The following is a 224,364-nucleotide window of genomic DNA, read 5'->3' on the forward strand; positions in this document are numbered from 1 at the left end:
CGCCCGCCATATTCGAAAGTGTACTGTGCTTGAGCAGCTGTACTCGCCAAAAGGAATGCGGCCGCGGCCAACAGCTTCCTCATTTCCATCTCCTGAGCAGATAGTCCCCGGACCGACGCTTACGCCCCGGCTCGATCGCAAAAAGTGATCTAGATCACTGTTCTCGGTATGAGTCGTGCTCGCGCCGACCTTGGTTCAATAACGCCGAACTCGGCCTGGAGTTGGGCGGGGCGCCCTCCGCGCCTGATCAGCGAAAATCAGCGGCCCGTCTACTTCCGCGGACAACCCGCGTTGGCCGCCTGTTGGGCGCGGCCAAGCGCTGCGTCGTTCGCTCTATGGGCATGAACATCGACCGAACCAACGAGGCAGGCTTTTGCGCCGCTGATCGCGAACACGGAGAGCTCCTGGAGCTCCTTCTCATCCTCGCCGACCTTTCGCCAGGTGCGGATCACCGCGGCCCTCGGTACGCCGGCACGCATGATCCATTGCACCTTTTCGCCAAACGATTTGCGGGCGCCGCGCCATTGCGCAGTCGGCCCGGACAACTTCTCGATTGCGCTCCGAGGCGCAATCGTGACCGATACGATGTTGCCTTCGTCGGCAAAGCTCACCACGTAGCCGGCCGGACCCGGGCAGGTCCACAGACCAAGCTCGTCCGTCGACTCGTCCTTGCAGGCCGGTCCGGTCGCGGGTGTGAACTTCGACTGTGCGAGCGCACCGTGGACCCCGCTGATCCCGAGCACAATTGCGACCGCAAATTCCCTTCGCATGTCAGTCGAACCAGGCGGCGTAGATCTTCTTGTAGCTGCCGTCTTCCATGGAAATGTGCAGCCATTGGTCCACGAAGGCCTTCAGCGCCATGTCGCGCTGGAGCCAATAGGCCTTCTCGGAGAAGTCGAACGGTTTCTCGGGATGCACCGCGCAGAGCACGCCGGCGTGCTGCTTCTGCTGATAGCGCGTCTCGGAGGCGTCCGTCATCATCAGATCGGCATTGCCCTTGGCGATCTCCTCGAAGATCACCGTGTTGTCGGGGAAGACGGTGATGTCGGCATCCCTGATGTTGGCGCGCGCGAAGCGCTCATTGGTGCCGCCGGGATTGACGATGATTCGGGTGCCCTTCTTGTCGATATCGGCGATGCTCTGGTACTTGCCGACGTCGGCGCAGCGGGCGATCGGCGTCTTGCCCTCGCGCATGATCGGCATCGAGAAGAAACCCTTCTTCTGCCGGTCGAGCGTGACCGAGACGCCGCCCATCGCCATGTCGAACTGGTCGGCCTCGAAATCCTTCATCAGCTTCGGCCAAGCCGTCGGGACGAATTCGACCTTGACCCCCAGCGCCTTGCCGAGCGCTTGCGCCATGTCGACATCAAAGCCGCTGAACTGCTGCGTCGCCTTGTCCAGATAGGTGAAGGGCTTGTAGTCGCCGGTCATGCCGACGCGTAACGTGCCGCGCTTGACGATCTCGTCGAGCCGCGAGGGCGCCTGCTGCGCGTGAGCCGAGACATTCACCAGCAACGCCACGGCCAAAGCCGTCAAGATTCGAACGATCATCTCTTTTCCACCCATGCTCGAGCTGTCATTGTGCAGCTCTTGAGGTGTGGATTTAGACCAGATGCCCGTCGCAGGCGAGGCAGAATTGAAGGAATTCAGAGGTGACGATCTCGATATACGAGGCCTCGGCTGGCCTCTTCGTGCCTTACTTGCGCAACCTGTCCGCTTTGCTCGACAAGGGCGTTGCCTATGCCGAGGCCCGCAAGTTCAACCCGACGGTCCTGCTCGGCATGCGAATGGCGCCGAACATGTACGATCTGGCGCAGCAGGTCGGCGAGGCCTGCCGTCATGCCACCGTTGCGCCGGCCTTGCTGGCGCAGCGCGAGCCCGTGGCGCTACCGGCCCTGGAGCACGACATGGCCGGGCTTCAGGCGCGCATCGCGACGTCCATCGAGTTCATCGAAAGCCTTCCACGCGCCGAGATCGACGCGGCGGCGGAAAGGAATGTCTTCTTCAGGCTGAAGAATGGGACCGAGCTGCCCTTCACCGGGCGGACGCTGCTGCTGACGTTCAGCGTTCCGCAGTTCTTCTTTCACGTCACGACGGCCTACGACCTGTTGCGGCACGCCGGCGTCGAACTCGTGAAGAAGGATTATCTCGGGAGGAAGTAGTTGGAGGGCGCGGTCTTTCACCTCTCCCTTCGGGAGAGGTGAAAGACCTCCGGCCGGAGCCTTAGGCTTCGCCCTTGCGCTCGTAGTCGGCGAGCGAGCTGCGGCCGGCGATCTCGCTGCGCAGCTCTTCGAAGCGCCGATGCGCCTCGTGCTCCTGTGCGTCGACGAAATGCACCGCGGCCTCGCTCGTCATGGGGCCGCTGACCACGGGCGCGGATTGCTCGCCGATGGTCTCATGGACGTAGAACTGGTCGTCGTCGCCGCGATGGACCGTCCATTTGAGACGAATCGCCACCATCGGCCCGGGCCCGACCTTGCTGTAGCCGTCGGCATCGCTGTGCTCCGGCACCAGCGGTTGCTCCTCGACGACCGGATGCTCTTCGACTAACGGATGCTCTTCTACCGCCGGATACTCGTCCACGACCCGATGCTCGTCGGAACCCGCGTGCTCGCGCTCTCCGGCAACCATGATCTCGGTCTCGGTCTTGCGAATGACGAGAACGGGCTCGGGGTTCTCCAGGATGCTGGCGATGGTCGCCAGCGTGTGGTCGGTTGGATCGATCTCTGACAAGGGTTCATCCTCCAGCTCGGCACGACCGGCTCGTAATGTCCCGCTGCCGCCGCGCTTCCGCCTCCATTACGCGCGTTTGATTAAGGCTGAGTTGGGGCCCGATCTGCACCAAAATGGGACGTATTCTGGCCTTCCGAAGGCGGGCGCTTCTGTCGCCCGCCCGGAGCTTCGGCTCAGCCCAGCACATCCTGGTTGATGACGTTCTGGCGGATGGGATCGCCGTCCAGGACACTGAGAATGTTGCGGGCGGTCTGCTCGCTCATGCGCTGGACCGCCTCGACCGTGACGCCGGCAACGTGCGGGGCAATGATGACGTTGGGCAATGCGAACAGCGCATTGCCGATCGGCGGCGGCTCCACTTCGAAGACGTCGATGCCGGCGCCGGCGAGCTTGCCGGAGACCAGGGCGTCGTAGAGCGCGGCTTCCTTGACGATGCCGCCGCGCGCCGTGTTGATGAGATAGGATCTCGGCTTCATCCGGTCGATCCGTGCCGCATCGAACAGCCCGATCGTCTCCGGCGTCTTCGGGCAGTGGATGGTGACGAAATCGGCGTGAGCCAATGCGGCATCGAGATCGGTGACGGGCTCGCAACCGGCAGCCTTGATCTCAGAGGCAGGCTTGTAGGGATCGTAGACCTGCACGTTCATTTCCATCGCGAGGCACCGCTTGGCGGTACGGCTGCCGATGCGGCCGAAGCCGATGACCAGCAGTGTCTTGCCGTAGAGATCGAACGGCAGCATGCCGAGCCGGTCGGCCCATTTGCCGTCCTTGACACAGGCGTGCAGCTCCTGCGCTCGCTTGGCGAGCGTCAGCATCATGAACAGGGCCGCTTCCGCGACCGAAGGCGAGTTCGCGCTGCCCGCAACCATCAGCGGCACCTTGCGGCAGGAGAGGGCGGGCACGTCGACGGCATCGTAGCCGACACCGATGCGGGTCACTACCTGCATGCCGCGGGACGCCTCGAGCTCGGTCTCGCCGAAAGCGGTGGCGCCGAGCGCCACGCCATGGACCGGCGCGTGGCTCTTCAGCAAGGCCTCGAAATCCCCGGCGGAGATCAGGTTCGGAAATTCGACGAGCTCGATATCGTCGCGCTGGGTGAGGAGGGCGCGCGCCCCTTGCGACAAAGTTTGCGTAACGAAAATCTTCTTCTTGTTGGTCGCCATCGTCCCCTGCCTGCGCGAGTTTCTTGGACCGGCGTCACAACACGACGCCGGTCGCCTCGTTTAGCAGGTGCATATTGTTGAGGTCCATCGCCAAACGCATGGGTGCCCCGTCCTTGGCGCCGGCATTGGGATTGACGCGGCCGCAAACCGGCGTGCCGTCGAGCCCGAAATAGACCAGCGTCTCCATTCCCATCGGCTCGGTGACGTCGAGCACGGTGTCGAAGCTCTCGACGCCCGGCTCGAGATGCGCATGCGACTCGGTGAGATGCTCGGGCCGGAGGCCGAGCAGCAGCTTGTCGGTGCGCGGCAGCGCATTGTAGCGCGCGGCACGGGCCGGCGGCAGCGCAAAGGCAATGCGGTCGGTGAGGCGGATCTGGAGCGTGCCGCCGACATCCTCGAGACGGCAGGGGATGAAGTTCATCGCGGGCGAGCCGATGAAGCCGGCGACGAAGCGCGTGGCCGGCTTGTGGTAGAGCTCGTTCGGCGTGCCGATCTGCTCGATGCGGCCCTTGTTCATCACCACGACGCGGTCGGCCAGCGTCATCGCCTCGACCTGGTCGTGGGTGACGTAGACGGTGGTGGTGCGCACCTTCTGGTGCACCTTCTTGATCTCGATCCGCATCTGCACGCGGAGTTTCGCGTCGAGATTGGACAGCGGCTCGTCGAACAGGAAGACCTTTGGATTGCGCACGATGGCCCGGCCCATGGCGACGCGCTGGCGCTGGCCGCCGGAGAGCTGCTTCGGCTTGCGGTCGATCAGATCCGTGATGTCGAGGAGGCGCGCAGCTTCCGTCACCCGCGCCTTGATCTCGGCCTTGGGATAGTGCTTCAGGCGCAGCCCGAATGACATGTTCTCCGCGACCGTCATGTGCGGGTAGAGCGCGTAATTCTGGAACACCATCGCGATGTCGCGGTCCTTCGGCGGCACGTCGTTGACGACGTCGCCGCCGATCATGATGTCGCCGTCGCTGATGTCCTCGAGGCCTGCGATCATGCGCAGCGTCGTCGACTTGCCGCAGCCCGAAGGTCCCACCAGCACGATGAACTCATGGTCTGCGATGTCGAGGTCGATGCCGCGCACGGCTTCGACATCGTCGTAACGCTTAACTACCTTCCGCAAAGCAACGTCAGCCATGAGCTATCAACCCTTTGTCGCGCCAGCGGTCAGGCCGGCAATGTAGTAGTCCATCAGGAAGGCGTAGATGATGAGCGGCGGCGCAGCGCCGAGCAGCGCGCCGGTCATGATCTGTCCCCAGTTGAACACGTCACCCTTGATCAGCGTGGTGGTGATGCCGACCGGCAAGACGAGCTGGTCGATCGACGTCGTGAACACCAGCGGATAGAGGAACTGCGCCCAGGACACCGTGAAGGCGAAGATCGTCGCCGCGATCAGCCCGGGCAGCGCGACGGGGATGAAGATCCGTGTCAAGGTCTGCAGCCAGGAGGCGCCGTCGATGAGAGCGGCCTCGTCCAGCTCCTTCGGGATCGAGGCGAAATAGCCGATCATGATCCAGGTGCAGAACGGCACGGTCAGCATCGGATAGACGAACAGCAGCACGTACCATCTATTGAGCAGCGTGATGCCAGTGATGTCCTGGACGGCCGCGAGCATCTTGAACAGCGGAATGAACAGCAGGCTGTCCGGAATCAGGTAGGTGAGAAACACGCCGGTGGCGAGCGTCGTCGAGCCCCAGAACTTCATCCGTGCCAGCGCAAAGGCCGACGGGATGCTGATCAGCATGGTGATGATCACGACCACGATCGAGACCATCGACGAATTCCAGAAAAACCGCAGGAACTGGTTCGAGGTCAAAAGCTCGACATAGTTCGACAGCGTGGGGTGGAACACCCACCAGGGATTGGTCGCTGCCGAGATCTCCGCGCTGCTCTTGAGCGACGTGATCAGCATGTAGAGCGGCGGCGTAAGCGAGAAGATCGCGAACAGCACGAGGAAGAAGTAGGACCAGCGCAGCGCCCAGGCGCGGTCGCGGCTCATGCTGCCATATTTGACCTTGCGCGTCGGTCCTGCCTTGTCGATTGCGAGCGTGCTCATCAGGCTTCGTTCCCGCGTTTGGAGACATCGCGTAGGATGAAGATCGCCGCTACGGCGAGGATCGGGACCATGAACAGCGAGACGCTAGCGCCGAGCGGAATGTCGCTGCCCTCGATGCCGACCTTGAAGGCCCAGGTCGCAAAGATGTGAGTTCGATCCAGCGGACCGCCCGACGTCAGGATCCGGACGATATCGAAATTGGCGAAGGTGACGATGAGCGAGAACAGGGTGGTGATGGCGATGATATTGCGCATCATCGGAAGGGTAATGAACCAGATCTTCTGCCACCAATTGGCACCGTCGATCGCGGCCGCCTCGTAGAGCTGGTCCGGCACCGATTTCAGCGCCGCCAGGTACATGATCATGAAGAACGGCGCGCCGTACCAGACGTTGACGAGAATGACGGAAAAACGCGCCCACAAGGTATCGCCGAGCCAGTTGATGGGGCCGATGCCGAAGAAGGAGAGCGTGTAGTTGAAGGCGCTGTAGGACGGATCGAACAGCCACAGCCAGGCCAGCGTGCTCATCGCCGGCGGGATGACCCAGGGCACCAGCAGCATGCCGCGCCATTTGCGCTGGCCCTTGGCCGGAATGTTGTGCACGAAATGCGCGACGATGAAGCCCAGCAGCGCCTTGAAGAACACGGCGGTGATCGCGAAGATGCAGGATTGCTTCACCACCATCCAGAACGTGTCGCGATTGAACAGGAATGTGAAGTTGCCGAAGCCGACGAACTTCTGCATCGACTTGTTCAGGGAGGCGAGGTGGATGGAATAGACAGCGGGGTAGAGCACGAGCAGCGTGATCAGCAGGATCAGCGGCAGCGTCAGGAAGAACGCCACCGTCGATTTGCGTCCCATGGCATTGCGGAGGCCGGTACGCTTGCGGGCGCCCGTTGGACGGACCACGCGACCTTGCTCAACGACGACGTCAGCCATGACATAGCTTCCTTGAAGACAGCTTCCTTGAAGAATGTTGAACGGGAGGCCGGCCCTGTCGGTCGGTTTCCCTGCGGCAGATCGGGAACCAGGAGTTGCCCCGGCGGCTCACGCGCGAGGCGTGAACCGCCATGGCACACCCCCGGCTAACTCCGCATGAAGCCTTCGCACTCGCCCTCTGCCCAGGCGAGCGTGGTCTCCATCTTCTCGCCTTGCGAGAAACGCAGCGCCATCTTTGTCAGCGTCGCCTGGAAGTAGATCTGCTGTGCGACCTTGGGCGGCGCCGGTGACGCCGCAATCGACAGCGTCTGATGGTTGTACGGGTTCGGATAGTGATAGAGCGTGCCTTTCGGCGGCCCTTCCTCCTGCCACGTCTTCAGCGTCGTCATGTTCGCGTAGGCGGGCAGATCGTAACCGCCGCTTGCCGCGACGAACTTTTCGATCGACGACGGCTGTGACAGATGGGTGAGGAGACTCTTGGCGGCTTCCTTGTTCTTGCTGAAGCTCCAGAGACCCCAGAAGTAGGGAAGATAGGGCGCGAAGCGGCCCTTCGGCCCGGCGGGGAAGCCGTGGGTCCAGCATTGCTCGGCGACCTGAGGCGCGTCGCGCCTGGCGACGGCCCAGGCGCTCGGCGGGTTCAGGATCATCGCGCCGCGGCCGGAGATCAGCCATTTGTTGTTCGAGGCGTCATCCCAGGACGGCGCGTCCGGCGGCAGGAAGGTAATCAGCTTCTTGTAGTATTCGAGGGCCTGGCGAACCGCGTCGGTCTTCACCGTGACGTCGCCCTTGGCGTTGACGAGCTCCGCTCCGAACGACTGGAAGATCGCGCCCGCAGTGTCGACGCTGTCGGTGGTTTCGCCGAGGCCGATACCGAAGGGGAAGCCGCCCTTCTGGCAGGCCTCGGCCGCCTTCAGGAACGTGTCCAGGGTCCAGTTGTCGGCTTTCGGCGGCGCCCCTACCGGATACATTTCCTGGACGTCGATGCCGGCGTGCTTCTTCATCAGATCGATACGGGAGCAGGGGCCCTTGATCTGGCTGCCCGGAGTCGCGGGTATGGCGAGCCATTTGCCGCCGGCCTGGCCGAGATATTTGACGGTCCCGTTGACGTCGCCGTTCTGCTTGACGAGCGGCTCCATGACGTCGTTGAGCGGCTCGAGGTTTTCCGCATAGGCGTGTGGCCACCAGGTCGGCATCTGCAGGATGTCGTGGCCGGATTTGGCCTGGGCTTCCGCTGCGACCGTGAGCTGGATCTTGTTGTTGTTGCTGGTGATGTAGTCGATGGAGACTTCGACCTTCTCCTTGGCGGCCCACTCGTTGACGAGATCGGTCGAGGCCTTGTTGGCGTTTGGCACCCAATGGTCCCAGAAGCCGATTGAGAGCTTGCCGGCGGCGTAAGCGCCCCGGACATAGGGCGCCGTGATCAGCGCCGCGGAGGACATTGCAGTGGCAGCCACAAATTGACGTCGCGTCAGTGTCTTGCGTGACATCTCGTTTCCTCGCCTGGGTGTTTGTTGTTGGAGTTTCCTCTAAGACGTCTTTTCCGGGTTCTTGTTGTTGGATTTTCTTATTGGTGCTGTCGGCTGACGTGAACAATTCACGCAAGCCGCAGCGAATTGGTAGCGCGATCAGATCATGATTGATCGCGTCTGTCGAGAAAGCCGAACGGCTCCTCGTCTAGAACTAATGGTGTGCCCGGCACCATCTGGATTGCGCGTTAGGACCATGCGTCGCGCGTCAACGCAGCTGTTCATTTTGCGACGCACACTTCGTGCAAGTGAGCCCACGGGCGATCCGTGCGCAATTACGCCGCAGTTCCGAATGAGCCTTCATAACCGCTTCGCGCGAAAGAGTTTTCGGGCGTGGACAGCAATTGGCCGCGTCTGGACCTTGGCCGGGCGGAAACGATAGAGTTGCAGCCGGCGGGTGGCGCCCGCCCCAACAGGCCAGTCAGATCGACGATGGAGACGAGAATGATCAACCCGGCGCCGTCAGCGCGGCTTCACATGCGGCGATGGTTCGCGCTGGGAGCGGTGTTCGCGCTGCTGCTCGGCGACGGTGCGGTGGCGAATGCTCAAGGTCTGGTCAAAGGCGTGCAGGATGGTGCGGCGGCCGGGAACAAGGCGGCAGGTCCGGTCGGAGGCGTGCTCGGCGGCGCAATCGGCGGCGTGGTCGGCGTCTTCACCGGCGTGCTTGGTGTCGGCAACAACAATGGCAATCAAGCCCCGGCCGCCAAAGATAGCGGCAAGGATGCCAAGCAGCAGGGCGCGGCGAAAGACAAGGATGCCAAGAACGCCAAGGCGGGCAAGGGCGCCAAGGCGAGCAAGGAGGCGAAGAACGCACCGCAGGGCAAGGATAAGGATGTTACGGTCCTTACCCAGACCGGCGCGCCGCAGCAGACCGCGGAACAGATCGTCGCCAACAGCGACGCCTATATCGAGCGGATCAAGACCGAGCTGAACCTCACGCCCGATCAGGAGAAGCACTGGTACGGCTTCTCGAGCGCCATGCACTACCTGGGGCATAATGGCGCGGAGCGGCTCAACTTGCGGGTTGCGCGCGCCAAGCGGGATCCGCCCGACGACATCATCGAGCAGATGCGCAACGAGTCGCAATTCCTGATCGATCGGGCCGCCGACCAGCGCAACGTCGCCGACGCCGCCGAGCCGCTCTTCTCGAGCCTCGATGACAAGCAGAAGCAGGTCTTCATTCAGGAGATGGTGCGCCTCAGCCACGAGCGCGGATTGGATTGATCAAGTTGAATCGGATCGGGCGCGTCCGAATTAACGGCGCCCGCCACGAATTCGTGAGTCTTCTCCGCAATTGATGTATGATTAGCTTCGCAAGCTGACTGCGGGGTTGATATGGCGGACGGACTCTCCGTTTTCCTGGTCGAAGACGAGGCGTTGATCCGGATGATGATCGCCGACATGGTGGAGGAACTTGGCCACCACGTCGTCGCTGAAGCGGACAATGTCCGGGACGCCAGCGCGTTCGCCATGACCGCGCAATACGATATGGCCATTCTCGACATCAATCTGATGGGCGTCTACGTCGATCCCGTCGCCGATCTGATCGAGCGCCGCGGAAAGCCGTTTCTGTTCGCCACCGGTTACGGTCCGGAGCTGCTGCCGTCCTTGCTCCGGCGCAGGCCGATTCTGCGCAAGCCAATCGCAATGGATCAGCTCAAGGCGATGATCGATTCGATGTTTCCGGAGGCCACAGAGAAAGTGCCGCACTGAGTGACGGCCAAGGCGCACGCGGGCGACGGCGAGAACCGCGCTGGCGACGGAGGTGTCGCGTTCGCGTCGTGACGAAATCGAAGCTTCAGCTCCGGCCGTTCCTCAGCACCGTGGCGATGGTGTGGGCCGTCATGGCCGCGCGATCCGAAGCGCGCTGGGCGGCCAGCCGGTCTCGCGCCTTTTCCTCGATCAAGAGGTCGATCAGGGCCAGCCGCTTGTCTTCGTTGTCCGCCTCGCTCAGCAGACGGTGATAGCGGTGATAATCGAAACCCAGATCCTGCTTACGCATGCTACGCCCCCCGCAACTACGCCACACACGGCCTGATTGTTTCCCATTGGGAACACGCAGGCAAGCGCGTTCATGCGTGGAACCGGGCGTGCGCTGCAAACAGCTGTGAGTATTGGAACCCGCGAGCACGAGAGCTTCGTGCTCAATCCACGTTGTGGTCGGCAAACATCTTCAGGCCGACGAAGCTCGCATCGGGCTTGATCACGAGCCTGGTCGGAATGTTGCGCAAATAGTCCTGGAACCGTCCCTTGGCTTCGAAGCGCGCCCGGAACGCGGAGGCCATCAGGAACTCAGGAAAGCGCGGCACGATTCCGCCGGCGATATAGACGCCGCCGCGGGCGCCGAACGTCACCGCGAGATTGCCGGCGACGGAACCAAGGATGGCGCAAAACATCTCCAAGGTCGCGCGGCTGACGGGACAACTGCCCTCAAGGGCGGCTTTGGTGATGCCGGCAGCATTGCGATGCGGCACCTGAGCGCCGTCAACCTCCGCCAGGGCTTCGTAGAGATTTTGCAGCCCGGAACCTGAGAGTGCGCCACGCTCGATGGAGACGTGGCCGAGGCGTCGGCGCAAGCACGTGATCACACGTTCCTCGCGCTCGTTCTCCGCCGGCAGGGTCGCGTGTCCCGCTTCCGTGACGACGGCCAGACGCGCGCCATGGCGCTCGACCAGGCAGGACACGCCAAAGCCGGTTCCGGGTCCGACCACCAGCAGCGGCTCTCCGGGTAGGCCATCTTGTCCGCCAAGAGGGATCAGGTCGGAAGGCTGCAATGCGGGCAGGGACCAGGCGACGACCTCGAAATCGTTGAGCACATGGACGCTGTCGAAGCCGAGAGCCGGTTGCAGCTCGTTGCCGTCGATGACCCAGGGACTGTTGGTCATGACGCAGCGGTTGTTGGTGACGGGACCCGCTACGGCCAGCACGGCTCTGCGAGGCTGCTCGCCGCCGGACCGGTGCGCCAAGACGTCCGAGATGGCTTCCCGGACGGTCGGGAAATCGGCGACCTTCACGTAGTCGATCGGTCCGACCTGAGCGAAATCGCCGCGGCCCAATTCGCTTTGGCTCAGCGCGAAGCGCGCATTGGTGCCGCCGATATCGGCGAGAAGCATCTGTCCTGTCTTGCCGATATTCATGGCCTTGTGGCTGCCACCGCCTTTCGGCCGCGCCAACCCTGTCCTCCAAGCCCTTGACCCGATCCGCCCGTCGCGGGCAGTGCGAGATTCTGCCCTTAGGTGCGCCTAGTCAACACGGACGAGGCCAAACCGTTGCATCCTGGCAGTCAACCGGTGACCAATTCGCGCAGGCCTCGCACGATGCCGCCGGTTGCGTAGCAGCGCGGAAAGACCGACACTAAGGGAGCGGGTCTGGCTCCGGCGTGCCGGCATATCGAACGAGACTGGCGATGAAAATTTCCGACCGCGACGTGCTGCTGGCGATCGACGTGCAGAACGATTTCTGCACCGGCGGCGCGCTTGCCGTCCCCGGCGGCGAGAAGGTCGTCCCCGCGATCAACCGAATCGCCCAAAAATTCGCCAATTTGGTACTGACCCAGGACTGGCATCCGCACGACCACGTCTCGTTCGCGCCGAACCATGCGGGCAAGCAGCCGTTCCAGACCATCGAGGTCGATTACGGCACCCAGGTGCTCTGGCCGCCGCATTGCGTGCAGGGCACCCCGGGCGCCGATTTCCATCGCGATCTCGACGTCGTCAAAGCGAGCCTCGTGATGCGCAAGGGTTTTCGCCGCGGCATCGATTCCTATTCGGCGCTGTTCGAGAACGACAAGAAGACGCCGACCGGGCTGCTCGGTTATTTGCGCGAACGTGAGCTGAAGACCGTCTTTGTCGCCGGTCTCGCGCTGGACTTCTGCGTCCGCTTCTCGGCGGAGGATGCGCGCAAGGCGGGGCTGGAAGTGGCGGTCATCGAGGACGCCTGCCGCGGCATCGATCTCGATGGCTCGGTGGCGGCGGCTCATCAGAGTTTTCGGGACCTCGGCATCTCCGTCGTCAGCCTCGAGGCGTTTCTGTAAGGACCTTGAGGAAGCCATGGTGGAAAAGATCGGCAAACAGCTGAGCGGCCCGGGTCATGCCTCTGACGAGCCGCTGCTATGGCCGTTTGCCGCGGCCCGCCTCGCCATGGACGCTTGCTTCTGGTGGGTCGAGCGCGGCCGGGCCGAGCAGGATGAGAGCGGCCTGCCGTGGACGACGCCCAACAACGTTGCGCTGGAGCTTGCAACGATGCGCCTGCGCGATTTTTCGCGGAGGCAGTCCGGCCAGCCGGTGCTGGTCTGCGCGCCCTATGCGCTGCATCGGGCCCTGATCGCCGATTTCGCGCCCGGCCACAGCGTGGTTGGTTCCCTGCAAGACGGCGGCGTTGACCGGATCTATCTCACCGATTGGCAGTCAGCTACGCCGGATATGCGCTATCTCTCGATCGACAGCTATCTCGGCGATCTCAACGTCGCCATCGACGAGATCGGCGCGCCGGTCGATCTGGTCGGCCTGTGCCAGGGCGGCTGGCTGTCGCTGCTCTATGCGGCGCGTTTTCCGGCCAAGGTGCGGCGGCTGGTGCTGGTCGGTGCGCCCGTGGACCTGTCGATCGATTCCTCGTTGTGCCGGCTCACCCGCAACGCACCCGAAATGGTCTACGACCAGCTCGTCGCCCGCGGCGGCGGCAATGTCAGCGGCGAGGAGATGCTCCGTCTGTGGTCCAAGCCGCCAAACCGCGACGATATCGTAGCGGCACTGCAGCGAGACCTGTCGGACGAAGAGGGGGCGGCGCTGCTCGCCCGCTTCGACCGCTGGAACGCGGAGACGCTCAATCTGCCGGGCAAATATTATCTGGAGGTCGTCAACCGGATCTTCCGGCAGAACCGGATCGCCGGCGGCAGTTTCACCGCTCTCGGCCGCGCGGTCGATCTGAAGGGCGTCAGGGCTCCGGTCTTCCTGCTCGCCGGGCTCGACGACGACGTCGTGCCGGCTGCGCAGGCGCTCGCAACCGCGGGTCTGCTCGGCACGCCGCCGGTCTTCATTGCGGCGGCTTCCGAGCCGAGCAACCATCTTGGCCTGTTCATGGGCGCGCGCACCCACGCCCATGCCTGGCCGCGGATCGCCAAATGGCTGCGCGACGACCTGTCGGGCGTGCTGGCCCGCAGCGCCTGAACTCGCCTGGCGCCGAGCCGGCCATCCTGCAAATCCGTTATGCATGACGGCGGATGGCCTGCACGGGCCCCGGCCGATGGGCTACATATGGTCCGGAGCTGACGGGTTCGGCAGCGAAAAGATCAAGGGTACTGCGCTCGATGACTTTCCACTCGATCTACGCCCACGGATTTGCGCGCGTGGCGGCCTGTGTCACCACGTCCCATGTCGCCGATCCCTCGGCTAACGCGAAGGCGGTGCTGGCGGCAGCCAATGCCTGCCACGAGCAGTCGGTGGCGGTCGCCGTGTTTCCCGAGCTGTGCCTGTCCGGTTATGCGATCGAAGATCTGGTCAAGCAGGATCCGCTGCTCGATGCGGTCGAGCGTGGCCTCGCGGCCATCGTCGAGGCCTCCGCAGGATTGATGACGGTTCTGATCGTCGGCGCGCCGCTGCGCTATGGTCATCGCATCTACAACTGCGCCGTCGTCATCCATCGCGGCAACGTTCTCGGCGTGGTGCCCAAGAGCTACCTGCCGAGTTATCGCGAATTCTACGAAGGGCGGCATTTCGCCTCCGGCGCCGGCATCGCCGGAGAGACGATCTCCTTTGGCGGGCTGCATGCGCCGTTCGGCGTCGACCTCCTGTTCTCGGCCGAGGACGTCCCGGGCCTCACCATCGGCGTCGAAATCTGCGAGGACATGTGGATCCCGGTGACGCCCGCCTCGGAGCTTGCGCTCGCCGGCGCCAGCGTGCTGATCAATCTCTCGGGCAGCCCGATCACGATCGGCCGGGCCCGCTCGCGCGCGCTGCTGTGCCAATCAACGTCGGCGCGCTGCCTTGCGGCCTACGTTTACTCCGCCGGCGGGGCAGGGGAATCGACCACCGATCTATCCTGGGACGGCCAGACCTCGATCTACGAGAACGGCGTGCTGCTGGCCGAGGGCGAGCGGTTCCGCCAGGGCGGCCAGATCACCACTGCCGACATCGATCTCGACCTGCTCAGGCAGGAGCGCGCGCTGATGGGCACGTTCGACGACAACCGCCGTCAGCGCGAGGCGTTTTTCCGCACGGTGACGTTCGCCCTGAAGCCGCCGGCCGCGGACATCGGCTTCCTGCGCAAGGTCGAGCGCTTCCCGTTCGTGCCGAGCGACGAAAGCCTGCTCGAGCAGGATTGCTACGAGGCCTACAACATCCAGGTCGCCGGTCTCGTGCAGCGCATGCGCGCCACCGGCACCAAGCGCGTCGTGATTGGCGTCTCGGGCGGGCTCGATTCCACCCACGCATTGATCGTGGCCGCCAAGGCAGTCGATCTGCTCGGTCTGCCCCGCGAGAACATCCTGGCCTACACCATGCCGGGCTTTGCCACCGGCAGCGAGAGCAAGTCCCATGCGCTGGCGCTGATGCAGGCGTTGCACACGAGCTGGCAGGAGCTCGACATCCGCACCACGGCGACGCAGATGCTGAAGGACATCGGCCACCCCTTCGGCCAGGGCCAGAAGGTCTACGACGTCACCTTCGAGAACGTGCAGGCGGGCCTGCGCACGGACTATTTGTTCCGGCTCGCCAACCATCACGGTGGCATCGTGATCGGCACCGGCGATCTCTCCGAGCTCGCGCTCGGCTGGTGCACCTACGGCGTCGGCGATCAGATGGCGCATTATAACGTCAATGCCGGCGTGCCGAAGACGCTGATCCAGCATCTGATCCGCTGGGTGATCTCCTCGAAACAGTTCAGCGACGACGTCAACCGGACGCTCGGCGCGATCCTGGTGGCCGAGATATCGCCCGAGCTCGTGCCGGTGCAGGCCGGCGAGAAGCCGCAGAGCACGGAGGCGTCCGTCGGGCCCTACGAGCTGCAGGATTTCAACCTGTTCTACACGTTGCGCTTCGGCATGCGGCCTTCCAAGATCGCGTTCATGGCGCAGCATGCCTGGAAGGACGCCGCCAAGGGCGAATGGCCGCCGGCATTCCCGAGCGACCGGCGCAAGGCCTACGAGCTTCCCGAGATCCGGCGCTGGCTCGAAGTGTTCCTGCGCCGCTTCTTCGCCTTCAGCCAGTTCAAGCGCTCGGCGATGCCGAACGGCCCGAAGGTCTCGGCCGGCGGTTCGCTGTCACCGCGTGGCGACTGGCGCGCCCCGTCGGACGCGAGCGCGGCGGCGTGGCTCGAGGATCTCGAACGGAACGTGCCGAGCTGATCGGTGCGGATCGGATATGGGGAGACGATCGGATGTCGACCGGGGATGGGGCAGAAGCGGGTGGAGAGACCAGGGTCGTCAACGGCCTCTACATCTTCGACATCGAGATGCGTGACGGCAAGCGCGGGCAAGCCAGAGGCGTGGTCGTGCTCAGCGATGGTCGCATCATGGGCGGCGACAGCTTCTTTTACTACACCGGCAGCTACACCTTCCGGAACGGCAAGTGGCGGGGCGACATGATCGTCAACCAGCACACCGAAGCCGTCGGCAGGACGCTCGCATTCGGCGGCCGGGAGGTCACTTGCGGTTTCTCGGGTGACTATTCCGCTGGTGGCGCCGAGGTCGAAGGCATGGCGCTGGTCGGCAAGACCACCGTGACATTCACGGCCCGCCTCACGCTCAAGGACGCGTTCTGAGCCTCGCGTGACCGGCCCTCGTTCCTGCTCAGGAACCTTCGCAGCCACAGAACGTTCGCGTCTGTTGTTGCGAATTGTCGAGGAGAGGGACCATGCGTCAACACTTGATGTTATCGACTGCCGCTATCGGACTGATGCTCGCGTCCGGCTTCGCCTACGCCCAGGCGCCCGGTGAGCGCAAAGACGAGCCGAGGCGGACCGAGGAACCGGCAAAAGGCGCTGCGCCGCAGCGCGGCGGCGCCCAGGAACGTGTGCAGGAGCGCGCGCAGGGCACCCAGGAGCGACTGCAGGGCGCGGGCCGCGAAGAGAAGGGCGGCGCGGCCAAGCAGGAGGCGAATGAGGAGAAGCGCCAGCCGGCCAATGCTGCCGAGCGTAACCAGCCAAAGGCGAGGGATCAGGCACAAGAATCCCGCGAGCCTGCGCGCGACCGGAACCGTGAAGCCGAGAGCGCGAAACCAGGACGCGACAGCGGCAAGAGCAGCGCTGAGTCCAAGCAGGACAAGTCTGCGCCGCAGAAATCAACAGCCGAGTCCGAGAAGTCCAAGACCGGCCCGGCTGGCAAGCAGAACGAGCGGACTGGGGCTACGGTCAACCAGAACGAGCGCAACCAGGCCCAGCCGCCGCGCAATGCCGCAGAGCAACAGCCGCCGGCGCAGCCGAACAACCGCCCGGCCACCGCGACGGACACGAGCCGGACGGCGCCAACCAACAACGCGCAGACCGCGCCTGGCACCCCGGGCACGCAGACCAATCAAGCCAATCAGACGACGCAGACCAACACCCAGGTCAATCAGCAAACCCAGGTGACCTCCGAGAAGCAGGTGCGCATCTCCGAAACGGTAAGCCGCGCACGTCTGGCCCAGCCGGAGCGCAATCTGAATATCTCGATCCGGGTCGGCGAGACAATTCCCTCGCGCGTGCGTCTCCACAGGCTTCCGCCTGAGATCGTCTCGATCGAGCCTGCATATCGGGACTACGAATATTTCGCGACGGAGGACGAGGTTATCATCGTGGAGCCGCGCTCGCATCGCATCGTCAGCCAGGTGCCTCGCGATCCGTCGCGGGCCCGTGCACAAATGGGCGGCAGCACTTCGTCGAGCATGGCGGCGGCTGGCGGCAGCAATGTTAACTGTCAGATCATGCGGCGTGACGCCTCGGGCAATGTGGCCCAGGCAGAACCCACAACCGTGGGCTCGACCGCGCGCACCGATTCCCTGAGCGTGACTGTCCAACTGCCGGGCGGCGGCTCGTCCGCGCCGATCACCCTCGGCGCTCCCGCGGGCAATATCGTGGTCGCAACGCAAGGGCAGGGCGACTGCACGGTCACACTCGAGCCGCAAACGCGCTAACCGAAGAACCACACGCTGAAACGACAACGCGCCGCCCGGATGCCCCACCGGACGGCGCGTTGCTGCGTTCAATCAAAAAAGTTTCGAGGTCCGGAGTGCCTAGGAGTCCGGACCTCGTCACCTTGCCCCAGCCTTCAAATCCCCCGCCCCGTGTGGTCCCCCAACCCCATGGTGCGCGATCAGAGGGTGATGCCCGTGGAAGTGGCCGCCGATCGATGTCCCGCGATGTACGCGAACTATGGTTAGGATTCCATTCCGGGTCACTACGGACACCGATACTGCTTGCCATGTGTTCGTTCGGCATCGGCGCTGCGATCGCTGTTGCCTAAAACCTGGAGCGCGCGGCAGATGTCCACATCTCCTCGCGCTGCGGAATTGCGATTTCACCGGCCTGTCATTGAACTGGTCTAGCCCTGCTGCGGTCATCGCTGACAGCCAAGGAGCAAGCCATGTCGAAGCCGGTGCTGGGCGCCGCATTGTCCATCAAATCGATCCCCGCGCATCGCGACTGGCTTCTCGATCGGCAGCGCGATCTCGAAATCCAGGATTTCTTCCGCGCGGATCTGCTCGATAGCGATTGGCGCAGCACGGCCGGCGAGATCAAGCAGATGCTCTCCGGCCATACCGGACGGCTCGGCATCCACGGCCCGTTCTGGGGCTTCAAGATCGACAGCCACGATCCCATGATCCGCCAGGCGGTGACCAAGCGCCTGCTTCAGGGCCTGGAGGCAGCCGAATTCCTCGGCGCGACGCAGATGGTGATCCACTCGCCGTTCACGACCTGGGACCACAACAATCTCGATCTCTATCCTGACAATCGCGGCAATCTGGTCGAACGCGTCAAGGCGACGCTTGCCGAGGTGATCGCGCGCGCAGAGACCATCGGCTGCGAGATCGTGATCGAGAACATCGAGGACAAGGACCCGCGCGATCGCGTGCGCCTCGCCAAGGCGCTCGAAAGCAGCAAGGTCCGCGTCTCGCTCGACACCGGACACGCCAACTACGCCCACATCTCCACCGGCGCGCCGCCGGTCGACTATTACGTCGAGACCGCCGGCGACATGCTGACGCATGTGCACCTGCAGGACACCGACGGCTTTGCCGACCGGCACTGGGCGCCGGGCGAAGGCAACATCCCCTGGGTCGCCGTGTTCCGCGCGCTGGGACGGCTGAATTCCAACCCGCGGCTGATCCTCGAGCTTCGCAACCACGACGACGTCCGCGCCGGCGCAGCCCATCTCGCCGCGCTCGGTCTCGCCGAATAGCCGCATCATCCAGGGCAGGGGTTACCGCCATGAGCAAATTCACCCGTCGCACCATCCTGAAATCCGGCGGCGCCGCCGCAAGCACATTGCTGCTGCCGCGCTTTGCCGTCGCGCAGGACGACAACCGTCCGTCGGTGACGATCGCTGTACAGAAAGTGACGAATGCCAACGTGCTCGACGTGCTGCGCGAGCAGTCCAATGTCGGCGAGCGCGTGTTCTTTTCCTCGATCTGGGAAGGCCTGATCTCGAAGAACTGGCGCGGCAATCTCGAGGCTGTGCCGGGTCTCGCCACCGAATGGCGCCGCATCGACGACCAGACCGTCGAGCTGAAGCTGCGCCAGGGCGTCAAGTTCCACAACGGCGACGAACTCACGGCCGAGGACGTCGTCTTCAGCTTCAGCCGCGAGCGCATGTTCGGCGAGACCGAGGCCAAGAGCCGCTCCACCATCCAGGCCTTCGAGAAGATACCGACGCCGCGCCCCGGCAAGGAGTTGCCGCCGGATGTGCCCGCGGTCGCCCGCCGTATCTGGCCGGATCTCGTGCGGGTCGATGCCGTCGATAAATACACCGTGCGCTTCTACAACGCGACGCCCGACGTCACGATCGAGGGCCGCCTGATGCGCTACGGCTCCGACATCATGAACCGCCGCGCCTGGGACGAATCCGCGAGCTATCTCGACTGGGCGCGCAAGCCGGTCACCACCGGTCCCTACAAGGTCGTCGAGCTCAAGCCCGACGTGTCGCTGACGCTCGAAGCCCATGACGAATATTGGGGCGGCCGTCCGCCGCTCAAGCGCATCCGTTTCCTCGAGGTGCCTGAAGTCGCAAGCCGCATCAACGGGCTCTTGTCGGGCGAGTACCAGTTCGCCTGCGACATCCCGCCGGACCAGATCGCCGGCATCGAGAAGAATTCCGCGTTCGAAGTGCAGGGCGGCACCATCCTCAATCACCGCCTCACCGTGTTCGACAAGAACCACGCCGTGCTCGCCAATCCGCTGGTGCGGCGCGCCTTCACCCACGCGATCGACCGCCAGGCCATCGTCGACAGCCTGTGGGCGGGCCGCACCCGCGTGCCGAAGGGCCTGCAATGGGAGTTCTACGGCGACATGTTCAACGCCGATTGGAGCGTGCCGGCTTACGATCCGAAGCTGGCGCAGGATCTGCTGAAGCAAGCCAATTACAAGGGCGATCCGATTCCCTATCGCCTGCTCAACAACTACTACACCAACCAGGTCGCGACCGCGCAGGTGCTGGTCGAGATGTGGAAGTCGGTCGGTCTCAACGTGCAGATTGAGACCAAGGAGAACTGGTCGCAGATCATGGAGCGGGCGCCTACGCGCGCGGTGCGCGACTGGTCGAACTCGGCAGCCTTCAACGATCCCGTGTCCTCGCTGGTCGCCCAGCACGGGCCGAACGGCCAGCAGCAGCAGATCGGCGAGTGGACCAATGCCGAGCTGAACAAGCTCTCGGAGTTCCTGGAGACCTCGACCGACCGCGCCGCGCGCAAGAAGGCGTTCCGCCGCATGCTGGAGATCGCCGAGCGCGAAGACCCCGCCTACACGGTGCTGCACCAGAACGCGACCTTCACGGCCAAGCCGAAATCGATCAAGTGGAAGGCATCGCCTGCCTTCGCGATGGATTTCCGCGCCGGCAATTTCGAGGCGTAGGTGGTGACGCCGCTGGTCAGCATCCAGGACTTGCGCGTCGCCTTTGGCGGCGTGTCGGTCCTGCGCGGCGTCGACATCACCTTGCAGCAGGGCGAGGCCCTCGGCCTCGTCGGTGAGTCCGGATCGGGCAAGTCGGTGACGTGGCTTGCCGCGCTCGGGCTGCTGCCGCGGCATGCGCAGATCTCTGGCTCGGTGCGGCTCGAGGGGCGCGAGATCCTCGGCGCGCCGGCCGCCGAGCTCGACCATGTCAGGGGCGGGCGCATCGCCATGATCTTTCAGGATCCGGCGAGCGCGCTCAACCCGGTGCTGACCATCCGCAGGCAGCTCTGCGAAGCGCTGGCGCTGCATCGTGATCTCCAAGGCAACGCCGTGAAGGCGGAGGCGCGACGGCTGCTCGACCTCGTCGGCATTCCCGACGCAGGGCGGCGGCTGGAAGCCTATCCGCACGAATTCTCGGGCGGCCAGGTCCAGCGCATCATGATCGCGATGGCACTTGCCGGAAACCCTGATGTCTTGATCGCGGACGAGCCGACCACGGCGCTCGACGCCACCATCCAGGCGCAGATCCTGGAGCTGCTCTCGACGGTCCGTCGCGAGTTCGGCATGGCGATGGTGCTGATCAGCCACGATCTCGGCGTCGTCGCCGAGAACTGCGATCGCGTCGCGGTAATGTATGCCGGCCGCATCGTCGAAGAGGCGCCGGCCAATCAGCTCTTCGCCGATCCCGTCCATCCCTATGCGCAAGGCCTGATCGGCGCGCTGCCGCCGCTCGATGGACCGCGGCGGCGCCTGACTGCCATTCCCGGCACCGTGCCCGATCCCGCGAAGATGCCTGAGGGCTGCGCCTTCGCGCCGCGCTGCGCGCTTGCGGCCGAGCCGTGTGGCCATGCCGCGCCGACCCTGGCGCCGATCGCCAACGACCGCAGCGTTGCCTGCATCCGCGCCGAGGCCTCGCGGCGCGCGCTGCTCGGGATTGCCGCCGAATGAGCGCGCCGCTCGTCGAGGTGTCCGCGATCTCGCGCAGTTATGCGATGCGCTCCGGCATGTTCGGCCGAGCTGCGGCCGTGCATGCCGTCGACGGCGTGTCGCTGACGATTGCCAAGGGTGAAACGCTGGGCCTCGTCGGCGAGTCCGGCTCGGGCAAGTCGACGACGGGGCGCATCGTGCTCGGTCTTGAGCCGCCGGATCGCGGCGAGGTGCGGTTCGACGGCAAGCCGATGGCTGCGCCGGGTACACCGGCGTGGCGCGCGCAGCGGGCTCGCATGCAGATGATCTTTCAGGACCCGCTCGGCGCACTGGACCGGCGCTTGCCGGTCGCAGCGCAAATCCGCGAGCCCCTCGACATCCACGGCATCGGCACGCCGGCCGATCGCGAGGCGCGCGTCCGCGAGCTCCTGCGCGCGGTCGAGCTGACCCCGGCGCACGACGCGCGTTATCCCGGCGCGCTGTCGGGCGGCCAGCGTCAGCGCATCGTGCTGGCACGCGCGCTCGCCACAAAGCCCGATTTCCTGGTCTGCGACGAGCCGGTTAGTGCGCTCGACGTCTCGATCCAGGCGCAGGTCGTGAACCTGCTTTGCGATCTTCAGGCGCAATTGTCGCTGACGCTGCTGTTCATCAGCCACGATCTGCGCGTGGTCAGGCAGATCAGCAACGTCGTCGCCGTGATGTATCTCGGCCGCATCGTCGAAATCGGCAGCGCCGACGATCTGTTCGCGCGACCCGAGCATCCCTACACCCAGGCGCTGGTCTCGGCCTCGCCCGCGCCGGGCCGCCGCAGCGCAGGCCGCATCGTGCTCGCAGGCGATCCGCCGAACCCGGCCGCGCGCCCGCAAGGTTGCGCCTTCCATCCACGCTGCCCGCGCGCGATTGCGCGCTGCAAGAGCGAGGTGCCGGCGCTTGCGGCCGTCGGCGGCGACCGACAGGTCGCCTGCCATCTCGTCACGGGCGCCGAGACGCGGGACGCCGCATGATGGGCCGCTACTTCGCCATCCGCATTGGACGCGCTGCGCTCACGATCGTGCTCGTCGTCACCTTTGCCTTCGTCGTGCTGCGGCTGTCGGGCGATCCGGCGCTGATGATCCTGGGGCCGGAGGCGCCGTCCGAGGTGCTCGCGGCGTTCCGCAAGGCCTGGGGTCTCGATGATCCCATCTGGTTTCAGTATCTCGACTATTTTGGTGCAATCGCCAAAGGCGAGCTCGGCCGCTCCATGCGCGATGGCCGGCCTGCGATCGAGCTGGTGCTGGAGCGGATCCCGGCGACGCTGGCGCTGACGCTGCCGGCCTTCGCGTTCAAGGTCGCGCTCGGCGTTCCCGCCGGAATCTACGCCGCGCTGCATCGGGGCTCGGCAATCGACCGCGCCGTGATGATGACGGCGGTTGCCGGCTTCACCGTGCCGAGCTTCGTGCTCGCGCTGATCCTGGTTCTCGTCTTCGCCGTGCAGCTCGGCTGGTTGCCGTCGGGCGGTCAGGACAGCTGGCGTCACGCGATCCTTCCCATCGCGACGCTGAGCCTCGGCGGTGCGGCCGTGCTGGCGCGCTTCACGCGCAGCGCCATGCTGGAGGTGCTGGGCCAGCCCTATATCCGCACGGCCTCGGCCAAGGGCGTGCCGTGGCGCAAGGTGGTGACGTCGCATGCGCTGCCGAACGCGGCGATCCCGTCCGTGACCATTCTGGGCTTCATGGTGGGCACGCTGATCGCGGGCGCGGTCGTGGTCGAGAGCGTGTTCGCCTGGCCCGGAGTAGGGCGGCTTCTTGTGGTTGCGGTTGCCAATCGCGATCTCGCGGTCGTGCAATGCATCCTGCTGTTGGTCGCCATGACCATGGTCACGTCCAATTTGATCGTCGACTTCCTCTACGGCTTCCTCGATCCGCGGTTGCGCACGAAGGGAGCGCACGCATGACCGACGCGACGCTGAAGGACACCACTATCCGCCGCCGCATCAGCCTGCCGGCGATCCCGCTCTCGGTCGCGCTGGCGATCACCTGGATCGTCGCGATGCTGGTGATCTCGGCATTCGCCGAGAAGATCGCGCCCTACGGCTTCACCCAGCTCGATTTGCGTAACCGGCTGGCCGCGCCCGGAAACGCCGCGCACTGGCTCGGCACCGACGAGCTCGGCCGCGACGTGCTGTCGCGGCTTCTCGTCTCGATCCGCATCTCGCTATTGATCGCCTTCGGCGCAACCGCGATCTCCGCCATCGTCGGCACCACGCTCGGCTTCCTCGCCGCGCATTTCCGAGGGAGCATCGAGCAGCTCGTGCTGATGCTGACCGATTTCCAGGCCAGCATGCCCTTCCTGATCATGGCCCTCGCTGTGCTCGCCTTCTTCGGCAATTCGCTGCCGCTTCTGATCGGCCTGATGGGCCTGTTCGGCTGGGAGCGCTATGCCCGCATCGCGCGCGGCCTTGCCATCTCGGCCAATGCGCAAGGCTACGCCGCCGCCGTCCGCCAGTTGGGGGCGACGCCGCCGCGGATTTACCTGCGGCACATCCTGCCCAACATCGCCTCGACCCTGATCGTCTCGACCACGCTGGTCTTTCCCGAGGTGATCCTGATGGAGTCGGGCCTGTCCTTCCTCGGCCTCGGCGTGCAGCCGCCGATGACCAGCCTCGGCAACATGGTCGGCTATGGCCGGGAATACCTGACCCGGGCGCCCTGGATCATGCTGGCCCCGGCGACGACGATCGTGGTGACCACCCTGGCGGTGTCCGTGATCGGCGACTGGCTGCGCGACCGGCTCGATCCGACCTTGCAATAGCCCGAAGTTGAGCTCCCGTAGCCCGGATGGAGCGAAGCGAAATCCGGGACCGGTCTCGCCTTGGCCCGCACTTGCCCCGGATTGCGCTGCGCTCCATCCGGGCTGCGAAGAGGCCGCGCCGGGAGCAGGGGAGGCCTGCGATAAGCCGATCCGGCTACCTCTAGGCCAAGTTCCCGTTGCACGGGCTGCCCCCGTGCGCTATCCGGCCACAAAGGCCTGAGGCGGCTCCATATTTTCCCGCTCAGGCATCCAAACCGAGGACGGAAACGCCATGCCAGCCTATCGCTCCCGCACCACCACCCACGGCCGCAACATGGCGGGTGCCCGCGGCCTATGGCGCGCGACGGGCATGAAGGACGGCGATTTCGGCAAGCCGATCATCGCGGTGGTCAACTCCTTCACCCAGTTCGTGCCCGGCCACGTCCATCTGAAGGACCTCGGCCAGCTCGTCGCCCGCGAGATCGAGCAGGCCGGCGGCGTCGCCAAGGAGTTCAACACCATCGCGGTCGATGACGGCATCGCCATGGGCCATGACGGCATGCTCTACAGCCTGCCGTCGCGCGAGCTGATCGCCGACAGCGTCGAGTACATGGCCAACGCGCATTGCGCCGATGGCCTCGTCTGCATCTCCAATTGCGACAAGATCACGCCCGGCATGCTGATGGCCGCGCTCAGGCTCAACATCCCCGCCGTGTTCGTCTCGGGCGGCCCGATGGAGGCCGGCAAGGTCAAGCTCGAGGGTAAGACCAAGGCGGTCGACCTCATCGACGCCATGGTGGCGGCGGCCGATTCCAAGGTCAGCGACGAAGACGTCAAGGTGATCGAGCGCTCGGCGTGCCCGACCTGCGGCTCCTGCTCGGGCATGTTCACCGCCAATTCCATGAACTGCCTGACCGAGGCGCTCGGCCTCGCGCTGCCCGGCAACGGCTCGGTGGTCGCAACCCATGCCGACCGCAAGCGGCTGTTCGTCGAGGCCGGCCACACCATCGTCGATCTCGTCCGCCGCTATTACGAGCAAGACGATGCATCCGTGCTGCCGCGCAACGTCGCGAATTTCAAGGCGTTCGAAAACGCCATGACGCTCGACATCGCGATGGGCGGCTCGACCAACACCGTGCTGCACCTGCTCGCCGCCGCCCATGAAGGGCAGGTCGCTTTCACCATGAAGGACATCGACCGGCTGTCGCGGCGCGTGCCCGTGCTGTGCAAGGTCGCGCCGTCGGTGGCCGACGTTCACGTCGAGGACGTGCACCGCGCCGGCGGCATCATGGCCATTCTGGGCGAACTCGACCGCGCCGGGCTGATCGACACCTCGGTCTCGACCGTGCACGCGCCGACCATGAACGAGGCGCTGGAGCGCTGGGACATCAAGCGCACCAAGAGCGAGACGGTGCGCACCTTCTATCGCGCTTCGCCCGGCGGCATCCCGACCCAGGTCGCCTTCAGCCAGGAGCGCCGCTACGACGAGCTCGATGCCGACCGCGCGAAGGGCGTCGTGCGTGACCTCGAGCACGCCTTCAGCAAGGACGGCGGCCTCGCCGTGCTTTACGGCAACCTCGCGCAGGACGGCTGCATCGTGAAGACGGCCGGCGTCGACGCCTCGATCCTGAAATTCTCCGGCCCGGCGCGCGTGTTCGAAAGCCAGGACGCCGCCGTCGAAGGCATCCTGGGCGGCAAGGTCGTCGCCGGCGAGGTCGTGGTCATCATCTATGAAGGCCCGCGCGGCGGACCCGGCATGCAGGAGATGCTGTATCCGACCAGCTATCTGAAATCGATGGGCCTCGGCAAAGCCTGCGCGCTCGTCACCGACGGCCGCTTCTCCGGCGGCTCCTCGGGCCTGTCGATCGGCCATCTGTCGCCTGAAGCGGCCGAAGGCGGCAACATCGGCCTGGTGCGCACCGGCGACATCATCGCCATCGACATTCCGAACCGCAGCATCACTTTGGAAGTCTCCGACGAGGAGCTCGCCAAGCGACGCGCCGCGGAAGAGGCGAAGGGCGATGCCGCCTGGCAGGCGACGGGTCGCAAGCGCCAGGTCTCGACCGCGCTGCAGGCCTACGCCGCGCTGACCACCAGCGCCGCGCGCGGCGCGGTGCGCGAGGTGAAGCGTCGCTCGAAGTAAGCGCCTGATCGGCGCGCCTTAGGCTGGATCGATTGCTCCGGAGCGCATCGCGGTCTCCACGCGAGCGCGCAGATGCGCCGTTGCAGGAGAAACCTGGAGCCGGGACGGCGGTCTGCAAAGAACGGCCCCCGCCGTCCGGGGTGTGGGCTATTGGGGGTGGAGGCGGGAGCCGTTTGCGAAGTGGGCACCCGACGCGCGGGCTCGCCCGCCAGGCACTGTCAACTTAGCGCATTTGTCCACACCTTGCTATTTAATTTTTGTTAATTGTCGTTTTATTTTCGATTTAATCGTGCCATCCTGGGAAAAATAGCCGAAAATCCATTTTTCCGAATTCGGCCGAGGCGGTCGCCGTGTCGAGATCCGCCGCAACGGTCCGGATTGCCAGTATCGGAGTGAGCCATGAGTCATTCTCCATCACTCGTGCCGCAGATAACGACAGACCGGGACGTCTATCTCGTGCTCGATGACTTCGGCCGGCAGCTGGGCCGCGCCTGGTGTGAGACGGCCGAGGAGGACGCCAATCGCGCGACCCTGCTGAGACATCTCGCCGAAGGGCAATATCTCCATCCCACACGCATTGTGGCTTTCAATACCGCGGAGGGATGGTCGCGGGATGCCACCGCCGAAATCGCCGACGAGCTGCGCCGCCGCTTTGTCGAACTCGAGGAGACTGATCCTTCGCTGCTGGAGTTCCTGGAAAGAGCCGCGAGGCGTTGAAGCTCGGCTATCGGAGGCGGATGAACATCAACGCACGTCGCGCGTTGATGGGTGTGGTCAACGAGTTCTTACCGGTCGGCCGTGATCGGCCGTTCGCATTAAGGATGCCTCGACGAACTTCAGCAGCCCCGGATTTTGCGGCGTATACTGCGCCGACCTTCGCAAATCCATTTCGGGCAACTGGGGCACCACATAATGTCTCGTACTCTCGCTGTTGTTTTCTCAACCGCCGTCGCCGCGATTTCCATGACGGGCGCAGCCTCCGCCGGCTGCTACAATTGCTACGCACCGCCGCCGTGCCAGACCTGCTATCAGCAGCAATACGTGCAGCCCCAATACCGCACCGTCGATGAGACCGTGATGGTCTCGCCGGGCTCGGTCGTCGCGCATCGCACGCCGGCGCAGTATCGCACCGTGATGGTGCCGCAGACCGTGATGGTCGCGCCGCCCAGCGTCCAGTACCAGCACATCCCGCCGCAATACGCCACGCGCCAGCGCGTCGAGATGGTCTCGCCCGGCTATTCCTATTACGCCCCAGTGCAGATGGGCTGCGCATCCTGCGGCTACTGACGCCAAGGACGAGGCAGGCTTCGAACGGCGCTCCTCACAGGGCGCCGTTTCTTTTGCGTGTCGCAAAACGAGGCCCGGACATGGAGACCAATCCTGCCGGGCTTCGCAACCGGCGACGCCTTGGGTGATGTCGCCAGTATCGGATTGGCGAGACGTCGGCGCACGGCGGCGCCGGACCTGAGGCCCAAGCGAGAGGAACAGGCTGACGCTCGCCTCACAGACGGCGGGCGGATGGGCCTGAGGCGAGGGCGCCAACTTGGCGTTGCCTTGCGCCGTCGACTACGTTAAGCGACAGCCGTTCCGGGCTTGGAAGGGTGGCCGAGTGGTTTAAGGCACCGGTCTTGAAAACCGGCGTGCCCGCAAGGGTACCGTGGGTTCGAATCCCACCCCTTCCGCCAAAATCAATATAACTAATTGAGATTGCTGAGTTGTTACTTGCGTAACCTGACCAATCAGCGTGCGCTCCGGCCATCGTTCGCACCTTCGAGGTAGGCGAGGGGACGTCGCGTGAAAGTGGGGCTTGGTATCGACGGCGGCACAGCCGAGACCGAGGTATGGGTACTGGTCGTCACTCTCGCAGCGATCGCGGCAGTCCTGATCGCAGGATGGTGGCAACGCCGTCGGAAGCCGCCGGCGTGAGTGCTGCATGAGAGTTCTCCACACCCACGACAGGCAGTAGCTCGCGAGCGACTGGGGCCGCTAGGGATCGATAATTTGCGAGGTGCTTGCGATGCCGCTTTGATCGCGGCATGCCTCGCCCGAAACGCCACACACCCACTCATGCAGATGGCCGGCCGCTCAAAATCACCTTCGGCGAAATGCGCGGCGTGGGCGTGCGCGGCGTCCTGGTCTACTGCCACTGCGGTCACATTGCCCTGGATGCTGACCGCTGGCCGGACGCGGTGCGGCTGTCCGATATCGAGCCGCGGTTCGTCTGCGCAGGTTGCGGAAGCCGCGGCGCCGACGTGCGGCCTGACTTCGATCGAGGCAATCCACGGCTTGCGATCAAAGGCCATCGAACGCGATAGCTGCCACCCGTAAACGTCTGCGGCCGGCGCGGCGCTGGGCTGCGGCCGAACTTCAATTGGGACGGGCTGCCGACGCGGGAGGATATCGATAGCGGGCAAAAGACGGCCCCGGCCGTGGGCTTCTAGGGTGTGGGCGGCCGGGGCCATTTGGGGTGCTTGGACCTTGGGGAAGTTCAAGCGGCTGCGAGCTTCTCACAGCTCGAAGCGCCGTTCCGTTCGCTTCCGAACATTGGCAGTACTCTTCCGGATAGGTACAGGCCGAATGGGCGCAGGATTCGTAAGATTGTCGGCGAGTCCCTGGCGTGCCGAAAGCAGATCTCCTCAACTCGACTTGACCACCGGCTTTCCCGTAGGCTGCTATTTCACAATTCCAGCTAGCGGGTAGCGAGATGGCTGAAAAAATCGATGTCGAGACGACGGGCAAATCGCAGTTTGAAGTCGCTTACGAGATGGCGAGATTCATTCTCATAAATATGGAAGGTCGTCAGGTCAAAAGCATAAAGCGGCATGAATTCTTGCATTTGGTAGCTGACTGCATCGAGGCCTTGCGCGGCATCAAGGTCAAGCAGATTATCAGCTAAAAATGAGGCTGGCGCTCCTTGATGGCGGCTCGAAAAAGGCCCGCCAGCATGACCGGCGGGCCCCTAATTTTATCAGCGGTGCGTCATCAGCCGCTGCCGGTCGCGGTTTCTGTGGGTTCGGCGCCGGCGCTTCATTTGCTCCTCCCGTACTTGGTGATCTTCCTCAGCGAGAGCCGCTGGGCTCGTTCAAGGACGTGTCGCTCAAGGAAGCGCGGCTCGCCGAGATGCTGCGAGGCTGAAGGTGAGGGGCGATCGCAGCATACCGGGGCACGATCGGCATGAAGCGCCGGCGCCGAGTCCACAGAAGGCGCGACCGGCAGCGGCTGGCGGCGCATGCTCGCCGACTGAGACGGTGAACGACCATGGTCGGGGGCTACGGTCCCGCGCTCGCTCAGTCTCGGATGTTGGCTTGGACAACCAGCGTTGGCGCAAATGGTTTGCCAGCTAATCGAGAGCGGCCATTTTTTGCGTCATAACTTCGTCAGCCACGTGATGACACGTCGTTACGACAAATGCAGCTTTGCTGCATTGCCATTCACGACCGAGGGCAGCACTTGAGACTGGCTCGTGAGCAGCCAATCCGAATAGAGCGGCCGCGCCGATCAGCAAATTTACGACAACGAGCTTACGTGCTTTGCGAGTCCGCGTTGGGCTGATCATAGAGATAGTTCCCTTCTGGACATGCGCTGGAAGAGAGTAGGCTGCGCCTCGTTTGTTTCAGGCCGACTTCGCCGCCCAGGAGAAATGGTTTCATGGGCGAACGGGGGCCATACACGGGAAATCGGCGGCTTGCATCGTGCAAATGTCGCCCGGTTAAGCATTAAAACAATAAAATGAATTTAAATATATTAAATGTTGGACGAGATTTAAATTTGGATTAGGATGAGAAGGCTTGGCGCCGGACGAACGCGTCAAGGACCTCCTAGAAGCGGCCCCATCATCCTGCCCCTGCTCACGCCACCAAGGATGTAAGGGCCGCTTCTTTGGCAAATTGTGAGGCGAATCATGCAGTTCCTGTCACTAAGTGATTTGTTTCTCATCTCCGCTGCAACGGGGACGCTCCTACTGGTCGAGATCGGAGTTTTGATCATTGTGGGCGTGATCTGAGCCGGACGTTCTTCGGTCAGTTTAATTTCAGCGCTCCCCGGGCCGGCCTTTTGGATCGCAAGCTGCGGGTTGCCTCGATCGAAGTCAGGCCGGACGTCGGCGCCGCGGCTGCCGCAACCTGACGAAGCGCGGCTCGAAATCAGACAACCGCACGTCGTCCGGCCATCGATCGGCTTCTAGCGCTGTGTGATGGCCACAATGGCAGTAGACCAGCGCACCCACGCACGCCCATCTCGCCGAACGTGATTTTGATCCGTCGACCATAGGTCAGTTCTCACAGGCGACCCGTTCGCAAGATGCTACGCCCCTTCCGGAGGCGCCATGCGGAACGCCCGGCGATACTCCGTGCACCCAGATGACGGTTCAATCAGGTGGTCGCTCTCCGACATGAGATGGGCGATCGAAACCGTGGAACGGAGGGCGGAACGTGAAGATGAAGGTAAACAGCAAGACGACCCAACTCGATCTGTATCGCGTCACGCGACGTTTGCTTGCGTGCGCGCTGCTCATGTTTGTTTTCCTGATGATCAAGCCGGCCGTTGCAGTCCCCCAACACGAGGCACGGGCGACATTCGACCGTTTCGTTGCCGCTCAAAACGCCCACGACGTCCAGGCGGTAGAAGCCCTGTTGCTGGCTTCGCCCGATTTTCTCTGGATCACCCGCGGCCCGTTCCTGCCCCCATCGCGTTATGTGTTGCGGATGCAAAGGAGCGGCCGGGATCTGCGTGAAGCGGATATCCACAGAGATTTATGAGTATGCACTCGATAGCAATCGAGCAAATTCCCCGGTTGGTTCGCGCGTACATCCGACGTGAACCAACCGGGTTTCTCAACCTGATCGGCCTTGGTGCTTCGCTGTAGGTCGAACGACAGGCCGAGAAGCTTAGGTGAGCCCGATCGTGCCCCACAGCACGGTTTCGGGCACAATAATTCAAAGGAAGTGCGTCCTGCGACGGATAGGGGCCCTTTTTAGGGGTTGATCGTAATGGCAATTGCGGACTCCGGCACATCGTAGAAAGCAGCGAGCTTCTTGGAAGCGTCATTAGCTGGTAGGTTCGACAGAAAGTGGGGGACCGACATCATGGCGACCGACTGCTGCGAACAGAACAGCTCTTGCTGCAGCCCCCCACCGCTGAACCTCGAACCTGTTCGGCGAGAGTGCGGGTCCGCAGAGGCGGGGTGTGGTTGCTCCGGCGGTGTGCCGGTCTTCGACGGAATGGATCCCATGTACAAGCGCGTCCTCTGGACGGTCATCGCTGTCAACGGCTCGATGTTCTTGATTGAGATGCTTGCTGGGCAGTTGGCAGGTTCACAGGCGCTGAAAGCCGATGCTTTGGATTTTCTTGGTGACACGGTGACCTATGGGCTCAGCTTGGCCGTGATCGGTGCGAGCCTGCGACGCCGAGCTACAGCCGCCCTTTTCAAGGGTATCTCTCTCAGCGTGATGGCGCTCTGGGTTGTCGGGTCAACTGTCTACCAAACGCTCATTCTCGGGATTCCAAAGGCAGAGGTCATGGGCGTGATTGGCTTTCTTGCTCTTGCGGCCAATCTCGGTTCGGTCTTGTTGCTCAGGCCGTACAAGGATGGGGACGCGAACGTCCGGTCTGTTTGGCTCTGCTCTCGAAACGACGCAATCGGCAACGTGATCGTGATGGTCGCTGCCTTGGGCGTCTGGGGGACCGGCACAGCTTGGCCCGATCTCCTCGTCGCTGCCGTGATGGCTGGCATCTTCCTGACCTCTTCGATCCAGATACTGCGACAGGCTTGGCGTGAGTTCAACGCGGAGAACTCCGCAAGCCAACAGACCGCTGCCGCTCGTTGACACTCCGGCTCCGAGGGCGGGGAGAAGGCACGATGCGAGCAGGAAAGGAGGAGACCCTCAGCGGCCGATCCCACCGCAACATCGACCTGTTCTGAAAGTACCTGAGTGATAGCTCGGTGCGACGCGGAGCTGCCCTGAGCTGCCAAGATGATTGATGCCGACAACGAAGACTGGACGGCCGTTCTGCTGCATTTGCCGAGACGCTGGTCTTTCCGAGTGAGATGCATCGCCCGGCTCAGGAACCTGGCCCTAATTCGCCGGTTGTTCGCACTCTCATCCACCACGGAGTGCGCCCTTGGAAAGCACGATCATCGGAGAATTCGACACGCGCCGCGGCGCCGAGCTTGCGGTTGAACACGTTGTGCAGGAATGCGGCGTGCCGCGCAGCGACGTCTTCGTTCAGGCCGCCGGCGGCGCGAACACCGCGGGGACGCGCGCGGCAGGTAGCGACGTCAAGGCCGCGCCCGCGCCGGAGGGGCGGCAGAAGCTGGAGGGTCTGATCGAGGTCTCCGTGGACTTTCACGGCGACGCTCCCGAGAAGATCGCCGACGTCTTGAGGGGCGCCGGCGCAAAGACTGTCCGAACCAAATAGCGGCAATCGGCGCCTGTGCCGAGCGAGCGCCATGGCGCCGCCATCCACACGCGCTGAACAGCCGCCTCCGGTCCTGAAGCCGTGGAACCCCTTGCGCATTCAACGCGTTGAGCCGCGAATGCCAGTTGCGAGGTCCACCTGCTTCAGAGTTCATCGACCCTGATCCCCGGCGACACCGTCTGGCGGCGGTGCAAGGCGCGGCGCGTCGCGGTTCTGAACGATGCTGCCGCTTATTTCGCGGCCGTGCGGGAGGCGCTGCTGGAGGCGCAGGATCTCGTCTACATCGTCGGATGGGACATCCATAGCGAGACCCGGCTGGTAGGAGATTCCGGACAGGCGGATGACGGCTTGCCGGAACAGCTTGGCCCATTCCTGCGCGCGCTGGTTCAACGCCATCCCGCCTTGCAGATCAACATTCTCGTCTGGGACTTCGTCTCGTTTTACGCCTCAGAAAGAGAATGGAAGTCCACGGCCAAATTCACCGCCGACACGGATGGCCGCGTCCGCTTTCACCTGGATTCCACGCTTCCGTTTGGCTCGGCCCAACACCAGAAGATCGTCTGCGTCGACGGTTCACTGGCGTTCGTCGGCGGGCTTGATCTGACCATCAGGCGCTGGGACACGAGTGACCATCGAGCAGATAATGCAATGCGCTGCGACCCCCAGGGCAAGCCGTACCCGCCGTTTCACGATGTTCAATGCATGGTCGCCGGGGACGCCGCCGAGCTTCTATCGGACCTGGCAGAAGAACGCTGGCGTGCGGCAGGCCAACAGACTCATGATCGGCGCGCAAAGAGCATCCGGTGGCCGGCGAACGTGCCGGCCGAGGCCGAGCATATGCCGGTGGGTATCGCCAGGACCGAGGTGGTTTGTCCCGCAGGTTCGACGATCAGGGAGGTCGAACGCTCGTTGATCGCAGCAATCCGGTCCGCGACGCGCTTCGTCTACATCGAAAATCAGTTCACCAGCGCCACCAAGATCGCATGCGAATTGGCGGAGCAGATGCGCCGCGTGCCTTCGCTTCGAGTTCTCGTCGTCACGCCCAAGCTGCATTCCTCGTGGGTGGAATCCCAGGCCATGCAGAACGGCCGCGGCGCCTTCATCGACTGCTTCAGCGCGGCCGACGTCGCGGATCGTATCCGCTTCGTCTACCCGGTCACACGCAGCGGGGACACCGAAGCTGCCGTGATGGTGCACAGCAAGCTCATGATCGTCGATGACCGGATCCTGAGAATTGGCTCGGCGAACCTGAACAACCGCTCGATGGGCGCCGACAGCGAATGTGACCTCATCTTCGAAGCCTCGTCCGACGACCACCGGGCTTTCATCGCATCGGTCCGCCATCGCCTGATCGCCCACTTCTGCGGTGTCGACGAACAGGCCATCGCACAAAATGAGAATCATCTTTTTACGCTGCTGGACGAAGTGTCGGGCGCCGACAGCGCGAAGACTCTGCGCGACGTGGAGTCCTCGGTCCTGACCAGCGCATTGGCCACGATGGTCCAGCCGGTTGCGGACCCTGAACGTCCCCTTCATCTGGAGCGGGCGGCATCTCGCATGTGGACCACGAAGACGATCATCGGGATCGTCTCGATGACTGTGGCGCTGTTTGGACTGGGGATGGCCTGGTCGTACACGTCCTTGAGCGATTTCACCGACGCGGGCCATATCGCGAACTTCCTGTCGACCTACGCGCAGTCGGTCTGGGGGCCGCCATTCGCGATCGCAGCTTTTGTGGTGGGCGGGCTGGTCGTGTTTCCGGTTCTCGTGCTCATTGCGGCAACGGCGGCCGCACTCGGGCCATGGCTGGGCTTCGTCACCGCGATGGCGGGCGTCTTGCTCAGCGCTCTCATCCTTTTTGCGATCGGACGGGTGCTCGGCCGGGAACGCCTTCAGCGTTTGCTGGGGCGGCGGGCTGCGCGCATCCAGGAACGTGTTGTCGGCAAGGGCATCCTGGCTGTCGTCGTCATCCGGATGATTCCCATCGCCCCGTTCTCGGTGGTGAACGTCGTGGCTGGCGCGAGCACGCTGCCTCTGCGCGATTTCCTGGTCGGAACTCTGCTGGGCATGACGCCCGGGATTCTCGCGATGGCCGTGCTGGGCGCTCAGATCGCAGATCTGGCCAGGAATGCGTCCTGGACCAACGCTACGCTGCTCGCGCTGGCATTCCTGGGCTGGCTCGCGATCTGCGCCGGCGCACAATTCGTCGCGACCTGGCTCGCCGGGAGGCGCTGATGGCGCCGATGCGCTTCATGACGTGGAATGTGCATGGCACCTTCAATCTCAATCCGACGTTCGATCTGGAGGGCATCTGTTCCATCGTTCGCAAATGGGCGCCCGATGTCGTCGCGCTTCAAGAGGTGGATTCGCGATCGCGTTCGGACGATCCGTTTGCGAAGCTGGCGAGCGTTGTCGGCGATCACCGTGTTCACGCCAAGTCGATCGTCACAGCGGATGGCGATTACGGTCAGATGCTCCTGAGCCGCTTTCCATTCTCCGGCGTGCCCGAGATCGTCGACGTGTCGTATCGTGAGCGCGAGCCCCGCCGAGCGATTGCGACGGGACTGTTGACGTCGGCTGGCGATGTGCGCGTGGTGGCCACGCATCTCGGCCTGAGCATCCACGAGCGCTATGCGCAAGCTCAGGCCCTGGTGAACCTGGTGAGACCTGGAAGGACCGTTGTTCTCGGCGATTTCAACGACTGGTTCTGGGTCAAATCGGTGCGGCGCGTGCTTGCGCAGGTTTGCCCGAACCGGACGCGGCTCCGAACCTTTCCGTCGCGTTTGCCCCTGATGCGGCTCGACCGGATCTATGCAACGTCCGACAGCCGGATCCGGGAAGTCTGGACCGACCAAGAGGCGAGGGCCTATTCGGACCACTTGCCGGTCATTGCAGACATCGAGATGCCCGCCGACCGGAACTGATTTGCTCGTCCGCCATCTTCAGGAGTTTCCGAATTTGGCGGAATGCCACTTGTTTTGCCCGACGGGTCAGACGCATCGAGCGCGCGACGAAAAGTCATTGCTGTAGAAGGGCTTGGCTACTGTGCATGGGGTTGTTTTCGCAAATTATCAGGCCGGGCCTCTTTGCCGCTGAACGAGACCATGTGGAACTTTTTCCTCGCCACGGCGTTCCCCTCCCCATGACTGAAGACCTTTCCTTCCGACGCAAACCCCTGACCCCCGAGCAGCGCCAGGCGCGCGATGCGGCACGCCGGATCGAGGCCGAAAAGGCCATGCGCGACCATGAAGCGGCGCAGAAGGCATTTTACGCCAACAAGGAGCGGCTCAGGGCCGAGCGCCTCGCGCGCGAAGCGGCGGCGGCAAAAGGCTGAGCTCGCGCGGCTCCCGCCCGCAAATCTTCTGACGATCTTCCGGCCGATGCTGACGGCTAGTGCCGGTTCGACATCCGCGTTGCGGGGCAGGCGAAGCGGCTGCCGGGCCTTACCCGGCGTGCTTGCGCATTCCGGACTCGCTGAGCTTGTCGACATAGGCGATGCCGATCGCCGAGAGAATGAAGGTGATGTGAATCAGGACCTGCCACATCACGCCGGTCTCGGTGAAGCCGGCGCGGTTCGAGCCGAGATTGCCAGCCTCGATGAAGGTGCGCAGCAGCGCGATCGAGGAGATGCCGATGATGGCCATGGCGAGCTTGATCTTCAGCACGCTCGCATTGACGTGGCCGAGCCATTCCGGCTCGTCGGGATGGCCCTGCAGGTCGAGCCGCGAGACGAAGGTCTCGTAGCCGCCGACGATCACCATCACGAGCAGGTTGGAGATCATCACGACGTCGATCAGCGCCAGCACGCTCATCATGATCTGCTGCTCGGTGAGGTCGAGCGCGTGCCAGGACAGATGCCAGAGTTCTTTCAGGAACAGCGCGATGTAGACGCACTGCGCCACGATCAGTCCGAGATAGAGCGGCAGTTGCAGCCAGCGCGAGCCGAAGATGATCATCGGCAGCAGGCCCAGGCGCGGCGAGGGCGGGCGGGGCTCGGTACCAAGTTCGGATAGGGGGGAAGGCTCAACCGACATTCAGGCCGCATCCTCGCGATGAGACGATCTCGCCTTCATCTAACCCGACAAGATGGCCGGCGGAAGACGCGGCGCGCGTCTCGCCTTCGGCGGATCGCGCCCTTTCGTGCTAGCGTGCCTCTATCGGGCGACGGCGCGGATCGGGAGGCGGGGAGTGGGTAGGGGCGGCTTCGGCAGTTGGACCGGTGTGATCGCGCTCGCCGGCGCGGTCACGGTCGGCGCCGGCTCCGCGGAGCTCTCGGCGACACCGCTGACGCCGTTTCGCTACGAGGCGCAGGCGCAGCGTCATTGTCCGCACGACAAGGTGGTCTGGCTCGATTTCAGGAAAGGGCTCTACTACCGCAAGGGTCAGAAGCGGTACGGCCAGGGGTTCGATGGCAGCTTCGTCTGCCAGAACGAAGCCCGCGACAGCTTCTACCGCCGCTCCCTGCTGGGCCTGCGCTGAGCGGCGCGTGCCCCGGCGATCGTCCTGCTATTTCTGACCGGTCAGCTTCACCGGTACGTGCGGGGAGGTGCTGATGATGCGGGGGCTTCCGTCAGGATAGGTGCGGTCGCCGCGGATCAATGATTCCAGGACAAGAAAGAATTTCTCGGCAAGCATGTGCGTCACCCTCGTTGGTGATGGCCTCTTGAAATTTGAGTCGAGGCGCCGAGGGCGGAAGTTCAATCAACTGGACGGGAGCAGGAGTCGTGGTGGTGCTGCGGTTAAAAAATTGGGAGGAGAGAGTGGCGCTCAGGCGAAGGCCAGTGCCACGAGGCTCGAGCAGAGCAGGACCAAGCCGCCGGCGGTCAATGCCAGGAAGCCGTCAGATACCAGGTCATGGTTGCGCATAGGACACCTGCCGCTCTCGTCTTCGATGCTCGGTCGGATCGATTAAAATTGTCCGAACATGCCGCCTTGAAAGAGGTGATGCTTGCCGTTCGCCCGGGTGCCTTTAGGCCCTCGTGCGGTAGCCTTCAAACGCATGGGCCAGGAAGATCCCCGCGCTTACCAGACCCATCAGTGCCGAAACCGTCTCGATCATCGTTAAATTCCAAATCCCGCCCTTGCATCCGAGAAAACGCGTGCGGCCTTGCACAGTCAAAAGAATTCCAGAGAGCGGCGCGACAATGGGCGTGGAGTGAGGATTTGGCGCAACAGAATGTCCAGCCATGGCACAGCGCAGGTACCATCGCTCCGTAGAACAACGGAAAAATGCGAACGTCCCGTTTACCATCCCGGCGTGATCGCTGCGGGCTCCCCATTTCCGCCGTGTTCGGGTTGCGTTATCGTTACCGCTTCCGATGCGGTGGTGGGCCGTTTCGGATCAAAGGACCGGACAGGCTGCCCCGTCGAGAAAAAGCGGGTTGGGCACACCTCCGGCGGAATGGTATTTGGGGCGCATGGGGATCCGACGGTCAGATTCGGTTTTGCGGGCCGCGCGTGGTGTTGCGGCGATCGCAACCTGCGTTGCGCTTGCCAATTGCGCTTCCTCGAACAAATTCGCCAGCCGCGTCGATCCGAAATATGGCGTGTCCTCGAGCCCCCGGGTTGTGGCTTTCGGGGACCCGGTCCCGAAGGGCGGCGGCGCCTACCGCGTCGGCAAGCCCTATGTCGTGGCCGGCCGGACCTATGTGCCGGAGGAGGACGTCAACTACCGCGCCGAGGGCATGGCGTCCTGGTACGGCGATGATTTCCACGGCCGTCTGACCGCCAATGGCGAAGTGTTCGACATGACCTCGCTGACCGCGGCGCATCCGACCCTGCCGATGCCGTCCTATGCGCGGGTGACCAATGTCTCGAACGGCAAGTCGCTGATCGTCCGCGTCAATGATCGCGGGCCCTATCATGGCAACCGCCTCATCGATGTCTCGAACAAGGCCGCCGAACTCCTTGAATTCAAAGGAAATGGCGTCGCCAAGGTTCGCGTCGAATATGTCGGCCGGGCCCCGCTCGAAGGCTCCGACGACCGCCAGCTTCTGGCAACCCTGCGCACCGGCGTTCCGGCACCGTCGCCCTCGATGGTCCGGGTCGCCTCGGTAAAGCCCTTCGTGCCGGAGCTGCCGGGATCGAGCCGCGGTGCCATTCGCGGCGACGTGCCGATGCCGGAGGGGCGGCCCTATAATCTCGGCAGCACCTCGGCCGACATGGCCTCGCTCAATGCGACCTCGGAAATGTCGGCCTCGAGCCGCAGCCGAGGCCGGGTGGTCCACAACGCCCGCGCGGTGTCTTACGACGAGGATGGCCGCTATGCCGCCGAGAACGCGCCCTCATCGGCCGACGGCGCCGCCGAGGCTCGCAGCATCCTGAGCGGCCGCGGCCTCTACTAGGCCGCGCTCTCCCTCAGGAACTTCACCAGCGCAGCATTCACCTCGTCGGGGCGTTCCTGCTGCACCCAATGGCCGGCGCCCTCGATGATCAGCTTTCGCTTCAGATTGGGCAGCACGCGCTCGAGCTCGTTGACGCGCTTGGCGCCGATCAGGCCGGTGATGACGGCGTCCCTGGAGCCGGCGATGAACAGCGAGGGCTGACGGATCTGCGCGTCCTGCCAGGGCGCCGTCAGCTCCCAATTGCGGTCGATGTTGCGGTACCAGTTCAGCCCGCCGCGAAAGCCAGACTTACGGAAGCTCTCGGTGAAGTAGGCGAGGTCGGCCTCGCTGAGCCAGCCGGGCAGCGGCTCCTCGGTGGTCGCGTGGCTGAGAAAGCCCTTGCCCTCCTGCACGAACATGGCGGCGGTCGGATCGGCGAGGCCCCGTCCCCCGAGCACGATGCGCATGGTGCGGGCGACGTCGCGCTCCAGCTCGGCCTCGGCGACGCCGGGCGCCTGGAAATACTGCCAGTAGAAATTGGTGACGCCGCCTTGGCGCAACAGGTCGAGCGGCTTGCCGCGGCCGCGAAACGGCGGCGGCACGCTCAGGCCCGCGACCGCCGTGAAGATGTCGGGCCGGAACAGCGCCGCATGCCAGGCGACCGGCGCGCCCCAATCGTGGCCGACCACCATCGCCTTGGACTCGCCGAGCGCCTGGACGAGGCCGACCACGTCGCCGACCGTGTCGAAGATCGAGTAGGCGGCGGCGTCAGCCGGCGCGGTGCTCTGGCCGTAGCCGCGCATGTCGGGGGCGACGACGTGAAACCCGGCCTCGGCAAGCACCGGGATCTGGTGGCGCCAGGAATAGGACAGTTCTGGCCAGCCATGGCATAGCACCACCAGCGGACCCTGGCCGGCTTCGCGGATGAAGAGATCGATGCCGTTGGCTCTGATCACGCGGGTGGAAGACATCGCTTTTCCGCCTTGTTTCAGGGGTTTGGTCGAGAAACATGAGGCGCCACGATAGGGGCGCGGCGAGAATCGTGCAATCTCGCGGCAGGCGTCCAACCTCGTGTTGTTCGCACCGGTTCCAGCTGTTAGAACGCCGCTCTCAGGGCTTGGCCATGGCATTACGTCCTTCTTCGCTTCGTCGCACCCGCTTCACCGCCGGAGTGCTGATGCGCGGGTTGATTGCGACGGTTCTGGTTGCCGGCCTAAGCTGGGGTGGGGCGGTTCTGGCCGCCAACCAGAGCGTCCAGGGCGCCAAGAAGACGGACGATGCCGGCTTCGACGGCGATGCCCCGACCGCGATTCTGATCGAGGCGTCCTCAGGCAGCGTGCTGTTCGAGAAGAACGCCGACGAGCTGCGCGCGCCGTCCAGCATGATGAAGCTGATGACCGCGGAGGTGGTCTTCAATGCCATCAAGAAGGGCGACATCAAGCTGACCGACGAGTACCGGATCAGCGAGAACGCCTGGCGCCGCGGCGGCGCGCCCTCGGGCGGCTCGACCATGTTTGCCGCCATCAACAGCAAGGTCTCGGTCGACGACCTCCTGCGCGGCGCGATCATCCAGAGCGGCAACGACGCCTGTATCGCGCTGGCGGAGGCCATGGCCGGCAACGAGCGGATCTTCGCGGCCGACTTCATGACCAAGCGCGCCCGCGAGCTCGGCATGACCAAGTCGACCTTCGGCAACTCCAACGGATTGCCCGACCCCGCCAACAAGATGACGGTGCGCGAGCTCGGCATGCTCGCCCGGCACATCATCCTGGACTTCCCCGAGTTCTACAAACTGTTCGGCGAGAAGGAGTTCACCTGGAACAAGATCCGCCAGCCCAACCGCAACCCGCTGCTCAACTCGATGGAAGGCGCCGACGGCCTCAAGACCGGCTACACCAAGGAAGGCGGCTACGGCATGGTCGGCTCTGCGGTGCAGAACGGCACGCGGCTCATCGTCGTCGTCAACGGGCTCGACGATCCCGATGATCGCGCCACCGAAGCCAAGAAGATGCTGGAATGGGGTTTTCGCAATTTCGAGACCCGCACGCTGATCGCGGCCGAGCAGCCCGTCGGCTACGCCAAGGTGTTCGGCGGCGAGAGCCGCTCGGTCAAGCTCGTTGCCAAGACTCCGGTGAAGGTGATGGTGCACAAGAATGGCAGCGATAAGCTGATTGCGCGCATCGTCTATAGCGGCCCGGTGCGGGCGCCGGTCGAAGCGGGCCAGCGGGTCGGTGTGGTCAGGGTCTGGCGCAGCGGCAATATCGCGGTGGAAACACCGGTCTATGCGGCCGAAGCGATCGGCACCGGCTCGACCGTGCGACGCGCGCTCGACGGCGCCAGCGAGCTCGTGATCGGCATGTTCCGCGCAGGCGCCGAGAAGCTCTGACCATGAGTGAGAGCGCGGTACAGCAGCCGTCCGGGCGCGGACGCTTCATCACCTTTGAAGGCGGCGAGGGCACCGGCAAATCGACCCAGATCAAGAAGCTTGCCGACCGCCTCAAGGCGGCAAAGCTGCGCATCCGGGTCACGCGTGAGCCGGGCGGCTCGCCGGGCGCCGAGATCATGCGTCATCTGGTGCTGTCGGGCATGGGCAAGCTGCTCGGCCCCGAGGCGGAGACGCTGCTGTTTGCCGCCGCCCGCGACGATCATGTCCGCACCGTGATCCTGCCTGCGCTCAACCAGGGCACTTGGGTTTTATGCGACCGTTTCGCCGATTCCACGCGGGCCTATCAGGGCAGCCTCGGCCGTGTGCCTGAAGGCCTCATCAACGCGATGCAGCGGGTCACCATCGGCGACCTCAAGCCCGACCTCACCATCATCCTCGACCTTCCGGTCGAGATCGGCCTCCGGCGCGCCGCCGCGCGCCGCGGCGGCGGCACGGCCGACCGGTTCGAGAGCGAGCAGCTCAGTTTCCACCAGGGCCTGCGCGAGGCCTATCGCAAGATCGCCGCGGACGAGCCCGCGCGCTGTGTGCTGATCGACGCCAATTCCGACCCGGATACGGTTGCGGCCCGAGTCTGGGAAGCGCTGCGCGATCGTCTGCTTCCCATGCCGGCCTCGGTGATTTCCGCATGAGCCCGCGTCAGACCGAGCGCGAAAGCGCCATTCCGCATCCGCGCGAGACGAGCCGTCTGTTCGGCCATCGCGAGGCCGAGGCGGCGCTGCTCGCGGCCTATCGCAGCGGGCGCATCCCGCATGCCTGGCTGATCGGTGGGCCGCAAGGGATCGGCAAGGCAACCTTGGCTTATCGCATGGCGCGCTTCGTGCTCGCCCATGGCCAGCCGCTGGCGGAGGCCGTGCAGAACGCCGCAGACCTTGCGATCGATCCCGATGACGCCGTGGCGCGGCAGGTGGCAGCCGGCTCGCACGGCGGCCTCTTGACGCTTGAGCGCACCGCGAACGATCGCGGTGTGATGCGCACCGTGATCACCGTAGACGAGACGCGGGAGACGATCGGCTTCTTCGGCTCGACGGCCGCCGCCGAGGGCTGGCGCGTCTGCATCGTCGACACTGTCGACGAGCTCAATGCGAACGCGGCCAACGCGCTTTTGAAGATTCTCGAGGAGCCGCCGCAGCGGTCGCTGTTCCTTCTGGTGAGCCACGCTCCCGCACGCGTGCTCGCCACCATCCAGTCGCGCTGCCGCAAGCTGCGCCTGCGTCCGCTCGCCAAGGATGACGTGATTGGCGCGGCGGCTTCGGCCGCCGAGCTCGATCCGAGCGATCCTGCGCTGCGCGAGGCAGCGGAGGCCTCCGAGGGCAGCGTTGCACGAGCCCTGACGCTGCTCGGCGGTGATGCCCTGAAACTTCAGCAACGCACGGCGGCGATGCTCGCGCGCCTGCCGCAGGTCGATCCGCGCGAATTGCACACGCTCGGCGATTCGCTTGGCACCAGCGATCGCGTCGCACTTGCCGCCTTCATCGACGGCATCGATCGCTGGATTGCGGAACGCCTGCATGCGGACGAGGCTAACGCCAACCAGAACCTGGCGCGCCTTGCGCGCTTAAGCGAGGTATGGGAAAAGATCGTCCGCGCCGCGCGCGACACCGAAACCTATAATCTGGAGCGCAAGCCCTTGGTTTTCTCGGTGTTCGGCTGGCTGGCGGACGCAACGCGCTAGAGCGCAGTTCGTTTCCAAATTTCGAGAAGTCGGTAAAGGAATTCGTCGTGGCAACGCGAGCTAAGAAAACCGTCAAGCGCAAGAGCGGCAAGAAGGCTGCGAAGAAGCCCGTCAAGAAAGCCACGAAGAAGGCTGTGAAGGCGCGCGCGCGCAAAGCTGCCAAGAAGGTCGCGAAGACCAAGAAGTCTGGCGTGAAGAAGAGCGCTGCGAAGACGGCAAAGAAGGCCTCTAAGAAGGCTGCGAAGAAGCAGGCCGTCACCAAGAAGGCGGCGAAGAAAGCGGCCAGAAAGCCAGCGAAGGCTCCGGCGAAGAAGGCGGCTCCGGCCAAGAAGATCAAGGTGACTGCGTCTCCGGTCACACAGGCGCCTATCGCCACGCCGCCGAAGGCTGTGAAGCCCAGGGTGTCGAAACCCAAGGCACCGCCTGCGCCGAAACCCGTCGCAGCCGCAGCGCCGCAAGCCGCAACGCCCGTAGCCGTCCCCGCGCGCGACAACGTCTTCTACATCACGACCGCCATCGCCTATCCCAACGGCAGCCCGCATATCGGCCACGCCTATGAGGCGATCGCCACCGACACGCTCGCGCGTTTTGCACGGCTCGACGGCAAGGACGTGTTCTTCCTGACCGGCACCGACGAGCACGGCCAGAAAATGGTTCAGACGGCGGCCGGTGAGAACATGGCCGTCTCCGCGCTCGCCGCCCGCAATGCCGGCCGCTTCAAGGAGATGGACGAGCGTCTGAACGTGTCGTTCGACCGCTTCATCCGCACCACCGAGGAGCAGCACCATCGCTCCAGCCAGGAGATCTGGCGACGCATGGAGGCGAACGGTGACATCTATGCCGACACCTATGCCGGCTGGTACTCGGTGCGCGACGAAGCGTATTACGCCGAGGACGAGACGCGCCTGAACGACGACGGCGTGCGGCTCGGACCGCAGGGCACGCCGGTCGATTGGGTCGAGGAGAAGAGCTATTTCTTCCGCCTGTCGGCCTACGAGGACAAGCTGCTCAAGCTCTACGCGGATCATCCCGATTTCATCGGGCCCGACTCTCGCAAGAACGAGGTGGTGAGCTTCGTCAGAGGAGGCCTGCGCGATCTCTCGATCTCGCGCACGACGTTTGACTGGGGTGTGAAGGTGCCCGGCGACGAAGAGCACGTGATGTATGTCTGGGTCGACGCGCTGACCAACTACATCACCGGCGTCGGCTTTCCCGACGAAGGCGACGGAAACTGGCGCTATTGGCCGGCCGACGTCCACATCATCGGCAAGGACATCATCCGTTTCCATGCGGTGTATTGGCCGGCGTTCCTGATGTCGGCCGGCATTCCGCTGCCGAAGCGGGTCTATGCCCATGGCTTCCTGTTCAACAGGGGCGAGAAGATGTCGAAGTCGGTCGGCAACGTCGTCGATCCCTTCAATCTCGCCGACCAATATGGCGTCGACCAGATGCGTTATTTCTTCCTGCGCGAGGTGCCGTTCGGCCAGGACGGCAACTACAATCATGAGGCCATCGTCGCGCGCATCAACGCCGACCTCGCCAACGATCTCGGCAATCTGGCGCAGCGCTCACTGTCGATGATCGCCAAGCAGCTCGGCGGCGTATTGCCCGAGCCCGGCGAGTTCGGCGACAACGACAAGGCGATCCTGGCGATGGCCGACGGCATGATCGCGGCGTCACGCGAGGCCATGGCGACGCAGCAGATCCATCACTGGCTCAACGCCGTCTGGGCCGTGGTCGCGGAGGCCAACCGCTATTTCGCGGGCGAGGCGCCGTGGGCGCTCGCCAAGACCGATCCGGCCAGGCAGAAGACGGTGCTTTACGTCACCGCCGAAGTCGTGCGCCAGATCGCGATCCTGGCCCAGCCAGCGATGCCGACCGCATCTAGCCTGCTGCTCGACAGCCTCGGCATCCCGGAGGCCGAGCGTAACTTCGCCATGCTCGGCGGCGCCAGGCGGATCGCACCGGGCTCGACCTTGCCGGCGCCGACGCCGGCCTTCCCGCGCTACATCGAGCCGGCAGCCTAGGACGTTTGCGCGATGCTGGTCGACAGCCACTGCCATCTGGATTTTCCGGACTTTGCGGTAGATCTCGACGGGATCGTGTCGCGGGCACGTGCGGCCGGCATCGGCCGCATGGTCACGATCTCGACGCGGGTGCGGCGGCTGAAGGGCCTGCTCGCGATCGCCGACCGCTATGACGACGTCTATTGCTCGGTCGGCACCCATCCGCACCACGCGGATGAGGAAGACGGAATCGCGCCCGACGAGCTGATTGCGTTGACGGAGCACCCCAAGGTCGTGGCGCTTGGCGAGGCCGGGCTCGACTATTTCTACGACAACGGCTCGCCGGAGGCGCAGGCGAGGGGCTTTCGCGCCCACATCGCCGCCGCCCGCACCACCGGCCTGCCGCTGGTGATCCACACCCGCGAAGCCGACGAGGACTGCGCACGCATCCTGGAAGACGAGGCAGCAAAGGGACCGTTTCGCGCCGTGCTGCATTGTTACACGGGCGGCCGTGAGCTGGCGCTGAAGGCGGTGTCGCTCGGGCTCTATATCGGTTTCACGGGAATCCTGACCTTCAAGAAATCGGAGACCTTGCGCGCGCTCGCGGCCGAACTGCCGTCCGATCGTATCCTGGTCGAAACCGACGCGCCCTATCTTGCGCCGGGCAAGTTCCGGGGCAAACGGAATGAACCGGCTTATGTGGTCGAGGTCGCCAAAGTGCTGGCCGAGACGCGCGGTGTGTCGTTCGAGGAGATCTCGCGCCAGACCAGCGAAAACTTCTTCCGCCTGTTCTCGAAGGTGAAAGCTTGAAACTGGAAGCCGCATGACGCTGACGCTGACGATCCTGGGCTGCGGCTCCTCCGCCGGCGTGCCGCGCCCGGCGCTCGGCTGGGGCGCCTGCGATCCCAACAATCCCAAGAACCGTCGTCGGCGCTGCTCGCTGCTGGTCGAACGGATTTCCGAGCACGGCACCACGCGCATACTGATCGACACCTCGCCGGATCTGCGCGAGCAATTGCTCTCGACCAATGTCGATCACATCGACGCGGTGTTCTTGACGCATGAGCACGCCGACCAGACCCACGGTATGGACGATCTGCGTTCGGTCGTGATGCACATGCGTCGTCGTATTCCGACCTACTTCAACCTATCGACCGCCAAGGACATTATGGCGCGGTTCTCCTATTGCTTCATCTCGCCGGAAGGAAGCGACTATCCGCCGATCCTGACCCGGCATTCGATCGAAGCAGGCGAGAGTCAGACCATTCTGGGAAAGGGCGGCGCGGTGACAATGACGGCCTTCCTGGTTCAGCACGGCCACATTCCCGCGCTCGGCTATCGCATCGGGGATGCAGCCTACACACCCGACCTCAACGACATCCCGCGCGAGAGCTGGGGTGCACTGGAAAATCTGGACCTCTGGATCGTCGACGGCTTGCGCTACAACAGCCATGTCAGCCATTTCAGCATCAACGACGCGCTGTCCTGGATCGAACGGTTCAGGCCGAAGCGCGCGGTCATCACCAACATGACGGCTGACGTGGATTACGAGGTGATCCGGCAATCGCTGCCCCCCGGCATCGTGCCCGCCTTTGACGGGCTGCGGCTGGAGACGCGCTGAACCTGCGGTAGAATTTCCGCCGCAAGCAGGCATACTCCTTGCTTGCATCGGCTGCATCATGTTGATCTAACGTCTGAAAGACAGGCGTTGGGCAAGGGCGATATTGAGGCAGGACGGGCGGCTAGCGATCTGTGATCGCCGGATCGTCTGAATCGCCTTGCGTGAGGATGGGGATTGCGTGACAGGGGATGAGGCAACGACTGGGGGATTGGTGCGCCGCGCTCTGGATCTCCTCTATCTCGGAGCAGGCTACGCCGCCGGCGTCTTCCTGGTTGCGATCTTTGCAATCATGATGGCCATGTCGGTCGGGCGCCAATTTGCGATCAACATTCCCGCCGGCGATGATTTCGCGTCCTGGTGCATGGCCGCGATGGCTTTCCTCGGCCTCGCGCATACCTTCAAGCGCGGGGAAATGATCCGTGTCGGCCTGCTGCTGGAACAGCTGCACGGGCGGACCAAGCAGATCGCTGAGATCGTGGCGCTCGGGATCGCCACCGCCTTCATCCTCTATTTCACCCGCTATGCCGTGCAGATGACCTACGACTCCTGGCGCTTCAACGACGTGGCGCAGGGCGTCGTCGCGCTTCCGCTCTGGATTCCGCAGCTCGGATTCGCCGGCGGTCTTGCGATCCTGTCGATCGCGCTCGTGGATGAGATGATCAGCGTCATCAGTGGCAACCGGCCGAGCTACGAGAAGGGCTCGCCGGATGAGACGCCGGACGAGTTCATCGAGCGCATCTCGCAGGGCGGCGGAGGTTGACCATGGCCAATCTCGGCATGATCGAGCTGTCATTCGTCCTGCTCGGCGTCATGATCCTGCTGCTGGGAAGCGGCGTCTGGATCGCGGTCTCGCTCGGGCTCGTCGGCTTCGTGGCGATGGCGCTGACCACGAGCCTGCCGCTCGGCGCGGTGCTCGCCACCACCACCTGGAGCGCCAGCTCGTCATGGACATTGGCCGCGCTGCCGCTGTTCATCTGGATGGGCGAGATCCTCTTCCGCACCAAATTGTCGGAAGAGATGTTCCGGGGGTTGTCGCCGTGGGTTCAGTGGCTGCCCGGGCGCCTCACGCATGTCAACGTGATCGGCTGCGGCATCTTCGCGGCGGTCTCGGGCTCGTCGGCTGCGACCTGCGCGACGATCGGCAAGATCGCGCTGCCTGAACTCGACAAGCGCGGCTACGACAAGGGCCTGAGCCTCGGATCGCTCGCAGGCGCGGGCACGCTCGGTCTCCTGATTCCGCCCTCGATCCCGATGGTGGTCTACGCGGTCACAGCGAACGTGTCTGTGCTGCAGGTGTTCCTCGGCGGATTCCTGCCAGGCGTGCTCGTGATGGTGCTCTATTCGGGCTACATCATCATCTGGTCGCTGCTCAACCCCAAGAAGGTTCCGCCGCGCGATCCGCCGATGCCGTTCCGGCAGAAGCTGCGCGAGTCGGCGAAGCTTGCGCCCTGTCTGCTGCTGATCCTTGCGGTTTTCCTTTCGCTCGTGCTCGGATTCGCGACCGCCACGGAATGCGCGGCGTGGGGCGTGACTGGCGCGCTGCTGCTGGCGTGGTGGAGCGGCACGTTGACGCGCAAGAACTTCCTCGAGAGCATCATGAGTGCGACGCGCCTGACCTGCATGATCATGCTGATCCTGGCAGGCGCGGCCTACACCACGGCTGCGATGGCCTATACGGGCATTCCGGCCGCGCTCGCCACCTGGGTCCAGGGGCAGCAGCTCACACCGGGCATGCTCGCGCTGTATCTGAGCATCATGTACATCATTCTCGGCTGCCTGATCGACGGCATCTCGATGATCGTTCTGACCGCCGTCATCGTGCTGCCGATGGTCAAGCAGGCCGGTCTCGACCTGGTCTGGTTCGGCGTCTACCTCATCATTCACGTCGAGATGGCCCAGATTACGCCGCCGGTCGGCTTCAATCTCTTCGTGCTGCAGAACATGAGCGGCCGCGACACCTTCACCGTCGCGCGGGCAGCGTTTCCGTTCTTCATCCTGCTGCTCGCCTCCGTGTTCATCATCACCGAGTATCCGCAGATCGTGATGTTCCTGCCCAAGCTCGCTTTCCCAGACTGAGCGTAATGAATTTGAAATTGACAGTGAGGAGAAGTCCGATGATGTCTCGTTTATTCCGCGCATCCTTGATCGCCGGCATGGTGGCGGCTGCGACACCCGCTTTGGCCCAGACCAAATGGAATCTGCCGGCAGCGTATCCAGCGGATAATCCGCATTCCGAAAACCTGGTCGCGTTCGCCAAGGACGTCGAAGCCGCCACGTCCGGCAAGCTCCAGATCACGGTTCATCCGGGCGCCTCGCTGTTCAAGGCGCCGGACATCAAGCGCGCGGTGGTGACCGGGCAGGCGCAGATGGGCGAGGTGCTGCTCTCGATCCACGAGAACGAGGATCCGCTGTTCGGCATCGACGTCGTGCCGTTCCTCGCGACCAGCTTCCCGGACGCGATGAAGCTGTATCAGGCCTCCAAGCCCGCGATCGCCAAGAAGCTCGACGCGCAGGGGCTCAAGCTGCTGTTCGTCGTGCCGTGGGCCCCGCAGGGCGTCTACGTCAACAAGCCGCTCGCCTCGATCGAAGACATGAAGGGCCTGAAGTGGCGCGCCTATAACGTCGGAACCGCGCGTATCGGCGAGTTGGTCGGCGCGCAGTCGGTCACGATCCAGGCCGCGGAGCTGCCGCAGGCACTTGCGACCGGCGTTGTGAATTCCTTCATGTCGTCGGGCGGCACGGGCTACGACGCCAAGGCCTGGGAGTCGCTGAAGTACTTCTATGACGTGCAGGCCTGGATCCCCAAGGACTACACCTTCGTCAACAAGGCCGCGTTCGAGGCGCTCGACAAGCCGACCCAGGAGGCCATCCTCAAGGCAGCGGCGACGGCGGAAACCCGCGGCTGGAAGGCCTGGCAGGACAAGAGCACCTGGTACATCGATCAGCTCAAGGCCAAGGGCATGAATGTCGAGCCGCCGAGCCCGGCGCTCAAGGCCGGTTTCCAGAAGATCGGCGAACAGCTCACGACCGACTGGCTGAAGAAGGCCGGCGCCGATGGTCAGGCGGTGGTCGACGCCTACAAGAAGATGTAAGGACGAGGCGTCCCGCTCGCCGCCTTCTGGTGTGCGGGCGGAACGGTCTTCTGCGGTCAGCTCAGGTCGAGATCGCCTTGGCCGATCCGACCTTGTTGCGCAGCAGGAATTTCTGGATCTTGCCCGTGGACGTCTTCGGGATCGGTCCGAACACGACCGCCTTTGGCGTCTTAAAGCCGCTCATATGACTGCGGCAGAACGCGATGATGTCGGCTTCGCTGGCGCTTGCGCCGTCCTTCAGCTCGACGAAGGCGCAAGGTACTTCGCCCCACTTCGGATCGGGCCTTGCGACCACGGCGGCAAACAGCACGGCCGGGTGCTTGTAGAGGATGTCCTCGACCTCGACGGAGGAGATGTTCTCGCCGCCGGAGATGATGATGTCCTTGGATCGGTCCTTGATGATGACGTAGCCGTACACGTCGAGCACGCCGAGATCGCCGGTGTGAAACCAGCCGCCTTCGAACGCTTCCTTGGTCGCCTTCTCGTTCTTGAGATAGCCCTTCATCACGATGTTGCCGCGGAACATGACCTCGCCGATGGTCTCGCCGTCGCGCGGCACCTCCTGCATCGTCTGCGGATTGATGACGGTGACGCTTTCCTCGAGCGGGTAGGGCACGCCCTGCCGGCGCTTCATGCGCGCGCGTTCGGGAGCGGGCAGCTCGTCCCAGCCGGGCTGCTCGGCACAGACGGAAGCGGGGCCGTAGACCTCGGTCAGGCCGTAGACATGTGTCAGCTTGATGCCGATGCTTTCGGCGCCTTCCAGGACCGCCACCGGGGGCGCAGCGCCGGCGATCAGGCCGACGACGCGGCGGGCGGCATTGCCTTTGGGCGCATCGGGTGCGTTGATCAGCGTGTTGTAGACGATCGGCGCGCCGCACATGTGGGTGACGCCGTGGCTCTTGATCAGCTCGAAGATCTTCGTCGGCTCGACCTTGCGCAGGCAGACATTGATGCCGGCAGCGGCCGCGATGGTCCAGGGGAAGCACCAGCCGTTGCAGTGGAACATCGGTAGCGTCCAGAGATAGACCGGATGCTGGCCGAGATTGCCGGCGAGGATATTGCTGACGGCGTTCAGATAGGCGCCGCGATGATGGGTGACGACGCCCTTGGGATTTCCCGTCGTGCCCGAGGTGTAGCTCAGCGCGATCGCGTCCCATTCATCGCTCGGCGTGATCGCCGCGAAGCTTGGATCGCCTTGCGCAATTGCTGCCTCATACTCGATCTCGCCGATGCGCTCGCCGCCCTTGAAGGCGGCATCATCGACGTCGACCACCAGCGGCTTGGGGCCGGTCATCTGCGCCAGCGCGTCGCTGATCACGCCTGAAAATTCGGGGTCGACCAGGACGATCTTGGCGCCGCCATGGTCGAGCTGGAAAGCGATCGAGGGCGCATCGAGCCGGATGTTCAACGCGTTGAGCACGGCGCCGGTCATGGGCACGGCGAAATGCGCCTCGTTCATCGCCGGGATGTTCGGCAGCATCGCTGCGACGGTGTCGCCGACGCCGATGCCCTTGTGCGCGAGCCAGGAGGCAAACCGCCTGCAGCGCTCATGGGTCTCAGCCCACGTGAAGCTGCGCCCCTCGTAGACTGTGCTGACGTGGTCGGGATACACGGCGGCGCTGCGCGCGAGAAAGCTCAGCGGGCTCAGCGGCACGTAGTTGGCGGGGGTCTTGTCGAGGCCGATATCGTATGGGTTCTGCCGTTCACTCATCGACACCCTCCTGAAAACGCCTCAAAGGAATCCGATCGAGATCCAGGGGAAGATCGCGACGATGATCAATCCCACCAGCAGTGCCAGCAGATAGCCCCAGATCGGCCGGATACCCTCGGCCGGATCGACGCGTCCGATGGCGCAGGCGGCATAATAGCCGACGCCGAACGGCGGGGCGAATAGTCCGATGCCCATGGCGAGAATGATCACCATGGCATAGTGCACCTCGTGCACGCCGACGGCCCGGGCGATCGGAAACAGCAGCGGCCCGAACAGCACGATCGCCGGGATGCCTTCCAGCACGCTGCCGAGGATGGTGAAGGCCAGGATCGAGACGGCGATGAAGGTCGCAGCTCCCCCGGGTAGTCCGGTCATGGCCGCAGCCAGCGAGCGTGAGAAGCCTGATTGCGTCAGGCCCCAGGCCATGCCGGTCGCGGTGCCGATGATCAGCAGGATCGCGCCCGACAGCGCCGCGGTCTCGACCAGCATCGGAAACAGCCGCCGCCAGTCGAAGCGGCGGTAGACGAGGAGGCCGACGAGGGCGCCGTAGACGATGCCGATGGTGGAGACCTCGGTCGCGGTCGCAATGCCCTCGACCACAGCGTAGCGGATCACGAAGGGTAGTGCCAGCGCGGGCAGGGCGACGATGAAGGTCTTGCCGATCTCGGATGCCCTGGCGCGGCGGACGTGGCTCATGTCCTCATGGCGGTAGCGCCACCAGACCAGCATGCAGAGCGTGATCGCGAGCACGACGCCGGGCAGGAGGCCGCCGGTGAAGAGGGCGGCGATCGACACGCCTGTTACCGAGCCGATCGTGATCAGCACCAGGCTCGGCGGAATGGTCTCGGTCTGGGCCCCTGTGGCCGCCAGAAGCGCGACGAGATCGCCGGGCTTGGCGCCGCGCTGCTTCATCTCCGGAAACAGTACGGGCGCGACGGCCGCCATGTCGGCGGCCTTGGCGCCTGATATGCCCGAGACCAGATACATCGCGCCGACCAGCACGTAGTGCAGGCCGCCGCGGACATGGCCGAGCAGGCTCGCCAGGAACGCCACCATGGCCCGCGCCATGCCGGTCATTTCAATCAATAGCCCCAAAAATACGAACAGCGGCACCGAGAGCAGGATGAGGTGGCTCATGCCTTCGTCCATCCGCCCGACCAGCACCATGACGGGCGTCCGCGTCGTCAGCGCGAGATAGCCGAAGATCGCGAGGCCAAAGCCGAACGCAATGGGAACGCCGGCGAACACGCAGAAGCCGGCGACGCCGACAAAGAAAATGACGAGGTTGAGATTGCCGAGCGGCCGCAGCAACGGCTCCGCCAGCCAGAACAGGCCGACCAGGACGACGACCGACAGCACCGCGGCTGCGACCATCCGGTAATCGGCCGCGCGCAGCAGCCGCAGCAAGGCGAAGGCTGCCATCAGGCCGATGCCGGCCGGCAGCGCGGCAGCGCGCCACATGTTGGAGATCTGCAGCGCCGGCGTGGTGATGTAGCTTTCCTCATAGGCATAATCGCAGGCCGGCCAGACGATCAGGATCAGAAATGCCAGCGCCGCTGAGGTCGCAATCAGATCGAGATAGGCCCGCATCGCCGGACCGGCACTCGCGACGATCGCGGTCATGCGCATATGTTCGGAGCGGCGGAACGCAACCGCCGCGCCCAACATGGCAAGCCACAGGAACAGGATCGAGGCGAGCTCGTCCGACCAGATCAGCGGACGGTGCAGGCCGTAGCGCGCGACCACGCCGGCAAACAGGATCACGATCTCAGCGACGACCAGGATCGCCGCCGGGATTTCGACGACAAGACCGAGCGCGCGCTCGAGCGAAGTCAGCAACGAAGGTCGGCGAGGGGACTGAACAGTCACCTCGCCCGCCACTTCGATCACCTCGGCCTCGAGATGAGCCATAACGGCCCCGACACGTTACGACAGTTTGCCCACGGCCTTTTCCAGGAGATCCCAGGCCTGGTCGCCATATTTGCCTTTCCACTCGGCATAGAAGCCGGCCGACCGCAGCTTGTCGCGGAATGGCGCCACCGTGGGCTGATTGAAGGTCAGGCCTTTGCCCGCGAGCTCCTGCTGGAGGTTGGCATTGAGCTTGGCGGTATCCTCACGCTCCTTGACCGCGGCGGCGTTGATGTTCTTGGCGACGATGGTGCGCACGTCCTGCGGCAGCTTTTCCCAGGCTCGGCGGTTGGCCAGGAACCAGAAGCCGTCCCACATGTGGTTGGTCAGCGAGCAGTATTTCTGCACCTCGTACAGCTTGGCGGTCGAGATGATCGCCAGCGGGTTCTCCTGGCCCTCGACGATCTTGGTCTGCAGCGCCGAATAGACCTCGCTGAAATTGATCGAGGCGGGCGCCGCATCGAACGCCTTGAACATCGAGGTCCACAGCGGCGACACCGGCACGCGGATCTTGAAGCCCTTGAGGTCGTCAGGACCGGTGATCGGCTTGGTCGACGAGGTAGTCTGGCGGAAGCCGTTGTCCCAGATCTTGTCCATGACCTCGAGGCCGGCCTTCTTGATCTCGCCGCGGACATGGGCGCCGAGGTCGCCGTCCATGGCCTTCCAGACCGTGTCGTAGTCCGGGAATGCGAAGCCGATGCCGTTGATGGACGCCGCCGGCACCAGGGTCGACAGGATCAGGCCGGACAGCGTGAAGAACTCGACGCCGCCGGAGCGGATCTGGCTCAGCATGTCGGTGTCGGACCCGAGCTGGTTGTTCGGGAAGATCTGCAGGTCGAACTTGCCGCCTGTCTCGCTCTTGATCGCCGCCGCCATCTCCTTGGCGCGGACGTTCAGCGGATGGGTGTCGGGCAGGTTGTTGGCGTATTTGTAGGTGAACTCGGCGCTCTGGGCGCGGGCCACATGGGGCGCACCGATGCCGCCCAGGACCGCGGTCGCGGCGGAGGCCTTGAGAAGCGTGCGTCGGGAAAAGCGCGTCGAAAAGACCATGGGTCTGCTTCCTCGGAAGTTTGTTGTTGTTCTGAGATGCAAACCTATACGGACGTCAGGTCAGAAGGTCATCTGCGATCTCGCGAGGCCTCGCTTATTGCAGCCGGACAAGGTCACGGCAATATCGGCTTTCGGTGACAGGGCTGGATTCAAAATCTGAAAAACAACCCCATGCACAGTAGCCTGCAAGAGCTGAGGTGACTGTCGAGGCGCAGACCGAAAATCGAACCTCGGCGAAGGTGCGATGACAGGAATTCCGTCTAAATATTTGATCTGATTGTATATATTCCATAATATACCTTATGCGAATTACAGATATGGGCCTGTGCAGATCAGCCCGGCCAAATCCAAGGCTACTCAACCCCCCGCTCTCGGCCGACGATCGGAAGCCAACGGACCATCTGACTGTTAATCGGATGGTCGCGTCTAACGCGTCGCCAGCCTTTGGGAGATTCGTCATGCAGGAGAACGTCGCCCGCGCAGGACGCTCGCGCGCCATTCCGTTCGATGCCCGCAAGCTCGACCGTCTGATGGAGGCGGCCGGCCTCGACGTGCTGGTCGCGACCTCCAAGCACAATGTGCAGTACCTGCTCGGCGCCGAGCGCGCGATCTTCTTCGACTACATGGATGCCCTCGGCATCAGCCGCTATCTGCCGGTCCTGGTCTATCCCAAGGGCGCGCCCGAAAAGGCCGTCTATGTCGGCCACAGGCTGGAAACCCATCAGCGCGCGGTCGCGCCGCCATGGGTGCCGCAGGTCCGGACCGAGTCCAACGGTTCTGTCGACGCCGTCACGCGGGCTATTGGCCTGACGCGCGAGGCAGGTGTGCCGTTGAGGCGGGTCGGGGTCGAGATGGCGTTCCTGCCGATGGATGCGGGCCGGGCGCTGGCCGACGCCCTGCCCGGCGCCGAACTCAAAGATGCTCTCCTGGTGCTGGAGCGGCTGCGGGCCGTCAAGTCGGCGGAGGAGCTTGCGAAACTCAAGACCGCGTCCGAGCTGGTCATCGCGTCCATGCTGGAGGTGATCGCGGCGCACGGCCCAGGCACGACCAAGCAGCAATTGTCGGACGCGTTGCGGATCGCCGAAGCCAATCGCGGCCTGACCTTCGAATATTGCCTGCTGGCCTGCGGCAACAGCCACAACCGGGCGCCGTCGTCGCAGCGCTGGGAACAAGGTGACGTGCTGTCGCTGGATTCCGGCGGCAATTATCACGGCTATATCGGCGATCTCGCGCGGATGGCCGTGCTGGGCGCGCCGGATGCCGAGCTGAAGGGGTGCCTCGCCGAGATCGAGGCGGTCCAGCGTGCCGCCTTCGCTGCGGTCCGCCCCGGCGCCATGGGCGGCGACATCTACGTCGCGGCCGAGCGCCAGCTGGCCCAGATCAGCAACCGCGACTGCACCGATTTTCTCGCACACGGCATGGGCCTCGTCAGCCACGAGGCCCCTCGCCTGACCGCCAACGGTCCGGTTCCTTACGAAGACACCGACGCCCGGCTGCCGCTCGAAGCCGGCATGGTGGTGTCGATCGAGACCACGATGAAACATCCGAAACGCGGCTTCATCAAGCTCGAGGACACGGTCGCGGTGACGGCGACGGGCCATGAGATCTTTGGCGAGGGCGGCCGCGGCTGGAATCTCGGGGGCAGCGCGCTTTAGAGCAGCGGCAGCAGATCCAGCTGGCTTTGCGCCTTCTTGACGGCGGCGGCGAACCAGTCCTGGCTCGGCGCCTCCTTGGCGAAGCACTTCGTATAGGCGTCCATCGCCCGGTCTTCATGGGCAATGTCGGCGCGCGGGTCCTTCTGGTTGACGGGCTTCGCCATCATCTGCTTCCAGACGCGTTCGCAAGCCGGGATTTCGCCCGTCGTCACGGCGTCGCGTGTGGCGAGAAAGAAGACCTTGTCGCCCTTTATCGCGACGATGTCGATCTCATCCGGCGGTGCCTTGAGACCGCCATTGCCGCGCACGCCGAGCACGGCGGTCGCGACGGTCGCGGTTGCAGGCTTGGTGATCGGCAGGTCGGCGTAGACGGCGAAGGCGCCGTCCTGAACCGCGTAATGGTAGAAGAGATTCGACCGGAATGCCGCACCGCTCTCCTGCGGCATGCCGTCCTCGCGATGCTGGCGCAGCCAGTGTTTGAGCAGCGTCGTCGTGGTCACCACGGCTTGCGTCTTGTAGCTCTCTGGCGCGAAGCTGAGCCCGTCGAGATGGCCGAAGCCGACGTCGCTCTTGAACATCGTGTCAGCGTTTGACGTGCCCTCGGCAGGCAGCCCCTTGATCGTGACCGGTCCCACGACACCACGCAGCGCAGCGGCGAGCTCCTTCAGCGCGGCCGTGTGCTGCTTGTAGATCTCCTCGCTCTCCTTGGCTCTGGAGAACTTTGCGATGTAGCGGTCACGCAGGTCGAGATAGTGCTGCTCGGGCGTGGCTGCATGGACCGGGGCCGCCAGGACGAGCAGGCAGAGCAAGGCAAGCGATTTCATTCGATGTCCGGGGACTTGAGAGCGATCTCAGTCTTTGTGCGGGTGCCGGCCTGGAAGGTTCATCGGCCTGCGCATGCTGGCAAGAGGCGGCTGCCGTCAGCCGAAATCCGCGATCCGTGCGTCGAGCGCGAACATGCCCTGATAAATCTCTGGCTCGCTCGCGCGGTTCATGACGTCGGGTGCGATCTCCCTGGCCTTGCGAAGAGCGGCCTGCAAGGACGTCACGTCCAGCGCCTCGATCAGCAAAAGCCCCGCGAAAAACCCTTCGTTCTTTCGCATGCCCTTCTCCGTTGTCGGCACCGAGGTCCGCGCCTCGTCGGTCGCGCCGATCTGCACGGCGGCGACCCCGTCGCAGGCGATGAGCGCCTGGGCCATTGCTTGCGGATCTCCAGGTAATTTCTCGATCCGCAGGGCCATGATCGTTGCCCCCTCGCCCCTCCCCGCACGCGCGGCCATAACGCCCCCGCCCCGGATGAAGTTGCCGAGTTTCGGCATGATGCGCTGCGACCACGGCGTCGGCGCGTTGAGGCGCGCCAGATAGGCTTCGCCGTCGAGAACCTCGGGCGCTTCCAGCTCGTACAGGATGAAGAAGCGGTTGATGTCGGCTCTTACGGCGTGAAAGACACGCGCGGCGAGGAAGCCCCTGGTCGTCACGCGCTCGGTGGTGTGCTCGCGCGTCAGCCAGTGCCGGTAATCCGTCAGATCGTGCGCCGCGACGTCGCTCCAGATGGCGAGAAATCCCGCTCCGCGCATTCCGCTCTCCCTGCCTTAAGCCTTGCCGGCGGCCGCAAGGCCGTGGAGCGCGGCCGGGATCGTCCCGGGCAATTGTCCGATCCGCTGAACAGCCGCCAGCATCGCGGCGAGATAGCCGTACGGTCCTAGCCCGCAAATGACCGCCGTGCAGGCGCTCGAGGTGATCGAGTGACGGTGAAGCTCGTCGCGCGTATGGATGTTCGAGATATGCACCTCGATCTTCGGCCCTTCGAAGATCTTCAGCGCATCGATCAGCGCGATCGATGTGAAGGAATAGGCCGCGGGGTTCATGATGATCGCATCCGCCTTGCCATGGGCGGATTGGATGAGGTTGACGAGCTCGCCTTCCATGTTGGACTGGTGGAACGAGATCGAGACACCAAGCTGGTCGGCCAAAGCCTGGCAGCTGGCTTCGATTTCCTTCAGCGTCGTCGAGCCGTAGATGTGGGGCTCCCGGATGCCGAGGAAGTTGAGATTGGGTCCATTGAGGATCATGATCCGTGCGGTCATTTTTTCCCTCATTTCCTTGCCAACGCTGCGCGACTAATGCGCGATGAAATCATCGTTCTCTTTTTGTTTGAGCATGATCTTTTCGGAAAACCGCTGCACACTTTTCGGAGATCATGCTCTAGCCGCCAAACCACTTGGCCGGGATCGTCACCAGTCCGGGGAATAGCACCATCGCGAACAGCACGACCAGCTGCGCGATCAGGAAGGGCCACACGCCCCTGACGATCTCCTCCATGCTGATCCTGGAGACACCGCAGACGACATTCAGGACGACGCCGACCGGCGGGGTGATGAGGCCAATGGCGTTGTTGATGATGAAGAGAACGCCGAAATAGACGGGGTCGATGCCGGCCGCCTTGACGATAGGCATCAAGATTGGCGTGAGGATGAGGATCGTTGGCGTCATGTCGAGGGCCGTTCCCACGATCACCACCACGGCCATGATCGCCAGCATCAGAAGCGTGTTGTTGCCCATGAACGGCTTCAGGAGATGAACGATCTGTGTCGAGATCTCCGATACCGTGATGAGCCAGGACGACACCAGAGCTGCCGCGATCAGAAACATCACGATGCTCGTCGTGACCGCGGCGGAGACGAACACCTCGTAGAGCTGCGACAGCTTCAGCTCGCGATAGATGCAGGTTGCCACGAAGAGCGAATAGACGGCGACCACCACCGCAGCTTCCGTCGGCGTGAAGATCCCGAAACGCAGTCCGACGATGATGATGACGGGCAGCATCAAGGCCCAGAAACCGTCGACGACAGCCCTCACGATCTCGGACAGCGAAGCCCGTGGCGGCGGCGTCAGGTTCTCCCGCCGCACCACCCACGCCCAGGCGATGCAAAGCCCGGCTCCGAGCAGCAGCCCGGGCACGATGCCAGCCAGGAACAGCTTGGAAATCGAGACGCCGGCGGCGACGCCGAAGATGACGAAGCCGATGCTGGGCGGAATCACGGGGGCGATGATGCCGCCGGCCGCCACCAGGCCCGCTGCATGGGATTTGTTGTGCCCCGCCGCCACCATCATCGGCACCAGCAGCGCCGCCAGCGCCGCGGCGTCGGCCGCGGCCGAGCCCGACAGCGAGGCGAGAATGCACGAGGCCAAGATGGTGACGTAGCCGAGTCCACCGCGAAAATGCCCGACGGCGACCAGTGCGACATTGACGATGCGCTTGGCCAGACCGCCCTTGTTCATGATCTCGCCGGCGAGCATGAAGAATGGAATCGCCATCAGCGGAAAACTGTCTGCGCCGTTGATGACGTTCTGCGCCACGATCTGGGCGTCGAACATGTCGATCGTGCTCATCAGGGCCACGCCGCAGACGATCAGCGCAAACGCGATCGGCATGCCGAGCGCCATGGCGCCGAGCAACGAAAGGGTGAAGACGGCGATCGTCATGACATGGTCCCACCGGTTTGCAGGGTGTGAGCGCCGGCCGGCAAGGCTCCATTCGACAACATCAGTGCTCTTCCGATTCCTTGACGGCCACCATGTCGGCTTCGCTGGCCTGCCCGCTGAGCACGCGGAAGAGGTCGTAGAGCAGGATCACGCCGGCGGACACGCCGAAGACCACACCGACGCCGTAGAAGATCCCGAGCGACAGGCCGGTGGCCGGCGCCCGATCGTCGATGTTGATGATGGTCTGGCGCCAGCTGCCCGACAGCAGAAGCCAGTCGGCAAACAGCATCAGGCAATAATTGACGATGAAGCAGATGCGCTTGCCGTAAGCCGGCAGCATCCGGATCAGGCTATCGACGCCGAGATGGGCGTGTTCACGCATCGCAACGATAGCGCCGAGGAAGGTCAACCAGACCAGCAGCCACCGCGACAATTCCTCGGAAATCGCAATGCCGGAGTTGAAGCCGTAGCGCAGCACGACGTTGCCGAACACCAGCACCACCATCACGGCAAGGCACGCGGCAATGACGGCCTTCAGGAACGTGCAATAGAGGTCGAGAGCTCGCGCCATGCGTGACGTCCGGGCAATCAAGGGCTGGAGCCGTCTGGTCGCCGGCTCCAGCGCCTGCGTGACGAAGAAGGCCGCTACTTCACGTCCTTGCGGATGCGCTCAACCTCTTCGTTGAAGAGCTTCACCGTCTCGGCACGAAGATTGGCCGAGATCTTTTCGACGACGGGTTGAACCGCCTTGCGCATGCGGTCGCTCTCTTCGGATGCGATCGCGTTGTACTGCATGCCCTTGGCCTGCAGCTCCGCCAAGGCCTTTTCGGTCTGAAGGCGGGTCTGCTCCTTCTGATAGCCGCGGCTTTCTTCATAGGCCTCGCGCATCAGGCGCTGCTCGGTCGGCGACAGCTTGTCCCAGAATGCCTTGCTCACCAGGATGATGTTCAGGGTGAAGGTGTGATTTGTGGCGGAAACGTATTTCTGCACTTCGTAGAATTTGTTCGAGAGAATGACCGTGTAGGGATTCTCCTGACCGTCGACGGTGCGGGTCTCCAGCGCCGAATACAGCTCACCGAAGGCCATCGGGACCGGATTGGCCTTAAAGGCGCTGAAGCTTTCGAGATAGACCGGATTCGGGATGACGCGGAGCTTGAGCCCGGCGAAGTCCTCGAGCTTGGTGATCGGGCGGGTGCTGTTGGTGACGTTGCGGAAGCCGAGGCCCCAATAGCCCAGCCCGGTCAGCCCCTTCGCCGGCAGCGTGTCGAGCATCGCCTTGCCGAATTTGCCGGTGCCGAGCGCATCGGCCTGCTCGGTCGAGGTGAACAGGAACGGGAAATCGATCAGGCCGAACTCGGGAATGACGGTCGCGAGCGACGTCGTCGAGGCCGACAGCATCTCCTGGGTGCCGCCGCGCAGGGCGGATTGCTGCTGCAACTCGTTGCCGAGCTGCGAGGCCGCGAACTCGCGGACCTTCATCTTGCCTCCGCTCTTGGCGAGCAGGATCTCGGCAAACTTCTGAACGCCCTGGCTCACGGGGTGATCGGTATTGTTCAGGTGGCCCCACCTGATGGTGCGCTCCTGAATATCGTCGGCAGCAGATGCGCCGACCGTCAGCGCCACGCAGATCGCCGTCGCAGACAGCGCCCGTACCCACAAGCTCATCGCTTCCTCCCTATGCGAGCGAGCACGAACCGCGGCTTAAGCCATTATCTTTCGTGCCCTCTGTCTATTTAGAGATCATACATGAATTTGCATGTCAAATGACGTTCTCCATTTCATATGATATTTTGCTGGACGTCAGGGATCGTCGGTCTGCTATATTGCTGGCAACATTGATGTTCGGCCCTCCGCACGGAGCGGCGGCGATCGGATGGGATCGAAAAGCATGACGGCAGTTGATGAACGGCCCCTGTCGGCGGGCGACAGCGGCTATCAGCGCATTCGGTCCGACATCATTTTCGGGGTGCTCACGCCATCCGGACGGCTCAGGCTCGATGCCATGAAGGAAGATTACGGCGTCAGCATCAGCACACTGCGTGAGATCCTCAATCGCCTGACGTCCGAAGGTTTTGTGGTCGCCGAAGGCCAGCGTGGATTCGAGGTGGCGCCTGTCTCGATCCAGAATCTGCGGGAGCTCGCCGATCTTCGCATCCTGCTGGAGCATCATGCGATGGCCGAGTCGTTCCGCGGCGGCGATGTCGAGTGGGAGGGCCGCGTGGTTTCCGCCCACCACAAGCTGGCGGCCACCGAACGCACCGTCCTCAAGGAGGGCGACGATCCGGAGCTCCGCAAGCGCTATGACGGCGAATTTCACCAGGCGCTGATCTCTGCTTGCGGCTCGCGCGAGTTGATGCATACCCATTCGATCGTGTTCGACAAATATTTCCGCTATGCGCTGCGCTATCGCGGCGCCGAGACGATCAACCAGCACAAGGCCTTGCTGGACTGCGCGTTGAAGCGGGACATCAAGAATGCCAAGGCCGTCCTCACCGACCATATCAATGGCTGCGTCGCGCATGCGCTGTCCTCCTGGAAGAGCAGCTGACCGCCCTCTCCCGTCGGAAATCACGTCGGCGACGACTGGAACAGGAATCCTGGATGACCCAGGCTACGATCCCCGCGCATCGGGTTGAGACCGCGGTCGCCAGCGCGGATATTCTCGGCGAAACGCCATTGTGGTGCGACCGGTCCCGCAAGCTGTGGTGGATCGACATCGACGGCAGGCTTCATCAATCCTTCGATCCGGCGACGGGCGCCCATCACGTCGCCGCCCATGATGGCCAATTCCTCGGCAGCCAGGCCCTGACGACGGACGGCTCGCATCTGCTCGCGCAGGATCTGCGCCTCTCCCGTCGCGTTTCCGGCGAAGCTCCTCCCGCCGAATTCTGTGAGGTCGAACGCGGCCTGGACAACCGCCTCAACGACGGCCGCGTCGACGCCCGCGGCCGCCTGTGGATCGGCACCATGGACAATCCGCTGCATCGTCCGAACGGTGCGCTGTATCGCGTGACCGGCGGCGGTGAGGTCACGCGCTTGTTCGGCGACGTCATCGTCACAAACGGAATTGCATTCTCGCCTGACAATCGCACGTTCTATTTCACGGACACGCGGCGATACTGCACCTGGATGTTCGACTTTGATGTCGATGACGGCGTGATCCGAAACAGGCGCCTGTTTGCAGACTATAGCGCTTCTCAGGAAAGACCTGACGGCGCGTGCGTCGATGCTGCCGGCGGGCTATGGACGGCCTTCTTTTCCGGCGGCCGGGTCGTGCGGTACCGGCCGGACGGACGGATCGATACCATTATTCCGATGCCAGTGACCAATCCGACCTGCCTGTGCTTCGGCGGCAGCGATCTCAAAACGCTGTATGTCACGACGGCGAGAAAGTTCCTGGATCAGCGCCAGTTGAGCGTCGAGCCGCAGGCCGGTCATGTCCTTGCCATTCACGGCGTCGCACAGGGCCTGCCGGAACATCGCTTCGGCTAACCCTACTCCGCCGGCGTCAGTTGCCGCTCATTCAAGCGCACCGTCGCGGTCTCGCGAACGCGGACCCGGGCGCGGCGCTTGCGCCACCAGATGACGACGCCGGTGACCGAGAGCGCGGCCACCACGAGCCCCATGATCGAGATCAGGATGCGGCCGAACAGACCGACGATGCGCCCCGAATGCAGCGGGAACTGCGCCTGCACGAAGACATCGGCGGCAGTGCCGACCCAGGGCAGCCGTTCACCGATGGGGCGGCCATCCTCGCTGTCGTAATAGAGCTGCGCCGGGCCGACGCCCCCGGCGCCGTGATCGTCGCCGGGGTGGAAGAAGGCGGCGGCATAGACACCATGGGCCGGTCCGTAATTGATCGAGCCGACCGGGATCGTCCAGCCTCGCGCCTTGCCGTCGGCCGCCGCGCGGGCGGCGATGTCGGCGAAGGTGACCTTGGGCTCGATGGGGTTGTCGAGATCGCGATAGGGCCGCTGCTCATAGGGCGTCGGCGTGTAGTTCGAGACCATCTTCATCAGCGGCGAGAACACCTCGAAATAGAGGTTCAGCGAGAATGCCGTGAAGGCGATGATGAACAACAGGCTCCAAGTCCAAAGGCTGAAGGCGCGATGGATGTCGAAATTGATCCGGTAGGCGCTGCCCGAGGTCTTGATGGTCCAGGCCGGCGCCCAACGCGCCCAGAAGCCACGCTCGAGCTGGCGCGTGACGGCAGGCGCCCGCGCCGCCTTGGCACGCCGCCGCGAGGGCAGCGTCAGATAGAAGCCGACGAAGCAATCGATGGTCCAGATGATCGCGATCACGCCGAGCACGCGCATGCCCCAGCGATCGCTGCCCCAGAACTCCGGGATGTGCATCGTGTAGTGCAGCTTGTAGAGAAACGAGACGAAGTTCTCCCGCGTCACCGGCCACACTGCGCCCCAATAGCGCCGGCCGAGCTCCGCGCCGGTATTGGGATCGAGGAAGACCTGATTGTAATCGAGCGCATAGCGCTTGCCGGTCGCGGGATCGATCCGCGGCATGACGAAGAACCAGAGCGAATGGCCCTCCTCCGGCGTCATGAAGAGGTGGACGACGCGCGCACGGGGATCGCGCTGCTCGATCATCTTGGCGAGCTCGATCGAGGGGATCGCCGTGCCCTTGCTGGTGACGTCGAACAGATGGCTGTTCAGGACGTCGTCGATCTCGTGATCCCAGGAGATGATCGCGCCCGTGATGCCGGAGAAGAACAGGAATCCGGCCGTGAGCAGTCCCGCCCAGCGATGCAGCTTGCCGAATATCGCCCTCATGGTCGTCTACTCTCATCAAGCGGTCCGGCTCGCATGTGCCGTGGACCGTCCTCAGATTGAACTCACCAGCGGTAGGTCAGCTTGCCGATGGCTTTGCGTCCCTCGGCATACATGCAGCCCGACAGGCCGTAGCAGGCGGCGACATAGCGCGTGTCCGCCAGATTGGTGACGTTCAGCGACAGACGCCAATTGTCCCGGGTATAGGCAACGAGCGCATCGAGCGCGGTCGCCGATCCCACCTTGAACGTATTGGCATCATCGCCCCAGGTCGCGCCGACATAGCGGATGCCGCCGCCGAACTGCAAGCCCGCCAGCGGCCCGGTCTGCAGCGTGTAGTCGCTCCACAAGGAAGCGCGGTTGAGCGGCACGGTGACCGGCGCCTTGCCGACATTGACCGGATCCTGCGTGACCATGGCATCGACATAGGCGTAGGCCGCGCGCAGGTTCCAACCGTCGGCGAGTGACATCGTGCCTTCGAGCTCGATGCCGCGCGATTTCACCTGCCCGATCTGTTCGTAATAGGTAGCTGCAGGCACGTAGACGCTGACGTTGTCGCGCGTCAGGTCGAAGGCCGCGAAGGTGAACAGCGCGTTCCAGCCGATCGGCTGGTACTTGACACCCACCTCGTACTGCACGCCGGTCTCGGGATTGAGCATCTGTCCGCCCGGACCGGTCGCGAGCACCGGCAGGAACGACTCCGAGTAGCTGAAATAGGGCGCGATGCCGTTGTCGAAATTGTACATCACGGCGGCGCGGCCGGTGAAGGCCGAGGCATCCTTCGACGTCGAGGTGTTGGCGAGACCGCTGTCGAGCTGCGTCGTCACGAAATCCTGGCGGCCGCCGAGCTGGAATGACAGACGACCGAGCTTGATCTGATCCTGCGCGTAGAGGCCGACCTGCGACTGCTTCACGCCGGTATTGTCGTTCATCGCGCCGAGCGTCCAGTCGTAACTGTAGACCGGGTTGAAAACGTTGATCTCCGGCGCCGACGTCGTGACGGCAAAGGCGGTGTCGCGGAACGTGGTGTTGCGATAGTCGAGCCCGACCAGCGTGGTATGGCTGAGGATGCCGGTTACGAACTTGCCCTGGAGCTGGTTGTCGACCGCGAAGGAGTTGATGTACGAGTTGCTATAGCTGCCGAAACGCCCGAGCTGCCCTGCCGCCTCGTCGGTGTATCCGGTGCCGTAAAAGGTCTTTTCCTCGTTGTGCTGATAGGCGTAACGCAGGTTCTGCCGGAACGTGATGTTGTCGGTGAAATTGTGCGAGAGCTGGTAGCCGGCGGTCGCGATCTCGGTGTTGAACGCGTTGAAGCCCGGCACGCCCGAGAAGAACGAGACCGGGATGGTGCGGCCGTTGTTCGGCCACACCGTGCCCGAGGCCGGCAGGAACTGCAGGCCCCACCCTGCCCGATCCCGCTGGTAGTTGGCCAGGATCGTGATGGTGGTGTCCTCGTTCGGCTTGAAGGTGACGGCCGGCGCGATGAAGACGCGGTTGTCCTTGGTGAAGTCGACCTGGGTTTCGCCGTCGCGGACAACGCCGGTCAGGCGCCACAGCACGGTGCCTTCCTTGTTGGCAGGACCGCCCATGTCGAACTGGCCCTGATAGCGGTTGAAGCTGCCGCCGGAGATCGAGACTTCGCCGAACTGCTGCGCCGTCGGCAGCTTGGTCACGTAGTTGAGGATGCCGCCGGTGCCGCTGCCGCCATACATCGCCGAGGACGGCCCTTTGAGGACCTCGATGCGCTCGGCGCCGTAGGGATCGAGACCGTTGAAGTGCACGTAGTTGCTGGAGGGAATCCGCAATCCGTCGACGTAGAGGCCCGACATGGTCGTGTCGAAGCCGCGGATCTGGAGCGCGCCGAAGCGGGTGTCCGAACCGCCATTGACGTCGCCGCTGACACCGGCGGTGTAGCGCAGGGCCTCGCCGATCGAGACCGCGCCCTGGTTCCTGACCTGATCGGTGGTGACGACGGAGACCGACTGCGGAGTTTCGATCAGCGGCGTATCGGTCTTGGTGGCGGTGCCGCTCCGTGTGGCGACGAAGCCGCGCACTGGGCCGTTGGCGCGTTCGCCCGCACCGGCATTCGATGCGGCCGACTGGGTTGGCGCGGCCTGCTGCGCGGGAGAACGACGATTGGCGCGAGAGGTCCGCGTCGCCGCCCTTCGCGACGGAGCGATCGATGCCGGCCGCGCGCGCTGAGCGGGTGCGTCGACGGTGACAGCGGGAATCTGCGTCTGGGCCTCCGCGGAGCCGAAGGGAACAACGAGGGAGAAGGTGCTGACCGCCCCGAGGAAGAGTATCTGAAACTGTCGGCGGCGCGTGTCTCCACGCGAAGAAAGTTGGAAGTCGGTCACGTCGTTCGAGGCCCCACGCACTGCCGGCTTGGCCGGTATCATTTTTGAAGCCCCGCCCTAACTCAGGCGGTTTCAGAGCGCGATAGGAACGAGGTTAGAATTTCTCCAGACATGTGCGCAGCGGGGTGCGACCAATGCGCTCAATCGTGCTTCGCAGCTCGGAATGTTTCCGGACGGACAAGAATCTGCTGTCCGCAACATCCGGACACGGGCTCAGTGATGCCGCAGCCGGCGATTGACGCGGCGCGCCAGATAGTCGCCGGCGCTCTGGACGAGCTGCACCAGCGCAATCAGCACGACGACGACGGCCAGCATCATCTCCGGCATGAAGCGCTGGTAGCCGTAGCGGATGCCGAGATCGCCGAGGCCGCCGCCGCCGACCGCGCCGACCATCGCGGAGTAGCCGAGCAGACTGACCACCGCGAGCGTCAGCGCCAGCAGAAGTCCCGGCAGCGCCTCGGGGATCAGCACCTTGAACACGATCTGAAGCGGCGAGGCCCCGAACGAGGACGCGGTCTCGATCAGGCCACCATCGACCTCGCGGATGGCAGCTTCGACCAGGCGCGCGATGAACGGCGTCGAGGCGATCGTCAGCGGCACGATCGCCGCACTCGATCCGATCGAGGTGCCGGCAATGAGCCGCGTGAACGGGATGATGGCGACGACCAGGATGATGAACGGCGTCGACCGCGTCGCATTGACGACGATGCCGAGCACGCGATTGACGATGGGAGCCGCGAACAGCTCGCCCTTCCGGCTGGTTGCGAGGAAGACGCCGAGCGGCAGGCCGAAGGCGGTGCCGAGCAGCGCCGCGACGCCGACCATGTACAGGCTCTCGATGGTCGCCTGGATGATCAGGTTGATGAGTTCAGGCGACATAGCCGAGACGCTCCGCCGGGAATTGATGTTGAGAGAGCCAGGCAAGGACCCGCGTCTGCACGTCGTCGCTGCCGGGAATGCCGAGAACGAGCGAGCCCACATGCTGGCCGCCGATCTCGTCGATGCGGGCCGCCAGCAGCGACACGTCGAGACCGAGCTCGCGGGCGAGCCGCGCGACCAGGGTGTCGCCGGCCCCTGCCCCGCGCACCTGGAGACGAATCACGGCCTGCCCGCCGGCCGACGGCGCCGCCACGATCCGGCTCGCCAGCGAGACGGGCAAACTATCGCCGATCACCTCGGCCAGGAAGGATTGCGTGATCGGATGTTTTGGGTGCGTGAAGATATCAGCGACGTGGCCGCTCTCGACCACGCGGCCGGCATCGAGCACGACGACCTCCTTCGCGAGTTGGCGCACCACGGACATTTCATGGGTGATCAGCACGATGGTCACCCCGAGCTCGCGGTTGATGTTCGCGAGCAGATCGAGGATCGCGCGCGTCGTTTGCGGATCGAGCGCCGAGGTCGCCTCGTCCGACAGCAGCACGCTCGGCCGCGTCGCCAGCGCGCGCGCGATGCCGACGCGCTGCTTCTGGCCACCGGAGAGCTCTGACGGATAACGGTCATGCTTGTCGGCGATGCCGACGAGCGCGAGCAGCTCGCTCACGCGCGCCTTGATGTCGGCCTTGGCCCAGCCGGCGATCTCGAGCGGCAGCGCGATGTTGTCGGCGGCGGTGCGCGAGGACAGCAGGTTGAAATGCTGGAAGATCATGCCGATCGAGCGCTGCGCCAGCCGTAAGTCCCGGCCCGTCAGCGCCGAGATGTTGCGGCCGTCGACGATGACTTGCCCCGTGGTCGGCTTTTCCAGCCCGTTGATCAGCCGCACCAGGCTCGACTTGCCGGCGCCGGAGCGGCCGATCACGCCGGTGATGGAACCGCGCGGTATCGCGAAGTCGATGTCTTGCAGCGCGTTGACGCCGGGCTTGCCGCGGTAAGCCGGATAAGTCTTCGAGATGCCGGCGAAGCGGACCATGGCGTCCGGCTCAGTCGCGGCGGCTGACACCGCTTCGGGCGGCGCAATCGGCTGTCCGACGGCGAGCGATTGGTGAGCGTTCATGGAGACGGCCTTCATGCACAATAGTTCTCTCGCCCGCCCGAAAAGGGCAAACAAGAGCCGGGTCGCATCAGCGACTGGGGATGGAACAGCAACAAACGCCTCAGAGGGGCACGCGCTGCATCGCAGCACGCACCATCGCCTTTTCCAGTCTTTCTTGCAATGTCAGATATTTACGAGGAGATGGACAAAGATTCCCCGATCCCTCCCGTTAGAAGAAAATTTCTTCGCCCCGGGGTACCAGCCTCTCGCCCCGCTCATCCCATCCGCAGCCAGGGCAGCACGATCAGCAGCAGCCCGGCGAAATAGAGCAGCCCGAAGATCAGGCCAAAGCCCCAGAACTGGCCCTTTCCGATATAGCCGCTGCCGAAATACATCGGCGCGGGCCCCGTCGCGTAAGGCGAGATCACGCCCATCAGGCCGAGCGAATACATGCAGAGCATGGCGAGTGTCGTGACCGGAAGATCGGGGATGCCCGATCCGACCGCGAGGACGACCGGCAGCACGGCGGCGGCGTGCGAGGTGATGCTCGAGAAGAAATAATGGACCCAGAAGAACAGCGCGACCAGCAGCAGCATCGCGGTCGATGGCGACAGCCCGGCGAGCGGCTTTGCGTATTCGGTCGCGAACCATTTGATGAAGCCGATCTCGTTAAGGCCGGAGGCCAGCGTCAGCAGCGAGGTGAAATAGAAGAACACCTCCCAGGCGCTCTTCTCGCTGACGATGTCGGCAAACTCGATCACGCCGCTCACCAGCATCAAGGAGATCACGATGAACACGACGGTGGTGGCATTGACGAAGTTCGAGCCAAGCCCGGGCACATGGATGTCCGGGCTCGAGCCCGCGATCCACAGGAACATCGCGAGCACGATCAGTCCGAGCATGATCCACTCGTTGCGCGACATCGGGCCCATCGCCTGGAGCTCCTTGGCCGCCCATTCGGAGATCTCGGGGCTGCTTTTCACCTCGGGCCGGCAGACCAGATAGCTGAGCAACGGCACGAGCACCATCAGGAGAATGCCGAGCGGCGCGAAGCCGAGAAACCATTGGCCCCAGCTGACCTCGACCCCGGCGGTCTTCTTGGCGATCGCCAGAGCCGCGGCGTTGGGCGCGAGCGCAGTGAAGAACAATGAGCTCGTGACCGCGGTCGCGGCAAACGCCGTCCACATCACGTAGGTGCCAATCCGGCCGGCGGTTGGCCCCGGCTCGGAGCCGTAGATGCGCGGAATGTTGCTGATGATGGGATAGACGATGCCGCCGCTGCGCGCGGTATTGGACGGCGTCGCCGGCGCGAGCAGGAAGTCCGACATCGCGACCGCATAGCCGAGGCCGAGCGTGTTGCGGCCAAGCCGCTGCACCAGCACCAAGGCAATGCGCCGGCCGAGTTGGCTCTTGCGATAGCCGATCGAGAACACGAAGGCGCCGACGATCAACCAGACCGTGCTCTCCGCAAAGCCTGCCAGCATCCAGCGCAGCGACTTGGTCGGATCGGGATCGATATAGCCAGCGACGCCGGCGACCGTCAGACCGATGAATCCGACCGCGCCGACCGGCATCGATTCCAGGATGAGCCCGGTGATGACGGCCGCGAACACCGCGAAATAGTGCCACTGGTTGACGTTGAGCCCTGAGGGCACCGGCCACAGATAGATGGCCAGCCACACCACGAGCGGCGCGACCAGTCTCCAGCGAAAGCCCTTCGCCTCCGGCGCCTGCGAGCTAGCCGTCATCGGCCTTCCCCCTCGAATATAATCATGCGGCCCGTTACCCGGGCTGCTTTTGTCCCGAGGGCCTATATTGCACACACCTTGGTGCGATCAATGCGTTTCCGGGGCCAATCACGGCAATGCGAGCGCGCAAACGGTATCATGAATACGCGGTCCGGACGCGCCGCAACGCATACTCGACAGGCAGGGTCCATTGCCCCTATCTTCCCGACCATGAGCCACGATCACGACCATCACCACGATCACGATCATTCCGAGCTGTCGGAGACCGAGCTGCGCGTGCGCGCGCTCGAGACGATCCTGACCGAAAAAGGCTATGTCGAGCCCGCCGCGCTCGATGCCATCATCCAGGCCTATGAAACCAAGATCGGCCCGCACAACGGCGCGCGTGTCGTCGCCAAGGCCTGGACCGATCCGGCGTTCAAGAAGGCGCTGCTGGAGGATGGCTCCAAAGCGATCGGCACGCTCGGCCATGTCAGCCGCGTCGGCGACCATCTCGTCGTGGTCGAGAACACGCCGGAGCGGCACAACATGGTCGTGTGCACGCTGTGCTCCTGCTACCCCTGGGAGATGCTGGGACTGCCGCCGGTCTGGTACAAGGCTGCGCCCTACCGGTCCCGTGCCGTGAAGGACCCGCGCGGCGTGCTAGCCGATTTCGACGTCACCTTGCCGAAGGATACGGAAATCCGAGTGTGGGATTCGACCGCCGAGACGCGCTTCCTGGTGCTGCCGATGCGCCCCGCGGGCACCGAAGGCTGGAGCGAGGAGCAGCTCGCCGAGCTCGTTACCCGCGACTCCATGATCGGGACCGGTTTTCCCAGGACGCCGGGAGCGCCGTCGTGAACGGCGTGCACGACATGGGCGGCATGGACGGGTTCGGCAAGGTCGAGCCCGAGCCGAATGAGCCGATGTTCCACGAGGAATGGGAATCCCGCGTGCTGGCCATGGTGCGCGCGATGGGCGCGGCCGGCGCCTTCAACATCGACACCTCGCGCTTCTATCGCGAGACGCTGCCGCCGCACGTGTATCTCTCGAGCTCCTATTACAAGAAATGGTTTCTCGGGCTCGAGGAGATGCTGATCGAGAAGGGCTACCTCACGAGGGAAGAGGTCACCGCCGGTCACGCGATGCAGCCCGCCAAGACGCTCAAGCATGGCAAGTTCGATCTCGGCCAAGTCGAGCGCATCATGGTGCGCGGCAAGTTCGCCCGCCCTGCCCCGGCTCCTGCCAAATTCAACATCGGCGACCGTGTGCGCGCCAGGAACATCCACCCCACCACGCACACCCGCCTGCCGCGCTATGTGCGCGGCCATGTCGGTGTCGTCGAGCTCAACCACGGCTGCCACGTCTTTCCAGACACGGCGGCAATGGAACTAGGCGAGAGCCCGCAATGGCTCTACACCGTCGTGTTCGAGGGCCGCGATCTCTGGGGTGAGGATGGCGATCCCACCCTGAAGGTCTCGATCGACGCCTTCGAGCCCTATCTGGATCCGGCGTGATGAGCAGCGCGCTTGCCGCCGCCGCGACGGCGGCAATCCCGAGCATTCCGCGTGATGACGACGGCCCGGTGTTCCGCGCGCCCTGGGAGGCGCAGGCCTTCGCGATGGCGTTGACGCTGCACGAGCGCGGCGTGTTCACCTGGCCGGAATGGGCAGCCGCCCTGGCCTCCGAGATCAAGCGCGCGCAGGCCGCCGGCGATCCTGATACGGGCGAGACCTACTACCTGCACTGGCTCGCCACGCTGGAGGGCCTCGTCGCGCGCAAGGGCGTCGCGTCGATGGACACGCTGCACCGCTATCGCGATGCCTGGGACCACGCGGCGGACCGGACGCCTCACGGCAAGCCGATCGAGCTCAGGCCGGAGGATTTTGGCTAGATGGAGCTGGACGACCCTCGCTGGGGCACCCTGGAGGGAGCTTATCGCGTCCCTTACGATCCTCGCCCGGCATTGAGCAACCTTGAGCGCGGACGCGATACGGCCGCGGCGTGGCAAGAGTTGTGGAACGAGTTGTATCACCAAGGCGATGTCGGAGATTCATCGTACGCTGCAGTCCCGCATCTAGTGCGGATCTACGAGAACTCCAGAACCTCCGCGACAAACACCTACATGCTGATAGCGATGATCGAGGGTGCGAGGCGCGCTGGTCGCGATCTACTGCCGGCCTTCCTTGAGGAAGCCTATCACAGGGCGTGGCAGCGTTTATTTCTGTTGGTCGTTCGCGAATTGCCTGAAGCCGCCGACCACGACACAAGCTCGGCCATGATCGCAATTGTCGCCCTTGAAAAGCAACAGCCAGCCTTGGCCAATTTGGCATTGAGGCTTAACGATTCGGAGCGCGTCGAGCTCCTGGCCCGTAGTGGCTGGATTGATTAGCCGCCAAGAACTCCCGCCAGCCTTTCGCCCGCAGGCTGCACGCCGGGCACTCGCCGCAGCCGTAGCCCCAGTCGTGCTGCGCGCCGCGTTCGCCGAGATAGCAGGTGTGGGAGTACTCCCGGATGAGGTCGACCAGCCCGTCGCCGCCGAGGTCGTGCGCCAGCTTCCAGGTCGCGGCCTTGTCGATCCACATTAGCGGCGTATGCAGCTCGAAGGATCGCGCCATGCCGAGCGAGAGCGCAGCTTGCATGGCGCGGATAGTGTCGTCGCGGCAATCGGGATAGCCTGAGTAATCCGTCTCGCACATGCCGCCGACGATGTGCGTGATGCCGCGCCGATAGGCCAGCGCCGCGGCGAAGGTTAGGAACACCAGATTGCGGCCGGGTACGAAGGTGTTCGGCAGGCCGTCGGCGCCCATCGCAATCGCGACGTCGCGCGTCAGCGCCGTCTCCGATACCGCCGCCAGCGTCGGGATCGACAGCGTGTGACTTTCGCCGAGCTTTGCGGCCCAGTCCGCGCGCAAGCCGTTGATGCCGTCTATCAGCCGGTCTCGGCAGCCAAGCTCAACCGCATGGCGCTGGCCGTAATCGAAGCCCAGCGTTTCCACGCGCGCAAACCGATTCAGCGCCCAGGCAAGGCACGTGGTGGAATCCTGGCCACCGGAAAACAGCACCAGCGCGGTTTGTGATGAAAATGCGTCGCTCATGGCCCGCGCTTTAGCACCGCGGAACGTATCAGCCAATCGGTGGAAATCGGCCCGTTCCGCCCGCCCGCGCTGGGAACGGCGGCCCGCTTTTGGCATAAGGCTGGGACCCAGGAGACGCCCGCAATGACCCATTCCCGCGACATTTCCCGCCTGATCGAGATCATGGCTGCGCTGCGTGCCCCGGTGACCGGCTGCCCCTGGGACCTCGAGCAGGATTTTGCGACCATCGCGCCCTACACGATCGAGGAGGCCTATGAGGTGGTGGATGCCATCACCCGCGGCGATCTCGACGATCTCCGTGAGGAGCTCGGTGACCTCCTGCTCCAGGTGGTGTTCCACGCCCAGATGGCCTCGGAGCAGAACGCTTTTGCGTTTGGCGACGTCGTCGAGGCCATCACGCGCAAAATGATCCGGCGTCATCCCCATGTCTTCGCCGACAAGGACGGCAATCTCGCCTCCTCCCACGTCAAGGAAGTCTGGGACCGCATCAAGGCCGAGGAGAAGGCCGAGCGCGCCGCACGCCGGCCGCCGCAAGAGACGCCGACGCACAAATCGCTCCTGTCGGGCGTCAAGGCCGGCCAGCCCGCACTGACCCGCGCGATGGAGCTGCAGCGCAAGGCCTCCACCGTCGGCTTCGACTGGAACGACCCGCGCGCGGTGCTGGCAAAGATCCGCGAGGAAGCCGACGAGATCGAGGCCGCGCTCGACCGCAACGATAAGCAGGAGCTCGCAGAGGAGACTGGCGACCTGATGTTCGCTCTCGTCAACCTCGCCCGCCACGTCGATGCCGATCCGGAAGCCGCGCTGCGCGCGACCAACGCGAAATTCGAGCGGCGGTTTGCATATATCGAGCGGGCATTGGAGTCGCAGGGCCGGACGCTCGAGCAAGCATCGCTCGCGGAGATGGACGCGCTGTGGAATCAGGCGAAGCGCAAGGAGGGGCGCGGAGAGGAGCGATGATGCTCGCCCCTTGCCTGCGCCTCAACGACAAAGGCAACGCCGGTCGTCTCAGTCGACCGCGCTCTTCTTTCCCTTGCCCATCTTTTGCGCGTCGTCCGCAGCGCCCTCGATGATTGTCAGCATGTAGAGCGGAAAGGTGGCGGCCTGAAGCTCACCCTGAACGGTGAACCACTGGCAATCGATGTTGTCGCCATTGATCGAATGAACGGTCATCAAAGGTCCGCCGCCACGAAGACGGACACGATCTCCGAGATTCAACTGAGCGGCCATGGAAAACCTCGCAAATAAATCTATGGGATGCAAAAAGCTGGTAAGCCGAGATCGGAAGCCTCCGATACCGAACCTTCAGAGTAGAGGTTCTGGCGGTTAACGCAACTACAGATAGATCAAAGGCAGCGAGATTTCCCTGCGGCCCTTGCGTCCGTCACGCCACGCGCGGCACCGCGTCGAACCTGTTCACCACGATATCCCGCTTGGTCTCGTCCACCCGCACGGTCATGTCGAAGCGGCCGTCGTGCAGCTCTTTGGCCAGCACCTCGGCATTGCGATGCAGCCAGCTGATTCCGGCGCCGTCGGCGGCGTCGATGGAGAGATCGAGCGTGGTGCGTTTTGCGGCGAGGCGTTCCTCGATCGCGGCGAGGAGTGCATCGACGCCCTCGCCCGACACGGCCGAGACCAGCATCGCCGGGTGATCCTCGGGCCTGCGCGCGGCGATGTTCAAGAGCTCTTCGCGCTGCTCGGAATCGTAACGGTCGATCTTGTTCCAGACCTCGATGATGCGGCCGGAATCGTCGGGGTTGATGCCGAGCTGTCGCAGCACGGCATCGACGTCGCTCTGCTGCGCTTCGGCGTCCTCATGCGAGATGTCGCGCACATGCAGGATGACGTCGGCCTCCAGCACCTCTTCCAGCGTGGCGCGGAAGGCGGCGACGAGCTGGGTCGGCAGGTTGGAGATGAAGCCGACGGTATCCGACAGCATCGCTTTGCCGCCATGCGGCAGGTTGAGCGCGCGCAAAGTGGGATCGAGCGTCGCGAACAGCATGTCGGCAGCCTGCACGTCGGCGCGCGTCAGGCGATTGAACAGCGTCGACTTGCCGGCATTGGTGTAACCGACCAGCGCGACGACGCGATACGGCACGCGCTGGCGGCCCGCACGATGCAGCCGGCGCGTGGCCTGCACCTTCTTCAGCTCGCCCTCGAGCTTGGAGATGCGCTCCTGGATCAGGCGGCGGTCGGCCTCGATCTGTGTCTCGCCGGGACCGCCCATGAATCCGAAGCCGCCGCGCTGGCGCTCCAGATGGGTCCATGAGCGGACCAGACGCGAGCGCTGATAGTTGAGATGCGCGAGCTCGACCTGGAGCGAGCCTTCCCGCGTCTTGGCGCGGCGTCCGAAGATTTCCAGGATGAGCCCGGTGCGGTCGAGCACCTTGGCGTGCAATTCCTTTTCGAGATTGCGCTGCTGGATCGGCGCCAGCGCGCAATCCATCACCACGAGCTCGACGTCGAGGGTCTTGATCAGCGCGGCGATCTCCTCGACCTTGCCCTTGCCGATATAGGTGGCGGGCCTGATCTGGCTGATCGGCGCGATGATGGCGTCGGCAATGACGAGATCGATCGCGCGCGCGAGGCCCGCGGCTTCATCAAGCCGGGCCTCGGCGTCACGCAAGACGTGAGTTTCCGATTGCGCGTCGGCACTGCCCGCGCGCGCTCGCAAATAGGGACCGATGACAAGCACCCGCCCCGTCTGCTTAGCCCCTGCCGACCGCGGCCGGTCGGCATCCCCGTCGAAATTCCGGGGTTCCAATCAGATCACTCTCAAGCCGGCTGATCCTCGCCGCCTTCGAACAACTGAATCGGTGCGCCCGGCATGATGGTCGAGATCGCGTGCTTGTAGACAAGCTGCGAATGACCGTCGCGCCGAAGCAGCAAACAGAAATTGTCGAACCAGGTCACGATGCCCTGGAGCTTCACTCCGTTGACCAGAAAGATCGTCAGTGGCGTCTTGGTTTTGCGAACGTGATTAAGGAAGGTGTCCTGTAGGTTTTGTGCGCGGTCTGCCGCCATTGTTTTTTTCTCGCTTTGAGTTTCTTGTTATTGCGCCGGTTGCGGCCCTCTTTGTGATGTCCGGGGCCTCTCCCGGTTGCGGTTCCTCATGAGATCCCCCTCGGAAGGAACAGCTGTGCGATTAGAGGACAGGTGGACCTATTAGGCAAGCCGCTTCACGCGGCAGGGCACGCCGTATTGCCCCGAAAAACTACGGAAATCGATGATTTTCCTTACCTATCTCCTAGGTGTAACCACAGCCTCGCGGCGTTAGCCGACACCGAGCGCTTTCAGCTTCCGGTGCAACGCCGACCGTTCCATACCAACGAACTCGGCCGTTCGAGAAATATTTCCTGAAAAACGGCTGATCTGTGCAATCAAATAGTCGCGCTCGAACACTTCGCGCGCTTCACGCAGCGGCAGGCCCATGATGTGCTCGCCATTGTTGCTGGTCGGCATCGCCGGCACCATGGAGCCGACGTCCTGCGGCAACATGTCGGCCGTGATGATGACTTCGGGGCCGCCCGCAGCCAGAATCATGACTCTCTCAACGTTGTTGCGGAGCTGGCGCACATTGCCCGGCCAGACATGCGATTGCAGCACCGCCATCGCGTCCTGCCCGATCTGCCGCTTGGGCAGACCGCTGCCGGCCGAGATCTGCTCCATGAAATAGTCGATCAATTCCGGAATGTCCTCGCGCCGCTCCGAGAGCGCAGGCACGCGGATCGGCACCACCGAGAGCCGATGATAAAGGTCCTCGCGGAAACGGCCCGCCGCGATCTCCTCTTCGAGATTGCGCGCGGTGGACGAGATGATGCGCACATCGACCTGCACCTTGGCGGTGCCGCCGACGCGCTGGAACGATTGCTCCACCAGCACGCGCAAGATCTTGTTCTGGGTCTCGCGCGGCATGTCCGCGATCTCGTCGATGAACAGTGTGCCGCCATGGGCTTCCTCGAGCGCGCCGGGCTTGCGTGGCTGCTCGCCGTTGGACTGCTCGACACCGAACAGCTCGTGCTCCATGCGCTCGGGCGTGATGGCGGCGGCGTTGATGACGACGAAGGGACCGTCGGCGCGGCCCGAGGCCGTGTGCAGTGTGCGTGCGGTCAATTCCTTGCCGGCACCGGCAGGGCCGACGATCAGGATGCGGCTGTTGGCCTTGGCCGCCCGCTCGATGGTCTGGCGCAGCTGGTTCATGCTGGGCGAGCGGCCGACGAGCTGGCTGGCGCTCGGCGCCAGCTGCTTGAGCTCCTTGACCTCGCGCTTCAGCCGCGAGTTCTCCAACGCTCTGGTCGCGACCAGGATCAGGCGATCGGCCTTGAACGGCTTCTCGATGAAGTCATAGGCCCCGCGCTTGATCGCCGCGACCGCGGTCTCGATGTTGCCGTGGCCGGAGATCATCACCACCGGCAGGTCGGCATTGTCCTTCTTGACCTGCTCAAGCAGCTGCAAGCCGTCGAGCTTGGAGCCCTGCAGCCAGATGTCGAGGAACACCAGATGCGGCCTGCGGTTGGCGATCTCGGCGAGCGCGGAGTCGCTATCGCGCGCGGTCCGCGTGACAAAACCCTCGTCTTCGAGAATGCCCGCGACGAGATCCCGAATATCGGCCTCATCATCGACAATCAGAATTTCACTTGCCATGGGTCGCGCCTGCCTTGTCAGCTACCTGTTGAGGCTTCGATTTTCGTTGAATCATTGGTCTTTTCAGCCGGCTCATTGGTTTCGGCGGCCGGCTCTTTTGTTTCCTGCGCCTGATCCTTGACGGCAGCGCCGGCCTGCTCGGCTCCCTCGGACTTCGCAGGTTGCCCGGAGATCGCAAAGCGCATCCGCATCCAGGCGCCGCGCTGGCCCTCGCGGAAGTCGGAAGCATCCTTCAGCTCGATGCGCCCGCCATGGTCTTCCAGCACGCGCCCGACGATTGCAAGGCCAAGCCCGGTGCCTTTGGCGCGCGTGGTAACATAGGGCTCGAGCAGACGCGAGCGCGCGACCTTGGGCAGGCCGATGCCGTTGTCGACCACGTCGATCAGCACGTCCTCGCCCTCGCGCGACACCACGACGTCGATGCGGCCTTTTCCGTTGTCCTGGCCGAGTTCCTCCGATGGGACCTGCTCGATCGCCTCGGTGGCGTTCTTGACGATGTTGGTGACCGCCTGGGAGATCAGCCGCCGGTCGAACTGAGCGCGGAGCGGATCCTGCTTGAACTCGGCCTCGATATCGATCTCGGGATGGGCGACCTTCATCAGGAACACCGCCTGCCGCACGGTGTCGGCGACGTCCTCGCCCTCCATCACCGGCTTCGGCATCCGCGCGAAGCGCGAGAACTCGTCGACCATGCGTCTGATATCGTCGACCTGACGCACGATGGTATCGGTGCACTGGTCGAAGATCTGCTTGTCCTTGGCCTCGGTGATGTCCTTGCCGAACTTGCGCCGGATGCGCTCGGCCGAGAGCTGGATCGGCGTCAGCGGGTTCTTGATCTCGTGGGCGATGCGGCGCGCCACGTCGCCCCAGGCCGAGGTGCGCTGCGCCGAGACCAGCTCGGTGATGTCGTCGAGTGTGATGATGTAGCTGTCGTGCGGCTGGTTCTTCTCGGCGCTGACGCGAACTGACAGATTGCGTTCCTGCCCGTCGCGGGTGATCGTGATCTGGCCCTGCACCAGACGCTGGGTGCCTTCCCGTGCCGCCTTCATCATCTCGTCGAGTTCAGGCAGCACGTCGGAGAGCGGATGGCCGAGCGTCTCCGCTTCGGAGTGACCGATCAGCTTCTCGGCGGAGCGGTTGAGGATGCCGACGCTGCTGGAGGCGTCGACGCCAATGATGCCGGCGCTCGCCGATGACAGCACGGCCTCGATGAAGCGGCGGCGGCTGTCGATGAGGTCGCTGGCATTGACGAGCTCGTCGCGCTGGCTGCGCAATTCCTGCGTCATCTTGTTGAAGGTCTCGCCCAACTGGGCGAGATCGCCTTCCGACTGGTGCACCGGCACTTGGACATGGAGATCGCCGGTCGAGACCGTATGGGCCGCATTCATCAGCCGCCGGATCGGCGAGACCAGCGAATTGGCGAAGTTGAGGCCGATCAGCACCGAGGCCATCAGGATGGTCAGCGCGATCACCGCGAACATCAACGCGAAGGCGACCTGGATGCCGAGGCGGCGCGACTCGATCTGGGCGTATTCGGCGACGCTGACCTCGGTCTGCTTGAGCTGGTTGACGACGTTGGGATCAAGCGGCCGGGCGACGTACAGGAAGGTGTCGTTGAAGGCGCGAAGGCGGATCACCGCGGCAACATAGCTCGCGTCCGGCAACACCGCGATCTCGGGTTCGTTCTCGTTGACGTTGCTGAGGAAGTCGGGCGCCGGCGGCGAATAAGCCAGCCGCATGCCGGTGTCGGCGGATTCCAGGATGTTGGTGTTCTTGTCGATGATCATCGCGCCCGGCAGATTGCGCGAGCCGGCGCTGGCGGTGAGCATCTCGCGGAACGAGCGGCGATCCTGGTCGTAGAGCGGCCGGGCGTGCGCGATGTCGTTGGCCATGCCGAGAATGTCGCCACGGATCAGCTGCGCATGGTCCTGCATATAGGCCCGCGCGATCGTCAGCGAGTTCTGGATCACCTCCTTGGTCGGGCCGGAGAACAACCGGTCGAGGCCGCGCTCGATGGTGACATTGGCGACGACGGCGACCAGCACCGCCGGCAGCACCGCCACGATCGAGAACAGGCTGACGATCTGGACATGGAGGCGCGCCGCCGCCCTGCCCCGCCGCCGCGCCAGGATCAGCTGCCAGAGCTCGCGGATGATGATGCCGACCAGCAGCAGGATCGTGGCCGCGTTGATCAGGTAGAACGAGCGGACGACCTCGGGCGTCGGCTCGATCTTGGTAAGGCCCGTCAGGACCAGGAAGGTCAGGAAGGCCGATCCCAGCGCCAGCGCCACGGCAACCGGCGCCAGCCAGCGCCGCACCGACCAACGCCGGGGCTCTTCCGCTGGGGCCGTGTCAAAGTGTGCGGCCGAGGTGTCTGCGCTGGTCATTCCGGCAATGGAGTTGCTGAAAACGGGTCCGCGACGGGGCGGATACTGATGTATTCGTACCACATTGTTGCCGAATTGCGACAATTCCGCGGCGAGTTAGCCGCGACGGGCCCGCATCATCCACAGCCACATGCCAATTGAAGGGAACGGATTCCGGTCATTCGGGCTTGACCGAGATGGATAGATACTTTCTCGCGACGATGGTCTCGGCCGTTCTGCTTCTGATCGTGGCCTCCGACCTCCTGGTCAACGGCTTGGGTCTCCAGCAGCCGCTGGTGAATGTCGCCACCGTCATGCCGGCGTCCGGCCGACTTGTCAGATAGATATGACGCCGCCCGTTGCGGCCGAATGACCAATATAAATGTGCGAGCGGAACATTTTGGTCCGTCTCGGACTTCTGCCCACCGCGTCAGCCACAACGGCCAGCGCGATCCGGACAGGCTCAGCTCTGCCTTGGTAGGGGGAGCTGAGCCACCGTCCCGAACAACTATCCCCCGCTGCGATAGACTTGAATATCCAGGTCCCGGATCTTCTTGCGCAGCGTGTTGCGGTTGAGGCCGAGCAGGTCGGCGGCGCGGATCTGGTTGCCGCGGGTGGCGGCGAGCGCGGCCGTAAGCAGCGGCACCTCGATCTCCTTGAGGATGCGATGATAGAGGCCGGGCGGCGGCACGCCGTTCGGAAAGCCTTGGAAGTGCGAGGACAGATACGCCTCCACTGCGCCGCCGAGATTATCGACGCCCTGCTGGACCGCCGCACCCGGACTGACCGTCGGTGGGGCGAGCTCGCCGTCGATGACGGAGCCTGTGATCACGTCCTGCGGATAGAGCGCCGCGAGGCGTCGGGCCAAGTTCTCGAGCTCGCGCACGTTGCCTGGCCAGCGGTGCTGCTTCATCCGCTCCAGCGCCAGCGTATCCAGCTTCTTCGGCGGCAGCCCGTCCTTCTCGGCCAACGTGAAAAAGTGACGCACGAGATCCGGCAGGTCCTCGATACGCTCGCGCAAGGGCGGCAGCCGCAGCGGCACGACGTTGAGGCGGAAGAACAGGTCTTCCCGGAACAGGCCCTGCTGGATCAGGACTCGCAGGTCCTTGTTCGACGCCGCGACGATGCGCACGTCGGTCTTGATCGGGGTGCGGCCGCCGACGGTGGTGTATTCGCCCTGCTGCAGTACGCGCAGCAGGCGGGTCTGCGCCTCCATCGGCATGTCGCCGATTTCGTCGAGGAACAGCGTGCCGCCCTCGGCCTGCTCAAACCGGCCGGAGGCGCGGGTGTTGGCGCCGGTGAAGGCGCCGCGCTCATGGCCGAACAGCTCGGATTCGATGAGGTCGCGCGGAATCGCGGCCATGTTGACCGCGACGAACGGGCCGTTGCGGCGCTTGCCGTAATCGTGCAGCGCGCGCGCCACCAGCTCCTTGCCGGTGCCGGACTCGCCCGTGATCATCACGGTGAGGTCGGTCTGCATCAGCCGCGCGAGCACACGGTAGATTTCCTGCATCGCCGGCGAACGGCCGACCAGCGGGATCGCCTCCATCTCGGCATCATCGTCCGGCGTCGAGACGCGCTCCTTCGGCTCGGCCAGCGCGCGGCCGACGATGGCGATCAGCTCCTTGAGGTCGAAGGGTTTTGGCAGATATTCGTAGGCCCCGCGCTCGGAGGCGCGGATCGCCGTCATGAAGGTGTTCTGCGCGCTCATGACGATGACCGGCAGATTCGGCCGCATCTTCTTGATGCGCGGCAACAGGTCGAAGGCGTTTTCGTCCGGCATCACCACGTCGGTGATGACGAGATCGCCTTCCCCCTGGCTGACCCAGCGCCACAGCGTGGCGGCATTGCCGGTGAGTCTGACCTCATAGCCGGCCCGGGACAGTGCCTGATTGAGAACGGTGCGGATGGCGGTATCGTCATCAGCTACGAGAATGCTACCTGCGGGCATCGTTAATCCTCATTTCGCCCCCTGTGACACAGGCGACGACTTCCCGGCAGAGTCGGCGCGACTGCTTTGATCGGCATGTTTCACCGATGTGGAATACATCGGCATCAGCACGCGGAAGGTGGTCTTCCGCGGCTGAGATTCGCATTCGATGATGCCCCCGTGATCGCCGACGATCTTGGCGACCAGCGCAAGGCCCAGCCCCGAGCCGGTCTGCTTGGTGGTCACGAAGGGATCGAACAGATTTGACAGAAGATCGTCCGGCACGCCTGGTCCGTTGTCCTTCACGCAGAATTCGAGCGGCAAGGATACCCGGGATTTTTGACCGGGGACTGACAGGCGCACGCCGGGGCGGAACGCGGTGGTGAGCTGGATCTCGGCGTCGGGCACGTCGATCAGGGCTTCCGCGGCATTCTTCACGAGGTTGAGGAACACCTGGATCAACTGGTCCTGGTTCGCCAGCACCGGCGGCAGCGAAGGATCGTAATCCTCGATGAAGCGGATGTTGCGGGCAAAGCCGGACTGCGCCAGCCGCTTCACATGGTCGAGCACGGAGTGGATGTTGACGGGCCCGCGCACCACGGGGCGCTCGTCGCCGAACACCTCCATGCGGTCGACCAGGGTCACGATGCGGTCGGCCTCGTCGCAGATCAGGCGCGTCAGCATGCGGTCTTCTGACGAGGCCTGCTGCTCCAGAAGCTGCGCGGCGCCGCGGATGCCGGAGAGCGGGTTCTTGATCTCGTGCGCCAGCATCGCGGCCAGCGCGATCACCGAGCGCGCCGCGCTGCGATGGGTGAGCTGGCGGTCCATCTTGTCGGCGATGCTGCGCTCTTGCAGCATCACCACGATATGGCCGGGCCGCTCGGTGAGCGGGGCGACGTGGAGATCGACCTGGCGATCGCCGCCCATGCGCGGGGTGCCGAGATCGACTTTGTATTCGTTGACTGGCGAGTTCGACGAGCGCACCTGGTCGATCAGCGCCAGCAACGGGCTGCCGAACGGCACCAGCTCCTTCAACGACTGCCGCTTCAGGAACTGGGTCGAGATCTCGAAGAAGGCTTCGGTGGCGATGTTGGCGGCGACGATCTTGCCGTCCGGCCCGATCATCAGCACGGGATTGGGCAAGGCATCCAGCATCGAATCGCTGTCGGACGGCCGGCGATGTTCGCTGGCTGAGCTCATGCCGCAGCCCTCCAGGCGAAGTCGTCGAAGGCGTCCTGCAGCGACTGGTGGACGCGGCCTGGATCTTCCGAGGTGAGGATCTTCTGGCGCCAGGATTTCAGCGTCTCGGCGGGCGCACGGCTCACCTCTGCCGCGACGTCGAGCGCCCAGCCCAGATGCTTGCGTGCATGCTTCAATCCGACGCGGAGGCCATAGAGCGCGCAGACGCCCTCATAGAGCGTGCGGACATAATGCAGCTGGGTTTCGAGCGAGGGCGTTGCTTCCTCATCCCCGCCCTTCAGGCGGCGGCCGATCTGGCCCGGCAGCCAGGGCTGGCCCTGCGCGCCGCGGCCGATCATCACGGCATCGGCGCCGGAGGCCTCGAGGGCGGCGAGCGCCTTCTCGTAAGTCGTGATGTCGCCATTGACGACGAGCGGAATCGCGATGGCCTCGCGCACGGCGCGGATCGCGTCCCAATCGGCCTCGCCCTTGTAGAACTGGCTGCGGGTGCGACCATGCACGGTGACGAGCTTGACGCCGGCGGCTTCCGCGCGCTGCGCCAGCTCGGGCGCGTTGCGCGTGCGATCGTCCCAGCCGAGCCGCATCTTCAGCGTCACCGGCACCTTCACCGCCGCGATGGTCGCATCGATCAGGCCTAAGGCATGGTCAAGATCGCGCATCAAGGCCGAGCCGGACTGGCCGCCGGTGACGTGGCGGGCCGGGCAGCCCATGTTGATGTCGATGATATCGGCGCCTTCGGCTTCGGCGATCCGGGCGCCCTCGGCCATCCAATGGCTCTCGCAGCCGGCGAGCTGGACCACGTGCGGGCCGATCCCGGTGGCTTCGCAACGCAACCGGGACATCCGGTGGCCGTTGGCGAGCTCATCGCTGGCGGTCATTTCGGACACGACGAGACCGGCCCCAAGCTCGGCGGCCAGCTTGCGGACGGGCGAGTCCGTCACCCCCGACATCGGCGCCAGGAAGACCGGGGTGGCGACATCAATATCGCCTATTTTCAACGGCTTAGAGCCGGATACTGCCGAACCGGTCACAGGGGTCTCGTCGACTGGGCGGCGCCTCATCGCGCCTGCCATGACCTATCTTGCGCACAATTCTTGTGCAGTCAAGCGTCATGCCTACAGTTTAGACAATTCTGCAGATCTTTCAAGTGCAGTGCAGCAAAATGCTGCTTCCAACAATCCGGGGAAACCCCCTTTTTTTGCGGGCCTGCCGTGCTAGAGGCATGCGGCAATCCCCTCCCCGACTCTGCATCACCAACTGAGTATTTGAGTCCTATGGCGAAATCACAACGCACCGCAGTCGTCCTCGTGGCAGCCGGGCGTGGGCTGCGTGCCGGCGCCGGTGGTCCCAAGCAATATCGCGAAATCGGCGGCGTGCCCGTGATCTATCGCGCCATGGAAGCCTTCAGCCGCCACGCCGACGTGTTTGCGGTGCAGCCGGTGGTGAGCCCCGATGACAGCGCCATGTTCACGGCCGCGGTCGGAGGGCTCAATCACGAGCCGCCGACCCATGGCGGCGCGACGCGGCAAGCGTCCGTGCTTGCCGGCCTCGAAGCCCTGGTCAAGCACAAGCCCGATATCGTGCTGATCCACGACGCCGCGCGCCCCTTCGTCTCCGAAGGATTGATCTCGCGCGCGATCGAGGCGGCCAGCCGCACCGGCGCTGCGATCCCCGCCATAGCCGTCACCGACACCATCAAGCTCACCGGCGATGCCGGCCAAGTCGAGGGCACGCCGGACCGCGCGCGGCTGCGAATCGCGCAGACGCCGCAATCCTTTCGTTTCGACGTCATCCTCGAGGCGCATCGTCGCGCGGCGAAGGACGGGCGCTCTGATTTCACCGACGATGCCGCGATTGCCGAATGGGCGGGATTGACGGTTGCAACCTTTGAAGGCGATGTTGCCAACATGAAGCTCACCACTCCCGAGGATTTCGTGCGCGAGGAAGCGCGTCTGGCTGCCCAGCTCGGCGATATCAGGACCGGCACCGGCTACGACGTGCACGCCTTCGGCGATGGCGACCACCTCATGCTGTGCGGCGTGCGCGTGCCGCACACCAAGGGTTTTCTCGCCCATTCCGATGGCGATGTCGGCCTGCATGCGCTGGTCGACGCCATCCTCGGCGCGCTCGCCGACGGCGACATCGGCTCGCACTTTCCGCCCAGCGATGCGAAATGGAAGGGCGCCTCCTCCGACCAGTTCCTGAAATACGCCATCGAGCGCGTCACGGCGCGCGGCGGCCGCATCGCCAATCTCGAGGTCACCATGATCTGCGAGCGGCCGAAGATCGGCCCCTTGCGCGACACCATGCGTGCGCGCATCGCCGAGATCTCCGGCGTCGACATCTCGCGCGTCGCGGTGAAGGCGACGACCAGCGAGCGGCTCGGCTTCACCGGCCGTGAGGAAGGCATCGCCGCCACCGCGAGCGCCACCATCCGCCTGCCATTTAACGAAAAGACTTGGAGCGTGTAAGCCATGGGCGGCAGCGACGCACGCGCCCTCTCCCGCTCGCTGCTCGATCTGTGCCGGATGCGCAAGCTGACGGTCGCGACCGCTGAGTCTTGCACCGGCGGCCTCGTCGCCGGCGCGCTGACCGACATCCCCGGCTCTTCCGATGTCATTGATCGCGGCTTCGTCACCTATTCCAACGACGCCAAGCGCGCGATGCTCGGCGTCGAAGCCGGCACGCTCGCCAATTTCGGCGCGGTCAGCAAGGAAACCGCAACCGCGATGGCGGTCGGCGCGCTGGAGCGCGCCGGCGTCGATCTCGCCGTCGCCATCACCGGCATTGCCGGTCCTGGCGGCGCAACGCCCGGCAAGCCGGTCGGTCTCGTGCACTTCGCAGCAGCCGCGCGCGATGGCCGGATCATCCACCGCGAGCATCGTTTCGGCGCGATCGGCCGCTCCGCCGTGCGTCAGCGCTCCGTCGTCGAGGCGCTGCGCATGCTGATGGATCTCGCCCGCGGCCCGCAAGCCCAGTCCAAGCCGCGCGCCGCGGCGACCCGCCTGCGCCCGCGCGTGACCCGCTCGCCGCGCCGGCATGCGGTGAAGCGCAGGCCGCCGCGGTCGCCGCGGGGCTAGGTCACATCACGCCGCCGCCAGCAGCGCACTCGCGTGGTCGAGCACCCGCTGCTTGACCGCATCGGCATCGGACGGATTCACCTTCGCACTCACGGTCAATTCCACGAGGGGCGCTGCGGGATCGGCTGCGAGCACCTTGGACACATTGACCGACGGCGCGACCTTGTCGTCGATGCGGGGATCGTCGTGCAGCTCTTTCAGGATCCGGTCGGCCAACGCATTGGCCGCGCCGGCCCTGACCGGGATCGTCACCTTGACCTCGCCAGAGCCGGGATAGGCGCTGTGGTTGATGATGGCGGCGCCCCACACCTGCCCGTTCGGCAGCAGGATCTGCGTGTTGTCCGGCGCGACCAGCTCGGTCATGAACAGCGACAGCGACCTCACCTTCCCCGCCTTGCCGGCCACCTCGACGTCGTCGCCGATGTGAAACGGCCGGAACAGCAGCAGCATCACGCCGGCGGCGAGATTGGAGAGCGTGCCTTGAAGCGCGAGACCGATGGCGAGGGATGTCGCGCCCAGCACGGCGACAAGGCTCGCGGTCTGGATGCCGAAGAGCTGGAGCACGGCGATGCCGACCACTGCGAGCACGCCGTAGCGCGCAAGACTGCCCACGAACAGCGTGACGAGCGGGTCGACGCTGTGCGTGACGCTGAGCAGGCGCGTGACGAAACGCTGCATGGCGCCGGACAGATACCAGCCGATCGCGAGCAGCAGGACCGCGTAGATCGCGTTCAGGCCATACAGGACGAGCGAGGCTTTCAGCGTGTCGAAATTGATGGTCATGGCAGCTCCAACCCGGACAATCCGGAGAGAACTCGGAGCGATGCGAAATGATCCCGTCGCATGTCGGAGGGAATGTAGGTCCCGTCGCCCGGGTGCAGTTCGTAGGGTGGATTAGCGAAGCGTAATCCACCGCTTCTGTCTCCGCCGCGGCAGACGTGGTGGATTACGCCTTCGGCTAATCCACCCTACGCACCTACAAGCCCTTGCGTTGCCCGACGGGCAAAACACGCTAGCCGTTGGGCAATGCATGCGTGCAAAAATATTCGACTTTACAGAATTTCTGATTTATCGCATGGTCCCGCCACCTCATCCCTGTCAGAGGGGCGTATCGCGATCGTCACGAAACGCGGGGTGAGCCGTGGTGGACGCTGGCAGCACCGGCGCGAGAGGCATCGCAGGGCGGGCAACCGTGAGCGACAGCCAGCGCGCACACGACCGATGCTGTTAGCGTACGGCAAAACCGTGTCGTCCTGACGCCCGGGGTCTGTGCGTCAAGTCTTGTGGTGATGTGTGTTGCCCGACCGGGTGCACGCATCAGCGATCTGCAAGGCGACGGGGGCAATAGTGCATCGCTCCCCGGGGAGAGCTCGGCATAAGCCGTCAAACCACTGCGCAGGGAAGGCCGGTTGTTTGGCTTCACCTGTATGCCGCTGTGCAGCTTCCTGACACGCAGGTTTCGCACAGTGGACCGCGGGTGCCAGCCGGCATCCGGTCTTCCCTGCGCCCTCTGACAAAGAGGGTGATGAGATCAAGCAAAGCTCGGGCGAGATGAGCCGCGAGGATGCGGATCTGTGTCTGCGGGGCGAGATGCGAGTCACAAGCTCGGACATCGTAGGTGGGCAAAGCGGAAGCGAGCCCACCATCTTTGCCTGTCGCGATTGAATTGGTGGGCACAGCGCGGTGCGCCTTTGCCCACCCTACGGCACTGCCTCCGCGGGAAGGTTCGCTGCGCTCGCAATGACGATGGAGAGAACGGTGCCCGTGGCGACTACGTCGACGCCAGCTTCGGCCGGCCATAGATCGCATCCGCCCGCTTCTCGAACGCCGTCGAGAATCGCGCGAAGGCGGCATCGAACATCGAGCCCATCAGTAACGCCAGCATGCGGCTCTTGAATTCGTAGGCGAGGTAGAAACCGACGTCGCAGACGCGCTCGCCCTCCTGGCCTTTGGGCTCGAACGTCCAACGGTTTTCGAGATTACTGAAGGGACCTTGCAGATACTCGACGAGAATCTTCAAATTGGCGCGGTCGAGCGTCACCCGACTGGTGAAGGATTCCTTGACCAGCTTGAACGACACCGTCATGTCGGCGACCAGCACTTCGGTGCCGTCCGGCTTGGCCATCCGCTGGCGCACCTTCAGCGCGCTGCACAGCGGCACGAATTCCGGATAGCGCTCGACATCGGCGACCAGATCAAACATCTCGGGTGCGCTGTGGTTGACGCGGTGCTTGCTCGAAACTCGGTGCATGGGACGTCAGCGGGCGTGCGCAGCCCGCGCTGCCTTCAGTCTCGCGAAATCCTCGCCGGCATGATGCGACGAGCGGGTGAGCGGGCTCGCCGACACCATCAGGAAGCCTTTGGTGTAGGCGACCTTCTCGTAAGAGGCGAACTCGTCCGGCGGCACATAACGCATCACGGCGTGGTGCTTACGGGTCGGCTGCAGATACTGCCCGATGGTCAGGAAATCGACCTCGGCCGAGCGCAAATCGTCCATCACCTGCTGCACCTCGTGGCGCTCCTCGCCGAGGCCGACCATGATGCCGGACTTGGTGAAGATGGTGGGATCGAGCTCCTTGACTCGCTGCAGCAGCCGGATCGAATGGAAATAGCGCGCGCCGGGCCGCACTGTGAGATAGCGCGACGGCACGGTCTCGAGATTGTGGTTGAAGACGTCGGGCTTGGCGGCGACGACGATTTCGAGCGCACCCTCCTTGCGCAGGAAGTCGGGCGTCAGGATCTCGATCGTGGTCGAGGGGCACGCGGCGCGGATGGCGCGGATCGTCTCTGCGAAATGCTGGGCGCCGCCGTCCGTGAGGTCGTCGCGGTCGACCGACGTGATGACGACGTGGGCAAGGCCGAGCTTCGCCGTCGCCTCGGCGACATTCTCAGGCTCGGCTGCGTCCAGCGCATTCGGCAGGCCGGTCTTGACGTTGCAGAACGCGCAGGCGCGGGTGCAGGTGTCACCCATGATCATGAAGGTGGCGTGCTTCTTGTCCCAGCACTCACCGATGTTGGGGCAGCCCGCCTCCTCACACACCGTGTGCAGGCCGTTGGATCGCACGATGTTGCGGGTGTCGGCATAGCCGCGGGTGTTGGGGGCGCGCACACGGATCCAGTCCGGCTTCGGCGGCGAAGCGGAATCAGGGCGATTCACCTTTTCGGGGTGGCGCGGGCGCAGCGGGTTCGAGATGGTATCGACAATAACGACCATGGGGTGTCCGGTCTGTACAGGTCCTACCTAGTCGGTCTCGCCAGGCATCGCAACCCGGCTCGCACCGCTTCAGGGAACATGGCAGATATGGGCAATATCTTGCTCTGTTCTCAAGCGATTCTCACCTCGAATGGCTCCAACTTCCAAGGCCTCACCACCGCGGCTCGGCAAGCCGCTCAAGCGTGCCTTTTTCGGCCGCAGCGTCCATGAAGTCGCGCCCGACCTGATCGGGGCGACGATGCTCGTCGACGGCGTCGGTGGGGTTATCGTCGAGGTCGAGGCCTATCATCATACCGACCCGGCGGCGCATTCCTACAACGGGCCGACGCCGCGGAACCAGGTGATGTTCGGCCCGCCCGGCTATGCCTATGTCTACCGCTCCTACGGCATCCACTGGTGCGTCAACTTCGTCTGCGAGCAGGAAGGCTCGGCGAGCGCCGTGCTGATCCGCGGGCTGGAGCCGACGCATGGCATCGCCGCGATGCGCCGCCGCCGTCATCTCCAGGATTTGCAGGCGCTGTGCTCGGGCCCGGGCAAGCTGACCGAAGCGCTCGGCATCACCATTGCGCACAACGCCCTGCCGCTGGACCGGCCGCCGATCGTACTTCATGCGCGGACAGAGGATTTCGAGGTCGTGGCCGGCATCCGGATCGGCATCACCAAGGCCGTCGAGTTGCCCTGGCGCTATGGCATCAGGGGCTCGAAGTTTCTCAGCAAGCCGTTCCCGAAATAGGAACAGAGCCCGTTCCGATGGAATCGGAACGGGCTCCGGATTCTTGTTTTGACGCGTTTTCTTTGCGCGAACCGGTATCCACTTCGCTCGAAAACGCTTTAGGACGCCTGCTTCAGCCGCTCCATGGCTTCGAGCAGCTTGGCCTTGCGTGCCAGCGCGGCCTCGCGCTTTTCGCGCTCCTCCTCGACGACCTCCTCGGCCGCGTTGGCGACGAATTTCTCGTTCGCCAGCTTGGACTCGGCGCGCTTGATGTCGGCGTCGGCCTTGCCGATCTCCTTGTCGAGACGCGTGCGCTCGGCGGCAACATCGATCACGCCCTTGAGCGGCAGCGCGGCCACCTCGCCGCGCACCAGCAGCTGGACCGCACCGTCGGGCGCGCGGTCGGCGAAGGAGATGTCCGACAGCCGGGCCATGCGCTTGATGACGTCGGTCCAGCGCGGGGCGCGCTCCCTCGTTTCAGTCGAGGCGCCCGCAAGCACCAGCGCCGTCAGCGTCGCCGGCGGGATGTTCATCTCGGCGCGCACCGAACGGATCTGCGTGACGAGGTCAATCACCCAGCCGATCTCGGCTTCGGCCTTGGGATCGGTGAAGTCGGCATGGTCGAAGATCGGCAGCACCCAGGCCGGCGAGACGAGCGGATCGGTCGCCCCCGTCGTCGCAGCGAGCATCGCAAGCTGCTCCGGCGTCGGCTCTGCCCGCTTCAGCGGCCATTGCGCCAATGCCAGCAGACCGTCGCGCTTGGCCGTGACCTCCCACAGCTCTTCGGTGATGAAGGGCATGAAGGGGTGCAGCAGCTTGAGGATCTCGTCGCGCGCCCATGCGACCATGGCGCGGGTCTCGTCCTTGGCGGGACTGTCCGGACCAAGCAGCACGGGCTTGGCGAGCTCGACATACCAGTCGCAATAGACGTTCCAGACGAAGCGATAGATCGCCCCTGCCGCGTCGTTGAAGCGATAGGCTTCGATCGCCTCGGTCACCTCGCGCGCGGTATGCGCGCTTTCGTGCGCGATCCAGCGGTTCAGCGTCTCCTTCGCTTTCGCCGGCTCGAAACCATCGGGCACGGCGCAGTGGTTCATTTCCGCAAAGCGGGACGCATTCCAGAGCTTGGTCGCGAAATTGCGATAGCCCTCGACGCGGCTGGTGGCGAGCTTGATGTCGCGCCCCTGCGCCGCCATCGCGGCCAGCGTGAAGCGCAGCGCATCCGCACCGTATTCGTCGATCAGGTTGAGCGGATCGATGACGTTGCCCTTCGACTTCGACATCTTGGCGCCCTTCTCGTCGCGGACCAGGGCGTGGATGTAGATGGTCGAGAACGGCACCTCCTTCATGAAGTGCAGGCCCATCATCATCATGCGGGCGACCCAGAAGAAGATGATGTCGAAGCCGGTCACCAGCGCGTTGGTCGGATAGTAGCGCTGCACCTCGGGGTCGTCTTCGGGCCAGCCGAGCGTCGAGAACGGCCACAGCGCCGAGGAGAACCAGGTGTCGAGCACGTCCTCATCGCGGGTGATGAAGCCTTCGCGCTTGTTGCGGTCGAGCGCCATCTCGCGGCCCTGCTCGACCGTGATGACTTCCTGCTCGACGTAATAGCCGAGCGCGTGGCTGACGGCCTCCTCCTCGGTCTCGGCGACGAACACCTTGCCGTCAGGGCCGTACCAGGCCGGAATCTGATGACCCCACCAGAGCTGGCGCGAGATGCACCAGGGCTGGATGTTCTCCATCCATTCGAAATAGGTCTTTTCCCAGTTCTTCGGCACGAACGAGGTTTCACCCGACCGCACCGCTGCGATCGCGGGCTTTGCGAGTGTCTTCGCATCGACGTACCACTGGTCAGTCAGGTACGGCTCGATCACGCTGTTCGAGCGATCGCCATGCGGCACCATGTAGGTGTGCAGCTCGATCCGCTCGATGAAGCCGAAGGATTCCAGCCGCTCGACGATGCGCTTGCGCGCGACGAAGCGGTCGACCTTGTGGAATTCCTCGGCGAATTGCCCGGCGCCTTCCGGCAATTCGCGCAGATAGTCCTCGTTGTCGACGAGATCGAGACAGCCTTCCCTGTCGATCACGCTGATCCGGCGCAGGCCGTGGCGGTTGCCGACCTCGAAGTCGTTGAAGTCGTGCGCCGGCGTTATCTTCACCGCGCCCGAGCCCTTCTCCGGATCGGAATAGTCGTCGGCAACGATCGCAATCTTGCGGCCGACCAAGGGCAGGATCACGTTCTTGCCGACCAGCTTCTGATAGCGCTCATCCTCGGGATGCACGGCAACGCCGGTATCGCCGAGCATGGTCTCGGGGCGCGTGGTGGCAACGACGATGAAGCTCGAGGGATCCTCGGGATTGAACGTCTTGCCCTCGATCGGGTAGCGCAGATACCAGAGATGGCCCTTCACCTCGGTCTGCTGCACCTCGAGATCGGAGATCGCGGTCAAGAGCTTGGTGTCCCAGTTCACCAGCCGCTTGTCCTTGTAGATCAGCCCTTCGCGGTGCAGTTCGACGAACACCTTGACGACGGCTTTCGACAGGCCCTCGTCCATGGTGAAGCGCTCGCGCGACCAGTCGCAGGAGGCGCCCAGCCGCTTGAGCTGGTTGGTGATGGTGTCGCCGCTCTCGGCTTTCCACTGCCAGACCCGCTCCAGGAATTTCTCGCGGCCCATCTCGCGGCGGCCGGGCTGCTGTCGTTCCATCAGTTGCCGCTCGACCACCATCTGGGTCGCGATGCCGGCATGGTCGGTGCCCGGCTGCCACAGCACGTCGCGGCCGCGCATGCGCTCGAACCGGCACAGGATGTCCTGCAGCGTGTTGTTGAGGGCATGGCCCATATGCAGCGAGCCCGTCACATTCGGCGGCGGGATCACGATGGTAAACGGCACGGCGTCGCGGCGGTCGGGGCGGCCGGCCTTGAAGGCAAGGCTGTCCTCCCACACCACGGACATGCGGGCTTCGATATCGGCGGGCTGGTAATTTTTCTCGATCATGGGGCTGCTAGAAAGCCGCGTGTGCGGATCAAGTCAACGGGAAGCTCAGCGGCAAAGGGCGTTCCGGCCCGGTCTGCAGGCCGAATATGCCACAGGAGCAGGGCTATATCGGGGCCGAACCGGCCCGTCTCAACGGCCGCCGCGCGAGACCCGTTCGATTTCGGCCTTCACGATGCGTTCAACCAGGCCCGGCAAATTGTCGTCGAGCCAGGATTTCAGCATCGGGCGCAGCATCTCCTTGACCAGATCCTCCAGCGTCCGTGCATTGCTGCTGAGCACCGTATGGGCCAGGGAGTTGAAGGCGGATTCGACCGCCGAGACCGTCGATTGCGCGAGCATGGGCTGCTGCGGCGGGGCATCGAAGTCCACCGGCGCGTAGGACGGTGGCGGCGTCGGACGCGGCGGAGGCGATTCGGCGAATTCGAGATCGTCGCGCGGCTCGACCTTGCGAAAGCTCGGTGGCGGCGGAGGCGGCGTCGGATCCATCGCCATCTCGTCGGTCAATTCGAGCACATCGGGTTCAGGCTCAGGCTCAGGCTCGGGCGCGCGGACCTCAGGCGCAGGCGTGGCTGCATCGAGCCCCGCCAGCAGCGCGTCGATGTCGTCCTGGCTGTTTGGCGATGCATCCGCCGCAGGTGGCGGGGCCGGTGCCGGCTTTGCGGCCGGGGCTGGAGCGGGCTTCTCGGCGGCCGGCTTGGCCGGTGCGACCTTGGATGGCGGAATGTCGTTCATCGCCTGCGGCTTGGGCGGCGCGGCCGGTGCCGCGGCTTTCTCGGGCTTGGCGGTCTCGGCCGGCGGCGGCTTGGCCTCATCGTCGGCAATGATGCGCCGGATCGAGGCCAGAATCTCCTCCATCGAGGGTTCTGTGACCTTTGCAGGCTGCGTCATCTCCGACTCCACATCATCAACGCCCTCGCATGCGTTGTTTTACACCAAGCACGACGGGATTGGCCGGTTCCGGACGGGTGGCCCGTCATTTTCGTCGCGGCGGCCCGACTTGTCCCCAGATCACGGCTCAACGTGTAGCGGTGCGCCCCTGCCCCCGACACTCAAGCTTTACGCATACGGCGACAACGCGGGGCGAATCGACCCGCATTGTCTTGACAAGGCTATGTCAGGGATTTTGACGATTGCAAGCAAAGCACCGATCGGCATCGGCTATTCGCGAGGCCGACCGGATGACGACGGGGAATCAGCGCCCGTCAGGCGTGCGCACGCCGGCCCAGCTGTCGCGGACCTGGTGGTAGTGAACGCTGGGATCATAAACCGTGGTCGAAAGGCCGAGGACTTGCGGCGCCAAACGGCCGACGGCAGCAAGGACGTTATAGGATGCAACGACCCGGTCGTGCTGCGCGGTCACCAGCGCCACGCGCGCGTTGACCAGCGCCTGCTGCGCGTTGAGCACGTCGAGGGTGGTACGCTGACCGGCCTTGGCTTCTTCGCGCACGCCGTTCAGCGCGATCTCGGATGCCGTCACCTGCGCCTGCGCGGACTGCACCTGCGCCTTGCCGGCCTGCAACGAACCCCACCATTGCACAACGGTCGCACGGGTCTGGTCCCGCGTCGTTTCGAGGTTGAGACGTTGCTGCGCCAGGTTTTCCTTGGACTGGCGGATCAGCGCATATTCGCCACCGCCCTGATAAATCGGCACCGAGACCTGCGCGATCGCCGATGCGGTGAACGAGCGCATCTGAATCAAGGACTGTTCGTTGGCCTGCTGGGCCGATGCCTGGATCGTAACCGTCGGCAGCAGAGCGCCTTCGGCGACCTTGACCTGCAAGAAATTGACGTCGATGCCGAACATTGCGGCCGTGACATTGGGATGCTCGACGAGGCCGAGCTCGACTGCGGCAGCGAGCGTCGCGGGCAGGTAACGGTCGACCGGCGAGCCGGGCGCCAAGTTCGTCGGTTCGTTGCCGATGATGCGGCGGAAGTTCGCGCGCGTCGTGGTGAGATTTGCTTCCGCGGTAAGAGCCTGCGTCCTGCCGGCCGCCAGCTGCGCTTCCGATTGCGCAACGTCGGTGCGCGTCACCTCGCCGACGTTGAAACGATCACGGGTCTGCTTGAGCGTCTGTTCGAGCACCCGCACGTTGCTGCGCTGGACTTCGAGCGTAGCCGAGTCGCGCAGATAATCCATATAGGTCGTGGCGGCCTGGAGCAGGACGCTTTGATCGAGGCTGCGCAGCGCTTCACGCGAGCCGGACACCTGACTCTCCGCGGCGCGCGTCCGGTTAGCAGTCTGGTTGCCGTTGTAGAGTGTCTGCGAAGCGGTAATTCCAGCGCTGCGAGGTAACCGGTCTCCGTGGATTGAGTTGGTCCCCGGGCCGCTCTGCAAATCCTGATATTGATAACCGCCGCTCGCCGTCAGCGAAACCTTGGGACGATATCCGGACAGCGCCTGTGGCACGTTTTCGTCAGTCGAGCGCACCTGGGCACGCTGTGCGTTGAGCTGCGGATTGTTCTGATAGGCGCGCACCAGCGCAGACTCGATCGTATCCGCCAAGGCAGGCGTCGGCCCGGCAAGTGCCAGCAACAGGACCGAAACCGCAGCTCCGGTGAAGAGCTTCACCCCATACATCCCAAAAATTCCGTTCATTCTAACGTCCGGCTCGTGCCCACGAGCTGGGTACCGTCTACGAGTGGAGTCGTTGCCCCGCCGCAACATAGGACGCGGTCAAGCGCGACGGAACCACCTGAGAGTAGTTCTCGGTGGAAACTCTTCACGTGCAGCATCCCGGCCACACTTCTGATTCAGAACGGGATTTTATGAGCCTTGCGCCGTCAGAAGACGAAAGCGGCAGCCCGTTCCAGCCCGGGAAGGACCGGAGCCGCGGCATCGAACAGGGTTCGACGGCCGAATTCACCGTGAATATGGGTCACGATCATGGCCCGCGGCGGGTGGGATTCGGCGGACACGCCCACCAGACGCCCGCCCTCCTTCAGCTGCTCGAGCAGCGCCGCCGGCGTCACCTCGGCCGCGCCGTTGAGGATAATCACGTCATAGGGGGCGGCGGAAGCATCGCCTTCGGTGCAGGCTGCCGCCTTGCAGGTCACATTGGCGAGCCCCAGCGCAGCGAGGGTATCCTTGGCCTTCGCGGCCAGAGCCGAATCGCACTCCGTTGCGGTGACCTGGCGCGCCAGCTTGGCCGTCAGCGCGGCGAGGTATCCCGTGGCGCAGCCGACCACCAGCACGTTGTCACCCTCGCCGATTTCGGCGGCCTGAAGCAGCTTGCCGGTCAGCTGCGGCTTGATCAGGAAGCGCTTGGCTGCGCCCTCGCTGACGTCGAGGTCGAGATCGAGATAGGCCAGCGCCTGCCGGTCGGCCGGCACGAAGGCTTCGCGCGGAACCATGAGCATGGCATCGAGAATACGACGGTCGGTGACGTCATTGGTGCGCACCTGGCCATCGACCATTTTGAGGCGCGCGGTCGAGAAACCGGACATTTGCGGACCCTGCAATGCGGCGATGCCGCGGACGAAAATTCGCGGCATCTTTGAAGCATGCACGGCCAAAACGCAACACGGCCGTTCGCCGGCAGGGCTAAGGCTTCCGCATCTTACCTGCGGGGGTCGGAACAGATTATTCGATCGCCACCGCGAGGCGGCCGATCAGAGCGGCGACCTCGTCGAGCCGCGTCGAATCGGGTGTCTCGACCGCGCGCGCCAGACAGGCGAGACATTCATCGTCGCTGAGCTCGGGAAGGTCGGCCGGCAGAATCGAGGGGGCCATATGAGAGCGGTCGACCTGGATGTCTGGCATGGGAATCAGCTCCGTAAAAATCCGGCTGCTCTCGAAGCTCGATTTCAATTGAGTCGATTTGGGGCCGCCCGCATGGCACGATGGCGCCCATGCACACATCTGCTTGAATGCGATTCCCGAGCCCGGATCGCGGACGCGCCGTTCAGGAGCCAAGGCAACAAGATCAAGCATCGCGCGAGGGCGCGGCTACAACTCGTTGAATTTGCGGTACAATTTGGCTCCCCGGGCTGGATTCGAACCAGCGACCATCCGATTAACAGTCGGATGCTCTACCGCTGAGCTACCGAGGAAAAGGCGAACCAGTCGTTCGCGCGCGGCTGCGTATAACAAAGCCGCTTGCGCTTGCAAAGACGAATTCGTCATCATCCGCAACGTGCCCGGAGGAAGGGCCGAGCGGCCCCTCCTCTGGGCGATGTCAGCCGGCCGTTATTCCGCGAGGAACGAGGTGGTCTTGGTGCCGGGGTCGTAGCGCAGCCGAAGCGCGGTCATCTTGCAGAGATTGACGTTCTTCCACAGCACGGCCTCGTCGTAGCTCTGCCAGTCGACGCGGATGTTCCAGACACAGCCCTCGTCGAACTCGACATAGGTGCTGGCCTGGTTCTGCAAAACCTTTTCGAGCTCGTTGTCCCATTCGTCCAGGCCATCATCCGGCGCGTTGAAGCCCAGGAACTTGATGGCATAGCCGGTCTCGTTGACGACCGTGACGTTGCGGGCGTCAGCCGCGAATGACGGCATGGCGGCGATCGAAAGACCGATCGCGATCAATCCAGACAGAAAATACTTCACGTGGAAATCCTCCGATCGAAACAGGCCTCAGCGCCCGGCGTCGATCGGCACAGGCGCCGCGGCAACAAAATGCGTTGCCTCGAAACACGTCCGGAGCGCGATCGAAAGGTTCAGGACACGATCGATCTGCACTCCGGGACGTTGCGCGACGCGAGACGCGCACAGCCTGTTTATCGTTTCGAATTCTCCGCAGCAATGAACGGGCATTCATAGATCGGCGGTGTTTGTCTTCTCCGGCACAGGCACGGGCACGGCGGCGCCGTTGCTCTTCCCGGTCACGGCGCCGACCAGCGCCTGCACGGGATCATCGCCCGGCGCAAAGCCGCTCTGGCGCAGGATCTCGTCGATCATCGGACGCAGCGCGTGCACTTTGAGCAGCTCGCCGGCGAGCCCTTCGCCGAAGCCGACATTGCCTCCGCCGACGCCGTTGCCGCCGAACGCGCCGCCGGTGTGCAGGATACGGACGTCCTTGAGATTGGCGATGGGCTTGACCATCTCGGCCAGCGCCGACGGCATCGTCTCGATCCGCTTCTTGGCGATCTCGAAGTCGATGACGTTGCTGCCGAGCTTGTTCTGCGCCTCGTTCTTCATGGTGATGACGGCGGCCTCGGCCTCACCGATGTTGCGGACGCCGACGGCCTTGATCTTGTTGGACTCGGCCTCCGCGGTGGCCAGCGTCTTGACGGCCTCGGCGCGATCGAGCGAGGCCTTCTTCTCGGCCTCGGCCGCAACGATCAGCTCGGTCGATTTGCGTTCGGCCTCGGTGCGCGCAGCCAGCACCTGGGTAAGACGGGCACGATCGGCGACCTCGACCGCGCGCGCGGTGACGACCTTTTCCTCCGCGGAGACGGCGAGCGCTTCGGCGGTCTTGGCTTCGGTCACGGCTTCCGAGGTCTGCTTGCTCTTGGCCGCGATCTGGATCTCGTTTTCCTGCGTGGCGATCTGGATCTCGCGCTGGGCGTCGGTCTTGCGCTTGTTGATCGCCAGATCCGACTCGATCACCGCGGTTTCCTTGACCTGCTTGGCGCCGGCCTCCTTCTCGGCAACGGCTCGGTCGGTATCGATTCGGGCATTTTCCTCGGTGAGGCGCGCGGTCTGCGTGGCGGTCGCGACCTCGGCCCGGGTGCTCGCGGTCTTGTTGGCGATGTCGCGCTCCTGGGAGAGCTCGGCCTCCTTCTTGGTTCGCTCGATGCCGAGCGTTTGCTGGCGCGCCTCGAGGTCCTTTTGCGCAATCGCCACCTCGTTGTCGCGCACGATGGCGTTGCGGTCACGCCGCCGGGTCTCGGTGACGGTCTTGAGCTGAGTCAGACCTTCGGCGTCGAAGAAGTTTTCCGGGTTGAAGAACTTGACGTCGGTCTGGTCCAGCTTGGTCAGCGAGACCGACTCCAGTTCGAGCCCGTTCGATTTGACGTCAGACTCGACTGTCGCCTGCACGTGTTTGACGAAGTCCGAGCGCTTCTCCTGGAGCTCGAGGATGCTCATGGTCGCCGCCACCGAGCGCAGGCCGTCGACGAATTTCGCCTCGACCTGGTTGCGCAGCGCTTCGGCGTCGTTGGTCAGCGCGCCCAGCGTCTGGCTCGCAAGCGCGATACTCTCATCGTCGGGGCGGACGCGCACGTAGAACTCGGCGACGATGTCGACGCGCAGGCGGTCCTTGGTGATCAGGGATTCCCGCTCCTTGCGCTCGACGGTGAGCCGCAGCGTCTTCAGATTGACGCTGGCATAGGAGTGAAAGATCGGCAGGATCATGGCGCCGCCGTCGAGCACGACCTTCTTGCCGCCGAGCCCGGTGCGCACGAAGGCTTCGTCACGCGTGGCGCGTTTGTAGAGGATGGTGAAGACGATCCCGAGGACGACGATCAGCGCGACGCCGATCATGGCCGGGACTGCGATGTCGAACATGACTTTCTCCAATGAATGACTTGCTAACTGCTTAGAGGTGGCTTGGACGGTTTGAGTTCATCGTCGGCCTTCACCGCGACGAAGCGGGTGCCGTCGCGATCGACCAGCAGGACCATGGTTCCCTGCGGCAGGGGTGATGACGACGGCGCGGCGACCGCCCAGACGAAGTGGCGGTTGCCGTGGATATCGGCGACGCTGACGCGGCCGGGTGGCCCCTGGTCGAGCGGCCCGATGACGACCTCACCGATGCGGCCGACGAGATCGCCGAGGGCGACAGCGTAGCTTTCATCCCTGGGGATGACCCGTGCGATGGCCCGGCTGGCCGCGCGGACCAGCGGAACCGACACCACGACGGCCCCGACCGAGGCGACCGTCGCCGGCAAGGGACCGGCCACCATCCGCGCGAGGTCCTGAATCAGGAAGCCGGTGATGGAGAAGGCGCCGAGCAGCAGCAGCAGGAAGATCAAGAGCGGCACGCCGCCGACATTGATCCAGGAGATGGCGTTGATCACGCCATTGTCGCTGGGATGAGCGAAGTCGATGTTGGTGCCGAGCATCTCGCTCAAGGAGGCCCCGACCAGCATCGAGACCACCTCGATCGAGCCGACGATGAGGATCATGGCCGCCGCGATGGCGAACGGCCTGACCTCCGGCGACATGACGTGTTCGAGCAGAGCGCTCATGGCACGGCACTCAGGATCGTGACTTCAGCCGCGCCAGCCTCGCCGCAATTTCCTTGTCGCGATGAAGCGTGCTGAGCTCGTCGATGTCGCTCGAATACGGGATGCCCGGCGGCACGCCCGTGGCCCGCGCCACCGCCCTGCCCGCCCGCAACGCCTTCGCCGCCGCAGAGCTGCCGCCCTGTTTGCGGGGCGACGTCGAGGCCTGATGGCTTGCGGCCGCCTCACTCTTTTCGAGATCGGCGCGGCGCTGCTCGGCGTCCTGGAGCGCCGACAACACGGCACGCAGCGAGGTGACGCATTGCTCGATCTTCTCGTTGTTCTCGTCGATGGCGCGGGAGAGCACCTCGAACTGCGCCTCCATATCCATCTGCCGCGCGATGCCGGCGCGGGCGAGGTCGTCGCGCCCGTCGGTGATCGCCCCTTCGATCTTGGGCGCGAGATCGGCCATCTCGCGTTCGATCTCGGTACGGCGCGCATTGAGGCGGTATTCCTCGGCACGGGCTGCGGCGAGCGCATCGCGCGCCTCGCTCTCGGCGCGCTCGATCTCGCGGATGGCCTGGCCGACAACCTTGAGCTTGTTCTTGCCTTCCGCCTGCTCGATCGCGTCATAGGCGATCCCGGCGATCAGGCGCCCGACCCGGGACAGGAAATTGTCGGGGGCGGCAGCGATGGTATCCATAGCGTTCTCCTCCTCTGGCAGGATGTTCGGCGTGACGCCGTAGTGAACTTCGAAACCGTCATCGGTGCGGATCAGGCGTGCGGGCACGCTTTGCCCCCAGCCCTCGGCATAGCCGGCATAGTCGAACGGCACGCTGAAGCGCCCTTGCACGGTCGCAATCGAAATGGTGGCCGGGCCCTTGATCTTGGCGAGCTTGTCGTCGAGCGGCAGACGACGGCCCTGCGCCGCGCGATATTCGGCGCGGTCCCGCAGGCCCAGCGTCACCAGGCGCGACGGCAGCGCGGTCTGTTTGCGGATCGGGTCATAGGCGTGGGCATGCAGCAGCACGACGTTGGAACCGACATTGTGGCTCCGCGCGATCTCATCGAGGATCTCCATCATGCGGTCATAGGCCCTGAACGTCGCCTCCAGCGCGGCCTTTGCGGCCGGGTCAGGGGCAAGCCTGTAACGCAGCGCGGACGGCGCGTTTCGGGGCAGTTGGCTCATGGAAAGCACTAAAGCACCATTTTAGTGCTTTAGGAAGAGGAGATGCGATCACGTTCCGCTGATCCCTGTGCACTTTATCCATTAGTCGCTGTGGTCCGGGCGGGCGTTCAAGCCGGCCAATCACCCCTAGATCACAGCCAATCAAGACTTCTTGCACGCGCGGGTTGCAATTTGAGACGAAATGCAGGGAGCGTTCGGCAACGACGTGTGCCGCGCTTTCGGCCCTCGTGTCCCGGCTAAGCTGCAATATCAGAGCGCGGTGGATTACGCCCAGCGTCGCGCTGCGCGCGCAGCTGCAGGTCTAATCCACTCCTCAGGCTCCACGGACTCTCATGGCCGCCGGCACACCAGATCGATCTCGATCAGCGCATCGTAGGCAAGGCCGGTGACGCCAATGCAGGTGCGAGCGGGCAACCGATCCGGCGCGAAGAACGTGCGGTAGGTCTCGTTCATCGCGCCGTAGTCCTGCTTGAAGCGGGTCAGATACACGCGCGTCATCACGACATGCTCGAGGCCGAGATCGAGGCCGGCAAGCACCACCTTCAAGTTCTCCATCACCGCGCGGGTCTGCGCGACGATGCCCTCGGGCAAGACGCCCGGCGCTTGCGGTGCATCCGGCATCTGGCCGGTGACGAAGACGAAGCCGTCGGTCTCCACCGCGTGGCTGAACGGCGCGACCGGCTTCGGTCCGCCGCTGATCATGTGGAATTTCACTTGGGTGTCCTTGTCAAGGTGCGTCCTGAAACAGGCGCTTGCTGATGATGGCGTGTACGCCCCAATTGCCATCGACCACCTGCGTGACGCCGAAATCGACGGCGGCCGACATCAGCGCGATCGCCTCGTCTTCGCTGAGGCCTTTGACGTTCATCAGGAAACGCCGCATCTTGCGGAACGCGTCTTTCATGGCGAGGTCGAGCGAAGACTTGGCGTAGACCTCGCTCTGCCCCTGCGCGCCGAATTCCGCGAGATAATTGGGATGGCTGAAGCCGGTCAGCACCCAGTCGCTCTCGGTCTCGATCAGGGGATAAGATAGATCGGCGAAGGGACGGCCGGGGAGATCGGCCTTCTTGTGCAGGATCACCTCGAAGGTGCCGGTCATCGAGCATTCGATCGCGGTGCCGCTGAGCTCGCCGTCGCCTTGCGCGGCATGCGGATCGCCGACCGACAGCAACGCACCGGGAACCGAGACCGGAAGATACACGGTCGCCCCCTTGCCCAGCCGCCAATTGTCGAGATTGCCGCCGAAATAGGACGGCGGCACGGAATCGACGAAATCGACCTCGCGCGGCGCCACCGCAATCACGCCGAAATGCGGACGCAGGGGAATCTTGATGCCGTCGAGCACGGCGTGGCGACGCTTGATCGTAGCGGGTGCGACGGGAACGCCGGGATAGTCGTAGGTGGTGTGCACGATTCCGAAGGGATCGGTCTGCGGCTCCCAGCGGTAGGAATAGAGCGCGCGGGCGTGCGGTGCCTCGGCGTCGTCGAAGATCTCATAGATGGTGACGGCTTCGCGCGGTTTGGGCCCGCCGAGAAACTCGTTGTAGTGATAGCCCCACCACGCCGCCACCGAGGAACCGAACACGCGGCCCGCATGGTTCGGATTGCGGCTGGCGCGCGGCACGATGTCGAGGATGCGCACCTCCAGCACATCGCCGGGCCGGGCGTCCTTCACCGCGATGGGCCCGGTGCAGATGTGCACGCCAAACCCCTCGCCGGCACCGCGGCCGAACACGCTGGCATCCATGGGCCCTGCGCCGCGGCGGTCGACGTTCTTCTTGCTCTGCGTCCAGCCAAACACACTTTCGGCGGCGGCATCGCCGGCGATCATCAACTCGGGATCGTCAGAGGCGTGCTGCGTTAGCGTCTCGATGGTGATGGTGTCGCCCGACGCGATCTCGATCTGCGGCGGCAAGGAGCGGCTGAAATAGCCCCAATGAACGCGGCTGGCCTCGACCGGAAGATGGTGATGACGGCGTTCGGCGGTTGTCCGCTCCTCGGCGCCGGTACAGGCGACATTGCTGCGCGTCTCCACGCTCGGATGCGCACGCAGTTGCGCCAGTGCCTCCTGCGGCCAGCCGCGCTGACCGGCGACGCCATGCTGTGCAATCGCCCGCTCCGCCTCCTGCTGGCGGAACTCGCGCGGCGGCAGGCCGAAGCGATGGCGGAAGGTGCGGCTGAAATGCGCGGAGTCGCCAAAGCCATAAGCGTAGGCGATCTCCGAGATCGAGCGATGCGCCTCGGTCGGATTGGAGAGGTCGGCCCAGGCGCGCTGAAGACGTCGCTCGCGAACATAGTGGGTGAAATTGTCGCCGACCGTTTCGAACAACTTTTGCAAGTAGCGCTCGGAAATGCCCTCGGCCTGGGCGACACGCGCCGGCACCAGATCGGGATCCTCGAGGCGCCGCTCGATGGTCTGACAGATCCGGTGCAGCAGCGCAGTTTGCGTCGCACTGGATCCAGCATCCGGGCTCGAGGCCGCCAGCTGATGCGCGAGCGTCCGGAGAAGATCGACGAGCGACTGCGCGAGCGAATTCCATTCGGCATCGCTCAATGTGTCGAGCGTGCGCGCGGTCGCGTCCAGCAAGCGCGAGAACACGTCGGCAAAATCGCTGGGTGGCACGACGCGCGGCTCGCCGAGCCGTGGCTTACTCGAGAGCCGTCCGCGCAGCGCCTCCGATGTCACCGACAGCACGATGGCGCGCATGTCGCGCTGGAACACGATGCTCCAGTCCCCGCTGCGCGGCAGCAGCACGAGATGACCGACGGGAACGATGCGGTGTCCGCCCGCGCTTTTCAGCACCATGCCGTCCTCCACCGGCATCAGCGCGATGGGAAGGTCTTCGTTCGCTCGCGAGAGCGGACCAATACTCTGCGCGCCCGCAGCCATGCGCGTGAGCGCGACACCTGCGGCATGGCGATGGGAGGCGGTTGCGTGCCCGTCGAGGAAGGAATGCGCGCCTGCCGGCTGCAGGCCGACCGCAGCCAGCACGTCCCGCCAGGCCTCGGGGCGGTCGTCTTGCGCATAGGACTCGCTCGTGAACGGGCGAAAACTCATCGGATCGACCCAGATTGCAGTCGATCGAAGCAACCTCTGTGCCAAACGCACGCGGTCGTCCGTCGCTGCGACGGGCCGCAAATGGTCTCCGCCTGTCACGCGCTCATCCCAAAAAACAGACCGCATCTCAATGTATTACTCGCACCGGAAGATGTTCTTGCGGATCGTGCCGTGAACGCCCCAATTGGCGTCGACAACCTGAGTCACGCCGAAATCGGCGCCGACCGACATCAGCGAGATCGCCTCGTCCTCGCTGAGGCCATGCACGGTCATCAGGAATCGACGGAGTTTTCTGAACGCATCGCGCATCGCACGGTCGAGACTACTGTGATTGGCAATCTCGGTTTGCGCGTCAGTGCCGAGCGCGGCGAGATAGTTCGGATAGGTGAAGCCGTAGAACGACCAGGCGTGATCGGTCTCCAGCATGGGATGGTCGAGGCCTTCAAGGCTGGTGCCGGCAAGGTCGGCCTTCTTGTGCAGGATGAACTCGAAATCGCCGGTCAGCGAGGTCTCGATCGCGGTGCCGCCGAGCTCGCTGTCGCCCTGAGCGGCATGGGGATCGCCGACCGAGAAATAAGCGCCGGGGACCGCCACCGGATAGAACATCCGCGCGCCCTTGCCGATGCGCCAATCGTCGATGTTGCCGCCGGTGTAGCTCGGGGGGATCGAGCTGACGAAATCGGCCTCCGACGGTGCGAGGCCCATGGTGCCGAAATGCAGCCGCGCCGGCACCTTCACGCTGGAGAGGATGTTCTCGCGCTTCTTGATGCTGGCATGGTCCACGCGGACGCCGGGATAGTCGATGGTCGGATGCACAATGCCGTCAGGGTCGGTCTGCGGCGTCCAGACGTAATTGTAGACGGCCTTTGCGTAGGGCTCGCCGGAGGTGTCGAGCTCGAAGATGGTGACGACCTCGCGCGGCTTCGGCTCCTCGATCAGGTCGTGATAGTGAAAGCCCCAGTTCGCTGCGACATTGGAGCCGAAGCAGCGGCCGGCGTGGCAGACGCTGCAGCTCGGCCGTGGCCGGACGTCGAGGATGCGCACCTCCAGGATGTCGCCGGGCTCGGCGCCTTCGATCGCGACCGGTCCGGTGAGCAGATGCACGCCGATCCCCTCGCCTGCGCCGCGGATGAAGGGGCCCTCGACAGGGCCCGAGCCGCGGCGCGCCACGGCTTTGTGCTCGCGGGTCCACTGGAACACGCTTTCGGCGCCGGGATCGCCCTGGATCATGCGCTCGTAATCGTCATTGGCGTGATGGGTCAGTGTCTCGATGGTGGCGCGATCCCCGGAGCGCAGCGTCAGGGCCGGCGTGACGGTCTTGGAGAAATAGCCCCAGTGGACGGTTTTCGGCGAAACCGGCAGCGTGACGTGCTTCATGAGGTGGCCTCTTCGGGAGTCTTGAACCTTGTGGAGGCGCCGCTCATCGCACCGCCTCTGGAGTCTTGTCGGCTTCCATCACACTGAGGAATCGCGCCGTCAGCGGATTGCGGGGATTGGAGAGCACCTCGTGCGCCGGCCCCTCCTCGATGATCGCGCCGCCGCTCAGGAAGGCGACGCGGTCGGCCACTTCGTCGGCAAAGCGGATCTGGTGTGTCGAGATGATCATGGTGAGGCCGTCGTCGATGGCGAGTCGCCGGATCACCTCCAGCACCTCGTTGACCAATTCCGGATCGAGCGCGGAGGTCGGCTCGTCCAGCAGCAGCACACTCGGATTTGGCGCCAGCGCGCGCGCTATGGCGACGCGCTGCTGCTGGCCACCGGAGAGATGCCGCGGCAGCGCATCGGCGCGATGCGAGAGGCCAACGCGGTCGAGCAGCTCGGTGGCACGGCGGTCGGCGTCAACGCGGGGCATGCCGTGAACCCAGCGCAAGGGGCCGGCGATGTTTTCCTTGGCCGAGAGGTGCGCAAACAAATTGAACTGCTGGAACACCATGCCGACCCCAACGCTGGCGCGCTCATTGGCAATCGCGCGCGGCGACAGCGGCTTGCCGTCCTCGGAAAAGCCGAGGCGGCGGCCGCCGACGCGCACGGTGCCGATGTCCCAGTTCTCGAGATGGTTGATGCAGCGGAGCAGCGTGCTCTTGCCGGAGCCACTCGGCCCGAGCAGCGCGACCACCTCGCCGACGCGCACCGTGAGATCGAGGCCGTCGAGCACCTTCGACGGGCCGTAGCTCTTGGTGAGGTGCTTTGCTTCCACCGCGATATTGTTGCGCGCAATCGTCGCGGCGCGGCGGGCGCGCTCCTCGCGCGTCAAGGCCAGCGGCGGCGTGTCGGTCAACTCTGCTGGTGCGGGCTGGGTATCGGCGACGGTCGCATCGGGGAGCTCGGCCTTGGCGGCGAGATCGACGCGGCGCCACGGCAGATAATCCGCGAGCTTGCGCTCGCGGCGCTTGGTGCGGTCGAGATCGAGCAACCATTCGGTGAAGAGCTGGATCGCGCTGATGGTCGCAGTCAGCACCAGATACAACAGACCCGACGCGAAGAAGATCGAGAAGAAGTCGAAGGTCGAGGACGCCAGCTGTGTCGAGCGCAGGGTCAGCTCCTGCACCGCGACCACGGAGGCGAGCGAGGAATTCTTCAGCGCGCTCACCGCCTCGTTGCCGAAGGCCGGGATCATGGTGCGGATCGCCTGCGGCGCGATGACCCGGCGCATCAGCACGGACGGCGTCATGCCGAGCGCCTGCCCCGCCGTCAGTTGCCCGCGGTCGACGCCCAGCACGCCGGCGCGCAGCATCTCTGCGATGAACGGCGCCTCGTTGCAGGCGAGCGCGAGGCCGGCGGCCAGCACCGCCGGCAGCTTGATGCCAACATGCGGCAGCGCGTCGTAGGCGAACACCATCTGCAGGATCAGCGGCGTGCCGCGGAAGATCACGGTATACGCCCTGGCGATCGCCGCCAGGGCCCAGAAGCGCGAGAGCTGCATGCCGGCGAGGATCAATCCGAGGATCAACCCGCCGCCGAGCCCGAGGGCGGTCACCTCGAGGGTGAGCTCGATGCCCTCGAGCAGATACGGCATGCTCAGATAGTGGAGGAACAGGGACATCAATCGGCCGTCAGAATGTCCGGCTCCTTGAAGTTGTTCACATCAAGCCCATGCTTCTTCAGGAGCTCCATATGCGTGCCGGCCTTCTGCACTTCGATCAGCGCGGCAAGCACGGCGTCACGGAATTTCGGCTTGTCCTTGGGCACGGCGATGCCGACCGAGTATGGGATCGTCACCGCGATCGCCTTCTCCAGCTTGTCCGGATAGGCCTTCACCGCGCTGTCGACGGTGTTGACGTCGTTGACATAGGTGTCGGCGCGGCCGGCGAGGATCGCCTGGATGCAATTGGCGTTGTTGTCGTAGAGCTGGATGGTCGGCTCGGGCTTGCCGGCCTTCTTGCACTCCGGGATCAGCGCCTGGATCAGGGGCACCTCGACATAGCCGGTGTTCTCGGCGGCGGCCGCGCCGCACATCGACATGTTGATGCCGTTGATACCCTTCGGATTGCCTTTGGCAACCAGCACGCCGTCGAACACTTTCGAATAGGTGATGAAGTCGGCGGCCTTGGCGCGCTCCTTGGTGGCGTAGATGTCGGAGATCACGATGTCGGCCTGGCCGGCGGCGAGCGTGGTCAGGAGCGCCGCGAACGTCACCGGCTTGTAAGTCAGCTTGAAGCCCAGGCATTCGCCGATGGCTTCTCCGAGATCGATGTCGAAGCCGATATATTTGCTGGGATTCTTGGGATCGATGGTCTCATAGCCCGGCGTGTGCGGATTGATGGCGTTGACGAGCGTCTTGCCCTTCCAGTCCGGGTATTTCTCCTGGAGCGTGGCGCAGGCGGCGGGCGCTGCAGCCTGCGCGTTCAGCGGTGCGGCGACGACGAGACCGAACGCGAAGGCGGCGCCGAGCATGAGCTTGCGCCGTGGCCATGATGCGCGCGCCAATCCCCGCCGCGCCGGGGGCCAAACCGATTTCTCCATCTCGCCAGTTCCTCCGAAATGTCATGGCGCCTGCCATGGTCCAGTGATCGGGAGGAAGCGTGCGGGAGTGGGCCGCGAAAAGCTTGTCCGCGGGCGTACAAAAAATTGGATGGACTGCGCCCGGCATTTGGGCAAACGGCTGCACAAAAACTGTTCTCAGGCCAGCCGCGCAGGTCGGCCCTCCACAGCCTGTCCGCAGCATATCCACAGGGCTGATATCGCGGATTTGTCAGGAGGGCGGCGGACTTGCTGCGCACAAATCCACATGCCAGGGCTATCCCCCGGCCTGATCGAACACGCTGCGGCAGGCCTCGCTCAGGCTCGCGCGGTTGCGCCGCAGGCACGCCGTGATGGCGCGGACGTTGGGGATTTCGCCGGCGCAGAGCCGGTAGACATCGGGCGTGCAGGCCCGGCGCTGCTCCGCCGTCGCCTGCGCGTGGGCGGCAGAGGCGAACAGTGTCAGGAACAGCCCGAGCGTCGAGGCGCGGCGCGCCCGGCTCTTCACACCCGCAAACCGCAAGAACCTCGCCTTCATGACCAGTCTCCTCCCTGCCCGCCCCGGCCTGCATTGGTCGGTGTGCGACGGGGTAGGAGAAATAAACCGCTGGGGATGTGATCTCTTTCACACCGCCGGCGCAGCGGAGGAACCTAGGGTCGCCAAGAGGATTTTTAGAGATCGTTAACCAATCGGGACCCGATCGCCGGATCGTTAAAATGCGAACGATCGGATCAATCGGGTAACAAACCGGCTTTGCGACATTGCGCCATCCGCGGTCTGCGAGGGTGCGATGAGAAGCGAAGCCGAATTCAACCTGCTGCTGGATGCCGTCCGGGACGCCATGGTCATTGAAGATTTTGCCCCCGCGCCGGAAGAGGCGTTCGTGCCCCGCTCGTCGATTTTTGGCGCGACTCTCAAGAAATCGCGGATGGCCGCCAATGACAATGAGGGCGCCTGGCCCCTCCTGCCGTTTCCCGACGGCTGGTACGCGGCCTGCTGAAGGCTGCTTTCGCTGTGAACCGAAGCGCCCGTCTCGCGGGCGTTTTGCTTGAGGCAGCGCCGGAAACCCGGCGCAGCAACGATCAGGTCTTGACGCGATCCTCGCCATCCTGCGGTACCCGGTCGGGCGCGGCCGATGGAAAGATGCTGTCATAGATCGCGCGGGCCTCGCGGATGAGGCGAGCCCGCTCCAGCTCGGTTTTCGGGACAAATCGGACGATGTCGCCCACGGGTTGCTCCAGCGCTCGTTGATGCAAGTCGCATCACTTCGCAGATGCGAACTCTATGCCAGCGGGCGTGAATCCAGGGTTTCCAAGCGCCCCGGGAAAACCCGGTGACCGCGCCGCCTCGCACCGCGGCAGACGGCCGCGCGCAGCATCGGCGGAACTCGCGCCGAGATCCAATTTTGCTGAAATATCAGAGAGTTGTAATGGAGGCCACGACCAGAATTGAACTGGTGTACACGGTTTTGCAGACCGTTGCGTAACCACTCCGCCACGTGGCCCCGTAAGGCCGGAGCAATATAGGGGATGCGGGGTTTAGGCAACCGCCTTCGTCCGACTTTCCCGACGAGTTTCAGCGGCTTGATGCCAGTTTGAAGCGCTAGGCCTTCGCCCCGCCGAGGTAACGGCCGAGAATCTCCTCGGTCGTGCCGGCCGCCGTGATCCGCCCCTGATCCAGCAGGATCGCCCGGTTGCAGGTGCTCTTGATCAGTTCGACGTCGTGCGTGGCGAGCACCAGGATGCCGGCGCGGGCGACGATCTCATCCAGCCGCTGCCGCGCCTTCTTGCGGAATTGCTGGTCGCCGACGCCGATCCATTCGTCGAGCAGCACGATCTCGCCTTCGACCGCGGTTGCGACCGCGAAGATCAGGCGCAGCATCATCCCGCTGGAATAGGTGCGCAGCGGCAGGTCGAGCCGGTCGCCGAGCTCGCTGAACTCGGCGATCTCCGCGCGCCGCGCATCGATCTCGGCGCGCCGCGCGCCGATCACGAGGCCGCGCCGCATGATGTTCTCGTAGCCGGTCGCCTCCTCGTCGAAGCCGGCCGACAGATCGAACAGCGACAGGCAGCGGCCGAGCACGTCGATGCTCCCCGCCGTCGGATGGTAGATGCCGGCGAGAACCCGCAGCAGCGTGGTCTTGCCGGCGCCATTGGCGCCGATGATGGCAAGGCGGTCGCCGGCGCGGACGTCGAGGCTGACTCCATTCAGCGCCGTAATGAGGTGCGAGACTGCCGCCTTCCGCCGCAGCGTCACGGCGCTGACGAACCGGCTGCGCAGCGAACGGTCGCGAAACGTCAGCACCGGAAACGTGACCGAGACGTCGCGAAGCACGATGTGGGCCGTGGTGGTCATGCGCGCATCACAGCCAATACGCCACGCGATGGCGGTATTTTGCGTAGCAGCCGAGGCCAATGACGGCCACGGCGATCGCGTAGACCACCCCGAGCAGCCATTGCTCCGCATCGGTCGGCTGCGACAATAGCGGCCGGCGCACGAGATCGAGCAGCGTCGCGAACGGATTGACCCGGGTCAGCCAGTGAAACGCGGTGCCGCGCACGCTGTCCTCGGTCCAGATGATCGGCGTGAGAAAGAAAACGAACTGCAGGCCGCTGACGATCGCCGAACCAATGTCGCGAAAACGCGCGCAGAGCATGCCGAGCGCGACCGACCCGCCGAGCAGCGCGAGAAACAGGATCGCAAAGCCTGGCACCGCGAGCAGCATGCTCCAGTGCAGCGGCCAGGGCATCACGACATAGAGCAGCACGACGATCACCAGGTGATGCGCGAAGATGAGGACGTTGCGCGCGATCATCTGGAGGACATGAACGATCAGCGGTGCCGGCACCGCCTTGATGAGATGACCTGACGCCACGAAGATGTTGGAGCCCTCCTGCAGCGTCGTGGCGATCAGGGTCCAGACGATCAGGCCAACCGCGAAGGACGGCAGGAAGACGGCGATGTCCTGCTTGAACAGCGCCGCATAGACCGTGCCGACGCTCGCGATCGTCGCAGCGAGCGTCAGCGTGATCCAGAGCGGGCCGATCACGGTCCGGCGGTAGCGCAGCGAAATGTCCATCAGCGCGAGCGTGCCCCAGCGATCGGGCCGCGCCGCCTGTGCCAGGATTTCCTTCGCCGCGAGCTGAATTCGACTGCCCCTTCGGTTGCCGCTCTCTCCGATGCCGCAACAGGAAAGCAGATCGCGACCCGTTTCGACCGATGGCCTCAAAATGCCCGCGCTTCGCGGTGCAATCAACCGTATAGATGAAGAGGGCCGAAGTCAGGTGCGCTTGCGCCGCCGGAAGTCGCGCCGGCCCTTCGGAGCGGGTTTGGGCGCCAGTTCCGGCATCTCGGCCTGGACCTCGCGGTAGCGTGTCAACAGCCGTTCAAAACTCGCGTGCAGCGTGTCAGCGATATCAGGGCGCCGCTCGAGGCCGGCGAGAATCGTCGCCGCGGCCTCGATGGTCGAGAGCCCGTCGCGGCGCGGCTCCTTGCGCAGACGCCCGTAGCGCGAGGGGTGCGCCGGGTTGAGGATCACGCGCTGGCACTTCAGCATCCAGGGATTGCGCCACCACAGCGCCTTGGCCTGGCTCCAGGTGCCGTCAAGCAGCACGATTCCTTCGAGCTTGCCGAGGATCGCCCGCTGGTTGTCTGCAACCTCGCCCTTGCGGTTGAGCGCGACAATCTCGCCTTCGGCTTCGAGATCGGCGGCACGCGCCGAGCCGAGATAGAGCACGGCCCAGCGCGCGGCGTTCTCGACCGGCCGTCCCAGCGCCTTGGACAGGCTCGGCCAGGACAGGCCGACCCGCACCGTGGCAGCGGCGAAATGCTTCGCCAGCAGCCGGGCGGTGCCGAGCGCCCTGTCCTGCTCCTGCGGGTGCTGCAGGATCAGCAGCGACAGCCGATTTTCAATCGGCGTGACGCTGTCGCAGATGCACAGCGGCATCGGCTTCTGGCAATGCGGGCATTCCGGGATCGGGTCGGCGGCGGCAATATCTGGCGGGTTCGACATGGGCGCCGCTATACGCTTCAAGCGGGGCTTCAACAACCTATTCCGCGGGCGCAGCCAGCGGCCGCGGCGCGGACCGCCGCCGCAGTCGGTCGATCAGCAGGTAGATCACGGGCGTGGTGTAGAGCGTCAGGATCTGCGAGACGAACAGGCCGCCGATGATGGTGATGCCGAGCGGACGGCGCAGCTCCGTGCCGGGGCCGGTCGCCACCACGAGCGGAATGCCGGCGAACAGCGCCGCCATGGTCGTCATCAGGATCGGGCGGAAGCGCGCCTGGCAGGCCTCGAAGATCGCCTCCGCCGAGGACAGGCCGCGCTGGCGCTCGGCGTCGAGCGCGAAATCGACCATCATGATGCCGTTCTTCTTGACGATGCCGATCAAGAGGATGATGCCGACGAAGGCGATCACGGTCAGCGGCGTGTTGGTGAGCTGCAGGGCGAGCAGCGCGCCGAGCCCGGCCGAGGGCAGCGTCGAGATGATGGTGAGCGGATGGGCGAGGCTCTCATAGAGCACCCCGAGCACGATATACATCGCCACCAGCGCGCCGAGGATCAGAAGCGGCTGGCGGCCGCTGGTCTTGGCGAAGTCGCCGGCATTGCCGTCGAAACTGCCGCGAATGCCCTCGGGCATGTGCAGCTCCTCGACCGCCCGCTGGATGTTTTGCGTCGCCGCCTGAAGCTGCACGTCCGGCAGCAGGTTGAACGACACCGTCGTCGAGGGGAATGACTGCGAGTGATAGACCGCGAGCGCGGCGAGGCCGCGCGTCGCGCGGACGACGGCCGACAGCGGCACCTGCGCATCGCCCGCGCCCGCAACGTAGATGCGCTCGAGGTTGGAAGGATCGACCTGGAATTTCGGATCGATCTCCAGCACGGTCATGTACTGGTTGCGCTGGGTGTAGATGATCGAGATTTGCCGCTGCGAGAAGGCGTTGTTCAGCGCGTTGTCGATGTCCTGAACCCTGACGCCGAGCGCTGAGGCCTTCTGGCGATCGATCGCAAGCGTCAGTTGAAGCCCGCCGGGATCGCGGTCGCTGGAGATGTCGGTGATGCCCTCGACACTCTCCATGCGCTTGGCCACGATCGGCGCCCACTTCTGCAGCAGACCGAGGTCGGTGCTGGTCAGCGTGTACTGGTAGTCGGAATCGCTCTGCCGCCCGCCGGCACGGACGTCCTGGGCGGCGAACATGAAGAGGCGGATGCCCGGCACGGGGTACAGCGCGCGCCTGAGGCGGTCGATCACGACCTCCGTCGAGACGTGGCCGCGCTCCTCCGGCGGCTTCAGGCTGATGAACATGGTGCCGCGATTGGAGGTGGCCGAGCCCGGGCCCCCGCCTCCGCTGCCGACGGTCGAACCGATGCCGGCCACGGCCGGATCCTTCATCACGATGTCGGGCAGCCGCTGCTGGAGGCCGAGCATCGACTGAAACGAGATATCGGCCGAGGCGCGCGTCGCCCCGATGACGAAGCCGGAATCGTCGGTGGGGAAGTAGCCCTTGGGGACCTTGATGTAGAGCGTCACCGTGAGGCCGATGGTGGCAAAGAACACCAGCAGCGTCGCCAGCGGGTAGTCGAGCACGGTGCGCAAGGTGCGGGCGTAGAAGGCGACGATGCGCGACAGCGAACCCTCGATGATGCGATCGAACAGGGTCGCGGTGCCGGACGTGGTCTGTCGGATATAATGGGCGCAGATCATCGGCGTCACCGTCAGAGACACCAGCGTCGAGACCAGGATGGCGAAGGTCAGCGTCAGTGAGAATTCGCGCAAGAGGCGGCCGACGACGCCGTCCATGAAGATCAGCGGCGTAAACGCGGCGATCAATGACAGGCTGATCGAGACCACGGTGAAGCCGATCTGCTTCGCGCCCTCCTGCGCCGCCCGGAACGGCCGCATGCCGTGCTCGAGATTGCGATACATGTTCTCGATCATGACGATGGCGTCGTCGACCACGAAGCCGACGGAGATCGCGAGCGCCATCAGCGAGAGATTGTCGATCGAGAAGCCGGCGGCCCACATGCCGGCGCAGGTGCCGGCCAGCGCCAGCGGCACCGAGATGCCCGCCGCGATCGTCGGCGTCAGCCTGCGCAGGAACACGAACACCACGACCATCACCAGGACCGCGGTCGCCAGCAACGTCCATTGCATGTCGAGCACGCTGGCGCGGATCGTGCCGGTGCGGTCGACAAGGGTCGAAATCTCGACGCCGGCCGGAATCCATTGTCTGAGCTCGGGGATCAGCGCCTTCACCCGATCGACGGTGTCGATGACGTTGGCATCGCCCTGCTTGGTGATCTGGATCAGCACCGCCGGCTGCTTGTTGAACCAGGCGATCGAGCGGGCGTTGCGGACGGAATCCTCGATCTCGGCGACGTCGGACAGCCGCACGAAATTGCCGCCAGAGCTCTTGATGACGATGTCGCGGAATTCCTTCGCCGTGCGCATCTGCTTGTTGAGCGCCAGCGTCTCGCTCTGGCGCTCGCCGTTGAAGATGCCGACGGGACCGAGCGGATTGGCGTTGATGATCGCGGTACGGACGTCGTCGGTGGCAATCCCTGCGTTCGAGAGCGCCACCGGATTGAGCTGGACGCGCACCGCCGGTTGATCGGCGCCGCTGATGGCCACGTTGCCGACGCCCGGAACCTGCGAGATGCGCTGCGCCAGCACGGTGTCGGCGACGTCGTAGATCGCGCTGGCGGACAGCGTCTTCGAGGTCAGCGCCAGCACGAAGACGGGCGCGCCGGCCGTATTCGCTTTGCGGAAGCGCGGCAGCGTCGGCAGGTCGCTCGGCAGGTCGATCATCGCGGCGTTGATCGCCGCCTGCACGTCGCGCGCGGCCTTGTCGATGTTGCGGCCGATGTCGAACTGGATCTGGATGCTGGTCGTGCCGAGCGTCGAGGTCGAGGTGATCTGGTTGATGCCGGCGATCTCACCGAGCCGCCGCTCCAATGGTGAGGCCACCGTCGCCGCCATCACGGACGGGTCGGCGCCAGGGCGGCTGGCCGAGACGAAGATCGCGGGGTAGTCGACGTTCGGGACCGAGGCGACGGGAAGGAACTCGTAGGCGACGACTCCCAGCAGGAACAACCCGATCGACAGCAGCGTGGTCGCGACCGGGCGGCGGATGAAGGGCTCCGAGATCGATGCCATCACTGCATCCCCTCGGTCGCGCCCGCAACCGGCGGGCCGCCGGATTCAGCCGGCGGCAGCGCCTGCTCGAGGCGGCGGTTGATGCGATCGAGCGCGAGGTAGATCACGGGCGTGGTGTAGAGCGTCAGCAGCTGGCTGAGCAGCAGGCCGCCGATGATGGAGATGCCGAGCGGGAAGCGCAGCTCGGCGCCGGTGCCGCTCTCGATCGCGAGCGGCAGCGCGCCGAACAGCGCCGCCAGCGTCGTCATCATGATCGGGCGGAAGCGCAACAGGCATGCCTGCACGATCGCCTCGTTCGGCGACATGCCCTGCCTGCGCTCGGCCTCGAGCGCGAAGTCGATCATCATGATCGCGTTCTTCTTGACGATGCCCATCAGCAGGATGATGCCGATCAGGCCGATCACGGAGAGGTCCTGGCCGCAGAGGATCAGCGCCAGGATCGCTCCGACGCCGGCCGAGGGCAGCGTCGACAGGATCGTGATCGGGTGGATGTAGCTCTCGTAGAGCACCCCTAACACGATGTAGATCGTGATCACGGCGGCGAGCAGCAGCCAGGGCTGACCGGCGAGCGCCTTGGCGAACTCGGCGGCATCGCCGGCATAGACGCCAACAATGCTGCCCGGCATGCCGATGCGGGTCTCGATCACCTTCACGGCGTCGACGGCATCGCCGAGCGCGGCGCCCGGCGCGAGGTTGAAGCTGAGCGACACCGAGGGGAATTGCGCCTGGTGTGAGATCGCCAGCGGCGCCGTGGTGCGCTTCAGCGTCGCCACGGCAGACAGCGGAACCTGGGCATTGGGCGCACCGACGGTGGTGCTCGCAGCGCCGGGCAGATAGAGTTTCGACAGGATCGAGGGATCGCGCTGGTACATCGGCAGCGCCTCCAGCACAACGCGGTACTGGTTGGCCTGGCCGTAGATGGTCGAGATCTGTCGCTGTGCAAAGGCGTCGTTGAGCGTGTCGGTGATGCCCTGGAGGCTGACGCCAAGCTGGCCCGCACGGGTGCGATCGACGTCGAGCTGCGCCCGCAAGCCCCCCTCCTGCGCCTCGGAGGAGACGTCGCGGAACAGGGGATCGCGCCGCATCTCCGTGACCAGCTTGCGCGCCCATTCCGATACCAGCGTCGCATCGGTGCCGGTCAGCGTGTACTGGTATTGCGAGCGGCTCGACTGGGTCGAGATCTGCACGTCCTGCACCGGCTGGAAATAGACAGTCATGCCGGGGATGCCTGATACCCGCTCCTTCAGACGTGTGATCACCACGCTCACATCGTCGCGCCGCTCGCCGCGAGGTTTCAGCGTCATGACAAGACGCCCGACATTGGTGGTCGGGTTGACCGAGCCTGCGCCAATGACCGAGACCACGCCGGTCACATCAGGATCGGCCTTGATGGCGTCGGCCGCCTCGCCCTGCCGCTTCCGCATCTCCGCGAACGACACGTCGGGCCCGGCTTCCGTCACCGCCGTGATCGAAGCGGTGTCCTGTAGCGGCAGGAATCCTTTCGGCGCGACGACATAGAGGACGAGGGTCGCAGCCAGCGTGGCAAAAGTCACGACCAACGTGGCGCGCTGCCGTTCCAGCACCCACAGCAGCGTCCGATGATAGGCCCCGACGGTGCGGTCGATGAAGCGGCTGATCGCGGTCAATCCCGGCACCGCCAGCTCCTCGTGGGCGTGCTTGAGCAGCCGCGAGCACATCATCGGCGTCAGCGTCAGCGAGACCACGGCCGAGGTGACGACGGCGATCGTCAGGGTCAGCGCGAATTCGCGGAACATGCGCCCGACGAGGCCGGACATGAACAAGAGCGGGATGAACACCGCGATCAGCGACACCGTCAGCGAGATCACGGTGAAGCCGATCTCGCTGGCCCCCTTCAGCGAAGCCTCCATCGGGCCGTCGCCGTTCTCCATGTGACGGACGATGTTCTCGATCATGACGATGGCGTCGTCGACGACGAAGCCGGTGCCGATCGTCAGCGCCATCAGCGACAGATTGTCGAGGCTGAAGCCGGCGAAATACATGATGCCGAAGCTCGTGATCAGGGACAGCGGCAACGCCACGCCCGCGATCAGCGTGGCTCGCAGCGAGCGTAGGAACAACAGCACCACCAGCGTCACCAGCACGACGGCAAGGACCAGCGTGAACTGCACGTCGCGCACCGAGGCGCGGATGGTGACGGTGCGGTCGGAGACGATGGTGAGGTTCACGCCGGCCGGGATCGCGCGCTGCACTTTGGGGATTTCGGCGCGGATCTGGCTGACGACGTCGATCACGTTGGCGCCGGGCTGGCGCTGGATGTCGATGATGACGGCCGGCGTGCCCTGGTACCAGCCGCCGGTGCGGTCGTTCTCCAGGCCATCGACGATCTGCGCGACGTCGGCGATGGTGACGGGCGAGCCGTTGCGATAGGCGATGATGACGGGCCTGTAGGCGTCGGCCGCGGCGATCTGGTCGTTGGCCGCGATGATGTAGGATTGCTGCGCGCCGTCGAGCGAGCCTTTCGGCCCCGAGACATTGGCATTGGCGATGGCGGTGCGCAGATCTTCCATGGCGATGCCGTAGGCGGCGAGCCGCGCCAGATCGGCCTGGATCCGCACGGCCGGCTTCAGCCCGCCGAGCACCGAGACGCGCCCGACGCCGGAGATCTGGCTCAGCCGTTGCGCCAGAAGCGTGTCGGCGATGTCGCTCATCGCCCGCAGCGAGATGGTGTCGGAGCGCAGCGCCAGCGTCATGACAGGCGCGTCCGCCGGATTCACCTTGGCGTAGGTCGGAGGATAAGGCAGCGTCTTGGGCAGCACGCCGGCCGCCGCGTTGATTGCAGCCTGCACATCTTGGGTGGCGCCGTCGATGTCGCGGTTGAGATCGAACTGCAGCGAGATCTGGCTGACGCCGAACGAGCTCGTCGAGTTCATCGCCGACAGCGACGGGATCTGCCCGAGTTGCCGCTCCAGCGGCGCGGTGATCAGCGAGGCGATCACGTCGGGGCTCGCGCCCGGAAGCTGCGTCGTCACCTGCACGGTTGGGAAATCGACCTGTGGCAGCGCCGAGACCGGCAGGGCGAAATAGCCCAGCAGCCCGCCGATCAAAAGCGCGATGCCGAGCAGCGAGGTTGCGATCGGCCGTCGGATGAAGGGTTCGGAAACACCCATGGGTTACGCCTGCCGCATCAAGCGGCTGTTGTCGGGATCATGGCTGCTTGGCTCCAGATTCGGATGCCCCGGGCCCCGGTGCCGGCCCGGTCTGTCCCTTCTGGTCGCCTTCGCTGCTCTTGCGCTTGGCACGGAACTCGCCGTCCTTGCCCTGTCCGTCCTTTTGGCCTTCGTTCTGGCCCTCCTTGGCGCCATCCTTCTTCTGAGCATCAGGCCCGCGCGAGCGCTTGCGCGGCGCGAGATCGGCTGACGGGGTCTGGTCGTCGCGGCCGATGATCACCTTGGAGCCGTCGGACAGATTGGCAAAGCCCGTGGTGACGACCCTATCGCTCGCCGACAGGCCGTTGGCGATCACGGCGTCATGCTCGTTCTGCTGGGTCACCGTGACCGGCTTGGCCGAGACGACGTTGTCCGCACCGATGACATAACTGAAAGTCCCGATCGGGCCGCGCTGCACCGCGGATGTCGGCACCACCAGCGCCTGCGTCAAGGTCTCGACCTTGAGACGAACGTTGACGAACTGGCCCGGCCAGAGCTGGTAATTGGCGTTAGGGAATTCGGCCTTGAGCTTGAGCGTGCCGGTGGTCTGGTCGACCTGATTGTCGATGCCGGTGAGCTTGCCGGTGTCGATCACGGTGATGCCGTCATTGCCGAACACGTCGACCGCGAGCGCGCCTTTCGCCGCGGCCGCATTGACGCGCATGATCTGCTGCTGCGGCAGGCTGAACCACACCGCGATCGGCTGCAGCTGCGTGATCACCACGAGACCCGTGGTGTCGGAGGCGTGGATGATGTTGCCCTGGTCGACCTGGCGGAGGCCAGCGCGGCCCGAGAGCGGCGCCACGATCTTGGTGTAGCTCAGCGTTGCCGCCGCGTTGTCGATCGCGGCCTGATCCGCTTTCACCAGCGCCTCGGTCTGCGCGACCAGCGCACGCTGGGTGTCCGCCTGCTGCTTGGAGCCGGCGTTGGAGGCAGCCAGCTGCTCGTAACGCGAGAGGTCGATGCGCTGGTTGGCGAGCTGGGCCTGATCCTGCGCCTTCTTGGCGACCGCCTGGTCGTATTGCGCCTGATAGATCGCCGGATCGATCTCGCCGAGCACGTCGCCCTTCTTGACGTCCTGTCCCTCGGTGAAGTTGACCGCGATTAGCTTGCCGTCGACCTGCGAGCGCACGGTCACGGTGTTGAGCGCGCGGATCGCGCCGACGCCATCGAGATAGACCGGAACGTCCTGGACCCGCGGGCTCGCCGCCAGCACGGGCACCGGCAGATCGGGCCGCTGATTGCGGTTGTTGGCCTGTTGCTGATGCGTGGCGATCCAGCCGAGATAACCGAGCCCACCGAGGATGGCGAGCGTGATCAAGGTCATGACGAAGCCACGGCCGCGCGATTTTTTCGCCGTCCCCTCTTCCGCGCCCTGCTTGGCATCCGGCTTAAAGAGCATTGACCGGTTTCTCCATTCGCGGCTCCCAGCCGCCGCCGAGGGCCTGATACAGGCTGACGATGGCGAGCAAGCGGGCCAGTTGCGCCTGTGACAGCGCGTCTTCCGCCTGGAACAGCGTCAGTTGAGTGTTGAGCACGGTCACGATGTCGGCGGTGCCGGCGCGCAATTGCTGCTCGGAGAGATCGAAGGCGCGGCGCGAGGCGACAACGACGTCGCGCTGCAATTGCAGCTTGATGGTGGTCTGCTTGATCGAGAACAGCGCGTTGTCGACGTCGGCAAAGGCCTGGACGATGGTCTTGCGGTAGGTCTGGAGCAGCTCGTCCTGCCGCGCCTTGGCAAACTCGAAATTGCCGAGGATCTTGCCGCCGTCGAAGATCGGCTGCGTGGCGCTGCCGACGAGCTGGAAGAAAGCCGCATGCGGCTGGAACAGCGAGACCAGCGCCGCGCTCTGATAGCCGCCATTGCCGGTGAGCTGGATGGTCGGAAAGAACTGCGCGCGGGCGTTACCGATGTTGGCGGTCGCAGACGCAAGCTGCGCCTCCTGCCGGCGGATGTCCGGCCGCTGCGTCAGCAGCTCCGAGGGCAGGCCGGGCGTCACGCGCGGGATCGCGACCCGGTCCAGCGAGCCGCCGAGCACGCGCACGCTCTCCGGCGGACGCGCGACCAGCACGGCGAGCGCGTTGACGTTCTGGTCCAGCGTCTGGCGCAGCGGCGGCACCAGGGCCTTCTGGTTGGCAAGTACGCTTTCCTGCTGGGCGACATCGAGATCCGAGCCGGTACCGGCCTTGCGCCGCTCCCTGACGGCGTCGAGGATGCGCTGCGCGCTGGCGATGTTGCGCTGTGACGTCCTGATGCGGTCCTGCGAGGCCAGCACCTGGAAATAGGCGTTGGCGACGGCCGCCAGCGTCGTCAGCGCGACGGTGTCGCGATCGAAGCGGTTGGCGTTGGCGGTCTCCTCGGCCGTCTGCAACGCATCGCGGTTCTGGCCCCAGAAGTCGAGCTGATAGCTCGCGCTCAGCGAGGCCGAATAGTTGACGACTTCGCGGCCGCCGATCGACAGACCCGAGGAGCTTGCGCCCGAGGTGCGCGAATAGGTTTCCGATCCACCCGTCGATACGCTCGGCAGCAGCGCCGCGCCCGCCTGCCGCGCCTGGGCGTCGGCCTGGACGATGCGCGAGACGGCGGCGGCGATGTCGAGATTGACGGTTTGCGCCTCCTCCATCAGCTGCGTCAGCTCCGCGGAGCGGAAGCCACGCCACCAGTCCAATGACGGCGGCGCATCGCCCTTGCCCGCGTATTTGTACTGCGTGGGAACGTCGAGGGCTGGATCAGGAAGATCCTGGGTCAGCACGCAGGCGCCAGAGCCGGCGGCGAGGCACACCACCGCAAGCCAGCGCGCCGCGCGCCGCGTCCGGGATGCAGAACCTTCGGACCGCCGCACGGCGATCGCCGGAACATCCTGTGTCACATCCACCCCCCGCCGGGCAGATCCAGCCGCCGCGCAACCGGATTAACCGATTCGCGGCGGGACAATCGGGGGGCTTTGGATAACTCGTTCACAGTAGTGATGCTTTCTGCGGAACCTCGACATCGATACTAGCCGGGCGCTGAACTGCAGGACAGTCCCGCAGTTGCGAGATCGCCGGACCAACGCGCCTGAAGCGGATCGATGAAAATGCAAAAGGGTCTTGTCTCGCAGTGACTTCTCTCATTCTTGAAACGTTGGGAGACGCCAATAAGCTTACCAAGATTTCATGTGATATTGCTGCCACACCGGCATCGAGGCCTTTCAATCGGGTCCCGCAACGCCCCGCGCGGCTTCGGCTCGGTCGCGGCCTCACCACCCACGTCGCCAGATGTCGTCCCAACTTGCTCTTGGAAAAAAGCGGTCGTGAAGTCGATGGTCACGACCACCATCTTCCGTGGTCTGACGGAGTTCAGTCATTTCCGCCTACTGATATCCCGCCGCACAGCAAGGCGCGTCATCGCCGATCGCGCAGCTCGATAATATCCCTGTTTGGACAGGCGTTTCGGCCGGTTTCGCCGCAGCGCAAAAGCCTTCCCCTTTGGCCTCCCAAGCACTAGGTTCTGGCCAACCAGATCAACCCCTCGGTAGCGATTTTCCTGACATGACCATTCGAAACGACGTTGTCGAAGCCATTGGCAACACCCCGCTGATCAAGCTGAAGCGCGCCTCGGAGCTGACCGGCTGCACCATTCTCGGCAAGGCCGAGTTCATGAACCCCGGCCAGTCGGTCAAGGACCGCGCCGGCAAATGGATGATCCTGGAGGCCGAGAAGCGCGGCGAGCTCAAGCCCGGCGGTCTCGTGGTGGAAGCAACTGCCGGCAATACCGGCATCGGGCTCGCGGTCGTCGCGAGCGCGCGCGGCTACCGCACGCTGATCGTGATCCCGGAAACGCAGAGCCAGGAGAAGAAGGATTTCTTGAAGCTGTGCGGCGCCGAGCTGATCGAGGTGCCGGCCCTGCCCTACGCCAACCCCAACAACTACCAGCATGTCGGCCGGCGGCTCGCGGACGAGCTGCGCAAGACCGAGCCCAATGGTGTGCTGTTCGCAGACCAGTGGAACAACCTCGACAACGCCAAGGCGCACTACGAGTCGACGGGGCCCGAGATCTGGGAGCAGACCGGCGGCAAGGTCGATGGCTTCGTCTGCTCGGTCGGCAGCGGCGGCACGCTCGCCGGCGCCAGCCGCTATCTGAAGGAGAAGAACAAGAACGTGCGGATCGCCTGCGCCGACCCGCACGGCGCGGGCATGTACGAATATTTCCGGACCGGCGATGCCAAGGCGACGCCCGGCGGCTCGATCACCGAAGGCATCGGCCTCAACCGCGCGACCGCGATCGTCGAGACGGCGAAGGTGGATGATGCCTATCTCATTCCCGACGCTGAAGCCGTCACGGCGATCTACGAGCTGCTTCAGCACGAAGGCCTGTGCCTCGGCGGCTCGACCGGCATCAACATCGTGGGCGCGATGCGCCTCGCCAAACAGCTCGGACCGGGCAAGACGATCGTCACCGTGCTGTGCGATTCCGGCAGCCGCTATCAGTCGAAGCTGTTCAACGCAGATTTCATGCGCGCCAAGAACCTGCCGGTGCCGGAGTGGCTGGAGAAGCGCAGCAACATTAAGCCGCCCTTCGTGTGATCGTCACTGAGCCCGGCACGGTTCGGCCGGCTTACGCGACCTCGCCGCGTTCAGAGGCCGCGGCACAATGGTCGCGCCAGAACCGGCGGTACCCCTCCTCGACGCTGCGCGTGTAAATCTCGACATTGCCGGCCGGCGAGGCTGCGATCCGGGCCGGCAGATCCGCGCGCAATTTCGCGAGATAAGCGGGCTGCGCCGCGTATTTACAGGCGATCGCGGCATAGCCCTCGTCATCCTCGGCGACCCAGTCGTTGAGACCAACGGCCGTCACGATCGAGCCGCCGGCGCGCGACGAAGCACCATGGCCGAGCTTGGCGACGACCGGAACGCCTGCATAGAGGGATTCCCAGGTGCTGACACCGCCGTTTTGCGGGAAAGGATCGAGCGAAATATCGACGTTCGCAAAGGCCCGCAGATGCTCAGCGCGCTCGGACGAGCCGAGGCACGTGATGTTCTCCTCGGCGATGCCCTGCGCCACGAAACGTGCGAGAAGGCCGTCGCGCACCAGCGGATCGTCAAGCAGGGTATGCTTGATGATGATCTTCGATCCGGTCACCTCACGCATCACCTTTGCCCACACAAGGATGGCCTCGTCCGAGATCTTCGAGATGCGATTGAAGACGCCGAACGTCGCATGGCCATTGCGGAGCATGGGAAGCTCCGAAGCGGGCACATCCAGGATGGGATCGGTCGTGATCAGGCACGGCAGGTCGTAAACCTGTTCGGCCAGCAGATGACGGGCCGATTCCGGAATGAAGACCGGATCCGCAAGCACGTAGTCCATGGTCTGAAGGCCCGTGCCCGTGGCGTGTCCAAAACCCGTGACCTGGATCGGAGCCGGCTTGCGGCCGAAGACAGGGAGCCTGTTGCCTGTGGTATGCCCGGAGACGTCGATCAGGAGATCGACCTTGTCGGCCTCGATACGATCGGCCAACTCGTCGTCCGAAAGTTGCCAGGCGTCGACCCAGACGTCTGCCAACGACTTGAACCTGGCAGTCATCTCATCTCGCGTCGGCGAGCACGAATAGCAGACGATCTCGAATTTGGCGCGATCATGATGGCGCAGCACCGGCAGCAGACCGAACGCCGCCGAGTGGTACCAGAACTCTGCGGATACGTAACCGACCACGATCCGCCGGTCGGGATCGAACTCCTGGGGCGCGAGCTTCCTTTGCAGGAATCTGGCGCCGATCGCATCCCACCAGGATTTGCGCGCCGCCTGCTGGACCGCGAAATCGGCGTCGGAGAGATAGTCCAGGAAATAGATCTTCCGCGCGATCAAGTCCGGCTCGTCCGGCGTGATCGCCAGCGCGGCGTCGAGATGTTCGATGGCGGCCGCGATCTCTCCCTGGTTGGCAAAACAGGAGCTCAGCAACGCCAGCGCGATCGCCGAGCGTGGATTTTCCTCGAGCAACGCCGTGCAGGCCAGGATCGCCTGCGCGGTATTCCCGGTGCTCAGCGAGACTTCCGCCTTCCCCCGCAAGGCCACTTCGAGCTTGGGCGAAAGCGCAAGTGCGGCCTCAAAATCCGCCGCCGCCTGCTGCGGCCGCGACAGCGCAAAATTGAGCCGGCCGCGGTGCGCGAGGACCTTCGCCGAACCGGGCCTGATCGCCAGCGCCGCCGCGAGCGCGGCTTCCGCCTCATCGTAGTGCTTGAGCTCGATGCTGACCACGCCTTTGCCGACGAGCGCTTCGGCGTGACGCGGCTGAAACAACAAAGCGCGCTCGAAACTCTGCCTGGCGCAGTCGAATTGACCCAGCGCCAGCTCGGCCAGGCCACGATTGCAGAGCGCATCGGCATAGTCGGGCTTCAGCTTGATCGCGCGGTCATACAGCTCGATGGCCTGCCCGGGCAGGTTCATCTGGAGCAAGGTATTGCCGAGGCCGGCCAGGGCCAGCGGAAAATTCGGCTTCAGCGCGATCGCCTTCTCCAGGCATGCGCGGGCAGCCTCGAATTTCTGAAGCGCAAGGTACACAGCGGCAAGATTGTTGTGGGCCTCGTGCGAACGCGGATCGAGCGCGACCGCGCGCTCGAGCAGCTGTTGCGCTTCATCGAGGCGCCCGAGCTGTTGCACGCTCAGGCCGAGGAAATGCGTGGCGTCGAAATGATCCGGGACAGCCTGCACGATCTGGCGGCAGAGCGCCTCGCTCTCCGCATATCTGCCCTGGCCATAGGCACTCGCCGCGGCCGAGATGATGGCGTCGGCCTGCTTCTTCAACTTCTTCTGCAACCGCGCATTCTGGAATGCGCGCGCGCCGGCGCTGCTCTGCAAGGTGTCTCTCCGGAAGATGGCCCGCGGCGAGTCTAACTGATTCGCCCACCAGGCCGGCCGTTCGGCGCCGACCAGAAGGCCTCCGGGATATCCCGGGGCATCGCTGCTATATCCGGCTCAGGAACCGCTCGGTGCGTCCGCCTCTTCTACTGCAGCGGCGCCGCTTTCCGATGCGGCAGCGCAATAGTCGCGCCAGAACTGGCGGTAGCCCGCTTCGAGCGCGCGCGTGTAGATCTCGACATTGCCGGCCGGCGAGGCCGCGATCTGCGCCGGCAGCCTTGCGCGCAACTTCGCCAGATGCTCGGGCTGCGAGGCAAACCTGCGGGCGATCTCGACATAGCCATCGTCATCCTCGGCGACCCAGTCGCCGAGGCCGACGGCGGCCACGATGGAGGCGCCGGCACGCGAGGAGGCTCCGATGCCGAGCTTGGCGACGACGGGAACACCCTTGTAGAGGGACTCCCAGGTGCTGATGCCGCCATTTTGCGGGAACGTGTCGAGGGAAATATCGATCTTGTCGAAGGCCATCAGGTGGTCGTCGCGCGAGGTGGTGCCGAGGCACGTGATGTCCTCCACCGCAATGCCCTGCGCGATGAAGCGCGCGACCAGGCTATCGCGCAGCAGTTGATCATCGAGCAGACCATGCTTGAGGATGATCTTCGATCCCGGCACCTCCCGCATGATGCGCGACCAGACACGGATCGCGTCATCCGAGATCTTGTAGATGCGGTTGAACACACCGAAGGTGACGTAGCCGTTGCGGAGCATCGGCAGCTCGGAGGGCTGCAGATTGGTGACGGGCTCCATCGTGATCAGGCACGGTAGGTCGTAGATCTTTTCGGCAAACAAATGCCGGACCGATGGCGGAATGAAAATGGGATCCGCGAGCACGTAATCCATGGTCGGCATGCCGGTGCCCGTCGCGTGTCCGAAACCGGTGGCCTGGATTGGAGCCGGCTTGCGCGCGAAACACTGCAGCCGGTTGCCGGTCGTGTGGCCCGAAACGTCGATCAGGATGTCGACATTGTCGGCCTGAATGCGGTCGGCGAGTTCGTCGTCCGAAAGCCCCCAGGCATCGACCCAGACGTCCGCCAATGATTTGAACATGGCGGTGTACTCGTCCGATCCCGGCCAGGAGTAGTAGCAGATGATTTCGAACTTGGCGTGATCATGATTCCGCAGCACCGGCAGCAGGGTGAGTCCCGCCGAGTGCTGCCGGAATTCGGCGGCGACATAGCCGACCACAATCCGCTTTTCCGGGTCGAGCGGCCGCTTCGGCAGCTCCCTTCGCGGCAACTTTGAGCCGATCTGATCCCACCAGGATTTTCGCACCGCCTGCTGGACCACGAAATCGGCCTCGGCGCGGTAGTCCTCCAGGAAGATCTTTCCTCTGATCGCATCCCCGTAGTCCGGCCTTACCGCCAGCGCACGATCGAGATATTCGATCGCGGCGTCCATGTCCCCCTGGGTCGAGAAGGCGAAACCCATCAGCGCCAGTCCGATTTCCGAGCGCGGGTTTTGCTCGATCAAGGCCGTTGCGGCCGCAATCGCCGGCGCGGTCTTTCCCATGACGAGGCAGACCTGTGCCTTCCCTCGCAGGGCGAGTTCGAGCTTGGGCGAAACCGCTAGCGCCGCATCGAAATCCGCAAGCGCGGGTTCCAGGCGCTGCAGCTCGTAACTGAGCCTTCCTCGCTGGGCCAGGATCCGCGGCGCGCCGGGCTTGATCGCCAGCGCCATGGCAAACTTGGCTGCCGCCTCGTCGTGGTGCCGCAGCTCCATGCTGACCATGCCGCTGCCGACGATGGCCTCCGCGTGACGCGGCTGGAACAGCAGGGCGCGATCGAAACTTTCCTTGGCGCGCTCGATCTGGCCAAGCAGAATCTCAACCATGCCGCGATTGCAGAACGCATCGGCATAGTCCGGCTTCAACTTGATGGCGCGCTCGTGCAGCTCGATCGCCTGCCCGTACAGCCCCAGATGCATCAGGGTATTGCCGAGGTTGGTCAGCGCCACCACGAAATTCGGCTTCAGCGCGATCGCCCTCTCCTGGCACCGCCGCGACTCTTCGTGATTGCCGAGGTCGAAATGCACGGTCGCGAGGTTGTTATGGGCATCATGCGAGCGCGGATCGAGCGCGATCACGCGCTCCAGCAGCTCTTTTGCCTCCTCGAGGCGCCGGCCGTCATGGGCGCACATGCCGAGCAGGTGCATGGCGTCGACATGTTCCGGAAGGGCTTTCAGGATCTCACGGCACAGCGCCTCGGCCTCGGCATATCGGCCCTGGCCATAGGCGTTCGCCGCAGCGGCGATGATGGCGTCGGCCTGCTTCATCAATTTCTTCTGCAATCGCGCGTTCTGGAATGCGCGCGCGCCGCCGCTGTTCTGCAAGGTGACTCTCCGGAGGATGCCCTGGCCAGAGTCTAACTGATTCGCGAGCCTGGCCGGCCGGTCGCCGGCCCCCCCCGGGATTTCCCGGGGCGACCTGCCTACGCGACCTCGCCGCGTTCCGATGCGGCGGCACAATGATCGTGCCAGAACCGGCGATAGGCCGCTTCGACCTCACGCGTGTATAGTTCGACGTTCCCGGCCGGCGAGGCCGCGATCCGAGCCGGCAAATCCGCCCGCAACTTCGCCAGATGAGCGGGCTGCGCCGCATATTTGCATGCGATCGCGGCATAGCCATCGTCATCCACGGCGACCCAGTCGTCGAGGCCGATGGCCGCCACGATCGAGCCGCCGGCGCGCGACGAAGAGCCTTTCCCGAGCTTGGCGACGACCGGAACGCCCGCATAGAGGGATTCCCAGGTGCTGATGCCGCCATTTTGCGGGAACGTGTCGAGGGAGATGTCGACTTTCGCAAAGGCCAGCAGATGCTCGTGGCGCGAGGTCGAGCCGAGGCAGGTGATATTCTCTTCGGCAATGCCCTGGGCCACGAACCGCGCGATCAGACCGTCGCGCAGCAACGGATCGTCGAGCAGCCCGTGCTTGATGATGATCTTCGAGCCGGCCACCTCACGCATCACTTTCGACCACACCCGGATTGCCTCATCCGAGATCTTGTAGATGCGGTTGAACACGCCGAAGGTCACATGCCCGTTCTGGAGCATGGGAAGCTCCGAAGGCGGCACATCCAGGATCGGATCGATCGTGATCAGGCACGGCAGATCATGAACCGTTTCGGCCAGCAGATGGCGCTCCGATTGCGGAATGAAGATCGGATCGGCGAGTACATAGTCCATGGTCTGAAGGCCGGTGCCCGTGGCGTGGCCGAAGCCCGTGACCTGGACCGGGGCCGGCTTCCGGGCGAATACGGACAGTCTGTTGCCGGCGGTGTGCCCGGACACGTCGATCAGAATATCGATCTTGTCGGCCTGGATGCGATCGGCCAATTCGTCGTCCGAAAGCTGCGCGGCCTCGACCCAAACGTCCGCGAGAGGCTTGAACCTCTCGGTGATCTCATCCTGCAACGGCCAGCAGGAATAGCAGACGATCTCGAACCTCGTGCGATCATGATGGCGCAGCACCGGCAACAGCGCGAACGCGGCCGAGTGGTTCCTGAATTCCGAGGCGACATATCCGACCACGATCCGCCTGTCCGGATCGAGCTGCCCGTGCGGCAACGTCCGTTGCGGCAATCTGGCGCCGATCGCATCCCACCAGGATTTTCGCGCCGCCTGCTGGACCGCGAAATCGGCCTCCGGCAGATAGTCCAGGATGAAGATCTTGCGTGCGATGGCATCCGCATAGTCCGGGGAGATCTCGAGCGCCGCGTCGAGATGATAGAGCGCCGTCGCGACGTCTCCCTGGTTCGCATAGCAGGCGCCGAGAAGCACCATCGCGTAGTCGGACCGCGGATTGTCCTCGAGCAGGGTTTTGACGGCGGCAATCGCCTGCGTCGAGTTCCCCAACAGGAGATTGACTTGCGCCTTCCCGCGCAGCGCAAGCTCGAGCCGCGGCGATCGCGCCAGCGCCGCCTCGAAGTCCGCCGCCGCCTGCTCCAGCCGGTACAGGTCGAAATTGAGCCGTCCGCGCTGCGCCAGGATCCGTGGTGACCCCGGCTTGATCGCGAGGCCTGCAGCAAGGGCGGCTTCCGCCTGCGAATAGTGCCGGAGCTCGATGCACACCATGCCCTTGCCGGCGAGCGCTTCGGCGTGCCGCGGCTGAAACAAGAGGGCGCGATCGAAACTCTCCTTGGCGCGCTCGAACCGGCCGATCATCAGCTCGGCCATGCCGCGGTTGCAAAACGCATCGGCATAGTCCGGCCGCAGCCTGATGGCGCGTTCGTGCAGCCCGATCGCCTGCTCGCCGAGCCCGATGTTCAGCAACGTATTGCCGAGATTGGTCAGCGTGATCGGACAATTCGGCTTCAGCGCAATGGCCTTCTCCTGGCATGCGCGGGCGTCCTGAAATTTCTGGACGTCGAAATATACGGCCCCGAGATTGCCATGGGCATCGGGCGAGCGCGGATCGAGCGCAATGGCGCGCGCGAACAGTCGTTGCGCCTCCTCGAGCCGCCCGCCCTCATAGGCGCGCAGGCCGAGCAGGTGGGTGGCGTGGAAATGATCCGGAACCTCTTTCAAGATCTCGCGGCAGAGCGTCTCGGCCTCGGCAAATCGGCCCTGCCCGAGTGCCTCGACCGCGAAGGACATCACCGCGTCCGCCTGCTTCCTCAACTTCTTCTGCAATCGCGCATTCTGGTAAGCGCGCGCGCCGACACTGCTCTGCAAGGTCTCTCTCCGGAGGATGGCCCGAAGCGACGCAAAGCTGATTCGGATGGTGCCAAGCTGGCGGCTAGGCTAGACCAGCGAGGTCGCCCGAATGCTGGTCCTCACCGCAGGATCTGGCTCAGGAACAGTTTTGTGCGGGCGTGCTGAGGCGCCGCAAAGAACTCGTTCGGGGTGTTGGCCTCGATGATCTGGCCGGCGTCCATGAACACAACGCGGTTGGCAACCTCGCGGGCGAAGCCCATTTCGTGGGTGACGACCAGCATGGTCATGCCCTCCTCGGCGAGGTCCACCATGGTGTCCAGCACCTCCTTGACCATCTCGGGGTCGAGCGCCGACGTGGGCTCGTCGAACAGCATGACCTTCGGGTTCATCGTCAGGGCCCGCGCGATCGCGACGCGCTGCTGCTGGCCGCCGGACATCTGCCCCGGAAACTTGTTGGCCTGGTGCGGGATCTTGACCCGCTCCAGGAACTTCATCGCGGTCTCCTCGGCGTCCTTCTTCGGGATGTTGCGCACCCAGATCGGCGCCAGCGTGCAATTGTCCAGCACGGTCAGGTGCGGGAACAGATTGAAGCTCTGGAACACCATGCCGACTTCGCGGCGTACCGCGTCGATATGCTTAAGGTTGGGCCCGAGCGCGATGCCGTCGACGACGATCTCGCCCTCCTGGAATTCCTCGAGCGCGTTGATGCAGCGGATCAACGTCGACTTGCCGGAGCCTGAGGGCCCGCAAATCACGATTCGCTCGCCCTTGCGAACATCGAGGTCGATGTCGCGCAGCACGTGAAAGTCGCCGTACCATTTGTTGAGGCCGGAAATCTTGACGATGGGGTCAGACATGATGAGCTCGATCAGTTGCGGCGGTGGGCATTGAGACGATGCTCGACGAACAGCGAGTAGCGCGACATTCCAAAGCAGAAGAGGAAGTAGATGATCCCGGCGAAGGCGAAGCCGGTGAACGCGGTCGAAGGCGTCGACCATTTCGGATCCGAGAACGAGGCCCGCAGCGAGCCCAACAGATCGAACAGCGCCACGATCGAGACCAGCGAGGTGTCCTTGAACAGCGAGATGAAGCTGTTGACGAGGTTCGGAATGACGTGACGCAACGCCTGCGGCAGCACGATCAGCGAGGTCGTCTTCCACCAGGACAGGCCCAAGGCTGCGGCCGCCTCGCCCTGCCCGCGCGGGATCGCGGCCAGGCCGCCGCGGACGTTCTCGGCCTGGTAGGCGCCCGTGAACAGCGCAATGCCGATCAGCGCGCGGACGAGACCGTCGACGGTAAAATTGCCGGGCAGGAACAAGGGCAGCATGTAGGTGGCGAAGAACAGCACGGTGATCAGCGGCACGCCGCGCCAGAACTCGATGAAGGCGATCGAGAAGATCCGGATCAACGGAATGGTGGAGCGGCGGCCGAGCGCCAGCGCGATGCCGATCGGTAGCGAGGTGACGATGCCGGTCACGGACACCACCAGCGTCACCAGAAGGCCGCCCCACAGATTTGTCGCCACAACGGGCAAGCCGCCGTGATCGAGCCCCATCAACTTGATGACGACGGCGATGGCGATGAAGGTCGCGACATTCGATGCCAGAGCCCGCCCGCCGGTGCGAACCCCGCCGCCGAGAACGAAGGCGATCAGGGAGACGATCGCAGCCGTGATGGCGAAATCGGTCCAGACCGATTGTCCAGTTCCCAGGAGTTGGTCGCGCAGCCAGGTCAGCGGAAAGATCAGCCAATAGATCGCCGTGCCGACCAGCACGATGAAATTGCCGACAATCCAGAGGAGCGGCGCGACGGCGGAGGTCTTGCTGAGAGTGAGCAGGGCCTGTCCGGCATTGATGATGCTCTCGTCGAACAGCTGCAGCAGGTCAGCCGTCCAGCTCACGCCAAAGCCCTTGATGCCGCCGCCGTGCAGCAAGAAGAACGCGACCACCGGAAATGCTAGGAAGAACAGGCCGGCATTCAGCCCCTTCGCCGGCAGCCGTGGAACGAGCATCGGCACGAGCAGGACGACCGCTAGGACGAATGTGAGATTGACACGCCAGCGCTCGGCCTCGGGATAGAAACCGTAGATCAGTTGCGGCAGCTTGGCCTGGATGTAGGGCCAGCAGGCGCCGACCGCAAAGCCGGCGTTCTCCGCGAGGCATGCCGTGCGGTCCTTGCCGCTCCACACCGCATCCACCATCAGGAACCTGACGGAGGGAACGATGGTGAACCACAGCAGCAAGGCGCCCACGATCGTGAGCAGGATGTTGGTCGGCGAGTTGAACAGGCGCGTCCGCATCAGCCCGACAAAGCCCGTGGTCTTCACCGGCGCAGGACGCTCGGTGAGGAGGTCCCGGCGAACGAAGCTGCTCGAGGCGATATCGCTCATGCGCCCAGACTCCGGCTGACGCGCCAACCATAGACGCTCATGACGGCGCTGGTGAGCAGCGAGATCAGGAGATAGATGCCCATGGTCATGGCGATGATCTCGATCGCCTGCCCGGTCTGGCTCAGCGACGTGCCGGCGAACACGGAGACAAGGTCGGGATAGCCGATCGCGACCGCCAGCGACGAGTTCTTGGTGAGATTGAGGTACTGGTTGGTCAGAGGCGGCACGATCACGCGCATGGCCTGCGGCACGACGATCAGCCGCAGCGTGGCGCCGCGGCTGAGGCCGAGCGAGGCCCCCGCCTCCATCTGTCCACTGTGGACCGACAGGATGCCGGCGCGCACGATCTCGGCGATGAAGGCGGCGGTATAGGTCGACAGCGCCAGCGTCAGCGCCACGAACTCCGGGATGATGCGCGCGCCGCCGGCGAAATTGAAGCCCTTCAGCTGCGGCAGCTCGAAGGTGAAGGGCAGACCGAATACCAGCATCGCGGCGAGCGGCAGCCCGAACAGCAGGCCCAGCACATAGGGCCAGATCCGGATCATCCGCCCTTCCTGAAACAGCGCGCGCCGGGCATAGAAGCGCAAGACCAGTGCCGCCACGATGCCGAGCGCCAGCATCGCCAGGAACGGCTCGAGGCCCCGCTCACCGATCGGGCTGGGAACGACGAGGCCGCGATTGCTGATAAAGGCAATGCCGAACAGCGAGATGCTCTGCCGCGGATTGGGCAAGGCCGCGAGCACCGCGAGGTACCAGAACAGGATCTGGAACAGCAGCGGCAGGTTGCGGATGAGCTCGACATAGATCTCGCCGACGCGCGACAACAGCCAATTGGGCGAGAGCCGGCACAGCGCGACGATGAAGCCGATCAACGTGGCGAAGACGATGCCCACCACCGAGACCACGAGCGTGTTGAGCAGACCGACCACGAACACGCGCAGGAACGTATCCGAGCCGGTGTAGGAGATCAGGGTCTGGTTGACGTCGAAGCCGGCATTGTTTCGCAAGAAGCCGAAGCCGGCGGCGATGTGCTGGTTCTCGAGGTTGGCGCGGGCGTTGGAGACGATCTCGTAGCTGATCCAGCCCAGGATCGCCGCGAAGGCAAACTGGACGGCGACGCCGTTCCAGCCTGCCTTGCCGCCCAGAATGCGCCTGATCTTCAGCGCGATCTGGGGCGGCGGTTTTCGGGCCTCGGTGCTCATGCCGCTGCCACCGGGTCAGGGGCGATCAGCGGATCGGCGGCGCGTACTGGAGACCGCCCTTATTCCAGAGATTGTTGAGACCGCGATTGATGGCGAGCGGCGAGCCCGCGCCGACATTGCGATCGAACACCTCGCCGTAATTGCCGACCGTCTTCACGATCCGCACCACCCAGTCCTTGGTCAGGCCGAGCTGCTCGCCGAAATTGCCGTCGGCGCCGAGCACGCGTTTCAGCTCGGGATTTTCGAGCTTCGCCTTCTCGTCGACGTTCTTCGAGGTCACACCGAGCTCTTCGGCGGTGATCATCGCGAACAGCGTCCATTTCACGATGTCGAACCACTGGTCGTCGCCGTGGCGCACCATCGGGCCGAGCGGCTCCTTCGAGATGATCTCGGGCAGCACCATATGGTCGTTGGGATTGGCGATCTTCAGGCGATTGGCGTAGAGGCCCGACTGGTCGGTGGTGAAGACGTCGCAGCGCCCGGCTTCATAGGCCTTGACGGTTTCGTCGTTGGTGCCGAATGCGATGACCTCATACTTCATGTTGTTGGCCTTGAAGTAGTCGGCAAGATTCTGCTCGGTGGTGGTGCCGGTCTGCACGCAGACCGAGGCGCTGTTGAGCTCGAGCGCCGAATTCACCTTGAGCGACTTCTTCACCATGAAGCCCTGCCCGTCATAATAGGTCACGCCGGTGAAGTTGGCGCCGAGCGAGGTATCACGCGAGATGGTCCAGGTGGTGTTGCGCGAGAGCACGTCGATTTCGCCCGATTGCAGCGCGGTGAAGCGGTCCTTGGCGGACAGCGGCACGAACTTGACTTTGGTCGCATCGTTGAAGATCGCCCCGGCGATCGCCCGGCAAACGTCGACGTCGAGGCCGGTCCAGTTGCCCTTGTCGTCGGGCGAGGAGAATCCCGGCAGGCCCTGGCTGACGCCGCAGGACAACATGCCCCGGTCCTTGACGGTCTTGAGCGTTTGCGCGTCGGCGGCTTGGGCGGAGAGGCCGGCGGCGAGAGCAAGGGTGAGAGCCAGGGTTACGCGTTTCATGGGCTTTGGGCCTTTCAAAGTCGTCTCAAGGAACGTTGTCTCAGGATCCCTGCCGGGGCCAGGCGTATCAAGACCGGCCCTGCAAGACTCATGCTGGAAAAAACCTTGCCGAACACCCGCCGATCCCGGGAGGCCAATACCTTAATCCCCGCCGCAGGCGCCCGCCATTCTGGCTGTGACGCAAAGTCCGGTCAGGCGATGGATCGAAGGTCGCGGCAGGCCCCTCAACATGCGGCGACTGAATAGCACCTGCGCATCACAGAACGACTGGCGTGCCGGGTCAAGGGGTTGACGGGACTCTTCTGTGTTCTGTTATTAACGACAGCGGCCTTTCGGCCTGCCCGTGGGCGCGACGCGCCCTCTGGAAACGCGGTTTTGAAAGCAGACGCATGGATTCCTCGCACCCCCAAGAGCAGCACGCCGAGACCCGGCTGGTCACCTCCGGCCGCGACACCAAGGCGCAGAAGGGGTTCGTCAATCCGCCGGTCTTTCACGGCTCGACCGTGCTCTATCCGACCGCCGAGGACCTTCACGCCCATCGCGGCGAATTCACCTATGGCCGCCACGGTTCCCCCACCACCAAGGCGTTCCAGGAGACGCTGATGGCGCTGGAGGGGCCGCAATGCGCCGGCGTCGGCATCGTCCCGTCGGGGCTGTCGGCGATCTCCACCACCCTGCTCTCGGTGCTGAAGACCGGCGACCATCTCCTGGTCTGCGACAACGTCTATCGGCCCTCGCGCAATTTCTGCAACGGCATGCTCGCTCGCTATGGCGTCGAGACCACCTATTTCGACCCGATGATCGGCGCCGGCATTGAAAAACTGTTCAAGCCGAACACCCGCGCGGTGCTGGTGGAGGCGCCGGGCTCGCAATCGTTCGAGATGCCCGACATCCGCGCCATCGCCGAGGTCGCGCATTCGCGCGGCGCGCTCGTCATCGACGACAACACCTGGGCAACCCCGCTCTATCACCGCTCGCTCGACCAGGGCGTCGACATCAGCATGCAGGCCGCCACCAAGTACATCGGCGGCCATTCCGACATCATGTTCGGCACCGTCTCGGCCAATGCCAAGGCCTGGCCGATGGTCGCCGAGGGCATCCGCCTGCTCGGCGTCTGCGCCGGTCCCGACGACGTCTTCCTGGCGCTGCGCGGCTTGCGCACGCTGTCGGTGCGGCTCGCGCAGCATCATCGCTCCGGGCTCGACATGGCGCGCTGGCTGGCTGGCCGGCCCGAGGTCGCGCGCGTCCTGCATCCGGGTCTCGAGACCGATCCCGGTCACGCCATCTGGAAGCGCGACTTCACCGGCGCGTCGGGCCTGTTCAGCATCGTGCTGAAGCCCACGCCGCAGAAGGCGGTCGACACCATGCTCAACACGCTCCAACTGTTCGGCATGGGCTTCTCCTGGGGCGGCTTCGAGAGCCTAGCGATACCCTTCGACTGCGACGCCTATCGCACCGCGACCAAGTGGGCGCCGGGCGGTCCGACCCTGCGGCTGCATATCGGTCTCGAAAGCGTCGATGATCTCAAGGCCGATCTCGATCGTGGCTTCGCTGCCCTCAAAGCGGCAATGTGAGCCTGCTCACAAGGCATCGCGCCGCGGGAACGAGCAATCCGCGTAAACGTTAACGCCGATGCGCCAAGAAATGGTTTGAACCTCAAGCGTTTGGCGCTAGCCTCACCAATCGACTCCAATCCGGACACGGAGCATGGGAACGTTGGTTCTGCTCGATCTCATGGGCGGCGTTGCGCTGTTGTTGTGGGGCCTGCACATGGTCCACAGCGGGATTCTGCGCGCCTTCGGCCCCGACCTTCGGCGCCTGCTCGGCAAGGCGCTGAGCAACCGCGCCAGCGCCTTCGCCGCCGGACTCGGGCTTACCGCGCTGCTCCAGAGCAGCACGGCGACCGCCCTGATCACCTCTTCGTTCGCGGCCGAGGGTCTCGTCAGCCTCGCGGCTGCGCTCGCCATCATGCTCGGGGCCAATGTCGGCACGACGCTGATCGTGCAGGTGCTGTCGTTCAACATCGCCGCCGTTGCGCCGGTGCTGTTCGTGCTCGGCCTCGTCGCCTTCCGCTCCGGCCCGCGCTCGCGGATCAAGGACATCGGCCGCGTCTGCATCGGCCTTGGCCTGATGCTGCTCTCGCTGCACATCCTGCTCGACACGCTGGCGCCGGCCGAGAACGCGCCCGGTGTCCGCGTCGTGATGTCCGCCATCACGGGCGATCCCATCCTGTGCATCGTGATCGCCGCCCTCATCACCTGGGCGGTGCATTCGAGCGTCGCCAGCGTGCTCCTGATCATGTCGCTGGCCTATTCGCAGTTCATCACGCCCGACGCGGCGCTGGCGTTGGTGCTCGGGGCCAATCTCGGCAGCGCCATCAATCCCGTGTTCGAGGGCGCCAAGCGTGACGATCCCGCGAGCTATCGCCTGCCGGTCGGCAATCTCATCAACCGCGTGATCGGGATTGCCGTCGTGCTGCCCTTCCTTGGCGCGATCGCCGAGCACATGCATGCCTGGCAGCCCGATCTCGCCAAGATGACCGCGGCTTTCCACATCGCCTTCAACGTCGGCACGGCGCTCATCTTCATCGGCCTGCTCGACACCATGTCGCGCCTGCTGACCCGCCTCTTGCCGGATCGCGTGCAGGAGGCCGACCCGGCCCGGCCGCGCTATCTCGACGAGACCGCGCTGGAGACACCGTCACTGGCGCTCGCCGACGCCGCCCGCGAGACGTTGCGGATGGGCGATCTCGTCGAAGTCATGCTGCGCAAGGTGATGGCTGCGATGATGACAGGCGACCGTGCGCTGGTCGACCAGGTCTCCAAGATGGACAATTTCGTCGACGGTCTCGACGAGGCCATCAAGCTCTACGTGACCAAGTTGATGCGGGGCAGCCTCGACGAGAGCGAAGGCCGCCGCGCGATGGAGATCATCTCCTTCGCCATCAACCTCGAACATATCGGCGACATCATCGACAAGAGCCTGAGCGAGCTCGCCACCAAGAAAATCAAGCGGCGCTTCCAGTTCTCGGCGGAAGGAGCCGATGAGCTTGCCGCCTTCCACAAGCGCACGATGGACTCGCTGCGGATCGCCTTCGGCGTCTTCATGTCGGGTGACGCCAACGAAGCGCGCAAGCTGCTGGTGGAGAAAACCGCGCTGCGCAACACCGAGCTTGCGGCGGTCGAACGGCATCTCGACCGGCTACGCGAGGGCCGCCCCGAGACCATCGAGACCACGTCGCTGCATCTGGACGTGCTGCGCGATCTCAGGCGCATCCACTCCCATATCTGCTCGGTCGCCTATCCCGTGCTGGATGCGGCCGGCGAGCCCTATCGCAGGAGCGAGGCGGAGACAGCCGCCCTGCCCGCTTCAGGCGCGGCGTCGGCGTTGCCGCGCTAGCGAAAACCATGCCTCCATCCCCGCGAGGTTGGAGGGCCTGAAGCCGTGCAACATGAGGTCGGTGCTACTCGGTGTGATCGGGAGCGTCGACGCTCCAGCTCGCGTCAGCGCCGAATGGATGGTCGATGAAGAAAACCCAGGTGCCGTCGGGCAACTTGCGATGAACTTCCATGCCGTGATGATGAACCTGCACCGGCTTGCCGTCCTGCCCGACGCCTTTGATCAGCCATTGGGAGCGGGTCATCGCGAAATCACCCGCAATGGTCGTGTGATGCGTAACGACATCCATATGCGGCCGTAGTCCGACATAGGCGGCCATCGTCTCGCGGATGGCGTCTGCTCCACGCGCGATCCTGGTTCCGCCGTGGACGTCATCGACCTGCACGATCGACGCATCGCTGTGGTACATCGCGGCGGCCGCCGCTACATTGTGGCTGTTGAATGCGCGGGCCAGCCAGAGATTGCAGAGTTCCGGAGATGGTGCGCCCATGATGGATTCTCCTCTTGACCGCAACGGCACGTTGTTTGTGGCGTTGATGTAGATCGAGAGACTACCGGGCGCGATCTGTTCTTTTGCCATTCGATTCTGCGCAATCGCACAGCGGCGGCCTTTGGTTGGGAACCGGAGTTCGCGATGGTCCAACGCCTGGATTGGGATGACCTTCGATACGTTCTCGCGGTCGCCGATGAAGGCTCCCTGGCGGGCGGCGCCCGATCCCTCGGCGTCAACCACACCACCGTCTTGCGGCGGATTGGAGTGATCGAGAAGCGGCTCGGCCTGCGCCTGTTCGAACGCCTGCCAGGCGGCTATCTCCTGACCGCGGGCGGCAGGGAAATGATCGTCGCGGCACGGAACGTCGATGACACCATTGCCGCGCTGGAGCGCCGTCTCGCTGGCCGCGATCTCGAGCTGTCCGGCGTGCTGCGCGTTACGACGACCGACACGCTCATGGCATCCGTCCTTCCGGCCGCGCTCGGCGAGTTTGCCGACCAGCACCCGGGCATCACGATCGAGATCGCCATATCCAATGCCATGTACAGCTTAACGCGGCGCGACGCCGACGTTGCGATCAGGCCGGCAACCAATCCGCCTTCACACCTGGTCGGGCGACGCATCGCGCCGGTGGCCTTTGCCGTCTATGCCAGTCCACGCTACCTGGATCGCACGGGCATTCCGCCGAGCCTTTCAGCTCCCCACCGCTGGCTCGCCCCCGATGACAGTCTTTCGGCGTCAACTATTGCCCGATGGATGCACAGTATCGACGGACAGGCTGAAATCGTGGCACGCGCCGATTCCCTCGTAGCGCTACGCGACCTGGCGCGCGAAGGTGTCGGCGTGACCGCACTACCCTGCTATCTCGGTGACCTCTCGCCCGGGCTCACACGGCTGGGAGAACCGATCGCAGCAATGACGTCGGCACTCTGGGTGCTCACGCATGAGGATCTGCGCGAAACCGCCCGCGTCCGGGCGTTCACCGAGTTTGTGAGCGAAGCCCTCGTCAAGCGGCGGGCATTGCTGGAAGGCAGGGCCTGCGGTGAAGGAGCTGCCTCTGTCGGCGATCGACCCTGATCAGCGCTCCAGCGTCTTCGAGGCGCTGCCGCGGTTCTTGATGATCAACATGATGTTGCGGATGTAGATGATGGTCGCGAGCGACTGGCCGAGGATGATGACCGGCTCGCGCTTCACGACGCCGTAGACCAGCGTCATCAGCCCGCCGCCCATCGAGCAGAACCAGAACGCCATCGGCACCACGCTGTTGCCGGCGCGCTCGCTCGCGATCCACTGCACCAGGAAGCGCGCGGTGAAGAACAGCTGCGCGACCAGGCCGAACGCCAGCCAGAAGTCGAACTTGGCGACGAAGACGTCGTAGAGATAGTTGCTCAGCGCCTGACCGTATTGGATGATCATGCGTTCACCTCAGTCACATCTGGTGTCGGCTTCTTGCGGCGGATCAGCCACCACACCCCGGCGAGATCCATGATGCCGATCCACAGCCGGTCAAAGAAGCCATAATTCGACACGCCGGAATGGCGCGGCCGGTCGATCACGTCGACATAGGCGATGTCGTAGCCTTCGCGGCGGACCAGCGCCGGCAGGAAGCGATGCAGCCCGTCGAAATAGGGCATCATCAGGAAGACCTCACGCCGGAATGCCTTCAACCCGCAGCCGGTGTCGCGGGTGCCGTCCTTCAGGATGGCGTTGCGGACGCCGTTCGCGACGCGCGACTGGAATTTCTTGAAGCCGGTATCCTTGCGTCCGACGCGCTGCCCCGCAGCGAGGCCGACGCGCCCTGCTCCGTTCTCGACCGCCGAGATCAGGTCGGGCAGGAAGGCCGGATTGTTCTGGCCGTCGCCGTCGAGCGTCGCCACGATCGCCCCGCGCGCCGCGCGCACGCCGCTGCGCACGGCCGCGGATTGGCCGCCCGATCGGGAGTGGCGGAGCTGACGCAGATTGTCCCGCTGCGCCATGAGCGCCGTGAGGCGTTCGCCGGTCGCATCGGTCGAGCCATCGTTGACGTAGATGATCTCATAGGCCCAGCGGCCATCGAGCGCCGCGCCGATCTCCGCGATCAGCGGCGCGATGTTGTCGGCTTCGTTGCGCACGGGAACGACGATGGAAACCGAGGGCTGGGACGACGACAAATCGAGGCTCGTGGTTGGAATGGGACTGCCTGGGGAACCGGCGGCCCCGGCAGGCAGCCGCTTTTATGGGGCGGATGCCCGGTGGGCAACCCCTTTGAGGCGGCCCGAGACCGCTCCCGCAAGTGGCACGATGGTGCCGTCGGCGCGGATGGCGAAGCCCAGCCTTCGGGCCGCAAACCAATAGCGGACCGCCATGGCGCCGACCATGCCGACCAGGGCGCCGGCCACGACGTCGCTCGGGTGATGGGCGAGCAATACCAGGCGCGTCAGCAGGATCACGATTGCGTAAGTGAACATCAACACGCGCAGGCGCGGCCATAATGCCGACACGGCAAACGCAAGGGCAAACGCCGCCACCGCATGACCCGACGGCAGGCTGGCATAAGCCCCCGTCCCTTCAAATGGGAGGAAGTTGAACGGATTGGCCTGTCCGCCGACGAACGGACGTCCGCGGCCGATGAGATATTTCAGGATCTCGGCGACGAATGCCGACACCGCAATCGACAGGAACACAAATTGCAGCCGCGTGCCGACGCTGAGCAGCAACGCGCGGCGCTTCCCCTGGAGCCCTGCCGCAACGAACGCCAGAGCCACCAGCGCAGCCCCCAGCACCGACAGCAGATACTCGTCCTTGCCGAAATCGGTGAGGATGCGGATCGGCCATAGGCTTGGTGTGCCGCGAGCCGGCATCAGCTGGATCTCGGTCTGGTCGAACGCGACCATCAGAACGATGACCAAGGCGGCGCCCGCTGCGCTGAGCCACAGCGAATGTCGCGCCAGTTTTCGCGCTGCTTCCGCGCGGCGCGAATGCGAGGGTGTGCGAACCAGTTGCGCCAGCGCGCGGCCCGACACAGTGAGCAATTGCGCGGCATAGCCCGGACGCGGCGCGGTGCTGGTCGAGGCCGACATCCTATTCGGTGCCTTCCGAGCGGAAGATCGAGATCGAGATCGCGCGGCCTTGCGAGAAATTATAGCCGTCGATGCGGGTGCCGACCTTGTAGCGCAGCCCGATCGCCTCCGCGCGCTGCACGAAGCTGCGTTCCGAACGCTGCTCGATCAGCGCAAAACGGCAGCTGCCTTGCCGCAGGAAATCCGCCGCGCCCGAACCATCCGTGAGCAGGGTCTGGGTGCCAGTCAGGAACACCAGGCTCGGCTCGTGATAGCCGGCAGCAGCCGCCTTCGGGCCGACACAGGTGACATTGCGGAGCGCGCGCGCGATCTCGATGCTCGGAAACAGCGGCGTCAGTGACGGCAGCACGATGCCGTACACGATCACCGCCAGCATCAGCGCCGCGACCAGCGCGTTGAGCAGCGAGCGCTCGGCGCGATTGTTGTCGTAGAGCCACCAGGCGAACAGGCCGAAGATCAGCGAGGCCGCGATGAACGGCCAGGCCACGAAGGCCGGCTGCCGCGTCAGCATCACTGCGCCGACCACCGCGGTGATCGAGGCGGCCGCGGGGATCGCGAACCACCAGGCCGAGCCGCGCATCAGCCAGGAGCGCGACAGCACGCGCCGCTCCACCGCGCCTGCGGTGAGAATGGCGATCGCCGGATAGAGCGGCAGCACGTAATGCGGCAGCTTGGTCAGCACCGCCTCGAACACGATCCAGGACGGGATCAGCCAAGCCAGCAGAAACTGCGCGCCCGGCTCGCGCCGGGCCCGCCACACCGCGGGCGCCGCCATCGCCGCGAGCGGTGCGCCCGGCCAGAACGTGATCCAGAACAGTGCCAGGTACAGCCCGGGCGGCGCGCCATGGGATTCCTGGGCCCCTAACTTGCTCAGCATGTCGCCGCCGACGGAATCGGCGAAGAAGGTTTCGCCGGCCCGCCAGAAGATCGCCACGAACCAGGGCAGCACCAGCACCAGCATCCACATCAGGCCCCAGACCGGGCGCAGCCGCCACAGCCAGGACGAGTCGCGGTCCTGAATCGCGAGCGCAACGATGGTCAGCCCGGCGAACATCAGGATCAGCGGGCCCTTGATCAGGATGCCGACCGCAAGCGCGGTCCAGAAGATCGCGGGCCAGCTCCAGGGCGGATGCGTCTCGTCCTCGGCGCGCTGCCAGGACAGATAGGCACGCGCCATCGCGCCCATCGCCGCGACGACGCAGAGCAGCAGCATCGCGTCGGTCTTGGCGAGCCGCGCCTCGACGCCGAGCAGCACCGAAGCGCACATCATCAGCGCCGCCAGCACCGCGGCGCGCCGCGTGACGAAGCCGAGCGCGGCCCAGTAGGTCATGAGCACGGCGCCGATCGCCCCCAGCAGCGACGGCAGCCGGTAGACCCAGATGCGCAATTCGGCTTTCGGCAGCTTCAGCGCCGATGCGGCTTCGACCGCGGCCGACTGAAGCCAGTAGATGCCGATCGGCTTCTTGTAGCGGACGTCCTCCTGAAAGCGAATATCGACATAGTCGCCGCTCTCGACCATCTGCTTGGTGGCCTGGGCGAACCGCGCCTCGTCGCGATCGATCGGCGGGATGGTGAAGAAGCCCGGCAGGAACAGCAGCAGCGCGCAGAGCACGAGGAAGCCGACCGCGCGCGCATGACTGGCCGTGACGACATCGAGCATGCGCACGAGCCCGCTGCCTGGATTTGCAGGCGATTTCGACTCGCGGGGTGCTCCAAAACGGGGGGCTGGGTAGGTCTCGGCCATTGGTTCCGCTTACGCCGAAACCGCCATCGCCACAACCGCTTAAGCCGGGCTCATTGAATTCGAATGACGACTGTGTCCGCGGCGCCCGTGGCATCGATCACGGTGAGCCGCGCAAAGCCGGGACCGGGCGGATCGATCAGGCGCTGGCGGCGGCCGTCGATCTCGCCCAGTGCCGTGCCGTTAACCATCACGGTCATGGGCAGAACGCCGCCGGCGACCTTGACCGGCATGGCTGCGCTCTCCCGGCTACCCGATCGATCAACGTCGATCCGCGAGCCGTTCAGCGGAAACTGGATGTGCAGCGCCTGCTCGCGGCCGGTCCGCACCAGTTCCCCCACAGGGCGGAACCGCTTCAGTGGCAACGGCAGCTTGGCGTTGCTGGCAACCAGGGTTCCCCTCGGCGGCTTCGGCAGCGGAGCCAGCGTCTTGCCGGTGCGGGCGAAGGCATCGAACAGGATCGGCGCGGCGGCGACGCGCCCGATCAGGCCGGGGACCGGCGCACCGTCGGGCCTGCCGACCCAGACGCCGATGGTCATGCGGCCGTCGAACCCGACCGACCACGCATCCCGATAGCCGTAGGAGGTCCCGGTCTTGAAGGCGATGCGGTTGTGAGCAGCATTCTCCGGCGGCGGCGTTCCCAGCAGCACGTTACCGACCTGCCATGCCGCGACCTGATCCAGCAGCCGGAGCGGCTCGCGGTCGTCGCTGTCCGTCATAATCTCGCGCAGCGGCTTGGTGGTGCCGAGCCGCGCGAAGCCGGTGTAGAGCTGCGTGAGATCCTGCAGCGTCACGCCGACGCCGCCGAGACCCATGGCGAGCCCGGGCGCTTCGTCCTTGGGAAGAACCAAGTTGCCGCCGGCCTGCCGCAGTCGCGAGGCCAGCCGGCTGGAGCCGACGCGGTCGAGCAGCACGATCGCCGGAACGTTCAGGGACAATTGCAGCGCCTTCCTCACGGGCACCGTGCCCTGGAAGGTCATGTCGAAATTTTCCGGCGCGTAGGAGCCGAAGCGGACGGGACGATCGTCGATCAGGCTTTCCGGATGAATGAAGCCGTCCTCGAAGGCGAGCCCGTAGATGAAGGGTTTCAGCGTCGAGCCCGGCGAGCGCACTGCACGGGTCATGTCAACCTGCCCTGCCCGGCTCTCGTCGAAATAATCGGCTGAACCGACGCGGGCGAGCACGTCCCCGCTCTCATTGTCGACCACGATGATGCCGACCGAGATGTTCGGTCCAAGCGCAATGGCGCGGTCGCGCGCCAGCGGCTCCAGCACCTTCTGCAGGTTTGCATCGAGCGTGAGCTTGATGACCGGCGTGTCCTTGACGGTCGATAGCGCGGTATCGGACGCGTGCGGCGCCAGGATCGGCATCGGCTTGCGCAGCGTTGGCACCGACACCGCCTTGGCCTGCCTTGCATCGTCGGCGCTGACCACATGCTCCTCGACCATGCGGTCGAGCACGCGGTCACGCGCCTTGCGCGCGGTCTCGGGATGGCGGTCGAGCCGGCGCGTTTCCGGCGATTGCGGCAGCGCGACCAGCAGCGCCGCCTCCGCCAGTGACAGGCGCTTCGGCTCCTTGCCGAGATAGCCGATCGAGGCGGCGCGGATGCCTTCGAGATTGCCGCCATAGGGCGCCAGCGCGAGATAGAGATCGAGGATCTGCTCCTTGCTCATGCTGCGCTCGATTTCGATGGCGCGCACCATCTGTCGCAGTTTTGCGTAGAGCGAACGCTGCCGCCGCGGCTCCATCAGCCGCGCGAGTTGCATGCTGATGGTCGAGCCGCCCGAGACGATGTGGCCGCGCGTCGCGAGCTGGAGGGCGGCACGCCCCAGCGCCAGCGGGTCGATGCCGTCATGCGCGTAGAAGCGCTGGTCTTCATAGGCCAGCAGCAGTTTTAGATAGGTCGGATCGACATTCGACCTGGCGTCGACCGGCAGCCGCCAGCGACCATCCGCCATCGCGTAGGCGCGCAGCAGCTTGCCGTTGCGATCGACGATGGTGGTGGAGACCTGACGCGCCTCGTCGAGCGGGAGCGGGCCGAGCGAGTAGACCCAGCCGACGAAGCCGATGATGGTGAGGATGAGAGTGAACGCGGCGGCCGAAAGGGCACGCATGACGCCGCCTCGCCCTGCTGTACCGCCGCTCCAGATGGCCTCGCTCATCTCACCACAACTCACTTCGCCGCCCGCACCTCGACGTTGCCCGTGCCCGTCCGACCATAGCGCGAGGTATTGTACATGTCCTCGACATAGGCCTGTGGCAGCACGTACTTGCCCGGCGAGACCGCGCGCACGATGTAGGCGACGGTGAACACCGACTTGGAATCCGAGGCCCGGTCGACTGCCGCGGTGAAGCGGTCGTCGCGGAACTCGGTATCTTCGGGCTCTTCGCCGTCCTCGATCCAGTCCAGCGTGCCGCTATCGCCCGACGACACCAGCTTCGGATTGTCGATCTCGAGGCCGGCGGGCAGATAGTCGGACACCATGATGTGGCCGTACTCCGGCTTGGCCTCGGTGATCTTCAGCACCACCGCAAAGCGCTGGTTCTGCTTGACCTTGCTGATGTCGGCCGGCTTGCCGTCGAGCGTGAAGTAGTTGCGCTCGATCTTGAAGCCGTTCGACGCCGCCGGCTCCGGCGTCACCGGCGAGCCCGACACCGAGACCACGGCTTGCACCGGCGCATCGCCGGTGTTGGTGATCTTCAGTGGCTTGCCGCCCAGCGTGTCCGCCTTGTAGCTGCGGTAGAGCGCGGTCTTCACCGGCTGGCCATCCACCTCCATGGACAGGTTCTCCTTGGCCAGCGCCCGCGCCGCCAGCACCAGCCACGCATTCTCCTGCGTGGAGGTGTAGGGCGTGAGCCCGCGCGCGGTCTCGACCCGCGATACTGCCTGCGTCAGCGTCGCCTTCGGCGCATTGCCTTCGCTGGCGAGCGAGACCAGAGCTGCGGCATCGCGCAACTGCGAACCATAGTCGGTGCGGCCAAACTCCAGCGCCGGCTTCGGCGCGAGGCTGTCGAGCGCGGCGCCATAGACCCGCTCGGCGCGGTTGCGGTCGCCGACCAGGGCCAGTGCCGCCGCAAGCTGCGACTTCGCGATCGGCGTTGCCAGGTTGGCAAGCTTGGTATCGGCGAGATAGCGGAGATCACCGATCGGAGCTGCGCCATTGCGCGCGAGCACGTAGAGGCCGTAGGCGAGATCGCGCCCACCATCCTTCTCCGGCTCGTTCGCGTTGACGACCGAGTTGCGGATACGGTCGAGCGCGTTCTTGAAGAGAACGTCCGGCACCGCAAAACCCTTCTCGCGGGCGCGCGTCAGGAAGTCCGTGACATAGGCGTCCAGCCAGGCATCGTCGCCGCCGGCCGACCACAGGCCGAACGAGCCGTTCGAGCCCTGGCGCGCGAGCAGCCGCTCGATCGCGTCACGGATGCGCTGGTCGACTTCGGTGTCCATCGCCAGATGCGCGCCGGCTGCAAGGTCATTGACGTAAAGCAGCGGCATCGCGCGGCTCGTTATCTGCTCCGAGCAGCCATAGGGATAGCGGTCGAGCGCCTTGAGGATCGTCGCGGCGTCGAGCGCGGTCGACAGGCTCGCCGAGACCGAGACGCTGCCGGTGCCCGGCACGAGGTCGGAGAACATGTCCGAGGTCAGCGTCAGGCTCTCGCCCTTCGCCAGCGTCCGGATCGAACGCCGCGCCAGCACCTGTGTCGCCGCCTTGACGTCGAGCGCATAGTGGCGCGCCAGCGCCAGGCCGTTCGGTCCCTTGATGTCAACGTCGAGCGTCGCCTGCCCCGCCGCGGTCGCATCGATCGCGAGCGCGAAGGAGTTGCGCTGCTTGGCCGCGAGCTTGACCGTGGTGGCGGGATTGCCCGTCATCTTCACCGGGCCGCCCGTCTTGACGTTGATGACGTAGTCGCCGGCCTGGCCCTCGACATTGTCGATCTCGAGGTTGACCGTGCCGTGGTCGCCATTGAGCAGGAATCGCGGCAGCGTCGTGGTCAGCACCACGGGGTCGCGGATCACGACATCGGTGTTGGCGCGGCCGAGCTTGGTCGCGGTCCACGCCGCCGCCATCACGCGCGCGGTGCCGGCGAACTCCGGAATGTCGAAGCTGATTTCCGCGGTGCCGTCAGCGGCGACGGTCACGATGCCCGAATAGAGTGCCAGCGGCTTTTGCGTGGGCGGTGAGCCCTGCAGCTCGCCCGCACCGGCGTCGCCGCCGGACTTGATCTGGCCGCGCGTGCCGGACATGCCGTCGATCAGCTGCCCATAGAGATCGCGGATTTCGGCACTCAGGCGCCGCTGGCCGAGATAGTAATCGTCCGGCGCCGGCGGCTTGTAATTGGTGAGGTTGAGGATGCCGACATCGACCGCGGCGATGACGATCTTGGCGTCCTCGCCCGGATTGAGCCCGTCGAGCTTGACCGGGATCTTCAACGTCGCGTTCGGTCGGATCAGCGCCGGCGGCGACAGCTTCACCTGCAAGGTGCGGGCCTGCTTGTCGATGCCGAACCATTTCAGCCCGATCGCCCGGCCCGGCATGCGCTGGGCAGCGGCATCGAGCGGACGGCGCAGCGTCGCCACCACATAGGCGCCGGTGCCCCAGTCCTTGCCGACCGGAAGCTTCACCTGGGCGGTGCCCTCCTTGACGTCGATGGTCTGCGTCGTCAGGAGGCGATCGCCGAGCACGTTGATCGTGAGCTTGCCGGCGCTGCGGACGTTCACCGACACTGTCATGGTGTCGCCGGAGGAATATTGCGGCTTGTCGATCGAAGTCTCCAACAGGTCCGGCGTGTCGGCGCTGCCGTCAGAATACCAACCGACGTCGAACTGCACCGAGGTCACCGGGCCATCGGCCTCGTTCGACTTCACGTCGAGGCGGTAGCGACCGGGCTGGGGACTAAGCGAAATCCGCGACGGCTTGTCGGCGGCGATCGTGACGTCGCCGTCGGCGACGCGCGAGGTCGACTTGACCGGCTCGTACTCCCAGTAATTGTTCTGGCGATACCATTGATAGCGCGACTCCATCTTCAGGAGCTCGTAACGCAGGCCGTCCCGGCGCAGCCTCTCACCCTCAGGCGAGACGAACACCACATCGAACTCGGCCTTGTCGCCCTCGGCGACGTTCTTGTCGCCGAATAGCGGCTTGACGCCGATCTGCGCCGCATTGGGCGCGACCGGCAGGACGATCTTGCGCTCGACGGCGCGGCCGCCGGTTTCCACCATGCGCACGAAGATCTGCGCCTCCTGCGGACGGCTCGAGGCCGGCTGCTTGTCCAGCGTCACCGGGAAGGTCGCAACGCCGTTGGCGTCGGCCTCCGGCAGGTTCTCCAGCGGCGTGCGCTCGTTGGATGTGGTCTCCTCGTCGGCGACGCCGAACTGGTAGCCGGCAAAGCCGGGACGCTCGCTCGCGGGCGCGACCAGCATGTCGCCTTCGAGCGCAAGGCCCGAGGCCGGCGCGCCATAGAGGAAATGGCCGTCCGCCTTCAGCTCCACTGGAGCGTTAGCTTTGATCAGCTTGTCCTTGGCGGACAAGTCGAATTCGATCCTGTCCGGGACGTAATCCTCGACCATGAAGGTGGTCTCGCCGACCGAGGAGCCCTTCGGGTCGGTGAAGGCGCGCACCCGCCAGGTCCCGGTCGGCACGGCCGAGTTGAGCGTCACGGCCAGCGTGCGGCCACCGGCGCCCTGGTCGGCCAGCACAGCGCGGCGGAATTCGACGCCGTCGGGGCGCTCGATCACCAGCGTCAGCGGCCCGCCGGTGACGGCATTGCCCTGCCCGTCGCGCAAGAGCGCCGTGAGATAGACGGTCTCGCTGGAGCGATAAACGCCGCGCTCGGCATAGACGAAGGCGTCGGCGCCGGCCGGCACGGCGCGGCCGGAGACGCCGCGGTCGGACAGGTCGAAGGCGGAGGACTTCAGGCTGAGGAAGGCATAGTCGGCCTTCTCGCCAGTAACGGTCAGCATCGCCGGCGACAGCCCGCCCTCGCCGCGCGCAAGGCCGGCCTCGAACAGCACGTGGCCGCTCTCGTCGGTCTTGCGGGTGGCCAGGATCTCGTTGTTGCGGGCAACCAGCCGCACCTCGGCCTTGCCGACCGGGTCGGTCGAGGCCAGCGAGTTGACGAACACGTGGATACCGTCATTGCCGGAATAGGCCGACAGGCCGAGATCAGAGACGATGAACCATTGCGTGGCGAGCTGGTACTCGTCGTCGGAGCCCGGTCCCTTGGCCGCCGCAGTCATGACGTAGACACCGGGCTGGAGCTCGCCGAGGGCCTGATCGACCGGGAATGCCGTGGTGACGTCCTGGTTCAGCGTCATCGCGGTCGCGAGCTCGCCGGTCCAGACCTTGACGCCGCGCTCGTCGCCGAGATCGCTGAGCTGGTACTTCGTCAGCGTCTTCTGGAAGTCGCTGTCGACCACCGTGTTGATCAAATTGCGGTCGCCGATCCGGAACACGTTGATGTTGACCGCTGGCGTGTTGACGCTGACCACGGGAATGCCGCGCTGGCCCGTCTTCGGCAGCACATAGGCCCGGCTGGTGAAGCGCACGAAGGGTTTGCGGTCGCGCACATAGACGTTGAACTCGGCCGATTTCGGCAGGCCTTCCTTCACCGTGGACGGCAGGCCGGCGCGCAAATTGATGTTGTAGCGCTCACCGTGCTTCAATCCGTCGACGCAGAGCTGCTTGCCTTCGGCCGACAGCGCCGGCTTGTCCTGGCCCGCCAGCGCCAGGAACGGCGCGAAGTCGGTGCGTTTTGCCAGCTCCTCCGAGAACTGGAAGCAGGCGCGCGGGCTCGCCGAATCCGAGTCCACGGTATAATCGAGCAGGCGGAAGCCGTGCTCATCGCGCATCTTCTCATACTGGCCGCGGACGTCGGCGACCTCGCGCATGTCGAGCGACAGCCGCAGCGCATCCAGCGCCGGCCGCCACAATTTCCGTTCCGCCAGCGACTTGCCGAGCACGGCGAGCGCGTCCGCCTCCTCGCCCGCATTGCCGGCGCGCTGGTAGGCGATGTAGGCCGCGGTCGAAGCGCGCTCCAGCAGGAACGTCTGCTCGCTCGAGCTTTTCGGCGAGATCTGGAAGATGACCTTGGCGAGCCGCAGCCAGTTGCCGGTATCTTCCGGCGTGGTGGCCGCAATCTGGCCGAGCACCGACAGCCCCGTGCGGTAATCATTACGCCGGAAGGCGGCGTCGGCGTCCGTCTTCAGCGTCGCATTGGACTTGGCGACCGGCCCCGCCTCGCTCTTGATCTGGGCCTCCAGTTTGATCGCGGAATCGGCGAGATCGTCGCGCTTGAAGGCTTTGTCAGCGGCTTGGGCTACGCTGAGGCCGAGCGCCAGCGTGGCGCAGAGTGTGACGGCGCGAACAAGACCGATCATGAGGGACTCCCGGAAATAGCGGACAGGCGCCCGCTGGCAGCATGAAATGCGCGGAAAGGTGACAGACTCAAGGCGATGGAACCAAAGGTGCAAATCGTCGCATTCGCCATGGCAAGGCAAGCCCAGAGGAGACCGATCAAGCGATCGCCGCGCACGCCCGTCCTGATGGCGCCGCAACACCTGACTCGTCGTCCGGCGGCCACATCCCGGAAGCTGGTCAACGTTCCCGGCGATGTGATTCATCGTCCAGTCCGCTGCCGCTCAACCCGGCACCCTGACATGCCACCGTTCCGCTTTGTCGCGGCATTGAGGAAAACGGTTCGGTTCAGGCTTGGCGAAAGACGATATTTTTCATATTGGCATGTGAGATGAACAGCCAGCCCCCAAGACGGGGCGGCTCCAGACGGTCCCGTAGCTCAACTGGATAGAGTAGCGGATTTCTACTCCGCGGGTTGCAGGTTCGAGTCCTGCCGGGATCGCCAATTTACCAATCAACCGCCCTTCACGAACGCGTGGGTAACCATACGCCGGCCTTTGAACGACGCCGATCAGCCCTATCTATGCGCCGGGTGAGATGCGCCCGACAGGTTTTTGATGCAGCAATCCGAATTGACGAGAATGGCGATCGCATCTGTGGTGGCGATCGGTGCAATGTCGTATCTGGCAATCGACGCAGGCGTGGTGAACACCAGTGTGGTCACCAGGCCGATCAAGGTGGCTCAAGCCTCTATCATTGGCGGCACGATTGGCCAGCCTCACCTCGCCTTTGCCGTTGAGGAATGGACCCGTCGCGGCCACGAGAAGCCGCGCCTGGAGCATTGCCTGGCGATCGATTGATCGAAGCGCCGCCTTCCTGCGCTATCGTCCTCCCGCTATCGGCGAGACATTCATCCTTCACCGCCTGCCCATTGATGGGCCCGCCACCACCGCGCAACCGACGCGGTGAGATCGTCCCACAGCTCCGTCGGCAAATCCGGGACCGTCACCCGGACGCTGTACTGATCCGTGGTCGCGTCGTGAAACCACTCGGTCGCGGCGAAGTCGAAACCGAAGCTGCCGGCGTGGCGGATCGGGAAGCCGTCTGCGCGCAGATCGTTGCTCATGTCCTCGGCAGCCTGCCGCGCGCTCGGCTCGTCGAGGGGGCGCTTGCCCCGCAAGGTGACGTAGAGACCGTGGGTGAAATGGAGTTCGGCCGATCGCGCCGGGAGCGTCGCGGCAAGATATCGAGCCATGCGGCGGCTATTGCGCAAGATTGCCGCGACGCGGCGCTTCGTGAGGGCCAAGTAGGCCGCGCTGCCCACAAAGGGCGGGAAATGCGCCGGCAACGCCGCACCGCCGAGAAGTCGCACCGCGTTGCGGGTTTCGGACGCCAGACGTGTCCATTCAGGGCGTCCTGCCCGCTCCTGGCGCTCATTCCGGTGCACGAAAACGGCCGAGCCGAGCCGGCCATATTCGGCCCCGAGCGAATCGAGCTTGTTGTGGCTTCGCACCAGCACCAGAGGAATTCCGTATCGGCGGGCCCACCTCAGGACACGCCTGATCCGGCCCGAGCGGCCCGCGAAGCATGTCGTATCGAAAACCAGAAGATCGAGACCCGCGCCGTCACTTCGCAGCGCCGCCTCGAAAGCGCCGGCGAGAGAGCAGGAATCCAACAGGAGAATTCGTGGCGAAGCCGCCGACGCAAACGCATCGCCCGGCGGCAGACTCAATGCCACGAGCCGCAAATGAGGAACAAAGCCCCGAACCAGCTCCAGCGTCTCGCCGTAGGAGCCTGGAAGCACCAGGACATCGGCCTTCTCGACGATGTGCGCGGAGGCCAGCAGCACGGCGGAAATCGCGGCCATGCCTGAGGCCGTATAGATCGCCGTGCTCGTGCAGCCGCAGTCGAACTCATAGAATGAAGGACCGCGCACCGTCAGATCGGCCCGCTGGTAGTCGTAACTGAACTCGAACGGCCCGCTGGCGGGTTCGGCCGTATGCGACCAGGCCGTCTCCGTCGCCTTCCACTCATGCAATTCGTGCTCTGCCCTCAGCGCCGCAGTGATCTGGAACTTGGATCTGACGACGTCGTCGACGGAACGCGGACGCGCTAAATCGAGCCGGTTTCTCAGGCAATCGTTCAACAGCCTGAGTTCCTCATGCTTTCGCTCCAGATAGGCTTCAATGGTCTCCATGAGCGTCTTGTCAGATCCGATCGGACGTTCAACGTGCGGGAACCGCCTTGGGTCCAACGCCCGCCCGCTGCAACGAACATCGGTCCTGGCCGTTGAGATCTATGCAAGGAGGACAACATGGCTGACATCAGAGAGCACATGAAAATCATCGGCAAGGACGGCGCACATGTCGGCACCGTCGACCGCGTCGAGGGCAACCGGATCAAGCTGACGCGCAAGGACAGCCCGGAAGGTCACAAGGACCATCATCACTACATCGACACGAAATATGTCGGTGCCGTCGAAGGCGACGTCGTCAAGCTTTCAGTGAATGCCGACGCAGTCCCGAAGACGGAGGCCGCCTAAAACTCAAAGCCCCTTCGGGGGCTTTTTGTTTGTTCACGATCCGAACGGGCCGCTCCGCGCAACGCCGGGCATCGACCCGCGGCAATAAATGCGAAGCAGCGTGGAACGAGATCACGACCGGCACGTTGAACGGCTTGAAATCAGTGGTGCCGACCTCCCAGCCCCGGTCGGCTTTGAAGAGCCCCGTGCTCGTCCCCCGAGCACGGGGCCTTCTCATGCAGACCAATGGGCCGATCATGCTCGGCCTGATATCGCTAATTTTCCCGAGAAATGCCCTCAGTCCGCCCGCTCGCCGCGCTGGTCGCGGGCGAGTTCGTGCCAGGCCAGCGCCAGTTGGATCAGGCGTTGCCGATCGGCACCTTCCGATGCCGCGGCCCGCTTCATCGCCGCCTCGGCTTCATGCTGTGGGTCGTACTTAGGACACATGAGGCCGACTCTATCCGGCCATCTGGACAAGCGCATGGCAATTTCGTCCGTATGATTGCGGGGTGACGTCGCGGTCTCAGGGCTGGGCGTGCGTCTGGCCACCCTCGCCTCACCTCATCCATGCGCTGATTGCGAAGCCCTGAGGATGAGCTTCATTCGGACGATCTGTGAATGGCGTCACAGTCTTGACCCTGCATCTCGGCTAAACATGCTCTCGACGCTTCCAGGAGCGCGCGAGGGCATCGATGGTGTATTCCGTCATGACACAAGAAGCAGCCGCCTCAACCAACGTCCCGACGCAACGACACAGGAGCCATCTGGTCGGCGTTGCCTATCTCGGGACCATCGGCATCGTGATGGTGGTCTGGATCGCCGGCCTGGTCTGGGGCGCGATGGCGTTCTTCAACTGGCTCGTGTCCTGACGCGGGGCGATCCTTCCCTCGGCTCGCCGCGCTAAATCAGGCAGTGCAGCACCTGCCCAAGCTTGATCCCGCCGCAAACGATCATGGCCCAAAGCGCCAAGCTGATCTGGATTGCATCCAGCATGTCCCACGTCCCCGCGAATCATCCCGACATTTTCTTTTGAGACTTGCGTGAGGCGGCAACGAGCGCCAGCGCCAATTTGAAACAATCGCTGGCGCATAAGAAAAAGGCGGGGCCGCGGCCCGCCTCTGCGTTTAAATCCGGTTTGGAAAATTCAGTAGCAGGCGCGGGGATCGGCCTGCACATACTGGCCGCTCGGATAGCGGTAATAGCAAGCGCCCTGCGCCCAGTAATAACCGGGCTGGGATGCGGCGGTGGCGCCCGCGATAGCGCCGGTTGCGCCGCCGAGAACCGCGCCGGCGGCAGCTCCTGTCGCGTTGCCTGAGATCAGTCCGCCCAGCACGCCGCCGACGATGGCGCCGCCAAGCGCGCTCGCGCCGGGATCAGACGGTGGCGGAGGCGGAGGTGCATAGGCGACTGGAGGTGGCGGTGGAGCATAGGCCACCGGTACGTCGTCGTAATACTCCTCCGAGATGTAGGCGGGCGGGCCAGCCATGCGCTGCGGATAATAATACCAGACACCGCCAACGTCCCACCACCAGCCGGAGCGGCCGTTGTGGACCTCGTGGCGCCAGCGCCCGCCATCCCAGGCGCGATTGCCACGGTAGGTGTGTCCGCCCCAGTCGCGCGTCGGAGCGGGACCGCGAGCGACATAACGTCCGGGCGGCGGGCCGCCGGCGCCGTGCGGACCGGGGCCTGCATGGGGCTGCGGCGCGGGCCGGGCCGCCTGCTGCGGCGGCGGGCCCTTGCGCATGTTCTGATTATTCGGGGGCGGCGCCCCTGCGGCCGGACCGGCGGCCGGAGGCTGGCCGGCCTCCCTTGGCGGCCTGGCCTCCTGGGCCTGCGCCGGCAGCGCGAGCAGCGACATGGCCGAAACCAAGGGAATGATGATCTTCATGCGGCTGGACGCACTCATGCGTGCTTGACCCCCTACTCTCTCGAATGCCGTGGTGCCTGGCGCGATAGACGATTCGCCTCGCCCCTAGCTTGATGCCGGCTGACATAGCTGACCTGCTTTGGTCGGCGAAGTCCCGTTACAAATGATTAAGATCAGGGCGACTTTCGTCCCGAGGGGGTACGCTGGAACGCTCTAGCGGGCCGGCTCGATCACGTTGCAATTGCTGCGCCCGGACATCAGGCAGTCCTGCATCTTGCTGGCCGCGGTGAGGTCCCGAGCGAGCCACCAGCCGACACCGAGGATCACGATCGCGATGATCAAGCCGGCGATCGCGCCGCGGCGGTTATCGCCGGATGGAGGCTTCGGCCGGGATTTCGGCTTCTCGCCGGGTTCAGGTTGGGATGGGGACATGGCTACCTGGTCGCGCGGGCAACCGGCTTATCACCTCTGCGACGTCCCGTCACATCTCCAGTTAGCCAGCTCGGTCCGGCGTCCCAGGTTCAGCCTCTGGTCGCTCGCATCGCCTCCTTGCGCGAGGTTTCGACCGCCGGAATCGCCTGGACCCGCGGGGCGCAGGTCGTGAGCACGAACGCGGTCTGGGTACATTCCCAGCCGGCGCCCAGGACGGCACTCTCGATCGGTTGCGGACGCGCGAGCAGCAGCATGGCACCGGCCGCGGTGACCACGACGAAGGCAATTGCGAGCGCCTTCAAGCTCAATCTCGAGATCGTCATGCCCGTGCTCCGTATCGGGGGCGGACGCTAGGCGTCGCGCTCGTGGTCCCTTATGAGGGACATCACAATTCGGCAGTTTTTCCGGGCTACGAGAGATCGTCGGAGGGGCGATTTTTCGTCGACCTGATCGGCTGCGATTATGGGTGGCTTCGCGACGCGCGGCGATGTACACGCTTCTGCGTCGCGTGGCGCCCGCTATGCCCAGCCGACGTACCAACAGGCAGTGATTTAGGATCGAAAGCGAGGAAGACAAGGCTGTCGATGAGTGGATTCAGGGAACCCGGCTTCACAGACCGGCAAAAGGCGGCGCAGGAAGCCCGCAAGAATCTTTTGAACAAATTCAAATCCCAACCGGGGCCCGATGATCCCGCGGTTGCGGCGAAGCGTGCCGAACGCGAGGCTCTCGCGGCCAAGCGCGCCGAAGCAAAGGCCGCGCGCGAGGCTGAAAAAGCCGAGCAGAAGCGCCTCGCGGAAGAAGCAGCCGCCGCGGAAGCCGCACGGCTTGCGCGTGAGGCCGAGGAAGCGGTCGCTAGGGCGGCTGAGCTCGAAGCCGAGCAGAAGGCCAAGCGCGATGCGCGCTACGCCGCCCGCAAGGCCAAGCGCAAGTAACGATCACACTTCACGTTCAATTGAATTGAACTGATACCTTGCTTCCCGGGACGGTCCGTACGACCGCCCCAGGACGTTCGAGAGCGTTTGCGTATCGCAAACGCCGCAGCGCCGGTCGAAGATCAGTTCTTCTTCATCATCCCGTCGTCTTTCTTCATCCCGTCCTTCGACATGTGGTCCTTCTTCATGCCGTCGTCCTTGGACATGGTGTCCTTTTTCATCATGCCGTCCTTGGACATCGTATCTTTCTTCATCATCCCGTCATCCTTGCCCATCTTGTCCTGAGCAAAGGCGGCCGGCGCAAACGCGAGGCCAAACGAGAGAGCGGCTGCCGAGACGCCGAGCACGATACGGGTGCGAATGGTCATGGATCTTCTTCCCTTCGAAGTGATGTTTGTCAGCGACGGACGCCGCTATCCAATCTCGACGGACGGACCGCCTGCGTTGTTACGCCGCCGCCAATAAATTTTGGCGATCCCGCTGTGGTCCGTCGTTCGGAGGAGCCCACAGCCCGCCGCGGCGATCGGAAGTGTGCAGCGCAGCACGACCAGGACTTGCCGCGGCATTCAGTCTCGAACTATCAGATGAGAGATCATCGGGTGAAAGACCGGCTAGGATGGGCCCACGCACCGGTCACACATGACCCGCCCAATCACGTCCAACAAGAACTGTTCGAAGAACCGTCTGAGGGAACACACCATGCTCACGCGCCGCCATCTGATAGCGACAGCCGTCGCCGCACCCGCCATCCTCCGCTTCGGCACCGGCACCGCGCAGGCCGCGACCACGCTGAAGATCTCGCACCAGTTTCCGGGCGGCACCATCGATAAGGGCGATTTCCGCGACCGGCTCTGCCGCATGTTTGCCGCCGAGATTGCCAAGCGCAGCAATGGCGACATCGCCGCCGAGATCTATCCGAACTCCTCGCTGATCAAGACCAACGCGCAGTTCTCCGCGATGCGCAAGGGCGCGCTCGATATCAGCCTCTATCCGATGCCCTATGCCGGAGGCGAGGTGCCGGAAACCAATATCGGCCTGATGCCCGGCCTCGTCACCACCTACGATCAGGGCCTGCGCTGGAAGAAAGAGCCGGTCGGCAAGGCGCTGACCGATTTCCTCGCCGACAAGGGCATCATCCTGCTCACCTGGGTCTGGCAGGCCGGCGGCGTCGCCAGCCGTTCCAAGCCGATCGTCGCCCCTGAAGATGCCAAGGGCCTGAAGGTGCGCGGCGGCTCGCGCGAAATGGACATGGTGCTGCAGACCGCCGGCGCCTCGGTACTGTCGGTGCCGTCGAACGAGATCTACGCGGCGATGCAGACCGGTGCCTGCGATGCCGGCATCACCTCCTCCACCAGCCTGATCTCGTTCCGTCTTGAAGAGGTCGCCAAATCCCTGACCTCGGGCGCCGGCGCCTCCTACTGGTTCATGCTCGAGCCGCTGATGATGTCGAAGGCGATCTTCGACAAGCTGCCGAAGAATCATCAGGACGTCCTGCTCGCGGTCGGCACCGAGCTCGAAGCCTTCGGCCGCAAGGGCGCGCAGGACGACGATGTCGAGGTCGCCAAGGTCTATGAGAAGGCTGGCGCCAAAGTCTCGGCGCTCGACGCTGCGACCGTCGGCAAGTGGCGCGACATCGCCCGCGACACGGCCTGGAAGGACTACGCCGCCAAGACCGCGACCGCGGCGAACCTGCTCAAGCTCGCCACCGACGTCGCGGCATGAGCCACGGTCCGCTTCCGGATCGTGACGGCCCGGCAAACGCTGCCGCAGGCACCGGCCCTGCGGCGGCGATTGATCGAGTCCTTGCCATCCTCAACACCATCATCGTGGTGTTCGCAGCGGTCGCGCTGGTCGCCGCTTGCGTGATCCTGAGCTACAGCGTGCTCAGCCGCGCGCTGTTCAAGGCCGCCAATTACTGGCAGGACGAGGCCGCCGTGTTCCTCCTGGTGGGCGCGACCTTCATGACGGCGGCCTATGTGCAGCAGAACCGCGGTCACATCGGCATCGAGGCCTTTGTCGGCCTGCTGTCGCCGCTGGCGAACCGGATCAGGCTCTGGCTGGTCGACGCCGCCACGTTCCTGTTCTGCGCCTTCTTCACCTGGAAATCCTGGACGCTGGCCCATGAAGCCTATGTCGACGGCCAGGTCTCCAACTCGATGTGGTCACCGCCGCTCGCCATCCCCTATTCGCTGATGGCACTCGGCATGAGCCTGCTCTGCATCCAGATCCTCGTGCAGCTTGCGCTGCCCTTCACCGGAGCCAAGCGTTCATGAGCGTATTCGGTATCGGCGTCGCCTACGGCGTTGCGACGCTGCTGATAATGTTCTCGGGCATGCCGATCGCGTTCGCGCTCGGCGCGGTCGCGGTCGTGTTCATGGGCATCTACATGCCCGCCGCTTCGCTCGATACGGTGACGCAGAACGTCTACGAGGAAATGGCCTCGATCACGCTTCTGTCGATCCCGCTCTTCATCCTGAAGGGCGCCGCGATCGGCAAGTCGCGCGCGGGCCAGGATCTCTATTCGGCCCTGCATGCCTGGCTGCATCGCGTCCCCGGCGGCCTCGGCGTCGCCAACGTGTTCGCCTGCGCGCTATTCGCGGCAATGGCCGGCTCCTCGCCCGCGACCTGCTCGGCGATCGGTTCGGCCGGCATCCCCGAGATGCGCAAGCGCGGCTATTCCGGCGGCTTTGCCGCCGGCATCATCGCGGCCGGCGGCACGCTCGGCATCCTGCTGCCGCCCTCGATCACCATGATCCTGTTCGCCGTCGCCGCGGAAAAGTCGCTGGGGCGGCTGTTCCTCGCCGGCATCGGCCCCGGCCTGCTGCTGGTCTCGCTGTTCGGCGCTTACGCCGTGATCCGCTTCCGACAGGAATACGCAGCCGCTGAAGCCGTCTACAAGAACGGCGGACCGGAAGCCGCGATCCTGGCCCGCGACGAATACACGTTGGCCGAACGCTTCAGCGTGCTGCCGCGCGTCATCCCCTTCGTGTTGCTGCTGACCGGCGTCATGATCGCGCTTTATGGCGGCTACGCCACGCCGTCGGAAACAGCGGGCCTCGGCGGGCTGCTGGCGTTGGCGCTGATCGCGGCGATCTACAGCGTGTGGCGGCCGAGCGATCTCGCCCCGATCATGAAATCGACGATCCGGGAATCGACCATGCTGATGATGATCATCGGCATGTCGCTGCTCTATTCCTATGTGATGAGCTATCTGCACATCTCGCAATCGGTCGCAGAATCCATCGTCGCGATGCACCTGCCGCGCTGGGAGCTGCTGTTCGCGATCCTCGTCATGGTCGTCGTGCTCGGCTTCTTCTTGCCGCCGGTCTCGATCATCCTGATGACGGCGCCGATCATCCTGCCGCCGCTCCGCGCCGCCAATTTCGACATCATCTGGTTCGGCGTCGTGATGACCATCGTGATGGAGATGGGGCTGATCCACCCGCCCGTCGGGCTCAACATCTTCGTCATCCGCAACGTCGCGCCGGACATTCCCTTGCGCGAGGTGATCTGGGGCACCCTGCCCTTCGTGCTGCTGATGATGCTCGCGGTGTTGCTGCTGTGCCTCGTGCCGGGGATTTCGACCGGCCTGCCGGACCTCGTGATGGGGCCGGACGGGAGCAGATGACGCCGCGTAGGGTGGGTTAGCTGGGCGGATGCGCAAGGCGCAATCCGCGCGGCGTAACCCACCAACTTCGCACACGCTGAAGCATGGTGGGTTACGCCTTGCATATGCGCTTTGCACATCTGCAAGTCTAACCCACCCTACGATTTTCTACGAATTCTCCTTCCGCCGCCCCTTCGGCGCGTTCGCCACCACCTGCAACAGATCCTTGCGCACGGCTTCGATGTGCCGCTCCAGGAAGCGGCAGGCCTCCTCGACCTTCTGCGCACGGCAGAGCGCGATCAGATGGGCGTGCTCCTTTTCGGCAATCCCCATCGCCTTGGTGTTGGAGAGCTGCAAACGCGTGTACCGGTCACTGGTCTGGAGCAGTGACAGCACGATCGTGCGGGTGCGCGGCTGCGGGGCGTGCACGTAGAGCGCCATGTGGAAGTCGGCATTGAGCTGACCCCAGTCGCTGACGTTCCTCGCCTTGATGGCCTTCTCGAAGCTCTTGTGAATATCGTCGAGCCCGTCGAAATCCTCCGCGGTGAAACGCGGCGCCGATTGCGCCAGCAGGCGCGGCTCCAGGATCCGGCGCAGGTCGAACACATCGTTGATTTCGTCGAGCGACAGCTCCGAGACGATGGCGCCCTTCTGCGGGACGATCCGCACCAGGCCTTCGGCCTCGAGCTGAAACAGCGCCTCGCGAACGGGAATGCGGCTGACGCCGTAGGCCTCGCCGAGCGCATCCTGGCGCAACTGCGATCCGGCCGGATAGGTGCCGTCGAGGATCGCCTGGCGGAGCTGATCGACAATCGCGGCCGACAGGGTGCGATGCTTCAGAGGCTGTTTCATCTGACCTTCTGTTGTCCTTCCCGACTCGTTCGGCCGACGCGGTCCCTGTCTTGCATGTCGAGGAGCCCGGCAAAAGGCGAGCACTCGACCAAACGAAGTGCCCAGCAAAAGCGCGCCCCTGCCGCCGAATTGATCGCATTCTCCGTTTGACTCCCAAAATGTATAAATTATACATTTGACAATCGCACCACAAATCTTCGGGTTGGGCCACTTCATGATCGAGCAGACGATGCCGGCCACGCGCGCGCTCAGCGTCCGACGTACGATCGTCCGGATGTCGAGCGCCCTGCTCGCCTTCGAGCGCCTGGCGCTGATGGGCCTGATGTACCTGCTCACCGGCCTGATCCTGGTGAACGTCGTCACCCGCTACTCGCGTTTCCCGATCTACTGGATCGATGAATCCGCTGTTTATTGCGTGGTCTGGCTGACCTTCATCGGGGCGTCCGCGATGACCCGTCTGCGGCTCGATTTCGCAGTGACCATGCTGACGGAGCGTCTTTCGCCGACGCACCAGAAGCTCGCCAAGGTGGTCTCGACCGGCCTCGTCGTCGTGTTCGGCGTCGCGCTGATCGTGACCTGCGTGCTCTGGATGGACCCAATTGGTCTCGCCCGCGCCGGCTTCGACGGGCGCAAGCTCGCGGCTGAGACCTTCAACTTTCTCTATACCGAGCGCACCCAGACACTGAACTGGCCGACCTGGGTGCTCTATCTGACGCTGCCGATCTTCGCGGTGTCGATGACCGTTCACGGTCTCGCCAATCTCTTGGAAGATCTCGGGCTGGTCCCGCGCACCGCGCCAAAAGGCTTTCAGCTCTCCGAGCTGGACGGGGTCAACTGATGATCACGTCAGCGGCCTTCATGGCATTCATGCTGGTCGGCGTGCCGATCGGGCTTTGCCTGTGCCTCGCCGGCCTCGTCTATATCGCGGCCTCCGGCAATCCCGTGCTATTCCAGTCCTATCCGCTCCAGCTGTTCGGCGGCGTGGACAGCTACGGCCTGATCGCGATTCCGCTGTTCATCCTGATTGGCGAGATCATGAATGGCGGCGGCATCACCCGGCGCATCGTCGACATGGCGATGGCCTTCGTCGGCTCGCTCAAGGGCGGGCTCGCCTACGTCAACATCCTCGCCAACATGTTCATCTCCTCGATCCTGGGATCTGCGACCGCGCAGGTTGCGATCATGGCCCAGATCATGGTGCCGGAGATGGAGAAGAAGGGCTACGACAAGACCTTCGCGGCCGGCCTCACCGCCTATGGCGGCATGCTCGGCCCGATCATCCCGCCGTCGGTGATGTTCGTGGTCTACAGCGTGCTGGCACAGGTCTCGGTCAGCGACATGCTGATCGCCGGCATCGTGCCGGGCGTCATTCTCACCGTGATGTTCTGCCTCGTGATCGCGCTGATGGGCTACGTCTACAACTATCCCCGCGCGGATTATCAGACGCCACGCCAGCGCGTCATGACCATCCTGCGGACGTCACCGACGCTGCTGATCCCGATCGTCATCGTCGGCACCATTCTCGGCGGTCTCGCCAACGCAACGGAATCCGCAGCCGTCGGTGCTGTCGCAGCTGCACTGGTCGGAAAGTTCTGGACCAAGGAATTCCAATTCTCCCAGCTGCCGCAGATGATGCTGCGCAGCGCGATCTATTCGGCGATCGTGCTGTTCCTGGTCGCGGCCGCAGCGGTGTTCTCTTGGGTCCTGATCTTCGGCAAGGTGCCGCAGGAGACCGCGGCCTGGATCCAGACCGCCGCCAAGGACCCCGTCAGCTTCATGCTGATCTGCAACGTGATCCTGCTGGTGATCGGCACGGTCATCGACGGCATTCCCGGCCTGATCATGACCGTGCCGATCCTGCTGCCTGTTGCAACCGAGGTCTATCACATCGATCCCAGGCATTTCGGCGTCGTGGTGGTGATCAATCTGGTGCTCGGTCTGCTGTCGCCGCCGGTCGGGCTCTGCTTCTTCGTCGCGGCCGCCGTCACCGGCGCCAAGCCCGGCAAGATGTTCATGGTGACGCTGCCGTTCTTCGTCATCTCCTGCGTCCTCCTCGTGCTGCTCTCGCTCTACCCGTCGCTCTCGCTGATCCTCGTCAAATAGGCCCATCCAGAAGGAAGCCCGACCATGCCGCTTACCCGCCGCCGCTTTCTCGCCGCCAGTGCCGCCGCATCGGTGTTCGCGCCACAGCTGGCGCTTGCCCAGGCCAAGGAATTCCGCCTCGGCCTGATCACGCCGAACGGCCATTCATGGAACAAGGCCGCGCTCAAATTCGGCGACGATCTCAAGGCCGCCTCCAATGGCCGCCTGACCTTGACCGTGTTCCACTCCGGCCAGCTTGGCAGCGAGACCGCGATGATGCAGCAATTGCAGTCCGGCGCGCTCGACATGGGCTTCATCCAGGCCGCCGAGCTCGGCTCGCGCGTGCCGCACATCGCGGCGATCAACGCGCCCTACATCGTCCGCTCGACGCCGGCCGTTGCGAAATTCGTGCGGCATCCGGCGGCGGTGAAGCTGTTCGACGTGCTGCCGCAGGAGACCGGCACCATCGGGCTCGGCTGGGGCATCACCGGCATGCGCGCGGTGTTCTCCTCCAAGGACCTCAACACGCTCGCCGACATCAAGGGTATGAAGCTGCGCATCAACCCGACGCCGGTCTATCGCGACTTCTATTCCTCGCTTGGAGCCGCGCCCACCCCGATCCCGACGCCGCAGGTGTTCGACGCGATGGCCAACGGCCAGGTCGATGGTCTCGAATCCGATCTCGAATTCTCCTGGAACCAGCGCTTCGACAAGGTGTCGAAGGTGATCCTGCAGATGAATGCCGTCTTCATGCCGATGGCAGCCGTCGTCTCCGGCCGGGTCTGGCAGTCGCTGCCGCCTGCCGACCGCGAGCTGATCACCAAGCTGGTGAAGTCGACGCTGGACGCGCAGATCGACGAGCTCGCCGGCAACGAACCCGCGCTGATCGAGAATTTCAAGAAGGCGCCGATCCCGATCCGCCAGGTCGACGCCAAGGACACCGAGGCCGTCATCGCGGAGTTCGACAAGATCTGGCTGCCCAAGGCACCCGTTCTCGCCGAGCTGCGCAAGGTCGGCGCCACGCTCTAATTCTATTCGCCATCCTCTTCACAACGACCCGGCGGATCCAGCCCCCGCCGGCAACTTCACTTGGAGTGAAATCATGACCCGCCGCGTTTCCTGGGAAGGTGTCTTCCCGGCCGTGACCACGCAATTCAACGACGACCTCTCGCTCAACATCGACGCGACCGCCAAGGTGATGGACGGGCTGATCCGCGATGGCGTCTCCGGCCTGATCGTCTGCGGCTCGGTCGGCGAGAACACCTCGCTCGAGCGCAAGGAGAAGGTCGCGATCATGGAGACCGCGAAGTCGGTCGCCGCCGGCCGCGTGCCCGTGCTGTGCGGCATCGCCGAATTCACCACGGCCTTCGCGGTCGAGACCGCCAAGGAAGCCGCGCGCGTCGGCATCGACGGCGTCATGGTGATGCCGGCGCTGGTCTATTCGTCGAAGCCGCACGAGACCGCCGCGCATTTCCGCGCCGTCGCCAGCGCAACCGACCTGCCGGTCATGCTCTACAACAACCCGCCGATCTACAAGAACGACGTCACCCCCGACATCCTGGCTTCGCTCGCCGACGTCGAGACCGTGGTCTGCTTCAAGGATTCCTCCGGCGACACGCGGCGCTTCATCGACACCCGCAACATGGTCGGCGACCGCTTCGTGCTGTTCGCAGGGCTCGACGACGTCATCGTCGAGAGCGTCGCGATGGGTGCCGTGGGCTGGGTCTCCGGCATGTCGAACGCCTTCCCGCGTGAGGGCGAGACGCTGTTTCGCTTGGCCAAGGCCGGCCGCTTTGCCGAGGCAATGCCACTCTACGAATGGTTCATGCCGCTGTTGCATCTCGATGCCCGGCCGGATCTCGTCCAGTGCATCAAGCTGTGCGAGCACATCATGGGCCGCGGCACCGCGCTGACCCGCCCGCCGCGCCTCGCACTGCTGCCGCATGAGAAGGCCGAGGTCGAGGCCATGATGGCCAAGGCGCTCAAGAACCGGCCACGTCTGCCGGATGTGGGATTGAAGGCGGCTTAAACAAAGGTCTCGTAGGGTGGGCAAAGCGTAGCGTGCCCACCACCTGTCGCTATCATGAAGAGATGGTGGGCACGGCGCTACGCGCCTTTGCCCACCCTACGGTCCTAGGTGGCCGTCCGCTTCTTCTTCGCGTTCAGCGCGGACGCCACGCGGCTCACGGGCGGTTTGCCCAGCACGCCGCTCATTTCGTTGGTCGCGGCCAGCAACTTCTCCATATCGACGCCGGTCCTGACGCCCATGCCTTCGAGCATATAGACGACATCCTCAGTCGCGACGTTGCCGGTCGCGCCCGGCGCATAGGGACAGCCGCCGAGGCCGCCGGCGGCGGCGTCGATGACGCGGACGCCCTCCTCCATCCCCGCATAGAGGTTGGCGAGCGCCTGGCCGTAAGTGTCGTGGAAATGCATCGCGAGCCTGGCTGATGGAACGTTGGCGGCAACAGCGCGCAGCATCTCCTTCGCCTTGTCTGGCGTGCCAACGCCGATGGTGTCGCCGAGCGAGATCTCGTAGCAGCCGAGCTCGAACAGCGTGCTCGCGAGATCGGCGACCGCCTTCGGCTTGATCTCGCCGTCGAACGGGCAGCCGAGCACGCAGGAGATATAGCCGCGCACCTTGACGCCATCGGCCTTGGCGCGGGCCAGCACCGGCTTGAACCGCTCGATGGACTCCGCGACCGTGCAATTGATATTGGCGCGGGAAAAGCCTTCGGAGGCTGCCGCGAACACCGAGACCACCTTCGCACCGGCGGCACGCGCGGCGTCATAGCCCTTCTCGTTCGGCACCAGCACGTGAAATTCGGCGGCCTTCACATGCGCGACGCCGCGCAGCACGGCGTCCGAGCTTGCCATTTGCGGGATCGCCTTGGGCGAGACGAAGGCACCGACCTCGACCGTATTGAGCCCGGCCACGACCAGCGCCTCGACAAAGGCGATGCGGGCCTCGACGCTGACCGGCACCTTCTCGTTCTGGAGCCCGTCGCGCGGCCCCATTTCGACGATGCGGACCTGGTCGCTCATGTCACTCTCCCGCGGGCTCAACCACGGCGAGCTCGATGCCCTCCTGCACGATGTCGCCGACCTTGCACTTGATGGATTTCAACAAGCCCGCATAGGGCGCGCGCAGCGTCTGCTCCATCTTCATCACTTCCAGGGTGAGGATTGGCGCGCCCTTCTCGAGCGTCGCGCCCTCCTCGGCGAGCACCGCGACGACCGTTCCCGGCAAGGGGGCCGCGATCTTGTCCTCGCCGACATGTTCCTCGCTCTCGCCGCCGAACGGATCGACCCAGTGCAGGTCGAACCGGCCGTTGCGCGTGCGCAAATACAGCTCATGGCCGTCGATCACGGCCGCAACGGAGGATTTGACGCCGTCGAGTGTGAGATGGAAGCCGCCCTCGCGCGACGCGATCGCGAAGGCCAGCTCGCGTTCACCGATCACCAACGTCGACAGCCCGCTGCCGTAGTTCAGCGTGATCTTCTGCTCGGCCCCGTGCCCGACCCGGAACGCAAAATTTCGCTGGCGGCGGCCGACCGGCTGCCAGCCGAAAGTCTGCCAGGGCGAATTCGCCTGCGCTCGTGCCGTCTGCTGCTCCTCGTTGATGACAGCGGCGACAGCGGCGCAGAGTTCGAGCTCACCCGGCGCCGGCGCGGCCTGTGTCAGCACCGCAAGTTCGCGCTCGATGAAACCGGTATCGATCGCATTCGTCCGCAGCTTCGGATGCGTCATCAGCGCCGACAGGAACGGGATGTTGGTGACGATGCCGCGAACGTCGGACTCTTCCAACCCTCGGTTCAGCCGCTCGATTGCAACATCGCGCGTCGGTGCCCATGCGATCATCTTGGCAAGCATGGCGTCATAGTACGGTGACACCGTATCGCCCTCGCGATAGCCGGCGTCGATGCGCAGGCCGCCGGTCTCCGTCGGCAACCGCCAGGTCGAGATCCTGCCGACCGACGGCATGAAGTTTTTGGTCGGGTTTTCCGCGTAGACGCGTGCCTCGACGGCGTGGCCGTTGAGCTTGATCTCGTTCTGCTTGAGCGGCAGCGCCTCGCCGAAGGCGACGCGCAGCTGCCATTCGACGAGGTCGATGCCCGTGATCAGCTCAGTCACGGGATGCTCGACCTGCAGACGCGTGTTCATCTCGATGAAGAACACGTCCTTGCCGTCGGAGACGAACTCGATGGTGCCGGCCCCGACATAGTTCACCGCGCCAGCCGCTTTTCGCGCGGCAGCGCAGACGGTCTCGCGCTGCGCGGCGTTGAGCGTCGGCGACGGCGCCTCCTCGATCACCTTCTGGTGGCGGCGTTGCAAGGTGCACTCGCGCTCGAACAGCGACAGGAGATTGCCGTGGCTGTCGCCGATCACCTGCACTTCGATATGCCGGGGATTGTCGACATATTTTTCGATCAGCATGCGGTCGTCGCCGAACGCGGCCTTGGCCTCGCGCTTGGCGCTGACGATCGCAGCTCCAAGCTCGTCCGCCGAACGCACGATGCGCATGCCGCGGCCGCCGCCGCCGGCAGAGGCCTTCACCAGAATGGGAAAGCCGATCTTCTCTGCGGCCTTCGAAAGCGTCGCATCGTCCTGTGCCTCGCCGTGATAGCCGGGCACCAGCGGCACGCCGGCCTTTTCCATCAGCTCCTTCGAACCGGACTTCGAGCCCATTGCCGTCATCATCCCGGCGGTCGGGCCGACGAAGACAAGGCCCGCATCGAAGCAAGCCCGCGCGAATTCGGCATTCTCCGACAGGAAGCCGTAGCCGGGGTGCACGGCCTCGGCGCCGGTCTTGCGCGCGGCCTCGATCAGCCGCTCGACATTGAGATAGCTGTCGCGGGCCCGTGCAGGCCCGAGCAGCACGGCTTCGTCCGCGAGCGCAACATGCATCGCGTCGCGGTCGGCCTCGGAATAGACCGCGACCGTGCGCAAGCCCATGGCGCGCGCGGTGCGGATGACGCGGCAGGCAATCTCGCCGCGGTTGGCGATCAGGAGGGTGCGAAAACGCCGGTAGAGCTTTGAGCGGTCCATCATCACATCCTGAACAGGCCGAATTTCGTCGGTTCGGTCGGCGCATTCGACGCCGCCGAGAGACCAAGGCCGAGCACGAGGCGCGTGTCGGCCGGGTCGATCACGCCGTCGTCCCAGAGACGCGCGGTCGCATAATACGGATGCCCCTGGCTCTCATATTGCGCCCGGATGGGCTCGCGGAATTTATCTTCCTCCTCCCTAGACCAGCTATCGCCCTTGGCCTCGATATTGTCGCGCCGGACCTGGCTCAGCACCATCGAGGCCTGCTCGCCGCCCATCACCGAGATGCGCGCGTTCGGCCACATCCAGAGGAAGCGCGGCGAGTAGGCACGGCCGCACATGCCGTAATTGCCGGCGCCATAGGAGCCGCCGATCACCACCGTGAATTTCGGCACCGAGGCGGTCGCGACCGCCGTCACCAGCTTGGCGCCGTCGCGGGCGATGCCGCCGGCCTCGTATTTCTTGCCGACCATGAAGCCGGTGATGTTCTGTAAGAAAACAAGAGGAATGCCGCGCTGGCAGCACAGCTCGATGAAATGCGCCCCCTTCAGCGAGCTCTCGCTGAACAGAATGCCGTTATTGGCGATGATGCCGACCGGATAGCCCCAGATATGGGCAAAGCCGCACACCAGCGTCGTGCCGTAGAGCTTCTTGAACTCGTCGAACTCCGAGCCATCGACGAGCCGGGCGATGATGTCGCGTACGTCGAACGGCTTGCGACCGTCGACGGGCACCACGCCATAAATCTCCTCTGCCGCAAACAGCGGATCGCGCGGCTTGTGCATGTTGAGGTTCGGCCGCACCGACGGTTTCAGCGTGCCGACGATGCGGCGCGCGATGCCGATCGCGTGGGCATCGTTCTGGGCGTAATGGTCGGTCACGCCCGACTGCCGCGAATGCACGTCGGCGCCGCCGAGCTCCTCGGCGCTGACCACCTCGCCGGTCGCGGCCTTCACCAGCGGCGGGCCGCCGAGGAAGATGGTGCCCTGATTGCGCACGATGATGCTCTCATCCGACATCGCCGGGACATAGGCGCCGCCGGCGGTGCAGGAGCCCATCACGATCGCGATCTGCGGGATCCCTTGCGAGGACATCTGCGCCTGGTTGTAGAAGATCCGGCCGAAATGGCGCTCGTCCGGGAAGATCTCGTCCTGCAGCGGCAGGAACGCGCCGCCGGAATCGACCATGTAGACACAGGGCAGATTATTCTGCCGCGCAATGTCCTGGGCGCGCAGATGCTTCTTCACCGTCATCGGATAGTAGGTGCCACCCTTGATGGTGGCGTCGTTGGCGACGATCACGCATTCGCGGCCCGAGACGCGCCCCACCCCGGTGACGACGCTCGCCGAATGCACGTCGCCGCCATAGAGGCCGTAGGCTGCGAGCGGCGACAGCTCCAGGAACGAGGTGCCGGGATCGACCAGCAGGTCGACGCGCTCGCGTGCCAGCATCTTGCCGCGCGCGGTGTGGCGGTTGCGCGAGACCTCGCCGCCGCCGCCGGCGACCTGACTGAGTTTTTCGCGCAAGTCCGCGACGAGGCTGCGCATGGCCTCGGAATTGCGCGCAAAGTCTTGGGAAGACGGATCGATGCTGGAATGGAGCGGCATGATGATTCCAATTGGGTGAAGGTTCTAGGCCGTCTCGGCCATCAGTTCGCGGCCGATCAGCATGCGGCGAACCTCGGACGTTCCGGCGCCGATCTCGTAGAGTTTTGCGTCACGCCAGAGACGCCCCACAGGGAATTCGCTGGTATAGCCGACGCCGCCGAGCGCCTGGATTGCCTCGCCGGCCATCCACGTCGCCTTCTCCGCGGAATAGAGGATCGCGGCAGCCGCATCCTTGCGTAAGCTGCGTGCGTGATCGGCGCGGTCGCAGGCCCGACCCACCGCATAGACATAGGCGCGCGTGGCCTGCCAGGTCGCATACATGTCGGCGAGCTTGCCCTGCATCAGCTGGAAGTCGCCGATCGGCTGGCCGAACTGTTTCCGTTCGTGCATGTAGGGCACCACTGCGTCCATGCAGGCCGCCATGATGCCGAGCGGGCCGCCAGAGAGCACCGCGCGCTCATAGTCGAGGCCGGACATCAACACCTTGACGCCCTCACCCACCTTGCCCATCACGTTCTCCTCCGGCACCTCGCACTCGTCGAAGAACAAGGGATAGGTGTTGGAGCCGCGCATGCCGAGCTTGTCGAGATGCTTGCCGTGGGTGAAGCCCTTAAAACCCTTCTCGACGAGGAAAGCGGTCATGCCGCGCGGACCCGCCTCCGGGTCGGTCTTGGCGTAGACCACCAGCACGTCGGCATCGCCGCCATTGGTGATCCACATCTTCGAGCCGTTGAGCACGTAGCGGTCGCCGCGCTTGTCGGCGCGCAGCTTCATCGAGACAACGTCAGAGCCGGCCCCCGGCTCGGACATCGCGAGCGCGCCGACATATTCGCCGGAAATCAGCTTCGGCAGATAGCGCTGCCGTTGCGCGTCGTTGCCGTTGCGGCGGATCTGATTGACGCAGAGGTTGGAATGGGCGCCGTAGGACAGGCCGACGGCGGCGGAGCCGCGCGAAATCTCCTCCATGGCGACGATATGGGCGAGATAGCCCATGTTGGAGCCGCCATATTGCTCCGGCGCGGTCATGCCGAGCAGGCCGAGGTCGCCAAGGCGCTTCCAGAGGTCTGCCGGAAACAGGTTAGCCTTCTCGATCTCGGCGGCACGCGGAGTGATCTCCGCCTCCACGAAAGCGCGAAGCGTATCGCGCAGCATGCCAATGTCTTCGCCCAGATCGAAATCGATGCTCGGGATGTTCAAGGCGATTCCTCCGTATTTTTGGCCTTCGAACCTACCGGTATCGAAGCCCTCTTGCGGTCGAAAAGGTTGCATTTTCCGCCAAACTTAGCGAGGATTTTTCGGAAGGAATTCCGATGCCTTTTCAAGCCGCAACCGCGATCCCGCGCCGCGCCGTGACCCCCGCCGCCTTTGTCCGCGGCGTGGTTGCCGCCTATGCGCGCTACGGGCGCGACCCGGCCGAGGCGCTCAGCCGGGGTCAGGTAGCGCCAGACCTTGTCAATTCTCCGGATGGACGGGTCACGGCCGCCCAGTTCGAGGCCCTGGCAGGCCATGCCATGCGCGAGCTCGACGACGAGGCGCTCGGCTGGTTCTCGCGCCGGCTGCCTTGGGGCACCTATGGCATGCTGTGCCGCGCCTCGATCACGGCGCCGACGCTGGAAGTCGCGCTCAAACGCTGGTGCCGGCACCATCGCCTGCTCACCGAAGACGTGCTGCTCGATCTCGAGGTTGGCGAAGAGACCGCTGTGGTGTCCATCCGGGAGCTGCGCGACCTCGGGCCCTTGCGCGAATTCTGCCTCGTCACCCTGCTCCGCTACGCGCTCGGCTTCTCTTGTTGGGCGGTGGATTCCGCGATTGCGCTACGCGCGGCGGAATTCCCTTACCCCCAGCCCGGCCACGTCTCGGTCTATCCGACCATCTTCTGCAAGACCATGCGCTTCGACGCGGACCGCGCCCGCATCGTCTTCGACAAGCATTATCTCGCGCTGCCGCTCACGCGCAGCGCCGCCGATCTCGACAACATGCTCAAGGGCGCGCTCAGGCTGACCGTGCTGCCCTATCGGCGCGACCGCCTGCTGATCGAGCGTGTCCGCCGCGTGCTCCGCAATGCCCGTGGACGCAGCCTCGGGGCCGAGGACGTCGCGAGCGAACTAGCCCTCTCCACCCGTACCATGCATCGGCGCCTGCGCGAGGAAGCGACCTCGCTGCGCGATCTCAAGGAAGAGGCGAAGTTCGAACTGGCAAAACAGGAGCTGATGCGCGGCCGCACGCCGATCAAGCGGATTGCGGAGATCGCCGGCTTCCGCAACGAAAAGAGCTTTTCACGCGCCTTTCGCAGCTGGACCGGCGCAAGTCCGCGCGAGTTTCGGGGGCGGTACCGGTGAGACGCGCAGGCGTCACGCCGCCGTCTCGATGTCAGAACCGATCAGCATCTTGACGGCGTCGTCGAGCGCCTTGGCGTTGTCGGTCAATTCCTGCTCGGATCGCTTCATCATCTGTGCGACGCGCGCGCAGCTCCGCGACAGGAACTCGATGTTGAGCAGTCGCATGGCATTGATGACCGTACGGTAACGTTCGACGTCCGAACCGACAAGGCCCGGCCGAATGACGGTCTTTCCATCGGTCGACAGCCCCAGTGATCGGTACATCTCGCGTGCCAGGATCGGCCAGTGGTTCAATAGACGCGACATCTTCTCGCTTTCGACGTCGTCGAATGCCGCCAGAAAGTCCTCCGTACTGATATTGCCGCGTGTCCGCGATTCAACCGTCAGATCTTCGATCACGCGGGGGATCTGCTGGATCCGGCGCTCGCGCTCGTCGGACGATTGCGCGTCGGCAGAGAATTTCTGGATGATCTCGGACCTGAACCGGTAACCCATGCGGATGGCGGTCAAGAGCGAAAGCTGCTTGCTCGACAATCCGGTCAGCGGCCCGCCGACCTCCTCGATCGCCAGGAACTCGCAGCGATAATCGCCATCACCCTGGATACGAGCTCGGTGCAGCAAGGTCCGATAGCGCCGGCCGCCGCGCCCGATCAGCACGGCCTGCGGCGCAACGAACTCGTTCTCGCGCGCCGCAAGCAGGATCTGCGCGGTTTCCTCAAGCCATTTGTAGACGAAGTTCTGCCTTCCAGTTTCCGTATTTGCCAGCCGCTGGACCTTGCACCAGGGGACGGACTGCGCCTGGATGGTGAAGAGATCGCCGAGCACATTGTCGTCGCCGGTGAACAGGGCCGCAGGTGGAATCTGCCCATGGGCGAGTTCGGCGTCGGGCGCCACGAAATGCACGCGCGGATAGCCGTCGAATTCACGAATCTCGCCGAACAGGCCGCTATCCAGCTTGCCGACCAGCCCGCGCAATTCGCTGGCATCGACGTCGATGGCGCTCCTCTCGAAAATGCCGATCAACTCCTTGATGAGCTGATCCTTGCTCGTCAGCATCTGCAAGTGGCTGAGCGGACCTGGCGGCTCCACGTTCGGGCGGATCAGGCAGAAGATCCGGCGATCGATGGCTGCCGGTTTTGCGGCGGCAAAATATCCGGCTTCATAAAAGCACCAGGACCAGTCCTCGTACGGCGCGCCGTAAAGCAGAAACAGGCTTTGCGCTGTCCGAAGATGATGCTCGATAGAGGGCCGCCATTCATTGCCGCGCGGGATGTCCTCCGAAATGAAGACATCGATGAGTCCATGCGAAGCGGTTTCGATGACCTTCTTCATCGCACGGGCTGTCCGGCCGTATTCAGACCGGTGACTGATGAAAATCGGGTTGGGAGCCATGACGCGCTTCCCCCAGGGTAAAATCCGGCCCGGCCACAATCCGGGCGACCTCTGGGAAGCATGGACCCGCGCAGATTGTTGCTCTGTGAGGGAGTTCACACGGCCGCGTCTAATTTTGGGGCCGACATATTTACCCTTCGGCATTGCCAGGGGTTGAGGCTTGCGCTGAGACAAGCCGGAGATCGTCTCCCACTTCGTCGAAAGCGATCCAAATGCAACGCCGGCCGCCGGCTGGCGTGGCCCACTAACCCGCGGACACAGCCGCGACGTCCTGCAACGGCAGCGGCACATCCTTGGCAACACCCAACACCGGGAAGCTGCGAACGTTCTTCACATCGGGCATTGCGGCGAAATGCAGCAGCTGCTGGCGCATGCTCTCGACGCTCGGCGCCACGCATTTCAAGAGATAATCGGTGTCGCCCGAAATCCGCCAGCACTGCTGGATGCGCGGGATCGCAGCGATCGAGCTCTCGAACGCCTCCAGCACCGGCTGGGCCTGGCTGCCGAGCTGGATCGAGACGAACGACACCACCTCATAGCCGAGCCGCCGCTCGTCGATGACCGCGCGCACCGCCCGGATCACGCCGCGGCTGAACAGCGACTTCAGCCGGCGCAGGCAGTTCGGCGCGGACACGCCGACGCGCAGCGCCAGCTCGTTGTTGCGCACCCGTCCGTCCTGCTGCAGCTCGGATAAGATCTTCAGATCGACGCCGTCGAGCTGGTCCCGCCCCGCCATACCCCACCTCGCTATGGTCGTGTCATGCGAGGCAGCGAAGCATGGGCCGGAATTGGTGCCAAGAGGCCCGGGCCTCTCTCCGTCAGGGCCGGGCATAGCCGTCAAGGACGGCGTCGCTTCCACTCGCCTTTGTCCCGGGCATGACGGACGTCTCGGGCTCCGGATCGGCCCCTCAATGCGTCCAGGGCTCGCCGCGGCGGAACGAGAAATTGTCGGCATAGGCAACCGGGCGCCGGATCGAATCCTGCGGCTCGATCACCTGGTAGGCGATGCCCTTGCGTTCGCAATAGGCGATCGCCTCCTCCTTGGAGTCGAAGCGCAGCGTGATCTGCTGCTTCATGTCGCCGGACGAGGTCCAGCCCATCAGCGGCTCGACCGCGCGCGGCTGCTCCGGCTCGTAGTCGAGCTGCCATTCCCTGGTCTTGGAGCGGCCGGATTGCATCGCGTTCTTGGCGGGCTTGAAAATGCGTGCGGTCATTTGGCGGTCCGGCCTCTTCGTCTTTAGCGTTCGATTTCGATGCGTCACGGTAGCAGTTGGTGGAAACCTCAGGGATAGTATAGAGACACCGATTGGGAACTGATCGGTGATTCCGGGGCCTCCCGGCATCCTCGCCAACGGTATAGTCATTATGCTGCACCGTGACAATTGCGTACCCGCCTTCCGCGCCGGGGTCCCGCCCGGCGGCATTGCCTCGCCGATATCAGTGTAACCGTCCCCTCCGAGAGCTCTCGTCGCATGGCCTTCCTGAACATCAATGCCACGCTCCCTGACAAAGGCCGTGACCTCAGGCTCGACCTGTTTCGCGGCGTCGCGAATTGGGCGATCTTCCTCGACCACATTCCCGACAACGTCGTGAACTGGATCACGACGCGCAATTACGGTTTTTCCGACGCCGCCGACCTGTTCGTCTTCATCTCCGGCTACACCGCATCCTTCGTCTATGCGCGGATGATGCTGGACCGCGGCTTCATCGTCGGCGCCACCAGGCTCACCAAGCGGGTCTGGCAGCTCTACGTCGCCCACATCATCCTGTTCGTGATCTATATCGCCTCGATCAGCTATCTGGCGCTGCGCTTCGGCGATAGCGAGATGATCAACGAGTTCAACGTGGCCGGCCTCGTCGACAACGCCACCGAGACGCTGCGCCAGGGCCTGTTCCTGCGCTTCAAGCCGCTCAATCTCGACGTGCTGCCGCTCTACATCGTGCTGATGGGACTGTTCCCGCCGGTGCTGTGGTTCATGCTGCGCAAGCCCGATCTCACGATGGTGCTGTCGATCGTGCTGTGGCTGGTCGCGCGTCACTTCGGCTGGAATCTGAACGCCTATCCGGCCGGCCAGTGGTACTTCAACCCGTATTGCTGGCAGGTGCTGTTCGTGTTCGGCGCCTGGTGTGCGATGGGCGGCGCGCGCCGCTCGATGACGCTGATCAACGCGCCGGTCACGCTCTACCTCTGCCTCGGTTATCTCCTGTTCGCGCTGGTCATGACCATGGCCGGCCGCTTCCCCACGTTCGGCGGCATGTTCCCGGAGTGGCTGTTCTCGGCCTTCAACCCAAACGACAAGACCAACCTCGCGCCCTATCGCTTCATCCACTTCGTCGTGATCGTGATCCTGGTGATCCGCTTCGTGCCGAAGGAATGGCCGGGGCTCGAATGGAAGGTGTTCGATCCCTTGATCGTCTGCGGCCAGCAGTCGCTCGCCGTGTTCTGCGTCGGCGTGTTCCTGTCCTTCGTCGGCCATTTCGAACTGTCGATGAGCTCGGGCTCGCTGCTCGCGCAGATCTTCGTCAGCGTCGCCGGCATCGCGATCATGACGACGGTGGCCTATTACATCTCGTGGTCGAAGAAGCAGGACAAGCCGCTGAAGCCGCCGCCCAAGCCGGCGGAAACCGCGGCGAAGGCGGCCTGAGGCAAAGGCCAACGACCTTGCGCCTGACGCCAGCGTTGCGTCAGGCCGCTTCCTCGCCGTCGAACTCGGTGAATTTCCTGTAGATCCAGTCGCGGCCGTCGTGGCGGCGCCAGACCTTGCCGTAGACGAGCTGCCCGTTGATCGAGCGGCGGGGCACGATCACGGTCCAGAGGTGCCAGATCTCGCTCCAACTCGCTTGCGGACCGGCGGTTTTGAAGTTGCGATCGACAGACATGGCGCAGAACTCACAGGATACGCGCGCTGCGACGAACTGTGACCTCGTGTGAGCACGAATTGCAGGCAGCCCATCGCAGGCCGGGACCGATCTGATAACGATCGCCAAGGCGGCCGCAACAACCGCTGATCCTTAACCTAACCGGTCAACCTTACTTCTCGTGGCTTCGGACCGGAACCGGTTGAAAGAGAGCGCCTGGTTTTTTAGAATGTTCGTGATTTGAGATGGCCGCGCCGTCTTGGGCGCGTGGCAATTTGATCGAGCTGACGTCAGATTCTGTCATTGAATTTCGAGGCGCTTCGCCGGGGCGATCAAGATGAATTTGCAATGTGCACGTCTTCGCCTGGCGCTGCAAATGGCGCCGGTCGCAACGACCCCGGCGCAAGAGCCGCCGCAGGCCGCCAACGACAATCAGACGGTCTGGCCGTTCGTCCCGTTTCCGCCGGGCTGGCACGCGTCGGGTTGCTCGGCCGCATCTGACAAATGACGTCCGAAAAGCGCAACGCCGCGCAAGCGGAATATCATCGCTTGGCGGCGTCCGTTTAGACATTGGGCGCTGAAATCCCCAACACCGATATGTCTGTGGCGACGCCCAAAGGTTCGATGCAGCGCCGGCAATTCTGTCCCGGTCAGCGGACCCGATCGGTTGAAACATCGCGCGGAGGTCGCGAAACGAGGTCCGGATCCGCCTGTCAAATCGCGACGACTACCGTCATGAGATGAGGTCGGGACTGGTCGGGGCAGCTGGATTCGAACCAACGACCTGCAGTACCCAAAACTGCCGCGCTACCAGGCTGCGCTATACCCCGAATGTCCGGCGAACCCCGTCGATACACGCTTCCAAAGGCGCCAGCAAGCTTACAAACTGGCGCCAGCAAGGCTGGCAACGCCCCTCGCCTGCCCGCCCTATTTGCTGCCGAACAGAGGATGGCCGACGCGGTCACCGGGGCGGATGCCGTATTTCTGCGCCGTTCCCGCCACCACCTCCAGTACGGCCCGGGCGGGCCCCCGGGACGAGATGATCTTCGTCGACATCGGCTCGGTGTTCTCGGCGATGCGCAGGATGCGGCCGTCGGCGCGGATGAAGATCATGTCGAGCGAGACATAGGTGTTCTTCATCCACATCGAGATTTCCTGCTCGGGATTGAAGTCGAACAGCATGCCTTTGCCGTCCGCCAATTCCTTGCGGTACATCAGGCCGGTCTCCTTCTCCTCTGCGGTCGTCGCCATTTCCACCGAGAACACCTGCACGCCGTTCTTGGTGACGATCTCCAGCGGCTGGAAGCTGGCGGCGCCGGCGGGCGCACTGACCGCACAGCCGGCGATGACGAGGATGGCGGCAAGCCAGCCCTTCAGAGCGGACCAGACGTCCTTGCGATCAGATTTCATGGGGGCACTCGAGGCGTGGGACTGGAACAGTCCTTACGCGGCGATCGCCAGAAAAGCCAGAGGCGCGCCGGCCAGCCGGCGCGCGTCCATTGCTCACGATTGCGGGACCTGGTGCCCTAAATTTTGGCGCCCTAAATTCCGGCGCCTTTAGTGCGACTGCAATCCCGGCGATCCGGTCTCGGGATGGATCTCGGCCGCCATCATGCCTTTGGAGCCGGGCCCGAAGCGGACCAGGACGTACTGGCCGGGCCTGAGCTCGGTCATGCCGAAGCGGCGCAGCGTCTCCATGTGCACGAAAATGTCGGGCGTGCCCTCGCCGCAGGTCAGGAAGCCGAAGCCGCGCAGGCGATTGAACCATTTGACCTGGGCCCGTTCCAGCCCGCTGGTCGGGGTGACCGTGACATGGGTGCGCGGCGGCAGCATCTGCGCCGGATGGATCGCCGTCGACTCGTCCATCGAGACCACGCGGAACGCCTGGTAACCCTTGGCGCGCTGAATGCACTCGACGACGATGCGGGCGCCTTCATAGGCGGTCTGGAAGCCGTCGCGCCTGAGCACGGTAACGTGCAGGAGCACGTCCGGCCAGCCATTGTCGGGAACGATGAAGCCGTAGCCCTTGGAGGCGTCGAACCATTTGATGACGCCGTGGACTTCGACGAGGTTGGCGCTGGTCTCACCCAACCCGCTGAAGGGACTGAGCGCGCTGTCGCGGCCGGCGCTGCCGTGTTCGCCCGGACGCCCGGACGATACTCCCTGCCCGGGAACCCCGAGCTTCTTGGACTCAAATCCGTCCGACGACCCCATAACCCCGGACCCCACACTGTCATGCGACCCGCCTCAGCAGCGGCGTCGAATCACGCGTCTTTCGAGAACCTTCTCAACTGGACGCGACGCGAATCTTTCGACTCAAAAGATAACACTCCCGGTTGCGAGGCATAGACAAAAAAGAGATTCGCCGGAACCTATGAACAGCTTGCACAGCCGCGAATCAAACTGATGCCTCAATTGCCGGCAAAGGGCCCGAGCGCTTCGCCGATGTCGTGGTGAATGACGAGGTCGGCGATGTCGTCCTGTTCGGTCGGCTCGCGATTGATGATCACCAAACGTGCACCGGCGTTCTTCGCCATCATCGGAAAGCCCGCCGCCGGCCAGACCACGAGCGAGGAACCGATCGCGATGAAGAGGTCGCAGGCGCGCGATAACGCGGTGGCGCGCTGCATTTCTTCGTCCGGCATCATCTGGCCGAAGGAGATCGTGGCGGTCTTCACCGGCTCCTCGCAGGCGGTACAATTGGGCGCGACGCCGCCGTTGTCGTCGAAGCGACGCTTCACCCAGTCGAGCGGATAGGCCTGTCCGCATCCGATGCAGCGCGCATAAGTGGTATTGCCGTGAAGTTCAACCACATGCTCGTCGGCAAAGCCGGAGGCTTGGTGCAGATTGTCGATGTTCTGGGTGATGACGGCTGGAACCTTGCCGGCGCGGTAGAGCGAGGCCAGCGCACGATGGCCGCGGCCGGGCTTTGCGGTCGCAAACACCTCCTCCATCGCAAAACGGCGGCGCCAGGATTCATTGCGCGCTTCCTGGCTGGCGACGAACTCGCCGAACTCGATCGGACGATAGCGCGTCCAAATTCCGCCCGGCGAGCGGAAGTCGGGAATGCCGCACTCGGTCGAAATGCCGGCGCCGGTGAACGGCGCGATGGTCCTGGCCTCGGCGATCATGTCGCCGAGCCGTTCAACGCCGCTTTGAAGATCTGGTGCAATCAATCGCGGCCTCCCGACTCGTTTTGCCCTGCCAGCAACCAAGCCAAGCGGCAAGATTGTTGACGCTCTTATCAAGCGCTAACGCGAAGAGCTCGGCAATTTTTTCCGGCCTTCGCATATCACAATCCTGCAATGCCTCCTCCCCATTGACGCCCCATTCAGGAGCATCAATGGATGTGTAAATGCGACTCAAGATGATGCGGCGGCAGTGCTTGAGCTCAGCAGCAAAACCGAGGGGATGGCCATGACCGAAGACGAAGAACGCAAAGCCCGTGAGCGCGATGAGATCGCCGCCCGTGTCGCCGCCTTCCGTGCCACGCAGGAAAAATTCAAGCGCGAGCGCGAAGAGTATTTCGTGTCGACGCTGGAGAACGCCCGTAAGGTCGAACGGCCCTCGCTTTGGCCGTAAAACGCATCTGATCGATGCGCATGAAAAAAGCCCGGAGCATCGCTCCGGGCTTTTCGCTTGCTAGTTACCAATGGCGCCAGTGGTGATGGTGCCGGTAGTACGGCCCGCCGCCGTAATAAGCGTAGGGGCCAGGCCCGTAGTAATAGCTGGGTCCGTCATAATAGCCGTAGCGGGGACCGTAATAGCCGTAGGGGTGTGACGCTGCGACCGCGCCCGCGGTGATCGCGCCGGCGGCGAGGCCGAATGCGAGACCCGGGCCGATGCCGCGCCCACGCGCCTCGGCAGGCGCCGGGGCTACAACCGCGCTCACGCCGACGGCTGCGACGGTGGCCAGAACTGCCAGTGTCTTCTTCATGCTGTCCTCCTTCGCGTCTTGCGGAGATAACGAGGAGCGCCCGCGATGGTTGCGCAACGGATGCGGAACCGGTCACCGCAAAAACTTCGATGGAGCCGGAACGAAATCGCCGGGCGGGCATTACCTCTTCAAGTGCGGGAGCCTCCGCCATCCGGGTAGAGGCAACAGCACGAAGCCCCGTCAGTATCTCCGCGATGCTGGCGGGGTTTTCAGTTTCCAGGGAGCAGATGGCAGCACCCGGCAATGGCCGCCAGCGGGGCGAACGATCGAGGAGGAAAGTTTGCCCCTATCTGCCTTGCTGGCCCGTATCCGCAAGCTGGTTCCCAAATCCGACGATCAACATTACGACGAGATCGTTCGCAGCTTCGGGGTCGGTACGCTGCACCCGCCGCCGACGCCGATGAGTGACCGCGAGCTGGCGCAGGCCATCGCCGAGTTCCTGAAAGAGCAGCCGTCGAGCGAATCCGTTGCGACCCTCGGGCGGCGGTTCGACCCACCCTCTCCGGTCTAAAGTTCCTTCGCGAGAGCAGGGAACCAGGATTGCGCGCGGACGTTGAGTCCTTTCTGATGCAGAGCAAAGAGGCCGACATGCCCGCCTGGCTCGAAGTTTTGCTCAACCTGTCCGGCTATGCCGGCTTCGTGGTGCTTGCCTCGCGCGGCGCCGCGGGCTCGCAGGCGCCGGCCGACGATCACGTCTATAGCGACAAGCGCTGACTGGCGTGCGCCGCTCTAATTGGCGTGCGGCGCTTGGCCCGCGGTGCGCACCAGTCGGTCGGCCTTGACCGCAACGCGCGTGTCCTCGACCTGAGGCCGCAGCGAGAAGCTGATCACCACGAAAGCGAGACAGAACAGCGCGCCGACCGTGGCGACACGCCGGTAAGTGTGCCGGTCGCCTTGGTAAAATGACGGCTCTGAAAAAGGTGTCATGACAAAATGGCTTCTTGGCTAAATCGTTTCTTGCTTGTCGTTGCCAGACACCTATCCCATGCAGCGGCAAGCGCAACGCGATTGGGCTTTTAACCTAACCGAATAGGGTTATTGGCTTCCGCGCAAATGATCGTTAGGAGTTTGCGCAACGCATCCTTTGTCACGGCCGGCCGCTTTCCGTATCGCGCAAAGCCGAGGCTGGCTCGGGACTTGCCGGCCGGCTTTGTTCCAGCTTCGACACCATTTCGTTCTCGAAGAACGAATCGGAATCGAAGAAATCGGCGCGGAGCAGGTCTTAACAAAACGTGCGGATGACGCGCGCGACGATCCGCTCACGTCGCAGCATCATCGTCCCACTCCCTAACGATGAGACGTGGACCGGACTGTGCGAAGCCTCACGCTGTCTCGTTCCGACACGCGCGGCCGCTTCGCCTCCGGCGGGCGTGTTCTGCATCCGACTCCATTTCGTTCTCGAAGAACGAATCGGAGTCGGAAAGTCGGCAGGGAAGCGATTCCTAACGATCGATGAAGGCGTGCGACTCAACCTCTTCAGCGGTCGTCGGCGCGATCTTCGGCGACAGGAATTTCGAGACGACCGCGAACACGATGACGATCTCGCGGCAAGGTTCGCATCGGAAGCTCTTGGCGGAGATCGCGATCATCGGCCTGGCGCAGCGCGGGCATGTCATGCAGGCCGAACGCTGATGGCAGATGTTCGTTCCCAAGACGTCGGCGGCGAATTTTCGCGGCCGATCCGGCAACCTCGCCGAAGCAAGCTTCGGGCGGGTGTGTCGTCATCCTACGCCCCGCTGCGAAAGCCGCCCGATCAAGCCGCCCGCTTCGTTTTGCCGTTCTGCGAGAAGCATTCCAGGATCTGGATGCGGAGCTCTTCTGCGGCCGGGCCCTCGAGCTTCCTGAGCTCGTTCCAGAGCCTGATCACTTCGCGCTGCTTTTCGACGGTCATGAGTCACCTCCAAGCGGTCTAGCTAACCTAAGGCACCTCACTAGAACAAAATGAGAACAAAAAGTCCAGCCCCTCCCGGGTGATTTTCCTCATGTCACGTTGAACCTTTTCGGCGCCGCACGGACTCATGGAAGCTGGGGATTTCAGCGCCCAGTCATATGGCAGCGCCGCGGTAGACGAACATATTCCGTCATCGCGGCGCTGTTGCTTTTTGGATTTTCAATTTTAAGTTAGGCGTATGGCTGGCGGCCAGGCGCTGAAATCCCAACGTCGTCAGCCAGAAGAGCCCCGTGCGAAAGCACGGGGTTTTTCTCTTGAGGTTCTCTGTGGTTCGTGCTGATCGTCGTGGTGATGTTCGGCATCGCCGTCGCCGAGCATCACCTTGTGCCGTTGATCGTTACGCCGGTTCGTGAAAAAACCCGCCGCAACGACATCGCCGGCGCCTTAGACGGCGTCCTTGGCCACCTTCAGCGGCGAGGCCTTGACCGACTTGCTCGCGGGCTTGGCGGCAAACTGCATCGGCTCCTTGGTGAAGGGATTGACGCCCATCCGGGCTTCGGTCGCCGGCTTGTTCACGACCGACATCTTCACGAAGCCGGGAATGACGAACTCGCCGGACTCGTTGAGCTCCTTGTAACCGACGGTGGCCATGTACTCGATCACCGACTTCACGTCGTTCTTCGAAAGCTGCGTGCCCTCGGCAATTGCATCAATCAATTGGGTCTTCGTCATCTTCGCCATGTCTGAATTCCTTTTGTGCGCGCGAGCAACTTTGCTGTGGACGCGGCTTGAAGCGCGGGGGGCGCGCTGCTGATCTCATGCCAGAGGCCATGAAGTGACGGGGCTTAGACCCCATCGAGGGCGAAAACGCAAGCAGGGCTTCCGTGAGGTTCCCGTCTTCCTGTGCAAGATGCCGCAGGACATGCAGTTTCTTTTTGAACCATTTTGCCGCTGGCGCGTCTTATCAATGAAGTCCCTAAGCTTCACCCCACCAGAGAGCCCCGCTTCCCCCAGGCGGGGTTTTCGCTTTTGAGGCATGGCAGAACGCCCCGGCCGACTATAATGGTCTGAAGGTTTCTCGCGGGGTGCTCATGAAGGTCGCTATCGTCGTCGCAGGCTTGATCGTTATCGTCGTGGCGGCCCTCGTCGCGATCCAGCCGAGCTTCCTGAAGCCTACGTCCCTCGCCCTCGTGAAAAAGTCCGACATCTTCGGCTTCTCGCCCGGGATGACGTTTGACGAGACCACAAAGCTCGTCAGTCAACGCCACTATCTCTGCCGCCAAAGCCGCGGCTCCTACAGCCTCGAATGCGACATCAACGGCGCCAAGGTCACGGTCGACAGCGACGAGGCCGACGCCAGGCACCCGATCCGGCGCGTCAATGCGACCTTGAACAATCCGTGGCCGCCGGACGCTGCCGTCAAATCGATCTCCGACCAGTTCAACGCGCAAGCCAGCAAGGACCGGGAGGGATGGACATGGATCGTCGGCCGCGGGCTGAAGCTGAGCTATGACGGCCTCGCCTTGAACCTCGTGGACGAGGCCACGGAGGCCCGGCTTCGCAACGAGGGAGCAAAACGCTAGAAGGTGAAGTCACTCAACGTGAAACTTGTGGCTCGGCCTGCCTTGTTGACACTTCAGTAACCTAACGCCGCCAAGCTCTGATCAGTATCGTTGCGTTGGAGTATCCTGACAGTGCTGGATTTTAACGAGCTGCGCGAACTCGCGGCCGATGTTCGTGTTTTCATCGACGTCGCCGAAGACAAGGCCGAAGCGCTCAGAGCCGTCATCACGGCCTATGACGTGGTGCTGGCGATCTTCCCCACTGACGAAGGCATGGGCCTTCACGTCATCAAGGGCAACCAGATCCTGGACACGATTGCAAATTCGCGGAGCCATGCGATCTACAGCCACACGGCCATCGCGGTCCCCGACCTGCAACACGCCCAGGCGCTCAAGCTGCTGACGGCCCCGGTCGAACAACGGATTGCGGCCTAGTTGCAGGCGGCGAAGGTGTCGGCACAGGCCGGCGTCATCGCCACGGCAAGCAAGGTGATCGTCTTTACGACGCTCCTTCGTCAGTGCTCCAGCAAGAACACTGCAGAGCCGATCACGATACAGCCGAGACCGAAGACGGCCGTCGCGATTTCGACGGCGTTCTCCAGGCCGAAAAGCCTGACCACGGCGCTCGATGCGGCAAACAGGTTATCCACGATTGCGCTGAGCAGGGCTTGAAGCATAACGATTGGTCGCGCCGTCGTCGGCGGGGTTCAACGGCCACGACCCACGCGTTAAGCAGCTCCCGCTACGGAATGTCCCCGGCCTTCCGGCTATCACCAATCGAGACCGGCTTGTTCAAAAAATACTCGCGATTGCCGGTCGCGGCTTCCGCGTACTGGTCGATGGCCACGATGATGGCCTGGACGTGGGCATAGCACCACCCTTCCCGCGTCGCTCTTCGGCGGACGTCCTCGAGCGCAGTCAGGAACGGCGACAACTCTCTTTCGTCGTCGAACCACCGCCTGCTCACCATGTCCTCCCGCCCAGCACCCTGCCCCTGGTCGCGCGCGGCTGCGCCGCCTTCAGCGCGTCACGCTGCGCGCAAAGACCTTCCACCTTCGCATCCATCCGCGACAGCAGCGCTTCGGCCGAGGCTGTCCCGAGACCTGCCCGCTGCAGCTGGAGGATCTCCTTCCGCTGCCTGCCCATCTGGATGCGCATCCGTTCGATCTCCCGCCTGACAGTCTCCAGGTCCGGCATGTTCCGCCTCGCGATTTGAATATGGCTCATGAGAACAAAAACGGAACGAAGAGTCGAGTCCGACGTTGTACGGAGACGGAAAAGGAGATGCGCGATGGCCGACAACACCCAGAAGGATCCGAAAGACTGGGTTTCCGGCGACGATCCGATGACGGCAGCCCAGGAATCCTACCTCAAGACCCTCGCCGAGCAGGCGCACCAGACCCCGCCCGAGGACGAGCTGACCAAGGCCGAGGCCTCCAAGCTGATCGACAAGATGCGGCAAAAGGCCGGGCTGGAAGAGTGACCCGTACAATTGCAGGAATCCGGGTCCGTGTGTATGCAAACGAAATTGGGAATCGAAAATGCCTTATTTCGTTTGCGCCCGCGACGGTGCCGGGCAGATCATCTTGAAACGAGACACCAGGGAAGCGGCCGAGAAGAAGGCCGCCGAGCTTCGCGACATGGGCTATTTTGAAGTCGCGATCATCGCGAAGGGAGTCGAGAAGGCTGCGTGAGCGATTGGCGCATTTGCGCGCCCTGCTTCCCGCAGGGAACAGATGATCGCTCGCCGTTTTGATTAGACTGGCGCAAATTCTGGAGGAGCCGGATGCCGTACTTCTCATCCAGGCAGGACCAAGCGCAACGCACCTGCAAGGTGCTTGCGGACGTCTTCTGCGCGATCTTGCTCGCGATCTATTCGATTGTTTTCTTCGGATTGCTCGGCGGCATTGCCGCCTTCGTCATCCTTGAGGCCGGCCTGCTCGCGGTCGATTGGTTGATTCCCGGTGAGGACGATGCGGCGGGCGTTATTCGCTAGCGACGCGCTTGAATTCGTAAATTCGGTGACGGTGCTAAATTCCATCGCCACCTGCTCGCTCTGCGGCCCGATCCACGCTCGGCGTAGAGCGGCATTAAGTGCACTGTCACCGTAACTAAAGTCCGACAAATCGGAATTCACCAAATACTTGGTGCCGGCATTCTCCCCCCCCTGCATGCCGACACTGACAGCCCCGTGGCGCCGCCGCTGCGGGGCTTTCCTTTCGGAGGCCGTCATGAGTGACCGCACCGGCAACGAGCCCGCACCCCTGCTGCTTTTCGGCGTCGCCATTCTCCCGGTCATCGCCGTGCTGGCGTGGTTCGCGCTCTGATTATAATCGGCGATGTTTTGAAGCGCAGGGCGGCACGGCTCTAAGCTCGTAGGATGGAGAGCCTTGTTGCGAGACTAAACATGATGGGTTTCGCAAGTGCTCTCCCCATTCTACGAGCTGGAAAAATTGCAGCGTCCTTCTGTAATCGACGTCTGCAAGCGGCGCAGCGATCGACTTCATCGGCAAGGGCGAAAGGCGAGAGCGGTTGAAAGCTGCGCCGCTGGACTGCACCGCCCGAATGACACAAGATCGTTTCAGCTTCAGTGCAGCAGATCGGCCCGCGTGAATTAAGTGCGCCGCAATAAAATTCAGAAAGCGGCAGGGAGGAAAGATGCGGCGAAAAAGAATTGTGGCGCTTGATGATGCGATGGCTGGCCTGGGTCTGGTAGCGGCCATCATGGTCATTGCGATCTCGCCGGCACGCGCCGACGATTCCGCCAACATACCGCCCGCGCTCAAATGCGCTGACCTGACCGGCTGGAAGATGCCGGGATCGACGACAACAGTCACCAAGGCCGAGGTGGTGCCGGAGGCGCCGCCGGGGACCGTGCAGCCGTCGCCGCCAGCGCCGGCCACAATATCGGTGGCGCTGCCGCCGAACTGCCGCGCGGATGGCGTGATCGATCAGCGCGTCGGCGTCGAGGGCAAGTCCTACGCGATCGGCTTTGCCGTTGCCCTGCCCGATCGCTGGAACGGCCGGTTTTTGTTTCAGGGCGGCGGCGGTTTGAACGGCTCGATCCGGCCGCCGCTGGGTTACCACGCGGCCGGCGATGTGCCGGCGCTGGCGCGCGGCTTTGCCGTGGTCTCGACCGATAGCGGTCATCAGGGCGCGGTGTTCGATGCCTCGTTCCTGAAGGACCAGGAAGCCGCGCTCAACTTCGCCAATGCATCCGTCGGCAAGGTGACGATGGCCGCCAAGGCGATCGTCGCGCATTACTATGGCCAGCCCGCAAAACGGTCCTATTTCACGGGGTGCTCGACCGGGGGCCGCGAAGGCATGCTGGCGTCGGCGCGCTATCCCGAACAATTCGACGGCATCGTCGCCGGCGCGCCTGCGATGCGCACCGGCAATTCCAATATCGGTCTTGCCTGGGCCAACGCTGCCTTCAGCCAGATCGCGCCGAAAGATGCGTCCGGCAAGCCGGAGCCCGCCAGGACTTTTTCCGCGGGCGAGCGAAAGCTGATCACGAACGCGATCCTCGATGCCTGCGACGCCAAAGACGGCGTCAAGGATGGCCTGATCTTCGACGGCAAGGCCTGTCAATTCGATCCCGCGGTCCTCACTTGCAAGGGCGACAAGACGGATTCCTGTTTGGCGCCGCCGCAGGTCGATGCCTTGAAGAAGGCTTTTGCCGGACCGAAGAATTCACGTAACACGCAGGTCTACCCGCCGTTCCTGTGGGACAGCGGCGTAGCAGCCGAAGGCGTTGCCATTCCCGGCATCCTGACATCAGGCGCGCGCAGTCCGGTCGGACCGCCAGTTTGGGAAAGCATCGACGTCGATCAGCTCGAAGACCGGGTCAACGCAAGCGGGATGGATCGCCTCACCAACACCGCCTACTGGACCAACCTTTCGAGCTACTTCGGCCGTGGCGGCAAGCTGCTGTTTTACCACGGTGTGAGCGATCCCTGGTTCTCGGCGCTCGACACCGTGAATTACTACGAGCGCATGGCGGCGGATTCCGGCGGCATGGAATTGGTGCGGGAGAAATCGAGCCGGGCCTTCCTGGTGCCCGGCATGGGTCACTGCTCGAGCGGCGCGGCGCTCGATCGTTTCGATCTCCTCAGCGCGGTCGTGAACTGGGTGGAAGATGGCAAGGCACCCGAAATGGTGGTCGCGACGGGACCCGCCTTGCCCGGCCGCACTCGGCCGCTTTGCGCCTATCCGCAACACGCGCAGTACAAGGGGCAAGGCGATCCGGAGAGCGCGGCGAGTTTTGAGTGCAAGTAGCCGTAGGATGGGTAGAGCGAAGCGAAACCCATCGAGAGCCTTGTCGCGTGACGAAACAGGATGGGTTTCGCAGTGCTCTACCCATCCTACGACCATTGGCGACGACCTTCGGGTGCCACTCGCCCTGACTTTTGACAAGCGATCAGGCAAGGAGCTTGAATGAAAACCGCACTTGTCTTCGGCGCGACCGGCTTCATCGGCTCGCATTTGCTGCGCGACCTCCTGGATAGTCCCGACTATTCGCGGGTTGTCGCGGTGGCCCGCAAGCCGCTGGCGGTGAGCCATCCGAAGCTCACGGTGCTGATCGGCGATCTCGCTTCGCTGCCCGCACTCAAGCCGCGATTGGTTGCGGACGAGATCTTCGTTGCACTCGGGACGACGCGCAAGCACACCCCTGACGAGGCCGCGTACTACAAGATCGATCATGATTATCCGGTTTCGGCGGCCGAGATCGCCAAAGCGAACGGCACGCGGTCGGTGTTTCTGGTCACGGCTGTTGGCGCCAACGCCCGCTCCGGCGCGTTCTATCTCAGGACCAAGGGCGAGGTGGAGCGGGACATCCTCGCGCTCGATTTCGAGCACACGCATATTTTCCGCCCATCGATGATCCTCGGCGCGCGCGACGAGGACCGCCCGCGCGAACGCCTCATCATCGCGTTATGGGGCGTGCTCAATCCGCTGCTCGTCGGCCCGGCCGACCGCTATCGCGGCCTCACCGGCAACGACATCGCTCACGCCATCGCCAAAGCCGCGCGGCACCAAACCAGAAGGTGCGCACCTATCATTGGAAAGAGATGGCGGCACTGCTTCGAACGTGATGCGGAGCGTAGGATGGGTAGAGCGAAACGAAACCCATCGAGGGCCTTGTTGCGTGACGAACACGATGGGTTTCGCAAGTGCTCTACCCATCCTAAGAGCTGTCACCGTAATTCGCGATTTCGGACTTTCCTGTGCGATGTGCTCGCTTGGGCAGGACGGCCCACTATACCTTAGCCCGCAACTTCTGATAGCGTAATGATTCAAAAATCTTGCTGTTTCGGGGGGCGACTATGAGCGATGACCGTTGGGCGACCTTGTCAGACCTTTACGGCAAGATGAGGCAATCCTTCAGCGACGACCACATACGAGCTTCTCAACTAGCCAAGGTCCTACGCGTTCAGCTTGCTGATTTTCTTGGCTGCTCGCGCGATCAGGTCGTCCTCTATGAATATGATGAGCATGACTACACCTACACCCCGGAGCCAAACCCGTTCCGGGCCATCTCCATGAACAGCGACTACCGATGGTTTTTGGGGTTTGGTGTCACGCTGGAGGTCAGTCCAGAGGCTTACCCCAAGACGACCTTCCAATTTCCTGTCTGGTTCCACCTGGAAGACGACTCGACGTCGGTTGATACTTCATTCGGAGAATTTACCTTGCCGAAGGGAGACAAGGCCGACTTCTCCGAGGCTTGCACCGCAATCTACGATGGGTTGAAGACATCCTTGATGAATAGAGCCAACAGGAAGCACAACGATAAGAAGCTCGGCTTCCTGGACTTCGGGGCCGACTAACCCTTCACTACAAACCTTTTTCTCAAATGCTTCCAAGATCGTTCTCCGAAAAGGAATTGCGTCGCTTCCGCAGCATGCCCAGGACCCTTTGGGTGGTCCTGGGTGCTGGCGTTACCTTCCTGATCGCCAACATCATCAGCCTACTATCCATCGGCGGCCTGAAAATCGACCCAGGCACCGCAACGCTCTTCGGCGCCATCATCGGCTTATGCGTTGTGGCTTGGCAAACCAACCGCGGCTTCCAAAACCTCATCAGGTCTCAAGAAAACCAATCGAGGCTCGAAAGACAGGCAAGGCTCCACAGATACGAATTGGACCGTGCGGGTACCCAAGCTGATGAGGACCGCGAGAAGAGGCTGCTGCTTTCAGGTCTCCGAGCGGAAATGGTCTCCTTGCATAAAACCGCGTTCGCCACCGCCCAGACACACCACCAATTTGCACTGATCTACAAGGCGATGCACGAGCACAACGCCCCATCCACCATGAAAGAGTGGACAATCAACGGGTATAAAACCCCGTTCTACAAGGAAAACATCAGCAAGCTTGGACTTCTGGGCGTCAGCCTCGCAGCCGACGTTATCCGCGTTTACTCAATGGTCTTCGATGACCGGAAGGTGGTGTGGGAGAAAGCTGCCCCCAACTCAGTTGTTGCTGTCGCATACGCAGCGGGCGCCGTTCTGGCTTACAAGTTCAATGCCGATCTATATCACGTCTGTATGAGGATTATAGCGGTGGAGGAAGGCTCCTCCGATCCGGGCACGTTGGCAGAAACCGAGGAAAAACGTCACTCCAACCTGCCGAAACTGGAAGACATGGTTCCGGAGAAGATGTACTAGAAGCGCCCTGCGCCAGGTGCTCCAGGACGAGATTATGAGGCTCGTGCGTGAGATGCCGAGCGACTGGCGCACCATGAGCGAGGAAGCCCAGAAGCGCTTCATCACTCGCATCGACTATCTGTGCGAGAACACCCTCAAGGGCATCGCCAGGGCTCCTGGTGCTACCTCATTATTTACGATGAGAAGAACAACATGAGCCGTATTCGTCCGGAAGCGGACGCCGATGAACCGGCCCTGTTGCCTGAGACCGCCTAGTGGATGCCAATGCGACCCGCGATGCAGATGCCGCCGAACTGGCGGCTCTGTATCAGCGTGCCGAGGAGGCCGGCAAAGCGTTCTACGCGCACATGGAAGCCGGGATGCTTCTGTTTGCCGAGCTGCAGGCAGCCCGCACGGCGCGCGACGGCTTCAAGCGTGACTTCAAGGCGAAGCATATGGAACTGAAGGTAACCTACAAAGAAACGACGAATGCCGAACCGAGTTAAACGCACCATCCAGATCTCAGACGAGAGCGATTTCGAAATTCATCGCTGGGCAAAGCTGTGGGGTGTCACTGTTACTGCAGCTCGCGAGCGCTGCTATCACTACACGGCTGCCTGTTACGATCAGGTCGGCGCGGGGGACATTCCCCCAAACGAACTAGCTGCCCTTCGTTAGGCCGAAGCCAAAGTCGAAATGCTCAAAAGACCAGACCGCGAATCGCGCTGAAGAGCCTGGAGTCCATCATGCACAGACCGCGTGTCTATCATGCCTGGGGGCTCGCAAACTCGTGACCGAAATAGAGTCCAAGGCGATCCAGGATGTGCTCTAGAGCATTGTTTCTGCTTAGGAAGTAATGACTTCTGCAAAGCGCGTTACGCAGTGCGAAGCGAACAGCGCCTTCCCCATTTAGTAACAAGATATTTCATTCCGACACAGAACAAAGGTCACCCTATTGATCAGTAACCTGCTTGGTGTAAACAGATTCTAGTCCGTCCTGTTCACCTCATAATTCAAATGAAGAGGTGTGCCGTGACTGACGAATCTCCAGGATACAGATTTAGCTATCAGGACAAAAACGGTCGGTTCTCAACGAACAAGCCGGGTGTTCTGCAATGGGCTCTCGCAATTAGAATCGTACTGCAGGGCGTTGCGCCAGTGATAATCGCGAGCGGCCTTTCCTGGGCGCTCTACGCCCACGGTGGCATCGTTGCCAAGGCAGTCACAGCTTTGTTGAGAAAGTTTTGATCACCCGAACGGTGAGTGGTCCTGCGAACGCTGCAGCCCAAGCTGCGTCCGCCTCATCTTCCGTTAGATTTTGCCCCAACGATCTTTCGCCGCTGCCTGCATCTCCGGCTTCTTCGCGTTGCCCTTACCGGTGGCGTGGAGCTTCAGTTTGACGAGATTGGTCGTCGCCCAAGGGAGCCCCGCCAGCTCGCAGGCGAGTACGGCAACTCCGAGCATGGGGAAGAGCACCTTGACGCTGCTGAACTGTCCGGAGAATGGCTCTTCAATGCAGACGCCGTGCAATCCGGTCCGGCGAACGCTGGACGACCCCGTAAACGCCGACCGTCCTGCTGCCGATGTCGCCTTCAAACCGAAGTGCCTGGGCATCTAATCCTCCAACCACCTGCCCCTTGATGGACTTTACTGCTATTTATTGCCTCCGGCCGCCTCCCGCGTCTGAAAAACAACAAACGTTCTCAGGAGTTCACTGAAATGCGTTATCTCCACACCATGCTGCGCGTGCGCAATCTCGATGTCGCGCTGAAATTCTATGTTGATGCTTTCGGCTTGAAGGAGGTGCGGCGGATCGAGAACGACAAGGGACGTTTCACGCTCGTGTTCTTGTGCTCGGCCGACGATCTCGACGCGCTGAAGAAGCAGCCGCAAACGCGCGGTGCGCCGCTGGTCGAGCTCACCTGGAATTGGGATGAGGAGAAATACGGCGAGGATCGCTTCTTCGGCCATCTCGCCTACGAGGTCGACGACATCTACGCCACGTGCGAGAAGCTGCAGAAGGCTGGCGTCACCATCAACCGTCCGCCGCGCGACGGCAACATGGCCTTCGTCCGCTCACCGGATCTGCACTCGATCGAGCTGTTGCAGAAGGGCGATCCGAAGCCGCCGCAGGAGCCGTGGTTGTCGATGCCCAACACCGGCCATTGGTAAGCTTCCAGTCAGGAACAACGCCACTGGCCCGACGTTCTCCTTCCAACGAAGCCGATTGGAGGAGGATGCGATGGCGAGAGGGCTGTTGCTGTGGATGATTGGCGTGCCGATCCCGGTGATCATTTTGTTGTGGCTGTTCTTCGGCCGCTGAGCGCCAGGTTCAAATTTGCAATGAAAGCTCCGCCGCGTGCGGAGCTTTTTGCATGAGAGGCGCGCAGCAATCGCATCGCGCGTTTCTGGAAATTCCGCTATCACCCGCGCAAGCGCAACGCCGCGGGAGACGCTTCATGCCTGACACCAAGCTGACGATCTGGGGCCGCGCCAATTCGGTCAACGTGCAGAAAGTGCTGTGGTGCCTGACCGAGCTGGCCCTGCCCTATGAGCGCATCGACGCCGGCATGAGTTACGGCAGGACGCGCGAGGCCGACTATCTCGCGATGAACCCGAATGCACGGATCCCGACGCTGGTCGAGGGCGACTTCGTGCTGTGGGAATCCAATTCGATCCTGCGCTATCTCTGCCTCGCGCATGGGCGCGGCACGCCGATCTACCCGGAGGCCCCGAAGCAGCGCGCCAGCGTCGACCGCTGGCTCGACTGGACGCTGTCGACCGTGCAGCCGGTCGACCGCCCGGTGTTCTGGGGCATCGTGCGCACGGCGCCTGCCGAGCGCGACATGATCCAGGTGCAGCGCGATGCCGATGCCGCCGCCGAGGTCTGGGCCATCGCCGACCGCCTGCTCTCCTCGCGCCGCTTCGTCGAGGGCGATCAGTTCACGCTGGCCGACATCGCGCTCGGCTCCTATGCGCGGCGCTGGCTCGGTGTCGAGGGCATCTCCCGGCCGGCGCAGCCGCATCTGACGCGCTGGCTCGCCGAGCTCGGCAAACGGCCCGGATTTGCGCAGTTCGTCGCACCGCCGATGTCGTGAGCGACGACATCATGTCCCTGTTTTGCCCGACGCGTCAATTTATACTTCGCCAAATCCTAAGCGTGGGAGTGCTGGGTTTGCTACTGTGCATGGGGTTGTTTTCGCGTTTTTGTTTTGGGGCCTAGCCCCAGCCGCGCTCGACCAGCAGCACGCAGACGATCAGCACCAGCGTCACCACCGCGGTCGCCAGCCGCGCCGTCCAGCTGAAGCCGCGGCCGACCCACCACAGCAGCGCGCAGTACATCAAGACGGGAACGATGAGGTCGAGGCGCAACAGATCCGCCGGCATGGCGTTCAGCGCCTCACGGTGGTGTCGCTGCTGATCGAGCCGCCGATCTTCACGCAGGTCCCGGTGCCCTCGACCATGACGAAGCCCGGGCCGTAGGAGGCGCAGGAGCCCGCGCGCGCCTTGCCGGCCGCGCCCTTCAGCGGAACGGTCGTGCCCGCCTGCGGCCGCTCGGCAGGCGGCAGACGCAGGGCCTCCGCGGCGGCGGCGGATGTGGTCAGCAGCGAGATCAGGACGAGCAGCTTCGTGCGCATGGCGGCGTTCTAGCCCGGACCGGCGCTGCGCGCCATCGGGCCGGCCGCGGGCCGCGATCAGATGAACTTGATGCCGGCCGATTTGCCGCGGCGCCAAACCACCTGGCAGCTCCGCCCGGTGCGCGCATCGCGCGCGAAGGCGAGCCGGATCACACCCGGGAGCTGGCTGGCGTCCTCGTCCAGCGTGATCTTGGCGCCGGAGTCCGAAATGTCCTGGACCAGGCAATGCCGCGCGGCGAAGCCGCCGTCGAGCGTGATCCATGCGTGCTGCGACAGCAGCTTGCGGGCTGCGCGCTTTTTCGGCGGTGGCATTGGAAAATCTCCCGCTCCAGCGCTACGCAGGGAACCCTAAGAAACCGTTGAAATCGCCTCCTGATCATCCTGGGGCCGGCGCTATCCACCGGGGCCAAAAGACCGGTCCCGAACGGCTTGCCCGAAGCCAGAAAGGCCACTATACGTTCGCCCGCTGCAAGCCGCCGGGCCCTGTTCGGCTGGCCAGTGGCCTTGCCGGGAAAAACGGCCGGGCCCTGCGTTTGCTCCCTTCGTCTATCGGTTAGGACGCCACCCTTTCACGGTGGAGAGAGCGGTTCGATTCCGCTAGGGAGCGCCAGTGCGCCCGCGATGAACGGCGTCTCAGCGAACCGCCACCCAGCCAATCCACGATTTCCGCCTCGACAGCATACCGGATCCTTATGCCGTACTTCCCGCTGCGCGGGGAGATTGGCATTTACCTGAAATTTACCCCTGCTCATGGGCGACGGTATCATTTGCTTAGAATTTGACGACTACCGTGAAATTGCGGGAATGAACCGAAACACGATTGGCGCGCATGTCCGTCACAGAGTTCCTCAGGCAACGAGCAGTGGAAGTCACCGTGGCCGGCAGCTACTCGCTGCCGCGCTGGTACGATTGTGAGGGCAAGCTGCGCACCTTTGCCTGCCGGACCAAGCGCGTCTCGCCCTTCCGCATGATCGTGGACGTGCCTGTCGTCGGCAAGGTCGGCGAGCGCGTGACCTCCTACTTCCAGGATTTCGGCGAATTCCAATGCACCATCAGCGCGACGCTGAAGTCAGGCTTCCTGATGGAGCTCGAGATGACGCGGGCGCGCCGCGCCTGGATGTCGGAAAAGCTGACCTGGCTCGAGAAGAAGCAGAAGGACGCCAGCGTCCAGGAGCTGCGGCATGACGCGCGCTTCGTTCCGCAGGTCGCGCACACCTTCCTGACCCTCGCCGACGGCAGCATCCATCCCTGCTTCATCATCGACGTCTCCACCGCCGGCGTCGCGATATCCTGCGAGTACGATCCGCCGGTCGGAACCGCGCTTGCCGTCGGCGCCTGCGTGGGGCGGGTCATCCGCAAATTCGACACCGGCTTTGCGGTCAAATTCGCCGAAAAGCAGTCGCGGGACGACCTGGTCCGCCTCGTCGTGCGCTCGCCCCTGCAGCAGTCGGCCTGAGCCGGACCGGCCGATCTTAACTCTTCTTTAACTAAACGCTGGAGGTGGCTTCCCTCGCGCGATAGGGTGTGGCCCAGCACGTCCGCAATCATTGCGGGCCCCCCGTATCGGAAGTCCTGGAATGTCCATCGCCGACGCCGAGTTCGTCCCGGCTGAGACCACGCAGAACGCGCACCGCGCGGCCAAGCCGCAGCTTCCCCCCGGCGTCGTCACCGAGGGACCGCTGGTGCAAGCCAAGCTGCGCGAGAGCTATCTGCTGCTCGGCATCCTCTATGTCGGCGCGGTCGCCGGCATCGTCTGGGCGGTCACGCAAGGTGTCGGCAAGGTCGAGCTGTTCACGTTCGCCTGGATGTTCGCGCTGACGACGTTCGGCATCGGCGCCGGCATGCACCGCCTGTTCGTCCATCGCAGCTTCCGCACCGGCCCGATCATGCGGGTGTTCTTCTGCGCCATCGCCCAGATGGCGGTTCAGGGCTCGATCGCCAAATGGGTCGCCAACCACCGCCGCCACCATCTCTATGCCGATGACGTCGGCGATCCCCACAGCCCGCAATTCGACGGCTTCGGCAATCGCTATGTCAGCGCGCTCAAGGGTTTCCTGCACGCCCAGGGCAGCTGGGTGTTCGACCAGGCAACCACCGACAACGAATACTACGCCAAGGACATCCTCGCCGATCCCATCGCGATGTTCTTCGTGCGCACGCGCTGGGTCTGGTACGGGATGTCGGCGGTCTTCATCCCGGGCGTGATCGGCTACACCTTCGGCGGCGTACACACCATGATCGGCTGCGTGCTGTTCTCCGGCCTGCTGCGCGCTTATCTCCTGATCCTCACCAGCCAGCTCACCGGCTCGGTCTGCCACGCCTACGGCTATCGCCGCTTCGAGGTCGACGATGCCTCGACCAACGAGTTCGTGACCACGATCCTCACCTTCGGCGAGGGTCTGCACAACAACCATCACCGCTTTCCGCGGGACGCCTACATCTCGCACGCCTGGTGGGAGATCGATCTCAACGGCCTGATCATCCTGGGCCTGGAAAAGATCGGCCTCGTCCACGACGTCTTCCATGCCTCGCACCGTCAGCTGGAGCGGGCAGCCGAAGCAGAGGCAGCCTCGACGGCGCGCTGAACCGGCAGGCGGCGGCCATCCCCGGCCGTCCCGCCTCCGCATCGCTGCCCTATCGCGGCCCCATTGCGGGATCAGCTTTTGAAGGTCCGTGCCTCATGCCGGACGTCATTTGCGGACTTGCGATCGGGGGACCGAATGGCAGTCAACAAAATCACCTGGGACAGGGTCGGCCGGGTCACCGAGCCCGGACGCTACATGTACACGTTCGGCTGGCTCACCATCACCGCCGGCGATCTGGAGATCTGGAAGCTCTACCCCGAGGCCGCGTTCACGCTGCTGGCGCAACCGGGCGGGCCGGATGCGTCCCCTGGCGAAGAATTCCATCTCGGCGCCTTCGACATCGCCCCCGCCGCGCCGCCGCCGTTCACCACGCACTGAAGGCGGAAAGCGTCGGCCGTCAGGGGAACGCACGGCATGGGCATTGCTTTATCATCGCCATGATCCACATCCCCGCCGTCGACCAGGCCTTCCTGCTGTTGCTCATCGTCTTTTGCCTCGGCACGTGCCTCGTACGCGCCTTCTGGGAGCTGGAGCAGATGCGGACGCGCCGGAACGCTTCGCCGCCCCGCGGGCGCATAACGAAGCGCGGCTAGCTAGCCGGCTCGGGAGCTGCCCGAAGCGGCGACATGCGCAGACACCTGCATGGCCAAGCGAAGAAAACTGTGCATTCCCTTGATCTGACTTACCAATCGCGCCCGGGCAGATGGTCGCGCGGCCATTGCCATGGATGACGAACGAGTTCTGTCATGCGATTGATTGCGCTTGTATTCTGCGCCTTTCGCGGGCGGCGGCAGATGAACGAAAGCTGTCGCGCCCGTTAAGCGAGCCGACAGCGAGCGCATGACACATGGTCGCATCGGTGAATGTAGATAAGCGGACCAAGGGAACCTATTTTCGGCGCCGATGTACCTGATCGAAGCGTTGCCCACCGTCATCGGAACTGCCGCCATCGCCCCGGCGCTGCTGATGCTGTGGCTTGTCATCGCCGCTGAAGAGCGCCCTGGCCCGCCCGCTCAGGTCTGGACCGCATTCCTGTTAGGGGCCGCCAGCATCTCGCTGCTGGGCCTCGCCCGTGCCCCCTTCGCCAAGATGGTCGCCGCTCCGGACGACCCCTGGGCGGCGCTCGCCATGCATTCGGTCTTCGGCGTCGCGCTGCCGGAGGAAGCCGTCAAGGTGATCGCCATCGTGGCGGTCGCCTCGACCAAGCGGCGGACTTTCGCCAACCCGATGGACACCGTGGTCTATGGCGCCGCGGTCGGCCTCGGCTTCGCCGCCTACGAGAACCTGGCCTATCTGGTTCAGCACGCCGAGATGTGGCGCTCGCTGGCGGCATTGCGTAGCGTGCTGACGGTGCCGTTCCACGGCGCGCTCGGCATCATCGCGGGCGCTTACCTGACCATCGCGCGCGCCGGCACCGCGCTGGGCGCCAACCGCCACCATCGCGACTGGGCCCGCCTCTCCAGCCGGCTCTTGATCTTCGCGGGGCCCCTTGCGCTGCATTCGGCGTTCGACTTCCCGCTGCTGACCCTCCAACGTATGCCGGACCTCGATCCCAGCTTGCGGATGTGGCTGGGGGCTGCGAGCCTCTTGATCGGCTTCAGCTCGATCGCCTTCGCCATCCGCCTGGTCCGGCGCGTCGCCCGCCACCACGCACCGCGGACCGATGTTGCGCGGGAGCGGCTCAGCCAGCTTCGCCGGATGTGGGCGCTGCTGCTTGCCGGCGGCGGCGTCGGCTTTCTCGGGCTCGCCTTCGTGCTGACCTCGATCCACCACTGGCTCATCAATCCCGAACGCAATCTGACGCTGGCCCTGATCCCGATCGGTTTCGTCTCGATCCTGCTCGGCCTTGCGCTTCTGATTGTCACGACGGCGATCTACATTCTCGGCCGCAACCGCATCCGCACCAGCGCGGATGGTTTTTCCTCGGCGCCCGGCGGCGGTTGAACCAGCGCATGGCAAGCGCGCCATGGGCCGACTAGATAGGATGCACTCCTCTCGTTCCGGAGCCTGCCGATGACATCGCCTGAGGATTTTACCCGACTGCAATCCGCGATGAACCAGACGGTCATGACGCATTGGAAGGCCTTCCTGTTCGAAGGCATCCTGCTCGCCGTTCTCGGCGTCGCGGCGCTGGTCCTGCCGCCGCTCGCGAGCCTTGCGATCGCGATCTTCCTCGGCTGGATGTTCCTGATCAGCGGCATCGGCGGCCTGATCGTGACTTATTGGGCGCGCAGCACCCCAGGCTTCTGGTGGTCGCTGATTTCGGCTGCGCTCGCCGTGCTCGCCGGCCTCTTGCTGCTGGCCCGGCCGATCCAGGCCGTGTTGACGCTGACCATCGTGCTTGGCGCCTACTTCCTCGCCGAGGGCGTCGCCACCATCATGTACGCGCTGGAGCATCGGCGCGAGCTGAGCAGCCGCTGGTCGTGGCTCCTGATCTCGGGCCTCCTCGACATCGCGATCTCGTTCATGGTGATCACGGGGCTGCCGAGCTCGGCAGAATGGGCCCTCGGCATTCTCGTCGGTATCAACCTGCTGTTCGGCGGCGCCAGCCTGATCGGCATGGCGATGGCGGCGCGCAACAGCAACACCTGAGGCGTCTCGTCGCCGGCCGCGCCGATTGGGGGGTGACAAGGCGCCAATGCCGCGCTATATGGCCTGCCATGATCACCGTCGCCACCAGCTATTTTTGGTACTTTAGCTACGACAGCTCGCTGGCGGCAGGAGGATCGCGCTCAATCTGAATATTGAAGCAAACGTCCGAACAAGCCGCCAGACCTGGCGGCTTTTTTATTGGCCGGCAGGTTGTCAAAACGACAGGAGCCCGCCGTGCTGAGCACGACCGACGATCTTCGCATCCGTGAACTGAAAGAATTGAGCACGCCCGACGAGGTGATGCGGGCGGTGCCGCGCACGCTCACTGCCACCCGTGTGGTGATGGCCGCGCGCAACGCCGTCCATGCCATCCTCACCGGCCAGGACGACCGCCTTCTGGTCGTGGTCGGTCCCTGTTCGGTGCATGATCCCAGGGCCGCGCTCGACTACGCCGAGCGCCTCGCACGCTTGCGCGAGGACCTCGCCGATCAGCTCGAGATCGTGATGCGGGTCTATTTCGAGAAGCCGCGCACCACGGTCGGCTGGAAAGGCCTGATCAACGATCCCGATCTCGACGGCAGCTTCGACATCAACAAGGGCCTGCGGCTGGCGCGCAACGTGCTGTCAGCGGTGAACAATCTCGGCCTGCCCGCTGGCACCGAATTCCTGGACATGACCACGCCGCAATACATCGCCGACCTCGTGTCCTGGGCCGCGATCGGCGCGCGCACGACCGAGAGCCAGATCCACCGCGAGCTGGCTTCCGGGCTGTCGTGCCCAGTCGGCTTCAAGAACGGCACCGACGGCAACGTGCGCATTGCCGCCGATGCGGTGAAATCAGCCACGCATCCGCATCATTTCATGGCCGTCACGAAGCTTGGCCGCTCGGCGATCGCCTCGACCGCCGGCAACGAGGATTGCCACATCATCCTGCGCGGCGGCAGCAAGCCGAACTATGACGCGGCAAGCGTTGCGGCGGCCTGCAACGAGCTGGCGAAATCCGGCGTCGCGCCGCTGGTGATGGTGGATGCGAGCCACGCCAATTCGAGCAAGGAGCCCGAGAACCAGCCGCTGGTGATGAGCGACATCGCCGGTCAGATCTCCGGCGGCGAAAACCGCATCATGGGCGTAATGATCGAGAGCAATCTCGTCGCCGGCCGCCAGGACGTGGTGCCGAGCAAGCCGCTCGTCTACGGCCAGAGCATCACCGACGGCTGCATCGATTGGCCAACAACAGCGACCGTGCTCGAGCAGCTCGCCGATGCGGTCGAGATCCGCCGCAACACAAGCCGCGCCGGATTGCACGAGCGTTCGGCTTAGGAAAGACGCGGCGAAGTGTCAGTCGCTTGCTCGGATCCTTACCTCTCCCCAGCGGGGAGAGGTAAGATACTTAGCAGCCGCGGCAAATGCTCTTGATCTTGCGATCGAGCTCCGCGTCTTCCTTGTTCACGGGGTTATTCGGATTGCTCAGATTCTTCTCGCTCGGCACGTCGGCCGCGCGGGGCTGGCGGTGACCGACTGGTGCCGGCAGCACCGAGCCGGAGGACGCTCCGCCGGAGGTCGATCCCTTGGAGCCGCCGGTCTGTGCGACCGCCGCGCCGCCAAGCAAGACCACGAGCGATGCAGCCACCATGATCTTCTTCATTTCCACTTCTCCATTCTCAAGCCGGCGCGCGCCCCATCACCGCTCAGGTCTCGGGCGGATAGAGATGAACGTCGCCGCAATAGTCCACGATACGATAGCTCGTTTCGGCTCCCGCTTCACCCGCATCGGGTGCGGTATTTTGCGGCGCCAAGACGTAGCTCGGCCCCACCGGCGATTTGCCGGCGCCGCCGGGAATGTCGATGACATAGTCCGGCTGGCACAGTCCTGACACCCGCCCGCGCAACTGACGCATCAGATCCTGCCCCTGCGCCAGCGTCGTGCGCAGATGCGCAGTGCCCGGCGCCAGATCGCCGTGATGCAGGTAATAGGGCTTGATCCGGCATTCGACGAAAGCTCGCATCAAATCCGACAGAGCGGCGATGGTGTCATTGACCCCGCGCAAAAGCACGGACTGGCTCACCAGCGGAATTCCGGACTCGACGAGCCGCGCGCAGGCGGCGCGCGCCGGCCCCGTCAGTTCACGCGCATGGTTGGCATGCACGGCCACCCAGGTGGTCGCGCCCTCAACCTTGAGCGCTGCGACCATCTCGTCGCTGATGCGTGCGGGATCGGCCACGGGCACGCGGGTGTGAAGGCGGATGATCTTGACGTGATCGATGGCCGCGAGGTCGGTCATGATCTCGCTCATCCGCCGCGGCGACAGCATCAGCGGATCGCCGCCGGTCAGGATCACTTCCCAGATCTCGTGATTCGAACGGATGTAATCGATCGCCGCGCGATAGGCGCTGTCCGACAGCGCGTTGTCCTTGCCGGGCCCCACCATCTCGCGGCGGAAGCAGAACCGGCAATAGACCGCGCAGACGTGAACGAGCTTGAACAAGACCCGATCGGGATAGCGGTGCACGATCCCGGGAACCGGCGAATGCGGGTGATCGCCGATCGGATCGACGTTCTCGCCCGGCTGCATCTCCAATTCGTGTGCACTCGGAACGAATTGCCGCGCGATCGGATCGTCAGGGTCGGACGTCTCGATCAGTTCGACCAGCGCCGGCGTGATCGCCACCGCATAGCGCGCGGCAACACGTTCGAGCGCCGGCAGCGCTGCTGCGGGCGCCAGACCTTCGGCGACGAGCTCGGCCGGCTCGCGCAGCGTGCGTGCAAGGTTCGTCTTCGTCATGTCTCACTTGACGTTTCATTTGAAGGCGGTGTCCACACCACCTGGTCAATTCGTGATGCGCCGCTCGCCAGCATCACCAGCCGGTCGAAGCCGAGTGCAACGCCGCTCGCCTCCGGCATTGCCGCAACTGCGGCCAGAAAGTCCTCGTCCAGCGGATAGGCTTCGCCGTAGCGGCGCTGCTTCTCCGTCATCGATTCCGTGAAGCGTTTGCGCTGCTCCTCGGCGTCGGTCAGTTCCCCAAAGCCGTTGGCGAGCTCGACGCCGCACGCATAGACCTCGAAGCGCTCGGCAACCCTGGGATCCCCAGTCTTCACCCGTGCCAGTGCCGCCTCTGGAGATGGGTATTCGAACAAGATGGTCAAACGCCCCTGCCCCAGATGCGGCTCGACATGCTCGACCAGGACCTTGCTGAAGATGTCGGACCAGGTGTCGTCGCCGGCAACCCGGACCTTGCCGCCAGCCGCTTCGGCAAGCGCGGCACGGTTACCCTCGCCGCCCGAGATTGTCGACAGCAGATCGATGCCGGCAAACCGCTCGAAGGCACCCGCGACCGTCACAAGTTCCGGCTCGGCGAAGGGGTCGGCAGTCCGGCCGCGGAAGGCGAAAGTTTCGATGCCGGTCGCCTGCGCCGCGCGGGCGATGACGACGACGCAATCGGCCATGATGGCGTCATAGGGGGCGCCTGCCCGATACCATTCCAGCATGGTGAATTCGGGCAGATGCAGGTCGCCGCGCTCGCGGTCCCGGAACACCCGGGCGAGCTCGAAGATCCGCATCTCGCCCGCCGCCAGCAGCTTCTTGCAGGCGAATTCGGGCGAGGTCCGCAAATATCGGCTGACGCGGCTGCCGTCCGGCCGCATGATCTCGGTCCGGGGGGCGTGCAGATGGGTCTCATTGCCCGGGGAGACCTGGAGGACGGAGGTTTCGACCTCGACGAAGCCCTGCTCTGCGAAAAAGCCCCGTATTGCGCCGGTAATGGCCCCCCTCGCCCTCAGGAACGGCCGCCGGTCGAGGTGGCGGTCTGGCGACCAGAACGGTGAGATGGGCTTGTCCCCAGCCATTAACCGACCACCCCAGCCCCGAGCAAAACGCTGGCATCTAACGGCAAAATCAGTATGTTGCGGCCCGAAACGGGCGCCGAGGTCCGATTTGAGACCCCAACTCCCCCATCGATTTGACCACGTCCTGGCCGGTGCCGGGCCAAGCAAGCAGGAAATATAGCTTTGAGAGTCATCGCCAGTTCTATTCGCAAAGGCAACGTCATCGAGCAAGACGGCAAGCTCTATGTCGTCGTCAGCGCCGAAAACATCCACCCCGGCAAGGGCACCCCGGTCAGCCAGATCGAAATGCGCCGAATCTCGGACGGGGTAAAGATCTCCGAACGCTACAAGACCACGGACCAGGTCGAAAAGGCCACCATCGAAGAACGCAATTACACCTTCCTGTATGAAGATGGTGACGGCTACCACTTCATGAACCCGGAGACCTACGATCAGGTCCAGGTCTCCAAGGACGTCGTCGGCGATGCCGCCGCGTATCTTCAGCCGGACATGACCGTCAAGCTGTCGACCCACGACGTCAACGTGGTGTCGCTGGCGCTTCCGCAGCGCGTGACGCTGGAAGTGGTCGAGACCGAGCCGGTGACCAAGGGCCAGACCGCCTCCTCCTCCTACAAGCCCGCGGTGCTTTCCAACGGCGTGCGCACCACCGTGCCGCCGCACATTTCGGTCGGCACCCGCATCGTGGTGATGACCGAAGACGGCTCCTACTCCGAGCGCGCCAAGGACTGACGGGGCACAGAGCGGTCGCAACAGGTGGCGCCGGGGGGCGAGACAGTGGTTGGGAACGGTTTCCGCTTCGTCTCGCAAATTCTGGCGTCGCTTTCGCTCCTCATTGCTTCTCCGCTCGCTGCGGATGAATTCCGCAGCCCCTCGCTCACGGCCCTGCGCGTCGACTGGCGCGCAGCGCTCGACCAGTTCCGCACCGAGATCAACAGCCGCCCCCGGGTCGCGGAGGATTTCATCTTCGCACCTCGCCGTTCGGTGCCGCGCTACGATCCGCGCGCGACGCCCGCACTGGTGCAGCTCAACGCGGTCTCGTCGCGCTTCTTCACCGGCATCACCCGCAGTCCCGTGCCCGTGCTGCTGCCGTTCGATGCCACCGCGTACCTCGAGGCGCAGCGCAGCGGCGCGCCGGCGACGCTCGCGCTGTCGCGTTACCAGGCGGACTTCAATCCCGTCGACATGTTCGATGCCGGCCCCGCCGGCTACAGCGCGAGCTTTTCGCTGGATCCTGGCGCCGGTGACGGCATGCCGAGCCGCGTGTTCACACGGCCGGTCGAGGTGCAGATCACGGGATCGGCGCTCGTCTACGACATCGCCGATCCCTCGGGAGGCAAGGGCGAGCCGGTTAAACCTCTCGCGACGACCTATCCGGACCTGCGCAGATTCATTCGCGAAGGCTATGTACGCTACGCATTCACCCGTTTCGGCGCCGCCTATGTCGTATCGATCCAGTGCCTCGACAGCGTCGCCAAGCCGCGGCGGCTCGCCTGCAAGGAAGCCTATCCCGTCGCCGAGCGCTTCCTGAAGGCCCTGCGTGTCGCCGGCGGCCAGCGCATGCGGCCATTGATGGACATCGCCTCCAACATCCTCGATCGTCCGGCGGCGCGTTCACCGGACTTCAGCTACCGGCCGAGCGGCGACATCATCCCCAACACCGGCTACCGCAAGCAGGGCGGCCATCCCGACATGATGGCCTATGCCCAGATTCGTTTTCCCCTCGAAAAGGCCCCCGCTTTCGTGCGCTCGCAATCCTACCGCAAGCGCGACAAGAGCGACGGTCCGACCGCCTCTCCCTGGCGCGACAATTTCTGCGAGTCGCGCAGTTTCGAGGTGTGGCAATGTGGCGGAGGCTACGGACATCAGGGCGAGGACATCCGCGCCGCCGACTGCCCCCAGCCCGGCGAAGGCCGCGAGCCCTGCGATCCCAAGCAGCGCGCCGTTGTCGCCGTGCGTGACGCAATCGTGATCCGCGGAGCTAAGGACCAAGCCGCGACCCTGCAAGTCAACAGCCGCACCGAGCACATCCGTTTCCGCTACATGCACATGAACCCGCAGGCGCTGAACGCCGACGGCGTGGTCAATGGCCGCATCGTCATCGAGGGCGAGAAGATCGGTGTGATCTCGAACTATCTCGACCATCCCGCCGGCACGTCGATGCACCTGCATTTCGACGTGCAGGTGTTCACGCGCGACGGCTGGGTCTGGGTCAGTCCCTACGTCACCCTGGTCTCCGCCTATGAACGCCTGGTCCGCGCCCGCGGACGCGAGGTCGGCCCGGAGATCGCAGTCACGGCGCAGCCGGTCGCCCATGCGCTGCCGGACGACGTGATCAAGCCGGACCTGCGCGAGGGATCGAGCGGCGAGGAGAATTGAGGACTTACTCGTTCCAATGCGGGGCGATGCAAGAAACCGTGTCGCTGATGCCGCCGGCTCGAACGAACAAGGAATAGGGTTGATGAGCCTCGGACTGATCGGTCTTCTCGACGATATCGCGGCGATCGCAAAGGTGGCAGCAGCCTCGCTCGACGATGTGGCAAGTCAGGCCGCCAAAGCAGGCACCAAGGCGGCCGGTGTGGTCATCGATGACGCGGCCGTCACGCCGAACTACGTCATCGGCGTTGCTTCGAAACGCGAACTGCCGATCGTCGGCAAGATTGCGGTCGGATCGCTGCGCAACAAATTGCTGGTCCTGCTCCCCATTGCTCTGTTGCTTGGCTATTTCCTTCCCGCCGCGGTCACGCCGCTGCTCATGCTGGGCGGAGCCTTTCTCTGCTACGAGGGTGCCGAGAAGGTGCTCGAAGCCGTGCTGCCGCATCATGCGCGCCACCACGAGGCTCAGCTCCAGCCGATTGCGTTGAATGCCCGGTCGGTCGAGGACGAGAAGGTCGCGAGCGCCATCAAGACCGATTTCATCCTGTCGGCGGAGATCATGGCGATCACGCTGGCAGCCCTCCCGGCTGGCAGCATCTGGACGCAGGCACTGGTGCTGGCGCTGGTTGGCTTCCTTATCACTGCCGGAGTCTACGGCGTTGTGGCCCTGATCGTGAAGGCGGACGATGTTGGCCTGGCCCTTGCGCGCCATGACAGCGCCTCGATCATTGGCGGCGCGATCCGCTTGCTTGGACGTGCGCTCGTCCGCGGTATGCCCACCTTCCTGACAGTGCTGAGCACCATCGGCACCGCGGCCATGATCTGGGTCGGCGGCGGCATCATCCTGCACGGCATCGAAAAATACGGTCCGCCCGTGGTCGGCCACACGGTCCATGCCGCAACCGAGGCCGCCGCACATGCCCTTCCATCCGTTGCCGGCATCATCGAATGGTCGGTCGAGGCGGCCATCTCAGGCGTGTTTGGACTGGCGATCGGCGCACTTGCGATTCCCGTCGTCGAATACGGACTTTCACCGGTATGGAAACGGTTGCGGCGATCGCCGCCGACCTGAACATGGCCGTATCCGCGGATTGCGCGTACCAGCTACTCCAAGAACGTCGTGAGCTGCGCACCCTCATCGGCCACGAACACCGCGATCAGCTCTGCCGGCTCGGTCATGCTCGCGTTGGCGGAGACCAGATGCGTCGAGCCCGGCGGCTCGAAGAACGACTGGCCGACGCCGAACGTCTCGACCGGACCGCCGCCGAGTTGAGACCGGATCTCACCCTTGGTGACGTAGGCCGTGACGGATCCCGAGTGACGATGCGGACGCGTAAATCCGCCCGGGCCATAGAACACGCGCACGACGGTGACGCGCTTTCCTGGGACGTTCGGTAGTGCGTAGGACCCGATCGGTTCGACCTTGTCGAGCGGCGACCCCTCCGCGGCCGTGGCGCAGAGCGGGGCCAGCACACCTGAGACGGTGTCCATCGTCATCGGCAGCGCTTTGCCGATCGCCAGCGCGCAGGCGAGCCCTGCGACGACAGCAAATGTCGTCGAACGTGACACCGGACGCTGCACGGCAGAATAGGCCATTGCTGTCATCGTGACCTCCTCTCACGCCGATCAGGATGCCGCAGCGGTCGCGGCCACCGGCCGCGCCGCCGGCGTCCAGCGAAACGCAGCACCAAAACGGTTCCAGACGTTGATCGAAGTGACCGCCGAGGTCAGGTACATCAACTCGGTCTCGGAAAACTCACGACCAGCCTCGGCGTAGACCTCGTCGCTGACGCCGTCGGGCAGCAAGGTCAATGCCTCCGCCCAGGCCAGCGCCGCGCGCTCGCGCGCGGAGAAGATCGGCGCCTCGCGCCAGACCGCGACCAGATGGAGCTTGTCGGCGGGAACGCCGATCCGTTCCGACAGCAGGACATGGTGCTGCACGCAGAAGGCGCAGCCGTTGATCTGCGAGGCGCGCAGCTTGACGAGCTCGATGAGCTGCTTGTCGAGGCCGGCCTTGGTTGCAAGCTGACCGAGCGCCAGAACCAAATCGTAGACGTCGGGCGCGATCTTCTTGAAATCCTCGTATTCGCTGCGGGCGTGTGACATTGCCGTTCACCTCGTCTTATTGTATGAATGCTTACATCTTATAAGAGCTCTTATATGTCAGGCAAGACCGCTGCCATCACAAGATCGAAAATCGCCCGCGAGGCCGCTGCCGGCGCGGTTCGCGTTCCCGCGCCCGGAGAAGGCAAGCGCGGCGAGCAAGGCTATCTCGGCTATCTCTTGCGGCAGGCCCATGCTGCGGTCCGCCTGACGATGGAGCGTACCCTCGCCGATCTCGGCGTGACATCGCCGCAATTCGCGGTGCTGACCATGCTCAACGCCTATCCGGGACTATCAGGCGCCGACGTCGCCCGCCTCACCTTCCTGACGCCCCAGACCGTCGGCGTCATCATTCGCAACCTCGAACGTGACGGCGCGATTGTGATGACGCCGCACCCCGTCCACGGCCGCATCCAGCAATGGACGCTGACGCCACGCGGTGCGACGCTACTGAAGGCCTGCAGGGAGCGTGTGATCGCGCTGGAGAAGCGTCTCGCCCGAGGTTTGGATACCAAGGCGGAGGCGAGCATTCGCCGTTGGCTCGCCGGCATCGCGGCTGATTTGCAGGAGGATTAGGCGGGCTTTGCGCGCTCTCCGTTCAACGGAGGGCTACCCGCCCTTCAGCACATCCTTGACCTCGCCGTCGGGCCAGGACTCGCCCGCAGCAATCACGCGCACGCGGGTTCGATCCGTGCCATTCACCAGCACATGCGAACTCATCCGGTCGCCGCTCGGCTCCAGGTGCAGATCGGTTTCGGGCTTCCAGCTCAATGTGGTCGCGAGATCGCCGGGAAATATCTGCCATTGCGATCCGTCGTCGAGCTCGACGACATGGCTTTCCGCATGTGCGTGTATCTTCATTCCACCCCGAATCTCGATGAACAGAACGAGCCCCGGCGCTCCGGCCGGGGCCCTGCTCCATCAGTCGTTGTCGTGATGAATCACGGTCTTTTCGCGATTGCCGAATTCATCTTCCTTCTTGATCACCGTGGTGCGGTCGGCAGGCTCGCGCTCCTTGATGACGGTGGTGCGGTCGCGATCGCGGTCCCGCTCGCGATATTCATGGGATTGGCCAACCGTCACGCCCGCGTCGGCCGGACCGACGTGAATGCCGACTTCGTCCGCGAACGCAGGCGCTGCGATGGCGGTGGCCATGGCAGCGGCAAACAGAGATTTCCTCATCCTGTCCTCCTCGTATGGTGCGGGAGGAATGCAGGAGTGCGACAGTTGTTCCGACGAAATGACCGATCCCGGCCGCGTGGAATCCATCGCATCGCTGTTCCAGGAACCGACTCACACACGCCACGTTTCCGGCTAGAATGCGCCCATGAAGCACGCTGATTCCTCGTCCCGTCCAACGCGCCGCGCCCTGCTCCAGTCGACACTCGGTGCAGCGGCTGTGCTCGCACTTCCGGCACGCGCCCTCGCCGCACCTCCCGGCTTTGACGAATGGCGCGAAGCCTTTCGCCCACGTGCGATGGCGAAAGGCATTTCTGCCGCAACCTGGCAGCGCGCAATGGCACGGGTCGAGCCCGACATGAGCGTGTTCAAGCAGATGCGCAGTCAGCCCGAATTCCACGAGCAGATCTGGCAATACATCAACCGCCGCGTTTCCGACTGGCGCATCATCAACGGCAAGATCGCCCTGAAGAACAACGAGGCGCTACTTGCGCGCATCGAGCGCGATTTCGGCGTCGAGCGTGGCACGCTGCTGGCGCTGTGGGGCGTCGAGTCCGCCTATGGCGATCCCCTGGTGCAGCAGAACCACATGACACCGGTGTTTCCCTCGCTGGCCGCGCTCGCCTGGAACGAGCCGCGCCGCAAGGCCTATTGGGAGACCGAGCTGATCAACGCGCTACGCATCGTCGACAAGGGCTGGAGCACGCCGGAGCAGATGCAGGGTTCCTGGGCCGGCGCGATGGGGCATTCGCAATGGATGCCGGAAGTCTGGCTCAATGTCGGCATCGACTATGACGGCGACGGCAAGGTCTCGCCGTTCGGCAAGCCCGACGACGCGCTGGGCTCGACCGCCAAATATCTCGTCAACCGCGGCAAATGGCATCGCGGCGAGCATTGGGGCTATGAGGTCCGCGCGGCCGGCAATATGAGCGGCAGCCGCACCTATGCGGCATGGCAAGCGGCCGGCGTCAGCCGTGCCGACGGCCAGCCGTTCCCGCAACCGAATGCATCCGCGCAGATGTGGACGCCGGTCGCGGGCGGACCGACCTTCTTGTTGGGACCGAACTTTTACTCGGTGAAGAGCTACAATCCCTCGATGAACTATGCGCTGGCGATCTGCCATCTCGGCGACCGCTGCCTGGGCGCGCCGCCCTTCATCCAGCCCTTCCCCGGCTCAGAGCGCGCGCTGACGCTGGCCGAAGTGCAGGAGATGCAGACGCGCCTGACCAAGGCTGGCTTCGACACTGGCGGCACCGACGGCCGCGTCGGCAACGACACCATGAAGGCGGTCAAGGATTTTCAGCAGCGCGCCGGGATCACGCCGGCGGACGGCTATGGCGGGTTGAAGGTGCTGGCCAAGTTGCGGCAGGGGTCGTAGGCGACCTCAGTGCCGATACTGCGGCTCCTCGGCATCGAGCTGTCGCCGGATCGCGGCGAGATGCAGCCGCGCGGATTCGCTGTCGCCCTCGCGCATCTGCCTGTAGGTTTCGGCTGCAATCGCGGGATCAACCGGCAACACTTTTCGTCCGGTCGACATCGCCAGCACCTGCACCTCGGCGGCGCGTTCGAGGTAATAGAGATCGTCCCAGGCCTCCGCGATCGTCGGTGCCAGCACCATTACGCCGTGATGCTTCATGAAGACGATGTCGGCATCCCCCACAGCCGAAGCAATGCGCGCGCCTTCCTGATTGTCGAGCGCAAGGCCGTTATAGTCGCGGTCGACGGCGGTGCGACCATAGAACTTCAGCGCGGTCTGGCCGGCCCAGATCAAGGGATCGCCCTCGGTCATCGACAGGGCCGTGGCATAGGGCATGTGGGTGTGGAAGGCGACCTTGGCGCGCGGCAGGCGCTTGTGCATCTCGGCGTGGATGTAAAAGGCGGTCGCCTCGGGCACGCCCTCGCCGTCGAGCACATTGCCGTGGAAGTCGCAGATCAGCAGCTTGGATGCGGTCAGCTCGCGAAAGGCGAAACCGTAGGGATTGACGAGAAACAGGTCGTCATGGCCAGGCACGACGGCCGAGAAATGGTTGCAGATGCCTTCTTCGAAGCCGTTGCGCGCCGCCATGCGGAAGCAGGCGGCAAGGTCCTCGCGGGCAGTGCGGATCGCATCGGTCGCGAGGTCCGGGCGGTTCGAGCGGAGCGGCGCTGATGCGGGTGAGGAAGCGTGAAGGCTGTGCGCCATGGCGAAGGACACCTCTGTCGGTCGAGAGCTGCCCGCGTTGTACAGGGGTTGCGCCTGCGCGTCAGCCCCTGCGCCTGCCGCTCTGCCCTGCGCGGCTCAGGCCCGCCGCGGCACGCCGCCCGCGTTCATGCCGCCGTCGATCACGAGCTCGCTGCCGGTGACGTAGCGCGAGGCATCGGAGGCCAGATACAGCACGCCAGAGGCGATCTCCGCGGCCTGCCCGGCGCGGCCGAGCGGCGTGACGACTTTTGCCCGCTCCTCCGGATCGATCGGCGCGTTTTGGCCGGCGCCAGTCGCGCCCGTCGGGATCTTGCCCCAGATCGGCGTGTCGATGATCCCAGGATGAACCGAGTTGACGCGGATACCGTCGCCGGCCGCCGCGCATTCCATCGCGATCGACTTGGCGAACAGCCGCACGCCGCCTTTGGTCGCCGAATAAGCCGACAACCCGGGCGAGCCGCGCAGGCCCGCCAGCGACGACATCATGACGATCGAGCCGCCGTCATGCTTGCGCATCAGGGGCAGGCAATGCTTGACCGAGAGAAAGACGCCGTCGAGGTTGATCGCGTTCTGCTTGCGCCAGTCAGAGAGCGTCATGTCGACGATCGAAGGCACGGCAATGCCGACACCGGCGTTGGCGACCATGATATCGAGCCGGCCGAAGCGCTTGGCGACCTCATTGACGACCTCGATCCAGCGCTCCTCGCTGGTGACGTCCTGCTCCAGGAAGATCGCATTGCCACCGGCTTTTGTCACGCGCTTGGCAAGCTCAGGCCCGCGCAGCTCGTCGATGTCGGTGATGACGACGGTGGCGCCCTCGCGCGCGAACAGCTCGACGATGGCTTCACCGATACCCGAGGCGCCGCCCGTCACCAGCGCGATCTTGCCCTCAACCTGCCCTGCCATGTTCACTCCCTTTTTTGTTGTTTGAGCGCGTTATTTTTTTGCGCATGATCCTATCGGAAAACCGCTTCGCACTTTTCCGGATCGAGCGCTATCTAATCACGGCTGGCCCCTGGTCCGGTAGCGCGACGTCGATGACGCGGAATTGCACGCGTTCGGTGCCCTGGTAGCGATCGACCGAGAGCGAGCCCGCGACATGCAGTTGCTGGCCGCGATTGGCGAGGAGCACGTTGCCGAGCTTCTGGCCAACCGAGCGGAACGCGATGCCGTTGACGATCGAGCCGTCGCCGGACTTGAAACGCAGGCGCAGATGCGCCTGCCCGACCTCGTCGGCAAAGACGAGCTGATGCGCCGGCAGCGCCAGCACTGCTTCCGGATTGCCGCTGCCGAAGGGACCGGCACGGTTCAGCGTCGCCGCAAGCTCGGTCGTCACCGCCCGCGCAGAGACCGCACCGTCGATATAGAGCTCGTTGACGTGGCGCGCCTCGGCGACATCCTGCGCCAGCGCGTTCTCGAGATAAGCGCGGAATTCGGCGAGCTTCTCTTTGCGCAACGTCACGCCGGCGGCCATCGCGTGCCCGCCGCCCTTGAGCAAGATGCCATCAGTGACCGCCTGCCGCACCGCCTTGCCGAGATCGACCCCGGCAATCGAGCGGCCCGAGCCGGTGCCGATGCCGCCGGGCTCCAGGGCTATGGCGAAAGCCGGCCGCGAGAACTTCTCTTTCAGGCGGGAGGCGACGAGGCCGACGACGCCGGGGTGCCAGCCTTCGGACGCCGTCACGATGACACCAAGCTTGTCCTCGAGCCCGATCGAAGCCAGCGCCTCGGCTTCGGCTTGCGCTTCTGCAGCCTGCTCGATGACGCGGCGCTCGTTGTTGAGGCGGTCGAGCTCGGCGGCGATCCGCGCGGCCTCGACGCCGTCACCTTCCAGCAGCAGCCGCACGCCGAGATCGGCGCGGCCGATGCGGCCGCCGGCATTGATGCGGGGGCCCAGCATGAAGCCGAGATGCCACGCTTCCGGCGGGCCGTTGAGCCGCGCCACATCCATCAGCGCGGTGTGACCGACATGATCGCGTCGCCGCATCGCGATCAGACCCTTGGCGACGAAGGCGCGGTTGAGGCCGATCAGCGGCGCCACATCGGCGACCGTGCCGAGCGCGACGTGATGCAGCATCCCGAGCAGATCTGGCTCGGGCATCTCCGCGCTCCAGAAGCCGCGCTGGCGCAGCTCGCGATTGACGGCGACCAGGGTGACCAGCACGAGGCCGACGGCGGCGAGATGGCCAAGGCCCGAGAGATCGTCGAGCCGGTTCGGATTAACCAGCGCGTCGACCTCCGGCAGCTCCGTGCCGGCCTGATGATGATCGATCACGACCACGGACATGCCGAGCCGTTTCGCTTCCGCGAGTGGCTCGATGCTGGTGGTGCCGCAATCGACCGTGACGAGCAGCGTGGCGCCCTTGGCCGCGAGCCCGCGAACCGCTTCGGAGTTCGGTCCATAGCCCTCGAAGATGCGATCGGGAATGTGGATCAGCGGATCGAGCCCGCAATGGCGCAGGTGCCAGGCGAGCAGCGCCGCCGATGTCGCGCCGTCGACATCGTAGTCGCCGAAGATCGCGACCTGCTCGCCCCTCGCTGCGGCATCCGCGATCCGCTTGGCGGCCGCTTCCATCTCCGTCACCGTGAACGGGTCCGGCAGAAGCTTGCGGATGGTCGGGTCGAGGAAGTCATCAACCGCGTCGATATCGACGCCGCGCCCCGCCAGCACGCGCGCCAGCAGCTCCGGGAGCTGGTGCCGCTGCACGATGGCAAGCGCCTTGGCCGCCCCGCGCGCGTTGAGCCTGTCGCGCCAGAGCTTGTCGGTGAGCGAGCGCGTCACCCCCAGGAACGCCTGGGGCGCTTCGACGGGCAAGGCGGTGGCAGGCGGCGTCATGATTCGAAAGCGATCTTTGGGAACTCGGGACCCCGGACGAGCACGCAGGGCGTCCGGTCACTGGAGGATTGGCCGGGAATCCGCCGAACTTTGCAACGGCAGCGGACCACAAAGCGGTGGATTGCCGTTTTGCTGCGCCGAGTGACTATCATTTGGGCATCTCGCGGAATAGCAAATTAAGCAGGCGTTAGGCGGAATCTTCGAAAAAGACTGGTATTCGATCTGTAATTTGAAGTTCCGGGTTGGTTGCAGATCAAACCTCATTGCCAAGGGAAGTCCCCCGATGTCTGCTGCGCTGGGTCTCAAAGCCAAGCCGATCGCCACCGAACCCGCTGACGATGATTCCGACATCTCCGCGCTGATCAACCGCCTGACCGCGGAGGTCAACCAGATCGCCGTCGACAAGACCAAGTCGATCCAGCAGATCACCAACCAGATGAAGATGCTGGCGCTGAACGCGCTGATCGAGAGCTCACGCGCCGGCGCGCAAGGCGCGGGCTTCGCGGTGGTGGCGCAGGAGGTGCGCGGCGTCGGCCAGCAGGTCGAGACCATTGCACGCGAGCTCGAGACACAATTGACGAAGCGCACCGGCGATCTCGTCTCCTCGATCGAGCGCATGAGCCAGCGTTCGCGCGGCGAGCGCATGATGGACTTGTCGCTGAACGCAATCGAGCTGATCGACCGCAACCTCTATGAACGCACCTGCGACGTGCGCTGGTGGGCGACCGATTCCGCCGTGGTCGATTGCGCGGCCTCCCCCAGCGCTGCGGCAGTCTCACATGCCTCGCAGCGCCTCGGCGTGATCCTCGGGGCCTACACGGTCTATCTCGACCTCTGGCTCTGCGACCTCGACGGCAACGTCATCGCCAACGGCCGTGCCGACCGCTTTCGCGTCGTCGGCCAGAACGTCGCCCACACCAAATGGTTTCGCGAGGCGCGATCCTTGCGCTCCGGTGACGATTATGTCGCCGGCGACGTCGAGAACCAGCCGCTGCTGGGCAACGCACAGGTTGCGACCTATTGCGCCAGCGTCCGCGCCGGCGGTCAGGCGAGCGGCGCCCCGATCGGCGTGCTCGCCATCCATTTCGACTGGGAGCCGCAGGCCCGCGCCATCGTCCAGGGCGTGCGCATCGGCGACAGCGACAAGGCCCGCGTGCTGCTGGTCGATTCGAATTTGCGCGTCATCGCGGCGTCCGACGGCCAGGGCATCCTCAGCGAGCGCATCTCGATCTCGCTGAACGGCCAGCGCTCCGGCTTCTATCACGACCGCAACGGCTCGCTCGTCGCCTTCCATGCGACGCCGGGCTACGAGACCTATCGGGGCCTCGGCTGGTACGGCGTGATCATCAGCGGGGCGTGAGGCGCCCCGCAAGATCGGACGGGTACCCCGTCCTGATCAAAACTCGCAAAACAACCCCATGCACAGTAGCCAGAGGGTTGGTTTCATTGAATTTTCTTCGAAGGCGTGACATCGCCCCGGGCTTCTGAAGCATTTTCCGGCAAGCCGCGCGCGTTACAGGCAAGAGCCTCACGCCATTGGTCGAGTAGAGTCGCTTCGCATCATGTCATTGACGTGAGAGCGCGAGCTCGTATTGGTTTTGGAACATCTCGCGTGTGGTAAAATACCGAGGAGGCATGCCATGAAGATCGTCGTGATCGGCGGGACCGGATTGATCGGATCAAAACTCGTGGCGAGGCTCAAGCAGCAAGGCCACGACGCCGTGGCAGCCTCACCGAAATCGGGCGTGAATGCCGTGACCGGGGAAGGCCTCGCTGCGGCATTGGCGGGCGCGGATGTCGTCGTCGACGTTGCTAACGCGCCGTCCTGGGAGCCCGATGCCGTGCTCGAATTCTTCGAGCGTTCGAGCAGGAATCTCGTCGCGACAGAGGCTACGGCGGCCGTGAAGCATCACGTCGCCCTGTCGATTGTCGGGACCGAACGGTCGCCCGACAACGCCTATTTCCGTGCCAAGCTCGCCCAGGAGACCATCATCAAGTCCTCTTCGGTCCCCTACTCGATCGTGCGCGCCACCCAGTTCTTTGAATTCCTCGGCGCCATTGCTGAAACGGGCGCGATTGACGGCAAGATCGTGGTTCCCTCGGCATTGTTTCAACCGATCGCTGCTGATGACGTCGCCGCTCGCCTCGCCGAGGTCGCAGCGGGCAAGCCGCTCAACGGCACGATCGACATCGCTGGTCCCGAGAAGGCTCCCTTCAATGAATTCATCGCACGCCGCCTGGAGGCATCCGGCGACACCCGTCCGGTGGTCGGAGACGCGAAGGCGCCGTATTACGGCGGCCCCATTGACGACACTTCGCTGAACCCGCTCGGCCCGGCCCGGCTCGGGACAACGCCGCTCGCAACATGGCTCGCGAGCCTCTAGAGCCATCGGGCGAAAGTCACCGTCGGTTCACCCAGGGCGCTTTGTGGCCACGGCCATCTCCGCGGCCAGCAGCAGCGCCGCGCGGCTGGCGCCAATCGAAGCGACGCCCTGCCCTGCGATGTCGTAGGCGGTGCCGTGCGCCGGCGTGCAGATCGGGAATGGAAAGCCGCCGAGCAAGGTCACGCCGCGATCGAAGCCCATCAGCTTCATCGCGATCTGGCCCTGGTCGTGATACATCGTCAGCACCGCATCGAAGGCGCCGCCCTTGGCGCGCAGAAATACGGTATCGGCCGGGAACGGTCCCTCCGCGGCAATGCCCTCGCGCTGGGCGGCTGCGACCACGGGCGCGATGACATCGATCTCCTCGCGGCCGAAATTGCCGCCGTCGCCGGCATGCGGATTGAGGCCGGCCACCGCAATGCGCGGCCGTGCAAAACCGGCCTTGCGCATGCAGGTATCGGTCAGCGTGAGCGCGCGATGGATGCGTTCGCTGGACAACCGCCCTGCGACGTCCTTGAGCGGGATGTGGGATGTCACCCGTGCATTCCAGAGCCGGTCGAGCACGTTGAATTCGCTCGCCGCGGTCTTGAGACCGACCACTTCGGCGGAGAACGCGATTTCGTCATCGTATTCAGCGCGGGCAAGCCGCATCGCCTGCTTGTTGAACGGCGTGAAGCAGACGGCATCGGCCCGTCCGTCGCGGCCAAGTTCGAGCGCGTGTTTGTAATTCGCCAGGGCGAAGCTTCCGCCGGCAAGGGTCGCAGTCTTCGGTTCGACCTCTTTGGGATCGAGATGGCCGAGGTCGACAAACAGTGCCTCGCCCTCTGCCGCGCGCAGGTCGGTCCCCGGCTCCACTGTCGTCAGCTCCGGCTTGACGCCCGCAATGCGCGCGCCTTCGTCGAAGATGCGGCGGTCGCCGATGACGACGAGCCGACTTTGGGCGCGGATGTCGTCCTGCACCACGAGCTTTGCCGTCAGCTCCGGGCTGATGCCGGCGGGATCTCCCATTGCCAATGCAATCAGCGGCTTTGCGGTCATATGATCACCTTCTCCTGGGCGGTCGGTTCGGTCGCGGGTGATGCGGGCTTGCGCCAGAGCTTTGCGAGCTGCAATACGAGCGGAAGCAGCAAGAGCGCGATGCCGGCCACGATCAGGCAAGTCACCAGCTTGTTGGCAAAGAAGATCCCGAGCGATCCCTTGGACATCAGCATCGACTGCCGGAATGCGTCCTCGGCCTTGTCGCCGATCACGATCGCGAGCACGAGCGGCGCCAGTGGATAGAACAGCTTCTTGAAGAGATAGCCGATGACGCCGAAGCCCAGCATCATCACGACGTCGAGATAGGAGTTCGACACCGAATAGGCACCGACGACGCAAATGATCACGATCAGCGGCGCGATCACGACGAAGGGAATCCGCATCAAGGCGGCGAACACCGGAACGGTCAGCAGCACCAGCGCGACGGCAACGATGTTGCCGACATACATCGAGGCGATCAGGCCCCAGACGAAATCCTTTTGATCGACGAACAGCATCGGTCCGGGATTGAGGCCCCAGATCATCAGTCCGCCCATCATGACGGCCGCGGTGGCCGAGCCGGGAATGCCGAGCGAGAGCATCGGCAGCAGCGCGCTGGTGCCGGCGGCATGGTCGGCGGTCTCCGGCGAGATGATGCCTTCGACCTCCCCTGTGCCGAAATAGCGGCCGCGACGCGAGAAGCGGCGGGCGATGCCGTAGCTCATGAAGGAGGCCGCGGTCGGGCCGCCCGGCGTGATCCCCATCCAGCATCCGATCGCAGCGCTGCGCAACAGAGCGACGCCGTGCTGGGGCAGCCGGCCGATCGCGCGAAATACTTCGCGCCAGTCGATCTTTGAGGAGACCGCGCGGGCGTGAAACTCCTCCTCGACGGCGACTAGAAGCTCGCCGATGCCGAACAGACCCATCACGGCGACGACGAAGCTCACGCCTTTGACGAGCTCATCCACCCCCATGGTGAGGCGGACGCTGCCGGACACCGTATCGATGCCGATCGCGGCGATGGCAAAGCCGATTGCCAACGCCACGACGGTCTTGATCGGCGCCGCGCCGCCCATGCCGACGAAGCTGGCAAAGGCGAGGAAATAGACCGCAAAATACTCGGCCGGCCCGAAGGCGAGCGCGACCTGCGCCACCCAGGATGCGAGGAAGGTGATCAGGATGACACCAATCAGCGCGCCGATCGCCGCCGAGCCGAAGGCGGTGGCGAGCGCCGTGGTCGGCCGGCCGTCGCGCGCCATTGGGTAGCCGTCGAAGGTGGTCGCGACCGAGGACGGCTCGCCCGGGATGTTGAATAGGATGGAGGTGACGGAGCCGCCGAACAGCGCGCCCCAATACATGCTGGAGAGCAGGATGATCGCCGACACCGGCTGCATGCCGAAGGTCAGCGGCAGCAGCAGCGAGACGCCGTTCGGCGCGCCCAGCCCCGGCAGCACGCCGACGAGAATGCCGAGCAGCACACCGACCGCCATGAGGACGAGGTGCGGCACGGTGACCGCGATGGTGAAGCCGTGCAGGAGTTCGGCGAGATTATCCATCGGCCGCTCCGTCAGAAACCGAGCGCCGCGGCGAGCGCGCCGTGCGGCAGGCTGACCTGGAACATGCGCTCGAACACGACATAGAGCGCGAGCGCCGTCGCTGCCGCCATGGCGAGCGCGCGCGGCACGGATTGGTGCCGAGGGATTGCCAGCACCGCGAAGACGTACAGCGAGGATGCGACGTACATCCCGGCGAGCGGGATCGCGGCGACGAAGATCGCGGCCGGCACGAACAGGCCGGCGAGACGGCGCAGCTCGATCGGCGTGATCGCGACGGGGACATTTGCGAGCGTCGCGGCCGGCAGCACGCCCCGCGCGAGATTATAGAGGCTTCCAAGCACGATGATGATGCCGGTCAGGAATGGAAACGTACCGGCTTCGACGCCCGCGCTCGACCAGCCGATGCCGTTGTCGAGGCTGGAGATGACGACGGTCACACCAAAACTGCCGGTGAGGAAGGCGGTGGCAAGTTCAAGCGCGCGGCGGGAGATCATGAGCGTGATATCCATGAAGGCTAAGCTATCCAATGTGACCACGGGCAGTTGGCCGAACGAGCTCGGCCTGCATGGTTCGAGACGCCCGCTTTGACGGGCTCCTCACCATGAGGGTCTGGTATCGCGCCGCGAAGCGCGACCTCATCCTGAGGGCCCGCCCGCAGGCGGGCATCTCGAAGGATGGCCGCAGGCGACCTGTCCGTCCTCACTTGACGAGCCAGCCCTGCTCGCCCGCGACCTGCTTGACGTGCTCGAGGTCCTCCTTGATGAATTTTTCAAGCTCGGCGCCGGTCAGGAACGTGTCGACCTGCGAGGTCTTCTCGATATAGTCCTTCCACTCCGGCGTCGCCTGCACCTTCTTCATGAGGTCGACATAGAACGCGGCCTGGTCCGGCGTGACCTTGCCGGGCAACCATACCGTACGCGGCTGCTCATATTGCTTGATGTCGAGCCCTTGCTCGACGCAGGTCGGGACGTCGCTCCAGCCTTCGGTTGCGGTGACCTTGGGGCCCTGCGGCAACCGCTTCGGACTGAAAACACAGAGCGGACGCTGCGTTCCGCCGCGCCATTGCCCGAGGCTCTCGCTGGGATTGTTGACGTGGGACTCGAGGTGTCCGCCGGCGAGCTGGACGGCGGTCTCGGCGCCGCTCTTGAAGGGGATGTAGGTCAGCTTGACCTTGCCGGCCTTTTCGATCATGCGCGTCAGCACCTCGTCGGTGTCCTTTGACTGCGCGCCGCCCATCTTGAATTCGCCCGATGAGGCAGCCTTCAGATAGTCGCCCGCCGTCTTGTAGGGTGCATCCTGCTTGACCCAGAGCAGAAACTCGTCCTGCGCCATCGCGGCGATCGGGGTGAGGTCGGTGTAGTTGAAGGCGACCTTGGAGACGAGCGGCTGCTGCCAGGCATTCGAGGTGCCGAAGATCACCTTGTGGGGATCGCCGGCGGAGGCCTTGCCGTAGACGTAGCCCTCAGCGCCGCTGCCACCGCCCTTGTTGACGACGACGATCGGCTGCTCCGTCAGCTTGTGTTTGGTGATGATGTTCTGCACCGCGCGGGCGAGGTTGTCGGTGCCGCCGCCGGGCCCGGCGGTGGCCACGAACTCGATCGGCTTTTGCGGTTGCCAGGCACTGAGCGCCGGCATCGTGCCGGCGAGCACTGTCGCGGCTGCGGAGAGCAAGAATATTGACGTCCGACCCATGATTTCCTCCAGCTGATCTTGTCTTTTATGTTTTTGTCTTTGTTCTTGTCGTCTCGAGGTTCGCTCAGGCGACGCGTTCCTCGCGTTGTCCTGAGGCCAGCACGATTGCGCCTTCTTTTTCGAGCGCTTCGATCTGGTTCTGGTCGAACCCGTGCTCGGCCAGAACCTCGCTTGTATGCTCACCATAGACCGGCGCCCCTGATCGCACTTTGCCTGGGGTCTCCGAAAACTTGACGGGAAGACCGATCGTCTTGACCGGACCGAGCGTGGAGTGCTCGACCTCGACCACCATCTCGCGCGCCAGCGTCTGCGGATCACTGAGCGCCTCCAGCATGTCGTGCACGGGTCCGCACGGTACGCCCTTCTCGTCCAGCGCCGCGAGCCAGTGCGCCCGCGATTTGGTGCGGAAACGCTCGCTCAGCACGGCTTCGAGCTCTTTCAGATTGGCCATGCGATCGGCGCCATTGACGAAGCGCGGATCGGCGGCGAGCTCGCTGGCGCCGAGCGCCTCCAGCATCAACAGCCAATGCTTCTTGTTGGCGCCGCCGACCACGAGCCAGCCGTCCGAGGCCTCAAAGGCTTGATACGGCGCGTTGAGCGGATGGGCCGAGCCCATCGCACGCGGCGCAGTGCCCGCGGCCAGCGCGATGGTCGACTGCCAATAGGTCTGCACCAGCGCCGCTTCGTAAAGCGAAGTCTCGACCCACTGCCCTTCGCCAGTCTTGAGACGATGCGTATAGGCGGCAAGAATGCCCATGCTCGCGAGCAGGCCGGCGGTGATGTCGGACAGCGGCGGCCCGCATTTCACGGGCGGACCGTCGGGACGCTCGCCGGTAAAGCTCATGATGCCGCTCATGGCCTGCGCGACGAGGTCAAAACCGCGACGATGCTTGTAGGGACCGGTCCGGCCGAAGCCCGACAGCGAGCAGTAGATCAACGCCGGGAATTCGGCGTGCAGCGCCTCATAGCCGAAGCCGAGGCGCTCCATCGCACCGGGCGCAAAATTCTCAACGAGCACGTCGGCGTCCGCAATCAGCCGCCGCAGCACCTGCTTGCCGCCGTCGGTCTTCAGGTCCAGCACGATGCCGCGCTTGTTGCGGTTCATCATCAGGAAGGACGCCGCCTCCTCGCCGATCTTCGGCGGCACCGAATGACGGGTATCGTCGCCGTTCGGCCACTTCTCGATCTTGATCACGTCGGCGCCCATGTCGGCGAGCATCAGGGTGCAGGTCGGCCCGGCCATGACATGGGTGAGATCGATGACCTTGAGGCCGGCGAGCGGTCCCGAACGGCAGGAGGTGGATTGCGATCGATCGCTTTGCATCGGCTCGTCCTATTGGCCGCGCCATTGCGGCGCGCGCTTGTTGAGGAAAGCATCGAGCCCTTCGCGAAAATCCTGGCTCGTGTAGCACATCAGGATGAGGTCCTCGCCCTCGTCCCGCGTCAGCCGCCTTTGCAGACGGGCCACTGCCTGCTTGGTCGCGTTCAGCGTTAGCGGCGCGTGGCTGGCGACGAGGCGGGCCACCTCGTCGGCGCGCCGGTCGAGGGCCTGGAGATCGTCCACGACCTCGCCGAGCAGCCCCACGCTTGCAGCCTCCGCGGCGTCGACGAGGCGCGCGGTGAAGATGAGATCCTTGACGCGCGCGGCCCCGATGAGGGCGGTGAGTCGGCTGACATTGGACATCGACAGGCAATTGCCGAGCGTGCGAGCAATCGGAAATCCAATTTTGGCGCTCTTGGTGCCGATGCGCAGGTCGCTGGCAGCGGCAATGCCCGCCCCGCCTCCGGTGCAGAATCCGTTGATCGCCGCGATAGTCGGCACGCGGCATTGTTCGAGCGTGCTCAGCACCCGATCAATCCGGTTCTCGTAGTCGATCGCGTCCTGCGGCGTCCTGAATTCGCGGAACTGGTTGATGTCGGTGCCCGAGGCGAACGCCTTGTCGCCGGCCCCGCGCAGCACCAGCACCTTGATGGCGTGGTCGCGGTTGGCTTCCTCGCAGATCGCCGCGAGCCGCTCGTACATCGCGAAGGTGAACGCGTTACGGGCCCGCGGGCGGTTGAAGGTGATCCGCCCGATGCCGTCCTTGCATTCAAAAACCAAGTCTTCCGCGTCCACCCGCTGGTCCATTTCCCATGTCCCTTCTGTTTTGTACATTTTTGAATGCAAAATTAGATATTTTCAAGCTGGAACTTAAAAATATCTACCTGTATCTTCATTTTTGAATGCAAATCGAGTTCAAGACCATGCTTCACGAGGAAGTCGTCGGCCGCATCCGCACCATCCTGCTCGACGGTGAAATCCCGCCGGGCGCCCGAATTCCCGAGCGTGAGCTGTGCGAGCGGCTCGAGATTTCGCGCACGCCGCTGCGCGAAGCGCTGAAGGTGCTGGCCGCGGAAGGTCTCGTTCAGCTGCTGCCGCATCGCGGCTCGCGCGCGGCGAAACTGACCGACAAGGACATGCGCGACCTGTTCGAGGTCTGCCAGGGCCTGGAGGCGCTCGCCGGCGAGCTCGCCTGCGAGCGCATCACGGATGCCGAGATCGACGCGATCGCCGCCGCACATGCGGACATGGTGCAGCATTATTGCGAGGGCGACCTGATCCAGTACTACCGCGGCAACCGCGCCATTCACGAAGCCATCGTCAACGCAGCCGGAAACCCCGTGCTCGCGGGGTTGTACACCTCCGTGACCGCGCGCATCCGGCGCGCGCGCTACGTCACGCCGATGACGCCGCAGCGCTGGGCACTCGCCGTGAAGGAGCATGAGGCAATCCTGAACGCGCTCCAGAGGCGCGACGGCGCCGGCCTCTCCCACATCCTGCGCGCGCATCTTCGCCACAAGCGCGAAGAGGTGCTGCAGGCGGGCTTTGCCGAGACGGAAGGAAGCGACCTCACGCTGAGAATTGCATAAGGCGCTATTCGTATCGTCCGGGTTTGGCGGAGAGCGTGTCCACACGCAGCCTTCCCGCTCCGGGAGTTCGTTCTCGCTCTGCGTGAATCTGCGCACTAATTCCACTTGCTAGCTTGTCACGGCCGGCGCAGCATACTTTTCTGCCGACCTGCGGTCGCGTGGTCGATCAGGCCGGTCCCAACGCGCGAACAATCGCGCAAAACAAAAGACAAAAGC

218 protein-coding genes and 6 tRNA genes are annotated in these 224,364 nt (G+C 64.3%); 99 read left to right on the forward strand and 125 right to left on the reverse strand.

The annotated features are described in order from the left end of the window. Window positions 1–269: 269 nt before the first annotated feature. Together IVA79_RS11665 and IVA79_RS11670 are read right to left on the reverse strand one after the other, a co-directional pair. Entirely contained in the window at window positions 270–770 is a 501-nt protein-coding gene (locus tag IVA79_RS11665; RefSeq protein ID WP_247553020.1) for a hypothetical protein, read from the reverse strand. Window position 771: 1 nt separating this feature from the next. Continuing rightward, entirely contained in the window at window positions 772–1,551 is a 780-nt protein-coding gene (locus IVA79_RS11670) for a transporter substrate-binding domain-containing protein (RefSeq protein WP_247553021.1), read from the reverse strand. A gap of 113 nt (window positions 1,552–1,664) precedes the next feature. Here IVA79_RS11670 and IVA79_RS11675 point away from each other — a divergent pair, with 113 nt between their 5' ends. Further along, window positions 1,665–2,162, forward strand: coding sequence for a DUF1993 domain-containing protein (locus IVA79_RS11675; RefSeq protein ID WP_247553739.1), 498 nt, complete (start codon window positions 1,665–1,667; stop codon window positions 2,160–2,162). Between the two features lie 61 nt (window positions 2,163–2,223). Here IVA79_RS11675 and IVA79_RS11680 read toward each other — a convergent pair whose 3' ends face one another. The 6 genes from IVA79_RS11680 to IVA79_RS11705 form a co-directional block, all read right to left on the reverse strand. Next, a complete protein-coding gene (locus IVA79_RS11680) occupies window positions 2,224–2,733 on the reverse strand; it encodes a hypothetical protein (protein WP_247553023.1) in 510 nt (169 codons plus the stop codon). 173 nt (window positions 2,734–2,906) lie between these two features. Further along, window positions 2,907–3,896 (reverse strand): hydroxyacid dehydrogenase, encoded by a 990-nt coding sequence (locus IVA79_RS11685; protein WP_247553026.1) that lies wholly within the window; start codon window positions 3,894–3,896, stop codon window positions 2,907–2,909. 34 nt (window positions 3,897–3,930) lie between these two features. Then, window positions 3,931–5,031: a sn-glycerol-3-phosphate ABC transporter ATP-binding protein UgpC gene (gene ugpC, locus IVA79_RS11690; protein WP_247553028.1), complete on the reverse strand. Its 1,101-nt coding sequence runs from the start codon at window positions 5,029–5,031 to the stop codon at window positions 3,931–3,933. A 6-nt stretch (window positions 5,032–5,037) separates the two neighbouring features. After that, window positions 5,038–5,949 (reverse strand): carbohydrate ABC transporter permease, encoded by a 912-nt coding sequence (locus IVA79_RS11695; RefSeq protein WP_247553031.1) that lies wholly within the window; start codon window positions 5,947–5,949, stop codon window positions 5,038–5,040. Next, on the reverse strand, window positions 5,949–6,887 hold the full coding sequence (locus tag IVA79_RS11700; RefSeq protein ID WP_247553033.1) for a sugar ABC transporter permease: 939 nt from the start codon (window positions 6,885–6,887) through the stop codon (window positions 5,949–5,951). The genes IVA79_RS11695 and IVA79_RS11700 overlap by 1 nt, the downstream gene beginning before the upstream one ends. A 146-nt stretch (window positions 6,888–7,033) precedes the next feature. Beyond that, a complete protein-coding gene (locus tag IVA79_RS11705; RefSeq protein WP_247553035.1) occupies window positions 7,034–8,374 on the reverse strand; it encodes an extracellular solute-binding protein in 1,341 nt (446 codons plus the stop codon). A 483-nt stretch (window positions 8,375–8,857) separates the two neighbouring features. On the opposite strand from IVA79_RS11705, the gene IVA79_RS11710 reads away from it, so the two are divergent. Both IVA79_RS11710 and IVA79_RS11715 read left to right on the forward strand, forming a co-directional pair. Continuing rightward, window positions 8,858–9,637 (forward strand): Spy/CpxP family protein refolding chaperone, encoded by a 780-nt coding sequence (locus IVA79_RS11710; RefSeq protein WP_247553038.1) that lies wholly within the window; start codon window positions 8,858–8,860, stop codon window positions 9,635–9,637. 111 nt (window positions 9,638–9,748) lie between these two features. Then, the gene (locus tag IVA79_RS11715) at window positions 9,749–10,126 is read left to right on the forward strand and encodes a response regulator (protein WP_247553040.1); all 378 of its coding nucleotides are present in this window, start codon (window positions 9,749–9,751) and stop codon (window positions 10,124–10,126) included. Between the two features lie 85 nt (window positions 10,127–10,211). Here the strand turns inward: IVA79_RS11715 and IVA79_RS11720 are convergent, their stop codons facing one another. Both IVA79_RS11720 and glk read right to left on the reverse strand, forming a co-directional pair. Beyond that, a complete protein-coding gene (locus tag IVA79_RS11720) occupies window positions 10,212–10,415 on the reverse strand; it encodes a hypothetical protein (RefSeq protein ID WP_247553042.1) in 204 nt (67 codons plus the stop codon). 142 nt (window positions 10,416–10,557) lie between these two features. After that, window positions 10,558–11,550 carry a glucokinase gene (gene glk, locus IVA79_RS11725; RefSeq protein WP_247553740.1) on the reverse strand — a complete coding sequence of 331 codons (993 nt, stop codon included), beginning with the start codon at window positions 11,548–11,550 and terminating at the stop codon, window positions 10,558–10,560. Window positions 11,551–11,819: 269 nt separating this feature from the next. On the opposite strand from glk, the gene pncA reads away from it, so the two are divergent. The 24 genes from pncA to IVA79_RS11850 all read left to right on the forward strand — a co-directional run bounded on the left by pncA (window position 11,820) and on the right by IVA79_RS11850 (window position 36,078). Beyond that, window positions 11,820–12,446 (forward strand): bifunctional nicotinamidase/pyrazinamidase, encoded by a 627-nt coding sequence (pncA, locus tag IVA79_RS11730; protein ID WP_247553044.1) that lies wholly within the window; start codon window positions 11,820–11,822, stop codon window positions 12,444–12,446. A gap of 16 nt (window positions 12,447–12,462) precedes the next feature. Next, entirely contained in the window at window positions 12,463–13,578 is a 1,116-nt protein-coding gene (locus tag IVA79_RS11735) for an alpha/beta fold hydrolase (RefSeq protein ID WP_247553046.1), read from the forward strand. A 140-nt stretch (window positions 13,579–13,718) separates the two neighbouring features. After that, entirely contained in the window at window positions 13,719–15,752 is a 2,034-nt protein-coding gene (locus tag IVA79_RS11740; protein ID WP_247553048.1) for an NAD(+) synthase, read from the forward strand. Window positions 15,753–15,784: 32 nt separating this feature from the next. Further along, on the forward strand, window positions 15,785–16,168 hold the full coding sequence (locus tag IVA79_RS11745) for a GrlR family regulatory protein (protein WP_247553050.1): 384 nt from the start codon (window positions 15,785–15,787) through the stop codon (window positions 16,166–16,168). 92 nt (window positions 16,169–16,260) lie between these two features. Then, window positions 16,261–17,517: a DUF1236 domain-containing protein gene (locus IVA79_RS11750; RefSeq protein WP_247553052.1), complete on the forward strand. Its 1,257-nt coding sequence runs from the start codon at window positions 16,261–16,263 to the stop codon at window positions 17,515–17,517. A 449-nt stretch (window positions 17,518–17,966) separates the two neighbouring features. Beyond that, complete coding sequence (locus IVA79_RS11755) at window positions 17,967–18,782, forward strand: sugar phosphate isomerase/epimerase family protein (RefSeq protein WP_247553054.1); 816 nt, start codon at window positions 17,967–17,969, stop codon at window positions 18,780–18,782. A gap of 29 nt (window positions 18,783–18,811) precedes the next feature. Next, complete coding sequence (locus IVA79_RS11760) at window positions 18,812–20,449, forward strand: ABC transporter substrate-binding protein (RefSeq protein ID WP_247553057.1); 1,638 nt, start codon at window positions 18,812–18,814, stop codon at window positions 20,447–20,449. Between the two features lie 3 nt (window positions 20,450–20,452). Then, on the forward strand, window positions 20,453–21,436 hold the full coding sequence (locus tag IVA79_RS11765; RefSeq protein ID WP_247553741.1) for an ABC transporter ATP-binding protein: 984 nt from the start codon (window positions 20,453–20,455) through the stop codon (window positions 21,434–21,436). Then, on the forward strand, window positions 21,433–22,419 hold the full coding sequence (locus IVA79_RS11770) for an oligopeptide/dipeptide ABC transporter ATP-binding protein (protein WP_247553060.1): 987 nt from the start codon (window positions 21,433–21,435) through the stop codon (window positions 22,417–22,419). Before IVA79_RS11765 ends, IVA79_RS11770 begins: the two co-directional genes overlap by 4 nt. Next, a complete protein-coding gene (locus IVA79_RS11775) occupies window positions 22,419–23,348 on the forward strand; it encodes an ABC transporter permease (RefSeq protein ID WP_247553742.1) in 930 nt (309 codons plus the stop codon). The genes IVA79_RS11770 and IVA79_RS11775 overlap by 1 nt, the downstream gene beginning before the upstream one ends. Next, a complete protein-coding gene (locus tag IVA79_RS11780) occupies window positions 23,345–24,205 on the forward strand; it encodes an ABC transporter permease (RefSeq protein ID WP_247553062.1) in 861 nt (286 codons plus the stop codon). The genes IVA79_RS11775 and IVA79_RS11780 overlap by 4 nt, the downstream gene beginning before the upstream one ends. 271 nt (window positions 24,206–24,476) lie before the next feature. Next, window positions 24,477–26,327: a dihydroxy-acid dehydratase gene (ilvD, locus tag IVA79_RS11785; RefSeq protein ID WP_247553064.1), complete on the forward strand. Its 1,851-nt coding sequence runs from the start codon at window positions 24,477–24,479 to the stop codon at window positions 26,325–26,327. Window positions 26,328–26,726: 399 nt separating this feature from the next. After that, window positions 26,727–27,044: a hypothetical protein gene (locus IVA79_RS11790; protein ID WP_247553066.1), complete on the forward strand. Its 318-nt coding sequence runs from the start codon at window positions 26,727–26,729 to the stop codon at window positions 27,042–27,044. Between the two features lie 246 nt (window positions 27,045–27,290). After that, window positions 27,291–27,614, forward strand: coding sequence for a hypothetical protein (locus IVA79_RS11795; protein WP_247553067.1), 324 nt, complete (start codon window positions 27,291–27,293; stop codon window positions 27,612–27,614). Window positions 27,615–27,922: 308 nt separating this feature from the next. Continuing rightward, a tRNA-Ser gene (locus IVA79_RS11800) sits at window positions 27,923–28,012 on the forward strand. 351 nt (window positions 28,013–28,363) lie between these two features. Then, entirely contained in the window at window positions 28,364–28,642 is a 279-nt protein-coding gene (locus tag IVA79_RS11805) for a hypothetical protein (RefSeq protein WP_247553068.1), read from the forward strand. Between the two features lie 389 nt (window positions 28,643–29,031). Continuing rightward, window positions 29,032–29,223 (forward strand): hypothetical protein, encoded by a 192-nt coding sequence (locus IVA79_RS11810; RefSeq protein WP_247553069.1) that lies wholly within the window; start codon window positions 29,032–29,034, stop codon window positions 29,221–29,223. A gap of 2 nt (window positions 29,224–29,225) precedes the next feature. Next, entirely contained in the window at window positions 29,226–29,462 is a 237-nt protein-coding gene (locus IVA79_RS11815) for a hypothetical protein (protein ID WP_247553070.1), read from the forward strand. Window positions 29,463–30,757: 1,295 nt separating this feature from the next. Continuing rightward, complete coding sequence (locus IVA79_RS11825) at window positions 30,758–31,084, forward strand: hypothetical protein (RefSeq protein WP_247553071.1); 327 nt, start codon at window positions 30,758–30,760, stop codon at window positions 31,082–31,084. Between the two features lie 327 nt (window positions 31,085–31,411). Then, on the forward strand, window positions 31,412–32,152 hold the full coding sequence (locus tag IVA79_RS11830; protein WP_247553073.1) for a cation diffusion facilitator family transporter: 741 nt from the start codon (window positions 31,412–31,414) through the stop codon (window positions 32,150–32,152). Window positions 32,153–32,447: 295 nt separating this feature from the next. Then, window positions 32,448–32,744: a hypothetical protein gene (locus IVA79_RS11835; RefSeq protein WP_247553074.1), complete on the forward strand. Its 297-nt coding sequence runs from the start codon at window positions 32,448–32,450 to the stop codon at window positions 32,742–32,744. Window positions 32,745–32,987: 243 nt separating this feature from the next. Further along, window positions 32,988–34,979, forward strand: coding sequence for a VTT domain-containing protein (locus tag IVA79_RS11840; RefSeq protein ID WP_247553075.1), 1,992 nt, complete (start codon window positions 32,988–32,990; stop codon window positions 34,977–34,979). Beyond that, complete coding sequence (locus tag IVA79_RS11845) at window positions 34,979–35,668, forward strand: endonuclease/exonuclease/phosphatase family protein (RefSeq protein ID WP_247553077.1); 690 nt, start codon at window positions 34,979–34,981, stop codon at window positions 35,666–35,668. The genes IVA79_RS11840 and IVA79_RS11845 overlap by 1 nt, the downstream gene beginning before the upstream one ends. 218 nt (window positions 35,669–35,886) lie before the next feature. Beyond that, window positions 35,887–36,078, forward strand: coding sequence for a hypothetical protein (locus IVA79_RS11850; protein WP_018641976.1), 192 nt, complete (start codon window positions 35,887–35,889; stop codon window positions 36,076–36,078). A gap of 109 nt (window positions 36,079–36,187) precedes the next feature. On the opposite strand, the gene IVA79_RS11855 is transcribed toward IVA79_RS11850, so the two are convergent. Next, window positions 36,188–36,778 carry a TIGR00645 family protein gene (locus IVA79_RS11855; RefSeq protein WP_247553078.1) on the reverse strand — a complete coding sequence of 197 codons (591 nt, stop codon included), beginning with the start codon at window positions 36,776–36,778 and terminating at the stop codon, window positions 36,188–36,190. Between the two features lie 154 nt (window positions 36,779–36,932). On the opposite strand from IVA79_RS11855, the gene IVA79_RS11860 reads away from it, so the two are divergent. Then, window positions 36,933–37,223 carry a hypothetical protein gene (locus IVA79_RS11860; protein ID WP_247553079.1) on the forward strand — a complete coding sequence of 97 codons (291 nt, stop codon included), beginning with the start codon at window positions 36,933–36,935 and terminating at the stop codon, window positions 37,221–37,223. A 27-nt stretch (window positions 37,224–37,250) separates the two neighbouring features. Here the strand turns inward: IVA79_RS11860 and IVA79_RS36785 are convergent, their stop codons facing one another. Then, entirely contained in the window at window positions 37,251–37,379 is a 129-nt protein-coding gene (locus tag IVA79_RS36785; protein ID WP_256465590.1) for a hypothetical protein, read from the reverse strand. A gap of 782 nt (window positions 37,380–38,161) precedes the next feature. Here IVA79_RS36785 and IVA79_RS11865 point away from each other — a divergent pair. After that, on the forward strand, window positions 38,162–39,088 hold the full coding sequence (locus IVA79_RS11865; RefSeq protein ID WP_247553080.1) for a septal ring lytic transglycosylase RlpA family protein: 927 nt from the start codon (window positions 38,162–38,164) through the stop codon (window positions 39,086–39,088). Here IVA79_RS11865 and IVA79_RS11870 read toward each other — a convergent pair. Next, window positions 39,085–40,038 carry an alpha/beta hydrolase gene (locus IVA79_RS11870; protein WP_247553081.1) on the reverse strand — a complete coding sequence of 318 codons (954 nt, stop codon included), beginning with the start codon at window positions 40,036–40,038 and terminating at the stop codon, window positions 39,085–39,087. The genes IVA79_RS11865 and IVA79_RS11870 overlap by 4 nt on opposite strands. 206 nt (window positions 40,039–40,244) lie before the next feature. On the opposite strand from IVA79_RS11870, the gene IVA79_RS11875 reads away from it, so the two are divergent. The 9 genes from IVA79_RS11875 (at window position 40,245) to IVA79_RS11915 (ending at window position 49,904) form a co-directional block, all read left to right on the forward strand. Next, window positions 40,245–41,453 (forward strand): D-alanyl-D-alanine carboxypeptidase family protein, encoded by a 1,209-nt coding sequence (locus IVA79_RS11875; RefSeq protein WP_247553082.1) that lies wholly within the window; start codon window positions 40,245–40,247, stop codon window positions 41,451–41,453. A 2-nt stretch (window positions 41,454–41,455) separates the two neighbouring features. Next, complete coding sequence (tmk, locus tag IVA79_RS11880; protein ID WP_247553083.1) at window positions 41,456–42,142, forward strand: dTMP kinase; 687 nt, start codon at window positions 41,456–41,458, stop codon at window positions 42,140–42,142. Beyond that, window positions 42,139–43,185: a DNA polymerase III subunit delta' gene (locus tag IVA79_RS11885; RefSeq protein WP_247553084.1), complete on the forward strand. Its 1,047-nt coding sequence runs from the start codon at window positions 42,139–42,141 to the stop codon at window positions 43,183–43,185. The genes tmk and IVA79_RS11885 overlap by 4 nt, the downstream gene beginning before the upstream one ends. Before the next feature lie 47 nt (window positions 43,186–43,232). Continuing rightward, complete coding sequence (metG, locus tag IVA79_RS11890; RefSeq protein ID WP_247553085.1) at window positions 43,233–45,212, forward strand: methionine--tRNA ligase; 1,980 nt, start codon at window positions 43,233–43,235, stop codon at window positions 45,210–45,212. Window positions 45,213–45,224: 12 nt separating this feature from the next. Then, window positions 45,225–46,001, forward strand: coding sequence for a TatD family hydrolase (locus IVA79_RS11895; protein WP_247553086.1), 777 nt, complete (start codon window positions 45,225–45,227; stop codon window positions 45,999–46,001). 13 nt (window positions 46,002–46,014) lie between these two features. Continuing rightward, a complete protein-coding gene (locus IVA79_RS11900; protein ID WP_247553087.1) occupies window positions 46,015–46,812 on the forward strand; it encodes an MBL fold metallo-hydrolase in 798 nt (265 codons plus the stop codon). Window positions 46,813–47,023: 211 nt separating this feature from the next. Next, entirely contained in the window at window positions 47,024–47,572 is a 549-nt protein-coding gene (locus tag IVA79_RS11905) for a TRAP transporter small permease (protein ID WP_247553090.1), read from the forward strand. Between the two features lie 2 nt (window positions 47,573–47,574). Beyond that, window positions 47,575–48,888: a TRAP transporter large permease subunit gene (locus IVA79_RS11910; protein WP_247553092.1), complete on the forward strand. Its 1,314-nt coding sequence runs from the start codon at window positions 47,575–47,577 to the stop codon at window positions 48,886–48,888. Between the two features lie 38 nt (window positions 48,889–48,926). Beyond that, window positions 48,927–49,904 carry a TRAP transporter substrate-binding protein gene (locus IVA79_RS11915; protein ID WP_247553094.1) on the forward strand — a complete coding sequence of 326 codons (978 nt, stop codon included), beginning with the start codon at window positions 48,927–48,929 and terminating at the stop codon, window positions 49,902–49,904. A gap of 61 nt (window positions 49,905–49,965) precedes the next feature. On the opposite strand, the gene IVA79_RS11920 is transcribed toward IVA79_RS11915, so the two are convergent. From IVA79_RS11920 to IVA79_RS11930, 3 genes are read right to left on the reverse strand one after another with little or no spacing between them, the layout of a single operon-like run. After that, window positions 49,966–51,615 carry an acyl-CoA synthetase gene (locus IVA79_RS11920; protein ID WP_247553096.1) on the reverse strand — a complete coding sequence of 550 codons (1,650 nt, stop codon included), beginning with the start codon at window positions 51,613–51,615 and terminating at the stop codon, window positions 49,966–49,968. A gap of 21 nt (window positions 51,616–51,636) precedes the next feature. Continuing rightward, entirely contained in the window at window positions 51,637–53,526 is a 1,890-nt protein-coding gene (locus IVA79_RS11925) for a TRAP transporter large permease subunit (protein WP_247553098.1), read from the reverse strand. A gap of 15 nt (window positions 53,527–53,541) precedes the next feature. After that, window positions 53,542–54,573, reverse strand: coding sequence for a TRAP transporter substrate-binding protein (locus IVA79_RS11930; RefSeq protein ID WP_247553099.1), 1,032 nt, complete (start codon window positions 54,571–54,573; stop codon window positions 53,542–53,544). A 458-nt stretch (window positions 54,574–55,031) separates the two neighbouring features. Here IVA79_RS11930 and IVA79_RS11935 point away from each other — a divergent pair, with 458 nt between their 5' ends. Next, window positions 55,032–56,228, forward strand: a complete 1,197-nt coding sequence (locus tag IVA79_RS11935) for a Xaa-Pro peptidase family protein (protein ID WP_247553100.1) — start codon at window positions 55,032–55,034, stop codon at window positions 56,226–56,228. On the opposite strand, the gene IVA79_RS11940 is transcribed toward IVA79_RS11935, so the two are convergent. The 6 genes from IVA79_RS11940 to IVA79_RS11965 all read right to left on the reverse strand — a co-directional run bounded on the left by IVA79_RS11940 (window position 56,225) and on the right by IVA79_RS11965 (window position 61,379). Further along, window positions 56,225–57,052, reverse strand: a complete 828-nt coding sequence (locus IVA79_RS11940) for a hypothetical protein (protein WP_247553101.1) — start codon at window positions 57,050–57,052, stop codon at window positions 56,225–56,227. The two genes, IVA79_RS11935 and IVA79_RS11940, sit on opposite strands and share 4 nt — an antisense overlap. 96 nt (window positions 57,053–57,148) lie before the next feature. Further along, entirely contained in the window at window positions 57,149–57,805 is a 657-nt protein-coding gene (locus tag IVA79_RS11945; RefSeq protein ID WP_247553102.1) for a hypothetical protein, read from the reverse strand. Window positions 57,806–57,820: 15 nt separating this feature from the next. Then, window positions 57,821–58,315, reverse strand: a complete 495-nt coding sequence (aroQ, locus tag IVA79_RS11950) for a type II 3-dehydroquinate dehydratase (RefSeq protein WP_247553103.1) — start codon at window positions 58,313–58,315, stop codon at window positions 57,821–57,823. 118 nt (window positions 58,316–58,433) lie between these two features. Beyond that, a complete protein-coding gene (locus tag IVA79_RS11955; RefSeq protein WP_247553104.1) occupies window positions 58,434–59,714 on the reverse strand; it encodes a TRAP transporter large permease subunit in 1,281 nt (426 codons plus the stop codon). A gap of 61 nt (window positions 59,715–59,775) precedes the next feature. Further along, window positions 59,776–60,285, reverse strand: a complete 510-nt coding sequence (locus IVA79_RS11960; RefSeq protein WP_247553105.1) for a TRAP transporter small permease — start codon at window positions 60,283–60,285, stop codon at window positions 59,776–59,778. A gap of 74 nt (window positions 60,286–60,359) precedes the next feature. Next, window positions 60,360–61,379 carry a TRAP transporter substrate-binding protein gene (locus IVA79_RS11965; RefSeq protein ID WP_247553106.1) on the reverse strand — a complete coding sequence of 340 codons (1,020 nt, stop codon included), beginning with the start codon at window positions 61,377–61,379 and terminating at the stop codon, window positions 60,360–60,362. A gap of 223 nt (window positions 61,380–61,602) precedes the next feature. Between IVA79_RS11965 and IVA79_RS11970 the strand changes: the two genes are divergently transcribed. Together IVA79_RS11970 and IVA79_RS11975 are read left to right on the forward strand one after the other, a co-directional pair. Beyond that, the gene (locus IVA79_RS11970) at window positions 61,603–62,262 is read left to right on the forward strand and encodes an FCD domain-containing protein (RefSeq protein ID WP_247553107.1); all 660 of its coding nucleotides are present in this window, start codon (window positions 61,603–61,605) and stop codon (window positions 62,260–62,262) included. Window positions 62,263–62,315: 53 nt separating this feature from the next. Next, window positions 62,316–63,206, forward strand: a complete 891-nt coding sequence (locus tag IVA79_RS11975) for an SMP-30/gluconolactonase/LRE family protein (protein WP_247553108.1) — start codon at window positions 62,316–62,318, stop codon at window positions 63,204–63,206. 2 nt (window positions 63,207–63,208) lie between these two features. On the opposite strand, the gene fsrB is transcribed toward IVA79_RS11975, so the two are convergent. From fsrB to IVA79_RS12000, 5 genes are all read right to left on the reverse strand, one after another. Next, window positions 63,209–64,501, reverse strand: coding sequence for a siderophore utilization protein FsrB (gene fsrB, locus IVA79_RS11980; RefSeq protein WP_247553110.1), 1,293 nt, complete (start codon window positions 64,499–64,501; stop codon window positions 63,209–63,211). A gap of 62 nt (window positions 64,502–64,563) precedes the next feature. Beyond that, window positions 64,564–66,552, reverse strand: coding sequence for a TonB-dependent siderophore receptor (locus IVA79_RS11985; RefSeq protein ID WP_247553743.1), 1,989 nt, complete (start codon window positions 66,550–66,552; stop codon window positions 64,564–64,566). Between the two features lie 516 nt (window positions 66,553–67,068). Beyond that, window positions 67,069–67,734: a methionine ABC transporter permease gene (locus IVA79_RS11990; RefSeq protein ID WP_247553112.1), complete on the reverse strand. Its 666-nt coding sequence runs from the start codon at window positions 67,732–67,734 to the stop codon at window positions 67,069–67,071. Then, the gene (locus tag IVA79_RS11995; protein ID WP_247553114.1) at window positions 67,724–68,863 is read right to left on the reverse strand and encodes a methionine ABC transporter ATP-binding protein; all 1,140 of its coding nucleotides are present in this window, start codon (window positions 68,861–68,863) and stop codon (window positions 67,724–67,726) included. The genes IVA79_RS11990 and IVA79_RS11995 overlap by 11 nt, the downstream gene beginning before the upstream one ends. Window positions 68,864–69,102: 239 nt before the next feature. Beyond that, on the reverse strand, window positions 69,103–70,575 hold the full coding sequence (locus IVA79_RS12000; protein ID WP_247553118.1) for a DASS family sodium-coupled anion symporter: 1,473 nt from the start codon (window positions 70,573–70,575) through the stop codon (window positions 69,103–69,105). Between the two features lie 210 nt (window positions 70,576–70,785). Here IVA79_RS12000 and nthA point away from each other — a divergent pair, with 210 nt between their 5' ends. Genes nthA through IVA79_RS12020 form a run of 4 tightly spaced genes read left to right on the forward strand, consistent with a single transcriptional unit; the run spans window position 70,786 to window position 72,946 of the window. Beyond that, complete coding sequence (gene nthA / locus IVA79_RS12005; RefSeq protein WP_247553120.1) at window positions 70,786–71,415, forward strand: nitrile hydratase subunit alpha; 630 nt, start codon at window positions 70,786–70,788, stop codon at window positions 71,413–71,415. Next, entirely contained in the window at window positions 71,412–72,071 is a 660-nt protein-coding gene (nthB, locus tag IVA79_RS12010) for a nitrile hydratase subunit beta (protein ID WP_247553123.1), read from the forward strand. The genes nthA and nthB overlap by 4 nt, the downstream gene beginning before the upstream one ends. Beyond that, entirely contained in the window at window positions 72,071–72,448 is a 378-nt protein-coding gene (locus tag IVA79_RS12015; protein ID WP_247553125.1) for a nitrile hydratase accessory protein, read from the forward strand. The genes nthB and IVA79_RS12015 overlap by 1 nt, the downstream gene beginning before the upstream one ends. Beyond that, window positions 72,449–72,946, forward strand: coding sequence for a hypothetical protein (locus tag IVA79_RS12020; protein WP_247553126.1), 498 nt, complete (start codon window positions 72,449–72,451; stop codon window positions 72,944–72,946). It begins immediately after the preceding gene. Here IVA79_RS12020 and queC read toward each other — a convergent pair. Beyond that, on the reverse strand, window positions 72,894–73,652 hold the full coding sequence (gene queC / locus IVA79_RS12025) for a 7-cyano-7-deazaguanine synthase QueC (RefSeq protein WP_247553744.1): 759 nt from the start codon (window positions 73,650–73,652) through the stop codon (window positions 72,894–72,896). The genes IVA79_RS12020 and queC overlap by 53 nt on opposite strands. Before the next feature lie 123 nt (window positions 73,653–73,775). Here queC and mazG point away from each other — a divergent pair, with 123 nt between their 5' ends. Continuing rightward, the gene (gene mazG, locus IVA79_RS12030) at window positions 73,776–74,612 is read left to right on the forward strand and encodes a nucleoside triphosphate pyrophosphohydrolase (RefSeq protein ID WP_247553127.1); all 837 of its coding nucleotides are present in this window, start codon (window positions 73,776–73,778) and stop codon (window positions 74,610–74,612) included. A 48-nt stretch (window positions 74,613–74,660) separates the two neighbouring features. On the opposite strand, the gene IVA79_RS12035 is transcribed toward mazG, so the two are convergent. From IVA79_RS12035 to IVA79_RS12055, 5 genes are all read right to left on the reverse strand, one after another. Beyond that, window positions 74,661–74,882, reverse strand: a complete 222-nt coding sequence (locus IVA79_RS12035; RefSeq protein ID WP_256465591.1) for a DUF2158 domain-containing protein — start codon at window positions 74,880–74,882, stop codon at window positions 74,661–74,663. Between the two features lie 154 nt (window positions 74,883–75,036). Then, window positions 75,037–76,416, reverse strand: coding sequence for a GTPase HflX (gene hflX / locus IVA79_RS12040; RefSeq protein WP_247553129.1), 1,380 nt, complete (start codon window positions 76,414–76,416; stop codon window positions 75,037–75,039). A gap of 11 nt (window positions 76,417–76,427) precedes the next feature. After that, window positions 76,428–76,676, reverse strand: coding sequence for an RNA chaperone Hfq (hfq, locus tag IVA79_RS12045; protein ID WP_007591126.1), 249 nt, complete (start codon window positions 76,674–76,676; stop codon window positions 76,428–76,430). Between the two features lie 249 nt (window positions 76,677–76,925). Further along, window positions 76,926–78,296 carry a sigma-54 dependent transcriptional regulator gene (locus IVA79_RS12050; RefSeq protein WP_247553130.1) on the reverse strand — a complete coding sequence of 457 codons (1,371 nt, stop codon included), beginning with the start codon at window positions 78,294–78,296 and terminating at the stop codon, window positions 76,926–76,928. A gap of 17 nt (window positions 78,297–78,313) precedes the next feature. After that, the gene (locus IVA79_RS12055) at window positions 78,314–80,683 is read right to left on the reverse strand and encodes a PAS domain-containing sensor histidine kinase (RefSeq protein WP_247553132.1); all 2,370 of its coding nucleotides are present in this window, start codon (window positions 80,681–80,683) and stop codon (window positions 78,314–78,316) included. A gap of 176 nt (window positions 80,684–80,859) precedes the next feature. On the opposite strand from IVA79_RS12055, the gene IVA79_RS12060 reads away from it, so the two are divergent. Further along, complete coding sequence (locus IVA79_RS12060) at window positions 80,860–81,006, forward strand: hypothetical protein (RefSeq protein ID WP_247553133.1); 147 nt, start codon at window positions 80,860–80,862, stop codon at window positions 81,004–81,006. 164 nt (window positions 81,007–81,170) lie between these two features. Here the strand turns inward: IVA79_RS12060 and ntrC are convergent, their stop codons facing one another. The 3 genes from ntrC to dusB are packed head-to-tail and all read right to left on the reverse strand — an operon-like array spanning window position 81,171 to window position 84,790. Then, window positions 81,171–82,613 carry a nitrogen regulation protein NR(I) gene (gene ntrC / locus IVA79_RS12065; protein WP_247322161.1) on the reverse strand — a complete coding sequence of 481 codons (1,443 nt, stop codon included), beginning with the start codon at window positions 82,611–82,613 and terminating at the stop codon, window positions 81,171–81,173. 9 nt (window positions 82,614–82,622) lie between these two features. Then, the gene (locus tag IVA79_RS12070) at window positions 82,623–83,792 is read right to left on the reverse strand and encodes a nitrogen regulation protein NR(II) (protein ID WP_247553134.1); all 1,170 of its coding nucleotides are present in this window, start codon (window positions 83,790–83,792) and stop codon (window positions 82,623–82,625) included. After that, window positions 83,789–84,790, reverse strand: coding sequence for a tRNA dihydrouridine synthase DusB (gene dusB / locus IVA79_RS12075; RefSeq protein WP_247553745.1), 1,002 nt, complete (start codon window positions 84,788–84,790; stop codon window positions 83,789–83,791). The genes IVA79_RS12070 and dusB overlap by 4 nt, the downstream gene beginning before the upstream one ends. 276 nt (window positions 84,791–85,066) lie before the next feature. Here dusB and IVA79_RS12080 point away from each other — a divergent pair, with 276 nt between their 5' ends. Beyond that, a complete protein-coding gene (locus tag IVA79_RS12080; protein WP_247553136.1) occupies window positions 85,067–86,263 on the forward strand; it encodes a bifunctional 2-C-methyl-D-erythritol 4-phosphate cytidylyltransferase/2-C-methyl-D-erythritol 2,4-cyclodiphosphate synthase in 1,197 nt (398 codons plus the stop codon). Window positions 86,264–86,266: 3 nt separating this feature from the next. Next, entirely contained in the window at window positions 86,267–86,872 is a 606-nt protein-coding gene (locus IVA79_RS12085; protein ID WP_247553138.1) for a CinA family protein, read from the forward strand. A 6-nt stretch (window positions 86,873–86,878) separates the two neighbouring features. Here the strand turns inward: IVA79_RS12085 and IVA79_RS12090 are convergent, their stop codons facing one another. The 3 genes from IVA79_RS12090 to lipA all read right to left on the reverse strand — a co-directional run bounded on the left by IVA79_RS12090 (window position 86,879) and on the right by lipA (window position 90,086). Next, window positions 86,879–87,655 carry a mechanosensitive ion channel domain-containing protein gene (locus IVA79_RS12090; protein WP_247553139.1) on the reverse strand — a complete coding sequence of 259 codons (777 nt, stop codon included), beginning with the start codon at window positions 87,653–87,655 and terminating at the stop codon, window positions 86,879–86,881. Window positions 87,656–88,643: 988 nt separating this feature from the next. After that, window positions 88,644–89,123, reverse strand: coding sequence for a type II toxin-antitoxin system RatA family toxin (locus IVA79_RS12095; protein ID WP_247553140.1), 480 nt, complete (start codon window positions 89,121–89,123; stop codon window positions 88,644–88,646). Window positions 89,124–89,129: 6 nt separating this feature from the next. Beyond that, window positions 89,130–90,086 carry a lipoyl synthase gene (gene lipA / locus IVA79_RS12100; RefSeq protein ID WP_247553142.1) on the reverse strand — a complete coding sequence of 319 codons (957 nt, stop codon included), beginning with the start codon at window positions 90,084–90,086 and terminating at the stop codon, window positions 89,130–89,132. A 130-nt stretch (window positions 90,087–90,216) separates the two neighbouring features. Between lipA and IVA79_RS12105 the strand changes: the two genes are divergently transcribed. Then, entirely contained in the window at window positions 90,217–90,819 is a 603-nt protein-coding gene (locus tag IVA79_RS12105) for a DNA-3-methyladenine glycosylase (RefSeq protein ID WP_247553143.1), read from the forward strand. A 98-nt stretch (window positions 90,820–90,917) separates the two neighbouring features. On the opposite strand, the gene IVA79_RS12110 is transcribed toward IVA79_RS12105, so the two are convergent. The 16 genes from IVA79_RS12110 to IVA79_RS12185 form a co-directional block, all read right to left on the reverse strand. Beyond that, window positions 90,918–93,794, reverse strand: a complete 2,877-nt coding sequence (locus tag IVA79_RS12110) for a valine--tRNA ligase (protein ID WP_247553144.1) — start codon at window positions 93,792–93,794, stop codon at window positions 90,918–90,920. Window positions 93,795–93,923: 129 nt separating this feature from the next. Further along, complete coding sequence (locus IVA79_RS12115) at window positions 93,924–94,682, reverse strand: DUF2497 domain-containing protein (protein ID WP_247553145.1); 759 nt, start codon at window positions 94,680–94,682, stop codon at window positions 93,924–93,926. 304 nt (window positions 94,683–94,986) lie between these two features. Next, entirely contained in the window at window positions 94,987–96,372 is a 1,386-nt protein-coding gene (locus IVA79_RS12120) for a TolC family outer membrane protein (RefSeq protein WP_247553746.1), read from the reverse strand. Window positions 96,373–96,575: 203 nt separating this feature from the next. Beyond that, window positions 96,576–97,238, reverse strand: a complete 663-nt coding sequence (locus IVA79_RS12125) for a protein-L-isoaspartate O-methyltransferase (protein ID WP_247553747.1) — start codon at window positions 97,236–97,238, stop codon at window positions 96,576–96,578. A 136-nt stretch (window positions 97,239–97,374) separates the two neighbouring features. Then, window positions 97,375–97,554, reverse strand: coding sequence for a hypothetical protein (locus tag IVA79_RS12130; protein WP_247553147.1), 180 nt, complete (start codon window positions 97,552–97,554; stop codon window positions 97,375–97,377). A gap of 215 nt (window positions 97,555–97,769) precedes the next feature. After that, window positions 97,770–97,844: transfer RNA gene (locus IVA79_RS12135), tRNA-Asn, on the reverse strand. A 136-nt stretch (window positions 97,845–97,980) separates the two neighbouring features. Continuing rightward, window positions 97,981–98,340, reverse strand: coding sequence for a hypothetical protein (locus IVA79_RS12140; RefSeq protein WP_247553149.1), 360 nt, complete (start codon window positions 98,338–98,340; stop codon window positions 97,981–97,983). Window positions 98,341–98,547: 207 nt separating this feature from the next. Then, entirely contained in the window at window positions 98,548–100,242 is a 1,695-nt protein-coding gene (locus IVA79_RS12145) for a flotillin domain-containing protein (protein ID WP_247553151.1), read from the reverse strand. A gap of 23 nt (window positions 100,243–100,265) precedes the next feature. Then, window positions 100,266–100,925 (reverse strand): OB-fold-containig protein, encoded by a 660-nt coding sequence (locus tag IVA79_RS12150; RefSeq protein ID WP_247553153.1) that lies wholly within the window; start codon window positions 100,923–100,925, stop codon window positions 100,266–100,268. Window positions 100,926–100,935: 10 nt separating this feature from the next. After that, a complete protein-coding gene (locus IVA79_RS12155; protein ID WP_247553154.1) occupies window positions 100,936–102,099 on the reverse strand; it encodes a PspA/IM30 family protein in 1,164 nt (387 codons plus the stop codon). A gap of 321 nt (window positions 102,100–102,420) precedes the next feature. Beyond that, window positions 102,421–102,804: a RidA family protein gene (locus IVA79_RS12160; RefSeq protein ID WP_247553155.1), complete on the reverse strand. Its 384-nt coding sequence runs from the start codon at window positions 102,802–102,804 to the stop codon at window positions 102,421–102,423. A gap of 13 nt (window positions 102,805–102,817) precedes the next feature. Next, the gene (locus tag IVA79_RS12165) at window positions 102,818–105,148 is read right to left on the reverse strand and encodes an acetamidase/formamidase family protein (protein WP_247553156.1); all 2,331 of its coding nucleotides are present in this window, start codon (window positions 105,146–105,148) and stop codon (window positions 102,818–102,820) included. 135 nt (window positions 105,149–105,283) lie between these two features. Beyond that, complete coding sequence (locus IVA79_RS12170) at window positions 105,284–106,525, reverse strand: acetamidase/formamidase family protein (protein ID WP_247553158.1); 1,242 nt, start codon at window positions 106,523–106,525, stop codon at window positions 105,284–105,286. A 43-nt stretch (window positions 106,526–106,568) separates the two neighbouring features. Beyond that, window positions 106,569–108,191, reverse strand: a complete 1,623-nt coding sequence (locus IVA79_RS12175; RefSeq protein ID WP_247553159.1) for an amino acid ABC transporter permease/ATP-binding protein — start codon at window positions 108,189–108,191, stop codon at window positions 106,569–106,571. Further along, a complete protein-coding gene (locus tag IVA79_RS12180; protein WP_247553160.1) occupies window positions 108,191–109,111 on the reverse strand; it encodes an ABC transporter substrate-binding protein in 921 nt (306 codons plus the stop codon). The genes IVA79_RS12175 and IVA79_RS12180 overlap by 1 nt, the downstream gene beginning before the upstream one ends. A gap of 274 nt (window positions 109,112–109,385) precedes the next feature. Then, the gene (locus IVA79_RS12185) at window positions 109,386–109,646 is read right to left on the reverse strand and encodes a hypothetical protein (protein ID WP_247553163.1); all 261 of its coding nucleotides are present in this window, start codon (window positions 109,644–109,646) and stop codon (window positions 109,386–109,388) included. 253 nt (window positions 109,647–109,899) lie between these two features. Between IVA79_RS12185 and IVA79_RS12190 the strand changes: the two genes are divergently transcribed. Continuing rightward, window positions 109,900–110,109, forward strand: a complete 210-nt coding sequence (locus tag IVA79_RS12190; protein WP_247553165.1) for a hypothetical protein — start codon at window positions 109,900–109,902, stop codon at window positions 110,107–110,109. 82 nt (window positions 110,110–110,191) lie between these two features. Here IVA79_RS12190 and IVA79_RS12195 read toward each other — a convergent pair whose 3' ends face one another. The 9 genes from IVA79_RS12195 to IVA79_RS12235 form a co-directional block, all read right to left on the reverse strand. After that, window positions 110,192–110,338, reverse strand: a complete 147-nt coding sequence (locus IVA79_RS12195; protein ID WP_247553167.1) for a hypothetical protein — start codon at window positions 110,336–110,338, stop codon at window positions 110,192–110,194. 201 nt (window positions 110,339–110,539) lie between these two features. Then, window positions 110,540–110,613, reverse strand: a tRNA-Cys gene (locus tag IVA79_RS12200). A 98-nt stretch (window positions 110,614–110,711) separates the two neighbouring features. Beyond that, window positions 110,712–111,464: an ABC transporter ATP-binding protein gene (locus IVA79_RS12205; protein WP_247553170.1), complete on the reverse strand. Its 753-nt coding sequence runs from the start codon at window positions 111,462–111,464 to the stop codon at window positions 110,712–110,714. A 7-nt stretch (window positions 111,465–111,471) separates the two neighbouring features. Beyond that, complete coding sequence (locus IVA79_RS12210) at window positions 111,472–112,188, reverse strand: ABC transporter permease (RefSeq protein WP_247553173.1); 717 nt, start codon at window positions 112,186–112,188, stop codon at window positions 111,472–111,474. A gap of 201 nt (window positions 112,189–112,389) precedes the next feature. Continuing rightward, on the reverse strand, window positions 112,390–113,121 hold the full coding sequence (locus tag IVA79_RS12215) for a tRNA-uridine aminocarboxypropyltransferase (RefSeq protein WP_247553191.1): 732 nt from the start codon (window positions 113,119–113,121) through the stop codon (window positions 112,390–112,392). A 37-nt stretch (window positions 113,122–113,158) separates the two neighbouring features. After that, window positions 113,159–116,266, reverse strand: a complete 3,108-nt coding sequence (locus IVA79_RS12220; protein ID WP_247553192.1) for an efflux RND transporter permease subunit — start codon at window positions 116,264–116,266, stop codon at window positions 113,159–113,161. Then, window positions 116,266–119,415: an efflux RND transporter permease subunit gene (locus IVA79_RS12225; RefSeq protein ID WP_247553193.1), complete on the reverse strand. Its 3,150-nt coding sequence runs from the start codon at window positions 119,413–119,415 to the stop codon at window positions 116,266–116,268. The genes IVA79_RS12220 and IVA79_RS12225 overlap by 1 nt, the downstream gene beginning before the upstream one ends. 37 nt (window positions 119,416–119,452) lie before the next feature. Next, window positions 119,453–120,856 carry an efflux RND transporter periplasmic adaptor subunit gene (locus tag IVA79_RS12230; RefSeq protein WP_247553195.1) on the reverse strand — a complete coding sequence of 468 codons (1,404 nt, stop codon included), beginning with the start codon at window positions 120,854–120,856 and terminating at the stop codon, window positions 119,453–119,455. Beyond that, window positions 120,846–122,330 (reverse strand): efflux transporter outer membrane subunit, encoded by a 1,485-nt coding sequence (locus tag IVA79_RS12235; protein WP_247553197.1) that lies wholly within the window; start codon window positions 122,328–122,330, stop codon window positions 120,846–120,848. Before IVA79_RS12235 ends, IVA79_RS12230 begins: the two co-directional genes overlap by 11 nt. A 655-nt stretch (window positions 122,331–122,985) precedes the next feature. Between IVA79_RS12235 and IVA79_RS12240 the strand changes: the two genes are divergently transcribed. After that, window positions 122,986–124,020, forward strand: a complete 1,035-nt coding sequence (locus tag IVA79_RS12240; RefSeq protein ID WP_247553199.1) for a cysteine synthase A — start codon at window positions 122,986–122,988, stop codon at window positions 124,018–124,020. A gap of 31 nt (window positions 124,021–124,051) precedes the next feature. Here IVA79_RS12240 and IVA79_RS12245 read toward each other — a convergent pair whose 3' ends face one another. From IVA79_RS12245 to IVA79_RS12275, 7 genes are all read right to left on the reverse strand, one after another. Next, window positions 124,052–126,292, reverse strand: coding sequence for a tetratricopeptide repeat protein (locus IVA79_RS12245; RefSeq protein WP_247553201.1), 2,241 nt, complete (start codon window positions 126,290–126,292; stop codon window positions 124,052–124,054). A gap of 117 nt (window positions 126,293–126,409) precedes the next feature. Then, window positions 126,410–128,680 (reverse strand): tetratricopeptide repeat protein, encoded by a 2,271-nt coding sequence (locus IVA79_RS12250; protein WP_247553203.1) that lies wholly within the window; start codon window positions 128,678–128,680, stop codon window positions 126,410–126,412. Window positions 128,681–128,778: 98 nt separating this feature from the next. After that, complete coding sequence (locus tag IVA79_RS12255) at window positions 128,779–131,019, reverse strand: tetratricopeptide repeat protein (RefSeq protein ID WP_247553205.1); 2,241 nt, start codon at window positions 131,017–131,019, stop codon at window positions 128,779–128,781. A 101-nt stretch (window positions 131,020–131,120) separates the two neighbouring features. Beyond that, on the reverse strand, window positions 131,121–131,858 hold the full coding sequence (locus IVA79_RS12260) for an amino acid ABC transporter ATP-binding protein (protein WP_247553207.1): 738 nt from the start codon (window positions 131,856–131,858) through the stop codon (window positions 131,121–131,123). 11 nt (window positions 131,859–131,869) lie between these two features. After that, a complete protein-coding gene (locus IVA79_RS12265) occupies window positions 131,870–133,390 on the reverse strand; it encodes an amino acid ABC transporter permease (RefSeq protein ID WP_247553209.1) in 1,521 nt (506 codons plus the stop codon). Next, window positions 133,387–134,592, reverse strand: a complete 1,206-nt coding sequence (locus tag IVA79_RS12270; protein WP_247553211.1) for an ABC transporter permease subunit — start codon at window positions 134,590–134,592, stop codon at window positions 133,387–133,389. Before IVA79_RS12270 ends, IVA79_RS12265 begins: the two co-directional genes overlap by 4 nt. 25 nt (window positions 134,593–134,617) lie before the next feature. Further along, window positions 134,618–135,634 carry an amino acid ABC transporter substrate-binding protein gene (locus IVA79_RS12275; protein ID WP_247553213.1) on the reverse strand — a complete coding sequence of 339 codons (1,017 nt, stop codon included), beginning with the start codon at window positions 135,632–135,634 and terminating at the stop codon, window positions 134,618–134,620. 389 nt (window positions 135,635–136,023) lie between these two features. Here IVA79_RS12275 and metC point away from each other — a divergent pair, with 389 nt between their 5' ends. After that, window positions 136,024–137,208 carry a cystathionine beta-lyase gene (gene metC, locus IVA79_RS12280; protein ID WP_247553215.1) on the forward strand — a complete coding sequence of 395 codons (1,185 nt, stop codon included), beginning with the start codon at window positions 136,024–136,026 and terminating at the stop codon, window positions 137,206–137,208. A 133-nt stretch (window positions 137,209–137,341) separates the two neighbouring features. Next, a complete protein-coding gene (locus IVA79_RS12285; protein ID WP_247553218.1) occupies window positions 137,342–139,033 on the forward strand; it encodes a Na/Pi cotransporter family protein in 1,692 nt (563 codons plus the stop codon). Between the two features lie 64 nt (window positions 139,034–139,097). Here the strand turns inward: IVA79_RS12285 and IVA79_RS36940 are convergent, their stop codons facing one another. After that, window positions 139,098–139,766 (reverse strand): nuclear transport factor 2 family protein, encoded by a 669-nt coding sequence (locus IVA79_RS36940; protein ID WP_247553221.1) that lies wholly within the window; start codon window positions 139,764–139,766, stop codon window positions 139,098–139,100. On the opposite strand from IVA79_RS36940, the gene IVA79_RS12295 reads away from it, so the two are divergent. Next, window positions 139,668–140,603 (forward strand): LysR family transcriptional regulator, encoded by a 936-nt coding sequence (locus IVA79_RS12295; RefSeq protein ID WP_247553224.1) that lies wholly within the window; start codon window positions 139,668–139,670, stop codon window positions 140,601–140,603. The genes IVA79_RS36940 and IVA79_RS12295 overlap by 99 nt on opposite strands. Here IVA79_RS12295 and IVA79_RS12300 read toward each other — a convergent pair whose 3' ends face one another. From IVA79_RS12300 to IVA79_RS12325, 6 genes are all read right to left on the reverse strand, one after another. Further along, complete coding sequence (locus IVA79_RS12300) at window positions 140,604–140,942, reverse strand: lipid-A-disaccharide synthase N-terminal domain-containing protein (RefSeq protein ID WP_247553227.1); 339 nt, start codon at window positions 140,940–140,942, stop codon at window positions 140,604–140,606. It abuts the gene before it with no gap. Beyond that, entirely contained in the window at window positions 140,939–141,676 is a 738-nt protein-coding gene (locus IVA79_RS12305) for a glycosyltransferase family 2 protein (RefSeq protein WP_247553228.1), read from the reverse strand. Before IVA79_RS12305 ends, IVA79_RS12300 begins: the two co-directional genes overlap by 4 nt. A gap of 63 nt (window positions 141,677–141,739) precedes the next feature. Continuing rightward, window positions 141,740–142,585, reverse strand: a complete 846-nt coding sequence (locus IVA79_RS12310) for a phosphatase PAP2 family protein (protein ID WP_247553229.1) — start codon at window positions 142,583–142,585, stop codon at window positions 141,740–141,742. 1 nt (window position 142,586) lies between these two features. Next, window positions 142,587–144,329 carry a glycosyltransferase family 39 protein gene (locus IVA79_RS12315; RefSeq protein WP_247553230.1) on the reverse strand — a complete coding sequence of 581 codons (1,743 nt, stop codon included), beginning with the start codon at window positions 144,327–144,329 and terminating at the stop codon, window positions 142,587–142,589. 50 nt (window positions 144,330–144,379) lie between these two features. Continuing rightward, entirely contained in the window at window positions 144,380–146,440 is a 2,061-nt protein-coding gene (gene pbpC / locus IVA79_RS12320; RefSeq protein ID WP_247553231.1) for a penicillin-binding protein 1C, read from the reverse strand. A 59-nt stretch (window positions 146,441–146,499) separates the two neighbouring features. After that, complete coding sequence (locus IVA79_RS12325) at window positions 146,500–151,704, reverse strand: alpha-2-macroglobulin (protein ID WP_247553232.1); 5,205 nt, start codon at window positions 151,702–151,704, stop codon at window positions 146,500–146,502. A gap of 405 nt (window positions 151,705–152,109) precedes the next feature. On the opposite strand from IVA79_RS12325, the gene IVA79_RS12330 reads away from it, so the two are divergent. Further along, window positions 152,110–152,186: transfer RNA gene (locus IVA79_RS12330), tRNA-Arg, on the forward strand. Window positions 152,187–152,298: 112 nt separating this feature from the next. After that, window positions 152,299–152,541, forward strand: coding sequence for a hypothetical protein (locus IVA79_RS12335; RefSeq protein ID WP_247553233.1), 243 nt, complete (start codon window positions 152,299–152,301; stop codon window positions 152,539–152,541). Between the two features lie 50 nt (window positions 152,542–152,591). Here IVA79_RS12335 and IVA79_RS12340 read toward each other — a convergent pair whose 3' ends face one another. Then, complete coding sequence (locus IVA79_RS12340) at window positions 152,592–153,878, reverse strand: hypothetical protein (RefSeq protein WP_247553234.1); 1,287 nt, start codon at window positions 153,876–153,878, stop codon at window positions 152,592–152,594. Between the two features lie 117 nt (window positions 153,879–153,995). Here IVA79_RS12340 and IVA79_RS12345 point away from each other — a divergent pair, with 117 nt between their 5' ends. Continuing rightward, window positions 153,996–154,223, forward strand: coding sequence for a DUF2171 domain-containing protein (locus tag IVA79_RS12345; RefSeq protein WP_027574503.1), 228 nt, complete (start codon window positions 153,996–153,998; stop codon window positions 154,221–154,223). 686 nt (window positions 154,224–154,909) lie between these two features. After that, window positions 154,910–155,071 carry a hypothetical protein gene (locus tag IVA79_RS12350; protein ID WP_247553235.1) on the forward strand — a complete coding sequence of 54 codons (162 nt, stop codon included), beginning with the start codon at window positions 154,910–154,912 and terminating at the stop codon, window positions 155,069–155,071. A gap of 275 nt (window positions 155,072–155,346) precedes the next feature. On the opposite strand, the gene IVA79_RS12355 is transcribed toward IVA79_RS12350, so the two are convergent. From IVA79_RS12355 to IVA79_RS12365, 3 genes are all read right to left on the reverse strand, one after another. Further along, a complete protein-coding gene (locus IVA79_RS12355; protein WP_247553236.1) occupies window positions 155,347–156,108 on the reverse strand; it encodes a hypothetical protein in 762 nt (253 codons plus the stop codon). A 174-nt stretch (window positions 156,109–156,282) separates the two neighbouring features. Next, window positions 156,283–156,501 carry a hypothetical protein gene (locus tag IVA79_RS12360; protein ID WP_247553238.1) on the reverse strand — a complete coding sequence of 73 codons (219 nt, stop codon included), beginning with the start codon at window positions 156,499–156,501 and terminating at the stop codon, window positions 156,283–156,285. An 89-nt stretch (window positions 156,502–156,590) separates the two neighbouring features. Then, window positions 156,591–156,824, reverse strand: a complete 234-nt coding sequence (locus tag IVA79_RS12365; protein ID WP_247553239.1) for a hypothetical protein — start codon at window positions 156,822–156,824, stop codon at window positions 156,591–156,593. A gap of 261 nt (window positions 156,825–157,085) precedes the next feature. Here IVA79_RS12365 and IVA79_RS12370 point away from each other — a divergent pair, with 261 nt between their 5' ends. Continuing rightward, a complete protein-coding gene (locus IVA79_RS12370) occupies window positions 157,086–157,433 on the forward strand; it encodes a DUF6481 family protein (RefSeq protein WP_247553240.1) in 348 nt (115 codons plus the stop codon). A 122-nt stretch (window positions 157,434–157,555) separates the two neighbouring features. On the opposite strand, the gene IVA79_RS12375 is transcribed toward IVA79_RS12370, so the two are convergent. Then, on the reverse strand, window positions 157,556–157,801 hold the full coding sequence (locus IVA79_RS12375) for a pentapeptide MXKDX repeat protein (protein ID WP_247553241.1): 246 nt from the start codon (window positions 157,799–157,801) through the stop codon (window positions 157,556–157,558). A gap of 331 nt (window positions 157,802–158,132) precedes the next feature. Here IVA79_RS12375 and dctP point away from each other — a divergent pair, with 331 nt between their 5' ends. From dctP to IVA79_RS12390, 3 genes are read left to right on the forward strand one after another with little or no spacing between them, the layout of a single operon-like run. Then, the gene (gene dctP / locus IVA79_RS12380) at window positions 158,133–159,155 is read left to right on the forward strand and encodes a TRAP transporter substrate-binding protein DctP (RefSeq protein WP_247553242.1); all 1,023 of its coding nucleotides are present in this window, start codon (window positions 158,133–158,135) and stop codon (window positions 159,153–159,155) included. Further along, window positions 159,152–159,706 carry a TRAP transporter small permease gene (locus IVA79_RS12385; protein ID WP_247553243.1) on the forward strand — a complete coding sequence of 185 codons (555 nt, stop codon included), beginning with the start codon at window positions 159,152–159,154 and terminating at the stop codon, window positions 159,704–159,706. Before dctP ends, IVA79_RS12385 begins: the two co-directional genes overlap by 4 nt. Next, window positions 159,703–161,061, forward strand: coding sequence for a TRAP transporter large permease (locus IVA79_RS12390; protein ID WP_247553244.1), 1,359 nt, complete (start codon window positions 159,703–159,705; stop codon window positions 161,059–161,061). Before IVA79_RS12385 ends, IVA79_RS12390 begins: the two co-directional genes overlap by 4 nt. A gap of 147 nt (window positions 161,062–161,208) precedes the next feature. Here the strand turns inward: IVA79_RS12390 and IVA79_RS12395 are convergent, their stop codons facing one another. After that, window positions 161,209–161,892, reverse strand: a complete 684-nt coding sequence (locus tag IVA79_RS12395; protein WP_247553245.1) for a GntR family transcriptional regulator — start codon at window positions 161,890–161,892, stop codon at window positions 161,209–161,211. A gap of 229 nt (window positions 161,893–162,121) precedes the next feature. On the opposite strand from IVA79_RS12395, the gene IVA79_RS12400 reads away from it, so the two are divergent. From IVA79_RS12400 to IVA79_RS12415, 4 genes are all read left to right on the forward strand, one after another. Beyond that, complete coding sequence (locus IVA79_RS12400; RefSeq protein WP_247553749.1) at window positions 162,122–162,730, forward strand: TRAP transporter small permease; 609 nt, start codon at window positions 162,122–162,124, stop codon at window positions 162,728–162,730. Further along, a complete protein-coding gene (locus tag IVA79_RS12405; protein WP_247553246.1) occupies window positions 162,730–163,995 on the forward strand; it encodes a TRAP transporter large permease in 1,266 nt (421 codons plus the stop codon). Before IVA79_RS12400 ends, IVA79_RS12405 begins: the two co-directional genes overlap by 1 nt. A gap of 24 nt (window positions 163,996–164,019) precedes the next feature. Then, a complete protein-coding gene (locus IVA79_RS12410; RefSeq protein WP_247553247.1) occupies window positions 164,020–165,003 on the forward strand; it encodes a TRAP transporter substrate-binding protein in 984 nt (327 codons plus the stop codon). 73 nt (window positions 165,004–165,076) lie between these two features. Then, a complete protein-coding gene (locus IVA79_RS12415) occupies window positions 165,077–166,003 on the forward strand; it encodes a dihydrodipicolinate synthase family protein (protein ID WP_247553249.1) in 927 nt (308 codons plus the stop codon). A 104-nt stretch (window positions 166,004–166,107) separates the two neighbouring features. Here the strand turns inward: IVA79_RS12415 and IVA79_RS12420 are convergent, their stop codons facing one another. The 4 genes from IVA79_RS12420 to IVA79_RS12435 are packed head-to-tail and all read right to left on the reverse strand — an operon-like array spanning window position 166,108 to window position 171,828. After that, window positions 166,108–167,019, reverse strand: coding sequence for a hydroxymethylglutaryl-CoA lyase (locus tag IVA79_RS12420; protein WP_247553251.1), 912 nt, complete (start codon window positions 167,017–167,019; stop codon window positions 166,108–166,110). A 1-nt stretch (window position 167,020) separates the two neighbouring features. Then, on the reverse strand, window positions 167,021–169,024 hold the full coding sequence (locus IVA79_RS12425; RefSeq protein WP_247553750.1) for an acetyl/propionyl/methylcrotonyl-CoA carboxylase subunit alpha: 2,004 nt from the start codon (window positions 169,022–169,024) through the stop codon (window positions 167,021–167,023). A gap of 2 nt (window positions 169,025–169,026) precedes the next feature. Continuing rightward, complete coding sequence (locus tag IVA79_RS12430) at window positions 169,027–170,631, reverse strand: carboxyl transferase domain-containing protein (protein WP_247553254.1); 1,605 nt, start codon at window positions 170,629–170,631, stop codon at window positions 169,027–169,029. A 24-nt stretch (window positions 170,632–170,655) separates the two neighbouring features. Further along, complete coding sequence (locus IVA79_RS12435) at window positions 170,656–171,828, reverse strand: isovaleryl-CoA dehydrogenase (protein ID WP_247553255.1); 1,173 nt, start codon at window positions 171,826–171,828, stop codon at window positions 170,656–170,658. Between the two features lie 113 nt (window positions 171,829–171,941). On the opposite strand from IVA79_RS12435, the gene IVA79_RS12440 reads away from it, so the two are divergent. Continuing rightward, window positions 171,942–172,970, forward strand: a complete 1,029-nt coding sequence (locus IVA79_RS12440) for an AraC family transcriptional regulator (RefSeq protein WP_247553256.1) — start codon at window positions 171,942–171,944, stop codon at window positions 172,968–172,970. Window positions 172,971–172,982: 12 nt separating this feature from the next. Here the strand turns inward: IVA79_RS12440 and IVA79_RS12445 are convergent, their stop codons facing one another. From IVA79_RS12445 to IVA79_RS12455, 3 genes are all read right to left on the reverse strand, one after another. Next, complete coding sequence (locus tag IVA79_RS12445) at window positions 172,983–174,653, reverse strand: toll/interleukin-1 receptor domain-containing protein (protein WP_247553257.1); 1,671 nt, start codon at window positions 174,651–174,653, stop codon at window positions 172,983–172,985. Next, a complete protein-coding gene (locus tag IVA79_RS12450; RefSeq protein ID WP_247553258.1) occupies window positions 174,607–175,098 on the reverse strand; it encodes an Lrp/AsnC family transcriptional regulator in 492 nt (163 codons plus the stop codon). Before IVA79_RS12450 ends, IVA79_RS12445 begins: the two co-directional genes overlap by 47 nt. A 172-nt stretch (window positions 175,099–175,270) precedes the next feature. Next, window positions 175,271–175,576 carry an ETC complex I subunit gene (locus IVA79_RS12455; RefSeq protein ID WP_247553259.1) on the reverse strand — a complete coding sequence of 102 codons (306 nt, stop codon included), beginning with the start codon at window positions 175,574–175,576 and terminating at the stop codon, window positions 175,271–175,273. 258 nt (window positions 175,577–175,834) lie between these two features. Between IVA79_RS12455 and IVA79_RS12460 the strand changes: the two genes are divergently transcribed. After that, window positions 175,835–177,007, forward strand: a complete 1,173-nt coding sequence (locus IVA79_RS12460; RefSeq protein WP_247553260.1) for an OpgC domain-containing protein — start codon at window positions 175,835–175,837, stop codon at window positions 177,005–177,007. A gap of 40 nt (window positions 177,008–177,047) precedes the next feature. On the opposite strand, the gene IVA79_RS12465 is transcribed toward IVA79_RS12460, so the two are convergent. The 5 genes from IVA79_RS12465 to IVA79_RS12485 form a co-directional block, all read right to left on the reverse strand. Beyond that, entirely contained in the window at window positions 177,048–177,242 is a 195-nt protein-coding gene (locus tag IVA79_RS12465; RefSeq protein WP_247553261.1) for a hypothetical protein, read from the reverse strand. A gap of 732 nt (window positions 177,243–177,974) precedes the next feature. After that, window positions 177,975–178,051, reverse strand: a tRNA-Pro gene (locus tag IVA79_RS12470). 97 nt (window positions 178,052–178,148) lie between these two features. Next, complete coding sequence (locus IVA79_RS12475) at window positions 178,149–178,631, reverse strand: DUF192 domain-containing protein (RefSeq protein ID WP_247553262.1); 483 nt, start codon at window positions 178,629–178,631, stop codon at window positions 178,149–178,151. 147 nt (window positions 178,632–178,778) lie between these two features. Further along, window positions 178,779–179,435 carry a cold-shock protein gene (locus IVA79_RS12480; protein ID WP_247553263.1) on the reverse strand — a complete coding sequence of 219 codons (657 nt, stop codon included), beginning with the start codon at window positions 179,433–179,435 and terminating at the stop codon, window positions 178,779–178,781. Between the two features lie 197 nt (window positions 179,436–179,632). Then, on the reverse strand, window positions 179,633–180,397 hold the full coding sequence (locus tag IVA79_RS12485; RefSeq protein ID WP_247553265.1) for an NAD-dependent protein deacetylase: 765 nt from the start codon (window positions 180,395–180,397) through the stop codon (window positions 179,633–179,635). A 205-nt stretch (window positions 180,398–180,602) separates the two neighbouring features. Between IVA79_RS12485 and IVA79_RS12490 the strand changes: the two genes are divergently transcribed. After that, complete coding sequence (locus IVA79_RS12490; protein ID WP_247553267.1) at window positions 180,603–180,803, forward strand: hypothetical protein; 201 nt, start codon at window positions 180,603–180,605, stop codon at window positions 180,801–180,803. 64 nt (window positions 180,804–180,867) lie between these two features. On the opposite strand, the gene IVA79_RS12495 is transcribed toward IVA79_RS12490, so the two are convergent. Next, a complete protein-coding gene (locus tag IVA79_RS12495; protein ID WP_247553269.1) occupies window positions 180,868–181,158 on the reverse strand; it encodes a hypothetical protein in 291 nt (96 codons plus the stop codon). Between the two features lie 280 nt (window positions 181,159–181,438). Between IVA79_RS12495 and IVA79_RS12500 the strand changes: the two genes are divergently transcribed. Continuing rightward, window positions 181,439–181,669 carry a hypothetical protein gene (locus IVA79_RS12500; RefSeq protein WP_247553272.1) on the forward strand — a complete coding sequence of 77 codons (231 nt, stop codon included), beginning with the start codon at window positions 181,439–181,441 and terminating at the stop codon, window positions 181,667–181,669. A gap of 56 nt (window positions 181,670–181,725) precedes the next feature. Continuing rightward, a complete protein-coding gene (locus tag IVA79_RS12505; protein WP_247553274.1) occupies window positions 181,726–181,872 on the forward strand; it encodes a hypothetical protein in 147 nt (48 codons plus the stop codon). A 15-nt stretch (window positions 181,873–181,887) separates the two neighbouring features. Here the strand turns inward: IVA79_RS12505 and IVA79_RS12510 are convergent, their stop codons facing one another. The 4 genes from IVA79_RS12510 to IVA79_RS12525 form a co-directional block, all read right to left on the reverse strand. Continuing rightward, complete coding sequence (locus tag IVA79_RS12510; RefSeq protein ID WP_247553276.1) at window positions 181,888–182,085, reverse strand: hypothetical protein; 198 nt, start codon at window positions 182,083–182,085, stop codon at window positions 181,888–181,890. 549 nt (window positions 182,086–182,634) lie between these two features. Further along, entirely contained in the window at window positions 182,635–182,883 is a 249-nt protein-coding gene (locus IVA79_RS12515) for a hypothetical protein (protein ID WP_247553278.1), read from the reverse strand. A gap of 28 nt (window positions 182,884–182,911) precedes the next feature. After that, window positions 182,912–183,049, reverse strand: coding sequence for a hypothetical protein (locus IVA79_RS12520; RefSeq protein WP_247553279.1), 138 nt, complete (start codon window positions 183,047–183,049; stop codon window positions 182,912–182,914). Between the two features lie 444 nt (window positions 183,050–183,493). Then, the gene (locus tag IVA79_RS12525) at window positions 183,494–183,790 is read right to left on the reverse strand and encodes an HU family DNA-binding protein (protein WP_018323108.1); all 297 of its coding nucleotides are present in this window, start codon (window positions 183,788–183,790) and stop codon (window positions 183,494–183,496) included. A 350-nt stretch (window positions 183,791–184,140) separates the two neighbouring features. Between IVA79_RS12525 and IVA79_RS12530 the strand changes: the two genes are divergently transcribed. Further along, on the forward strand, window positions 184,141–184,632 hold the full coding sequence (locus IVA79_RS12530; RefSeq protein ID WP_247553280.1) for a hypothetical protein: 492 nt from the start codon (window positions 184,141–184,143) through the stop codon (window positions 184,630–184,632). Between the two features lie 111 nt (window positions 184,633–184,743). After that, window positions 184,744–185,046, forward strand: coding sequence for a hypothetical protein (locus IVA79_RS12535; RefSeq protein ID WP_247553281.1), 303 nt, complete (start codon window positions 184,744–184,746; stop codon window positions 185,044–185,046). Between the two features lie 80 nt (window positions 185,047–185,126). Here the strand turns inward: IVA79_RS12535 and IVA79_RS12540 are convergent, their stop codons facing one another. The 3 genes from IVA79_RS12540 to IVA79_RS12550 all read right to left on the reverse strand — a co-directional run bounded on the left by IVA79_RS12540 (window position 185,127) and on the right by IVA79_RS12550 (window position 185,808). Then, complete coding sequence (locus IVA79_RS12540) at window positions 185,127–185,288, reverse strand: hypothetical protein (RefSeq protein WP_247553282.1); 162 nt, start codon at window positions 185,286–185,288, stop codon at window positions 185,127–185,129. A 65-nt stretch (window positions 185,289–185,353) separates the two neighbouring features. Continuing rightward, window positions 185,354–185,581 (reverse strand): hypothetical protein, encoded by a 228-nt coding sequence (locus IVA79_RS12545; protein WP_247553283.1) that lies wholly within the window; start codon window positions 185,579–185,581, stop codon window positions 185,354–185,356. Continuing rightward, the gene (locus tag IVA79_RS12550) at window positions 185,575–185,808 is read right to left on the reverse strand and encodes a hypothetical protein (protein ID WP_247553284.1); all 234 of its coding nucleotides are present in this window, start codon (window positions 185,806–185,808) and stop codon (window positions 185,575–185,577) included. The genes IVA79_RS12545 and IVA79_RS12550 overlap by 7 nt, the downstream gene beginning before the upstream one ends. A 94-nt stretch (window positions 185,809–185,902) precedes the next feature. On the opposite strand from IVA79_RS12550, the gene IVA79_RS12555 reads away from it, so the two are divergent. After that, window positions 185,903–186,094 (forward strand): DUF3072 domain-containing protein, encoded by a 192-nt coding sequence (locus tag IVA79_RS12555; RefSeq protein WP_247553285.1) that lies wholly within the window; start codon window positions 185,903–185,905, stop codon window positions 186,092–186,094. 58 nt (window positions 186,095–186,152) lie between these two features. Beyond that, window positions 186,153–186,305, forward strand: a complete 153-nt coding sequence (locus IVA79_RS12560; RefSeq protein WP_247553286.1) for a hypothetical protein — start codon at window positions 186,153–186,155, stop codon at window positions 186,303–186,305. 104 nt (window positions 186,306–186,409) lie between these two features. Here the strand turns inward: IVA79_RS12560 and IVA79_RS12565 are convergent, their stop codons facing one another. Continuing rightward, the gene (locus IVA79_RS12565) at window positions 186,410–186,844 is read right to left on the reverse strand and encodes a hypothetical protein (protein ID WP_247553287.1); all 435 of its coding nucleotides are present in this window, start codon (window positions 186,842–186,844) and stop codon (window positions 186,410–186,412) included. A 461-nt stretch (window positions 186,845–187,305) separates the two neighbouring features. Between IVA79_RS12565 and IVA79_RS12570 the strand changes: the two genes are divergently transcribed. The 6 genes from IVA79_RS12570 to IVA79_RS12595 all read left to right on the forward strand — a co-directional run bounded on the left by IVA79_RS12570 (window position 187,306) and on the right by IVA79_RS12595 (window position 191,763). Beyond that, window positions 187,306–188,889 carry a tannase/feruloyl esterase family alpha/beta hydrolase gene (locus IVA79_RS12570; RefSeq protein ID WP_247553289.1) on the forward strand — a complete coding sequence of 528 codons (1,584 nt, stop codon included), beginning with the start codon at window positions 187,306–187,308 and terminating at the stop codon, window positions 188,887–188,889. Between the two features lie 207 nt (window positions 188,890–189,096). Next, window positions 189,097–189,882, forward strand: a complete 786-nt coding sequence (locus IVA79_RS12575) for an oxidoreductase (protein ID WP_247553291.1) — start codon at window positions 189,097–189,099, stop codon at window positions 189,880–189,882. A 56-nt stretch (window positions 189,883–189,938) separates the two neighbouring features. Continuing rightward, window positions 189,939–190,442, forward strand: coding sequence for a hypothetical protein (locus tag IVA79_RS12580; RefSeq protein WP_247553293.1), 504 nt, complete (start codon window positions 189,939–189,941; stop codon window positions 190,440–190,442). 92 nt (window positions 190,443–190,534) lie between these two features. Further along, window positions 190,535–191,278 carry a hypothetical protein gene (locus IVA79_RS12585; protein ID WP_247553295.1) on the forward strand — a complete coding sequence of 248 codons (744 nt, stop codon included), beginning with the start codon at window positions 190,535–190,537 and terminating at the stop codon, window positions 191,276–191,278. 34 nt (window positions 191,279–191,312) lie between these two features. Then, window positions 191,313–191,474 (forward strand): hypothetical protein, encoded by a 162-nt coding sequence (locus IVA79_RS12590; protein ID WP_247553298.1) that lies wholly within the window; start codon window positions 191,313–191,315, stop codon window positions 191,472–191,474. A 58-nt stretch (window positions 191,475–191,532) separates the two neighbouring features. Next, the gene (locus tag IVA79_RS12595; RefSeq protein WP_247553300.1) at window positions 191,533–191,763 is read left to right on the forward strand and encodes a hypothetical protein; all 231 of its coding nucleotides are present in this window, start codon (window positions 191,533–191,535) and stop codon (window positions 191,761–191,763) included. 805 nt (window positions 191,764–192,568) lie between these two features. On the opposite strand, the gene IVA79_RS12600 is transcribed toward IVA79_RS12595, so the two are convergent. Further along, window positions 192,569–192,871 carry a hypothetical protein gene (locus tag IVA79_RS12600; RefSeq protein WP_247553302.1) on the reverse strand — a complete coding sequence of 101 codons (303 nt, stop codon included), beginning with the start codon at window positions 192,869–192,871 and terminating at the stop codon, window positions 192,569–192,571. A gap of 105 nt (window positions 192,872–192,976) precedes the next feature. Here IVA79_RS12600 and IVA79_RS12605 point away from each other — a divergent pair, with 105 nt between their 5' ends. Together IVA79_RS12605 and IVA79_RS12610 are read left to right on the forward strand one after the other, a co-directional pair. Then, complete coding sequence (locus IVA79_RS12605) at window positions 192,977–193,429, forward strand: VOC family protein (RefSeq protein WP_247553304.1); 453 nt, start codon at window positions 192,977–192,979, stop codon at window positions 193,427–193,429. A 287-nt stretch (window positions 193,430–193,716) separates the two neighbouring features. After that, window positions 193,717–194,355, forward strand: coding sequence for a glutathione S-transferase (locus tag IVA79_RS12610; protein ID WP_247553306.1), 639 nt, complete (start codon window positions 193,717–193,719; stop codon window positions 194,353–194,355). 121 nt (window positions 194,356–194,476) lie between these two features. On the opposite strand, the gene IVA79_RS12615 is transcribed toward IVA79_RS12610, so the two are convergent. From IVA79_RS12615 to IVA79_RS12625, 3 genes are read right to left on the reverse strand one after another with little or no spacing between them, the layout of a single operon-like run. Further along, window positions 194,477–194,644 carry a hypothetical protein gene (locus IVA79_RS12615; protein ID WP_247553307.1) on the reverse strand — a complete coding sequence of 56 codons (168 nt, stop codon included), beginning with the start codon at window positions 194,642–194,644 and terminating at the stop codon, window positions 194,477–194,479. A 5-nt stretch (window positions 194,645–194,649) separates the two neighbouring features. Beyond that, entirely contained in the window at window positions 194,650–194,895 is a 246-nt protein-coding gene (locus IVA79_RS12620) for a porin (protein WP_247553308.1), read from the reverse strand. Window positions 194,896–194,952: 57 nt separating this feature from the next. Then, window positions 194,953–195,207, reverse strand: coding sequence for a PilZ domain-containing protein (locus tag IVA79_RS12625; RefSeq protein ID WP_018323099.1), 255 nt, complete (start codon window positions 195,205–195,207; stop codon window positions 194,953–194,955). A gap of 223 nt (window positions 195,208–195,430) precedes the next feature. Here IVA79_RS12625 and IVA79_RS12630 point away from each other — a divergent pair. The 7 genes from IVA79_RS12630 (at window position 195,431) to IVA79_RS12660 (ending at window position 201,392) form a co-directional block, all read left to right on the forward strand. Then, a tRNA-Glu gene (locus IVA79_RS12630) sits at window positions 195,431–195,505 on the forward strand. A gap of 219 nt (window positions 195,506–195,724) precedes the next feature. Next, a complete protein-coding gene (locus IVA79_RS12635) occupies window positions 195,725–196,351 on the forward strand; it encodes a PilZ domain-containing protein (protein ID WP_247553309.1) in 627 nt (208 codons plus the stop codon). Window positions 196,352–196,472: 121 nt separating this feature from the next. Next, on the forward strand, window positions 196,473–197,480 hold the full coding sequence (locus tag IVA79_RS12640; RefSeq protein WP_247553310.1) for an acyl-CoA desaturase: 1,008 nt from the start codon (window positions 196,473–196,475) through the stop codon (window positions 197,478–197,480). Window positions 197,481–197,615: 135 nt separating this feature from the next. Further along, the gene (locus IVA79_RS12645; protein WP_247553311.1) at window positions 197,616–197,858 is read left to right on the forward strand and encodes a hypothetical protein; all 243 of its coding nucleotides are present in this window, start codon (window positions 197,616–197,618) and stop codon (window positions 197,856–197,858) included. Window positions 197,859–198,383: 525 nt separating this feature from the next. After that, window positions 198,384–199,424: a PrsW family glutamic-type intramembrane protease gene (locus IVA79_RS12650; protein ID WP_247553312.1), complete on the forward strand. Its 1,041-nt coding sequence runs from the start codon at window positions 198,384–198,386 to the stop codon at window positions 199,422–199,424. 69 nt (window positions 199,425–199,493) lie between these two features. After that, the gene (locus IVA79_RS12655; protein ID WP_247553313.1) at window positions 199,494–200,072 is read left to right on the forward strand and encodes an HdeD family acid-resistance protein; all 579 of its coding nucleotides are present in this window, start codon (window positions 199,494–199,496) and stop codon (window positions 200,070–200,072) included. Between the two features lie 234 nt (window positions 200,073–200,306). Next, on the forward strand, window positions 200,307–201,392 hold the full coding sequence (locus IVA79_RS12660) for a 3-deoxy-7-phosphoheptulonate synthase (protein ID WP_346658172.1): 1,086 nt from the start codon (window positions 200,307–200,309) through the stop codon (window positions 201,390–201,392). A gap of 70 nt (window positions 201,393–201,462) precedes the next feature. On the opposite strand, the gene IVA79_RS12665 is transcribed toward IVA79_RS12660, so the two are convergent. Genes IVA79_RS12665 through epmA form a run of 3 tightly spaced genes read right to left on the reverse strand, consistent with a single transcriptional unit; the run spans window position 201,463 to window position 203,916 of the window. Then, window positions 201,463–201,717: a hypothetical protein gene (locus IVA79_RS12665; RefSeq protein ID WP_247553314.1), complete on the reverse strand. Its 255-nt coding sequence runs from the start codon at window positions 201,715–201,717 to the stop codon at window positions 201,463–201,465. Window positions 201,718–201,760: 43 nt separating this feature from the next. Continuing rightward, window positions 201,761–202,855 carry a lysine-2,3-aminomutase-like protein gene (locus tag IVA79_RS12670; protein WP_247553316.1) on the reverse strand — a complete coding sequence of 365 codons (1,095 nt, stop codon included), beginning with the start codon at window positions 202,853–202,855 and terminating at the stop codon, window positions 201,761–201,763. Next, window positions 202,852–203,916: an EF-P lysine aminoacylase EpmA gene (epmA, locus tag IVA79_RS12675; protein ID WP_247553318.1), complete on the reverse strand. Its 1,065-nt coding sequence runs from the start codon at window positions 203,914–203,916 to the stop codon at window positions 202,852–202,854. Before epmA ends, IVA79_RS12670 begins: the two co-directional genes overlap by 4 nt. 162 nt (window positions 203,917–204,078) lie before the next feature. On the opposite strand from epmA, the gene efp reads away from it, so the two are divergent. The 3 genes from efp (at window position 204,079) to IVA79_RS12690 (ending at window position 207,361) form a co-directional block, all read left to right on the forward strand. Continuing rightward, entirely contained in the window at window positions 204,079–204,645 is a 567-nt protein-coding gene (gene efp, locus IVA79_RS12680; protein WP_247553320.1) for an elongation factor P, read from the forward strand. Window positions 204,646–204,669: 24 nt separating this feature from the next. After that, window positions 204,670–206,292, forward strand: coding sequence for a M23 family peptidase (locus tag IVA79_RS12685; RefSeq protein WP_247553323.1), 1,623 nt, complete (start codon window positions 204,670–204,672; stop codon window positions 206,290–206,292). A gap of 82 nt (window positions 206,293–206,374) precedes the next feature. Further along, window positions 206,375–207,361, forward strand: a complete 987-nt coding sequence (locus IVA79_RS12690) for a DUF808 domain-containing protein (protein ID WP_247553325.1) — start codon at window positions 206,375–206,377, stop codon at window positions 207,359–207,361. Between the two features lie 32 nt (window positions 207,362–207,393). Here IVA79_RS12690 and IVA79_RS12695 read toward each other — a convergent pair whose 3' ends face one another. Then, window positions 207,394–207,894, reverse strand: coding sequence for a cupin domain-containing protein (locus IVA79_RS12695; protein ID WP_247553327.1), 501 nt, complete (start codon window positions 207,892–207,894; stop codon window positions 207,394–207,396). 21 nt (window positions 207,895–207,915) lie between these two features. After that, a complete protein-coding gene (locus IVA79_RS12700; RefSeq protein WP_247553329.1) occupies window positions 207,916–208,395 on the reverse strand; it encodes a carboxymuconolactone decarboxylase family protein in 480 nt (159 codons plus the stop codon). 54 nt (window positions 208,396–208,449) lie between these two features. Here IVA79_RS12700 and IVA79_RS12705 point away from each other — a divergent pair, with 54 nt between their 5' ends. After that, complete coding sequence (locus IVA79_RS12705) at window positions 208,450–208,968, forward strand: MarR family transcriptional regulator (protein WP_247553332.1); 519 nt, start codon at window positions 208,450–208,452, stop codon at window positions 208,966–208,968. 33 nt (window positions 208,969–209,001) lie between these two features. Here IVA79_RS12705 and IVA79_RS12710 read toward each other — a convergent pair whose 3' ends face one another. Together IVA79_RS12710 and IVA79_RS12715 are read right to left on the reverse strand one after the other, a co-directional pair. Continuing rightward, window positions 209,002–209,253 carry a hypothetical protein gene (locus IVA79_RS12710; RefSeq protein WP_247553334.1) on the reverse strand — a complete coding sequence of 84 codons (252 nt, stop codon included), beginning with the start codon at window positions 209,251–209,253 and terminating at the stop codon, window positions 209,002–209,004. 60 nt (window positions 209,254–209,313) lie between these two features. Next, window positions 209,314–209,574 (reverse strand): hypothetical protein, encoded by a 261-nt coding sequence (locus IVA79_RS12715; RefSeq protein ID WP_247553336.1) that lies wholly within the window; start codon window positions 209,572–209,574, stop codon window positions 209,314–209,316. 145 nt (window positions 209,575–209,719) lie between these two features. On the opposite strand from IVA79_RS12715, the gene IVA79_RS12720 reads away from it, so the two are divergent. After that, a complete protein-coding gene (locus IVA79_RS12720; RefSeq protein WP_247553338.1) occupies window positions 209,720–210,949 on the forward strand; it encodes a lytic murein transglycosylase in 1,230 nt (409 codons plus the stop codon). Between the two features lie 6 nt (window positions 210,950–210,955). Here the strand turns inward: IVA79_RS12720 and IVA79_RS12725 are convergent, their stop codons facing one another. From IVA79_RS12725 to recJ, 3 genes are all read right to left on the reverse strand, one after another. Continuing rightward, entirely contained in the window at window positions 210,956–211,753 is a 798-nt protein-coding gene (locus IVA79_RS12725) for an aldolase (protein WP_247553339.1), read from the reverse strand. Between the two features lie 96 nt (window positions 211,754–211,849). Continuing rightward, the gene (locus tag IVA79_RS12730; protein WP_247553340.1) at window positions 211,850–212,659 is read right to left on the reverse strand and encodes a glucose 1-dehydrogenase; all 810 of its coding nucleotides are present in this window, start codon (window positions 212,657–212,659) and stop codon (window positions 211,850–211,852) included. Window positions 212,660–212,747: 88 nt separating this feature from the next. Next, complete coding sequence (gene recJ / locus IVA79_RS12735) at window positions 212,748–214,589, reverse strand: single-stranded-DNA-specific exonuclease RecJ (protein ID WP_247553341.1); 1,842 nt, start codon at window positions 214,587–214,589, stop codon at window positions 212,748–212,750. A gap of 283 nt (window positions 214,590–214,872) precedes the next feature. Here recJ and IVA79_RS12740 point away from each other — a divergent pair, with 283 nt between their 5' ends. After that, entirely contained in the window at window positions 214,873–215,949 is a 1,077-nt protein-coding gene (locus IVA79_RS12740) for a methyl-accepting chemotaxis protein (RefSeq protein WP_247553342.1), read from the forward strand. 280 nt (window positions 215,950–216,229) lie between these two features. Further along, window positions 216,230–216,973 carry an SDR family oxidoreductase gene (locus IVA79_RS12745; protein WP_247553343.1) on the forward strand — a complete coding sequence of 248 codons (744 nt, stop codon included), beginning with the start codon at window positions 216,230–216,232 and terminating at the stop codon, window positions 216,971–216,973. 27 nt (window positions 216,974–217,000) lie between these two features. Here IVA79_RS12745 and IVA79_RS12750 read toward each other — a convergent pair whose 3' ends face one another. The 6 genes from IVA79_RS12750 to IVA79_RS12775 form a co-directional block, all read right to left on the reverse strand. Continuing rightward, a complete protein-coding gene (locus IVA79_RS12750) occupies window positions 217,001–218,011 on the reverse strand; it encodes a 4-hydroxythreonine-4-phosphate dehydrogenase PdxA (protein WP_247553344.1) in 1,011 nt (336 codons plus the stop codon). After that, window positions 218,008–219,546, reverse strand: a complete 1,539-nt coding sequence (locus IVA79_RS12755; protein WP_247553345.1) for a tripartite tricarboxylate transporter permease — start codon at window positions 219,544–219,546, stop codon at window positions 218,008–218,010. Before IVA79_RS12755 ends, IVA79_RS12750 begins: the two co-directional genes overlap by 4 nt. An 11-nt stretch (window positions 219,547–219,557) precedes the next feature. Beyond that, the gene (locus IVA79_RS12760) at window positions 219,558–220,055 is read right to left on the reverse strand and encodes a tripartite tricarboxylate transporter TctB family protein (protein ID WP_247553346.1); all 498 of its coding nucleotides are present in this window, start codon (window positions 220,053–220,055) and stop codon (window positions 219,558–219,560) included. Between the two features lie 190 nt (window positions 220,056–220,245). Then, a complete protein-coding gene (locus tag IVA79_RS12765) occupies window positions 220,246–221,238 on the reverse strand; it encodes a tripartite tricarboxylate transporter substrate-binding protein (protein ID WP_247553347.1) in 993 nt (330 codons plus the stop codon). 64 nt (window positions 221,239–221,302) lie between these two features. Further along, a complete protein-coding gene (locus IVA79_RS12770) occupies window positions 221,303–222,562 on the reverse strand; it encodes a CoA transferase (protein ID WP_247553348.1) in 1,260 nt (419 codons plus the stop codon). A gap of 9 nt (window positions 222,563–222,571) precedes the next feature. Then, window positions 222,572–223,366, reverse strand: coding sequence for an enoyl-CoA hydratase/isomerase family protein (locus IVA79_RS12775; RefSeq protein WP_247553350.1), 795 nt, complete (start codon window positions 223,364–223,366; stop codon window positions 222,572–222,574). Between the two features lie 95 nt (window positions 223,367–223,461). On the opposite strand from IVA79_RS12775, the gene IVA79_RS12780 reads away from it, so the two are divergent. Continuing rightward, the gene (locus IVA79_RS12780) at window positions 223,462–224,148 is read left to right on the forward strand and encodes a GntR family transcriptional regulator (RefSeq protein ID WP_247553351.1); all 687 of its coding nucleotides are present in this window, start codon (window positions 223,462–223,464) and stop codon (window positions 224,146–224,148) included. The last annotated feature ends 216 nt before the right edge of the window (window positions 224,149–224,364 follow it).

Origin of the sequence: Bradyrhizobium sp. 138, assembly GCF_023074075.1 — a bacterium.
Taxonomy (GTDB): Bacteria; Pseudomonadota; Alphaproteobacteria; order Rhizobiales; family Xanthobacteraceae; genus Bradyrhizobium.

What these genes read in the sequence shown, in the direction of transcription:
- IVA79_RS11665 (WP_247553020.1), bottom strand. Translation starts at nt 770, where the DNA reads ATGCGAAGGGAATTTGCGGTCGCAATTGTGCTCGGGATCAGCGGGGTC.
- IVA79_RS11670 (WP_247553021.1), bottom strand. Translation starts at nt 1,551, where the DNA reads ATGATCGTTCGAATCTTGACGGCTTTGGCCGTGGCGTTGCTGGTGAAT.
- IVA79_RS11685 (WP_247553026.1), bottom strand. Translation starts at nt 3,896, where the DNA reads ATGGCGACCAACAAGAAGAAGATTTTCGTTACGCAAACTTTGTCGCAA.
- ugpC (WP_247553028.1), bottom strand. Translation starts at nt 5,031, where the DNA reads ATGGCTGACGTTGCTTTGCGGAAGGTAGTTAAGCGTTACGACGATGTC.
- IVA79_RS11695 (WP_247553031.1), bottom strand. Translation starts at nt 5,949, where the DNA reads ATGAGCACGCTCGCAATCGACAAGGCAGGACCGACGCGCAAGGTCAAA.
- IVA79_RS11700 (WP_247553033.1), bottom strand. Translation starts at nt 6,887, where the DNA reads ATGGCTGACGTCGTCGTTGAGCAAGGTCGCGTGGTCCGTCCAACGGGC.
- IVA79_RS11705 (WP_247553035.1), bottom strand. Translation starts at nt 8,374, where the DNA reads ATGTCACGCAAGACACTGACGCGACGTCAATTTGTGGCTGCCACTGCA.
- IVA79_RS11710 (WP_247553038.1), top strand. Translation starts at nt 8,858, where the DNA reads ATGATCAACCCGGCGCCGTCAGCGCGGCTTCACATGCGGCGATGGTTC.
- IVA79_RS11715 (WP_247553040.1), top strand. Translation starts at nt 9,749, where the DNA reads ATGGCGGACGGACTCTCCGTTTTCCTGGTCGAAGACGAGGCGTTGATC.
- IVA79_RS11720 (WP_247553042.1), bottom strand. Translation starts at nt 10,415, where the DNA reads ATGCGTAAGCAGGATCTGGGTTTCGATTATCACCGCTATCACCGTCTG.
- glk (WP_247553740.1), bottom strand. Translation starts at nt 11,550, where the DNA reads ATGAATATCGGCAAGACAGGACAGATGCTTCTCGCCGATATCGGCGGC.
- pncA (WP_247553044.1), top strand. Translation starts at nt 11,820, where the DNA reads ATGAAAATTTCCGACCGCGACGTGCTGCTGGCGATCGACGTGCAGAAC.
- IVA79_RS11735 (WP_247553046.1), top strand. Translation starts at nt 12,463, where the DNA reads ATGGTGGAAAAGATCGGCAAACAGCTGAGCGGCCCGGGTCATGCCTCT.
- IVA79_RS11740 (WP_247553048.1), top strand. Translation starts at nt 13,719, where the DNA reads ATGACTTTCCACTCGATCTACGCCCACGGATTTGCGCGCGTGGCGGCC.
- IVA79_RS11745 (WP_247553050.1), top strand. Translation starts at nt 15,785, where the DNA reads ATGTCGACCGGGGATGGGGCAGAAGCGGGTGGAGAGACCAGGGTCGTC.
- IVA79_RS11750 (WP_247553052.1), top strand. Translation starts at nt 16,261, where the DNA reads ATGCGTCAACACTTGATGTTATCGACTGCCGCTATCGGACTGATGCTC.
- IVA79_RS11755 (WP_247553054.1), top strand. Translation starts at nt 17,967, where the DNA reads ATGTCGAAGCCGGTGCTGGGCGCCGCATTGTCCATCAAATCGATCCCC.
- IVA79_RS11760 (WP_247553057.1), top strand. Translation starts at nt 18,812, where the DNA reads ATGAGCAAATTCACCCGTCGCACCATCCTGAAATCCGGCGGCGCCGCC.
- IVA79_RS11770 (WP_247553060.1), top strand. Translation starts at nt 21,433, where the DNA reads ATGAGCGCGCCGCTCGTCGAGGTGTCCGCGATCTCGCGCAGTTATGCG.
- IVA79_RS11775 (WP_247553742.1), top strand. Translation starts at nt 22,419, where the DNA reads ATGGGCCGCTACTTCGCCATCCGCATTGGACGCGCTGCGCTCACGATC.
- IVA79_RS11780 (WP_247553062.1), top strand. Translation starts at nt 23,345, where the DNA reads ATGACCGACGCGACGCTGAAGGACACCACTATCCGCCGCCGCATCAGC.
- ilvD (WP_247553064.1), top strand. Translation starts at nt 24,477, where the DNA reads ATGCCAGCCTATCGCTCCCGCACCACCACCCACGGCCGCAACATGGCG.
- IVA79_RS11790 (WP_247553066.1), top strand. Translation starts at nt 26,727, where the DNA reads ATGAGTCATTCTCCATCACTCGTGCCGCAGATAACGACAGACCGGGAC.
- IVA79_RS11795 (WP_247553067.1), top strand. Translation starts at nt 27,291, where the DNA reads ATGACGGGCGCAGCCTCCGCCGGCTGCTACAATTGCTACGCACCGCCG.
- IVA79_RS11805 (WP_247553068.1), top strand. Translation starts at nt 28,364, where the DNA reads ATGCCTCGCCCGAAACGCCACACACCCACTCATGCAGATGGCCGGCCG.
- IVA79_RS11810 (WP_247553069.1), top strand. Translation starts at nt 29,032, where the DNA reads ATGGCTGAAAAAATCGATGTCGAGACGACGGGCAAATCGCAGTTTGAA.
- IVA79_RS11815 (WP_247553070.1), top strand. Translation starts at nt 29,226, where the DNA reads ATGAGGCTGGCGCTCCTTGATGGCGGCTCGAAAAAGGCCCGCCAGCAT.
- IVA79_RS11830 (WP_247553073.1), top strand. Translation starts at nt 31,412, where the DNA reads ATGGCGACCGACTGCTGCGAACAGAACAGCTCTTGCTGCAGCCCCCCA.
- IVA79_RS11845 (WP_247553077.1), top strand. Translation starts at nt 34,979, where the DNA reads ATGGCGCCGATGCGCTTCATGACGTGGAATGTGCATGGCACCTTCAAT.
- IVA79_RS11850 (WP_018641976.1), top strand. Translation starts at nt 35,887, where the DNA reads ATGACTGAAGACCTTTCCTTCCGACGCAAACCCCTGACCCCCGAGCAG.
- IVA79_RS11855 (WP_247553078.1), bottom strand. Translation starts at nt 36,778, where the DNA reads ATGTCGGTTGAGCCTTCCCCCCTATCCGAACTTGGTACCGAGCCCCGC.
- IVA79_RS36785 (WP_256465590.1), bottom strand. Translation starts at nt 37,379, where the DNA reads ATGCTTGCCGAGAAATTCTTTCTTGTCCTGGAATCATTGATCCGCGGC.
- IVA79_RS11865 (WP_247553080.1), top strand. Translation starts at nt 38,162, where the DNA reads ATGGGGATCCGACGGTCAGATTCGGTTTTGCGGGCCGCGCGTGGTGTT.
- IVA79_RS11870 (WP_247553081.1), bottom strand. Translation starts at nt 40,038, where the DNA reads ATGTCTTCCACCCGCGTGATCAGAGCCAACGGCATCGATCTCTTCATC.
- IVA79_RS11875 (WP_247553082.1), top strand. Translation starts at nt 40,245, where the DNA reads ATGCGCGGGTTGATTGCGACGGTTCTGGTTGCCGGCCTAAGCTGGGGT.
- tmk (WP_247553083.1), top strand. Translation starts at nt 41,456, where the DNA reads ATGAGTGAGAGCGCGGTACAGCAGCCGTCCGGGCGCGGACGCTTCATC.
- IVA79_RS11885 (WP_247553084.1), top strand. Translation starts at nt 42,139, where the DNA reads ATGAGCCCGCGTCAGACCGAGCGCGAAAGCGCCATTCCGCATCCGCGC.
- IVA79_RS11895 (WP_247553086.1), top strand. Translation starts at nt 45,225, where the DNA reads ATGCTGGTCGACAGCCACTGCCATCTGGATTTTCCGGACTTTGCGGTA.
- IVA79_RS11900 (WP_247553087.1), top strand. Translation starts at nt 46,015, where the DNA reads ATGACGCTGACGCTGACGATCCTGGGCTGCGGCTCCTCCGCCGGCGTG.
- IVA79_RS11910 (WP_247553092.1), top strand. Translation starts at nt 47,575, where the DNA reads ATGGCCAATCTCGGCATGATCGAGCTGTCATTCGTCCTGCTCGGCGTC.
- IVA79_RS11915 (WP_247553094.1), top strand. Translation starts at nt 48,927, where the DNA reads ATGATGTCTCGTTTATTCCGCGCATCCTTGATCGCCGGCATGGTGGCG.
- IVA79_RS11920 (WP_247553096.1), bottom strand. Translation starts at nt 51,615, where the DNA reads ATGAGTGAACGGCAGAACCCATACGATATCGGCCTCGACAAGACCCCC.
- IVA79_RS11925 (WP_247553098.1), bottom strand. Translation starts at nt 53,526, where the DNA reads ATGGCTCATCTCGAGGCCGAGGTGATCGAAGTGGCGGGCGAGGTGACT.
- IVA79_RS11930 (WP_247553099.1), bottom strand. Translation starts at nt 54,573, where the DNA reads ATGGTCTTTTCGACGCGCTTTTCCCGACGCACGCTTCTCAAGGCCTCC.
- IVA79_RS11935 (WP_247553100.1), top strand. Translation starts at nt 55,032, where the DNA reads ATGCAGGAGAACGTCGCCCGCGCAGGACGCTCGCGCGCCATTCCGTTC.
- IVA79_RS11940 (WP_247553101.1), bottom strand. Translation starts at nt 57,052, where the DNA reads ATGAAATCGCTTGCCTTGCTCTGCCTGCTCGTCCTGGCGGCCCCGGTC.
- IVA79_RS11945 (WP_247553102.1), bottom strand. Translation starts at nt 57,805, where the DNA reads ATGCGCGGAGCGGGATTTCTCGCCATCTGGAGCGACGTCGCGGCGCAC.
- aroQ (WP_247553103.1), bottom strand. Translation starts at nt 58,315, where the DNA reads ATGACCGCACGGATCATGATCCTCAATGGACCCAATCTCAACTTCCTC.
- IVA79_RS11955 (WP_247553104.1), bottom strand. Translation starts at nt 59,714, where the DNA reads ATGACGATCGCCGTCTTCACCCTTTCGTTGCTCGGCGCCATGGCGCTC.
- IVA79_RS11960 (WP_247553105.1), bottom strand. Translation starts at nt 60,285, where the DNA reads ATGGCGCGAGCTCTCGACCTCTATTGCACGTTCCTGAAGGCCGTCATT.
- IVA79_RS11965 (WP_247553106.1), bottom strand. Translation starts at nt 61,379, where the DNA reads ATGAGCTTGTGGGTACGGGCGCTGTCTGCGACGGCGATCTGCGTGGCG.
- IVA79_RS11970 (WP_247553107.1), top strand. Translation starts at nt 61,603, where the DNA reads ATGACGGCAGTTGATGAACGGCCCCTGTCGGCGGGCGACAGCGGCTAT.
- IVA79_RS11975 (WP_247553108.1), top strand. Translation starts at nt 62,316, where the DNA reads ATGACCCAGGCTACGATCCCCGCGCATCGGGTTGAGACCGCGGTCGCC.
- fsrB (WP_247553110.1), bottom strand. Translation starts at nt 64,501, where the DNA reads ATGAGGGCGATATTCGGCAAGCTGCATCGCTGGGCGGGACTGCTCACG.
- IVA79_RS11990 (WP_247553112.1), bottom strand. Translation starts at nt 67,734, where the DNA reads ATGTCGCCTGAACTCATCAACCTGATCATCCAGGCGACCATCGAGAGC.
- IVA79_RS11995 (WP_247553114.1), bottom strand. Translation starts at nt 68,863, where the DNA reads ATGAAGGCCGTCTCCATGAACGCTCACCAATCGCTCGCCGTCGGACAG.
- IVA79_RS12000 (WP_247553118.1), bottom strand. Translation starts at nt 70,575, where the DNA reads ATGACGGCTAGCTCGCAGGCGCCGGAGGCGAAGGGCTTTCGCTGGAGA.
- nthA (WP_247553120.1), top strand. Translation starts at nt 70,786, where the DNA reads ATGAGCCACGATCACGACCATCACCACGATCACGATCATTCCGAGCTG.
- IVA79_RS12015 (WP_247553125.1), top strand. Translation starts at nt 72,071, where the DNA reads ATGAGCAGCGCGCTTGCCGCCGCCGCGACGGCGGCAATCCCGAGCATT.
- IVA79_RS12020 (WP_247553126.1), top strand. Translation starts at nt 72,449, where the DNA reads ATGGAGCTGGACGACCCTCGCTGGGGCACCCTGGAGGGAGCTTATCGC.
- queC (WP_247553744.1), bottom strand. Translation starts at nt 73,652, where the DNA reads ATGAGCGACGCATTTTCATCACAAACCGCGCTGGTGCTGTTTTCCGGT.
- mazG (WP_247553127.1), top strand. Translation starts at nt 73,776, where the DNA reads ATGACCCATTCCCGCGACATTTCCCGCCTGATCGAGATCATGGCTGCG.
- IVA79_RS12035 (WP_256465591.1), bottom strand. Translation starts at nt 74,882, where the DNA reads ATGGCCGCTCAGTTGAATCTCGGAGATCGTGTCCGTCTTCGTGGCGGC.
- hfq (WP_007591126.1), bottom strand. Translation starts at nt 76,676, where the DNA reads ATGGCGGCAGACCGCGCACAAAACCTACAGGACACCTTCCTTAATCAC.
- IVA79_RS12050 (WP_247553130.1), bottom strand. Translation starts at nt 78,296, where the DNA reads ATGGCAAGTGAAATTCTGATTGTCGATGATGAGGCCGATATTCGGGAT.
- IVA79_RS12055 (WP_247553132.1), bottom strand. Translation starts at nt 80,683, where the DNA reads ATGACCAGCGCAGACACCTCGGCCGCACACTTTGACACGGCCCCAGCG.
- IVA79_RS12060 (WP_247553133.1), top strand. Translation starts at nt 80,860, where the DNA reads ATGGATAGATACTTTCTCGCGACGATGGTCTCGGCCGTTCTGCTTCTG.
- ntrC (WP_247322161.1), bottom strand. Translation starts at nt 82,613, where the DNA reads ATGCCCGCAGGTAGCATTCTCGTAGCTGATGACGATACCGCCATCCGC.
- IVA79_RS12070 (WP_247553134.1), bottom strand. Translation starts at nt 83,792, where the DNA reads ATGAGCTCAGCCAGCGAACATCGCCGGCCGTCCGACAGCGATTCGATG.
- IVA79_RS12080 (WP_247553136.1), top strand. Translation starts at nt 85,067, where the DNA reads ATGGCGAAATCACAACGCACCGCAGTCGTCCTCGTGGCAGCCGGGCGT.
- IVA79_RS12085 (WP_247553138.1), top strand. Translation starts at nt 86,267, where the DNA reads ATGGGCGGCAGCGACGCACGCGCCCTCTCCCGCTCGCTGCTCGATCTG.
- IVA79_RS12090 (WP_247553139.1), bottom strand. Translation starts at nt 87,655, where the DNA reads ATGACCATCAATTTCGACACGCTGAAAGCCTCGCTCGTCCTGTATGGC.
- IVA79_RS12095 (WP_247553140.1), bottom strand. Translation starts at nt 89,123, where the DNA reads ATGCACCGAGTTTCGAGCAAGCACCGCGTCAACCACAGCGCACCCGAG.
- lipA (WP_247553142.1), bottom strand. Translation starts at nt 90,086, where the DNA reads ATGGTCGTTATTGTCGATACCATCTCGAACCCGCTGCGCCCGCGCCAC.
- IVA79_RS12105 (WP_247553143.1), top strand. Translation starts at nt 90,217, where the DNA reads ATGGCTCCAACTTCCAAGGCCTCACCACCGCGGCTCGGCAAGCCGCTC.
- IVA79_RS12110 (WP_247553144.1), bottom strand. Translation starts at nt 93,794, where the DNA reads ATGATCGAGAAAAATTACCAGCCCGCCGATATCGAAGCCCGCATGTCC.
- IVA79_RS12115 (WP_247553145.1), bottom strand. Translation starts at nt 94,682, where the DNA reads ATGACGCAGCCTGCAAAGGTCACAGAACCCTCGATGGAGGAGATTCTG.
- IVA79_RS12120 (WP_247553746.1), bottom strand. Translation starts at nt 96,372, where the DNA reads ATGTATGGGGTGAAGCTCTTCACCGGAGCTGCGGTTTCGGTCCTGTTG.
- IVA79_RS12125 (WP_247553747.1), bottom strand. Translation starts at nt 97,238, where the DNA reads ATGTCCGGTTTCTCGACCGCGCGCCTCAAAATGGTCGATGGCCAGGTG.
- IVA79_RS12130 (WP_247553147.1), bottom strand. Translation starts at nt 97,554, where the DNA reads ATGCCAGACATCCAGGTCGACCGCTCTCATATGGCCCCCTCGATTCTG.
- IVA79_RS12145 (WP_247553151.1), bottom strand. Translation starts at nt 100,242, where the DNA reads ATGTTCGACATCGCAGTCCCGGCCATGATCGGCGTCGCGCTGATCGTC.
- IVA79_RS12150 (WP_247553153.1), bottom strand. Translation starts at nt 100,925, where the DNA reads ATGAGCGCTCTGCTCGAACACGTCATGTCGCCGGAGGTCAGGCCGTTC.
- IVA79_RS12165 (WP_247553156.1), bottom strand. Translation starts at nt 105,148, where the DNA reads ATGAGTTTTCGCCCGTTCACGAGCGAGTCCTATGCGCAAGACGACCGC.
- IVA79_RS12170 (WP_247553158.1), bottom strand. Translation starts at nt 106,525, where the DNA reads ATGAAGCACGTCACGCTGCCGGTTTCGCCGAAAACCGTCCACTGGGGC.
- IVA79_RS12175 (WP_247553159.1), bottom strand. Translation starts at nt 108,191, where the DNA reads ATGTCCCTGTTCCTCCACTATCTGAGCATGCCGTATCTGCTCGAGGGC.
- IVA79_RS12180 (WP_247553160.1), bottom strand. Translation starts at nt 109,111, where the DNA reads ATGGAGAAATCGGTTTGGCCCCCGGCGCGGCGGGGATTGGCGCGCGCA.
- IVA79_RS12185 (WP_247553163.1), bottom strand. Translation starts at nt 109,646, where the DNA reads ATGAAGGCGAGGTTCTTGCGGTTTGCGGGTGTGAAGAGCCGGGCGCGC.
- IVA79_RS12190 (WP_247553165.1), top strand. Translation starts at nt 109,900, where the DNA reads ATGAGAAGCGAAGCCGAATTCAACCTGCTGCTGGATGCCGTCCGGGAC.
- IVA79_RS12205 (WP_247553170.1), bottom strand. Translation starts at nt 111,464, where the DNA reads ATGACCACCACGGCCCACATCGTGCTTCGCGACGTCTCGGTCACGTTT.
- IVA79_RS12210 (WP_247553173.1), bottom strand. Translation starts at nt 112,188, where the DNA reads ATGGACATTTCGCTGCGCTACCGCCGGACCGTGATCGGCCCGCTCTGG.
- IVA79_RS12215 (WP_247553191.1), bottom strand. Translation starts at nt 113,121, where the DNA reads ATGTCGAACCCGCCAGATATTGCCGCCGCCGACCCGATCCCGGAATGC.
- IVA79_RS12220 (WP_247553192.1), bottom strand. Translation starts at nt 116,266, where the DNA reads ATGGCATCGATCTCGGAGCCCTTCATCCGCCGCCCGGTCGCGACCACG.
- IVA79_RS12225 (WP_247553193.1), bottom strand. Translation starts at nt 119,415, where the DNA reads ATGGGTGTTTCCGAACCCTTCATCCGACGGCCGATCGCAACCTCGCTG.
- IVA79_RS12230 (WP_247553195.1), bottom strand. Translation starts at nt 120,856, where the DNA reads ATGCTCTTTAAGCCGGATGCCAAGCAGGGCGCGGAAGAGGGGACGGCG.
- IVA79_RS12240 (WP_247553199.1), top strand. Translation starts at nt 122,986, where the DNA reads ATGACCATTCGAAACGACGTTGTCGAAGCCATTGGCAACACCCCGCTG.
- IVA79_RS12260 (WP_247553207.1), bottom strand. Translation starts at nt 131,858, where the DNA reads ATGTCTGACCCCATCGTCAAGATTTCCGGCCTCAACAAATGGTACGGC.
- IVA79_RS12265 (WP_247553209.1), bottom strand. Translation starts at nt 133,390, where the DNA reads ATGAGCGATATCGCCTCGAGCAGCTTCGTTCGCCGGGACCTCCTCACC.
- IVA79_RS12270 (WP_247553211.1), bottom strand. Translation starts at nt 134,592, where the DNA reads ATGAGCACCGAGGCCCGAAAACCGCCGCCCCAGATCGCGCTGAAGATC.
- IVA79_RS12275 (WP_247553213.1), bottom strand. Translation starts at nt 135,634, where the DNA reads ATGAAACGCGTAACCCTGGCTCTCACCCTTGCTCTCGCCGCCGGCCTC.
- metC (WP_247553215.1), top strand. Translation starts at nt 136,024, where the DNA reads ATGGATTCCTCGCACCCCCAAGAGCAGCACGCCGAGACCCGGCTGGTC.
- IVA79_RS12285 (WP_247553218.1), top strand. Translation starts at nt 137,342, where the DNA reads ATGGGAACGTTGGTTCTGCTCGATCTCATGGGCGGCGTTGCGCTGTTG.
- IVA79_RS12295 (WP_247553224.1), top strand. Translation starts at nt 139,668, where the DNA reads ATGGTCCAACGCCTGGATTGGGATGACCTTCGATACGTTCTCGCGGTC.
- IVA79_RS12300 (WP_247553227.1), bottom strand. Translation starts at nt 140,942, where the DNA reads ATGATCATCCAATACGGTCAGGCGCTGAGCAACTATCTCTACGACGTC.
- IVA79_RS12310 (WP_247553229.1), bottom strand. Translation starts at nt 142,585, where the DNA reads ATGTCGGCCTCGACCAGCACCGCGCCGCGTCCGGGCTATGCCGCGCAA.
- IVA79_RS12315 (WP_247553230.1), bottom strand. Translation starts at nt 144,329, where the DNA reads ATGGCCGAGACCTACCCAGCCCCCCGTTTTGGAGCACCCCGCGAGTCG.
- pbpC (WP_247553231.1), bottom strand. Translation starts at nt 146,440, where the DNA reads ATGCGTGCCCTTTCGGCCGCCGCGTTCACTCTCATCCTCACCATCATC.
- IVA79_RS12325 (WP_247553232.1), bottom strand. Translation starts at nt 151,704, where the DNA reads ATGATCGGTCTTGTTCGCGCCGTCACACTCTGCGCCACGCTGGCGCTC.
- IVA79_RS12335 (WP_247553233.1), top strand. Translation starts at nt 152,299, where the DNA reads ATGCAGCAATCCGAATTGACGAGAATGGCGATCGCATCTGTGGTGGCG.
- IVA79_RS12340 (WP_247553234.1), bottom strand. Translation starts at nt 153,878, where the DNA reads ATGGAGACCATTGAAGCCTATCTGGAGCGAAAGCATGAGGAACTCAGG.
- IVA79_RS12345 (WP_027574503.1), top strand. Translation starts at nt 153,996, where the DNA reads ATGGCTGACATCAGAGAGCACATGAAAATCATCGGCAAGGACGGCGCA.
- IVA79_RS12350 (WP_247553235.1), top strand. Translation starts at nt 154,910, where the DNA reads ATGACACAAGAAGCAGCCGCCTCAACCAACGTCCCGACGCAACGACAC.
- IVA79_RS12355 (WP_247553236.1), bottom strand. Translation starts at nt 156,108, where the DNA reads ATGAGTGCGTCCAGCCGCATGAAGATCATCATTCCCTTGGTTTCGGCC.
- IVA79_RS12360 (WP_247553238.1), bottom strand. Translation starts at nt 156,501, where the DNA reads ATGTCCCCATCCCAACCTGAACCCGGCGAGAAGCCGAAATCCCGGCCG.
- IVA79_RS12365 (WP_247553239.1), bottom strand. Translation starts at nt 156,824, where the DNA reads ATGACGATCTCGAGATTGAGCTTGAAGGCGCTCGCAATTGCCTTCGTC.
- IVA79_RS12370 (WP_247553240.1), top strand. Translation starts at nt 157,086, where the DNA reads ATGAGTGGATTCAGGGAACCCGGCTTCACAGACCGGCAAAAGGCGGCG.
- IVA79_RS12375 (WP_247553241.1), bottom strand. Translation starts at nt 157,801, where the DNA reads ATGACCATTCGCACCCGTATCGTGCTCGGCGTCTCGGCAGCCGCTCTC.
- dctP (WP_247553242.1), top strand. Translation starts at nt 158,133, where the DNA reads ATGCTCACGCGCCGCCATCTGATAGCGACAGCCGTCGCCGCACCCGCC.
- IVA79_RS12385 (WP_247553243.1), top strand. Translation starts at nt 159,152, where the DNA reads ATGAGCCACGGTCCGCTTCCGGATCGTGACGGCCCGGCAAACGCTGCC.
- IVA79_RS12390 (WP_247553244.1), top strand. Translation starts at nt 159,703, where the DNA reads ATGAGCGTATTCGGTATCGGCGTCGCCTACGGCGTTGCGACGCTGCTG.
- IVA79_RS12395 (WP_247553245.1), bottom strand. Translation starts at nt 161,892, where the DNA reads ATGAAACAGCCTCTGAAGCATCGCACCCTGTCGGCCGCGATTGTCGAT.
- IVA79_RS12400 (WP_247553749.1), top strand. Translation starts at nt 162,122, where the DNA reads ATGCCGGCCACGCGCGCGCTCAGCGTCCGACGTACGATCGTCCGGATG.
- IVA79_RS12405 (WP_247553246.1), top strand. Translation starts at nt 162,730, where the DNA reads ATGATCACGTCAGCGGCCTTCATGGCATTCATGCTGGTCGGCGTGCCG.
- IVA79_RS12410 (WP_247553247.1), top strand. Translation starts at nt 164,020, where the DNA reads ATGCCGCTTACCCGCCGCCGCTTTCTCGCCGCCAGTGCCGCCGCATCG.
- IVA79_RS12415 (WP_247553249.1), top strand. Translation starts at nt 165,077, where the DNA reads ATGACCCGCCGCGTTTCCTGGGAAGGTGTCTTCCCGGCCGTGACCACG.
- IVA79_RS12420 (WP_247553251.1), bottom strand. Translation starts at nt 167,019, where the DNA reads ATGAGCGACCAGGTCCGCATCGTCGAAATGGGGCCGCGCGACGGGCTC.
- IVA79_RS12425 (WP_247553750.1), bottom strand. Translation starts at nt 169,024, where the DNA reads ATGGACCGCTCAAAGCTCTACCGGCGTTTTCGCACCCTCCTGATCGCC.
- IVA79_RS12430 (WP_247553254.1), bottom strand. Translation starts at nt 170,631, where the DNA reads ATGCCGCTCCATTCCAGCATCGATCCGTCTTCCCAAGACTTTGCGCGC.
- IVA79_RS12440 (WP_247553256.1), top strand. Translation starts at nt 171,942, where the DNA reads ATGCCTTTTCAAGCCGCAACCGCGATCCCGCGCCGCGCCGTGACCCCC.
- IVA79_RS12445 (WP_247553257.1), bottom strand. Translation starts at nt 174,653, where the DNA reads ATGTGCCGCTGCCGTTGCAGGACGTCGCGGCTGTGTCCGCGGGTTAGT.
- IVA79_RS12450 (WP_247553258.1), bottom strand. Translation starts at nt 175,098, where the DNA reads ATGGCGGGGCGGGACCAGCTCGACGGCGTCGATCTGAAGATCTTATCC.
- IVA79_RS12455 (WP_247553259.1), bottom strand. Translation starts at nt 175,576, where the DNA reads ATGACCGCACGCATTTTCAAGCCCGCCAAGAACGCGATGCAATCCGGC.
- IVA79_RS12460 (WP_247553260.1), top strand. Translation starts at nt 175,835, where the DNA reads ATGGCCTTCCTGAACATCAATGCCACGCTCCCTGACAAAGGCCGTGAC.
- IVA79_RS12465 (WP_247553261.1), bottom strand. Translation starts at nt 177,242, where the DNA reads ATGTCTGTCGATCGCAACTTCAAAACCGCCGGTCCGCAAGCGAGTTGG.
- IVA79_RS12475 (WP_247553262.1), bottom strand. Translation starts at nt 178,631, where the DNA reads ATGAAATCTGATCGCAAGGACGTCTGGTCCGCTCTGAAGGGCTGGCTT.
- IVA79_RS12480 (WP_247553263.1), bottom strand. Translation starts at nt 179,435, where the DNA reads ATGGGGTCGTCGGACGGATTTGAGTCCAAGAAGCTCGGGGTTCCCGGG.
- IVA79_RS12495 (WP_247553269.1), bottom strand. Translation starts at nt 181,158, where the DNA reads ATGAAGAAGACACTGGCAGTTCTGGCCACCGTCGCAGCCGTCGGCGTG.
- IVA79_RS12505 (WP_247553274.1), top strand. Translation starts at nt 181,726, where the DNA reads ATGCAGAGCAAAGAGGCCGACATGCCCGCCTGGCTCGAAGTTTTGCTC.
- IVA79_RS12510 (WP_247553276.1), bottom strand. Translation starts at nt 182,085, where the DNA reads ATGACACCTTTTTCAGAGCCGTCATTTTACCAAGGCGACCGGCACACT.
- IVA79_RS12515 (WP_247553278.1), bottom strand. Translation starts at nt 182,883, where the DNA reads ATGACGACACACCCGCCCGAAGCTTGCTTCGGCGAGGTTGCCGGATCG.
- IVA79_RS12520 (WP_247553279.1), bottom strand. Translation starts at nt 183,049, where the DNA reads ATGACCGTCGAAAAGCAGCGCGAAGTGATCAGGCTCTGGAACGAGCTC.
- IVA79_RS12525 (WP_018323108.1), bottom strand. Translation starts at nt 183,790, where the DNA reads ATGGCGAAGATGACGAAGACCCAATTGATTGATGCAATTGCCGAGGGC.
- IVA79_RS12530 (WP_247553280.1), top strand. Translation starts at nt 184,141, where the DNA reads ATGAAGGTCGCTATCGTCGTCGCAGGCTTGATCGTTATCGTCGTGGCG.
- IVA79_RS12540 (WP_247553282.1), bottom strand. Translation starts at nt 185,288, where the DNA reads ATGCTTCAAGCCCTGCTCAGCGCAATCGTGGATAACCTGTTTGCCGCA.
- IVA79_RS12545 (WP_247553283.1), bottom strand. Translation starts at nt 185,581, where the DNA reads ATGGTGAGCAGGCGGTGGTTCGACGACGAAAGAGAGTTGTCGCCGTTC.
- IVA79_RS12550 (WP_247553284.1), bottom strand. Translation starts at nt 185,808, where the DNA reads ATGCCGGACCTGGAGACTGTCAGGCGGGAGATCGAACGGATGCGCATC.
- IVA79_RS12555 (WP_247553285.1), top strand. Translation starts at nt 185,903, where the DNA reads ATGGCCGACAACACCCAGAAGGATCCGAAAGACTGGGTTTCCGGCGAC.
- IVA79_RS12560 (WP_247553286.1), top strand. Translation starts at nt 186,153, where the DNA reads ATGCCTTATTTCGTTTGCGCCCGCGACGGTGCCGGGCAGATCATCTTG.
- IVA79_RS12565 (WP_247553287.1), bottom strand. Translation starts at nt 186,844, where the DNA reads ATGACGGCCTCCGAAAGGAAAGCCCCGCAGCGGCGGCGCCACGGGGCT.
- IVA79_RS12570 (WP_247553289.1), top strand. Translation starts at nt 187,306, where the DNA reads ATGGCTGGCCTGGGTCTGGTAGCGGCCATCATGGTCATTGCGATCTCG.
- IVA79_RS12580 (WP_247553293.1), top strand. Translation starts at nt 189,939, where the DNA reads ATGAGCGATGACCGTTGGGCGACCTTGTCAGACCTTTACGGCAAGATG.
- IVA79_RS12590 (WP_247553298.1), top strand. Translation starts at nt 191,313, where the DNA reads ATGAGGCTCGTGCGTGAGATGCCGAGCGACTGGCGCACCATGAGCGAG.
- IVA79_RS12600 (WP_247553302.1), bottom strand. Translation starts at nt 192,871, where the DNA reads ATGCCCAGGCACTTCGGTTTGAAGGCGACATCGGCAGCAGGACGGTCG.
- IVA79_RS12605 (WP_247553304.1), top strand. Translation starts at nt 192,977, where the DNA reads ATGCGTTATCTCCACACCATGCTGCGCGTGCGCAATCTCGATGTCGCG.
- IVA79_RS12610 (WP_247553306.1), top strand. Translation starts at nt 193,717, where the DNA reads ATGCCTGACACCAAGCTGACGATCTGGGGCCGCGCCAATTCGGTCAAC.
- IVA79_RS12615 (WP_247553307.1), bottom strand. Translation starts at nt 194,644, where the DNA reads ATGCCGGCGGATCTGTTGCGCCTCGACCTCATCGTTCCCGTCTTGATG.
- IVA79_RS12620 (WP_247553308.1), bottom strand. Translation starts at nt 194,895, where the DNA reads ATGCGCACGAAGCTGCTCGTCCTGATCTCGCTGCTGACCACATCCGCC.
- IVA79_RS12625 (WP_018323099.1), bottom strand. Translation starts at nt 195,207, where the DNA reads ATGCCACCGCCGAAAAAGCGCGCAGCCCGCAAGCTGCTGTCGCAGCAC.
- IVA79_RS12635 (WP_247553309.1), top strand. Translation starts at nt 195,725, where the DNA reads ATGTCCGTCACAGAGTTCCTCAGGCAACGAGCAGTGGAAGTCACCGTG.
- IVA79_RS12640 (WP_247553310.1), top strand. Translation starts at nt 196,473, where the DNA reads ATGTCCATCGCCGACGCCGAGTTCGTCCCGGCTGAGACCACGCAGAAC.
- IVA79_RS12645 (WP_247553311.1), top strand. Translation starts at nt 197,616, where the DNA reads ATGGCAGTCAACAAAATCACCTGGGACAGGGTCGGCCGGGTCACCGAG.
- IVA79_RS12650 (WP_247553312.1), top strand. Translation starts at nt 198,384, where the DNA reads ATGTACCTGATCGAAGCGTTGCCCACCGTCATCGGAACTGCCGCCATC.
- IVA79_RS12655 (WP_247553313.1), top strand. Translation starts at nt 199,494, where the DNA reads ATGACATCGCCTGAGGATTTTACCCGACTGCAATCCGCGATGAACCAG.
- IVA79_RS12665 (WP_247553314.1), bottom strand. Translation starts at nt 201,717, where the DNA reads ATGAAGAAGATCATGGTGGCTGCATCGCTCGTGGTCTTGCTTGGCGGC.
- IVA79_RS12670 (WP_247553316.1), bottom strand. Translation starts at nt 202,855, where the DNA reads ATGACGAAGACGAACCTTGCACGCACGCTGCGCGAGCCGGCCGAGCTC.
- epmA (WP_247553318.1), bottom strand. Translation starts at nt 203,916, where the DNA reads ATGGCTGGGGACAAGCCCATCTCACCGTTCTGGTCGCCAGACCGCCAC.
- IVA79_RS12690 (WP_247553325.1), top strand. Translation starts at nt 206,375, where the DNA reads ATGAGCCTCGGACTGATCGGTCTTCTCGACGATATCGCGGCGATCGCA.
- IVA79_RS12695 (WP_247553327.1), bottom strand. Translation starts at nt 207,894, where the DNA reads ATGACAGCAATGGCCTATTCTGCCGTGCAGCGTCCGGTGTCACGTTCG.
- IVA79_RS12700 (WP_247553329.1), bottom strand. Translation starts at nt 208,395, where the DNA reads ATGTCACACGCCCGCAGCGAATACGAGGATTTCAAGAAGATCGCGCCC.
- IVA79_RS12705 (WP_247553332.1), top strand. Translation starts at nt 208,450, where the DNA reads ATGTCAGGCAAGACCGCTGCCATCACAAGATCGAAAATCGCCCGCGAG.
- IVA79_RS12710 (WP_247553334.1), bottom strand. Translation starts at nt 209,253, where the DNA reads ATGAAGATACACGCACATGCGGAAAGCCATGTCGTCGAGCTCGACGAC.
- IVA79_RS12715 (WP_247553336.1), bottom strand. Translation starts at nt 209,574, where the DNA reads ATGAGGAAATCTCTGTTTGCCGCTGCCATGGCCACCGCCATCGCAGCG.
- IVA79_RS12720 (WP_247553338.1), top strand. Translation starts at nt 209,720, where the DNA reads ATGAAGCACGCTGATTCCTCGTCCCGTCCAACGCGCCGCGCCCTGCTC.
- IVA79_RS12725 (WP_247553339.1), bottom strand. Translation starts at nt 211,753, where the DNA reads ATGGCGCACAGCCTTCACGCTTCCTCACCCGCATCAGCGCCGCTCCGC.
- IVA79_RS12730 (WP_247553340.1), bottom strand. Translation starts at nt 212,659, where the DNA reads ATGGCAGGGCAGGTTGAGGGCAAGATCGCGCTGGTGACGGGCGGCGCC.
- recJ (WP_247553341.1), bottom strand. Translation starts at nt 214,589, where the DNA reads ATGACGCCGCCTGCCACCGCCTTGCCCGTCGAAGCGCCCCAGGCGTTC.
- IVA79_RS12740 (WP_247553342.1), top strand. Translation starts at nt 214,873, where the DNA reads ATGTCTGCTGCGCTGGGTCTCAAAGCCAAGCCGATCGCCACCGAACCC.
- IVA79_RS12745 (WP_247553343.1), top strand. Translation starts at nt 216,230, where the DNA reads ATGAAGATCGTCGTGATCGGCGGGACCGGATTGATCGGATCAAAACTC.
- IVA79_RS12750 (WP_247553344.1), bottom strand. Translation starts at nt 218,011, where the DNA reads ATGACCGCAAAGCCGCTGATTGCATTGGCAATGGGAGATCCCGCCGGC.
- IVA79_RS12755 (WP_247553345.1), bottom strand. Translation starts at nt 219,546, where the DNA reads ATGGATAATCTCGCCGAACTCCTGCACGGCTTCACCATCGCGGTCACC.
- IVA79_RS12760 (WP_247553346.1), bottom strand. Translation starts at nt 220,055, where the DNA reads ATGGATATCACGCTCATGATCTCCCGCCGCGCGCTTGAACTTGCCACC.
- IVA79_RS12765 (WP_247553347.1), bottom strand. Translation starts at nt 221,238, where the DNA reads ATGGGTCGGACGTCAATATTCTTGCTCTCCGCAGCCGCGACAGTGCTC.
- IVA79_RS12770 (WP_247553348.1), bottom strand. Translation starts at nt 222,562, where the DNA reads ATGCAAAGCGATCGATCGCAATCCACCTCCTGCCGTTCGGGACCGCTC.
- IVA79_RS12775 (WP_247553350.1), bottom strand. Translation starts at nt 223,366, where the DNA reads ATGGACCAGCGGGTGGACGCGGAAGACTTGGTTTTTGAATGCAAGGAC.
- IVA79_RS12780 (WP_247553351.1), top strand. Translation starts at nt 223,462, where the DNA reads ATGCAAATCGAGTTCAAGACCATGCTTCACGAGGAAGTCGTCGGCCGC.